The sequence below is a fragment of the Streptomyces sp. CAU 1734 genome (genome assembly GCF_039888735.1).
GTDB lineage: Bacteria > Actinomycetota > Actinomycetes > Streptomycetales > Streptomycetaceae > Streptomyces.
Genome location: NZ_JBDQQP010000010.1, coordinates 1 through 228214, shown reverse-complemented (window position 1 = coordinate 228214; position 228214 = coordinate 1). Strand labels below are relative to the sequence as shown.

Here is a 228214-nt window from a genome sequence, read left to right as displayed (position 1 = left end):
CGGGGCCGGGGCCGATCTGCCGGCGGCGATTGCCCAGGGGCAAGTCCGGCTGCGGTCCATCACGGAGACGGATATGCAACTGGCCCGGACTCAGTCGGCCCGTCAGTCCATGAGCCGCGGCGGGGTGCGGTTCTACCGGCGCCGGATGACCGGCACCGGGGGCTGCGCCCTGTGCACCATCGCCTCTACTCAGCGCTACCGGGTCGCGGATCTAATGCCGATCCACCCCGGATGCCACTGCCGCCCCGAACCGCTGCCGGGAAACCGTGACCCCGGCCAGGTCATCGATGAGCAGCTGCTGAAAGACGCGCACGACGCGATCGCGCGGGACCTCGGGGAATCCGACCGGGGCGGCCGGGCCCCGGACTACCGGGACGTCATCATCACCCGCGAACACGGCGAACTCGGCCCCCTACTGGCCGTCCGCCGGCAGAACTTCACCGGCCCCGGGGACATCCCGCAGACCGCGTGACCACCGCGCCGCACGGCGCACCCCCACCCACACCCTCACCCGACACGGGAGACACCTACATGTCCGTGACCACCCTGCCCCGCCACCCCCTCACCGGCCTCACCGCCGTGGGGTGGCGCCGGCCCCGCCCCGGCGAGGACCCGCTCACCCGCTACCCCATCTGGCCCGTCCTCGGCGCAGCCGACGACGACGGCGACAACGACCAGGACGACGACGGCGGAGACGACGACGAGGACGACGGCGGGAACGACGACGGCCAGGGCGACGAGGACACCACCGACTACAAGGCCGAGGCCGAGAAGTACAAGGCGATGGCCCGCAAACACGAACGCCGCGCGAAGGCCAACGCCGGCTCCGCAGCCGAACTCGCGAAGCTCAAGCGGGAGGGGATGAGCGAGACGGAGAAGAGCGTGGCCGAGGCAGTGGCCGCCGCCCGCGCGGAGGAGAAGACCCGCGCCGGCGTCCGTGTCGCCCGCTCGACATTCCTCGCCGCGGCGGCCGGGAAGATCGCCGACGCGGCGGGCATCGCCGACGACCTGCGCCTGAACACGTACGTGGACGACGACGGCGAGGTGGACGAGGACGCCATCACCGAACTGGTGGGCCGCCTTGTCAAGGCCGCGGCGAAGAGTGGCACCGACACCGGCGACGGGGACGACGGCCAGGACGGCGCCGACACCGGCGTCAGGCGCCGGCGGCGCCAGGGCGGCGGATTCAACCAGGGCGCCGGCCGCCGCCGCGAGACCGGCGGCACTCTCGCCGAGGGCGCCGAAATGTACAAGAAACTCCTCGGCGGCCAGAACTGATCCAGGAAGGGATCTCATGGAACTCAGTATCAAGACGGACACATTCGGAACCGATGACCAGTCGTGGCTCGGGTCCGCGCACGGCACCGATTCCACGGAAACGGTCGTGCTCGACACGTCGCTGTTCACCCCGGCAACGCATTACCCGTCCGGGTTTTTCAAGTCGGGCATTGCCCTGGGGCAGATCACCACCGGGGGAAAGTTCGGCCCCTACGACAACGCGGCGGCGGACGGCAGGGAAAAGCTCGTCGGGTTCCTGTTCTCGGCTGTGGCCGCTCCCGCCGTGAACACGCTCGACCCGTCCGGCGCCATGCTGACGCATGGCAAGGTTCGGGAATCCCGTCTCCCCGTCGCCGTGGACGCCGCGGGTAAGGCCGACGTCGCCGGGGCCATCCGGTTCGTCTGAAAGGCAAAGCACCATGGGAAATGACTGGACCCTTTCCACGCAATTCATCAAGCCGACATTGCTCACCGGGCTGATCCGCGAGGCACTGAGGGATCTGCAGACGAATAAGTTCACCCTGTCCCGGTGGCTCCCGAATGTGCCGGTGAACGACATCACCTTCGAGTTCAAGAAGGGTGGCGGCGGGCTGGCGGAATCCGCCTCGTACCGTTCCTGGGACGCCGAATCGAAGATCGGCCGCCGGGAAGGTCTCGCGAAGATCATGGGCGAACTCCCGCCCATGAGCGAGAAGATTCCGCTGAACGAGTACGACCGCCTCCGGATGCGGAAGATGAACGACGCCGACGCGCTGCCGTTCATCGCCCGGGACGCGAAGCGGCTGGCGGAGAACATCGCCGCCCGTCTCGAAGTCGGACGCGGGGGCGCGCTGGTGAACGCCGCGGTGGCCATCCCGGAACTGAAGACGACCGTCGACTTCGGCCGCACCGGAGCGCATTCGGTGGTCGCCGCGATCCTGTGGACGAACTACGCGACCGCGCGGCCGCTCGCCGACCTGGCGTCATGGAAGCGCACCTACACGAACACCAACGGCCAGGCGCCGGCGGCCATCCTCATGTCCGAGGTCGCGTTCGCCCACATGATGCAGTGCGAGCAGGTCATCCGTCAGGTGTACCCGTTCGCCACGGGCCCGAACTTGCCGATGGTCACCGCCGACCAGATCGACACCATCCTGAAGTCCATGCGTCTGCCTCCGATCGAGCTCTATGACGCGCAGGTCAAGGTCGACGGCGTCGCGACCCGGATCACGCCCGAGAACTCGATCGCCTTCCTGCCGCCGCCGGGTGCCAGCACCGCGGAGGCACCGACCGACCTCGGCGCCACACTGCTCGGGGTCACGGCCGAATCCCTGGAGGAGGACTACGACCTGCAGCCGGGCGATCAGCCCGGCATCGTCGCCGGCCAATGGAAGACGAAGGACCCCATCAGGATCTGGACGCACGCTGCCGCGGTCGGAATCCCGATCCTGCGCGAACCCAACCTCACCCTGAAGGCACAGGTGATCGCATGACCCGCCGCCGGCTGATCGCCCACGTCCACATCGGCGGCCGGGTGTACGGGCCGGATGACCCGGTCCCGGCCGAGGTCGCCCGCCAGATCGGCGCCCACGCCTGGACCACCGACCCGGACCCGGGTACGGAGCCGGGTACGGATGTACCCGAGCCCACGGACCCGGGTACGGCGGACTCCGCCCCCGGCAAGGCGGGCTCCGGGCCGGGTACGGGCCCGGGTACGCCCGGGTACACGGAGCCGGGTACGGACGTACCCGGCCTGACCGGCCCGGATACAGGGCCGGACCCCGCCCCGGGTACGGGCCCGGGTACGGCGGACCCCGGGTACTCCGGCCCGGGTACGGAGCCGGGTGCGGAGCCGGGTGCGGATGTACCCGGGCCCGTACCCGGGGACGCGGTGGCGGGTACGGACGCACCGGCGGCGCCGCCGCGCTCCGGTCCGGGCAGCGGCGCCGCGGCGTGGCGCCAGTACGCCGCGGCCCTGGGCGTGGATCTGGATCCGGCGACGGGCCGGGACGACGCGATAGCCGTCCTGGCCGCGCGCAACCTGATCGAGGAGTGACCGTGGCCGCGTTCGCCGCGTTCGCCACGATCGAGGAGTACGAGGCGCGCGCCGGCACTCTCACTGAGCCGCGCCGGGGTCAGGCCATTGCCTATCTGACGGACGCGTCCGCGCTGATGCGGGGCAAGATCCCGGCGGGTTTCAGCCCGGACCCGGACACGCTGCGCGCCATCTGTATCGCGGTGGTCCGCCGTGTCATGGCCAACCCCGGCGGGTACCGGCAGCGCACCATCGGCCGGTATTCCGAGACCCTCGGGGAGGACGGCGGGCTGTATCTGACCGCCGGGGAGATCGAGCAGCTGCAGCCGACCGAGGCCGACCCGGACTCCGATGCCGCCTACACGGTCGGCCTGGCCGACCAGGGCCTGCCCGGATGGGTGGCCGACCCGGCCGGCTCCGGCGGGTGGCGGCGGTGATCGATGACGGGCTCCTGCCGCATCTGGTGGAGGTGGAGAGCCCCGGCTCGCGCACCGACCCGTACGGCAACACGCTCCCGGACTGGACGGCATCGGCCCGGGCCCCGGTCCGGGGATGGATGCAGCAGGAGTCCGCGGCAGAGGACACCGACCAGCGGAACGCGCAGATCAGCACATGGCTGCTGATCTGCAACCCGTGGACCACGACCGGGGATCCGCTGACCGTCCACGGCCGGGACCGCGTGCACTGGGGCGCCCGCCGGTTCGAAGTGACCGGGCCGCCCGGGCCCGAGTACGAGCCGGGCGGACTGCACCACTACGAAATCCAGCTCCGGGAAGTACACGGATAGGCAGGAGACAGTCCATGGCCGGATTCCGGCTCACCCCCAACCGCCGCAACATCGCCTCGTTCCTGCGCGCTCCGGGGACGCGGCGCGTCATCGACACCACGACCCGGGACGTCGAAGCCGCCGCCGCCGTCGCCGCCGCCGAACCGGCCGCGGGGCAGATGCGGACCGATCTGACCGACGAGGCGCACCGTGTGCGCGGCGCGGTGATCGGCGACTACGCGACCGCGGATCCGGAGAAGTCCCGGCGGGCGCTCCTGCGGGGCCTGGACGCGCGCCGCACATGAGCGCGCCGCCCGTGGCCATGCCGGACGCGGTGGCCATCGGCTGCGGCTACCTGCGGGCCGCGCTCCTCGCCCGCGGCACCACCGCACCGGTCGGCACCCGGGTCCCCGACCCCCGTCCCATCCGGTTCGTACGGATCGAGCGTCTTCCCGGAGTTCAGCTGACGGTCGTGCACGACCGGCCCCGGCTGGACGTGCACTGCTGGGGCGCCGACGAGGCGGACGCCGCCGCGCTCGCGGCCGAGTGCCGCGCCATCCTCGGCGCCGCCCGCGGCACCTTCGGCGCCACCGTCCTGGCCCGTCCCCGCACCGGCGGCCCGGGGTGGCTCCCCGACCCCGTCAGCGGCCAGGCGCGCTACGCGTTCACCTGGGACATCACCCTGAGAGGAACCCCCCTTTGAGAATCACTTTCGCCTATCCGCGCACTCTCGCGGACGGCTCCACACACATGCCCGATGACACCGCGGACGTGCCCGACGACGAGGCGCGGCAGCTGCTGGTCGACGGGTTCGCCCGCGCGGCCGGCCCCGCTCCGGCCCGCACCGCGTCCAAGCCCACGGCCGCCGGCCGCTCCGAGAAAGGCGACTGATCATGGCAGGAAACACCGCCAACCCCCGTCTGTGGGAGGGGGCCGACCTGTATGTCGGGCCGGTCGGCACGACCGCCCCGACGGATGTGGACACCGCCCTGGCCGCCGCGTGGAAAGCCGTCGGCCTTCTGTCCGAGGACGGCGCGTCCGAGACCCGGGATCAGGACTCCACCGACCACTACGCGTGGGGCGGGATCCTGGTCAAGACCACCCGCAGCAAGCACAAGCGCCAGATCAAGATCACCTGCCTCGAAGACAACCTGATCGTTTTCGGGCTGGTCAACCCCGGGTCGACGGCCGCGACCACGACCGGCACCACCACCCGCACGGTCAAGGTCCCGACCGCCGACCCGCGCGCGTTCCTCCTGGAGCTCACCGACGGCGGGGTGAAAAAGCGCCGGCTGATCCCCAAGGGCGAGGTGGATGAGGTGGCCGAGGTGACCCTGTCGGACTCCGAACTCACCGCGTATGAGCTGACGATCACGATCTACCCGGCCGCGGACAAGACCCTGTACATCGACATCACCAACGACCCTCAGGCCGTCACCCCGTGACGCTCCGGCCGTGTCGGCACGCCCGCACGGCGTGTGCACGGCACGGCCCCGCACACCCCCTTTCCCTGCCCCGCATCTCTGAACGGAGCCCCTTTCCATGGCACAGCCGAAGAACGCCGCTCACAAGCGGCCCGACGACCAGCCTTTCGATTTCGACCTGGACGCGGTGAAGGCCGAGGTGGCTCTCACCCCCTGGGTCATCAAGCACGGCGGCCAGCGCTGGAGCTTGGCTCACGCGCAGGATCTCGATGTCATGCCGCTGATGAAGGCGGCCCGGGGCGGCGATGCCGAGGCCGTCATCGGGACCATCCGTGCCGCCCTGGGCGACCAGTGGCCCGCCTTCGAAAAGATGGGCCTGAAGGGTTACAAGGCACAGGCGCTCTTCGATGGGTATCAGAAGCACTGCGGGATAGTGCCGGGGGAATCGGACGCCTCGTCGGGCTCCTGAGCGAGCACGGCGAGGCCGTTGAGGCGGACCTGCGGCAGTACTACCAGGTACGCCTCAGTGATCTTTTCCGCCCGGGGGCGCTGACATGGCGTGAGCTCGGGGTCCTGATCCGGCAGCTGCCCGGTGAGGCCCGCACCCGTCTCGCCCTGGGCGACCACACCGGTCTGTGGGGCCTGGCCGAACATCTCCAGGCCATCCAGATCGATGAGCTCCGCGGCGCGAACTGGCAGCGGGCCAACTCCGGTCTGAAGAAACACGATCAGTCCAAGCCCCCGACCGCGTTCCCGCGGCCCGGGGTGGACAAGCCGCGCCGGACCATCACCGCCGCGGCGCTCCTTGATCACCGCGAGCGCACCCGCGCGCACGCGGCAGCGGCCTGACCGTGTGACGTCGCCGCCCAACCCCCACTGGAAGGGCGGGATCCGTCATGACCACATCCGCTGTTGAGGTAGGGGTCGGCTACGTCTCGATCGTGCCGTCCGCGCGCGGTTTCGCCCAGGCTCTTCAGGACCAGATCGGCCGGCCGACCGTCCAGGTGGGCGCGGAGCTCGGCGAGCAGGCCGGACAGGCCACCGGCCGCAACATGCTCGGCTCCCTCGGGTCCGTCCTGAAGGCCGGTATCGGCGCGGTCGCGGTCGGGGCCGGTGTGCTGTTCGTCGCCGGTTTCAATCAGGCGGTCGAGCAGGGGAAGTCCAATGCCCGCCTCGGGGCGGCGCTTTCGCTCTCCCCCAAGGAATCCGCACGGCTCGGGAAGATCGCGGGCAGCATTTTCGCGAAGGGCTACGGGGAGTCCATCGATCAGATAAACGACTCCCTGAAGAGCCTGACACAGAACAGCGTCGTCGCTTTGAGCGCGCCGAAGAAAGAGATAGCGGCGCTCTCCAAATCGGCGCTCAATCTTTCGGAAACCTTCCGGGCCGATGTGGGACTCTCGGCGAAAGCGGCCGGGCAGCTCATCAAGACCGGCATGGTCGCCAACGCGACCGAGGCTTTCGACCTGATCACGCGGGGTTTCCAGCGCGGGGCCGACAAGTCCGGTGACTTCCTTGACACGCTGAACGAGTACAGCACTCAGTTCCGTGATCTGGGGCTGAACGGAAAGCAGGCCGTCGGTCTGCTCTCACAGGGCCTGCAGGGCGGTGCGCGGGATGCGGATATCGTCGCCGACGCCCTGAAGGAATTCGCGATCCGCGCGAAAGACGGATCGGACACCACTGCCGAGGGATTCAAGACCATCGGTCTGAATGCCTCGGCGATGGCGCAGACGTTTTCCAAGGGCGGGCCGCAGGCCGCCGCCGCGCTGGACAGTGTGTTTGACCGGCTGCGCGCCATCCCGGACCCGGCGAAAAGGTCTCAGGCCGCCATTCTGCTGTTCGGCACGCAGGCCGAGGATTTGCAGCAGAGTTTGTTCAGCCTGGACCCGTCCAGCGCGGTGAACACCCTGGGAAAGGTGGAGGGTGCCGCCGACGCGATGGGAAAGACCCTGCACAACACCTCCACCAATCCGTTCACGGTGTTCCGGCGTCAGGGTTTGCAGAGCCTGACCAATTTCATCACGCGCGAAGTGCTCCCGACTGTCGGCCGGTTCGGTTCGTTCCTGCTGTCCGATGTGCTGCCGCCGGTCCTGACGGCCGGCCGCGGGGTCGCGGCCGTCCTGGTCCCGGCCGTCCGTCTCGCCGCCGCCGCGTTCCTGGGCGGGGTGCGGTGGCTGCGGGAGTACGGCGCCTGGCTCCTGCCGGTCGGTGTCGCCGTCGCCGGACTCACCATCACCCTCAACGCCTCCGCGATCGCGACCGCCGCGGTGACGGCCGTGTTCGCCCTCTACCGGGGTGTGCTCCTCGCGGCCGCGGCGGTCACCCGCGGCTACGCCATCGCCCAGGGCATCCTCAACGCGGTGATGACCGCCAACCCGATCGGGCTCATCATCACCGGCATCGCGGCCCTGGCGACGCTCCTCGTCGTCGCCTACAACAAGAGCGACACGTTCCGCGGCATCGTCCAGGCGACGTGGGCCGGGATCCAAGCCGGATGGTCCATGCTGTGGAACGGTTTCCTGAAGCCCGGGTTCGGGCTTCTGATGACCGGCCTGAGGGCGATCGGGGCGGCCGGTCTGTGGCTGTGGAACACGATCCTGTCCCCGGTGTTCTCCGCCATCGGCACCGCCGGGAAGATCCTGTTCACCATCCTCGCGGTGATCGTGATCGCCCCGCTGCTGATCATGTTCCGCGCTCTGGGCGCTCTGGCGTCGTGGCTGTGGACGGCGGTTCTCTCGCCGGTGTTCTCCGCGATCTGGACCGGCGCGAAAGCGGTCGGCGCGGCCGGTCTGTGGCTGTGGGACAACGGCCTGAAGCCCGCGTTCTCCGGCATCGCGACCGGTGCGGTGTGGATGTGGGACACCGTCCTGAAGCCGCTCCTCGGCGCGGCAGGGGCCGGTCTGAGGGCCCTGGGCGACGGCGGATTGTGGCTGTGGAACAACGCTCTCAAGCCCGCGTGGGACGGCATCGCGACGGGCGCGGTGTGGATGTGGGACACCGTCCTGAAGCCCATGTTCGGGCTCCTCGGCGCTGGTCTGAGGGCCCTGGGCGACGCCGGGTTGTGGCTGTGGCGCAACGCGATCAAGCCCGCGTGGGACGGCATCTCTGCCGGGGCGATGTGGCTGTGGGACAACGCCCTGAAACCCCTTTTCGACAAGGGCAAAGAGGGTGTCGCCCTTTTCGGTGCGGCGTTCGGCATCGCGAAGAAGGCGATCGAGAAAGCCTGGAATCAGGTTTCCGACGTCGCGAAGAAGCCGGTCAATTTCATCATCGAAATGGTCTACACCAAGGGCATCAAGGCGGTGTGGGACAAGGTCGCCGGATTCGTCGGCCTCGGCAAGCTGCCCGCCGCGCCGAAACTCCTCGCGGCCGGCGGCACCGTTGGGAACGGGTGGGGCCCGGCCGTACCCATGAAGGTGAACCGTCCCACGGCGATCGTCGGCGAGGGCCGCTCGCAGTACCCGGAATACGTCATCCCGACGGACCCCCGGTACCGCGGCCGGGCGCTCGCGCTGCACGCCGCGGCGGGTACCCAGCTCATGGCGCGCGGCGGGATCATCGGCGACGCGGCCGACTGGATCGGCGACAAGGCCCGGGCCATCGGCGGCGCCGTCATGTCCGGCGCCGACTTCCTCACCGACCCGGGCGCCATGTGGGAGAAGGCGACCGCGTTCATCCGGGACACGGTCAAGGACATTGGCGCGGACCCGTGGGCGCAGGCCCTGTCCCGGGTGCCGGGGAAGATGCTCGGCGGCCTGAAGGACAAGATTCTCTCTGCCGCCGGGGGCCTGTTCGGCGGCGGCGGCGGTGGCGGTGGCGGGTCGTGGGCGCGTCCGGTCGCCGGGGCCCTCGGGACCCGGTACGGGGTCCGCGGGAACATGTGGTCGTCCGGCTACCACACGGGCACCGACTTCCCCGCGCCGACGGGAACCGCGGTCCGCGCGGCGGCGGCCGGCATCGTTCAGTCGGTGCTGTCCGGCGGCCCGTACGGGCAGCACATCCGGATCCAGCACGCCGACGGACTGTCCTCCCTCTACGCGCACCTCTCCTCCATGGGGGTGCGGGCGGGGCAGCGGGTCGCACGGGGTGCGCGGATCGGCGCGGTCGGCGCGACCGGCAACACCACCGGACCGCATCTGCACTTCGAGGCCCGCCGCGGCGGCCGGACCGTCAACCCCGAGCCGCTCCTCGGCTACGCGGACGGCGGCCGCCCCCGGGCGGGTGAAATCGCATGGGTCGGAGAGCGCGGCCCCGAACTGGTCAAGTTCGGGGCGGGCGGGGCGACCGTGTGGGATCACCGCACGTCCATGCGCATGGCGCCGGGCCTCGGCGCGGGCGGTGTGCGGGGGTTCGCGGGCGGCAGCGCCGGCGCGAGGCGGGAGATTCCCGGTGACCTGGCGGCGTTCACCCGGAGCCTGACCGGGGCGGCGGCCGGGATCCGGAAAGCCGCCGCGGACCTCGCGAAAGACCTCAAGGCGGCGGGCGGGGCGGGCAAGGGATTGGCCGCCGCGGCGTTGCGGGTCTCCGGGTCGCTTCAGTCGCTCGCCGCCCGGCGGGACGCGGTGGCGGCGAGGATAGCCACCGCCCGCCAGGACGCCGCCGATCAGCGAAAGGTCGCCGCTGATTTCCTCAGCCTGGGCAACATCGGCGAACAGCAGACGGTGGGCGGGCTGATCCTGTCCCTGAAGGACCGGCAGCGCACCGTGGCCGGTTTCGAGGGGCAGATCGGGAAGCTGTCGAAGAAGGGTCTGTCACAGGATCTGATCGGCCAGCTGCGGGCCATGGGCCCGGACAGCACCCTGGCCGGGCTGGTGGCCGGAGCCACCGGAAGCCAGATCAAACAGCTCAACGCACTCGCGAAGAGCGGCACCAAACTGGCCGTGTCGTACGGCAACACGATGGCGGACGCCCTGTTCGACGCCGGTGCGGACGCCGGCGGCCGCGGGTTCCTGACCGGTCTGAAATCACAGGAGAAGGAACTCCGGGCCGAAATGGGCCGGCTCGGCGGCCATCTGGTCGCGGGCATCCGGGCGGAGCTGGGCGGCAAGAGCCCGGCGGGGCGGCAGGCCCCGCTGGCGCTGGACGCGGTGCGCGCCCAGATGCAGGCCGCCGCGGCCCGGGCCGCGGTTCCCTCACCGCGCTCGATGGCGGCACAGACGGCCGCGTCGGCCGGCCGGTCGCCGGTCGCCCCCGCAGCACCCGCCGCCCTGTCCGGTCCGGCCGGGGTGGCGGAGGGGATGAGCGTGCGGGTGTTCGTCGGGTCCGAGGAGCTGTCCCACATCGCCCGGGCCGAGGTGTACGCGGCGACGGGTGAGCTGGTTTCGATCATGGACGCGGGAGGGGGCATCTGATGCCGATACCGGGGAATCTTCTCTCTCCCGTCACGGAAGCGTGCGATCCGACCATTTCGGGCTGGACGCCGCTCCTGAACTGCACCCTGTCCAAGGGGACGCTCGGGCGGAACGGGGACGGCACCGTACGTCTCACCTCGGTTGCGGCCGGGGAGACCCGGGCCCGCACCGTGTCCTCGTACCCGGTCACTCCGGGGAGCGTCTATCAGGCGTTCGCGGACGCGTCGGGCAGTGTGGTGGCGGAGCGGATCGGGATCCGGTGGCTGACCGCCGTCACCGGGACGGAGCTGGGCATCACGTGGTCGCTCACCACCGCGGCGCCGTCGGCCGCGTGGCACCGGATCGGTGTCGCCGGCCCGGCCCCGGCGGGGGCCGCGCGCGCCCAGGTGATCCTGGCGTCCATGACCCCGGCCGCCGGCGGGGTCACGCAGGCGTTCGAGAACGTGTACCTGGGTCCGCCGCACCGCACCATCGGCAACTTGTTGCCGTTCGAGACGGAGTCGGTGGAGGTGGACGTCTCCGGCTGGACGGCGCAGGCCAACTGTGCCGTGAGCCGGACGGCTCCGGCGGTCACGTGGCCGGTGGATGCCTACCTCGCGGGCGGCCAGGTGCTCACCCTCACCGTGACCGCGGCCGGGAACGCGAACGCCCGCACCGCGTCCCGGTTCGCGGTCACGCCGGGCACGGAGTATCTGGCGTCCTGTCACCTCTCCCCGCCCACCGCCGGATCCGCGACATGGATCGAGCTCCGGTACATGGACGCGGGCGGGGCGCAGCTGTCCGCGACCCGCTCCACCCTGGCCGCGCCGGGGACCGGTTTCTACCAGCAGCGCGCCTCCGCGACGGCCCCCGCGGCCGCCGTCACGTGCGAGGTGGCGGTGGGCATCACCGGCGCCAGCGCCGGACAGGTCATGCGGGCCGAAACGGTGGCCGTGACCGTGGCGCCCCCCGTCCAGACCGGCAGCATCCTCCCCACCGCCGACGCGACGTTCGAGCAGAGTGTTGCCGGATGGACGGTGCCGACCGGCGTCGCGACGCTCGCCCGGTCCGCCCCGTGGGGAGCCGCCGCCCTGCACGGCGCGTACTCCCTCACCGTCACCTCGGCCACCGCAAGCGCAAGCGTGCTGCGCTCCGCGCGGTTCCCGATCACGGACACCGATGACAGCTATCGGGTGCGGACCGGGCAGCAGGTCACCGCCGGCGGATGGACACTCGCGGTTGGCGTGCGGTGGTACGACGCGGCCAACGCCAGTCTCGGCCTGTCGTCCTCCCCGGCCGCGGCCGCGCAGACGCCGGGGTGGTGGACGCCGTCGTGGGACACCGGTGTTCCGCCGGCCGGTGCCACGCAAGCGGCGGTGGAACTTACCCTCACGGCCACCACCACGGCGAGCGTGCTGCAACTGGACGCGGTCAGTCTGTGGCCCGCGCTGCCCCTGGTCCAGGTCGCCGTCCACCCGCAGACCGCGTCCGTGACCGTGACGCTGCGGGAACTGCCCGCGGGCCGGTGGCTGCGCCTGTCCCGGGTGACCGCCGCCGGGGCCCGGAGCCTGGTCCGCGGCCCGTCCGGCCTGTATGACGGCACCGTGCCGATCACCTCGGACACTCTGATCTGTGAGGACTACGAGGCGCCCCTGGGCGTGCCGGTGCACTACGAGGCGGAGATCGCGGACCCGGCCGGCGGCCCGTCCGAGACCCGGACCACGGACACGGTCACCATCCCGCACGACGACGTCAACGCGGGCTGGATCAAGGATCCCGCCAATCCGCAGCGCAACACGATGGTGACCATCGCGGCCCGGCCGGTGTGGACACGCCCCGTCGAACAGTCGGCGACCACGGTGAAGAACCGCCGCAACAAGATCATCCGGTCGGCGGTGCGCAACGGCCGTGAGGGAGAGCTCACGGTGTGGACCGAGTCCGATCAGGAGCGGGAGCGCCTGGACTGGCTCCTGGACACGGGGGCCACGCTGCTGTGGCAGACCGGCCCCGGTGTCGGCATCGGGAACCTGTACGTGTCCGTGGGCGCGACGACGGAGACGGGCGAGGCGCACGACGCGCAGGATCCGTTCCGTATCTGGGCGCTGCCCCTGACAGAGCAGGACATGCCCGTCACGGTGGGGGTCAACGGGTCCGCGGGCCGCACGTGGCAGGACGTCCTGGCCGAACACGCGACGTGGGCCGATGTGCTCGCCTCGTACGCGACGTGGGAGGACGTGCTCCTCAACCGCCGCCGGCCCTGAACCGCCGCCCGCCGCCCGGGCGGCGGGCCCCTGTTCCGGCCGGAGACGGCCACGCCACAGAAAGAAGGGGGTGACGGTCGTGTATCCGGTGTCGGCCAGGTTCCTCGCCCGCATCGCCGAATCCCACATCCCGGTGACCGAGGTGGTGCTGTTCACGACGGACGGCCGGGTGATCCCCCTGGACCACGGCGGCGGCCAGGTGGCCGTGGACCGCGGACAGGCGCTCCGCCGCACGTGCACCGTCACCGGATGCGATCCCGGGCTCATCCCGCTCACCCCCGCCGATGAGCTCTCCACCTACGGCGGCCGGCTGCGGATCTCCGCCGGAGTCGACTACGGCGACGGGACACGCGAGCTCGCGGCCCTCGGGGTGTTCCGCCTGGACGAAGTCTCCGGGGATCCGTCCCTCGGCCCGGCGACCCTCACCGGCAAGGCACTCGAATGCGTCATCCAGGACGACGCGTTCACCGCCCCGTACCGGGCCACCGGCACCGTCATCACCGCGATCACCGCCCTGATCCAGCGCAGCCTCCCCGGCGCGGACGTCATTGCCCAGATCTCCGACGCACCCATCGGCTCCCGCACCTGGGACACCGGCGCGGACCCGTGGGCGGCGGCGCAGGAGATCGCCGCGGTGGCCGGGGCCGAGTGCTACACCAACGGCGACGGGGCGTTCGTGATCGCGGTCCTCCCCGATCTGCTGGCGACCGACCCGGTGTGGGAGGTCGCCGCGGCCGAGGGCGGCGTCTACGTACGGGGCACCCGCAGCATGTCCGCCGCCGGAGTGAAGAACGCGGTGCTCGCCCGCGGGGAGAACGCCGCGGACGGGGTGGCGCCCGTGCAGTGGCTCGCGACCGACGACGACCCGGGCAGCCCCACCTACTGGGGCGGCCCGTACGGGCGGCGCCCCGATTTCTACTCCTCCTCCACCCTCACCACCGTGAGCGCGTGCCGCCAGGCCGCCGAACTCCGCCTGCGGGCGGCCCGGGCCCCGAACGCGCGCGGTGACTTCTCCGCCGTCCCGAACCCGGCGCTCGAACCCGGCGACGTACTGCGGGTGATCCACCCGGACGGCCTGCGCGAACTCCACCAGGTGCAGTCCTTCTCCGTGCCCCTCGGCCTGGACGGCGAGTTCCCCATCACCACCATCGGAGCGAAAGAGGACGCATGAACAACGGTCCCTCCCCGCACGCGGCGGCCCGTGACCTCGTCGCCGCGATGCGCCGGCAGACCGTCGCCGTGGGCCAGCAGACGCCCGGTGTCGCCGGCGCGACGTCCCGCCTGGCCACCGTCGCCGCCGTCACCGGCGACGGGAACATCACCACCACCGACGGCATCATCGCGCGCCGCCTGCGCGGCTACACCAACCCGGCGATCGGCGATCTGATCCGCATCGACGGGTCCCCGGCCGGAGGCTGGACCACCCCCGGACCCCTGGCACAACCCGCCACGGACGGCGCCTGGACCCCCTACACACCCTCATGGACCGCCGCCACCACCAACCCGGCGATCGGCAACGCCGCCCGCACCGGCCGCTACCGCCTCGAGGAGCGGACGTGCCACATCAGCATCCTGATCATCCCCGGCAACACGACCACCTTCGGCGCCGGCACGTATCTGTTCGGGGTGCCGTTCCCGGCCGCGGCCGACACCGTCGAATATCTCGGCACCGCCCGGCTCACCGCGGGCAGCACCTACATCGGGCAGACCGTCCTGCAGCCCGGCGCGACGGTCCTCAACGCCACCTTCCCCGCGACGGCGACCCCGGCGACCGCCGCCAACATGGCGCCCACAGCCCCGGCGACGTTCGCCTCCGGGCACAGCCTCCGCCTCTCCCTTACCTACCAGACCGCCTGAAAGGGGGACCGTGTGGCCACCACCGACGACTACGGGCAGGGCATCGCGATCTCCGAACTCACCGACGCCCCGGACGCGGAAACCCTCGCCCGGGCCATCGCGAACGGCATCGCGCCCCGGTCCGTGATGCGGTTCGCCTCCGCCCTCGCCCGCACCGCCACCCTCACCGCACCCGCCGCGGGCATGGTCACCTGGCTGACAGATGTGGCCCGCCTGGACGTGTACGACGGCACCACGTGGGTTCCCGTCCGCGGACAGTCCGGCCGCATCCTCGTCACGTCCGGCAGCGCGGCCACCACCACCGAAGTCACCACGGGGATGCAGATCACCCTCCCCACCCGCACCGGCGTCGCCTACGACCTGCACGCCACCGCCCTGGTCCGCTCCAACGTGGCCGGCGACCGCATCGAGCTCCGGATCCGCCGCGGCACCACCACCGGTTCTCCCCAGGTTGGCGGCGGCACGATCCACGCCTACCTCGCCGGGTCCGGCGACACCCTGCCCGCGCGCGGCCTGGACACCCCCGGCGCCGGAACCACCACGTGGACCGTTTTCATCGCCCGCGGCTCCGGCACCGGCGCCGTCGAAACCACCGCATCCGCCACCCTCCCCGCCGTGTTCACCGTACGAGAGGAATCCGCATGACCGTGAAAACCGTCTGGCCCCTTCCCCCGGAAGGCGTGATCTCCACAGAGGGCCTGGTCCTTGATGACCAGTGGGGGACCAACCGGATCACTCCCGGGGTGACCCTGCCGATAGACCTGTCGGACCAGACGTATCGGACCATCAGCAGCCTGGTGGTGCCCTGCGCGGCCGGGGACGTGTTCGACATCCGGGCCCGGGCCCGTGTCTCGAACCGCACCGGCGGGGACGGCCTGACCGGATACACCGTGGGCGTGGGCGAGCACGTGTGGGGATACGACCTGGACGACCCCGACCCCGCCCGCCCCGTCTTCATGATCACCAGCCTCAACGGCGACAACTGCGAACGGGTCCGGCACCACATGCCCCTCTATGTCGACGGCATGTGGAAGACGCCCGCGGACTGGCCCGCCGGCCACCGCCTGGCGGTCATCCTCCGCATGGACGCCCACTCCACCGCCGCCCGCAGCGGGGACAAAATGCTGGTGGACGCCGGATACGCGCACCTGAACGTCACCCGGTGGACCACCCCGACCCCGCCGACCCCGCTCCTCGCCGCGGCCCGCGCGGCGGATGCCCTCCTCGCCACCGGCACCACCGACGCGCTCAGCCAGGCCGCCACCATTCTCGAAGACGCCGCGCGCGCACTGCGCGCCCTCACCACCACATCCCCCTGACACCCCCACATCCCCGCACACCACCGCCCGCCCCGCGCCGCCTCCGGCCCGGGGCTTTCCGCTGCCCGGAGGAGCCATGAACCCCACTCCCACCATCGGCCGGACCGTGCTCTACCGGCTCAGCGCGACGGATGCCGACTACATCAGCTCACGCGCCCGCGACGCGGCGGGCGCCACGCCGGAGCTCGGCGACCTGGCCGAGGGCACCACCTGCGCCGCCGCCGTCACCTATGTCCATCCCGAGGGCGACCGGATCAACCTCCATGTCCTGCTGGACGGGCAGCTCACGCACTGGGTCACCTCCCGCCGCCAGGGCCAGGGCCCCGGAACGTGGTCGCCGCCGCCCTGCGTGCCCGATCTGGCGGACACCGCCCGCCTCGGCTACGAGGCGTACGGGGAGGAGCGCGGGTGGCTGACGTGGGACGGCCGGCCCATGCCCCCATGGGGCGGGCTCAGCCCGGAGACGCGGGCCGCCTGGCAGGCCGGCGCCGCGGCAATCCTCCGCCACGGACAGGGGGGCTGACCCATGGCCACGCCCATGACCGCAGACCGCTTCCTCGCCGTGCTCCGGGACGCGGGCCTGGACGTGCACCAGGTCGGTGACTGGCGCACGCACAACCGCAACTCCAAAGGCCCCTGGGGCCCGGTCCACGGCGTGATGATCCACCACACCGTGACCCGCGGGACCGCGAACACGGTCGCGCTCTGCCGGGATGGACACGCCACCCTGCCCGGCCCGCTCTGCCACGGAGTCATCGCGAAAGACGGCTCCGTCCATCTCGTCGGGTACGGGCGCACCAACCACGCGGGCGCCGGTGACGACGACGTCCTGCGCGCCGTCATCGCGGGCAAGGCACTGCCCGCCGACAACGAGGCCAACACCGACGGCAACCGGCACTTCTATGGCTTCGAGTGCGTCAACCTCGGCGACGGCCAGGACCCGTGGCCGGAGGCGCAGCTGGACGCCATCGCGGAAGCGGCGGCCGCGATCTGCCGCCACCACGGCTGGACGGCCCGCGCCGTCATCGGCCATCTGGAGTGGCAGCCCGGCAAGATCGACCCGCGCGGCTTCTCCATGGACTCCCTGCGCGCGCGGGTTACCGATCTCCTCGGCCGCACCCCCGGGCCGCAGCCGCGCCCGCCCCTGCCCGTACGGCCGGTGTACCAGCCGTACCCCGGCCGCGGCTTTTTCACCGCCGGGACCAGCTCCCCGGTGATCACCGCCATGGGCCGGCGCCTCGTTGCCGAGAGATGCGGCATGTACACGGTCGGCCCGGGGCCCCGATGGGGCGAGGCCGACCGCCGCTCCTACGCGAAGTGGCAGCGCAGCCTCGGCTACCGAGGCGCGGCCGCCGACGGCATCCCCGGCCCGGACAGCTGGGCCCGGCTCAAGGTCCCCAAGCCCTGAACACCACCACCACCGCCGGGCGTGCGCCCGGCGGCCGACCCCCGGAAAGGGGACACCATGATGACTACCGACGCGAGCCGCCGCACCGCGCGGACCGTGCTTCAGAGCACCGTGGGGCTCGCGGTCGCGCTCCCCGGAATCGTCCATGCCTCCGGGATCCCGGCCTCACTGCCCTGGGTCGCCGGCGCCCTGGCCGTCGCCGGCGGCACCGCCCGGGTCATGGCGCTCGACTCCGTCCAGGCGCTCCTCCCTCCCTGGCTGCGCACCGCACCGGCCGGACAGCAGCAGACCGGGAGGTGAGATGCAGCAACTCCTCTGGCTCGGCGGCGGCGCCGCCGCGCTCCTCGCCATCGCCCCCGTCCTGCGCTGGATCTACCAGGTCCTGGTGAGGGTGGACCACGTGAGCGATGACTGGGCCGGGCAGCCCGCCCGGCCCGGAGTCCCGGCCCGGCCCGGAGTGATGGAACGCCTCGAGACGATCGAGACCAGGACCGCATCCACCGATGCGGGCATGGTCAAACTGGGGCAGCGCGTGGACGCGATGGAACGCGGACTGCAGCGCGAGCTGCGCCCCAACTCGGGGTCATCGCTCCGGGATGCCGTGGACCGCATCGACCGCCAGACCGCACCACCACCGGCCGACGAGTAGGCCACAGACCACCGCCCCCGTCACCCCTTCATGCAGGGGGTGGCGGGGGCGGTTTCCTGTTTCCACACCAGGTGCCTCAGAGGGCCCGGGATCACCGTCCCTTGGCCGGGTTCTACTCTGAGGGCGGGTAGGCGATGGCCAGCCCCGGCACCGCCTGTGCGATGCGTGCGACGACAGCACGATGCCAGGAAGCCGGGAGGGACACCTCCGGATGGGCTGCGTGGTACTCCGCGTCCGTCCGGTACGTCAGAATCCCGGGCTCCGGTGTGTCCAGCAGAGCGGCGACCGCGGTGCCGACGGCCGCACTGGCGTGGGCCTCCAGGTTCTCCATCTCCAGGCGGACCCTGTCGGGCACGGGGTACTTGCCCTGCTCCCAGTGGCGGACGGCGCGGGGAGAGACCCCGAGGTGGGCGGCGAGCCAGTCGCCGGTGAGACCGAGCCAGTCCCGGACGACACGGAATTCGGCGTCCGTCATCCGCTCATCCTCGGGCATGGGGGGCGGGCCGGTGTACTCGGTCATGCTGATGCCTCCAGGCCGTGAGGCCCCGGCGAGTGCGCCGGGGCCCGGGGCGGCCGTCAGTTGTCCACGTCGTGCTTCTGGATGATCGCCTGGAGGTCGACCCTGCGGACCGCCTCACTGATGTCGAAATCGCCAATCTCGTCGGTGTAGTCGGGGTCGGTGTGGTGCAGGCCGATGAATTCGTTGCCGGCCATGGAGATGCCGTCGGGGAGGGTGCCGGTGATGGCGTCACGGTAGTCGGCGGCGATGCGGTCCAGGGCGCCACTGGTTTCCATACGATCCTGCCACTCACTGTCGCCGCCGGTGATGGCGTCCACGATGGTGGCCTCCACGGACACGTTCCCGCTGTCGCCGTAGTTGTTCCAAGTGCCGTAGCCAGTGGTGACGTTCATGACCGGTTCCTTCCGGTGGGTCTGGGGCTGCTCCCCTGACCTCATGACGACAACGCTAGCTTCCTAATTTAGGAAGTACAAGAGGGTTGGGGGGTCCACCCCCACCTCGCCGCCACGGCGGCCGGCGGTTCAGCCGTTCGGGTGATGGACCCGGCGGCCCGGGGCCGCTAGAGTCCCCCCTGTTCCCGCCGCTGCGGGAGTGGCCCTAGGCCGCCTGGCTGAACAGGGCAGCACGCGTACTGGTCCCCACCTGTGTGGGGGTGCCCCTTGGGGCCTTTGTCGCCTTGCGCTCTCCCCGCCTGTGCGGGGGTGTTCCGGTCTGTTCGTGCACGTTGTCCCCGCCCACGCGGGGGTGGCCCGAGTCCGCTCACCCGGACTGGTCATAACGCAGACTGGTCCCCACCTGTGTGGGGTTGACCCCTGGGGTCTTTGTCTCCCTGCGTTCTCCCCGCCTGTGCGGGGGTGGTCCGCGACCCAGGTGAGACCGTTCGCACGGAACGGCATTGTCCCCGCCCACGCGGGGGTTGTCCGCGGCTGACGTGCAACTTCGCAGGCGTTCGCGTCCTGGTTCCCGCCCATGCGGGAAAGCCCCCGCCGTCCCCTGACCGGGCCGGCGGGGGCATCTCTGCGACCCGCCCCGTTTGACAGGAGTTTGGCATGGCCATCGCACCCTCGGAAGCAGCACGCATTCACAGGCTCGCCCAGGACGCCGGGATTGATGACGACACCCTGGCCGACTGGACCGAGGAGGAAGGCGGCTACCGGTTCGCCATTACTTCTGGCACCGGCGCCATCAAATCGCTCCAGGCGCACCGCCTGACCGTCAGGATCAAGGAACACTCCGCCCGCAAGGAAGCTGCGGCCGTGGGCGTCCCGCCCGGCACGCCCATGGCCACCCCCGCCCAGATCGAGCACATCCTCAGAAACCTCGCCCGCCGGCAGAGGACCGGCGACGCCGGCGGATTCATGACCGGCCCCACCGACCGGGACGGCATCGCCCGCATGACCCGCAGGGAAGCCAGCAAGTACATCACGTCCCTGACCGAGGACTACTGACATGGCGCCGTCCCGGCCCGCACCGGGCAATCACTCGGCCGCTCCCCGCGCGGGCGGGGGTGTACCGTACCCGGCCATGAAGACCCGCGAGAGGTGCCCGGCCTGCGCCGGATGGAAGTCACCGCGCCACCCCTGCCGGAAATGCTCCGCCCGCCGGGGCCGCCCGCTCCCCGCACAACGGTGCAGGGACTGCGGCGCGGTGGCTCCGCCGGGCCAGGAAGGGACGCACCCGCGGTGCCCGCGCTGCCTGATCGCCCGGCGCCCGGGCGACCGCGCACTCAAAATGCGGCGGGCCGAGGACCGGTTCCCCGCCCCGGTGCGGCTGGATCTTCTGGAGCGGCTGGCCGGCGGCCAGCCCCTGGGCGAGGCACTGGCGGATCTGGGCATTCCGCAGCAGCGTGTCCACGGATGGGCGGCCTATGACCCCGCGTGGCAGGACCAGCTCGACACCGCCCTGACCGCCGGCCGGGATCCCGAGCTTGACCACGGCCGGACCGCCACGTATCGGATCCACAAGTGCCGGTGCCCGGAATGCCGAACGGCCAAAGCGGCGGAGGCGTGATGGATACGATGGCCATTCATCATCCCTGGAGGGAACCACCGCCGCCTACGCGTTCGGGAGCTCCGCGATGCCCTCCATCAGCAAGCCCAAGACTGTCGCCGGCCGGGTGCGCGCCATCGTCGCCGCCCTGGGCACCGGCGAAAGCCCGTACCACGTCACCATCACACCTACTGCGGACGGGTGCACCATCGGCGTGGACGGACGCCGCGGCATGACCCGCAAGGAAGAGGAGGAAGCCGAAACCTACCCTTCCTTGTACCAAAAGTTCGCGGAGCGGGACGACGCCGACGCCGACCGGTACATCCTGCATCTGCTGAGTGCCTTGCGCACGGAGTTTCGGGTGGAGGGGCAGGGACCGCGCGCGACCACCGCAGCCGATCTGTTCCACGGCTACGGAGCCACTGTCACACCCCGGGGATAGCACCCCGGGCCTCATGTCCCCATGACGGGCAGCGCCACGCACACCCCCTGGCAGGGTCCGAAAGAGGAAACATGCAACCCCCCAATCGGGCGCTCTCTCCAGGAACAATCGCCGCATGGACATTGCCTTAGCGGTCGCCCTGGTCGCCGTCGCCGGCACCCTTCTGGGTTCTCTGGTCTCCGGCCGCGCGCAGCAGCGGGCCGGCCTGGCCGCCGTCGCCGCCACCGCCACCCATGACACCCGCCGCGCGCAGCTCGACTCCGTGACCGAGCTCGCCGACGCCATCTCCGTACACCGCCGCGCCCTGTGGGAACGGCAGCACGCCCGGGCCCGAAGCGACTACGACCCGGAGGGGTACACGCGGCTCACCGCACAGTGCTACGCCACCCGCGCCGCGGTCACCCGCCCTCTCACCGCGCTCCGCGTCCTGATCCCGGATCCAGACGTCCGCGCGGCGGCCGACCACATGGTGACAGTCACCTATGCGATCCGGGACACGGAACACACCGCCGCCGCGGCGGACAAGGCACGCGCGGAAGCGGTCACCGCCCACGATGAATTCGTGACCGCGGCCGGCCGCTACCTCGCGCAGACGTGACTCCGGCAGCGAGCGAGTCACCAATTTCCACGTGTTGACCAGGCAATTAACGTTCGACTAACGCTCCGTGTTTGCCCGCAGGACCGTACTGCACCACGCTGAACGTCTCCCCGGCCGGGAACCACACCAACAACGCCGCACAGGAGACCCCATGCCCCCTTCTGTCACCATGCCGCCCCGCGATGACCTCACCGCCCGGATAGACGCGGCCGGCATCACCCCGGACGAACTGCCGGACGGCCTGTACACGGCGGTTCTGTCCATGGCCGACCGGGAGATGACCGGCGCCCGGATCAGCACGTTCCTGAGCGGGGTGGCCCGATACTGCTCCGGAGACAGTCCATGGGAGCCGTACAGCCGCGACGAGCGGGCGGCGGTCCGTGCTGTGCACGTGGTGCTGCTCGCGGGTCTGCCGGATCTGATCCGGACCGTCGTGGACGACGCCCAAGTCGTCGCCGACGCGGTGACAGTGCTTTCCGGAACTCCGGTCGGGCCGCCGGTGGCGTGACGGCCACCGCTGCCCCCTGGTGAGCGGCGGGTTTCCCGTTCGGGCCGACGCGGTGGGCGGGCGGGTCCCGCCTGCGTCGCAGTGCGCAGGCGGGGCCCCGGGAGGCCCCTCCCCGGGGGTGGGAGGGTGCCCGCCCGTTCACCATGGCACCCTTTTCAGCCAGCGGGTAGAGGTCTGACCGGAAAGCGTTCGGCTCAGCCGATTCAGGGGAGCCGTAGGGTGGCGAGACACCCACCGACGGAGGAGACACAGTTGACCGCCATCGTGCTGGCACAGACCACCACCGACTCCGAGGAAGCGGCGATGGCGCTCGCCCGGGGCGCGGTAGAGGGGCGCCTCGCCGCGTGCGCCCATGTCGACCCCCCGATCACGGCCGTCTACCGGTGGGAGGGCAACGTGGCCGCCGACCGGGAATGGAGGGTGTCCTACAAGACGCCCCGGACACGGCTCCCCGAGTTGGCACAGTGGGTAGCCGAGCACCACGGCTACGACACCCCGGAGTGGATCGTGCTCCCGATCGACGGCGGCTCCGAGGCGTATCTCAGCTGGGTGGAGACCGAAACGGCACAGTAGAGCTCCGGCCGGCGCCCCCGCACGGGAGGGCGCCGGCTACCCGGCAAGCTTCCGCAAGTGCTCCGACAAGTCCCGCTCCCCGTCCGGGAGCCGCGCCGCGATCTTCCGCAGGCGGTCCTGCCCCATGGTGTTGGGCCGCGTACTGGCCGCCTCGGCGAACTCTGTCGCCAGGCCCACCCCGCGGTCCTGGTCCCCGCTCTGGAGGAGCGCTGCTGCGACGTCGCCGAGGATCACCACCCCCGCCTCCGACCGGCGCCCCAGGCGGTCAGTCGCCTCGCTCGCAGCGTCCGCGAGATCCGGGTGCGCCAGGCGTCCGTACACGGACAGGGCCATGGCATCCATCCGGGCCGGGCTCATGAACGCCACCCACGCCTGTTCGCTGGACGGGTCGGCATAGTCGTAGGCGGTGCGGGCCCGGTCCAGTGCCCGGAGCGCGCCGGTCTCATCCCCTGACGCCGCCGTTTCCTCCGCCGTCCGGGCGTTCACCCATGCCGCCGCAGTGGCCGAACCGGGGCCGCGGACGTCCTGCGCGGCCTGCGTCAGCAGAGCGAGCGCCGCCGGGCCGGCGGCGCCGTAGCTTGCGTAGGCGAGTGCCAGTGCCCGCAGGGGCGGGTGTCCGGCATCGTCCGCACAGTCGGCTGCGGCGCGGTAGTACGCGCGCGCGGCCTGGTGGTCGCCCATGTCCCAGGCCAGCCATCCGGCGAGCGCCGCTGTCTCGCCGGCCGCGATGACCAGCTCACGCCGGTGAGGGCCCGCGTGCGCGATTGCCGCGGTGATCGCATCCAGGTGCGCCACCACCTGACCGCGCAGCTGCTGTGCGCTGAGGCGCAGCTCGCTGATGTGGAGCGCGGCCGTTCTGCCGGTCAGACCGTCAGCTGTCTCCGTGTCGATCCGTGTTCCCCGCCCCAGAGCGTGCGCTAAGCGCCCCCAGGGCTCGGCCGCCGCAGCAGCGCCCAGGGCTGCGACTCCCCCCTCTATAAGGGTCCGTCGTCTCACGTCGTCGTCCTCTCCTGCCGATCGCCGGGCCCGCGCGGCCGCCGCCTCGTTCTCCAGATGCTCCGGATGCAGGCCGCAGGCCACCGCGATGGCCGCGACGGTGCGGGGCGTCGGGATGTTCCTGCCGGTCTCGTACCGGCTGATCTCCCGGCGGGTCATCGTGGTCCGGCCCGAGGCGGCGTTCACCGCCTCGGCCTGTTGCCCCTGAGTCCGCCCCGCCTCGATCCGGAGACTTCTGAGCCGCTGCCCAAAGGCCGGTGGTGCCATGGTGCCCCCTGTCCGTGAACGACAGTCCCATCATGGCCCCGTTTTCCCCCTCTGTTTCCCCCTTGACAGTGATTTCCCCCGCCCATCTGCCCTGTGTCCGTGCCCCAGTTGCCGGTGTGATGGCTGATGACGGGAACACCGGTACGGGAGGGATGCCATGACGACGACCACGGCGTATGCGATCGAGGAGTGGCTCGCGGGCTCACGCAACAACCCATCCGAGCCGCTGAATGACTGGACGCAGAGGTCATACACCGTGCTGCCGATGGGCGTCCGTTTCGATGCTGTCCGGATCCCGAGCGATCTGGTCCACGCCGCCGTCGACACCGCCGACGACGGTGTCGACCACACCGTCGTCGCCGACGCACTGCGTCTCGCCGTGGCCGGCCCCGTGCTCGCCGACCACACCCGCTGGTATTACGCCCTGGTGCCTCCGCAGAGCACCGACAAATGGCCGTGCGGGCTCGCCCGCTGCCTCGGCCGCGGGGCGTGGATCGTCACCCCCCGAGCCACGATCACCGACCACATAGGCGTGCACTGGTGTGTCCCGATGGACCATCCGGGTGCGCTGTGTGATCCCGCGCGGGTCGTCGCCCTGATCGAGCGCGGCCGGGACCGGCTTAACGACGCCCGGCGGTGACGGATCAGCAGACCGGCCCCGGACGGGTGTCGCCGGAGTGCCGCCTTGGCGAATGCGGACACTGCGACGGCCCATGTCAGGTCCGGCTTCAGGGCCAGCACCCGGACGAGCGGCCCTTGCTCGATCTGCAATGCGCGCACAGCTGCCACCCCACAAGGCGCACCACTAAGGGTGATCACTCCATTACATTCGACGGGAAGGAGTGATGCCCATGTTCATCGCCCATCGCAGCCACACGGACCCGGACCACGGCTGGTCCATCGCGCACGCCGTGCACGGCTACCTCGCCCATATCGAGCGTGAAGGCGGGATGTACGCAGCCGTCCGTCTCACCAAAGAGCAGGCCCTCACATACACCCGCCGGCTCAACACCGAGTCGACGGGGCTCAAGGGATACGTCTCCGACCTGCAAAACACCGAGGAAGGAGGGGAGGAGGTGAACACACACCCATGACCTGTAGCAATTGCGGCGGCGGTATGCGCGTCGAGGGCGGCTGGTGGCACTGCCCGCACTGCGGCGCCATCGGCCCGCCCTACCAGCCGCTCACTGCACAACCGGCAACCCGCCCGATCAGTGACTCACTCCGGTCCAGCCCATGATCGATGCACCTGATCGTCCTCTCCGGCCGGCGGCTTCGAGCCCCGGCCGGAGAGATGCCCCACGCCGCCACCCTCACCCCGGAGCGCGGGGCCGCCACCCCTGAACCCCCGTATACGGGTGTCACCTATCCCGTGGTGATCCACACCCCGCACGCGGGATGGAGCCCCGGCCGTCACCGATCCCGCGCGGCCGGGGCTCACTCATACCGACCGCCGGCACTCCATCCGGGGGACGCCTGCTGGCATCCGCAGGGTGCTCGAAGGCTCCCCAACGCTCATCCAAGGAATCGCCAAGAAAGGGCAAAAGGGTGTTCCCCTAACACATCTACTCAATAGTAGGGTTTTCATGTTTGAGTGTCGCTCCATCGATCCGATCGCAGCACCCCCAGGTGCCCCGATTGGAAGGGGAACGGCAATCTGACGCTGCTCGCACGCGCCACACATATTGTCCTGACCTGCGGTGCAGGGAAGAGATTGCCGGTACCCCCTTTGCGGGGGTCATGACCATGGGTAACGTGAAGGAACGTTTCCGCTACACAACCGGCACATTCAAGGGCATACGACGCGCACCTCGCGGTGCCGCCATGCACCCCCCCGCACCGAAATGCCTAGGAGATGCCTACATACATGATCGAACTGATATTCGGCATTGGGCTGGGAATCGCGCTCGCAACCATTGGCGCCCTGGCGGTGTGCTACCGCACGCTCGGACGGTCCGTCGACAGGCTGCGTGCCGAGGTCGATGCCCTGCGGGTGGAGGTAGCCAAGGCCCGCATCGAGCAGGTGCTCAAGAGTTCGGACGCCGCGGCCACTCGGCTGAGAGGTGAGCGACGCTTAAAGCTGATCCCCTAGGGCAGGGGCTTCCCGATCACGTTGAGCGAAGAGACAGCCGCTGACCGCTCAGCGCCGTCTCGATGGTCTCCATGGCGTCGTCGTCCACCTCAGGCAACAGGTGCCCGTACAGGTCCGATGTCGTCTTGATCGATTCATGCCCGAGCCTGCGCTGGATGTACGTCAGCGGATGGCCGGCGGAGATGAGCGCCGCCGCGTGCGAGTGCCGCAGGTCGTGCGGAGTGGGCGCCTTGTGGTCCGGGAGGAGGCCGGCCTTCTTGGCCGCGCGGACGGCCCGGTGCCACCGGTCGTTGAAGGTGCTGGTGTGCAGGCGCTGCCCGGTCGCGCCGGTCCAGAACAGGCCGTCGTCGCCGATCCTGTCGATACCAAGTTCTTCCAGCGCGCGGAGCACTGTGAAGCTGATCCGGACCGATCGCCGCGACCGCCTGGACTTCGGCGTGCCGAGGTAGTAGCCGCCTTCACCGTCCTTCTTCCATGCCTGGCGGACACGCAGCTTGGGGCGCGCGGTGGCCCGGTCCTCTACCGCCTTCGGCGTGAGGGCGGTGATCTCCCCCCATCGGAATCCGGTGCCGTACTTGACGTCCACCAGCAGCCTGTCACTCTGCCGCGTGAGGCACTGTCTGATCCCCGCGACCTCCTGTGGAGTGAGGAAACAAATGTCCTCATCGGCACCATCGGCGCCGTCGTCGTCGGTCCGGCCGAGCCGCGTGAGCTCGCACGGGTTACGGGCCCGGAGCGGCGGCTCGGCCGTTACCGCCTCCTGGAGGATGCTGCTCAGCAGTCCATGGAGGTTGCGTATGGTCTTGGGGCTCATCTTCTTGAGGTTCGGCGAGTTCGCCAGCTGCGCGCCTCGGCGTACGCGCGTCTGCTCCAACTGCCGCACCCACGCCTTGACCGTGTCGCCGGAGAAGTGCTCCGCACTCCGTACGTCGCACTCTCCGAACGTCGGGAAGATCCACCGCTCAAGTTCTTTGAAGCACGCTTGGCGGTACGCCTCCTCGATGCCCGTCCGGGTCTCGATTCTGCGCGTCGCGTAGGCGCGGAAGCGGTAGGCCGCATCATCGTCCGCGCTCTGCGCGGACTGGGCCGCAATGTAGCCGCGGCCCTTCATCCATCCGGGGGGCCAGTCCTGCCCTGCGTCGTTGACAGCGTCTCGGAAGATCTCTGCCGCGTCCGGGTCGTCAAAGGTCTCCGACTGGCCCCGACCACTGCGGGACCCACCCTCTCTCCATTTCACCTGGTAGCTGGTGATCTCTCCTACGCGGTTCTTCCGCGGGTGAATGCTCGCCATGAGGGGCAGGCTACCCCCCGAGTGTTCCCACGGTGTTCCCACGCAGGAAGTCCACCAGGCCGGTTTGCAGCCATAAACCCAGGTCACTGTGGGGTTAGGCACTCGTGCCCGGAGCCGGACTCGAACCGGCACGGCCATGAAGGCCAGCGAGGTTTAAGCTCGCCGTGTCTGCATTCCACCATCCGGGCCAGGTGCGTGGCTCCGCGTAAGCACAGGAGCCTATCCGGGGAGATCCACCCCGTCGGCGGCCCATGGCCCGATGTTGTCTTATTTTATTGCCGCTTGAGGGTGCGTCAGCCCAGGTGGCGGGAGCTGCGCGGGCCACCGTCCCAACAGGTGGGCGGTGGCGTGCCGGTGCGGGATTGACGGAAAGTCGCCGCATGGCGACGCAGACGTAACGAACCAAAGCCACAAGGCAGACGAACCGCGGCCGTCCCCAGCCGAAGCCGGATGAACGATGGACGATTCGTGGGCGAAGTGTGAAGGCGGCGCGGACTGGCCGGAGCAGCCCCGAATGAGCCAGGGCGCCGGCGTTCACGCGGACCCTGAGTGACCGCTGCCGTCACGGACAGTGGCCCGCCCCCGGGCCGCCGGGGCGGGTCCCGGAGACCGCCCCCGAGAGGACCGTCATACCAAAGGAGGATGCCCCGCCCGCCCGGTCCGACCAAAGGGGGCCCCCGGAACGGGCACCCGGGCTGACGTCCGGCGGGCGGGGACGGAGGACGATGGAACACATCGCCGGAGCACCGTCCGATGTTCCAAAGCCCCGTAGTCCAGAAGTGCCGAAGAGGAGTACCCCCTCGTGACCACCACGCCCATCGCACACCGCGCCACCGCCGTGGCCGCCCGCGCCACGGATCTGTCCAAGGTGTACGGACAGGGCGAGACCCAGGTGGTCGCCCTCGACCGGGTCACCGTGGACTTCCGGCAGGCCGAGTTCACCGCGATCATGGGGCCCTCCGGCTCCGGCAAGTCGACCCTGATGCACTGCGTCGCCGGACTCGACACCTTCAGCTCGGGTTCCGTCCGCATCGGCGAGACCGAGCTCGGCACGCTCAAGGACAAGCATCTGACCCAGCTCCGCCGGGACAAGATCGGCTTCATCTTCCAGGCGTTCAATCTGCTCCCCACGCTCACCGCGCTGGAGAACATCACCCTGCCGATGGACATCGCCGGGCGGAAGCCCGACAAGCAGTGGCTCAACACGGTCATCGAGATGGTCGGTCTCTCCGGGCGGCTCAGCCACCGGCCCACCGAGCTCTCCGGCGGACAGCAGCAGCGGGTGGCCGTCGCCCGTGCCCTGGCCTCCCAGCCCGACATCATCTTCGGGGACGAGCCCACCGGAAACCTCGACTCCCGCTCCGGCGCCGAGGTGCTGGGCTTCCTCCGCAACTCCGTGCGCGAGCTCGGCCAGACCGTCGTCATGGTCACCCACGACCCGGTCGCCGCCTCCTACTCGGACCGGGTGATCTTCCTGGCCGACGGCCGGATCGTCGACGAGATGCCGCACCCCACCGCGGACGGCGTCCTCGACCGGATGAAGGCGTTCGACGCCAAGGGCCGCACCAGCTGACCCCGGCCGGACCCCCGGCTCTCCGGCCCCGCCCGCGCTCCGCGCCGGGCTCGGGCCTCCCGCCCCTGCCCGGCCGACCGCCCGGCCCCTGACTTCCGGCCCGCCCCGGCTTCTCACCCCAGGACTGACAGACATGTTCCGTACCGCCCTGCGCAATGTGCTCGCGCACAAAGCCAGGCTGCTGATGACCGTCCTCGCCGTCACACTCGGCGTCGCCTTCGTCTCCGGCACCCTGGTCTTCACCGACACCCTCGGCAATGCCTTCCGCAGCCAGACGGCCAAGGGTTACGACAAGGTCGCCGTCGCCATCGAGGCCCCCGGCGCCGACTCCCTCGGCAGCGCCAAGTCCAGCAAGGGCATCTCGACCGCCGTTGTGGAGAAGATCAACGGACTGGACGGGGTCGGCGAGGCCACCGGCCGGGTCACCGGATTCGCGGGGGTCGCCGACGAGAAGGGCAAGCTCATCGGCTCCGGCTGGGCGAACCGGGGTGAGAACTTCGAGCCCGGCAAGGACGGCAAGGACGCCTCCCACGACTTCGCCCAGGGCACCGGCCCGGTGAAGGACAACCAGATCGCCCTGGACCGGACCACCGCCGACAAGGGCGGCTACAAGACCGGCGACACCGTGCGCGTCTCCACCAACGGCCCCGTCCAGGAATTCGAGCTCACCGGCGTCTTCACCACCGAGGACGGCGCGGTGAACGCGGGCGGCAGCCTGGTCCTCTTCACCACCCCGGTCGCCCAGAAGCTCTATCTGGAGCCCGGCAAGTTCAGCACCGTCACCGTGACCGCCGCCGGCGGCGCCTCCGACGCCAAGCTGCTCGCCGAGATCAAGCCGCTGCTGCCCGAGGGCTCCGAGGCCGACACCGGCGCCGCGCTGGCCAAGGAGGAGGCCAAGGCGATCGAGAGCGGCATGACCCAGATGAACACCATGCTGCTGGTGTTCGCCGGAATCGCGCTCTTCGTCGGTGTCTTCCTGATCGCCAACACCTTCACCATGCTGGTCGCCCAGCGCACCAGGGAGCTCGCGCTGATGCGCGCCGTGGGCGCCTCCCGCCGTCAGGTGAAGCGCTCGGTGATCCTCGAAGCCGTCCTGGTCGGCACGATAGCCGCGGTCGTCGGCTTCCTCGGCGGTCTCGGACTCGCCGTGGGGCTGCGCGGCGCGATGGGCTCCTTCGGCGCGAAGATGCCCGACGGCCCGCTGATCGTCTCCCCCACCGCCGTGTTCGCCGCGTTCGGTGTCGGTGTGCTGATCACCGTGCTGGCCGCCTGGCTGCCCGCCCGCCGCGCCGCGAAGATCGCCCCGGTCGCCGCGATGAGCAGTGTGCACGCCACCGCGACCACCAAGTCCCTGGTGGTGCGGAACACCATCGGTGCCGTCATCACCCTGGCGGGCGCGGCGGGCATCCTCGCCGGAGCCGCCAAGGCGGGCGACGAGGGCCGGATGCTCGTGGGCGGCGGCGCGTTCTTCACCCTGATCGGCGTCATCGTGCTGATCCCGCTGCTCTCCCGCCCCGTGATCGCGCTCTTCCGGCCGCTGCTCCAGCGGGTCTTCGGGGTCGCCGGCAAGCTCGCCGGGCAGAACGCGGTCCGCAACCCGCGCCGCACCGGCGCCACCGCCTCCGCGCTGGCGATCGGCCTGACCCTGGTGACCGGCCTCACCGTGATCGGTGTGACGCTGGGCCAGGCCATCGACAAGGCCAGCACCAGCAATGTGCGCGCCGACTACATGGTGCAGATGGCCAGCATGGGCCCGCTGAGCCCCTCGACGGTCACCGCGCTGGAGAAGACCAAGGGCGCCGAGGCGGTCTCCGCACAGCAGACGCTGATGATGGAGATCGACGGCCAGGAGGAGCCGACCGCCGCGATCAGCGGCTCGGACATCAGCAAGGTCTTCACCCTGCGGATGGTCTCCGGCTCGCTGGACAGCCTCGCCGAGGGCAAGCTCGCGGTCGACGAGAAGACGGCCGAGGACAAGGGCTGGAAGACCGGCGACACCGTCCCGGTGACGATCGAGGGCGACCGCGAGGGTGCCGCACCGGTGAAGAAGTCCCTGACGGTCGGGGCGGTCTTCGAGGAGAACCAGGTCATGAAGGCGCCGTATGTGGTGTCGGCCGACCTGACGGCTCCCTACTTCGAGCAGCCGTACATCCAGGAAGTCTGGGTCAAGATGGCCGGCGGCGAGTCCGCGGCCAATGAGCAGGCCGTGGTGGACGCGCTGGGCGACAACCCGAGCATGTCCGTCATGGACAAGCAGGACATCCGCAACTTCTTCGGCGGCATCATCAACCAGATGCTGTACATCATGTACGGCCTGCTGGGCATGGCCCTGATCATCGCGATCCTCGGTGTCGTCAACACCCTGGCGATGTCCGTCTTCGAGCGCCAGCAGGAGATCGGCATGCTGCGGGCGATCGGTCTGGAACGGGGCAAGGTCAAGCGGATGATCCGGCTGGAGTCGGTGGTGATCTCGCTCTTCGGCGCGGTGATCGGCATCGTCCTCGGCACCTTCCTCGCCTGGGCGATCGGCGAGACCTTCAAGTCGAGCATCCCGGATTACGCCCTGGTCCTCCCGTGGGGCCGGATCGGAATCTTCCTGCTGCTCGCCGGCACGGTGGGTGTCCTGGCCGCGATGTGGCCGGCCCGCAGCGCCGCGCGGCTGAACATGCTCACGGCGATCAAGACCGAATAGCCGGGGGCCACCACGCCCGGACACGGCACCGGCCCCGCGACCAGCAGAATCGGTCGCGGGGCCGGTGCCGTGTGGCCGGTGACGGCGGTACGGAGACGGCCGGGCCGGTCAGTTCCAGGTGCGGGCGCGCAGCGGGAGCCCGGCGGCGCCGCTCTCCGGGGTCTTGACCGCGAGGATCTGATTGACCCCGATCCGGTTGCGCTCGAAGGAGACCGCCGACGCGGCCATGTAGAGCCGCCAGACCCGGGCGCGGCCCGGGGAGGTGAGACCCACCGCCCGGTCCCAGCCGTCCTCCAGATTGGCGACCCAGCGGCGCAGCGTACGGGCGTAGTGCTCGCGGATCGACTCCACGTCGCGCACCTCGAAGCCGGCCTGCTCCAGCATGGAGACGGTGGTCCCGAGCGGCGAGAGTTCCCCGTCCGGGAAGACATAGCGGTCGATGAACTCGTCGATCTCGTACGCCGTCTCATCGCGCTCGGGGCGGCGGGCGATCTGGTGGTTCAGCAGCCGTCCGCCGGGGGCGAGCAGACTGTGCAACTGGCCGGCGTACTGCAAGTAGCGGACGGAGCCGACGTGCTCGGCCATGCCGATGGAGGAGATGGCGTCGAACGGCCCGTCCCGGACATCGCGGTAGTCCTGGACGCGGATCTCGATCCGGTCGGTCAGCCCCGCCTCGGCGATGCGCTTGCGGGCGTAGGCGGCCTGCTCCCGGGAGATGGTGATGCCGGTGACCTGGACGCCGTACTCGCGGGCCGCGTGCATCGCCATGGAGCCCCAGCCGCAGCCGACGTCGAGCAGCCGCTCGCCCTCGGTCAGGCCCAGCTTGCGGCAGACGAGATCGAGCTTGGCGCGCTGGGCCTCCTCCAGACCGCAGCTCTCGTCCCAGTAGGCGCAGGAGTAGACCATGGAGGGCCCGAGCACCAGCTCGTAGAACGGGTTGCCCACGTCGTAGTGGTGGCTGATGGCCTGCCGGTCGCGGGTCTTGGTGTGCAGCGCGCCGGTGCGGCGCGGCACCTCCTCGGCGGGCGGCCTCGGCGCGGGAAGCGCTCCGGCCAGCCGGACGAAGGCCCTGGCGGCGGAGCGGACCCGGGGGTCGCGCACCGAGAGGGAGCGCTCGTCGTCGCGCTCCCAGAGCACACCCGAGAGCAGATCGAGGGCGGCGTAGAGATCGCCCTCCACCTCGATCTCCCCGGCGACCCAGGCCCGGGCCAGGCCGAGCTCGCCCGGCCGCCACATCAGCCGCCGCAGGGCCCTCCGGTCCCGCACGACCAGTACCGGTCCACTGGTGGGGCCGGCTTCCGAGCCGTCCCAGGCTCTCAGCCGGAGGGGAAAGGGGGTCCCGAGCAGCTCCTCAACGATGGTGGTCAACCGCGATGCGGCGTCGGCCATGGTGCGCACACCTCCGTGGCGGTATTCGCCTGCTGTTTCCTGTGTCCTGCGTCACACTTCCTGGCGTTCCGGCGTCATTGTTACGGCAACACCTAGAGCCGTGGTGGTGTTTCCCGCACGGAGCCCTTCCCGCACGCATCCGGACGCGAGCCCCCCGCACGGAGGCAGGGACGGCCGGTGCCGGGGGTGGCGCGCGGGGTGCGCGGAGGGGCGGGGCACGCGGAGTACGCGGAGTACGCGGAGTACGCGGAGTACGCGGAGGCGGCGGCGGGGTACGCGAGAGGCCCGGCACCCGGTCACACGGTCAACCCGGGTCCGGGCATGGCGAAGGGCCGCCCGCACCACGGATGGCGGGCGGCCCTTCGTCTCAAAGGTGCCGGATCAGACGGCCGGCGTCGGCCGGGTCAGGAGGCCCTGGCCTTCTCCGGGGCGGCGGGAGCGACGGCCGGAGCCGGGGCCGGCTTCGCGGCCTCGTAGAACTCCTCGCGCGGCGACTCGATCGCACCGAGCGAGACGACCTCGCGCTTGAGGAACATCGCGAGCGTCCAGTCGGCGAAGACCCGGATCTTGCGGTTGAAGGTCGGCATGGCCATGCCGTGGTAGCCACGGTGCATGTACCACGCCAGCCGGCCGCGAAGCTTGATCTTCCACTTGCCGACGACGATCATCGCGACGCCCTTGTGCAGGCCCAGACCGGCGACCGCACCCTTGTTGGCGTGGCTGTACTCCTTCTGCGGGAAGCCCCGCATACCGGAGATCACATTGTCGCCGAGGACCTTCGACTGCCGGAGCGCGTGCTGTGCGTTCGGCGGGCACCAGGCGTTCTCGACTCCGGCCTTGCGGGCCGCCATGTCCGGGACCTGGGCGTTGTCGCCCGCGGCCCAGATGTAGTCGGTGCCCTGCACCTGGAGCGTGGCGGCGGTGTCCACATGACCCCGGGGGCCGAGCGGCAGGCCGTAGCGGGCCAGCGCCGGGTTCGGCTTCACACCGGCGGTCCACACGATGGTGTCGGAGTCGACCTCCAGGCCGTTCTTCAGCACCACGTGGCCGTCGACGCAGGAGTCCATGGAGGTCTGGAGGTAGATCTCGACACCCCGGCCCTCCAGGTGCTCCTTGCCGTAGGCGCCCAGCTTCGGGCCGACCTCGGGAAGGATCTTGTCGGCCGCGTCGACCAGGATGAAGCGCATGTCCTCGCGCTTCACGTTGTTGTAGTACTTGGCCGCGTCGCGGGCCAGGTCCTCCACCTCGCCGATGGTCTCGGCGCCGGCGAAGCCGCCGCCGACGAAGACGAAGGTGAGCGCCTTGCGGCGGATCGCCTCATCGGTGGTGGAGTCGGCCTTGTCGAGCTGCTCCAGCACGTGGTTGCGGAGACCGATGGCCTCCTCGATGCCCTTCATGCCGATGCCCTGCTCGGCGAGGCCGGGGATCGGGAAGGTGCGGGAGATGGCTCCGAGCGCGACCACGAGGTAGTCGAAGGGCAGCTCATACGCGTCACCGACGAGCGGGGACACCGTGGCGACCTTGCGGTCCTGGTCGATGGAGGTGACTCGGCCGGTGAGGACCTCGGCCTTCGGCAGCACGCGTCGCAGCGGGACGACGACGTGCCGGGGCGAGATGCTGCCGGCCGCGGCTTCGGGGAGGAAGGGCTGATACGTCATGTACGAGCGCGGGTCCACGACCGTGACGGTCGCTTCGCCGTACCGCATCTTCTTCAGAATGCGGCGCGCCGCGTACAGGCCAACGTATCCACCGCCTACTACGAGGATCCTGGGACGCTCCGTGGTGCTCATGCCATCGAGTATCCACCCCGCCGACAGGGGGTGCTCGTGAGCCCCTTCACAAGGAGTGCACTCACCTCTGCTACACTGCGCCGCCGCGTGATCGAGGTCATGCCTTCCAGAGGGAACCACCGGGGGCACCGGGACGTTGGGAACCCCCTGTGATCAGGCCCTTCGACCCTCCGCGAGAGTGGACCACGCCCCGGCTTCACACGGAAGAAACATGCCGTGAACCGCCCGATAACCCCTTCGAGTGGCCCAACGGCCCCCCAGGGAGGGCCTTTCGGCCCCCTGGAGCGCCCATCAGGGCCTTTTTCCTTGTGAAGAACTTCACGAAGTTGGTTTCGGGCCGGGTTCCGGACCGGGTTCCCGGCCCGCCGGCGGGCCCGCCCGCGGCAATGGATCACGCTCCTCCGGGGCCGCGGACACCGCTCCGGGCAAGGTCGCGCGCGCCACTCGGCCGGGCACCCGGCGCCACTCCAGCGCGTGTACACATCTGCGCGTACACTTCCCCCCATGACCGAGAGCACTGTGACCGTACGGGAAGCCCGCGCACACCTGGCGGACCACATCAATCGCGCCGCCGAGGGATCGCCCACGGTGATCACCCGCAATGGCGAGCCCGTCGCGGCCGTGGTGCCCATCGCGGATTTCAACGCGCTGGAGGAGGCGGCCGACGTGCTGCTGGCCCGGGAGGCGGAAGCGGTCCTGGCCGGGGGCGGCCCCACCGTGACCATGGCGGAACTGCTGGCCGACCTGTTCACGGAAGATCGTGAGAGCGCGGTATGAAGTACGCGTTCCGGTTCACGGCTGCGGCGCAACGGCAGCTTCGCGGTATCGACCGGCCCGCCGCCATGCGGATCCTGGCCGCGCTGACGGCGCTCGGTGACGATCCGTACCGCGAGGATGCCGACATCAGGAAGCTCACCGGACCGTCAGGGCTCCACCGGCTTCGAGTCGGTGGTTACCGGGTCGCCTACCGGGTCGAGGACGGCGAGCTCGTCATTCCCGTCGTCAAGGTGGGCGACCGGCGCGACGGGTACCGCAGCCTCTGACGGCCGCGGCCTCCGCCGGCCCGCACAGGCGCCCGGGACGGGCGCCGGAGCCCGGAGAGACTCCGGGCTTCCGGCCTCCTCCATTACCCGGCGGCGGGCACCAGGCTCCAGGCGATTCCGTCGAGGATGTCGTGCTCGCTCACGACCACCTCACGGGCGCCGGTCCGCTCCATGATCGCGAGAAGTACCAGCGCGCCGGCGATGATCACATCGACCCGGCCCGGGTGCATCACCGGAATCGCGGCGCGCTCCTCGTGGCGGGCGGCCGTCAGCTCGCGGGTGATCTCGGCGACCCGCTCGCGGGAGACCCGGGAGTGGTGGATGGCCTCGGAGTCGTACGCGGGGAGGCCCAGCTCGATCCCGGCGATCGTGGTGACCGTGCCGGCCAGGCCCACCAGGGTCCGGGCGCCGGTGAGCGGGACGGTCTCCGCGGCCAGGTCGAGCGCCGCCTCGATGTCCGCGCGGACGGCCGCCAGCTCGGCGGCGGCGGGCGGGTCGCTGCGGATATGGCGTTCGGTCAGGCGTACGCAGCCGATGTCCACCGAGCGGGCCGCCTCGACCCGGTCCCGGCCGGTGACGAATTCGGTGGAGCCGCCGCCGATGTCCACGACCAGGCGTTCCTCATGGCCGGGGAGATCCCCGGTGGCGCCGGTGAAGGAGAACGCGGCCTCCTGGTCGCCGCTGATCACCTCGGGTTCAACACCGAGGATCGCGAGCACCCCGGCGGTGAAGTCGTCCCGGTTCTCCGCGTCGCGCGAGGCGGAGGTGGCCACGAAGCGGACCCGCTCCGCCCCGAGCTCCCCGATGACGGCGGCGTACTCCCGGCAGGCGGCGAAGGTGCGCTCCAGCGCCTCGGGGGCCAGCCGGCCGGTGCGGTCCACACCCTGGCCGAGGCGGACGATCGTCATCCGGCGGTCGAGCTCGGTCAGGACACCGGTGGCCGGGTCGGCGTCGGCGACGAGAAGCCGGATGGAGTTGGTACCGCAGTCGATCGCGGCGACGCGGGTCATGCGGACTCCCCTCCGGCGGCCGGAGCGGATCCGGCGGCGGCCGGCTCGCACGGGGAGACGCACGGGCCCTTCCGCCACCACTCGGGCAGCATCGCGATCGCCTCGTCACCGAGCGGATTGACCCCGGGCCCGGCCGCGAGCGAGTGCCCGACCAGGACATGGAGGCACTTCACCCGGTCCGGCATGCCGCCGGCGCTGGGGAACCCCTGGAGCACGTCGATGGCGTCCCGGCGCTCGATGTAGTCCTCGTGGGCCGCGCGATAGGCCGCGGCGAGCTCCGGATCGGCCGCCAGCCGCTCCGACATCTCCTTCATCACGCCGTTCGCCTCCAGCGTGCCGATCGCCGAGGCCGCCCGGGGGCAGGTCAGGTAGTACAGCGTCGGGAACGGGGTGCCGTCCGGGAGCCGGGGCGCCGTCTCGACGACATCCGGGAGGCCGCAGGGGCAGCGGTGCGCGATGGCGCGCAGACCGCGCGGCGGGCGGCCGAGCTGCTCCTGGAAGGCCGCGATGTCCGCGTCGGTCGGCTCGGTGGGTGCGGTGTGGGGAGGAGGGGTTTCCATGCCTGCCTTGGCTCTACGGTTCCGTGCTTCTGCGTTTGCTGGACGCCGGTGCCGGGCGCTGCCGCCCGGTCCCGGCTGGTGCGGGGGCGGCGGTCAGCCGCGGTCCGCCTTGTCGACGCCGTCCCAGACGCCCGAGTACCAGGGGCGTTCCGCCGAGCCGTCCTCGCTGCGGCGTTCCTCGGCGGCGTCGGGGTCGATCATCGTGTACCCGGTCTCGCCCGGCAGCACATAGTGCAGATGCTCCCGGGCCAGCCGCTGGATGTACATGTCGTCCTGGAGCCGGGCCTTCTCGTCCCGGAGCCGTTCGACCTGGCGCTCCGCCTCGGCCATCCGCTCCCGCTGTTCGGCCATCTCGCCGCCCTGGGAGACGTACTGCCGCATGGGGTACGCGAGGGCGACGATCAGCGAACAGACCACCAGGGCGAGAAAGGCCGCCCGGCCGGTGAGCCGGGAGCGCCGGGCCTGGCGCCTGGTCTGGGAACGGTAGACCCGGGCGGCGGTCTGCTCACCGATCAGCCGCAGCCTGGTCGCGGTGGAGAACCGGTCGCGGTTCCTCCCGGCCATGTCTCCCGCCTCCCCTGTTCAGCGCCGGTGCCCGGTCCCGGGGGTCTGAGGAGCCCGGTCCCGACGTGCGTACGTCCCCGGACACGGTACGGGACCGCGGCCGGGGACGTACGGACGACTGGCGGGACCCGGCCGCCCCGAGAGGCGGCCGGCCCGGTGGGTCGGCCCGGGGAGTGCCGGTGGATCAGCCCTTGAAGCGGGGGAACGCGCTCCGGCCGGCGTACACCGCGGCGTCGTCGAGGATCTCCTCGATGCGCAGCAGCTGGTTGTACTTGGCGACGCGCTCGGAGCGGGCCGGGGCGCCGGTCTTGATCTGGCCGCAGTTGGTGGCGACGGCGAGGTCGGCGATGGTGACGTCCTCGGTCTCACCGGAGCGGTGCGACATCATGCACTTGAAGCCGCTGCGCTGGGCCAGCTCGACGGCGTCCAGGGTCTCGGTCAGCGAACCGATCTGGTTGACCTTGACGAGCAGGGCGTTGGCGGAGCCCTCGTCGATGCCGCGGGCCAGCCGCTCCGGGTTGGTGACGAAGAGGTCGTCGCCGACGATCTGGACCTTGGTGCCCAGCTTGTCGGTGAGCACCTTCCAGCCGGCCCAGTCGTCCTCGAAGAGCGGGTCCTCGATGGAGACCAGCGGGTAGGCCGCGACCAGCTCCTCGTAGTACTCGGTCAGCTCGGCGGCGGAGAGGGACTTGCCCTCGAACTCGTAGACGCCGTCCTTGTAGAACTCGGAGGCGGCGACGTCGAGCGCGAGCGCGATGTCCTTGCCGGGGGCGTAACCGGCTTCCTTGATCGCTTCGAGGATCAGGTCCAGCGCGGCACGGTTGGAGTCGAGGTTCGGCGCGAAGCCGCCCTCGTCGCCGAGGCCGGTGGAGAGGCCCTTCTGCTTCAGCACCTTCTTGAGGGTGTGGTAGACCTCGGTGCCCCAGCGCAGGGCCTCGGAGAAGGACTCCGCGCCGATCGGGGCGATCATGAACTCCTGGATGTCCACATTGGAGTCGGCGTGCGAGCCGCCGTTCAGGATGTTCATCATCGGAACGGGCAGCAGGTGCGCGTTCGGGCCGCCGAGGTAGCGGAAGAGCGGCAGGTCGGACGCCTCGGAGGCGGCGTGCGCCACGGCGAGCGAGACGCCGAGGATGGCGTTGGCGCCGAGCGAGGACTTGTCCGGGGTGGCGTCCAGGTCGAACATCGCCTGGTCGATCAGGCGCTGCTCGGTGGCGTCGTAGCCGACCAGCTCGGGGCCGATCTGCTCGATGACGGCGAGAACGGCCTTCTCGACGCCCTTGCCCTGGTAGCGGTTGGGGTCGCCGTCACGAAGCTCAAGGGCCTCGAACGCTCCGGTGGAGGCACCGGACGGAACGGCGGCACGGCCGGTGCTTCCGTCGTCGAGGCCAACCTCGACCTCGACCGTGGGATTGCCTCGGGAGTCCAGGATTTCCCGGGCTACGACGACGTCGATGGACGGCACGAGCATCTCCTTCTGGGATGTGACGCATGGGGTGCAGGGTCTCTTGGCCTTGCGGCAAGAGCCTATCCGGCGGCCGGGGGTCTCCTCGCGGATGCCCGCCCCCTGGGACGAAAAAGCCGGTGCCATCCGCGCGGTCCGGGACAAACAACCCCGCACCTACCAGGGGGTAACGAAAAGAACCCCGGGCCCGGCGCGGACAGGGGGAGTGCGCCGGGCCGGGGTGGCCCCTGGGTCCGGCCCCCGCGCGCGGGGGCCGGGTGCCGGGGTCCGTCCGGGCCGCCCTGCGCCGTTCGGGGCGCGGCACGGCCGGACGGACGCCCGGGGTGGGTACGGACCCGGGGTGCGGTCCCGGGGCGCGGTCCCGGTGGGGGTACGGGACAGCGGATCCGGGTGCGGTCCCCGTCGGGTACGGGACGGGCGGGGCCGGTTGTACGGGTGTGGCCGGTGGGGGCGGCCGGTGCGCGGGGCCGGTGGGGGGACGGCCGGTGCGCGGACGCGGTGCGGCCCGCGGGCCCGGTTCGGCCGGCACCGGAGCCGTGGGGGCGCGGTGCGGGCCGGAGCCGGGCGGTGGTGCGGGCCGCCCCGGGAGGGTCAGCTCAGGTCGAGCTGCTGGCCCGGGTAGATGACGTCCGCGTTGTCCACGATGTCCTTGTTGAGCTCGAAGAGCTTCGCCCAGCCGCCGTCGACCTTCTCGGCCGCGGCGATGCTGCTGAGGGTGTCGCCGGACTTGACCTCGTACTCGCCGTCGCCCTTCTCGAAGCCCTTGGCCGCGGGACGCTCGGAGCGGGTGGTCGGGGCCTCGGCGCGCTGCTGCGGCTGGGCCTGGCGCTCCTGCTTCGGCTGGGCGGCCTGCGGCTGCTCCTGCTTCGGCTGGGCCGGCTGCTGCTTCGGCTGCTCCTGCTTGGGCTGCTCGGCGGCGCCGCCGCCGTACGGGGTGTTCGAGAGGCCCACGCCACAGGACGGCCAGGCGCCCTTGCCCTGGCCCGCGAGGACCTTCTCGGCGATCTCGATCTGCTGGGACTTGCTGGCCTGGTTGGCCTGCGCCGCGTACTTGGTGCCGCCGAAGGCGGCCCAGGTGGAGGACGAGAACTGGAGGCCGCCGTAGTAGCCGTTGCCGGTGTTGATGGACCAGTTGCCGCCGGACTCGCACTGCGCGACCTTGTCCCACTCGGCGGCGGTGGCGGCCGAGGCCGAGGTGGCGCCGATCAGCGGGGCGGCGACGGCAGCGCCGGTGACACCGGCGAAGGCGACGAGGCGGACGGCCCTGGACGGACGGCGGTGCTTGCCCTTGCTGGAAAACAGCATGGTGGATCTCCTCACCGACGCCTGCGAGGTGAGCTGTCGGGTTCGGGCCAATGAGTGCCCGGCCGTGCGTCCTTGCGCACGGCTCCACCCCAAGCCGGTGATCCGCCATTCGTCCTGAACGGCGGGGCCGGCACTTACCTTGGGTCCCCCGCTCCTGCCTTCGGCGCTCTCGCGTCGAGTACTCCCCCCGACCGACGGCAGGATTCGGCGTGACGGTCAGCGGTGCCCGCGATGGCGAGCGGTCAGACCGTAATCACAGGGCTCCCCGATGTTCAAAGAGGGAACATCGGGGAGAAAACGCCCATCCCGCCCCTGACCCGATCCATGTTTCCCCAGGTCGGGGGCGGAATCTCCGATTCCGGTGGGCGGGCCGTGCCACTTACCGCAAAGAGACCCTTGTCTCACTTCGGCAAATATGGACAAAATCCCGCGAACCACACCGGTTTCCGGCCCTGCCCCGGGCCCTACTTCGGGTCGAGGGCCAGGCTCTGACCAGGGTGGATGAGGTCGGGGTCGGCGCCGACCTCCTCGCGGTTGGCCTCATAGAGGCCGGTCCACCCCTCGTCGAGCTTCTGCTCCTGCGCGATGGCCCAGAGGCTGTCCCCCGGGCGGACGGTGTAGGTGCCCGGCTCGGCGTCGGCGCCGTCGACGCCCTTGACGACCTCCACCTTCTTCTCCCCGGCGGCGGTGTCCGCCACGGGGGACCGGCCGCCCGAGTCGCCGCGCGAGACATGGCCGGGCTCGGAGCCCCGGGCCGGGCCCGGGCCCGCCGTGCCGTCGCTCTTCGGCTCACCGGTCCCGGTGGGCGCCGCGGACTTCTCCGGGCCGGAGGCCGGCGACTCCGTCGCGGGCTCGCCCCGGTGCTTGCCCGCGCTGGTCCCGGCCCCCGGGCCGGCGCCCTTCGGCGTGCCGGCGGACGGCTCGGCCGCGGTGGATCTACCGGCGGGGGTTTCGGCGGACTTCGGCTCGGCGGCCGGCTTCGGCGCGGACTTCGGCTTGCCGGCCGCGGGGGCCTTGTCCGGCTTCGCCGCATCCGTGCCGGTGGAACCGGTGCCGTTTCCGGCCGGGGCGCCGTCGGTCAGACCCGCTATGCCGGCACAGGAGGCCCATGCCTTGACGCCCTGGGCGGCGAGCACCTTCTCCGCCACGATGATCTGCTGCGAGCGGCTGGCGAGGTCGGCGCGCGAGGCGTACTCCGTACCGCCGTGCGCCTCCCAGGCGGCCTGGGAGAGCTGAAGCCCTCCGTAGTAGCCGTTGCCGGTGTCGGCGCTCCAGCTGCCACCGCTCTCGCACTCGGCGATCCGGTCCCAGGTGGAGGACTCGACGGCGGAGGCGGAACCCGCGCCCAGCAAGGGGATCGCGATGGCCGATCCCGTCACGCCCGCAGCGACGACGAGAGCGGGGGCCTGACGCGGTCGCCGATGACGGCCATTCCCGGAGAGCATGTGATTGCCTTTCACCAGACTGCTTGAGTCCGGGTGAACGTAGCCGCACTCGAACGTGAGTCACAAGTCGGTGCAGCGGAGATCACACGCAGATCACAGATGTGACGGCGCATCAGTTTTCACCGGAGTGAACTCCACCGGAAGGGTGCGCAGTCCACGCATAATCAGGCCACCGCGCCAGCGCAAATCGGCCGGATCGGCGGCCAGTCGCAGGTCAGGCAAGTCGCGGAAGAGAGTGGCGAGGGCGGTCCCGCCCTCCAGCCGGGCGAGCGGCGCACCGAGGCAGTAGTGGATGCCGTGCCCGTATCCGAGGTGTTGATTGTCGCGGCGGGAAAGATTGAGAACATCCGGCTCGGGGAAGCGTTCCGGGTCGCGATCGGCGGCGGCGAGCACGACGAGAACCGGATCGCCGGCCGCGATCCGCTGCCCGCCGATGGTCAGTCCGGTGGTGGCGAACCGCCAGGTGGCCATCTCCACCGGACCGTCGTGGCGGAGCAGTTCCTCCACCGCGGTGTCCACCGCCGCACTGTCGCCGGCGTCCACCGCGCTCTGGAAAAGGGTGCGCTGAGCGGGGTTGCGGAGCAGGGAGTACGTCCCGTTTCCCACGAGATTGACGGTCGTCTCGAAACCGGCGAAAAGCAGGATGAAGGCCATGGCGGCGGCCTCGTTCTCGGTGAGGTGCTCACCGTGGTCGCTCGCCCGGATGAGACCGGAGATCAGATCGTCGCCGAGGTCGCCGCGCTTGCGGTGGATCAGCTCCAGCAGATAGCCGCGCATCTTCTTCACCGAGCGGGCGACCCCGCCGCGCGGACCGCCGCCGTGCCGGATCATCATCCCGGCCCAGTCGCGGAAGTCGTCCTGGTCCTCGGGCGGTACACCGAGCAGATCGCAGATGGCGTAGATGGGCAGCGGGAAGGCGAAGTCGTGGATCAGATCCGCCTCCCCCTTCGCGGCGAACCCCGCGATGAGGCGGTCGGTCAGTTCCTGTACGCGGGGGGCGAACTCGGCCACCCGGCGCGGGGTGAACGCCTTGGAGACCAGCCGCCGCAGCCGGGTGTGGTCGGGCGGGTCGATATTGAGCAGATGCGTCATCAGCTCGGCCTTGCGCTCGCCGGGGATGCCGGTCTTGCCCCTGGCATGGGCGGGTTCGGCGTGGTTGGCCGGGTTCTTGCTGAGCCGCTGGTCGGCGAGGGCCTGTCGGGCGTCGTCGTAACGGGTGATCAGCCATGCCTCCACGCCGCTGGGCAGCCGGGTGCGGTGGACCGGGGCGTGCTCGCGCAGCCGGGCGTACGCGGGGTACGGGTCGGTCGCGAACTCCCAGGTGAAGAGCTCGGGGGCGGGGGCGGGGTTATGTCCGGGGGCGGGGTTGTGTCCGGGGTCGGGGCCGTGGACCGGGTCGGGGTCGTGGACCGGGTCGGGGCCGGATCCTTGTCCGGGGCGGGATCCGGGCGCGGGCGCGGGATCGGGTCCTTGGCCGGGCGCGGGATCGGGCGCGGGATCGGGCGCGGGCCGGCTCATCGGGCACCCGGGGGCCGCCGGGCCCGTCGGGTTCGTCGGCCCGGGGGCCTCGGGGGTTCCGGGCACGGGGGCGGTGCTGTCACTCACCCCCTGACGTTATCCGGCCGAAGCCGCGGCCTAACGCGCGGCCGGGTGCCCCTCAGCCGTACGGATCGCGTCGCGATAGGCACGGGCGGCGGCGCGCAGAGCCGCCTCCGGGTCCGTGCCGGATTCCTCGGCGCGGACGGCGAGGGCGAGCAGTTCATACCCGAGACCGTCACCGGACGGCAGCGGGACGTCGAGACCGGCGGACCGGACCCGGGACGCCAGCTTCGCCGCCAGGGCGAGGCCGGGCTGGCCGAGCGGGACGCCGTCCGTCACCGAGTCGCGCTGCTTCTCGGTCGCCTTGGTGCGGAGCCAGTGCTCCTTGACCTCCTCCGGGGTCTCGGCGGTCTCGTCGCCGAAGACATGGGGGTGGCGGTGGATCAGCTTCTCCACGATCGTCGCGGCGACATCGTCGATGGAGAACGGCTCCTCGCCGTTCTCGTCGCCCTCCTGGGCGATCCGGGCGTGGAAGACGACCTGGAGCAGTACATCGCCCAGCTCCTCCCGGAGCTCCTCGCGGTCGCCGGCCTCGATCGCCTCGACGAGCTCGTACGCCTCCTCGATGCCGTACTTGGCGAGCCCCTCGTGGGTCCGGGTGGAGGACCAGGGGCACTCGGCCCTGATCCGGTCCATGACCTGCACCAGATCGAGCAGCCGGGCGCCGGGGAGGTCGTAGGAGCCCGGGAGCAGCTCCAGATCGGGCATCCGCTCCCGGCCCGAACCGGCCAGCCGGGCGAGGCCGTCGGTGAGCGCCGACTCGCCGGTGCCCGAGGTCACCACCACGGCGGTGGCCCCATCGGCGCAGGCGTCCACCAGTTCGCGGGCGGCCGGTGCGGCGATCTCCACGGTGACGCCCGCCTCGCGGAGGTAGGGCAGCTGGGGGTGGGCGGGGTCGGCGCAGAGCACCCGGCCGGCCGTGCGCAGGGTCTGCCAGGCGGGCCAGGACAGCAGTCCGGGGGCGACCCGGTGGCTCGCGGTGAGCAGGACGATGCGGCCGGTGGCGGGGGTGTCAGTGGTCACCCCCCGAACCTACCTCGGGTCACGCGCCGTCCGGCACGGCCTCCGGCTCCGGCTCGGGCTGCTTGGATACCTGGCTGATCCAGGGGGCCTTGTACTCGCCGAGCTCCAGCTTCTGATCGCTCCAGCTCCCGAAGCGGGGGTTCACGTCGATGTCGAGTGCCCTGGCGGCGGAGGTGAAGGCGGCGTTCAGCTTCTGCCGGCCCTGATCGGTGTTCCCGGCGCCGATGGACTCCGCGAGCTTGCCGATGAGGATGTCGCGGCCCACCGCGTCGTCCAGCTCGTCGGGGGACACCCCGCGCTGCTGGAGATACATGGCGGCGAGCTGCTCCTCGCCGCCCGACTGCTGGACGATGGCGGCCCGGCCGTCCTGGACCTCCTTGCGGCTGACCGTGACGCCGGCGTCGGCGGCGGCGCGCTCGACCACCCGGTCAACGATGAGGTCGTACAGCTTGGCCCGGCTGAGCTGCCCGCTGTCCTTGATGAGCTGGGCGGCCTGCGGGGACTTCTGCTGCGCGGCCCTGGTGTCCCTGACCTCCGCCTGGACGGTGGAGACCTCGATGCGCTCTCCGTCGACCACGGCGGCGGCACCCGGACGCGCGTCGTTGGCGCAGCCGGCGAGGAAGGGCGCGGCGGCGAGCAGTGCGGCGGTGACGGTGATCGCGGTGCGACGGCGGCGGTGCAAGGGAGCCTCCCGGCGGGTGATTGTGCGACGGTTCACAAAGCCCTGCGTGATGATGTTAGGCAGTACGGGCGGTCCCGGCCACTACTTCGCGGTCACTGATTCCGCCGGGGGCCCGGCATCCGGTGACGGGGTGGTGCCGGCACCGTACGAGGGCCCGCTCGCGGCATGCTCCAGAGCGGCGCCCGGGCGTCCGCCGGGCTCCTCCCCGGGGAGCGGACCGGTACCGGTGCCGGCTCTCCGGGCGGGCTCCGGGCGGAGCATGATCGTCCGGGAGAGGACGAAGGTGACCGGGATCGCGGCGGCGGCGGCGATCAGCGGGGCGTACCGGCTGCCGAAGTGCAGGACGTCGACCAGCAGATAGACACCGGCCGTCGTGATGACGAAATTCGCCGCGTTGGTGAGCGGGAAGAGCAGGAACTTCCGCCAGGTGGGCCGGGTGCGATAGGTGAAGTACGAGGTCATGAAGAAGGACCCGACCATGCTGAGCAGAAACGCGGCGACATGCGCGGCCACATAGGGCAGCCACATCAGCATGATCAGGTAGAGGCCGTAGTAGGTACCGGTGTTCACCGCTCCCACCAGGGCGAATCTCAGCAACTGGCCCCGGACTGTCATGGTCTGCTCCCCCGCGCTGTTCCCGCGCATACGACTGGTCTGCTCCCCGCTCCGGCCGGCGCCGGTGCGGGAGGACGGCCCGCGGACCGCCCGGCCGCCGGTGCGGCCCCGGTCACGGCGCCGCCGCGCCCGTCACGGCACCGTAGCGGCTCCGCCCACCGGTAGGACGATCGCGGGGCCCCTGCGGTCACGGCCCCGGCCGCACGCACCGTCCCGCTCACCGCCCCGACGTGCACCGCCCCGACGTGCACCGTCCCGCTCGCTGTCACGGGCCGCGGAACTGCTGCTGGCGGGTGAGCGCGCGGCGGAGCTCGACCGGCAGCTCGTGGTAGGGCCCGTACGCCCGCTCGGTGTCGTACAGCAGGCCCTGGAACTGCCGCTGGGCGGCGGCGTGGTCGCCGACCGCGAGCAGGAGATTCCCGATCCGGTGGCGGACGTCGAAGGCGCGGGCCCGGTCCGTGCCGCTCTCGTAGTGGGGAAGGACGGCGCGGTACTCGGCGAGCGCGTCGGCCGGGTCGCCGAGCTGTTCCAGACAGAGGGCGGTGTCATAGCGGAACTGAAGGGTCTGCGGGTCGGCCGGTCCGGCCTCGGCGGTCCGGTCGGCCGCGAGCCTGCGCAGCTCGGGCAGGGCCCGGCGGTACTGGCCGTCGTCCATCAGCGTGGTGGCGTACTGCTTGCGCAGGATCCGGACGACCGGGGAGTGCTCACCGTGCTCGGCGGCGGCGGACGGGAGGATTCCGCCGAGTATGTCCACGGCCTGGGTGATGCTGCCCTCGCCGAGCAGCCGCTTCACCTCCTCCACCGCGGTGGCGACATCGAGCCGCGGCGCGGGGGACGGCGGCGGGCCGGCGGTGAGCGGGACGGCCGTGGGCGGGCCGGCGGCCCGGTCGGGCCAGGGGGCGAAGGGTCGCAGAAACGGCCGGGTCGGATCGAGGGGGCCGCCCGGGGCGGTGTTCACGGCGCCGCGCGCGGGCAGCAGCGGCGCGAGCGCCTCGTACACCTCCCGGGCCCCGCCGGGCCGGTGCTGGGGGTCCTTGGCGAGCAGCCGCAGCACCAGCGCCTCCAGCGGTTCGGGAACCTCGGGGCGGAGCCGGCGGACCGGCAGCGGCGGTTCGTAGAGATGCCGGTGCAGGACGCCGAGGGCGGTGGAGCCCGCGAAGGGCACATTCCCGCTGAGGAGTTCATGGATCAGGATGCCGAGGGCGTACAGATCGGTGTACGGGCCCACCGCGCCGCCCATCGCCTGCTCGGGGGCCATGTAGGCGGGGCTGCCGATGGGTGAGCCGGTGTGGGTGAGGCGGGTGGTGTCGGTGTCGATGACGGAGGCGACCCCGAGGTCGAGGACGGTGACGGAACCATCGGGCCGGACCATCACATTGCGGGGCTTGAGGTCGCGGTGGACGATCGGGACGGCATGCACGGCGGCGAGCACGGCGCAGAGCTGGGCGGCGACGGAGACGGCCCACTGCCAGGGGTAGGGCTCGTGCTCGGCGAGATGGTCGGCGAGGTCGGCGCCCTCGACATGCTCCATGACGAGATAGAGATCGTCGCCGTCGCTGCCCGCGTCATGGACGGTGACCAGGCCGGGGTGGGTGACCTGGGCGGTCACCCGGCATTCGCGGACGAAGCGGCGGCGGATCTCCCCGGCGGCGGTGGCGGCCGCCATGTGGTCGGGCCGCAGCAGCTTGACGGCGACCCGGCGGTCGAGCCGGCCGTCGTATCCCGTCCAGACCTGGCCCATGCCGCCCTGGCCGAGGACGGTGGAGAGTTCGTATCTGTCCGCGATGACGCGTCCGTTCAACGCCCCTGCTCCTTGCGGAGGTAGTCGCTCAGCTCGTCCAGCTCGGCGCGGACCTGGTCGATCCTGGGCTTGTCGGGCGAGGGCGGCGGGGCGGGCTGCTGCCGGTGCGGCGGCGCGGGCGGGGGCGGCGGGACCGGCCCGGGGGTGGAGTGGCGCGGTGCCGGCACGGGGCCGGAGTGGCGCGGGACCGGCGGCGGGCCGCTGTGGTGCGGGACCGGCGGCGGCCCGAATCCGGGCGGCGGGGTGGCATGGCCGGGCTGTGCGTGGGGCTGTGCGGGCGGGTAGCCGTACCCCGGGGGCGGGGTCGCCCCGTGCGGCGGTCCGAAGACGGGCGCGGTCGTGGTGTACGGCGAGGGCGGCCCGGCCGGCGGCCGCCCGTGGACGCGGTCGGCGAGCTGCTGGTGGTGACGGATGTCGATGACCAGAAAGTGCACGGGTACGCCGATGACCATGGCCGCGAGCACCGAGAACAACACCGCGTCCAGGGCGTCCATCGGCGCGTCCGGATCCGAGCTCCAGACGCCGATCCCCACGAAGACGCCGACCGCGAGCGCGAAGGTGACGGCGGTGAGCACCCAGTCGCGGGTGCGGCGGGTGAGCAGCGCCGTCCGCACCATCGTGCCCCAGGCCAGGAACCCGCAGCTGAAGACGGCGAGCACCACGAAGACCACCCGCAGGGCGATGACCAGCCCGGCCGACGGCGGTGTCGGACCGGGTGGCGGCGGGGCATAGCCGGGGCCGTGCATTCCTGCTCCTGGTGGCCTGAGGACAAGGCAGCGCGGGAGACCGCGTTCGAGAGATGAGCGTATACACCGACAGCGACAAGGGCCTCAGGGTTGCACCGGCCTGTGGACAACTTCATGCACGAGGCCCGCCGCCCTGCCTCCCGGACTCCGGTGACGCGGCGGGGTCGGTCCCGGCGAAGGGCTGCGGAAGAGATTCCGTTTCGGGGCGGACGGTGCCGTCGGTCAGCCCGTCGTACAGGCCCTGCACCAGTTGCTCGCCCAGCCGGCCGGCCAGTCGCAGCGCCTCCTCGAAGGCGGCGAGAGCCTGGAAGCGCTCGCCGAAGCGGCGCTGGTCGGCGAGTGGGAGGCGGGGCAGCTGAACCCTGCGGACATCGAGCCGGGTGGCGGTGGAGGCGTAACTGCTGGCCTGCCGGGTGGTGGCGGTGCCGCGCAGGAATCCGGCGAGGAACCAGGGGTCGAGGGTGCCGGGGTCGGGGCGCAGGAGCTGGAGATTGCGGCCGAGGGCGGCACCGGCGGTCGCAGCGTCGACGACCCGGACGACGGAGCCGCCGCCGAGGACGGGAACGACCACATCCCCGGCGGCGATCCGGACCGGCTCGTCCTCGGCACCGTCGGGAAGGGTGCCGGTGGGAGGCGTACCGGCGAGTACGTCCTGCTCGGTGAGGACCGCACCCAGGATTCCGCTTTCGGTGCCCGTTCCGCTCGGGGCCGCGGTGGCGGACGCGGTGGCGCCGGAGCGGAGCCGGAGCGCGCCCGCGCGGGCCAGTTCGCCGATGGTGGTCACCGGCCAGGGGGCGGCCGGGGCGGGTACGGGGGCGGCGGGGGTGAGCCCGGTGGTGCGGCGGAGGGCGGCGGTGAGCCGGTCGCGCACCCGCAGGAGCTCGGCCGCGCCGACGCCCCCGGCGGGGGGCGGGACATGGCGGGCGGGGGCGAGGTCCACATCGTCGTCGAGGAGTTCGATGACCGGTACGGAGCGGCTGATTCCGGCCCCGGCGGGGTCGGGGAGACCGGCGGGCGCGGCCGTCTCGCCGGTGCCAACCGTGCCACCGGTACCGGCCGTCTCGCCGGTGCCGGCCGTGAAGGAGTGCCAGGCGGCGAGTACGGCCTTGTGCACGGCGAGCCAGTCGAGCTTGTCCCGGCCGCCGGCCGCCCCGGCGACCTCCGCGGTGTCCACGAAGAGCAGCTCGGGCGCGGGCGCGGCACCGGCCTCGGGCTTGCGCAGCACCCAGAGATGGAGCGGGATGCCGTACGGCGGCGCGGCTCCGGCGGGCAGGGCGATGACCGCGCGCAGGGCTCCGCGGCGGAGCAGTCCGGCGCGGATGCGGCGGCCGGAGCGGCGGGACGCGGCGGCGGGCGGCATCAGGACGACGGCGGTGCCGCCGGGACGCAGCCGGGCCAGCGCGTGCTGGACCCAGGCCAGCTCGGATTCGGTGCGGGCCGGGAAGCCGTACTCCCAGCGGGGGTCGTAGGCGAGTTCGTCGTGCCCCCAGTTGCGCTCGTTGAACGGCGGGTGGCAGAGGACGGCGTCGGCCGCGGTGCCCGGGAAGGCGTCGGCGCGCAGGGTGTCGCCGGCGCGGGCGCGGATGACCGCGTCCGAGAAGAGGGCGAGGCGGAGCGCGGTGAGCGCGGTGAGGTCGGGGTCGGCGTCCTGCGCGTACAGCGCGGCGGGCCGGTCGGCCGCGCGGAGCAGCATGCCGGCCCCGGCGGCCGGGTCGAGGACGGTGGTGCCGGGTCCGGCGCCGGCGAGTTCGGCCATGAGAACGGCGGGCCCGGCCGGGGTGGGGGTGTACTGGCGGAGGTTGGCGTCGAGAAAGCGGCCGAGCAGGAATTCGTAGGCCGGGCGCGGTCCGATGTCGGCGGCGAGCTCGGCGGCGGTGCGCAGTACGGCCATGTCGGCGGGTCCGGGGCGGTCCGGGCCGGTGAGCGCGGTACGGAGAAGGTCGGGGCGGTCGTCGCCGAACCGGGCGGCGAGCACGGGCTCCGCGGCGGTCGGCAGGAGTTCGGCCATCTGCCCGTCGGGGACGGCGGTCAGCTCCTGCCAGGTGACGGGGCGCTCGTGGAGGAGGAGCAGGGCGCAGCCGGTCCGGATCAGCGCGGTGGCGGTGGTCGCGGGATGGTCGGCTAGCTGCTGCCAGAGGCGTTCGCGGAGCGGGACCTCGGCGAGTTTCCCCTGGTCGCGCAGCCACTGTTCGACGTCCCGGAGGGCGAAGGACGGGCTGGTCTCGGTGCCGCCGACGGGTTTGGGGAAATCCGCGTGGCGCCTGCGCCAGTTGCTGACCGCGGCCCGTCCGACGCCGGCCAGCCGGGCGATTCCGGCGGCGGTCACCTCACTCGCGTTCTCCCGCACCCGACTGCCTCCGTCGTCCGTAGCCGCTGGTCAGTACCCCCTGCTTGTGTTCCAGAGCATAGCGGGAAGCGCAAGAGGAACCACTTCACAGTGTGATCAGACGTGAATCACGTGAATCCATGTTGACTCGGTTCACAGGCTCTGGTCTCATTGACCTGTCACCACGGGGGGCTCCCAGCCGGTCCCGATCACATGCGATGTCCGGGAGGACACTCATGTCTCACTCCATGCACCAGCCTCAGCAGGACGGCACTTCGCCGGAGTACGGGCAGCCGCAGCCATACGGACAGCCCCACGCACAGCCGCCGGGGCAGTCGTACGGACCGCCGCAGCACGGCCACCGGGCAGCGGGACCGATGCGCAACGGCCTGGGTGTCGCCGCGCTGGTGCTGGGCGTCCTCGGCCTGATCACCGGACCGATTCCGCTGATCTTCTGGCTGGGCGGCACCCTCGCCCTGCTGGCGCTGATCTTCGGCCTGGTGGGCCGGGGCCGGGCGAAGCGCGGCGAGGCGAGCAACAAGGGCGTGGCCACGGCCGGAGCGGTCCTCGGCCTGCTCGGCATGATCGGCGCCACGATCGGCGCGGCGATCACCATCATGGCGGTGGACGACGCGGTGGACGAGATCAACAAGGCCACCACCCCGGCTTCCGCCTCCAAGGAGCCCGGCTCGGGTTCGGACGCCGGCTCGGACAAGACCAAGGGGAAGAAGGGCAAGGGCAAGTCGAAGGGCGGTTCCGGCGGGGGCGGCGGCTCGTCGGAGCTGCTGGCCGCCGGTGACACCGCCGCGTACAAGGACGGCGTGAAGGTGACGATGTCCGCCGCCACCTCCTACAAGGTGGACGAGTACACCGTCGGTCACACCAAGGGGAACAAGGCGTACCAGGTGACGGTGACCCTGGAGAACACCGGTGACAAGAAGTTCGACGCCACTCTGACGACCGTCGACGCCCGGGCCGGTGAGGACGGCGTCACCGCCGAGCAGATATTCGACGGCGATGTCGGCCCCGGCTTCACCGGTACGGTGCTGCCCGGCAAGAAGGCCACCGTGGTCTACGCCTTCGACGCCCCGGCCGACGCCAAGACCCTCACGGTCGAGCTCAGCCCCGGGTTCATGCACGATGGTTCCCAGTGGGAGCTCACCCTCTGACGGAGGAGCCGCACAGGCTGCCCGGCCGCGCCCGGCCCCTCGCACCGCGCGGGGCCCCGCCCGGCCGGCCCGGCTCCCGCCCCCGCGCGGGCCGCCACTCCCCCACCCCAGGGTTCCAGCCCCCGGGCCCCACCGCCCAGCCCGGCATCTCGACCCGCAACACCCTCAGCACGCTCCACACCCTCAGCACACTGAACATCCTCGGCACGCCCAACACCCTCAGCACTCAATCCTCGACCGGAGACAGTCATGCCTTTCGCCACCCCCCGCCGCCGGCCCGCCGCGACAGCGGTGATCGCCCTGATGGTCGCCCTCTCCGCGACCGCCTGCGGCACCTCCTCGTCCACCGGGGCCGACAGCGCCAAGGACCCCAAGGGCTCCAGCGGCTCCAAGGGCGCGGAGGACGGCGCGAAGGCATTCGCCGCCAAGCCGGCGAAGGAGATCGTCGACGCGGCGACGCGCGCCACCACGGCGGCGCAGTCCCTCTCCGTGGACATGAAGATCAAGGCCGAGGAGGGCGCGATATCCGGGAAGATCGCCCTGAACCGCGCCAGTGAGTGCAAGGGCACGGTCACCGTCGGCAAGGAGGGGACCGCCGAACTCCTGAAGCCGAAGGGGCCCATCGGCTATATGCGCTTCGACGAGACGCTGCTCCGCACCCAGGGGGAGTTCTCCTCCGACGAGCAGCGCGACGCCGTGCTCAAGGTGCTGCGGGGCAAGTGGGTGAAGACCGACACCACCAAGGCCGATGAGAAGGACATGCTGCGGTTCTGCGATCTCGACGGCCTGCTCGGCGAGTGGGAGGGGGACACCGGCACAGCCCGCAAGGAGGGCGAGACCACGGTGGACGGCCGCAAGGCGATCAAGCTCACCGAGGTGGACGCGGGCGTGACCTACCGGATCTACGTCGCCGCCGAGGGCACCCCTCACATCCTGAAGATCGAGCAGGTGGGCGGCACGGAGCCCGGGACAATGACCTTCTCGGATTTCGACCTGCCGGTACAGGCGGAGAAGCCGGCCGCCAAGGACATCATCGACCTGGACAGCCCCACGGGATGACTCTCCCGCCCCCGCCGCGGCTCCGTGTCCCCGGAGCCGGCGGTACGGGCGGCGGGAGTGGCGCGGGCCCGGACCGTGGTTGTCCGGGCCCGCGGATCCCCTCTTCACGGCCGGCCGACGCCTGCCGCCACCGGCGGCGGCACAGCTGGGGCGCCGCAGCGGGGGGATCCCTCACCGCACACGCACACCACCGGACCGGCCGCCGGTCGGCCGGCGCCCGGTGCGGCGAGAGCCGGTGAGAGCAGGAGAAGGAGGACCGAAGGGTCCGGGGTCCGGGGTCCGGGGTCCGGGGTCCGGGGTCCGGGGTCCGGAGGGTCCTTGAAGCCCGGAGTTCCGGAGGCCCCGAGGCCCCGAGGCCCGGAGAATCCGGGGCCGTGGGTTTCGTCCCGACGGGGGGCGGGACGAAACCCATGGGCTCCGGGAAGGAGGGGTGTACGGGGCGCCGGGAGGGGAGCGCCCCGTACACCCCGTCCCGCACGATGCCGGTGCGGGCACAAGCCGGCCCTCCCCGTACACCGGCGTCTCAGGCCGTGTTGAGAGCCACCGTGGGGTGGAGACGGGAGGCGCGGATCGCCGGATAGAGGCCCGCGACCACCCCGATCAGCAGGGTGGCGGCCAGTCCGCCCGCCAGGGACCAGAGCGGGACCACCGTCGTCCACCCCTGGACCCGCGCGAAGACATGGGTCGCCGCCGCGCCCAGCAGCGCGCCCGCCACTCCCCCCAGCCCCGACAGCAGCAGGGACTCGGTCAGGAACTGAAGCCGGATCGCGTTGCGCGTCGCCCCCAGCGAGCGTCGCAGACCGATCTCCTGACGGCGCTCCAGGACGGAGATGACCATGGTGTTGGCGACACCCACACCGCCGACCAGCAGAGCCACCGCGCCCAGGCCGAGCATCAGGGTCGTCAGCCCCTCGTCGGTGGCGGCCCTCGCGGCCAGCGCGTCCGAGGGGCGGGAGACACGGACGGCCGACTCGTTGCCGGGGCTGATGGTGCGGGCCAGGACCGCCCGTACCTCCTCGACCGAGGCGTCCGCGGAGCGTTCGAAGACGGTGGTGGGGTGACCGTCGAAGCCGAAGTAGCGTTCGGCGGCGGGGAATCCGACCAGGGCCACCCGGTCCAGATTGGGAACCAGCTCGATCGGCCGGAGAATGCCGACCACGACCACCCGCGTCTCATTCATCATGATTGTCTCGCCGGGCCGGCTGATGCCGAGGCGTTCCGCCGCCACCGAGCCGAGGACCGTCGTCGGCAGGCGCTCGCCGGCCCGGTTCAGCCAGCTTCCCCTGCCGACCTCGCCGCCGAGTGTGGAGAGCAGATCGATCCCGGCCGCCTGGCCGATGACACCGGCGGTGCGCTCATCGGGGACCACATCGCTGCGGCGGATACGGGCGTCGATGTCGGCGGTGGCGGTGGCGTGCCGCACCGGGCCGATCCGCTCGACCATCGCGACCGCGCTCTCGGGCAGCTTGACCGGGGTCCCGCTCTCGTCCTCGGCCGCCTCGGCGGTGAGGAGATTGGTGCCGAGCCGGTCGAGCTTGGCCATCAGATCCGCCCGGCTCGACTCGGAGAGACCCACGACCGCGACCATGGTCGCGATACCGATGGCGATACCGAGCGCCGACAGGACCACCCGGGCGCGCCGGGCGCGCAGCCCGACCGCGCCGACGCGCAGGGTGTCCCGGAGCGAGAGCCGGGCGGGCTTCAGCGGATCCCTCATGAGCCGGCCCCTTTCCCGGAGAGGCCTGAGTCCGAGACGATCTCGCCGTCCCGGAAGCGGACCCGGCGCGGCAGCGAGTCCGCGATCCCGCTGTCATGGGTGATCACGCAGATGGTGGTGCCGGAGGCGTTCAGCTCGTGCAGCAGCTCCATGACGATCTCGCCGGACGCGGTGTCCAGCGCCCCGGTCGGTTCGTCCGCCAGGAGCAGTGTGGGCTCTCCCACCAGGGCGCGGGCGATGGCGACCCGCTGTTTCTCGCCGCCGGAGAGTTCCCGCGGGGTGTGTGAGTACCGGTGGTCCAGCCGTACCCGGGCGAGCGCTTCCCGCGCCCGTGCGCGCCGTTCCCGCGGCGGTACGCCCGCGTACAGCAGCCCGTCGGCGACATTGCCGACCGCGTCGCGCCCGGCGGCCAGATGGAAGTGCTGGAAGACGAAACCGATATGGCGGGCGCGCAGCGCGGAGAGCCGGGAGTCGGAGAGCTCGGACACGTCGTACCCGGCGACCCGGACCGTGCCCGAGGTGGGCTTGTCGAGAGTGCCCATCACATGGAGCATGGTGGATTTGCCGGATCCGGACGGGCCGACGACGGCGAGGAGTTCGCCCTCCTCGACGGTGAGGTTCACTCCGCGCAGGGCGTGGACGCCGCCGGGATAGGACTTGGCGGCATCGCGCAGCTCGACCACCGGAGCCACCCGGGGCTCCCGGAACGGCGCCCGCTTCTCGGGCACGGTTGCTCCCGGTGTCATGACTTCGCCACTCCGACCTTCATGCCCTCGCGCACATCCGGGCCCGAGACCTCGATCTGTCCGTCGGCGGTCATACCCGTCTCCACCCGCACCGTCGTCGATGTGCCCCCCTGCACGATCTGGAGGCCGTAACCGCCGTTCGTGCCGCGCAGGGCGAGGATCGCCTCGACGGGAACCGCGAGTACCCCCCGGCGCGCCTCGCTGACGAATCTCACGCTCGCCGTCGCCTTCGCGTCCTCCCCGGCCACGGCGCCCGCCCCGCCGTTGAGGACGACCTCCACGGTGATGCCCTCCTGGGCGGCACCCCCCTCGGCGCCGGTCTCCTCGGGGCGCACCGTCCCGGCGACCTTGCCGGCGACGGTCTTCCCGCTGGGCAGGGTGACCTCCACCGTGGTGCCGCTCGCGGTGAGGGCGCCGTCGTTCTGTTCCAGCTCGGCCCGGACGACGGGCCTGGTGGAGGCGGCCGTCAGCACCGTGTCCCCCGGGCCGACCTGGTCGGCGAGGGCCGTATCGGCGACGGCCACCTTGACCTGATCGGGCTGGAAGACGACATCGCCCCGGCCCACCCTGCCGGTGGTGTCGCGGTTCAGGGACTTCTGCCACCGCTTGACGGCGGCCTCGGTCTCCCTGTCGTACCAGGGATCGGCGAACAGCCCCGCCCCGAAGCCGAGCTCGCGCAGATTGCGCTCCAGCTGGAGCACATCGCTGCCCCGGTCACCCGTCTTCATCTCGCGGAACATCGGAACGGGCCCGTACAGGAGGGTGACGGGCTTGTCGTTCAGCTCGTAGAGCGCCTGCCCCCTCCGCACCGTCCGCCCCTCCGGCGCGGCCACCGTGACGGTGCCCTCGACCGCGGCCTTGACCGCACGGCGCTGCGCGAAGTCGATCTTCCCGTCGACCGTCTTGGAGAGCACCAGGTCGGTGCGGACGACGGCGGTGGTGGCGGGCGGCAGTTCGCCGCTCCCGTCGGAGGCACCCGCTCCGCCGCTGCCGTCGAGGAGCAGGGCCCCTCCGGTGACAGCGGCGGCGACGGCCAGCGCGGAGAGCGCCAGAAGAGGGGTACGGCGGTTCACTGCATGCCGTCCAGTCCGTCGAGCAGCTTCGGCGCGCACGCCTTCTCGGCCTTCTTGTACGCCGGCGACTGCGGGTCGAGGACCGGCGACGCCGGGCTCGGGTCGCCGCCGGGAATCGCGTTGCCGCCGCTCATGGTCGGGTTGATGAACCGGGAGACGCCGTTGTCCCGCATGCACTTGGCGTGCGCGAGCATCGACTCGTACGCCTTCTGCTGGTCGATCGTGGGCGTGGCCGCCGACACCGCCGTCAGCTCGTCGACACAGGCGCGGTTCTTGCCGCCCTTGATGCCCTCGTTGCGGCCCGGCCGGGAGCCGATCTCATTGATCTTCGACCAGTCGGGGTGCCCGCTGAGCTTGGGGTCGGGGAAGTCCGGGTAGCCGCCCTTGGCGCGCATGCACTGGACATAGGTCATCTGCGCGTCGTAGAAGGCGCTCTTGCCCGAGGAGCCGGCGCCCGGCTTCTTCTCGCTCTCCGCCGTGTTCTCGGTGTTCTGGGTGTTCTGGGTGTTCTCGGTGTTCGGCTCCGCCGCGGCCGGTGCGTCGGCGATCGCGTCGACCTTCTCCGTACCGCCTCCGTCTCCCGCGCCGCAGGCGGCGGAGAGGGCGAGTACGGGCACGGCGACGAGGCAGACCAGGCGCAGCCGGGTGCCGGTACGAGGGAGGGGACGGGTGCTGGGGAAGTTCATGAACGGCACATTCGCCACTGCGGATGATGGCCCGTCCATGGCCGTGTGATGGGACGGTAACAATGGCCCGACCTGCGCTTCCGCCCTCGTTCGGAGTAGCCGCGAACGGCCCCGGCGTGGTCATAATCGGCCCATGCCGCATGTGCTGCTCATCGAGGACGACGATTCCGTACGGGATGGAATGGAGCTCGTGCTGCGCCGGCACGGGTACGGCGTGGACACCGCCGCCACCGGTGAGCAGGCCCTCGCCCTGCTGGCCGGGGAGCGCGGCGCGCGGATCGAGCTGGCCGTACTGGATCTGATGCTGCCGGGCATGGACGGCTTCGAGGTGTGCCGCCGCATCCGGGCCCGCTCGGCGACGCTGCCGGTCATCATGCTGACCGCGCGGGGCGACGACTCGGACATCGTGACCGGCCTGGAGGCGGGCGCCGACGACTATGTGGTCAAACCGGTCACCGCACCCGTACTGGAGGCGCGGATCAGGGCCGCGCTGCGCCGGGCGGACCCGTCCGGGCCCGGCCCCGTACAGCCGAACGGCCCGCCCGATCTCGGGGGCCTGAGCATCGACCGGGCGGGGCTGACCGTCGCCAAACACGGTGTCCCGGTCCCGCTGCCGCCCACCGAGCTCCGGCTGCTGCTGGAGCTGTCGGCCTCCCCCGGCCGGGTCTTCACCCGGGAGCAGCTTCTCGAATCCATCTGGGACCACACCTTCCTGGGGGACTCCCGGCTGGTGGACGCGGCGGTCGCCCGGCTGCGGGCCAAACTGGAGGACGTGCCGGCGAAGCCCCGGTATGTGCAGACGGTGCGCGGCTTCGGCTACCGCTTCGGACCGCTGTGATCGGGACGGGCCGGCTCGGGCGCGCTGCCGCCCCGAAGCCCCCGTCGGGGCCGCCGGCCCCGAAGCGCCCTTCCCGCCGCCTCATCAGCGGACTGCGCATCCGGATGGTCGTCGCCTTCGTGGTCGTCGCCCTCATCAGCGCGACGACCGCCACCGCGCTCGCCTACCGCGACGCCCGTACCGCCATCCTCCAGCGCACCCAGAACGCCGCCGTGCACGATCTCCGGGAACAGGTGAACACCGTCGCCGCCGGCCTGGACATACCGCCCAACCAGCTCTCCCTCGCCCAGTTCGCCGCCAAGGTCTCGAAGGGCATCGGCACCGGCGACCGCATCGTGGTCGTCCACTACCAGAACCTCAGGGCGGTCTCCGATGTGTACGCCTACACGGAGAGCCGGATAACCCCCGAGCTGCGCACCGCCGTCCAGACCCGGACCGGGGCCCGCTTCCAGCGGGTGATGTGGCAGGGCGAGCCCTATCTTGTCGTCGGTATGCCCGTGACCTTCATCGAGCGTTTCAATCCCACCTCCGACCTGGAGGTGTACTCGATCAACGCGCTCCACGCCGAGCGCGACGACACCGCCGCCCTGCTGGACTCCGTACGCGACGGCGTCGTGCCGGTGGTGCTGCTCGCCGCCGCGCTGGCGCTGCTGGCCGCCGGCACGGTCCTGCGTCCGGTGCGGAAGCTGGGCCGGGCCACCCGGGAGCTGGCGGCCGGGGACCTCGGCAGCCGGGTCGCCGTCACCGGGCACGACGAACTCTCCGATCTGGCCCGGACCTTCAACGAGACCGCCGACGCGCTCCAGGCGTCCGACGCGGAACTGCGCGACCAGGAGGCGAAGGCGCGCCGCTTCGTCGCCGATGTCTCCCATGAACTGCGCACCCCCCTCGCCGCGATGACGATGATGGTGACCGTCCTGGAGGAGGACGCCGACCAGTTCCCGCCGGACGCGGCGCGGGCGGCCCGTACCGTCGGCGCGGAGACGGCCAGGCTGGCCGGGCTGGTCGAGGACCTGATGGAGATCTCCCGCTTCGACGCCAAGGCGGCACGGCTGAACGCCTCCGAGACCGACCTCGCCGACACCGTGCGGTCGTCGCTGGCGCTGCGGGGCTGGACGGACCGGGTGCGGACGCGTCTTGAGGAGGATCTGCGCGCGGTGGTCGACCGGCGCCGTGTCGATGTGATCGTCGCGAATCTGGTGGGCAACGCGCTGCGGCACGGGGCGCCGCCGGTCACCGTGACCCTCGGGACGGCGGTCGCGGCGGACGGTGCGTGGGTGACGGTGGAGGTCGCCGACCACGGTCCGGGGCTGCCGGCGGCGGCCCGGGAACGGGTCTTCGACCGGTTCTACAAGGCGGACGAGGCCCGTACCCGCGGCATGTCCGACGGCCGGGGCCAGGGCAGCGGCCTGGGCACGGCCATCGCACTGGAGAACGCGCGGCTGCACGGCGGCACGATCGAGGTGGCGGACGGACCGGGCGGGGGCGCGGTGTTCACCCTGCGGCTGCCCCTGCGCCGTACGGAAGAGGGCGGGACGGAAGGGGAGACGGAGTGAGGATCCGGCGGGGAGTGGCGGTCGCCGCACTGGGACTGGCCCTGACGGGCTGCGGGGTCCAGCCGACCGGGGTGATCGGCGCGGGCGAGCCGGCGACCGGGCTGACGCGGGGGGTGCGCATGTACTACGCCTCGGCCAGCGGGCTGCGCGCGGTGCCCCTGCTCAATGTGGAGGTCAAGAACCTCGAGACGGTGGTGAAACTGCTCCACGGGGAGCCGCCCGAACGGCCCGACGACGTCTATACGCTCGTCGACCTCCCCGGCTACAACGTGAGCGGCAAGGGCAACAAGGTCACCGTGCTGCTGGCCGACGCGTATCCGCAGTCGCAGCGCGACCAGGCCACGGGACAGCTGGTGTGCACACTGGCGAGCACCCAGTCGGTACTCGACCCGAAGGTGCGGGCCGAGAATGTCGAGGTCACCATCCGGTCGTACGAAGGAATCCGGCTGGATCCCGTCAAGTGCTCGGATTTCATGAACGACTGAGCCGGGCCCGGGCTCCCGGCGGCCCGGGCCCCGCGCCCGCTACTCCGCCGTCACCACTCCCGCGATCAGACTGGAGCGGGTCTGTCCGGGGTCCACCTGGTCGAGATACTGAGTGCATTCAGCATCCACGTAAAGTGTCACGGGGTGGATTTGGTTGTTGATCACCGACCGGGCCTGAAAGGCGTTCTGGCATCCCGGGACGGCGGTGAAGTCAATGATGTGCGGGGTGCCTTGATAATTGGCCTGCGGGAAGAAGCACACTTTCCCGGCGGGGCATGTTCCCGTCGGAAGTGGTCCCGCCTGGGCGACACCGCCGCCGAGACCCGAACCGAGAGCGAGCAGCGCCGCTCCTCCGAACAGCGCCAGTTTGCGACCATGTACACCAAGCGACGGCATCTGTCTCCTCCTGGTTGAATGGCTGAACGGCCCGACCTGGTCAGCCCCCGGTGAACCGGGGATCCGGTGGCGTGCACCCGTGTTTCGGGGACGGAAATCAAGATGACGGGAGAATCCCGCCTCTTGTGCGGAGCTGAAGCCTTCGGAGGGACCGCCGGTCCCTTGTCGCGGAAATTCACTCGCCGGCGTGCCCCGGGGCAGAGGGACGCACGGTTGTCACGCTCACACAGGTCCAGTACAGCCCTTATCTATACAGACGCGCGCCGGCGCGGGCAAGATCCCCGCGGTCTTCACGGCTGTTTCCCCCGGTGATAACCACGGTTTCCGCCGGGCCGCCGGGCACCGGGAAACCACCGGCGGGGGTGCGGGGAATCCACCCGGGTCCGCGGCCTCGGCTCCTCCCCTCCGGCCGACGGCGGAGCGGGACGGATCCCTACCCTGACCCCTGTGACACTTCACCGCGCCCCGAGCCCCGCCCGGCCCCCGATGCCGCGCATGTCCCGCTTCCGCCGTGCCGCGGTGCCGGCGGCGGTGGCCGTTCTTCTCTCCTCGGGGTGCGAGGCGCTCGGCGAGGACAACTCCCCGGCGGCGCCGGAACGGGCCGCGCGGGACGGACGGGCGGTCAGCCCGCTCAGGAATCCGGACGGCACGGAGACCGGGCTCGCCCCCGTGGACAAGGAGGCGGACAGAGCCGCTGCCCGCGAGCTCATCGAGCGGCTGACCACGAAGGGCCGTGGCCCGCGCACCGGTTACGACCGCGGCGAGTTCGGCTATGCGTGGATGGACACGGCCGATGGCGTACCACTGGCGCGGAACGGCTGCGACACGCGGAACGACCTCATCCGGCGTGATGGCCGGGACATCCGTCTGCGGTCCGGATCCGACTGTGTGGTCGTCGCGATGACCCTGCACGACCCGTACACCGGCAAGTCGATCGAGTGGCGGAAACAGCAGGCTTCCGAGGTCCAGATCGACCATGTGGTGCCGCTGTCGTACAGCTGGCGGATGGGATCCGCGCGCTGGCCGGAGAGCAGACGCGAGCGATTCGCGAACGACACGCTCAATCTGCTGCCGGTCGAGGGCCGCGCCAACTCCGCCAAAAGGGACTCCGGCCCGGCTTCCTGGCTGCCGCCCCGGAAGGACATCCGCTGTGCCTACGCGGTCCGCTTCGCCCAGGTGGCGCTCAAGTACCAGCTCCCGGTGACGGCTCCGGACCGGCGGACGATGCTGGATGTGTGCGGCGCCTGAGCATCGCGCGGCGGGGGATCGCCGCGCCCCGCGCCGCGGAGCCGCTTCCCGGCGGCGGATCGACCGCGCGGGAGCGCCGGCCGGCGTCACCCGCGCTCCGAAGCCCGGCGGCCCTTGAAATCCGGGGGCGCGGCGGCTTGCGGTCGCGGAACTTCTCTCCGCCGAATATCCGGAAGTCTCCGTGCCCCGTCGTTCACCGGGCGAGATCAGGGCCGAACAGCCCATGCGCGGGATCACCGGCAGCAGACAGGTCATCACCGGTCTGTCCGCCGCCGCCCATCGGCGGATCGCGCGATTCGAGGTGCGGAACCGGCTGTGGCCGGGGTCCGTCGCGCACGCCTTCAGGGCATGGGAAAGGGCGCTTCACTCATGGCCCGGCAGTGGTCCCGACCTTGGCAGCGGAACCACGGTGTGGCGGGATGGGCACGCCCGGACGCTTCTGGGCGATGTGGCCGGGACGATGCGGCGCAAGGAGCGCCGCGTTCTTCTCGCGAAGGTCGCGCGGCTGGACGACCGGTTTCTGGCGCGGACGCTTCCGGATCCCTTCGCGCTCTCCTTCCGTCCCTGGTGGAGACGCCGGATCGGTCCCGGGGGAGGCTGACAGCCGCGACGGCCGCGGCCGGCTTCGGCCACCGCCGCTTCGCCGCCCCCGATGCCCCCGATGCCACCCGTCGCAGCGTGCCCTCGGTATGCGCACTCTCGACATGCGCGCTCTCGCCGGCCGGAGCGATTGTCAGTGGTCGCTGTCACCATTCGTGAACAGCCGCCGTACGAGCGCGCGGCCGACGAAGGGGATCTCCATGGGCACCTGGGACACCGGACACTTCGACAGCGACGCAGCGGCCGACTTCGGGTGGCGGCTGGACCAGATCGCGGCGGAGGAGCGGGAGGAGTTTCTGCGCGGGTTTCTGACCGGGGAGGTCGGCGCCGGGGATTTCCTCGACGGCAGCACGGGGGCGCAGGCGGTGGCCGCCGCCGCGCTGATCGCGGCGCAGTGCCCCGGCGGCGAGCCGGTCACCACGGCGTACGGGCCGAAGACTCCGCAGCCGGAGTTCTCCCCCGCGCTGCGGACGACAGCGGTCCGGGCGCTGGACCGGGTGCTGGGGAAGGACTCCGAGCTGGCCGAGTTGTGGGACGAGACCGAGGACGCCGCGCAGTGGCGCGGCGGCGTCGAACACCTGCGGGAGGTGCTGAGTGCCGCCGCGCCCTGAGGCACGGCCGGGCGGGCCGGGGTTACGGGCCGGGGCCGGGTCGCGGATCCTGTCACGCGCCCGGTCGCGGTCGCGGTCGCGGGCCCGGTCGCGCATCAGGTCGCGGGCCCGCTCACAGCCTCGCTCGTGCTCCCGCTCACGACCCCAGGATCGTGGCCAGGAATTCGCCGGTCCAGGAGAGCAGTTCACGGCCCACCACCGGCTTGCCGCCGATCTTTCCGGAGGTCGGGCGGGGCACCAGGATCTGGTTGATGTTGGGTTTGATCACCGTGCGGGGGTGGAGCCGCTTGAGACGCAGCTCCTGCGACTCCCACAGTTCGACCGGGGCGAAGCGGATATTGCTGCCCTGGAGCACGATCTCGCCGACCCCGCAGGCCCGCGCCAGCATCCGCAGCCCTGCCACCAGCAGCAGATTCTCCACCGGCTCCGGCAGCTTGCCGTAGCGGTCGGTCAGTTCCTCGCGCACCGCCTTGATGTCGTCCTCGGTGTTCGCGGAGGCGATGGCGCGGTACGCCTGGAGGCGCAGCCGCTCGCCGGGCGCGTAGTCGTGCGGCACATGCGCGTCCACCGGAAGCTCGATCTTCACCTCCAGCGGCTGCTCCTCCACCGCGTCCTCGCCCGCCAGCGAGGCCCGGTAGTCGGCCACGGCCTCGCCGACCATCCGTACGTAGAGATCGAAGCCGACGCCCGCGATATGGCCGGACTGCTCGCCGCCGAGCAGATTGCCGGCGCCCCGGATCTCCAGGTCCTTCATCGCCACATACATGCCCGCGCCCATCTCGGTGTGCTGGGCGATGGTCGCCAGCCGCTCGTGGGCGGTCTCGGTGAGGGGCTTCTCCGGCGGGTAGAGGAAGTAGGCGTAGCCGCGGTCGCGGCCCCGGCCGACCCGGCCGCGCAGCTGGTGCAGCTGGGAGAGGCCGAAGTTGTCGCCGCGCTCCACGATCAGGGTGTTGGCGTTGGAGATGTCGATGCCCGACTCCACGATGGTGGTGGAGACGAGCACATCGAACTTCTTCTCCCAGAAGTCGACCACGACCTGTTCCAGCGCCGACTCCGACATCTGGCCGTGCGCCGTCGCGATCCGCGCCTCGGGCACGATCGTGCGCAGCCGGGCCGCCGCCCGGTCGATGGACTCGACCCGGTTGTGGATGTAGAAGACCTGGCCCTCGCGGAGCAGTTCGCGGCGGATGGCCGCGCCGATCTGCTTCTCCTCGTAGGGGCCGACGAAGGTGAGCACCGGGTGGCGCTCCTCCGGCGGGGTGGTGATGGTCGACATCTCGCGGATGCCGGTGACCGCCATCTCCAGGGTCCGGGGGATCGGGGTGGCGGACATCGTCAGGACGTCGACATTGGCGCGCAGCTTCTTCAGCTGCTCCTTGTGCTCGACGCCGAAGCGCTGCTCCTCGTCCACGATGACCAGGCCCAGATCCTTGAACTTGGTCTCGGACGAGAAGAGCCGGTGGGTGCCGATGACGATGTCGACCGAGCCGTCGCGCAGCCCCTCCAGGGTGGCCTTGGCCTCGGTGTCCGACTGGAAGCGGGAGAGCGCCCGCACCTTGACCGGGAATTGCGAGTACCGCTCGGAGAAGGTGCCGAAGTGCTGCTGCACCAGCAGGGTGGTGGGCACCAGCACCGCCGCCTGCTTGCCGTCCTGGACCGCCTTGAAGGCGGCCCGCACCGCGATCTCCGTCTTGCCGTAGCCGACGTCGCCGCAGATCAGCCGGTCCATCGGGACCGTCTTCTCCATGTCCTCCTTGACCTCGGCGATGGTGGAGAGCTGGTCGGGGGTCTCCGCGTACGGGAAGGCGTCCTCCAGCTCCCGCTGCCAGGGGGTGTCCGGGCCGAAGGCATGGCCGGGCGCGGCCATCCGGGCCGAGTAGAGACGGATCAGGTCCGCCGCGATCTCCTTGACCGCCTTCTTCGCCCGCGCCTTGGTCTTGGTCCAGTCCGCGCCGCCGAGCCGGTGCATGGTCGGGGCCTCGCCGCCGACGTATTTGGTGATCTGCTCCAGCTGGTCGGTGGGGATGTAGAGCCGGTCCCCGGGCTGGCCGCGCTTGGCCGGGGCGTACTCGACCACCAGATACTCACGGGTGGCGTTCTGCACCGTGCGCTGCACCATCTCGATGTAGCGGCCCACGCCGTGCTGTTCGTGCACGATGTAGTCGCCCGTCTCCAGGGTGAGCGGGTCGATCGTCTTGCGGCGCCGGGTCGGCATCCGCCGGCCGTCCTTGCCGGCCGCCTTCTGGCCGGAGAGGTCGGTCTCGGTGAGCACGGCGATCCGGAGGCCGGGGTCGATGAAGCCGTAGTCGATCGATCCGCAGGCCACCTGGACCACATGGGGCACGATGGCGTCCAGATCGGCGGCGAGCCTGGCCGGCACGCCCTCGCCGCCCAGCACCTCGACGGTGCGGGTGGCGGGACCGTACGCCTCGGTGACGAAGACGGTGCGCCAGCCGTCGGCGAGCCAGCCCTTGGTGTCGGCGAGCGCCCGCGCGGTGTCGCCCCGATAGGACTCGGGGGCGCGCATGCCGAGCTTCAGGGTGTCGGCGGACAGCTCCTCGTCGGCGGCGAAGGGGGAGACCGACCACCACATCATCTCCAGCTCGCGCGCCCGGTCCCGGACATCGGCGATGCCCCGGAGGGAGGCCGCGCCGACATCGATGGGGGCCTCGCCGCCGCCGGCCGTGGCCGCCCAGGACGCCTGGAGGAATTCCTGGCTGGTCGCGACGAGATCGGTGGCCCGGGTCCGCACCCGCTCGGGGTCGCAGACCACGGCCATCGAGCCCGCGGGCAGCACATCGAGCAGCAGCTCCATCTCGTCCACCAGGACCGGCGCGAGCGACTCCATGCCCTCGACCGCGATGCCCTCGGCGATCTTGCCGAGCAGTTCGCCGAGCTCCGGATGGGCCTCGGCGAGCACGGCGGCCCGCTCCCGCACCTCGGGGGTGAGCAGCAGTTCCCGGCAGGGCGGCGCCCACAGCCCGTGCTCCGCGACCTCCAGCGAACGCTGATCCGCGATCTTGAAGTAGCGGATCTCCTCGATGTCGTCGCCCCAGAACTCCACCCGCAGCGGATGTTCCTCGGTGGGCGGGAAGACATCCAGGATCCCGCCCCGGACGGCGAATTCGCCGCGCTTCTCCACCAGCTCGACCCGGGAGTAGGCGGCCGCGGCGAGCGCTTCCACCACGTCGTTCAGATCCACCTGCTCCCCGGTGCGCAGGGCCACCGGCTCCAGGTCGCCCAGGCCCTTGACCTGGGGCTGCAGTACGGACCTGATCGGCGCGACGACCACCGACACCGGGCCGGCGGCCGGATCGTCCGCCGAGGGGTGGGCCAGCCTGCGCAGCACGGCGATCCGCCGGCCCACGGTGTCGGAGCGGGGCGAGAGCCGTTCGTGCGGCAGCGTCTCCCACGAGGGGTACTCGACGATCCCCTCCTCCGGCAGCAGCGAGCGCAGCGCGGCGGCGAGATCCTCGGCCTCCCGCCCGGTCGCGGTGACCGCGAGCACGGTGCGGCCGGTGTCCCGGGCCAGCGCCGCCACGGCGAAGGGGCGGGCGGCGGGCGGCCCCACCAGGTCGACATGCATTCTGCCGCTGCCCCGGGCGGACCGCACCGCTTCGGCGAGCGCGGGGTCACGTACGACGGCATCGAGCAGACCGTGCAGGCTCATGAAAGGAATTCCGTCCCGAAGAGGCAGAGAAGGGCTGAGCTGGGCAACGCGAAGGGCCCGACACGTACCACGGGCCGGGGGTCTCCAGCGTACGACGCCGCCACGACACCCGCGCCCGGAGCACGGAACCGGCCGGTTCGGTGCGCGAATCCACTCCGCGGCCCGGCCGGCCGGGCCGCCGCCCGGCCCGCGCCACCGCCTCCGCGCCGCACGTCAGGCGGCGTCCGCCTCCCGCACCGGCCCGTCAACCCCGCTCCGCCCGAGCCACACCAGCCGGAGTGAGCACCCCTCCGCCCGCCGCCCGAACCGGGCCACCGCCTGCTCCACCGAGGACATCCGCCACCGCTCCGACCCGCCGGCCCTGATCACTTCCGCGGGTCCGTCCTCGTGGGCCATGCCCCAGCCCAGCACCCACGCGTTCTCCTCCCGGGTCCCGGCCCCGTACTCCTCGATCACGGCGAAGAGGCGGGGTGCGGCGTCGGGTGCGAGTCCGTGCGCCTCGTGGTCGAAGTGCGGCTCCGGAGCGGGGGTTTGCGGCGATACGGTCGTCATGGGAGTCCCCTGTCGTCGGCAGAGTTGGGCGCCTGTCCGTGAGAGCGGACAGGGCAAAGGGGGTACGGGTTCGCTGCGCGGCCACGAGAGAGTGGCGCACCTCACACGTTAGCGATCCAAGTAGTATGCAGTCCACCAAGCCGGAGGGTTGCAGCGCCTCGCTTCACTCGTATGGGTTTCAGAGCTCCACACGTTCGAATCAGGAGAGGACGGCATCGATGCCTCCGAGCAAGCTCCCGCCGACGATCCGGCAACGACGCCTGGGCAGTGAGCTCCGCCGCTTGCGCGAGCTCGCCGAGATCTCCGCCACCGAGGCAGGACGGTTGCACGGCACCACCCAGTCGCGGATCAGCAATATCGAGTCCGGCGGCTATCCGGTGAGCGCCGACCGGGTGCGTACGCTCGCGCGCCTCTACGGCTGCTCGGACCAGCCGCTCGTCGACGCCCTCACCGAGATGACCGGCGGGCGGACGCGCGGCTGGTGGGACGAGTACCGGGGAATCCTGCCGGAGCCCAATCTGGACCTCGCGGAACTGGAACACCACGCCCGGCGCATCCGTATCGCCACCGCGATTCACATGCCGGGACTGCTCCAGACCACGGAGCACGCCCGGGCGCTGTTCAGGGATGTCGTTCCGGCCATCGATCCGCCCACGATCGAGCACCAGGTGTCCTTCCGGATCAAGCGCCAGGCGGTGGTCTACGGAGAGCGGCCCACGCCGATGACGGCGATCGTCCACGAGGCGGCGCTGCGCATGGGATTCGGCGGCAGAAAGGTGGCACGCGTTCAGCTGGAACATCTGGTGGAGATGAGCGAGCAGGAACACATCACCCTGCTGGTCATCCCTTTCGGCGCGGGCAGCTATCCGAGTTCCGGATCGGGAATCGTCTACTTCGAGGCGGAGATCCCCAAGCTCGACACCGTGCAGCTCGACACGGACATTCACTCCGGCTTCATCGACGCCCGGCCCCAGCTGTTCAGGTACCGGGCCGTGTTCGACCGGCTCGAGGGAATCGCCCTCGCGGCGAAGGCGTCACGCGACCTGATCCAGCACGCGGCCCAAACCTTGTGATTGGTTACTGAGCATGTCCGATTACTCCTGGCAGAAGTCCTCCTACAGCGGAACGGCAGCCAACTGCATCCACATAGCCGCCGACGAGGACGGCTCGATCAAGCTCCACGAGAGCGATGATCCCGACACGGTCGTCACCACCACTCCCGAGAAACTCCGGGCCTTCATCCTCGGCGTCAAGGCCGGAGAATTCGATCACTTCACCGACGCGGACGAGGACGCCGGCACAGACCCGCGGCAGGGCTGATCCCGCGCCCGCTCACGGATGAAAAGCAGCGCAGAGTTCCGGCCCCGGCGGGCCCATGGGGGATCCGCCGGGGCCGACGCGTGCCCGGTGCGGAAAAATATCTCGTTCACCGTGTCAACCAAACCGGTCACGCGGGGCGTATAGGGCAACGAGAACCATCCCAGCACCAGGAGCAGCTTTGACCGACGAGGAGTTCGAGGAGTTCTATGCGCACTCCGTGAAACACCTGGTCGGGCAGGTGTATCTGATGACCGGGGATCTACACGAGGCACAGGACGTCGTCCAGGAGGCGTTCGTCCGGGGGTGGGCCCGCCGGGCAAGGCTGGAACGGGGGGCCGGGCCGCAGGCGTGGATACGGACGGTGGCGTGGCGGCTCGCGGTGAGCCGCCGGCGGCGGCGCGGGCGGGCCGCGGCGGCCTGGCGGCTGCGGGACGGCGGCGCGCCGGACTCGTCGCCGGCGCCCGACGCCGGGACCGTGACCATGGTCGACGCGCTCCGGCGGCTGCCCGAACGGCAGCGGCGGATGGCCGTCCTGCACTACGTCTGCGACCTCACCGTCGAGCAGGTGGCCGCCGAGACCGGTGTCTCGGCGGGCACGGTCAAGACCCATCTCTTCCGCGCCCGGGCCGCGCTGCGGCCCCACCTCGCCTCCGAGGAGGAGCACGGTGACTGATCTCCCCGACAACGGCCCCGGCCCCTCGCCGGGATCCGACGACCTGCTCGCCGCCGCGCTGAAGCGCGCGGCGGCCGGCGCCGGCGCCGGCATCGTGCCGCGGACGGCCGGGCAGGTGATGGAGCTCGGGGCGCGGCGCAGACGACGCACTCTGGCGGCGTTCGCGGCATGCGCGGTGTGCGTGCTCGCGGGGACCGGGGCGCTGGTGGTGGCCGGAACCGGTTCGCCGGGCCCGGCGCTCCCGGCGGGGCCGCACTCCCCCGTGCCGCCCGCGCCGGAGAGCCGGTCGGCCCCGCCCGGCGGACGGTCGCCGTCGGTCAGCCCATCGGAGCTCCCGGACCCGCCGGGATCGCCCTCGGCCGGCCCCCGGACCTCCGCCCCGCCACCGCTCGCCCCGTCCCTCACTCCACTCGGCTCCCCGGAGGGATCACGGTCGCCCGGCTCCCCGGAGGGATCGCCCTCGGCCGGTTCCCCGGGGAGATCACCGTCGACCGGTACTCCCTCGCCCACCTGAGCCGGCCGCCACCGCCACCGCTGCCGCCCACCGCTCCCGCCCAGACATCCGCGCGCCGCCCCGGCGCACGACGCGGCCGTGTCCGTGAATGAAGAGGCCCCTCCATGCCACGAGTTCTTCTCCCGCCGTCCGGCACCCGGGCGGGGGCGGTGCCGCCCGAGCCCGCCCTGCGGCCGGCACCCTCGCGGGCCCGGATGTGGGCACCGTTCGTCCTGGCCGGGACGCTCTTCGCCGCGTACGCCACGGTCTCCGTGCTCCGGTACCAGCAGTTGCGGACCCGGTCGTACGATCTCGGGATCTTCGAGCAGGCCATCCGGGGGTACGCGCGTCTCGGCGCCCCGATCGTCGACATCAAGGGGCCGGGCACCCATGTCCTCGGGGATCACTTCAGCCCGGTGACGATGCTGCTGGCCGCGCCCTACCGGCTCTTTCCCTCCCCCGTCACCCTGCTGGTGATCCAGGCGGCGCTGATCGCCCTGTCGGTGATCCCGGTCGCCCGGGTCGCGGGCCAGGCGATCGGGCTGGCGTACGGACTGTCGTGGGGCATTCAGCGGGCGGTGGACTTCGACTTCCACGAGATCGCCTTCGCCGTGCCGCTGATCGCCTTCTCACTGGAGGCGGTGCTGCGGCGGCGGTGGCGGCGGGCGCTGCTCTTCGCGATACCGCTGGTGCTGGTCAAGGAGGATCTGGGGGTGACGGTCGCCGCGATCGGGGTGGTGGTCGCGATCTGCGCCCGGCGGTCCTCGCGGCGGGCGGCCGTCGCCGGGATCTGGGTCGCCGTGCTGGGGCTGGCCGCGACCGTGATCACTCTGACGGTGCTGATTCCGGCCTTCAACACGGGCGGCGGATACGACTACTGGGACAAGGTCGAGGGCGGCGGCAACCCCCTCACCACCGGCATCGATGTGAAGCTCCGCACTCTGGCGTGGATCCTGGTCCCGACCACGGGTCTGCTGGCCCTGCGCTCTCCGCTCCTGATCGTCGCGCTGCCGACGCTCGGCTGGCGGTTCCTCTCGTCCGAGCCGCACTACTGGTCCACGGACTGGCACTACAGCGCGATCCTGATGCCGGTGATGGCGCTGGGGCTGGCGGACGCGGTGGACCGTTCGCGCAGCAGTCCGCGGGTGTGGCTGCGGCGGTACGCCGACAAGCTTCCGGCCTGCACCGCCGCGGCGGCGCTCGCGCTGACCACCACACTGCCGATCGGCTCGCTCACCGAGCCGGACTCGTACCGCAGGAGTCCGGCGGTGGCGGCGGCCGAGCAGCTGCTGGACCGAATACCCGACGGGGCCACGGTCTCCGCGAACGTCGGCCCGATCAGCAGGCTCGCCGGGCGCTGCCGGGTCCTGTGGGTGCACGCGACCGGGGATGTGGTCCCGGACTGGATAGCGCTGGATGTCAGGGACGGCTGGCTGCGGGATTCGGCCGCCTATGTGAAGCAGCTCCATCCCGGCGAGTCCTTCTATCCGTTCGGGGAGGGCGGCGGCTTCCTCCTCTTCAAGCGGCGGGGCTGACCGGGCGGGGCGCGGCCGGCGGCAAGGGGTGGGCCGACAACGCGGGGCGGGAGAGCTCGGCGGGCGGAATGACCGGCGGCCCCGGCGGTGTCCGTCACGGACACCGCCGGGGCCGCCCCCCGTACCCCCGTACCCCCGTACCCCCGTACCCCCGTTGGTCCGGGACCTACTCGGTGGCGATGGCGTTGAGGACGTTCATCCGGCCCGCCCGGAAGGCCGGGACGAGGGCGGCGAACAGACCCACGAAGGCGGATCCGATGAAGACGCCGGTGATCGTCGGCCACGGGATCTCCAGGACCTTCATGCCCTCCAGCGCCAGGAGCTCGTGGGCCGCGGCGCCCCAGCCCATGCCGAGACCGAGACCGAGCAGAGCGCCGAAGACGGCGATCACCACGGATTCCAGGCGGATCATGCGGCGCAGCTGGCGGCGGGAGAGACCGATCGCCCGCATCAGGCCGATCTCCCGGGTGCGCTCGACCACGGAGAGGGCGAGGGTGTTCACCACACCGAGGACGGCGACGATGATCGCGAGTGCCAGCAGACCGTAGACGATGTTGAGGAGCTGGCCGACCTGGTCCTGAAGGGCCTCCTTGTAGTCGGTCTGGTCGCGGACCTTGTACTGCGGGTAGGGCTCCAGCGCCGTCTTGAGGTTGTCGTACGCCGCCTTCTCCTGCCCCTCCTTCGCCGAGGCGAAGAGCATGATGTTCTGCGGCATCCGGTCGGCGGGGATGTACTTCTCGGCGGTGGCGGTGCCGATGTGCTTGGAGCCCGACTCCAGGGTGGAGTCGATGGTGATCGCGGCGACCTTCAGCTCGGCGCTGCGTCCGCCGTCGAAGGCGACCTTGAGGGTGTCGCCCACCTTGACCTTGTGCTTCTTCGCGTAGTCCTCACCGACGGACATGGCGCCCTCGGCGTAGGCGGCCGTGAGGTCGCCGTCCTGGACATCGCGGCGCAGATCGGTGCTGTACGTCGGGTCGGCCGCCGAGAGGGACTCGGTGGCGACCGTGCCGTCGGGGCTGGTGACCTTGGCGGTGACGGCCTTGTACTCGGTGATGTAGTCGACGCCGTCGGCCTTCTTCATCGCCTGGACGACCTGCGGCACGATCGGCTGGCCGGTGCCGGAGCTGATGATGTAATCCGCGCCGACCGACTTGTCCAGTTCCTCGGTGGCGGAGGCGACCATCGAGGAGCCGACCACCGAGAGGCAGGCGACCAGGGCGAGGCCGATCATCAGGGCGGCGGCGGTCGCTCCGGTGCGGCGCGGGTTGCGCAGGGCGTTGCGCTCGGCGAGGCGGCCGACCGGGCCGAACATCCGCAGCACGACGGCGCTGATGGCGCGCACCACGACGGCGACGAGGAGCGGTCCGACGATGATGAAGCCGATGAGGGTGAGAACGACACCGGCGGCGAGGAACATCGAGCCCTCGGACGCCTTCTCGGCCCCGGTGGTGGCGAGCAGCGCCGCGGCGCCGGCGCCGGTGACGACGGTGCCGATGGCGGCCCTGATCCAGCCGGACTTGCGGTCGGCGGGGGTCCCCGCGTCGCGCAGGGCGGCCATCGGGGAGACCTTGCCGGCCCGCCGGGCGGGTATGTAGGCGGCGAAGACGGTGACGATCACACCCAGGGCGAGGCCGACCGCCGGGGTGGTCCACCTGACGGTCAGATCGTCGGTGGAGAGATTCATGCCGACGGAGCCCATCAGCTCCATCAGTCCGACGGCGAGTCCGACACCGGCCGCGACACCGGCGATGGAGCCGACGATGCCGAGCAGCACCGCCTCGACCAGGACCGAGCGGTTGACCTGCTTGCGGCTGGAGCCGATGGCCCGCATCAGACCGATCTCGCGGGTGCGCTGGGCGACCAGCATGGAGAAGGTGTTGACGATCAGGAAAATGCCGACGAGGAAGGCGATTCCGGCGAAGCCGAGCATCGCGTACTTCATGATGTTGAGGAATTCACCGATGTCCTCGCGGCCCTCGTCGGTGCTTTCCTTCGCCGTCTGGATCTTGTGGTCGCCGCCGAGCGCCGCGGCGACGTTCTTCTTCAGCCGCTCGTCACTCACCCCGTCCTTCGCGGTGACCGAGATGTAGGTGTAGAGCCCCTCGCCGCCGAGCAGTTGCCGCTGTGCGGTGGCGGTGTCGAAATAGACAAGCGCCGCACCGGGGTTGGTGATCTTGAAGGAGACGATTCCGCCGATGGTGGCGGTGAAGTCGCCGGTGACGGCGATGACCCGGAGTTCGTCCCCGAGCTTCAGCTTGTGCTTCTTCGCGGTGTCCGCGTCGACCATCACCTCGGTGGGACCGCGCGGGGCGTTGCCGGAGGTGATCTCCATCGCGCGGAGGTCGTTCTTCGTCCAGTTGCCCGCGATGGTGGGCGCGCCGCCGGAGGCTCCGACGTCCTTGTTGTCGGAATTGACGACGGTGACGCTCATACTGCTGATCGCGCCCTCGGCGAACTCCACCCCCTCGGCCCCGGTGACCTTCGCCAGGTCGGATGCGGGCAGAGTGGCGGGCTTGCCGCTCGCCGGGTTCTCGTCGTCTCCCCCGTCCTCCTTCTCCGCCGGCTTGACGGTGACATCGGTGGCGGTGACGGCGAAGAGCTTGTCGAAGGTGGTGTTCATGGTGTCGGTGAAGACGAGCGTCCCCGACACGAAGGCCACGGAGAGCAGCACCGCCACCGCCGAGAGCGCCATGCGCCCCTTGTGCGCGAGGAAGCTGCGCCGGGCGGTCTTGAAAACGGTCACGAGGTACGCCCCCGGGCGTCGAAGTCCTTCATGCGGTCGAGTACGGCGTCGGCGGTGGGCCGGTACATCTCGTCGACGATCCGGCCGTCGGCGAGATAGAGCACCCGGTCCGCGTAGGAGGCGGCGACCGGGTCATGGGTGACCATCACGATGGTCTGCCCCAGGTCGTCCACGGAGCGGCGGAGGAAGCCCAGCACCTCGGCGCCCGCGCGGGAGTCCAGGTTTCCGGTGGGCTCGTCCCCGAAGATGATCTCGGGCTGGGCGGCGAGCGCCCGCGCGACGGCCACCCGCTGCTGCTGACCGCCGGAGAGCTGGGTCGGCCGGTGCTTCAGCCGCTCGCTCAGCCCGACGGTCTCGACCACCTGATTGAGCCAGCCGGCGTCGGGCTTGCGCCCGGCGATGTCCATGGGGAGAGTGATGTTCTCCAGGGCGTTGAGCGTCGGCAGCAGGTTGAACGCCTGGAAGATGAAGCCGATCCGGTCCCGGCGGAGCTGGGTGAGCTTCTTGTCCTTGAGGCCGGTTATCTCGGTCTCGTCGAGGTAGATCTGCCCGGAGGTCACCGTGTCGAGCCCGGCGAGGCAGTGCATCAGCGTCGACTTGCCGGAGCCCGACGGACCCATGATCGCGGTGAACTGCCCGCGGGCGATGTCGACATCGACATGGTCGAGCGCGACGACACGGGTCTCCCCGGACCCGTACGCCTTGACGACCTGACGTCCGCGCGCGGCGACGGCCGTACGCCCTCCGGTGTCCCCGTGGTGGGGGATGGTCGCAGCCGTTGTCACTGTGTCTCTCCTAGATCGCTGGTCTCGCCGGTGTCGCGCCGGTGTGTCCGGTGTGGCCCGAGGTACTGGCAGTGCTGGTGGTTCCTGGTGCCGCCGAAGGCCGGCCCGCCGGCCGTCCGGAGGCGGTCCGCGAGCCGCCCGCAGGGTGCCCGCGAGCCGTCGGAGGCCGTACGAAGCCGCCCGATGCGGTCGAGTGTGGCGGTCGGCGGGGCGGTGGCGCGCTGGGGACAGGACCCCATTCGATACGGGGGCTCTCCCCACCCCCCGTACCGTGCGCGGCCGTTGCCGGTGCCGTGGAATCAAGGTAAGGAATCCGCCGGCGCCGCTGCGTCGTCCCCCGGGACGAACCCGCCCCGGCCAAAGGTAGGGAGGAGCCCCTAGGGGATCCGACTCCGGAACGACCCCCTCCACTCGGGGTCCGCCCTCTGCCGCCGCTCAAGCCCCGGGTGGGAGGGTGTCCCCGGCCGAGTCGCGTCCCCCAGGGGAGAGGATCAGCGGTGGCGGATACACCGGAGCTGTCCACCGCGGACCATCGGACTCCGGTACGCCGGGCCGGGCCCGCCGGCCGCCGGCCGGTTGTCGCGGCCCTGATGACGGCGATGAGCCTGGCCGCGCTCGACGGCACCGTCGTGTCGACCGCCGTACCGCAGATCGTGGGCGATCTGGGCGGATTCTCCGCCTTCACCTGGATCTTCGCCGGCTATCTGCTGGCCGTCACGGTGACCCTCCCGGTGTACGGGAAGCTCTCCGACACCTTCGGCCGCCGGCCGGTCCTCATCACGGGCGTCGCGCTGTTCCTGCTCGGCTCGCTGCTCTGCGCCACGGCCTGGAACATGCCGTCGCTGATCGCCTTCCGGATCGTCCAGGGGCTGGGCGCCGGGGGAATCCAGGGCACGGTGCAGACGATCGCCGCCGATCTGTACCCGCTGAAGGAGCGTCCGCGCATCCAGTCCCGGCTCTCCACGGTCTGGGCGGTGTCGGCCCTCGCGGGCCCGGCGATCGGCGGGCTGCTGGCGACCTGGGCGGACTGGCGGTGGGTCTTCCTGATCAACCTGCCGGCCGGAGCGGTGGCCCTCCGGCTGATCGCGCGGCACCTCCACGAGCCGGTGCGGGGTACGGGCGGTCCGGCGCCGGCCGCTTCCGGAACAGCGGCCGCCGCGGAGCCGGCGGGAGCGAAGGGACCGACCGCCACCGCCGACGCGGCCGCCGACGCCGACGCCACGATCGCCGCCGTGCCGAAGGAGGGGACCCGCCCCCCGGTCGACTGGCCGGGCGCGCTCGCCGTCTTCGCGGCCGGCACCGCTCTGCTCACCGCGCTGGTCCAGGGCGGTATCGCCTGGCCCTGGCTCTCCGTCCCGTCGCTCTCCCTGCTCGGCGCCGCCGTGCTCCTCATCGCGCTCACCGTGTTCATCGAGCGGCGGGCCGCCGACCCGATCCTCCCCGGCTGGGTGTGGCGGCGGCGCCCCATCGCCGCGGTCAATCTCTCCTTCGCCGCGCTGGGGCTGCTGATCGTCGCCCCCTCGGTCTTCATCCCCATCCATGCCCAGTCGGTCCTGGGCCTGGGCCCGGTGGCCGCCGGATTCGTGCTCTCCGTCATGGTCGTCAGCTGGCCGGTCAGCGCCGCGCTCTCCAGCCATCTCTACAACCGCGTCGGCTTCCGGCAGACGGCGCTGCTCGGCATGGCGCTCGCGGCACTGGTCCTCGCCGCCTTCCCGCTGCTCCCCCACCCGGGGTCGGCCTGGCAGCCGGCCCTGCTCATGCTGCTGCTGGGCGCGGCGCTCGGGCTCTTCCAGCTCCCGCTGATCGTGGGCGTCCAGTCCACCGTCGGCTGGTCGGAGCGGGGCACGGCGACGGCGTCCATCCTCTTCTGCCGCCAGATCGGCCAGAGTCTGGGCGCCGCGCTCTTCGGCGCGGTGGCCAACGGCGTACTCGCCTCCCGGCTGGGCGGGGCCGGGGATCTGGACTCGGTGTCGGCGTCGCTGGAGAATCCGCACGCCCTCGGCGCCGAGGCGGCCGGCACCCTGCGCCGGGCGGTGGACGCGGCGGTCGACCAGGTCCACACCGTCGCCGCGGTCGCCGCCGCGGTGGCCCTGCTGGCGCTGCTGCTCGCCCCGCGCCGGTTCCCGGTCGTGGACGAGCCCGCGCCGGAGGAATCCCTTCCGCCCGCCGCCCCCTGACCGGTATCCGCCGTGTCGACAGTGCGTGCGACTAGGCTGACGCACAGTGCCCGGACGGAGTCACGGGCGGTCAACTCATCCGCGCCACGGGGGTATCGATGACTTGGGACGAGTGGGAGCGGTCGAAGGCGAACGCCGCCCGGATGAGCCTGAACCAGCTACCGGCCGAGGGCTCCGGAGCCGCGGGCGGGGCCGGTGATCTGGTCGTCCATGACGACACGCTGGGACGGCTGGGCGAACTGGCCCGGTCCCTGCGCGACCGCCTCGGCAAGGACGGCGACCACGCGCGGGTGGCCACCTTCGACGCCGCCGTCTCCCTCTCCAACGACGGGCTGGACATGGGCGGCGGACTCCTGGAGGTCCATGACGCCTGGAGTACGAAACTGGCCACACTGCGGGAAGCATGCGGCCATATCTCCAACCATCTGGACTTCTCCCGCTCCGTTCACCGCGAGGATGAGCGGAAGATCGAGCTGGGCCTGCGGTCGGCGGACGGAAAGCCCATGACCGCCTCGCGCATCCGCGATCAGTTCAACTGACCGAGGGCATCACGCCTCGCCGCGCGGGCGCGCGGCGAAGTGAACACGCCCGACCACCACGGGGACCGGACCGACAGCGATGATGACCTGCCAGGAATTACTCGACCTCAACCTCGCCGAGCTGGGCACCGCGGCCGACCAGTGGCGGGAGATGACCGGCAAGCTGACGACCCTGGCGGACGGCGGTGGGGCATCAGCGCGGCGGCGCTGGAACGCAAGGCCCTCGCGGCCGACTGGAAGGGCGTCAACGCCACCGTGAACCGGGCGTTCACCACGAGGACCGCCCGGCAGTTCGACGACATGGTGACCGAGGCCCGCAGCATTCAGCGCATCCTCCGGGACGCGCACACGGAGCTGCGGCGGCACCAGGGCGAGTTGCGCGCGGTCATCGACAAATGGGCGGCGAGGAATGTCCGTATCGACGGTACGGGCACCGCGACATCGGCCCTCGGCCCGTACGAGCGGGACCGCGAGCCCCAGCCGACACAGGCCGATGTCGACACGGCGGCGGCCGAGGCGGCCAGGATCCTCGCGGAGGCGAACGAGACCGACCGGATCGCCGCGCGGGCGCTGCGCGGCCACGCGGCGAGCGCGTACGACTTCGACGAGAAGGGCTGGACCGGCCTGAAGGACGCCGACCGTCAGCAGGGAATCGCCGACGCGGACGCGATGGTTCTGCTCGCCGCCAAGCGGGACGCGCTGACCGACGCGGAGCTGCGGCGCTTCCATGAGATCGCCGGGCGCCACAGCGACAACCCGGCCTTCGCCGAACGTTTCGCGACCGGCCTGGGCGCCCGGGGCACCCTGGAGTTCTGGCGCAGCCTGGCCGACCCCGGCGGCGGCCGGACCCCGGACGGCGACCGCGCGAAGCTCCTCGCGACGGTGCAGGACCGGCTCGGGACGACCCTCGCGGACGCGTCCCGGGTGGACACTCCCGCGATGCGGGAGTGGAAGCAGGAGATGATCGCCCTCGGAGACGACCGCGTCCGGCATCCCGGGGTGATGAGCGCGCCGTACGGCTTCCAGGTACTGTCGCCGCTGCTGACCCGGGGGAAGTGGGATTCGTCCTTCCTCAGCGCCTACGGCGAGCGCCTGCTCGAATTCGAGCGCGGCCCGAGCGGCAACGGCCGCATCGGCGGCCCGGAACAGCTCTGGAACAACATCAACCACCCCGCCCGGCTCAGCTACCCGCCGGACGGCGGGCGCTTCGGCGACGACCCGGTCGCGGGCCTGCTCGAAGCCCTCGGCCACAACCCCGAGGCCGCCCTGCGCTTCTTCGACGGCTCGTCCGGCAGCGGAAAGGGCGGACCGCCCGAACTCTCCAACTGGGACTACCTGGTGGACGACGGCCACCGAAACGGCCGCGACTGGCCCACGGACGGCGCGGGCGGAACGCCGGGCCACGAGAATCTGGGCCACGCGCTGGAGGCGGCCACCCTCGGCTACCCGTACGACGCGGCGGACCCGTCGATCCCGCCGATCCGCACGGCGGAGGAGATCGCGGCGCGTACCGACCGGCTGGATCTGATGCAGAGGGTCGTCGGCGAGTACGACAGCTCGGACCGAATCGACCAGCAGGGCGGTGTCCGCGAGAGCTTGGCGAGGATGGCCGCCGGGCACATCGACAGCCTCAACTACACCATGGCCGACTGGGGCGGCAGCGGAGATCTCGCCGACCGGGACGGAATGTTCGGGTCGAGCAGGCATCAGCTGACAAGCCTCGGAGCGGTGGAGAGCACCCTTTTCCTGCGGGCTCTCGCCTCCGACGAGGATTCCTACAACACCGTATCGGCGGCCCAGCAGGTCTACGGAACAAGCGTGATGGCCGCCCAGGGGGACAACCGGCAGAACGCGCTGGACGCCGGATTGCACAGCATGTCCATGCACGGACTCCTGGATGAAAGCCGGTCCGAGGCCATTGGCGCGGAGTTCGCGGAGGAGAAGGAAAAGCGGAACCAGGAGCTGGAGAAGCAGGCCGAATGGCGGAAATTCGCAATGAGCGCCACGGTCGGAGTCGTCGTCGGAACCGGCGCTGCCGTCATCATCCCGACCGGCGCCGCTGCCGCCATGATGGTGCCCGTGGCCATGGAGGCGACGGGCAGTGCGGTGAACACCCAATTCGCCACCAGCACCCTCGAATGGCTCAAGGAGAAGGAATTCGACAACAGTCGGGAAGCATACAAGGAGATTCAGATGCAAAGCCACCGGAGCAGTCATCACGCCATGGTGCCGCTGCTGAACTACGCGGCGGCAGGAGAGATGACCGCGTCCGAAGTACGAGACCTGACAAGAGAGGCACAGTCTCAATACCTGGCCGGCGGAGGCCGCACCGACAGTGACAATATTCTCGGACGGTAGCTCATGAAACGATTCACCGGCCTCATTCCCATATTCCTGCTCCTGGGAATCACTGCCTGCACATCCGGCGACGCGAGCGACTCCACTGCGAAGGCGCAGGCCACATGCAAAAAGCTGCTCGGCCCGGCGGGTGTCGACTGGCTCGACGGAAGAACGGGCGGCGACGGCGGGCTTCACATGGGAAGTGACAACGATCTGAAGAGTGCTCGATCACTGTTCTACGGGTCGGTAAAACAGTGGGACTTCACATCCACTGAGATTCCGAACTTCGGTTTACACGAAGTGTGCAGGGTGAGACTGGACGTCAAGGACCCTGCGAAACAGCTCGACATTCAGTTCAACCCTTCCATTTTCCCCTTCGATACCGATTTCACCGAGAACTCGGTCACCCGGGTCGCACCTCAGGTCACCTCGATCAGCCGGAACGTCAGGCTTGTTCATGGCGAGGACCGCAGCGGCAAAACGCGCTACCGCGTGTATGTGAAGTGCAAGATTCCCGGCTCACCCGCGCGCCAGGCGAACGACATTCCGATCGAAGGACAGCTGACGGACACCCTCACCGGCGAGACCAGCCCCCGCGTCCTCTTCACCCATCTCCTCCACTCCGCGAAAGTCGTCGCCGAGGAGTTCGGCTGCACCAACAAGCCCGCCATCCCCGACACCCCGCCCGCGTCCGTGACCGGGTGATCAAGGAGTACGGCTCCCCGAACGATCGCGGTCGCCGGTGTCAGCCGGAGGCGTCGTCGGCCGGGGTGCGGCCGGTCAGGGCCGAGAGGCTGTTGCGGATGTTGGCCATGTGGGAGTCCATCTCCTCGCGCGCCTCGGTGTGTTCCCGCAGGACGCGTTCGGTCTCGCGGGCGGTGCGCTCCTCCGCCAGACGGGCCTGGGTGAGGAGTTCCGCCGCGCGGGCCTCCGCGTCCTCCTGGCCGTGGCGGGCGTGCTCCTCGGCCTCCGCGAGGGCGCGGCGGGCGTCGGCGAGGGAGACCTCGGCGAAGGAGAACTGCTCGGTGTGGCGGGTGTCCATCTCGACCCGGCGGGTGTCCAGGGTGTGGGTCTCGGTGTTCCAGCGTTCGGACTGGTCCGACTCCAGCTCGCGCAGGAGCGCCTCCGCCCGCTCGCGCATGGTCTGCCAGTGGGTGCCGGCCTCGGCGCGGTGCCCGGCCGCCTCCTCGTGGGCCTCGACGAGGAGTTTCTCCGCCTCGGTGCCGGCGGCGGCCAGCACGGTCTGCGCGGCCTCGGCGGCGGCGACGCAGAGCGCGTCGGTCTCCTTGCGGGTGCGCTCGCGCAGCGCCAGGGCCTCGGCCTCGGCCGCCTCCGTGATCACCCGGGCGTCGTGTTCCGCCTCGGCGCGGATCTCCGCCGCCTCCTCCTCCGTCAGGACGAACATCTGCGCGGGCCGCCGGCCCATGACCTCGTAGGTCTGCGGGGGCAGCTCCGCGGCGAGCTCGTGCAGCCGGGCGGCCTCCGCCTCCATCTCCTTGGCGAGGACGGTCAGCCGGGCCGCGCGCTCCCATGCCTCGTCGCGCTCCCGGGAGAGGGCGGCGATCCGGGCATCGGTCCGGTCGATGCGGTAGCCACGGCGTACGACGTCGAAACCGTGCGACGACGACATCGATGCAGCACTCATCCTTCAAGCCCCTTCCGATTCACGACGGCGCACTACGCGATTGTGCTCATATCCTCCGCGATGCACGTCAAGCACCCACAACGCGACACTCCAGTCGCGCATACCGGTCAAGGATGCGCCAATAACCGCAAAAACCTGAAACGGGGTGTTCAGTCCATGATCATGGACTGAACACCCCGGGTGCCGGTACGCGGATGGACTACAGCAGGCCGTCCCACATCTGTTACAGCAGCACCGACCACCAGTTCTCCGGGGAGGAGAGCGCGGCCGGGTCGAGCGCGGCGAGCTGGGCCTGGAAGTCGACGGTCCAGCGGCCGGCCTGCTCCGGGGTGAGGCCGTAGCGGTACCGCCACATCCTGCCCAGCAGCGCCATGCAGCGGACGAACTCCGGCAGCCCGCTGTTGACGAACTGCGGCTGGACGGGCTGACCGCCCGGACCGGCCTCCACCGGAACCGCGACGATATGGGCCGTGCCGTACTGGACACAGAGCGCCCGGCCGAAGTCATTGCCGATCACCAGATACGAGCCCGCGTCCATCGCGGCCTGCACCTGGCGCTGCGCCGCCAGCTCCGCCAGGGTCGGCACGACCGGCTGAGCGGGCTGGGCCCAGAAGAACGGGTTGAAGTCGGCCGGCAGCCCCGCCCACACCAGGGTCGCCGCGACGACCTCGGGCACACCCTGCCGGGAGACCGCCCGCTGGTCGAAGCGGCAGATGCCGTGCGGCCCGAAGGCCGCGACCAGTTCCTGCGCCACCCCCTGCGGCGGGATCGGCGGCGCCTGCTGCACCTGCGGCAGCGGGGCCCGCACCGGGGCGGGCCGGGCCGGGCCGTCGGCGACCTGGTGGAGCTCGCCCTGGTGGGTGATGAGCCGGCGCATGCCGTCCTGGCGGCCGGCGTGGTCCCGGCCGTACGGCGCGATGCCGGCGATCCGCGCCTGCGGGAAGGTCTCGCTGATCATCCGGGCGCAGTAACCGCCGGGCAGCAGACACGATTCCAGCTCGGTGTGGATCTCCAGTACCTGCTGCGGCGGCACGTTGAGCGCGCGCAGCTCGTACAGGATCTGCCACTCCGGATGCGGGGTGCCGGGGGCCGAGCGGCGGATCAGCTGGGCCTCGGAGCCATCGGGGGCGCGGTAGCGGAACACCGCCTGGTAACCGGGTCCGACCATGGGCACGCCCGGAGGCTGTCCCGGATGGCCGTACGCGGCGGGCGGCCCGGCCTGTCCGGACGGGCCCGGCGGCGGTCCCGGCGGGCCCGGGGGCTGCGGGGTGCGCGGTCCGGCCGGTCCGCCCTGGCCGAGCCTGGCCGGGTCGGCGAGCACGGTCGCCTCGTGGTGCACCCCGCCGGGGCCGCCCGCGGAAGGCGGCCCGGGCGGCGCCGGGGTCGCGGGAACACCGGGAGCGCCCGGCGGTCCGGGCGGCGGGGGCACGCCGGGTCCCGGCCGGGCCGGAGTGGCGGGCACGGCCGGCGGGGGCGGGCCGGCCGGGGTCCGCCGCGCCTGCTCGGAGGCGAGCTGCGGGCTCAGCCGGGTCGGCGCATAACCGCCCGGCCCGGTCGCAGCGGGAGGAGTGGGAGGCCCCGGCGGGGCGGGCCGCTGCGCGGGCGCCTTCAGCGTCGGCGGCAGCCCACTGCCGCTCGTCATCAGCGCGGTCGGGGCATCGGCGTCCGTCTCGGGGACGGCGCCGTCCCCCGCGCTGTCCCCGCCGCGCGAGGAGGGCGAGGTGTACACCGTGTCGGGCAGCGGTACGGAGGCGTCGTCCGCGCCCGCCGCGCTCGTGTCCGTCCAGGACGCGGGGGTGCCGGGGGCGGGGGTGCCGAGCGCGGGAGTCCCCGGGGCGCCCGGTATGCCCGGGGCCGGGATTCCCACCGCGGGCGTGCCGGCCGACGGCGTACCGGCGCCGGCGGCCACTCCGGCGGACGGCGTGGCCGCCTCCTCCGTACGGGACGAGCCGCCGCCCGCCTGGGAGGCGTTGACCGGTGCCGGGCCCGCGACGGACCAGTCGCCGCCGGACGGCGAGGACGCGTCCCGGGGCAGCGGAGTCGGACCCGCGTCCGCACCGGCCGGCGCAACCGGAACCGGAGCCGGGGCGGGAACCGGAGCCGGAACCGGGTCGGGAACCGCAGCAGGAGCAGGAGCCGCAGCAGGAGCGGTCTCCTCGGCCTCACCGCCGCCCTGGCGGTCCGCCTCGTCCTGGAGCCACTCCGGCGGAGTCAGCAGAAACGACGTCTGGTTCAGATCGATGCGCCTCGGCGGCTCCGGTGCGGGCGCCGCGGCCGCGAGGGCGCCGTACTCCTCCTCGTACCGCCGGATCACCTCACCCACCGGCAGTCCGGGCCAGAGCGTCGCCTCCCCGCTGTCCCGGGCGATCACCAGCCGCAGCCGGCCGCCGTCCGAGCGCACCCCGCCCTCGCGGTCCTCGGCCCAGACGACAAAGCCGAGTTCGAACTCCCGTACCCGCACCTCACGCTGCTGGTAGGGGGGAACGTCCCCATTGACCCACTCTTCCGCGCGCTCCTGCGCCTGTGCGAAGGTCACCACCGGAACGTCACCCCCCGTCCGCTGTGTTCGCGTTGCCGGTCACCGGGACGGCACGCGCGAAGCCGCCGTCCACCATCAGATTCGCCACGGTCTCCAGCTCCGGCGGGGTGCCCGCGAGCCGCTGGAGGAAGGCGTCGAAGTCGTCGCCGCAGGGCAGCAGGAGCCGCTCCACCCGCTCCTGCACGGTCCAGCCGTCCCGGTCGCGCGCGTCGTCATAGGCGCAGAACCAGACCGAGCCCAGCGCCGTGCCCCGGACCTTGACCGCCAGAATGCCGCCCTGGACGAAGGCGACGCCCAGATAGTCCTTGGTCAGATGGTCGCGCAGACACTTGTTGACGTACACGAGGTCATTGACGGCCGCGGAGTCCCGCACGGTGAGGAACGGCTGGTCGACCAGGAGTCCCAGCTCGGCGTCGAGGGCCACCCCGACCGGCGCGCAGCCACCCGCCGCCTTCAGGAAGGAGCGGTACGCGCCGGGCAGCCGGTAACCCAGCTCCTCCTCCACCCCGATCAGCTGCTGCTCGCTGACCGGAAGCGCGGACTTGGGCAGACCGAAGTGCGCGGGCCTGGTCTCCTGGAGGGGACGGGTGCCGCGCTTGTCGTGGTCGACCGGGGTGCCGGCCAGTCCGGCGTGGTGCCGCAGCAGCGCCTTGACCTCGACCGGGACCAGCTCCAGCCGGCGGGTGCCGGGGACGTGGTGCCAGGTCCAGCCGTGCGGCGTGGCGACCGGGGAGACGGTGTCCCACAGCTCGTGGCGCGCCGCATGCAGCGCGGCGTTGGCCGAGACATAGTCGGTGAGGCGCAGTTCGTCGATGCCGAACCCGGCCGGGGGCTCGGCGATCTCCGCGGCGGCGCGGGCGTACGCGGAGAAGTCCGGCCGCCCCTCGGCGTCCACCCGTACCCCTCGGGGGTGACGGGCGGCGCGCACCGGATCCGGGAAGTGCACGAGCTGACCCGCGTAGCCCGCGTTCGGCGGCGCGATCCGGCCGGGCCCGCCCGGCGCCTGTACGGGACCGGGCGGCGTGGCGTGGCCGCCGCTCTCCCCGGCCCGGGGGCCGGGAGGCGCCCCCAGCCCTTGCCGACCTGTCGTCATGGCGATCCACCCCTGCTGGCTCTGGCTGTTCGGAACAGCGTAAGCGGTGGTGCCGCCGGGCCCCTCGTTCGGATCAGCCGGGGCACCGGGCCCGGCCGGATCCACCCGGGAGGCGGGAACGCCACCGCGCGCGGCTCCCTCTTCCGTACCGCCGATACACCGTCACCAGGTGTCACAATCGGATCTCCGAACGGCGACGGACGGACACGTTCGAGCGGCCCGGCTTCCGCACTCACAGGCCGGTTTGGCAGGCTGTTCCCTCAACTCGGGGGAGTGCAGGGAGAGGACAACAGCACCATGCACACAGCGCAACCAGGCACGCCAGGGACAACGGGTGATCCTCGTCTCAGCTGGAGCGTCGCCGAAGAGGTCAGGACACCGGCGCTGAGCCACCGGCGGGACGGCATTCTGCCCGCCGTCGCGGCGGCACTCTCCGTACGCGGCGAGACGCTCAAGTCCACGGCGGGGAAGGGCGACCGGCCGCCCGTTCTGCACCCGCTCGTCCAGGATTTCCTCGACACGCTCACCAGCGGCCAGCGCGAGCGCTTCACCGGCCGCTGCCCGGAGGCAATCCTGCTCTCCCGGCATCTGGCGACCGCCGAGGGCAACCGCTCCAAGCGGGCGCGGCGGCGTCCGCTCTCCCACAGCGAGGCGAAACGCACCTTGAAGCACGCGAAGGTGACCGCGCGCCGGATACGCGAGGACGGCGACCCGCTCCACGGCAGTTACGCACCGCCCTGCCGCTCCTGTACGGCGATGCTCGACCACTTCGGGGTGCGGGCAGTCGACCCGGCCGCGACCGATTCCAGGAATGGCTGACCGGTGCCGATGCCCGAGAACCCCGAAAGACTGAGCACCACCCGGTTCCCGGTGGCGGTCGACGCCGCGCTGCGCGAGGCGGGCTGGCGGCCCGGCCGCTGGGACATCAAGCTGGCGGAGGAGTGGGCCGACGCCCTGCGCGCGTACGCCTCCCCGGCCGGTCACCGGCACACCGTCTTCCCGGCCGCGGTGGAGGCATGGGCCGAGTTCGGCGGGCTCCGCGTCGCGGGGCCGGGACCCGGGCGGCAGACCGCGCCGCCGGTCGTCCGGGTGGATCCGCTGCCGGGGCTGCATCTGGCACGCACCCTGGCGGATCTGGGGCGGGCGCTGGACACCGAGCTGGCGCCGCTGGGCGTGGAGGGGGACGACCAGGCGGTCCTGGCGATCGACGCCGAGGGCCGGGTGTACAGCATCGACCACACGGGTGACTGGTATCTGGGCCCGGATTTCGACCGCGCGCTCACGGGTCTGGTGACGGGCCTCCAGCCGGTCCGGCTGACCCTGGCCTGACGTCTCGCGCGCGGCGGGGGCGAGTGCGGGCCGACGGTGCGCAACTCGGCCACTCCGCTGGGCGGGCGGGGCGCCGGCCTAACGCGGCGGAGCGGCGGCGGACCGGCCGGCCGGCTCCTCGGGGGCCGGCTCCGCGGGCACCGGGCGGTCCACCGGGAGGACGGCGGAGACCCGGAAGCCGCCCGCGTCGGTGGGCCCGGAGACGAACACGCCGCCCAGGGCCATCACCCGCTCCCTCATCCCCACCAGGCCGTTTCCGCCACTCGGCAGATCCGCGTCGGCGGCGGTGCCGTCCGTGTCCGGGGCGCCGTTCTCCACCTGCATGGCGACCTCGCCCTCGCGGTGGCCGAGGCGGACCGTCACCTTCGCGCCCGCCGCATGCTTGTGGACATTGGTCAGGGCCTCCTGCACGACCCGGAAGGCGGTCTGCTCGACCTCGGGGGCGTACTCGCGGGGCTCCCCGTGGACGGCGAGCTCCACCACCGTCCCGGCCTGGCGCGACTGGCCGACCAGATCCTCCACATCGGCGATGCAGGGCCCGTCCTCGGCCGCCGCCGCGGCCGCCGCCGCCGAGGCCGCAGCCGCGACCGAGGCCAGCGGCGCGGGCGCGGACGCCGGCCGGTCGCCGTCGGCCGACCGCAGGACGCCGAGCATCTCGCGGAGCTCGGTGAGCGCCTGCCGGCCCATGTCACCGACCAGGGCGGCGTTCTTGACCGCCTTCTGCGGGTCCTTCAGCGCGACCGCCTGGAGGGCCGCCGCGTGGACCACCATCAGACTGACCCGGTGGGCCACCACATCGTGCATCTCGCGGGCGATCCGGGTCCGCTCCTCCGTGCGCGCCCACTGGGCCCGCTGTTCGGCGCGGTCGGCGAGGAGGGAGAGCTCCTGCTCCAGGCTGTCGGCGCGCTCGCGCAGGCTCTCCATCAGCCGTCTGCGGGCGCCTATGTAGAGGCCGAAGAGCACCGGCGGCAGCGTCACCCCGACGGAGACCATGGCCGCCATGACCGGGACGTACCAGACGCCGGGATCGGCCAGGCCGGACGCCCGGACGTCCTGGCGGACCCGCACAAAGCTGACGATCATGGTCGCGGCCAGCGACATGCCACTGAGCGTGACGGTGATCCGGCGCGGCACCTCGGAGGCGGCCAGGGTGTAGAGGCCGACGATGCCCATGAGATAGCCCATCTCGGCCGGGGTCGTCGCCAGACCGACGAGGACCACGGCGATGGGCCAGCGCCGCCGCAGCACCAGCACGGACCCGACCAGCAGGCCGAAAAGCACGCCCAGCGGGACCGGCAGCCCGGTCTTCTCGGCGAATCTCGCGCCCTCCCAGGCGCACTCGAAGGCGGAGAGCAGCCCCAGCCCCGCGTCCAGTGCGACACTGCGCCGCCGTCCCCACCACAGCCAGGTACGGGCGGGCGCGCCCGTGCCCTCCTGGTGTGCCCCCGTTGTGGTCATGACTCCCAGACTACGGGCGCGGTCGAGTGATTTTCCCGGCGGCTCGGGGCGCCCCCGCGTGATTTCCGGCGGTACCGGGGAGTACCCGGGGCGGACGGGAAAAGGCCTCCCGGGGCGGTGCCGCACGGGCCCGCGCGGCTGCTCCGGGGCTCCTGGCCGTCTCCGGCACGTCTCCCATACGTCTCCCGTACGTCTGCGGTACGTCTCCGGTACGGGACGGGCCGCGCCGCACCGGGAGAGTGCGATCCGGCCACCGTCCGCGGTCGCCTTCCGGCCGCCGTCCGGGCCGGGCCCCCGGCCGCCCCGCGACCGCGCTCCCCCGGATCTCCTTGACCGCAGCACGGATCTCCACCGTCGCGTCGGAGGCTCCCGGTACGGCATAGTGGTGGCTGACTTCGGCGCCCCGGCCGCAAACCGGGCGCGGGGTTCGATCCATCCCAGGTCGTCTAATGGCAGGACAAATGGTTTTGGTCCATTGAATGAGGGTTCGATTCCTTCCCTGGGAGCCGAGAGGGCGGGTCCCGGCCGTGAGGCCGGGACCCGCCCTTATTTCGCTGGTGAAACCCACCGGTATCCTTCGGATGTCCACCACCCGAAGCCGAAGGGCATTCCCGTGAGCGCCAACCGCCCGGCAGCCGTCGTCGTCCTCGCAGCGGGTGAAGGCACCCGTATGAAGTCGCGGACACCCAAGGTCCTGCACGAGATCTGCGGGCGCTCGCTCGTCGGACATGTCGTCTCCGCAGCACGCGAGCTGGACCCGCACCACCTCGTGGTGGTCGTCGGCCACGCAGGCGATCAGGTGCGGGGACACCTCACCGAGGGTTACCCCGGTATCCGCACCGCCTTCCAGGCCGAGCAGAACGGCACCGGACACGCCGTCCGGATGGGCCTGGAGGAGCTCGGGCAGACCGTGGAGGGAACCGTCGTCGTGGTCTGCGGCGACACCCCGCTGCTCGCCGGCGACACCCTCGCCGCGCTCACCGCCGCGCACACCGCCGACGGCAACGCGGTCACCGTGCTCACCGCCGAGGTCCCCGACTCGACCGGCTACGGCCGGATCGTGCGCGACGCCGCCACCGGCGCCGTCACCGCGATCGTCGAGCACAAGGACGCCACCGACGCACAGCGCGCCATCCGGGAGATCAACTCCGGAGTCTTCGCCTTCGACGGACAGCTCCTCGCCGACGCGCTCGGCAAGGTGCGCACCGACAACAGCCAGGGCGAGGAGTACCTCACCGACGTCCTCGGCATACTGCGCGAGGCCGGTCACCGGGTCGGCGCGTCCGTCGCCGCCGATCACCGCGAGATTCTGGGCATCAACAACCGGGTCCAGCTCGCCGAGGCCCGGCGGCTGCTCAATGAGCGGCTGCTGGAGCGGGCCATGCTCGCCGGAGTCACGGTCATGGACCCGTCCTCCGTACTCGTCGATGTCAACGTCACTTTCGAGCCAGACGCGGTCATCCACCCCGGCACCCAACTGCTGGGCGCCACCCACCTCGCCGAAGGCGCCGAGGTCGGCCCCAACACCCGGCTCAAGGACACCACCGTCGGCCCGGACGCCCGGATCGACAACAGCGTCGCCGACACCGCCGAGGTCGGCGCGGGCGCCCGGGTGGGCCCGTACGCCTACCTCCGTCCCGGCACCAGACTGGGCACGAAGGCCAAGGCCGGGACATATGTCGAGATGAAGAACGCGACGGTCGGCGAGGGCAGCAAAGTCCCTCATCTGTCGTACGTGGGGGACGCCACCATCGGCGACTACACCAATATCGGTGCAGCCAGCGTCTTCGTGAACTACGACGGCGAGGCCAAGCACCACACCACGATCGGCTCCCACTGCCGGACCGGCTCGGACAACATGTTTGTGGCACCGGTCACGGTCGGGGACGGCGCCTACACGGCCGCCGGATCGGTCATCACCAAGGACGTACCCGCCGGATCGCTGGCCGTGGCCCGCGGCCAGCAGCGGAATATCGAGGGTTGGGTAGCCCGTAAGAGGCCCGGCAGCGCCGCCGCACAGGCCGCCGCGACAGCGGCGGAACAGGCCACCGACGAGAACTGACCGGAAACAGGTGCGCCGATCTCGGCGTACCGTGATACGTGCACACAAATTCGGCTGGCTCGCGACCCCACATCCGCGGCCAGAGAACACCCTCTGAGGAGACAGTCCTGTGACCGGGTTCAAGACGACCGGCGAGAAGAAACTGATGCTCTTCTCCGGCCGCGCACACCCCGAGCTGGCCGAGGAAGTCGCACATCAACTGGGTGTCGACCTGGTGCCGACGAAGGCATTCGACTTCGCCAACGGCGAGATCTACGTACGCTTCCAGGAGTCCGCCCGCGGTGCCGACTGCTTCCTGATGCAGAGCCACACGGCTCCCATCAACAAGTGGGTCATGGAACAGCTGATCATGATCGACGCTCTGAAGCGGGCCTCCGCCCGGAGCATCACCGTGATCGTGCCCTTCTACGGCTACGCCCGGCAGGACAAGAAGCACCGCGGTCGCGAGCCGATCTCGGCCCGTCTGATCGCCGACCTGATGAAGACTGCGGGCGCGGACCGCATCCTCACCGTCGACCTGCACACCGACCAGATCCAGGGCTTCTTCGACGGCCCGGTCGACCACCTCTTCGCGCTGCCGCTCCTCGCGGACTACGTCGCCGCGAAGGTCGACCGCGACAAGCTCACCGTCGTCTCCCCGGACGCCGGCCGCGTCCGGGTCGCCGACCGCTGGTGCGACCGGCTGGGCGCGCCGCTGGCCATCGTCCACAAGCGCCGGGACAAGGACGTCGCCAACCAGGTGACCGTCCACGAGGTCGTCGGCAATGTGAAGGGCCGCATCTGTGTCCTGGTCGACGACATGATCGACACGGGCGGCACGATCTGCGCCGCGGCGGACGCGCTCTTCGCGAACGGGGCGGAGGACGTGATCGTCACCGCCACGCACGGTGTGCTCTCCGGGCCGGCGGCGGACCGGCTGAAGAACTCCAAGGTCAGCGAATTCGTCTTCACGAACACGCTGCCGGACCCGAGCGACCTGGAGCTGGACAAGATCACGGTGCTGTCGATGGCGCCGACGATCGCGCGTGCGGTGCGGGAGGTCTTCGAGGACGGCTCGGTCACGAGCCTCTTCGAGGAGCAGGCCTGACCGTCCGGGCCTGACGGCTCCTGTTCGGCCTTCGAGGGCCGCGCCCCCGTTTTCGGGGCGCGGCCCTTCCGCTTTCCCCGGGGCCGCGCCCCGCGAGAGCCCGCACCCCGGTCGGCGAGCAGGGCGCGGGTGATCGATTGGGAACCCGCCCATCCCCTTGCGTACACTGTCGGGGTTGCTCGGCGAGGGAGGCCGCACCCACCAGGTGTGCGGCGGTCCGTTATCGACGCGCGCTCTTCGTAGCAGGCGTAGCAGGCCATTCGTGGCCGGGTGACCATCCGTTCCGTCTGTTCCAACACGAGGAGTGCACATGTCCGAGGTGAAGCTCGCCGCCGAGGTGCGTACCGAGTTCGGCAAGGGCGCCGCCCGCCGTACCCGCCGCGCCAACCAGGTCCCCGGTGTCCTTTACGGTCACGGCACCGAGTCGGTCCACATCTCCCTGCCGGGCCACGAGCTGCTGCTCGCGCTCCGCACCCCGAACGTCCTGATCGCCCTGGACATCGACGGCAAGACCCAGCTGGCGATCCCGAAGGCCGTCCAGCGCGACGCCCTCAAGGGCCACCTGGTCCACGTCGACCTGCTCCTCGTCAAGCGCGGCGAGAAGGTCAACGTCGAGGTCTTCGTGAACACCGAGGGCGAGCTGGCCCCCGGCAACTTCCTCCTGGAGAACGTGCTCAACACGCTCCTGGTCGAGGCCGAGGCGACCCACATCCCCGAGTCCGTCACGGTCTCCGTCGCGGGCCTCGAGGGCGGCGCGTCCGTGCTCGCCAAGGACATCGCGCTGCCGTCCGGCGTGACCCTGGTCACCGACGGCGACGCCGTTGTGCTCCAGGTCCTGGCCGCGCAGGCCGAGGAGCCCGCCGCCGAGGGCACCGAGAGCACCGAGGCCTGAGCCTCATCCTCGGAAAGCTTTTCCGCAGCCGCCGCCCGGACCCCACGGTCCGGGCGGCGTCCCGCTGTCCGGACGGAGAGACGCAGATGACGACCCCCGACAACGCCCCCTGGCTGATCGTGGGCCTGGGCAACCCCGGCCCCGGTTATGCCGCCAATCGCCACAATGTCGGGTTCATGGTCGCCGACCTGCTCGCGGAGCGCATGCGGGGCACCTTCAAGCGCGCCCCCAAGGCGCAGGCGCAGGTCGTCGAGGGGCGGATCGGCCCGCCCGGGCCGGCGAACCGGCGGGTGATGCTGGTGAAGCCCATGTCGTACATGAATCTCTCCGGCGGTCCGGTCACCGCGCTGCGCGACTTCTACAAGGTGCCGACCGCGAACATCGTCGCGATCCACGACGAGCTCGACATCGACCACGGCACGCTGCGGCTGAAGCTGGGCGGCGGGGACAACGGCCACAACGGTCTGAAGTCGATGACCAAGGCGATGGGCCCCGACTACCACCGGGTGCGTTTCGGCATCGGCCGGCCGCCCGGGCGGATGCAGGTCGCCGATTTCGTCCTCAAGGACTTCTCGCCGGCCGAGCGCAAGGAACTGGACTACTTCGTGGACCGCGCGGCGGACGCCGTGGAGGCCCTGGTGACCGAGGGCCTGGAGCGCGCGCAGAGTACGTACAACTCCTGACAAGTCACTCGGAGAGTTGACCGGGCGCGGTCAGATGCCCAAGGATCCCGCCCCATGAGTCACATGCTCCTCCACAGCCGCCGCGCGGCGATGGGCCTGGTCGCGCTGTTGCTGCTGGTGGCCGGTGTCTGGACGTCCTGGGGGACGGCGCAGCACGTCATGCTCGCCAAGGGCCGGGAGCACGGCACCATCGCGATAGCCGGATGCGGCGAGGAGAGCTGTACCGGCTCCTTCGACCCCGACGGGGCGGCGGCCGTGCGCACCGGTCTGACCATCGAGAAGTCGGTCGCGGTGCAGAAGGGCGCGACGCTCCCGGTGGTGGTGAAGCCGGGCACCGACGAGGTGGTGCGCCGCGGGGTCGGCGGGATCTTCCACGCCTGGCTGCCGCTGGGCGGCGCCCTCGTCCTGGCCTCGCTGGTCATCGGCGGCGGTGTGGGGCTGACACGGGTCGCCTGGGTGAGCGCGGCGGTGGGCGGGGTCCTGCTGGCGGGCGCCTTCTTCACGATCTGAGCGGTACGGACACACCACCGCCCGGTACGCGGGAGAACGCGTACCGGGCGGTGGTGTCCAGGAGGCGGTCAGCCCGTGTTGCGCAGACCGGCCGCGACTCCGTTGACGGTCAGCAGCAGGGCCCGCGCGAGCAGCGGGTCCGGCTCCTCGCCCCGCTCGGCCGCGCCGCGCTGGCGGGCCAGGAGGGAGACCTGGAGGTAGGAGATCGGGTCGAGATAGGCGTCCCGGATGGCGAAGGTCTGCTGGAGAACCGGGTTGGAGTCCAGCAGCCGCTCACCGCCGGTCACCTTCAGCACCTCGCTGACGGTCAGCGCGTGCTCGGCCTCGATCGTCGCGAAGACATGCTTCAGCTCGTCGGGGACGAGCGTGTCCACATAGTGCCGGGCGATCCGCAGATCCGTCTTCGCCAGCGTCATCTCGACATTGGCGAGGAAGTTCCGGAAGAAGTGCCAGTGCTCGTGCATCTCGGAGAGCACGGTGTCCAGACCGGCCTCCCGCAGCGCCTTGAGCCCGGAGCCGACACCGAACCAGCCGGGGACGATCTGCCGGGACTGGGTCCAGCCGAAGACCCACGGGATGGCCCGGAGGCCGTCCAGTCCGGCGCCGCTGTCGGGGCGGCGGGCCGGGCGGGAGCCCAGATGCAGATCGGCGAGCTGGTCCACCGGGGTGGAGGCGAAGAAGTACGCCGGCAGATCCGGGTCGTCGACCAGGCGCCGGTAGGCGGCGTGGGCGGCGTCCGAGACGGTGTCCATGGCGGCGTCCCAGCGGGAGAGCGCCTCCTCGGACTGCCGGGGCGAGGTGTGCAGCGCGGACGCCTGGAGGGTGGCCGCGACGGTCAGTTCCAGATTCTCCCGGGCGAGGGAGGGGATCAGGTACTTGTCGGAGATCACCTCGCCCTGCTCGGTGACCTTGATCTCGCCCTCCAGGGTGCCCCAGGGCTGCGCGAGGATCGCGGCGTGCGAGGGGCCGCCGCCCCGGCCGACAGTGCCGCCGCGGCCGTGGAAGAGCCGCAGCCGTACGCCGTGCCGGTGGGCGACGTCGCGGAGCCGCCGCTGGGCGCGGTGGATCTCCCACTGGGAGGTGGTGATGCCGCCGAACTTGGAGGAGTCCGAGTATCCGAGCATGACCTCCTGCACATCGCCGCGGAGCGAGACGAGGCGCCGGTAGGAGGGGTCGTTCAGCATGCCGTCGAGGATGACGTCGGCGGCCTTGAGCTCGTCCGTGGTCTCCAGCAGCGGCACGATGCCGATCTTCGCCCAGCCGCCGTGCAGATCGAGCAGTCCGGCCTCGCGGGCCAGTACGGCCGCCGCGAAGACATCGTCCGCGCCCTGGCACATCGAGATGATGTACGACTCGATGACCTCGGGCCCGAACCGCTCGAAGGCTTCCTTCACGGTCTGGAAGACGCCCAGGGTCTTCTGCCCGGCCGCGTCCAGCGGGGCCGGGGTCGGCGCCAGCGGGCGGCGCGAGCGCAGCTCCTTGGCGAGCAGCTTCTGCCGGTAGTCGCGCGGCATGTCGGCGTACCGCCAGGACTCCTCGCCGAGCCGGTCGAAGAGCTGCCCGAGGGCGTGGTGGTGGGCGTCCGCGTGTTCCCGGACGTCCATGGTGGCGAGCTGGAGTCCGAACGCGGAGAGCGTCCGGATCGTCCGGTCCATCCGGCCGTCGGCGAAGAGCTCGCCGCGGTGCTGCCGGAGCGAGCTCTGGATCAGGGCCAGGTCGGAGATGAGCTCGCCGGTGCCGAGGTAGTCGCGGCCGGGCTCGTGCGGGGTGCCCTTGGCGAGGCGCTCGCGGGTGTTGACGAGCTTCTGCTGGATGCAGGTGGCCTTGAGCCGGTAGGGCTCCTCGGCATTGAGCCGCTTGTAGCGGGGGCTGATCTCCGGGAGCCGCTCCAGGTCGGTCTGGAGGGAGGCCAGGAGTTCCTCGGTGGCTCCGGTGTAGCGGATGGAGTTGGAGAGGAGCCCGCGCAGCGAGTCGATGAGTTCGAGGGCGTCGGTGATGCCGTGCTCGTGCTGGAGGATCAGGACTTCGCGGGTGACGGCGGGTGTGACATTGGGGTTGCCGTCACGGTCGCCGCCGATCCAGGTGCCGAAGGTGAGCGGGCGGGTGCCGGCCGGGAGCTCGACACCGATCCGCTCCAGCTCGGCGGCGAGGTCCTCCAGGACGTCACCGACCGCTCCGGCGTGCAGCTCGTCCAGGTAGTAGATGGCGTTACGGGCCTCGTCGGCCGGTTCCGGGCGGACCACGCGCAGCTCGTCGGTCTGCCAGATCAGGTCGATGTTCTCGGCCAGGCGCAGATCGGCGCGGCGGCGGTCGGCGGGGCCGGCCGGGAATTCCAGGAGCGCGGCGATCCGGCGGAGCTTGTTGAGGACCGAGCGGCGGGCGGCCTCGGTCGGATGAGCGGTGAAAACCGGCCGTACATTGAGGTTGCGGACGGTCTCGCGCAGATGGTCGGGGTCGGCGTCCTTGAGCCGGTCCACGGTGCGGGCGAGCAGCCCGCCCTCGGCGGCCCGGCGCTCGCGCACCTCGTGGCCGCGGTGGACCTGCTCGGTGACGTTCGCGAGATGGAAATAGGTGGAGAACGCGCGCACCAGCTTGGCCGCGGTCTCGAGATCGGTGTCACCGAGCAGCTCTGCGGCTGCCTCGCCGTCGCTGCGGGTCAGGGCCCTCACCCGCTCGACGAGGTCGAGGAGTTCGGGGCCCTCCTGGCGGACGATGGTCTCGCCCAGCAGATCGCCCAGTCGGCGGATGTCGGCACGGAGTTCGGCGCTGGCCGTTGGGGTCTGGTCGGCACTGCTCACAGGTGCGGCTCCTTGCAGTGTTTGAGCACGTCTGGAGGGGTACTGGAGGCTGCGGACCGCGCTGTCCGACGAGACCCAGGATAGGTGGCCCCCGGCCCGGCGGTCTCCCCAGGCTCTCTTGCCGCGCCGCCGCACACTGCCATACTTACGACGCCGTAGGTTACGGATGCGTAGCACGGCGACTTCCGTCTTTCCCTCACCCCACAGGGGACCCCATGACGACAAGCTCCGATCTGCTCGACGACGCCGCTGCCGCCCAGCGGCCCGTCGCGGATCTTCCCCCCGGCACGCGCGGCGGGGACAGCAAGCGGTCGATCGAGCAGATCGCCCTGCTCCTCTTCATCACGGTGCCCTTCCTCGCCCTGGTCGCGGCGGTGCCGCTGGCCTGGGGCTGGGGGGTGAGCTGGCTCGACATCGGCCTGCTGGTGGTGATGTATTACATCGGCTGTCACGGCATCACGATCGGCTTCCACCGCTACTTCACCCATGGTTCCTTCAAGGCCAAGCGCCCGCTCCGGATCGCTCTGGCGATCATGGGTTCGCTGGCCGTGGAGGGTCCGCTGGTGCGCTGGGTGGCCGACCACCGAAAGCACCACAAATTCTCCGACGCGGAGGGTGACCCGCACTCGCCCTGGCGGTTCGGCGAGACCGTTCCGGCGCTGATGAAGGGCCTGTGGTGGGCTCACATTGGCTGGATGTTCGACGAGGAACGCACTCCTCAGCACAAGTACGCCCCCGATCTGATCAAGGACCCGGCGCTCCGGCGGATCTCCCGGGACTTCATCTTCTGGACGATCCTCTCCCTGTCCATCCCGCCGCTGGTCGGCGGCCTGGTGACAATGTCCTGGTGGGGCGCGTTCACCGCCTTCTTCTGGGGCTCGCTGGTCCGGGTCTGCCTGCTGCACCACGTCACCTGGTCGATCAATTCGATCTGCCACGCGGTCGGCAAGCGCCCCTTCAAGTCCCGGGACCGCTCGGGCAATGTCTGGTGGCTGGCGGTGCTCTCCTGCGGTGAGTCCTGGCACAACCTCCACCACTCCGACCCGACGAGCGCCCGCCACGGGGTGCTCCGGGGCCAGCTGGATTCCAGCGCCCGGCTGATCCGCTGGTTCGAGAAGCTGGGGTGGGCGTACGACGTGCGCTGGCCCAGCGCCGAGCGTATCGACGCCCGGCGCAAGAGCGAGGCGCCCGACACGGCATGATGGAGGACGTGGCGACCGACGGCAGCAGTGGTACGGAGAAGAACCGGTCAGGACGGCGGGTTCGCCGGGTCCGGATGACCGGGGCCGAGCGGCGTGAGCAGCTGCTGGACATCGGTCGGACCCTCTTCGCCGACAAGGGGTTCGAGGGCACCTCGGTCGAGGAGATCGCCGCGAAGGCGGGTGTCTCCAAGCCGGTGGTGTACGAGCACTTCGGCGGCAAGGAGGGGCTGTACGCGGTGGTGGTCGACCGCGAGATGCGCCAGCTCCTGGACATGGTGACGGGCGCCCTGACCGCCGGACACCCCAGGGAGCTGCTGGAGCAGGCGGCGTTCGCGCTGCTGGATTACATCGAGCAGTACACGGACGGCTTCCGGATTCTGGTCCGGGACTCGCCGGTGGCCCAGTCGACGGGTACGTTCGCCTCGCTGATCAGCGATATCGCCACACAGGTCGAGGACATCCTCGGCACCGAGTTCAAGAACCGCGGCTTCGATCAGAAGCTGGCACCGCTGTACGCGCAGGCGCTGGTGGGAATGGTGGCGCTGACGGGCCAGTGGTGGCTGGACGCCCGCCGCCCGAAGAAGGCGGAGGTCGCGGCGCATCTGGTGAATCTGGCGTGGCACGGCCTGAACGGCCTGGAGTCCAAGCCCCGGCTGATCGGCCACCGCAAGAACTGACCAAACGCGGGGCGGGCCCTTTTCGCGGGGCTCCGCCCCGCGCCTCGGTCGCCGGCGGGGCGACATCAGCCTCGCCGGCGTTGGAGGGGCGGGGTCCGGGGCGGAGCCCCGGAAAGCCTCCCGCAGGGGCGCCCGCCGCTACGGCTTCACCGCCACCGCGAAGATCCGGCGGAACGGATACACCGTGCCGTCCGGCCCCGCCGGATACGCCGCCCGCAGCAGCTCCCGGAACTCCCCGAGAAACGCCTCCCGCGCCGCCCCGTCGTCCGCCAGCGCCGTCAGCACCGGGCGGAGTGTGGTGCCCTTCAGCCACTCCAGGACCGGGTCCTCGCCGGGCAGCAGCTGGTAGTAGGTGGTCTCCCAGACATCCGCCGCGCAGCCGAGGCCCACCAGCCGGGCGAGGTAGTCGGCCGGGTCGAGGGTGTGGGTGCGCCCCTGGTCGCCGCCGAGGCGGTCGCGCCAGCGCGGGGACTCGCACAACTCGGTGAGCAGGGCGTGGCTGGGGGCGCCGAAATTGCCGGGGGTCTGGAAGGCGAAGACGCCGCCGGGGGCGAGCGCGCCGATCCAGCGGGCGAAGGAGTCGGCGTGGCCGGGCACCCAGTGGAAGAGCGCGTTGGAGACGATCACGTCGTAGGTCTCGTCCGGGGCCCACTCCGCGGCGTCGGCGGCGCGGAAGCGGATCCGGCCGCCGCCCGGGGTGGGGCCCGCGTGTTCGCGTTCGGCGGTGGCGAGCATCTGCGGGGAGTTGTCGAAGCCGGTGATCCCGGCCGCGGGCCAGCGTTCGGCGAGGATCGCGGTGACATTGCCCGCACCGCAGCCGAGGTCGGCGATCCGGAGGCCCTCCGCGGGAGCCGGCGGGGCCGGGATCCGGGCGAGGAGATCCCGGAAGGGGCGGGTGCGGTGATCGGCGTACTGGAGGTACTGGCCGGGGTCCCAGGTCGGTCCGGAGGTCATGTGCGGTCCCTTGCGCGAAACGGATGAACGGTGGACACAGCGGTACGGTCCGGGCCGGCACGGCGGGCCGGCCCCGGCGGACTCATCGTGAGCTCATCGTGAACCACCAAATATCTTGACGTCAAGAGACTTCATGTCGACAGACCCTTTACACTGATCGCTATGGAGGACGAGGTCGATCGACTGGTCGCAGCATGGCGCCGGGAGCGCCCCGACCTCGACGTGGAACCACTTGAGGTGCTGAGCCGGGTGTCCCGGCTGGCCCGTCATCTGGACCGCGCGCGGCGGCTCGCATTCGCGGAGCACCAGCTCGAACCATGGGAGTTCGATGTGCTCACCTCGCTGCGGCGCGCGGGGGACCCGTATCAGCTCTCCCCCGGCCAGCTGCTCACCCAGACCCTGGTCACCTCGGGCACCATGACCAACCGCATCGACCGGCTCACCAAGAAGGGCCTGGTCGAACGGCTCCCCGATCCCAGCGACCGGCGCGGGGTGCTGGTCCGGCTGACCTCCGAGGGCCGGGACCGCGCGGATCAGGCGCTGGCCGGGCTGCTCGACCAGGAGCGGGCGATCCTCTCCGAGCTCTCGCGCGCCCAGCGCGCGGAGCTGGCGGCGCTGCTACGCCAGCTGACCGCCCCGTTCGACAACATCCCCGGTTAGATCGACCGGGCCGACCCCGGCCCGGCGGGCGAGGGCGACCGCGGCGAGTGTGGAGTGCACACCGAGCTTGCCCAGCACATTCTGCATATGGGTGCGCACGGTGTGCGGGGAGAGGAAGAGCCGCTCCGCCACCGCCTTCCGCCCGAGCCCCGCCACCATGCAGCGGAGCACCTCGCGCTCGCGCGGGGTGAGCGACTCGACCAGCCGTTCGCTCTCGGTGCGGTGCTTGCGCGCGGCGGTCAGCTCCCGCAGGACGCCGGTGAGCAGCGCGGGCGGCAGATGGGTCTCGTCCCGCAGCACCCCCCGGATGACGGCGAGCAGCCGTTGCAGGGAACAGTCCTTGGCGACCCAGCCGCAGGCCCCGGCCTGAAGGGCCAGCGCGGCCCGGCGCGGGTCGTCCTTCTCCGCGAGGACGACGGTGCGCACCGCGGGCTGCCCGGTGCGGACCCCGGCGACCAGCGAGATGCCGTCCACGAACCCGGCGAAACCCTCCTCGCCGTCGTCGGAGACGGCCCGCGCGACGGGCGCACGGGCGGGCTGCCCCGCGCCCGCACCGAGGTCGGCGTCGACGAGCATGACGTCGAACGGCCGGCTGTCGGCCACCCCGCGCTCCAGACATCTGAGCGCGGCGGGGCCACTGCCCGCCGCCGCGACATCCACGTCGGGCTCGGCCGCGAGAGCGGCGGCGAGTGACTCGGCGAAAATTCGGTGGTCGTCCACCACCAGGACCCGGATACGGACCACAGACACCCCCAGACTCGGAGGACGGATTCGGTACGGGTACGGCGCCCGGCACGGTGCAGTCCGCCGCACGGCCGCCGCCGCACTGTGACTGAGACCCCGCCCCCGGGCGTCGTACCCGACTGTCTCGCCCCCTGATCAACACCGGCCCCCACCGGTGCTGAGCATCAGAGTACGGGCGAGGGACGGGAGGGGAAGCCTATTTGCAGAACTGATTGCCCGCGGTGTGCAAGGTGAGCCGGATGTTTCGTATTGATACCCGAGCAGACCGAGATCGACGGAAAACAAAGACTGTTGCACAGGTGTCCGGTCGCGCGCGTCCGGTGCGATCGCGAACAGTGCTCAACCGGAATCAGGATCCGTTCCCGTCACATTCCCGCCATACCCTCGCTATACCCCTGTCATATTCCTGTCGCACTCCCGCCGGACTCCGGACGGACAGCTTCCCCACAGGTTCCGCACAGGTTTCGGCACCGGGTTCCGGCGGGCCCGAAGGCCGGATACCGAATGGTTTTCCGGCAACGGGCGCCGGGCCGCCCGGCGCCCCGGGGCCCGGCCGGGCCGCTGACCGCCGGGTCAGCACGGCCGGTGAAAGCGCAGAATCGAATCGGCACGGACGGCCCGGGGGAAAACGGGCCGCGCCGGCGGGCCGAACCGGGCACCCGTGCCGCCATTCTGCGACCCGCCCGGCCCCATTCCCGGGCCCATTCCGGTAACGGCCGGCCCGGCCTTCCGGCCGGCCCGGCGCGCCGCCGCCCCCGTATCCGCACCGCGCCTTCCGCGTACCGGAACCGGCCGCCTTCTCCTCGACCGGTCACCCGGCCGTCCGGCCTTCTCCACCACCGGTCACCGGGCCGTCCGGCCTTCCTTTCCGCCGCCGCGGCCCGGTGCGCCACTCCCCCGTCAGGCCACCCGCCGCGCACCGCCCGCGACCGCCGCGGTGAAGACACCCGGCTCGCCGTACCCGGCGCCGGTGAAGGCGCGGACGACCCGGTCGAGCACGGCATCGGCCCCGGACTCCTCGGCCAGCAGGATCACGGAGCCGCCGAAACCGCCGCCGGTCATCCGGGCGCCCAGCGCGCCGGCCGTAAGGGCCGTTTCGGCCACCAGGTCCAGTTCGGGGCAGGAGACCCGGAAATCGTCCCGCAGGGAGGCGTGGCCCTCGGTGAGCAGCGGGCCGACCGCCCGTACCTCACCGGCCGCCAGCGCCGCCGCGACCCGCTCCACCCGGTGGTTCTCCGTCACCACGTGCCGGACCAGGGCACGGAGCCCGGAATCCGGCAGCCGCTCCAGCGCGCCGGGCAGTTCCGCGTACGCGATGTCCCGCAGCGCCGGTACGCCGAGGGCCCGCGCCGCCGCCTCGCAGCCCGCACGGCGTTTGCCGTACTCACCGCCGCTGTGGGCGTGTTTGACGCGGGTGTCCACCACCACGAGGCGGAGCCCGTGCGCCGCCGGGTCGAAGGGGATGAGACGCCGGGAGAGATCCCGGGTGTCGAGATGGAGCACATGGCCCTCGACGCAGCAGGCGGAGGCCATCTGATCCATGATCCCGGTCGGCGCGCCCACGTACTCGTTCTCCGCGCGGCGGCAGAGCAGCGCCATCCGCTCCCGCTCCGCGCCGAGTCCGTACAGATCGGTCAGGGCCAGCGCGGTGACGACCGACAGCGCGGCGGAGGAGGAGAGCCCGGCCCCGGCCGGGACGGTCGACTGGTACTCGATGTCCGCCCCGCCCACCGGATACCCGGCCTCCCGCAGCGCCCAGACGGCCCCGGCCGGGTAGTCGCTCCAGCCGCCCGGACCGTATCCGGGGGCGAGTTCGGCGACCGGGAGCTCCACCGGGCCGCCGTGGGCGTCGGCGGAGCGCAGCCGCAGGATTCCGTCGTCCCGGCGGGCCGCCGTCGCCACGACGGTGCGCGGCAGCGCGAAGGGCATCACGAAGCCGTCGTTGTAATCGGTGTGCTCACCGATGAGATTGACCCGCCCGGGGGCCTCCCAGACGCCCGCGCCGCTCATGCCCCGTTCCCTTCCGCCGCTCCCCGCGCCGCGCCGGCCCGCTCGTGCGCCCGGCCGGGGAGTCCGGGAGGTACGGGGATTCCGGGAGGTACGGCGGGGCCTCCGCGCCGGGCGAACTCCCAGGCATCGGCGACGATCCCGGCGAGGGAGGGACGGCTCGGGGTCCAGCCGAGCTGTTCGCGGGCCGCGTCGGCGGAGGCGACGAGCACGGCCGGGTCCCCCGCGCGGCGGGGAACGGTCACCGCGGGGACCGCCCGGCCGGTGACCTCGCGCACGGTCTCGATGACCTCGCGGACCGAGAAGCCGCCGCCGTTGCCGAGGTTGCAGATCAGATGGCGGCCGGGGCGGGCCGCGGCCAGGGCCAGCAGATGGGCCTCGGCGAGGTCGGCGACATGGATGTAGTCACGGACACAGGTCCCGTCGGGGGTGGGGTAGTCGTCCCCGTACACCGAGATCGACTCGCGCCGTCCGAGGGCGACATCGAGCAGCAGCGGGACGAGATGCGACTCGGGGTCGTGGCGTTCGCCGCAGTCGCCGTACGCGCCGGCCACATTGAAGTAGCGGAGCGAGACCGCGGCGAGGCCGTGAGCGGCCGTCTCACCGGCGATCATGTGGTCCACGGCGAGTTTGGTCGCCCCGTACGGGCTGGTCGGCGCGGTCGGGTCGGACTCGGTGACCGGGGTGCGGACCGGTTCGCCGTAGGTCGCCGCCGAGGAGGAGAAGACCAGGGTGCGGACGCCGGCGGAACGCATCGCGGCGAGCAGTGCCATGGTGCCGCCGACATTGTTCTCCCAGTACTTCTCCGGCCGGGCGACGGACTCGCCGACCTGGGAGAATGCCGCGAAGTGCAACACCGCGTCAAAGGAGGGGGCAAGCCATTTCGCGGCGTCGCGGATGTCGCCCTCGATGAAGCGGGCCCCCGCCGGGACCGCCTCCCGGAAACCGGTGGAGAGATTGTCCAGGACGGTCACTCGGTGTCCGGCCTCCAGCAGATGCCGGCCGACCACGCTGCCGATGTAGCCGGCCCCGCCCGTCACCAGGTAATGACTCATGCGCTCGCTGCCTCTCGCAGTCGCCGGGCCGCTTCCTCGGGCCGGACATCATTGATGAAGACACTCATCCCGGACTCGCTGCCGGCGAGGTATTTGAGTTTGCCGAGGGTCCGGCGGATGGTGAAAAGTTCCAGGTGGAGGGCGAAATCCTGCCGTCCGGCGGCGCTGAACGGGGCCTGGTGCCAGGCCGAGACGTACGGCGTCGGCGGCTGCCCCTCCCCGAAGATCCGGTCGAAGCGGCGCAGCAGATCGAGATACACCCCGGGAAGCTCGGCGCGCGCCGCTCCGTCCAGGGCCCGCAGGTCGGGCACCCTGCGCCGGGGATAGAGATGCACCTCGTAGGGCCAGTGGGCGGCGTACGGCACAAAGGCGACCCAGTGGCCGGTGGCGAGCACGATCCGCTCGCCGTCGGAGATCTCCCGGGCGACCACCGCGTCGAAGAGATTGCCGCCACCGGTGCGGGCGCGGTGGTCGGCGGCGGAGCTCAGCATCCGCTCGGTGCGCGGGGTGACGAAGGGGAACGCGTAGATCTGGCCGTGCGGATGTCCGAGGGTCACCCCGATCTCGGCACCCCGGTTCTCGAAGCAGAAGACCTGTTCGACTTCGGGGAGTTCGGCGAGCTCGGCGGTGCGGTCGGTCCACGCCTCCAGTACGAGCGCGGCCCGGTCCTCGCCGAGGTCGGCGAAGGACGCGTGGTGGTCGGCGGTGAAGCAGACGACCTCGCAGCGGCCCGCGTCGCCGGCGAGGGAGGGGAAGCGGTTCTCGAAGACGACGACGTCGTAGTCGTCGTCGGGGATCTCGCTCAGCCGCCCTTCCTTCGAGGGACAGAGCGGGCATTCTCCGGCCGGGGGCCGGTAGGGGCGGCCCTGCCGGTGTCCGGCGATGGCGACGGAGTCGCCGAGGAGCGGATCGCGGCGGATCTCGGGGGTGGTGGCGACGGGTTCGAGCGGGCGGTGGTCGACGGCGTCGCGGACGGTGTCGTCCCGGGAGTCGTAGTAAAGGAGTTCACGACCGTCGGCGAGCCGGGTCGATGTCTTTTTCACTGAGCGACTCCCTCACCTTTCCAACACAACCAAACACAACAAATCACAAGCCAACAGGTGCGTCAATGAGGGTGCGAGGGGGTGATCACCCTTGATGACCCCTATATATACGGTGATTTCATGTTTCCGAAGGGAAAGACGGCAGGGGCGCACGGGTGCCCCACCCGCGAGGCGGCGGCCATCGGCACGAAGCAACCCGGGGCGGGATGGGGGCAGCGGCGACTGGCGGCGGGTGGCACGAGGCGGCCGGAGCGGTCGCTCACCCCGGAAGACCGCCGTACGGCTGGCCGCGCCCCGCTACTGGAGGGGCCGGAGGGACCGGGCCGGGCCGGGGGAAGTGGCGATACGGGAGGTCAGCGCACCGATGACCCGGGCTGGAGGGGCAGCGACACCGTCACCGCGCGGTCCAGCAGACCGGTGCGCGCGGCGAGGGCCGCGGCCTCCAGCCTGGAGCCGACGCCCAGCTTCATCAGCACGCGCTGCACATGGGTGCGGGCGGTGCTCGGCGCGATGCCCATGCCCGCCGCGATCAGCCGGGTGTCCTCCCCCTCGGCGACCCGCACCAGCACCTCGATCTCGCGCGGGGTGAGCAGCTGAAGCAGCCGCTGGCCCTCGTCGTCCGGCTGGGCCACGGGGTTGAGGAGTTCCGAGAAGGCGCCCTGGAGGAGCTGGGGAGCGACCACCGCCTCACCGGCGCGGGCCTTCATCATGGCGCGCTCGACGCCTTCGATCCGCTCGTCGTGGCGCACATAGCCGGAGGCACCGGCGGCGAAGGCCGCCGCGATCCCCCGGGGGCTGGGCACCGGTCCGAGGACCACCACGGCGATCTGCGGGCGTTCGCGCTTGATCTTCACAATGGGGTCGAATATGCCCGGCTCGGCGGGGGTCGCCGTGCCCAGCAGACAGACCTCGGGGGCTCTGCTGACCACCAGATCGGCCGCGCCCGCGGCCGGCGCCGCCGCCGCGAGCACCCGGTGCCCGCGCAGCTTCAGCGCCGAGGCGAGCGCCTCGGCAAGCAGTCGGTGCTCATCGACCACCATGAGCCGCACGCCCATTTGAGCAACCCCCATCCCCCGCTGCCATGACCCCCGGCCCTGCCCCCGGCAAGCTACACGCTTGTTCGAGTCTTCGCGCCCTGAACTCTGCAGAACTCCCGCAGACTGCCGAATTCTTCTCGGAACAGAGCGACTTATGACCATGTCATGACCAACACATGACCATGGCCCGGCATATCCGTACTTGGATATGCCGGGCCGGGCGCGAGGGCAGTTCAGCGGGGCTTCGCGGCCCCCGGACCGTCGGCCAACCCGCCTGCGCACCCGCTTGGGCAGGCGGTTTTCAGTCGGCGGGTTTCAGTCCGCGGTGCTGAATGCGACCGCCAGAAATTCCTTTCCGTGTCGATATCCGCTCAGGGAGGGCGTCGCGATGTAGAGCCGCCCCGCCCTGTACCGGAACTCGGCGCTGTCCGGCGAGAAACCGGTCTCCTTCGCCCGTACCGCCCGGTCCTGCGGGTTCTCCATCAGCACCGTCTGCTTGAAGGTGGCGCCGTCGATGCTCACGATCTGACCGCCCTTGTCGTAGGGGGGCCGCTTGTAGGCGATGACATTGCCGCCGTCCATGCGCAGCGGGAACATCGTGTACCGGTCACCGGCGTCCGCCCGGTCGCTGGTCGGCTTTCCGGTGGTGAGGTCGTACGACACGACCTCGTTGGTGTCGCTGAATTCCGCCTTGCCCTCGTGCTTGTCCGTCGGCAGATAGATCCGGCCGTTGCCGACCGCGAGCTTGTTGCAGCTCTCCACCCGGGTGGTGCGGCACTGGGCGGAGAACTTGTCCGCCGCCGCCGGGATCCGGGCCAGCAGTGCGCCCTTGCCGTCGAGCGAGAAGAGGTCGGAGAAACCGGAGACACCGGCGGTGTCGCCGACATCGGCCGCCACCACCAGCGGATCGGTGGAGACGACGCTGGCGTAGCCGACGGTCGGCGGCATCTTGTACGAGAAGAGCGGGGTGCCGTTCGACGGGTCGATGCGCTGGATGGTGACGCTGGGCTTGTCGTAATCCCCGCACTTGCGGACCGCGACCAGTGCCGCGCCGCCGCCGTACCCCTGGTCGAAGCACTGGTCGGCGTCGACGGTGGGCTTCCAGCGGACGGTCCCGGTGTTGAGGTCGAAGGCGGCCCCGCCGCTGAGCCCGCCCGCCGCGACGGTGGTGCCGCTCTGGGTGACCTCGCTGAAGTTGACCTTGTTGTCCCCGGTGATCGCACCCGTGACGGACCTGCTCCAGAGCAGCTTTCCGGTGTTGAGGTCGACCGCGCCGACCTCCGTGCAGGGAACGACCGCCCGCGACTTCGTGCGGGCGGTGGCCTCGAAGGCGACAGCGGTCTTGTTGTCGGCCGAGACATGCCGCGAGGATGCGCAGATCTGGCCGGGCAGCTTCAGGGTCCAGAGCGGGGTGCCCCTGACCGGGTCATGGGCGGTGACCGAACGGATCCCGGGCTTGATGTACGCCTTCTCCGTCAGCCAGGAGCCCTCGACATTGAGAAGGCCGTCATGCGCGGGCGCGGGCTTCTCGAAGGCGATGGCGGAACCGGTGTCGGCGGGCGCCTTCTCCTTGCCGGGCCCGTCCGGGGCGGCGGCGCCTCTGTCCTTCTCCCCGCCGGAGCCGCCGGCGCTGTTCCCGGCCCGGTCCTTTCCGGGGTCCGCCGCGTCCCGGGTGGAGGCGTACCAGACACCGCTGCCGATGATCAGGACGACGGCGACGGCGGCCGAGACGACGATCCGGGCCCGGATGCCCAGTCCCCGCCGGCCCGGCGGGGGCGGCGGCGGGGGCGGAGCGGGCTGGGCGGGGTAGCCGTATCCGTACCCGGGCGCGGTGCCGGGACCGTATCCCGGTCCCGGTGCCTGGGGGTGGCCGTAACCGGGCTGCGGGTGGGGCGGGGGCACGGGGGCGCCGAACCCTCCGGCGAACCCGGGGGGCGGTTCCTGCGGTGCCCCGAATCCCGGCGGAGGCTGGTTGGACGGCGGGGGCGGGGGCTGTGTCATGGCGTGCGCACCTCAGGACTCGGCGAGGGTTCGGGGGTCGGGCGGGGGATCCGGCGGGTCACCTGGCGAACGCCATCATGGTGGGCGTCTTCAGCTCCTCCGCGTCATTGGGGGCGCTGATCCGGGACCCGGCGATGAAGAGCCGGCCGCTGTCGTAGGCCAGCCGGGAGGAGTGGAAGCGGTTCTCCGTACGGGCGGTCGCGTCCTGCATCCTGAGCAGCGGGACGGGACGGCCGCCCTCGGGTCCCACGGTGGCGAGCAGTCCCCCCTTGCTGAAGGTGGGTTCGCGGTAGAGCAGCACCCGGCCGCCCTCCATCCGCAGCGGCAGCATGGTGCTGTCGCCGCCGGACGGCTCCCGCCACAGCGGCTTGCCGTCGTCGAGTCCGAAGGCGACGATCTCGTTCGGTCCGCCGGGGGTCTCCGGCTGGGTGGCCATGTAGAAGTTCTTCCGGTCGGCGGCCACGCCCACGCAGCCCTCCAGATTCTCCCCGAGGATGACGAAGGCGCCGCCGCAGCGCGGGGCGAATCTGTCCTTGCCGCCCTGGATCTGGGAGCGCTCCGTGCCGTCCTCGTTGAGGGCGAGGACCGCCCACTTCTTCTCCTTGGCCTGCTTGATGGAGACCACGACCGGGGTGACCGAGAAGACCTTGTCGACCTGCCAGCCGACCGGGAGGCCATGACTCCACTTCGGTTTGCCGGTCACCGGGTGGATGTCCTGGATCTGCTGGCGGGGCTTCTCGAAGTCGCTGCTCGGGCAGCTGGCCGCCGCGAGGAGCCGGCCGCCGCCGGCGAAGGCGTACGGCTTGCAGCCCTTGACCGGTCCCTTGAAGAGCTGTTTGCCGTCGGCCAGCGAGAAGCCGAGGGAATTGCCGAGCCCGGCCGCGCCGACCGTGTCGCCGGAGATGGTGAGGGTGAAGTCGGTGAGCGAGCCGAAACCGCCGCCGGTACGGAGCTTCTGCTCCCAGCCGACCTTGCCGGTGGCGATGTCGATCATCCGGAGATCGCGGCACTCGGCCTTCTCGCCGGTGCCGTCCTTGATCCCGACGACGATCTTTCCGTCCGCCGACCGGTCGTGCGCCGCCGAGCAGACCTCGGTGGCGATGGGCAGGCTCCACTTCTTGCCGCCGTCGGTGACCGAGTAGCCGACGACCTCCTTGTACATGGCCCGGACGACGGTGTCGCCGTGGACCCACGGCCCGAAGGCGTCCGCACCGCTCCTGGGCAGATCGGTCTCGTTCATGGTGAGGAAGGCGACCTTCGCCTCGCCCGCCTTGCGGCCGGCGTTGAGGTCGCCGTTCTTCGCGTCCCCGGTGCCGGCGCTCTTCCGGTCGCTCCCGGCCGGCGAGGGGGCGGCCGGGGATGGCCCGGCCCCGGTGGTCCTCTTCCCGCCGCCGCCCTCGGTGCCGTCACCGCTCAGCGCGAACCAGGCACCGCCGCCGAGCACCAGCAGCCCGGCGACGGACGCGGCGATCACCATCCCCGGCTTCCCCTTGAAGCCTCCGCCCGCAGGGGCCTGCGGCGGCCCCTGATACCCGTTGGCGTACGGCCCCGGCGGGTGCTGGCCGTAGAGCCCCGGCCCCTGGGGCTGCCCGTACGGCCCGGGGTTCTGCTGATACGCACCCGGCGGCGGCTGCGGGGGGCCGTATCCGGGAGCGGCCGGCGGGACGGTGTACGCGTCCGTGTACGGAGCCGCGTACGGGTCCGGGTACGGGGCCGCCGGCAGGGGCCCCGGGGGTATCGGCGGAGTCCGCGGGGCCTGCGGGGCTCCGTACGGAGAGGGGTCCCCCTGCTGCTGCCAGGGGTCGGCCGGCCCGGCGGGATACCCGCCGGAGGCACCCCACGGCTCGGCCCGCGGGTCGGGACGGGCACCGGGCGGCGGGTCCTCGGGCGGCCCGAATCCTCCCGGCGGCTGCTGGCTGGGCGGCTGGGACATCGGCGCGTCCCCCTTCTCACGGCCCACGGCCCGAACCGGCCTCCCCCGCTTTTCCGGTGTACGCGTCTGGCTCCGCGCCACATCCCGGAAAGGAGCGTTTTCGGACATGGGGCCCGCGTATTCACGACACTTGAGCGGGACTTCCTTTGTATCACCCGGGTCGGACAGGGGGATTCCCGGTCCACGCCCGCCCCGGGCTCAGCCCACCGGGACCGCCGCGGGGGCTGCCGCCGGGGCGCGGAGCGCGGTGCGGAGTGTGCGCATGTGGTGGGCGATGCCGGCACTCTCCGGCGGTGCGGGCGCGGGTGCGGGCGCCGGGCCTGCGGCGCAGGCCGGGCAGGGCGCGCCGGGTTGCGCGAGGGGCAGCGGCTCGCGGCAGTCGGGGCATTCGGGAGGCGGCGCGGCGGGTGCGTGGGGATCGCGGGCGGGGCGCGGGGCGGGGAGTTTGCGTACGAGCCGGTTGGCGAGGAGCGCCTTGGCGGAGTGAACGACCCGGGGCAGCCCGGCGGTCAGCAGCGAGCGGATCTGGAGATCGGAGAGCCCCTGCTCCAGCCAGGGCGCGGTGAGCGGGGCGAGCTCGGCGACCTCGACGGCCCCCAGGATGAGTCTCGGCTCGCTCACCCCGAGCCGCGCGAGGAGCGCGGCCCCGCGCCCTGTCGGCTCGGCGGAGGTTTCGGGAGCGGTTTCGGGGGCGGGCGGTTCTTTCCCCCGGTTCTCTTTCCCCCGGGGGAACGCTCCCGCCCTCCCCGCACCCGGCCGGCCGCTTCCCGGCGGCACGGGAACCGGCTCCGGGAGCCGGCCCGGGGTGTCACACACACTCGTCTCGGTGCGGACCCGGCCGCTGCCGTGGTCCCGGATCGTCTCGCGCACGTAGTAGCCCAGCTCGATGAGCTCGTCGAGCGCCCGGGCGATCCCGCGCCGCCCGATCCCGGGATGCCGGTCCGCCAGCGTCCGCACGTCCTCGCGCGCCCCATCGGGCAGCGAGAGCAGATAGGCGAGGAGCCCACGGGCGGTGAAACTGAGCCTGCGGTCCTGGAGCACATCATTGCCCAGCACCGTGAACGCGCGCGTGCGCGCGCTAAGGTGAACACGCATCGAAGAGGCACTTTCTTCGCTGTCGGACCCCGGGGTGTTGGCGCACCGCCGGGGTCACACATATGAGTGTGACTGTCGGAGCGTGAGCGTATCTCCACTCACCGTCACACTGTCAACTGCCGGGCCGGCCCCCCGCTTCCGCGCGCCGCGCACCCCGACCCGCCTTGCTTGGCGCACAGTTCCCCCGGCCACTCATCCGGAGTGTCGAACCCGGCCCGAACTCCCTCGACCACAACGGGATGGCCACGGCATCCGTGGTGCCGGCGCCTCCCGGGATCCCCGAATCAGTCCACACGCCCCGCGGGACCGTCGCGGGTCCCGCACCGCGCGCCCACCGCCGCGATGACCGCGTCGGCCACGCCGGCGGCGGACCGGCCGGTGCCCGTGTCGATGCGGGGCAGGCCGAGGCGGTCGACGGCGGACAGGGTGAGGTCCTGGAAACGCGTGGTCCGCGCCAGGAACTTCGCCATCAGCAGGCGTTCCCCGTCCGTCGCCCCCGCGTGATGACCGGCCGTGTGGACACGGGCGCGGATGACGGTGTCGTCGGCGGTGAGCCACACGGCGGCGGTGCGCGGCACGGACAGGCCCGCGACCCGGGCGGGGAGAAGGGCCGAGCCCTCCAGGACCAGGCCGGGGCCCGGGCCGGCCGCGCTGTCCGTGATCAGTTCCCGGACGCGCGGCCACAGCCGTTCGTAGTGGTCCAGTACGGACGCGATCAGTTCGTCCACCGTGAGCGAGCGGTAGTGCTCGGCGACATGCCCGGGCACCTCCCGCTCGGGTGTGCGCCACGGGCGGCCCGGGTGGCGGGCCAGGCCGTCGGTCGACCGGTGGGTGAATCCGAGCCGTTCGGCCACCACTCGGGCGACCGTCGACTTCCCGGTGTTGGACGTCCCGCCGATCAGCACCACCCGGACATCGCGCATGCGGCTACGCGTCCTCCGCCAGCTCCAGCCAGCGCAGCTCCAGCTCCTCGCGCTCCCCCGCCAGCGCCCGCAGCTCCGCGTCGAGCGTCGCGACCTTCTCGAAGTCGGTGGAGTGCTCGGCGATCCGGTCGTGGAGTTCGGTCTCCTTCGCGGAGATCTTGTCGAGCCGGCGCTCGATGCGCTGGAGCTCCTTCTGGGCGGCGCGGGTGTCCGCCGCCGACTTCGCCTTCGCCGTGACGGCCGGGGCGGGGAGCGCCGCGGCGGTCGCGGCGTTCGCGGCGTCGATCATCGACTGGCGGCGTTCCAGATACTCGTCGATGCCGCGCGGCAGCATCCGCAGCGCCATGTCGCCCAGCAGGGCGAAGGTGCGGTCGGTGGTCCGCTCCAGGAAGAAGCGGTCGTGGGAGATGACGATCATCGAGCCGGGCCAGCCGTCGAGCAGGTCCTCCAGCTGGGTCAGGGTCTCGATGTCCAGGTCGTTGGTGGGCTCGTCCAGGAAGAGGACATTCGGCTCGTCCATCAGCAGCCGCAGGAGCTGGAGACGGCGGCGCTCACCGCCGGAGAGATCGGAGACCGGGGTCCACTGCTTCTCCTTGGCGAAGCCGAACTGCTCACAGAGCTGACCCGCGGTCATCTCGCGGCCCTTGCCCAGGTCGACCCGGTCGCGGATCTGCTGGACGGCCTCCAGAACCCGCAGGGAGCCGGGGAGTTCGGTGACGTCCTGGGAGAGATAGGCCAGGCGGACCGTCTTGCCGACCGCGATCCGGCCGGCCGCGGGCTGGGTCTCGCCGTCGCTGCGGGCGGCGTCGGTCAGGGCCCGGAGCAGGGAGGTCTTGCCCGCGCCGTTGACCCCGACCAGGCCGACCCGGTCGCCGGGACCGAGCTGCCAGGTCAGATGCTTCAGCAGCTCCTTCGACCCGGCCGTGACGGAGACGTTCTCCAGGTCGAAGACGGTTTTGCCGAGGCGGGCGTTGGCGAACTTCATCAGCTCGCTGGTGTCGCGCGGCGGCGGCACATCGGCGATCAGCTCATTGGCCGCCTCGATGCGGTAGCGGGGCTTGGAGGTACGGGCCGGGGCGCCGCGGCGCAGCCAGGCCAGCTCCTTGCGCATCAGATTCTGGCGCTTGCTCTCCTCCGTGGCGGCGATCCGCTCGCGCTCGGCCCGCGCGAAGACGTAGTCGCTGTAGCCGCCCTCGTACTCGAAGACCGAACCGCGCTGGACGTCCCACATGCGGGTGCAGACCTGGTCCAGGAACCAGCGGTCGTGGGTGACGCAGACCAGGGCGGAGCGGCGCGTCTGGAGGTGGCGGGCGAGCCAGGAGATGCCCTCGACGTCGAGATGGTTGGTCGGCTCGTCGAGGATGATCAGATCCTGCTCGGCGATGAGGAGCTTGGCGAGCGCGACCCGGCGGCGCTCGCCGCCGGAGAGCGGCGCGATCACGGTGTCCAGGCCCTGCGGGAAGCCGGGCAGGTCCAGGCCGCCGAAGAGGCCGGTCAGGACGTCGCGGATCTTGGCATTGCCCGCCCACTCGTGGTCGGCGAGGTCACCGATCACCTCGTGGCGGACGGTGGCCGCCGGGTCCAGGGAGTCGTGCTGGGTGAGCGTCCCGTACCGCAGTCCGCCGCTCTGGGTGACCCGGCCGGTGTCCGGGTCCTCCAGTTTCGCGAGGAGACGGATCAGGGTGGTCTTGCCGTCACCATTGCGGCCGACGACGCCGATACGGTCCCCTTCGGAGACGCCGAGGGAAACGGTGTCCAGCAGGGCACGGGTCCCGTACACCTTGCTGACGGCCTCGACATTGACCAGATTGACGGCCATTTCTCTCCTGTACGGGGGGACGGGTAGGTCTCCCAGACTAGTCGCCGTCCGCCATGGTCAGGAGCGGCGGCCGACGGGGGCTCCCGGGGCCGCTCCGGCCGGCCCGCTCGACCAGCAGCAGGCCGGCGAGGACCATCGCCACGGCGGCGGGCGCGGTGACGGGAACGGCCACCAGCAGCGCCGAGCGCCCCTCCAGCAGACCGCCGAGGCCGACCATGGAGAGCCCGAGAACACCGAGCAGGGCGAGGGTGATCCCGAGCGCCGCGACCGGTCCCGAGCCGGGAGCGCCGCCGCCGGAGGGCCGGAGCGCGGCCGGGCGCTCGAAGCGGCGGAAGAGGGCGACCAGCACGGCGGTGAGGAGTACGGCGGCGGCGATCCGCGGCGGCGCCTGCGCCCACCACGCGGCGGAGGCCGGCTCCGGCAGGCGCACCCCGGCGGCGAGCAGCGCCCCGTACACCCCGAGCAGGGCGGTCAGATGCCACAGGAAGGCGGTCATCGCGATCCCGTTCGCGGCGACCACCGCACGCCAGACCCCCGCCCGGCGGGTGAGGCGGTCACCGGCGCCCCGCAGCAGCTCGACCGCGCCAACCAGCCACAGGCCGTGGCAGAGCAGCGCGAGGGTGGGCGGGGCCATGTTGGAGACCTTCTCGCCGGGCATGCCGACCATCGAGAGCGGATACGGGCCCCACGCGACCAGCGCCGCCGCCCCCGCCAGACCGGCGGCGGCCAGGGCGGCCGGGAAGCGGATCCGGCCGTCCGCGCGGAGGAAACCGAGCTGGTGGACGGCGAGCCAGACGAAGGCGAAGTTGAGGAATGCCGCATGCGGCACCCCGAGGGCGAACCGGGCCAGGTCGACCGCGCCCGCCGCCGCGACGAGTGCGCCGAAGGCGAGCCATCCGTACCGCTCGTGGAGCCGCAGCAGCGGCGGGGTGAGGGCGATCACCGCGAGATAGACACCGATGAACCAGAGCGGCTGGGTGACCAGCCGCAGCGCGATCCCGGTCACTCCGCCGTCGGCCCCGGCGAGCTGGACGAGGAGCGCGAGGACGGCCCAGACCGCGATGAAGGCCAGCGTGGGCCGGAGCAGCCGCTGGAGCCTGGCGCGCAGGAAGAGGGCGTACGGGGAGCCCTCGGGGCACCGGCGGCTCAGCGAACGGTAGGCGAGGGCATGCGAGAAGCCGCCGACGAAGAAGAACACCGGCATGATCTGGAACAGCCAGGTGAGCGGCTGGAGCCAGGGGACGACGGCGAGCAGGTTGCCCACGGACGCGGAGCCGCCGGTGGTGTCGACCACGGCCATCAGCCAGTGGCCGAGGACCACCGTCCCGAGCGAGGCGACCCGGAGCAGATCGATGTAGCGGTCCCGGCCGGCCGGGGTGGCCGCCGCCATCTCGCGCGCGCTTGTTCCCATGCGGCCACGGTCGCCCGGACCGCACCCCGGGCAACAGCGCTCGGCTACTCAGACGGGAGTGAGTATCAGCCCCGGGCGACCACGGTCGCGCCCTCCGCCGGGGAGGAGGCGACCCGGGCCGTGCGGCAGGTGCCCGACGCCGACAGGGCCTTCGCCACACTCTCCGCACCCGCCGCGTCCCGTACCAGGAAGGCGGTCGTCGGCCCGGAGCCCGAGACCAGACCGGCGAGCGCCCCCGCCGACCGTCCCGTCTCCAGCGTCCGCGCCAGCTCCGGGCGGAGCGAGAGAGCGGCCGGCTGGAGGTCGTTCGACAGGGCGGCGGCCAGCGCGTCCGCGTCACCGGTGCGCAGGGCCTCCAGCAGGGCGGGGGAGGCGGCCGGGACCGGGGCGGCCGGGGTGAGCCGGTCGAACTCCGCGTAGACCGCCGGGGTCGAGAGCCCGCCGTCCGCGACCGCGAAGACCCAGTGGAAGACCCCGCCCACCGGCAGCACGGTCAGCCGCTCGCCCCGGCCGGTGCCCAGTGCCGCGCCGCCGACCAGGCTGAACGGCACATCGCTGCCGAGCTCGGCGCAGATGTCGAGCAGCTCGGCCCGGCTCGATCCCAGGCCCCAGAGCGCGTCGCAGGCCAGCAGCGCGGCGGCGCCGTCCGCACTGCCGCCCGCCATCCCGCCGGCGACCGGAATGTCCTTGGCGATATGGAGGTGCACATCGGGGGAGATGCCGTGGCGGGCGGCGAGCAGCTGTGCCGCGCGCGCCGCGAGATTCGTGGTGTCCAGGGGGACCCCGGCCGCGTCCGGGCCCTCGCAGCTGACGGTGAGGGAGCCGGCCGGGGTGGCCGTCACCTCGTCGAAGAGCGACACGGCGAGAAAGACATTGGCCAGGTCGTGGAAGCCGTCGGCGCGCGCGGCACCCACCGCGAGCTGCACATTGACCTTCGCCGGGACGCGGACGGTGACACCGCCGGCGGCCGGGCCCTGCCGCGTACCGGTGCTCACGCCTTGGCCTCCGCGATCCGTGCGAACTCCTCCACCGTCAGCGCCTCGCCGCGCGCCTGCGGCGAGATCCCCGCCGCCACCAGCGCCGCCTCGGCCGCCGCGGGCGAGCCCGCCCAGCCCGCGAGCGCGGCCCGCAGGGTCTTGCGGCGCTGCGCGAAGGCCGCGTCGACCACCGCGAAGACCTCCCGCTTGGTGGCGGTCGTCACCGGCGGGTCGCGGCGCACCAGCGACACCAGGCCCGAGTCCACATTCGGCGCGGGCCAGAAGACATTCCGGCCGATCGAACCGGCGCGCCTGACCTCCGCGTACCAGTTCGCCTTCACCGACGGGACTCCGTACACCTTGTTCCCCGGCCCGGCGGCGAGCCGGTCGGCGACCTCGGCCTGCACCATCACCAGCGTGCGCTCGATGGTCGGGAAGCGGTCGAGCATATGGAGCAGCACCGGTACGGCGACGTTGTACGGGAGGTTCGCGACCAGCGCGGTCGGCTGCACCCCCGGCAGCTCGTCCACCAGCATCGCGTCCGAGTGGACGAGGGTGAAGCGCGGGGCCAGCTCGGGCATCCGGGCCAGGATGGTGGCGGGCAGGGCCGCGGCGAGGGTGTCGTCGATCTCGACGGCGACGACTCCGGCCGCCGCCTCCAGCAGCGCCAGGGTCAGCGAGCCCAGCCCGGGGCCGACCTCCACGACCACGTCGTCGGCGCGGACACCGGCCGTGCGCACGATGCGGCGGACGGTGTTGGCGTCGATGACGAAGTTCTGGCCGCGCTGTTTGGTGGGGCGCACGCCAAGCGCCGCCGCCAGTTCACGGATGTCTGCGGGGCCGAGGAGTGCGTCGGAGGGCTCAGTGGTGCTCACCGATACAGCGTACGGGTGCCGCGGGGCCGCGCCCGCCCGCGCCGGAGGGTCAGGAGTCGGCGCAGCTGACCGGTGAGGGGGTGTGCGGCCCGCCGCCGGCGGTGAGGCGGGCCGATGTCTCACCGGCGACGAAGGCGGAGGTGCCGCCCACCAGGAAGGCGACGACGAGGGCGCGCGGGAGCAGCCGCCCGAGGACGGCGCGGTCCGGCCGGCCGGGTGCGGGCCGGCGGTGCCCGCCGGCCGGGTCGGGCGGTACGGGTACGGGGCGCATGGTGATCGTGGGGTGGTCCTCGGGCGGGTAAGGCTCCCGCCGCAGCAGGTCGTCCAGCGAGGTCGTGACGGAGGCCCCGGCGCGGTGCCGGCCCCGGCTCCCGGGGGAGTCGTTCCGGTCCGGGGCGCGGTGGCGCCCCGGCGGGCCGGGTTCACCGGCAGGGGCCGGGGCGGGGACACGGGCCGGAGCCGGGACACGGGTGCCACCGCCCCGGTGTCTGCCCCGCTCGCCCCGCAGGCCCGCCGGGGTGGTCACACCTGCCGCATCGGTCACACTGTTCACGACGCTCCGTAAGGTCCGGGTCCGGTCCGCCCGATGGCGCTGCGGCCCGGCACGCTATCGGAGTATCGGTGACTCTCCCAAGCGATTCGACTACTCAGCGTCGCACCGGTATCCTCCGGCGCCCTCCGGGCGGTTCAGCAGCCGAACGCCTCGGCCGTGTTCGCGGCGATCGCCGCCGCCAGGGTGTCCTCGTCCACGCCGCGCACCGCCGCCATGGCCCGGAGGGTGACCGGGATGAGATACGGGGCATTGGGGCGCCCCCGGTACGGAGCGGGGGTGAGAAACGGCGCGTCCGTCTCCACCAGGACCAGCTCGGCCGGGGCCACCGCGAGCGCGTCCCGCAGCGGCTGGGCGTTCTTGAAGGTCATATTGCCCGCGAAGGACATGTAGTAGCCGGCCGACGCGCAGATCCGGGCCATCTCGGCGTCACCGGAGAAGCAGTGGAAGACCGTGCGCTCCGGCGCGCCCTCCTCCGCGAGGACGCGCAGCACATCGGCGTGCGCGTCCCGGTCGTGGATGACGAGCGCCTTGCCGCGGCGCTTGGCGATCTCGATATGGGCGCGGAAGGAGCGTTCCTGGGCGGCGACGCCGTCCGGACCGGTGCGGAAGTAGTCCAGACCGGTCTCGCCGACCGCCCTCACCTGGGGCAGCGCCGCGAGCTCGTCGATCTCCGCGAGGGCGTCGTCGAGCGCGCCGTCGCCCCCGGCCGGCCGCTCCCCCTGCCGGGACCAGCCGTCGGGATCGCCGAGGACGATGCGCGGCGCCTCATTGGGGTGCAGCGCGACGGCCGCGTGGACGGCCTCGTGTTCGCCGGCGGTCTGCGCCGCCCAGCGGGAGCCCTTGATGTCACACCCCACCTGAACGACCGCCGTCACCCCGACGGCCGCCGCCCGCGCCAGGGCCTCCTCGACCGTGCCCTCCTGCATGTCCAGATGTGTGTGGGAATCGGTGACGGGGACACGCAGTGGTTCGGGCAGGGGCGGCGGGGCGGACTTCGAGGTCATGGCCGCGATCCTACGAGGGCGGGGGGCGTCCGGCCCCCGGGGCCGTGTGCCGGGGGCTCCACGCCGGCGCGGGCGGGGGCGCGCGGGACCCGGATGTCGCCGGAGAGCGGCGAATCGCGCGGACGGTGGGGGTACGGGGCCCGGCGGTGCGAACGGCGCACGCCCTGCCCCGCAGGAGCAAGGCGGGCGCCGCTCGCCCGGGGCGGGCGCGGCGAAGGGTCCGCGCCCCGGGGCGGAGCACCGGTTCAGCCGACCCGCTGAACCGGCGTCCGCGGGCATCACGCGGGAGACCGGCCGCGCGGCGGGAGCCGCGGGGGCCGATGCCGGTACGGACACTCGGGTACGGGCACCACCGGGCCGGGGTCCCACCCGCCGGCACCGGTGGCCTCACCGGGCGTCACCGGTGCGGACGCCGCCCGCCCGGTGGAGCACGGCACGCAGAGCGCCGGCACCGCCCCGGTCGGTACGCCGATCCGGCACGGACACCGCCCGTCCCGGCCCACACCGGCACGGAGAGCGACCGCGCCGCCATGAGCGGTGGCCGATCCGGCCCCACCCCGGCCGGAAGGCAGGCCCCCACCCTGATGGGACCGGCACGGACAGCGACCGGGCGGATCGCCCCGGCGCACCGGCCGCGTCACCGGTCCGGACGCCATCCGGCCCGCGGAACACGGCTCGGACCGGCCCGCGGGGGCCACCCAGCCCCGTAACCGCCTGTCCGACCGCACCACCCCTGCGGCCGGGCCCGGTGCACGAGTCCCGGCGGCTCAGCCCCGCCCGTACCGCCCGTACCGCCCGTACCGCCCGGCCCGTACCGCCGCGCGGAACCCGCGCGGACCGGCGGGTCCGGCGGCGGGTGCGCGCGGGGCGCGGCCCATGGGCGGCCGACGGCGCCCGGGGCGGCTCAGCGGCGGTGGAAGGGGTGGAGCAGGTCGGAGAGGTGCCAGTGGTGCTTCCCGGGCGCCGGGGCGGCGGCGGGCGGGTCACCGGCGGATTCCGTCTCACCCGCGGGCGGGGGCTTCTTCCGCCGGGCCGGCGGAACCGGGTCCTGGCCGGAGCCGCGCGCCATCAGATCCAGTACGGACGAGACCTGTCCCGCCCGCATGATCCGTACGACATGCCCGCCGCAGTTCATGCAGGTCGGGCTGGACAACGGCGAAGGCACCCGCTCTCCGTCCGCCCGGTAGACGACATACTGCCGGCCGGTCGGGTCCATGTGGTGCTCGATGTCGTACGCCTGCTCCCAGCCATGGCCGCAGCGCATACAAGCGAAGGCGTACGCCTCGTGAACCCTGGCGGTGCCCGCTATCTCACTCATGCCAGCTCCTCTCCACTGCCCCAGTGGACGCCCATTCCGGCGGGAGCGCATCAGCGCCTGTCGAACAATGGTGTGGTCTTGGGCAAGACCATGCCCAAGACCCTCAGGACAGGGGTCGCGCTTTGCTTTCCACGGTAGACCTTTACTGTCCGCAGGGGCCTGTCAGGCCGGGCCGGGTGCGGCTCCGGCCTCGTTCTTTGCCGCGACCACCGCATCGAACACCTCGCGCTTGGGCACACCCGCCGCCACCGCGACCGCGGCGATGGCCTCCTTGCGCCGCTCCCCCGCCTCCTCGCGCAGCCGCACCAGGCGCACCAGATCGGCCGGGGCGAGATCGCCGGGGCCGGGCGCGGGCGCGCCCTCGACCACGACGGTGATCTCGCCGCGCACCCCTTCGGCCGCCCAGGCCGCCAGCTCGCCCAGCCCGCCGCGCCTGACCTCCTCGTAGGTCTTGGTCAGCTCACGGCAGACGGCGGCCCGCCGGTCCGCGCCGAAGACCTCGGCCATCGCGGCGAGGGTGTCGTCGAGCCGGTGCGGGGCCTCGAAGTAGACGAGGGTGCGGCGCTCGTTCTCGTTCTCACGGAGCCGGGAGAGGCGTTCGCCGGCCTTGCGCGGCAGGAAACCCTCGAAGCAGAAACGGTCCACCGGGAGCCCGGAGAGCGCCAGCGCGGTCAGCACGGCGGACGGGCCCGGCACGGCGGTCACCCTGATGTCCCGCTCCACCGCAGCGGCGACCAGGCGGTATCCGGGGTCGGAGACGGACGGCATCCCGGCATCGGTGACCAGGAGCACCCGGGCGCCGCCGGTGAGCGCCTCCACCAGCTCCGGGGTGCGGGCGGACTCATTGCCCTCGAAGTAGGAGACGACCCGTCCGGTGGTGTGCACCCCGAGGGCCTGGGTGAGCCGGCGCAGCCGCCGGGTGTCCTCCGCGGCGACGACATCGGCGTTCGCCAGCTCGGCGGCGAGCCTCGGCGGGGCGTCGGCGACATCGCCGATCGGGGTGCCGGCCAGAATCAGCAGACCGGCGGGGGCGGGGGTATCACGGGGCGGCTCAGTGGTCACACCCGCCATTCTTCCAGGGCGGGGCGCCGGCCGGACACGTGCCGCGGGCGAGCCGCCCGCCGGGCTCCCCGCGCAGTTCAGCGGGGTCGCCGCGGCCGGCGGGAGGCTACGGCTGGGGCGGGCGGGGACACCGACCCGCGCTGCCGTGCCGGACGGGACGCGCCCCGTACCCGGTCCCGTTCCCTACGATGGCGCGGTGACCAGTACCGCGCCACAGCCCCTCCACGACAGGGACGCCGAAGAACAGCCCTCCGGCTGGCAGCAGCGGCTGCGCAGATTCGGCTACGCGCCTCCCTCCGTGATCGGGCTGCGGGAACGCCTGGCGCCGCCCTTCACCCGCCCCTCCGCCCGGCTGTGGCCGGTGCTCGGCATCGCCCCCGACACGGCGGAGCGGCTGCTGCGGCTCTCCGCGTGGGGCGGTCCGCTGCTGGTCGCGCTGGTGGCCGGGGTGCTCAGGTTCTGGAATCTGGGCCGGCCGGACGCGGTGATATTCGATGAGACGTACTACGCGAAGGACGCGTGGGCGCTCATCAACCAGGGGTACGAGGGCCACTGGCCCGACGACGTCAACGACAAGATCCTCAAGGATCCCTCCTCGGTCCCGATCCCGGTGGACCCCGGCTATGTGGTGCATCCCCCGGTCGGCAAGTGGATCATCGGCCTGGGCGAGAAGATGTTCGACTTCACGCCCTTCGGCTGGCGGTTCATGGTGGCGGTGCTCGGCACCCTGTCGGTGCTGATGATCTGCCGGATCGGCCGCCGGCTGTTCCGTTCCACCTTCCTGGGCTGTCTGGCGGGCCTGCTGCTCGCCGTCGACGGGCTGCACTTCGTGATGAGCCGCACCGCACTGCTCGACCTGGTGCTGATGTTCTTCGTGGTGGCCGCCTTCGGCTGTCTGCTGATCGACCGCGACCGGGCCAGGCTCCGGCTGGCCGACGCGCTGCCGGCAGACGGCGACGACCCCGGAGTGGTGCGGCCCGATGCCGGGGTCGCGGAGTCCCTGCGGCTGGGGTGGCGGCCGTGGCGGATCGCGGCCGGGGTGATGCTGGGCCTGGCGGCGGGCACCAAGTGGAACGGCCTCTATGTGATGGCGGCGTTCTGTCTGATGGCCGTGGTGTGGGACGTGGGATCCCGGCGCACGGCGGGGGCCCACCGGCCCTGGGCCGCGATGCTGCGGCGGGACGCGGTCCCGGCGTTCGTCTCCACCGTGCCGGTCGCGCTGGCGACCTACATGGTCTCGTGGACGGGGTGGTTCCGCAGCGAGAAGGGCTACTCCCGGAACTGGGCGGACGATCGCCCCGCGCAGGGCTTCGACTGGCTCCCGGGCAGTCAGTGGCTGACGGAGCTGCTCCCGGACGCGCTCCGCTCCTTCTGGCACTACGAGACCGAGGTCTTCAACTTCCATGTCGGCCTGACCTCGCACCACACCTACCAGTCGAACCCGTGGAGCTGGATCGTCATGGGCCGCCCGGTCTCGTACTACTACGAGGATCCGGTCGCGGGCCGGGACGGCTGCCCGGCGGACGCGACGGAGAAGTGCGCGAGCGAGGTACTGGCCCTGGGCACCCCGCTGCTCTGGTGGGCCGGGTGCTTCGCGATCTGTTACGTCCTGTGGCGCTGGTTCTTCCGCCGGGACTGGCGGGCGGGCGCGATCGCCTGCGGTATCGCGGCGGGATGGCTGCCCTGGTTCTTCTACCAGGAGCGCACGATCTTCGTCTTCTACGCGGTGGTCTTCGTGCCGTTCATCTGCCTGGCACTGGCGATGATGATCGGCGCGATCCTGGGGCCGCCGGGATCGGACGAGCGCCGGCGGGCGATCGGTGCCATCGGGGCGGGGGTCCTGGTCCTGCTGATCATCTGGAACTTCATCTATTTCCATCCGCTGTACACGGGGACATCAATTCCGCTGAGCGAGTGGCGCGATCGAATGTGGCTGGATACCTGGGTATAGCACCCTGACATTTCCGGGCCTTCAGCACATTCAACCTGGCTGATCCGCGATCTTGACAATCTGTCTTGACGGGAGCATCTCAACCTCATACTCTCCGGGGTCCCGCTCCGTCGAGGAGCGGGCCATGGCACATCACTGAGCCACTCCTCGGGGGACGCAATGAACTGGTACCTGAAAGTACTTCAGAACTACGTGGGATTCAGCGGGCGGGCGCGCCGGCAGGAATACTGGATGTTCACCCTCTTCAACACCATATTCTCGCTGGTGCTGGTGGGCATCGACTTCGCTCTCTGGAGCACGCCGATCCTGGCCTCGCTCTACATGGTCGCGCTCTTCCTGCCCAGCCTCGCCGTGACCGTGCGCCGGCTGCACGACACCGACAGGACCGGCTGGTGGTTCCTGATCTCCCTGGTCCCGTTCGTCGGCGGCATCATCCTGCTGGTCTTCGTCTGCCTCGGCGGCGATGACCGGCCGAACCGTTACGGCTCGGACCCGAAGCAGCTCACCCACTGAGCCCCTGAACGGCGATACCGCACGACCGCGCGCCCGGTGCCGGGAGGACCGCTCCCTCCCCCGCACCGGGCGCGCCGCCGTGTTCGCCGGGGATCACCGCGTGACGGGGTGCCGGCCCGTCCGTCCATGTCAGTCCGTCAGGCCGGAGAGCGCGATCGCCTTCCCGACCCTGATGCGCACCGTCAGCTCACCCGGGACCCCGTTGCGCGCCCCGAACTCCTCCGCCCGCTCCTCGCCCATGTAGCGGGCGGCGATCCGGGTCGCCCAGTGACGCGCCTGTTCCGGGTCCTCGCTGACCTCGGCCCGCCCCTGGAGCAGCACGAAACCGAACGGCGGCGCCTCGTCGTCGACACAGACGGAGACCCGGTCGTCCCTGATCAGATTGCGCCCCTTGACCGTTGTCGCGCCGGTGTTGAACACCAGCTCGTCACCGTCGAGAAGAAACCACACCGGGGCGATGTGCGGACTTCCATCGGCTCGTACGGTGGAGAGCTTCGCCGTACGGGTGCCCTCGGAGACGAATGTGTGCCATTCGCCCTTCGTCATCGTTTTCGCCATTGCGCCATATTCCGCCAGCCGGAGGGTGAGTACCGGTCAGGCACGCCGAGCCAATGGCATATGCGCCACGTCACGGTCCCATCACACGGGAACGACTCGCCGCCGGAGGCCGTCCCGTACAGTGCACGGAAACTTCTCGCTTGAACATGTTTCAAACGAGGGAACGGCCGGGGAGAGGATCGGAAGGCCCATGCGCAGCGGAGCGAAAGTCGCCATCGTCGGCGGGGTCTTTCTGGTGGTCGCGGGCGGGGTCGCCTACGGCGGACACCAGTTCATCGGCGGGTCGGCCGGCGCACCCGAGAAGAAGACCGGGCCGCTGAGCGCGGCCGAAGTCGACCAGGCGACCGAGGACTTCCTCACCGCCTGGGCGGCCGACAAGGGCGGCAGGGCGGCACGGCTGACCAACAACCCGGTGGAGTCCGAGCCACTGCTCGCCGCCTTCCGCACCGAGACCCGGACCACCGGGACGGTGATCACCCCGGGGACACCGGCGGGCACCACCGTGCCCTTCACGGTGAAGACGACCGTCAAGCACCCGGGCGGCAGCACGCCCTGGACGTACTCCTCCAAACTGACCGTGGTGCGCGGGAAGACCACCGGACGGCCGCTGGTCGAGTGGAAGCCGGCCGTGGTGCACCCCGAGCTGACGGACACGACCACCCTCGGGGTGGACGAGTCGCATGCGCCGGGAATGAAGCTGACCGACCACCGGGGCCGGAGCCTGACCGGGGCGAAGTACCCCTCGCTCGCACCGATACTGGGCAGCCTCCGGGAGAAGTACGCCGGCCTCGCGGGCGGGACACCGGGCACCGCCATCGTGCTCGAATCCACTCAGGAGGGCGTGGCCTCCAAGACCCTCCTCACCCTGAACGAGGGCACCCCCGGCACCCTGCGGACCACGCTGGACGCCGATGTCCAGGCAGCGGCCGAAGAGGCCGTGCGCGAGCGGGGGCAGGCATCGGCGGTGGCGATCAAGCCGAGCACCGGCGAGATCCGCGCCGTCGCCAACAGCCCGGCGGGCGGCTTCAACACGGCGATGTCCGGCGCCCAGGCGCCGGGCTCCACGATGAAGATCGTGACCGCGGCGATGATGCTGGACCAGGGCCTCGTCCAGGGACCGGGCTCCAAGGTCGAGTGCCCCGCCGAGGTGAGCTGGCTGGGGGCGAAGTTCGAGAACCTGGAACGCTTCTCGCTCACCGGCCCCACCTTCAAGGAAAGCTTCCTGCGCTCCTGCAACACCACTTTCATCAAGCCGGTGAAGCCGCTGGGCGACAAGTCGGGCACGGTACTGGGCGCGACGGCGGAGAAGTACTTCGGCATCGGGCTCTCCTGGACCACGGGCGTCCCCAGCCACGACGGCAAGGTGCCGCAGTCGGCGGGCACCGAGACCGCCGCGTCGTACATCGGCCAGGGCAAGATCACCATGAACGCGCTCACGGTGGCGTCGCTCTCCGCCACCGTGAAGAACGGCGCCTTCAAGCAGCCGTTCATCGTTCCGCGCTCGATCGACAAGCGCCCACTGGCGAGCGCGGACGCGCTGCCGCCCGGGATCGCCTCGGCGCTGCGGGAGATGATGAACGCGACGGCGGTCAGCGGCTCCGGCCAGGCGTCGATGGCGTCGGTGAGCGGGGACAAGGGCGCGAAGACCGGTTCGGCGGAGGTCGACGGCCAGGGCAAGTCCAACAGCTGGTTCACGGGTTACGCGGACGATCTGGCCGCGGCGGCGGTGGTGCAGTCGGGCGGACGGGGCGGGGAGTCGGCGGGGCCGGTGGTGGCCCGCGTCCTGAACGCCCGCTGACCCTTCCTCCCCGGGCCTCCGCCCCGGGCCCGGGCACGTCTGCCTCCGGCGGGGCGGAGTGTTGTGCGCCCTCGCCCCGGGGTGCGGGCCCTCCCCGGGGCTCCGCCCCGGACCCGGCGCCTCAAACGCCGGCGAGGCTGAATTTTGCTCGCCCTCGTTCGCGGGCGCGAGTTGGCGTGGGGGCGGTGTCGCATCGTCGCCTGTGTTGTTCGGGTCGCCCGTGGTGCGGGTCCCTTTCCCGGGGCTCCGCCCCGAGCCCGGCGCCTCAAACGCCGGCGGGGCTTGATTTTGCTCGCCCTTGTTCGCTGTTGCGGGTCGGTGCGTGGGCGGTGTCGCGTCCTCGCCCGTGTTGTTCGGGGTCCCGGGGTGTGGGGCTCTTCTTGTGCGCCTCGCGCCCTGTGTTGTTCGGGTTATCCGGGGTGCGGGCCTACAGACGCCTTCGGCGCCTTGCAGTGCCTCGGGGTCTTGTTCCGTTCACTCCCCTCCGGTGCGCGGGTACGGGGCGGGACACCTTCGCATTGGTTCGGCCCGGGGGTCCTCCGGGCTCGACTCCTCAGAGCCGGCGGAAACCGGCCCGCTTGTATCGCGTACCCGGGTCTTACCGCCGGCTCTTCCGGGGACGACCCTGCACACCCCCTCCACGGGCGTCGCCCGATAAGCGGCCCCCCACCGCCCCCGGGCTTGTTCTGGTGCGGGAGCGCCCGCCCAGAAGCACCCGCCCACTCTGACGCCCATCACCCACTCACCCCTGGGTGACGTTCCGGAGCGGGGTTCCCGGCCTTGTGAAACCGTCTCGGGACGCACGGGCACCCTCACAACGGTCATCACGCACTGGGCTTACTCGCGGAAGGGGGGACGCGCAGGAGCGGTACTGGGGCGTCAAGCGTGATTTGTGGCGCAAAGGAGAAAGACCAAAACAAGGGCGGTACATGCGCCGTAAATCATGCAGCCCCAGTGCCGAACCGGAGCGGCACCCAACCCGCACCAACAAGCACCCGGCCCGAGCAAACGGGCAACCCGCACACCCAAGCCCCGCCGGCGATTGAGGCGCCGGGCCCAGGGCGGAGCCCCGGAAACGCACCCCCACAAGATCAGCCCCCCGCACCCGACTCCGCCGCCGCGATCAACGCGGGAAAGTGGCGGTTCACGGCCAGCAGCCCGCCGTCCACCCGCAGCGTCGCCCCCGTGATCCACCCCGCGTCCGCCGACGCCAGAAATGCCACCGCCCCGGCGATGTCCTCCGGTTCGCCCACCCGGCCGAGGGGATACGCGCCGCGGCCGAGGGCTTCCAGGACCGGGTCCTTGCCCGCCCACGCGGAGGTGCGGATCGTACCGGGGTTGATCTGGTTGACGCGGACGCCGCGGGCCGCCGCGTCACCCGCCAGGGTGCGGGTGAAGGAGGCCAGGCCCGCCTTGGCCGCGCTGTACGCGTGGTTGCCGAAGTCGGCCTCCGCGTTGACCGAGCCGATGTTGACGACCGCGCCCCGGCCCGACCGGGCCAGCAGCGGCATCGCGGCGCGGGCGCAGCGGAAGGCGCCGGTCAGGACGACGTCCAGGTCGCGGTTCCAGAGCTCGTCGGACTGGTCTTCCAGAAGGGGCGCGTCCTCGCTGCACGCGAAGGCGTTGTTGACGAGGACGTCCAGCGTGCCGAAGCGCTCGGCCGCGTACGCCACCGCCGCTTCCACCTGTGCCCGGTCGGTCACATCGCAGCGGATGGACTCCGCGCCCTCGATGTCCTCGGCCGTCCGGCGGCCGGCCTCCTCGTCCAGGTCGGCGATCAGCACGCGCGCGCCCTCCGCGGCGAGCCGCCGGGTCACCGCCTCGCCGATGCCCCGGGCGCCGCCGGTGACCAGTGCGCCATACCCCTCGAAACGTCTCAACCCATATGTCATAGCGCAGAACGTACCGCTCTGACCAGCGCTTGAGCACGGGGGTCGGCGGTAACTCCCTTGCGTAGTCCATTGGTCACATAGCCGAACGCGATCCCCGATTCGGGGTCGGCGAGGCCGAGTGAGCCGCCCCGGCCGGGGTGGCCGAAGGAGCCGGGGCCCAGCATGGGCGCGGCGGGGCCGTGGAGCATGAAGCCGAGGCTGTAGCGGGTGGGCACGATCAGTACCCGGTCGGGTCCGGCCGATTCCTCGGTGCGGGCCTGGGCGAGGGTCGCGGGGGCGAAGAGGCGGGGGCCGCCGTCGACGGGGCCCATGGTCGCGGCGTAGAAGCGGGCGAGCGCGCGGGCGGTGGAGATGCCGCCGGAGGCGGGGAGTTCGGCGGCGCGGTAGGCGGGGTCGTTCTCGTCGGGGAGCGGGTCGATGGCGCCGAAGGCCCGGCGGGTGAGGGAGCCGGGGGTGCGGTAGGCGTCGGCGACGGAGCGTTTGGCGCGGAGCCGCAGGCCGCCGCCCTGGGCGGTGGGGGGTTCGGCGACCGGGCCGATGCGGCCGACCCGGTGGGCCTCCTCGGGCGGGAGGCCGATCCAGAAGTCCAGGCCGAGCGGGCGGGCGATCTCCTCGGCGACCCAGCGGCCGATGGTGCGCCCGGTGACCCGGCGGACCAGTTCGGCGGTGAGCCAGCTGTAGGTCTGGGCGTGGTAGCCGTGATCGGTGCCGGGTTCCCACTCGGGGCGCTGCGCGGCGACCGCGGCGGGCCCGCTGACCGAGTCGATCGCCTCGGCGGGGGTGAGCGGCCGGTCGAGCGCGGGGAGTCCGGCGCGGTGGGCGAGCAATTGCCGTACGAGGACGCGGTCTTTGCCGCCGGCCTTGAATTCGGGCCAGTAGGTGCCGACGGGGGCGTCCAGGTCGATCTGGCCGCGCTGGTGGAGGAGGAGGACGACGGCCGCGGCGACGCCTTTGGTGACCGAGCGGACGATCTGCGCGGTGTCGACGGCCCAGGGTTCGGTGCCGTCCGTATCCCGGGTGCCCGCCCACAGGTCGACCACTTTCCGCCCGTGCCGGTAGACGGCGACCGCGGCGCCCTGCTCGCCGCGCTGCTCGAAGTTGCGTACGAACGCTTCCGCGACCGGTTCGAAACCCGCTGCCAGCGTGCCCTGGACGTCCACTGTGCGCACTCTCCCGCTCTGTCGGTCCCCTCCATGGTGCAACGACGGCTCCGGAACGTTCCTTCCGGGGCGTCCCGTTCGACAATCGGATGGAACGGGTGGTGTGTGACGTGTTATCACTGGCGGGCCGGACAGATGGCGGTCAGCGAGGGGGAAGAGCGTGCGCGGGGAGCTCATACGGCTGCGGGCGATGACGGAGTCGGACGGGGCGGCGCTCTGGCGCTGGAACCACGATCCCGAGGTCATGCGGTGGATGGACGACGGCTATCCGCAGACCGAGGCGCGGGTGCGCGCCTCTCTGGCGGAGCGTCCGCGCAATGCCCATGGCGACGTTCTGTTCGGGATCGAGACGGCCGGGCCGGAGGGGACGCTCATCGGGCTGGTCCGGCTGCACGGCGCCACGCCGGAGACGGGCTGCGCGGAGCTGGACATCTATCTGGGCGAGAAGGAGTACTGGGGGCGGGGTTACGCCACCGACGCGATGCGCACCGCCTGCCGTTACGGCTTCGACGACATGCGGCTGCACAAGATCTCGCTGACCGTGGCGACCGAGAACCACGCCGCCCGCCGGGTCTACGAGAAGGTCGGCTTCGTGGAGGAGGGCCGGCTGCGCCAGGTCTTCCGGCGCGACGGGCAGTGGTACGACATGTTCACGATGGGCCTGCTGGCGGACGAGCTGCGCCGCTGAGCGCGGTGTCCCGGCCCCCGCGCGGGGGCCGGGGCACCGGCCGGGACGCTAGAGGTTGTCGCCCCAGCCGCCCTGGATCATCGTCTGGAACGCCCAGACCCCGTCCCGGCGGAGCAGGATGTCGGCGTACCGCAGGCGCCGGGTCTCGCCGCCGGCCGTCATCACCGAGTCGGTGAAGACCACGGCCATGGCGGCGGAGAGGAAGACCGGGGTCCGCTCGGACTCGAAGGTGATGTCCTGGTCGCCCTCCCCCATCACCTGGGTCATGGTCTCGACGAACCGCTCCCGGTCCCACTGTGCCGACCGGCCGTTCCCGGCGGAGTCGTCACTGACCAGATTGAGCGGGAAGACCGCCATGTCGGCCATCCGCTCGATCCGGCGCGCCCCGCCGGCCTCGTCGTAGGCGGCGAACCAGGCGTCCAGGCTCTTCCGGTCCTCGGCGGTGGGGGTGTATCCGGTGTCGGGCAGAACCACGGGCATTCGCGCTCCTCGCATCAGGCCGTTGCATCCATAGAGCCATTCCATGTAGTCAAGCTTGACTACATGGAGGAGAGTATGCCAATCCCTGCCACTAGTCAAACTTAATTAGCGCGATTCGCGGACCGCGGCGGCCGGATCGAAGCCGAACGGCAGCTCCAGCCGGTGCGCGCGCATCAGCTCCGTGTCCGCCAGCACCCCGGCGGTGGGGCCGTCCGCCGCGATCACCCCCTCGCTCAGGATCACCGAGCGGGGGCAGAGCTCCAGCGCGTACGGCAGATCGTGCGTCACCATCAGCACGGTGACATCCAGCGACCGCAGGATGTCGGCGAGTTCGCGCCGGGACGCCGGATCGAGATTGGACGAGGGCTCGTCCAGCACCAGGATCTCCGGCTCCATGACGAGCACGGTCGCCACCGCCACCCGGCGGCGCTGCCCGAAGGAGAGATGGTGCGGGGGCCGGTCCGCGTATCCGGCCATGCCCACCCGCGCCAGCGCCCGCTCGACCCGGCCGTCCAGCTCCGCGCCGCGCACCCCCGCGGCGGCCGGGCCGAAGGCGACGTCCTCGCGGACGGTCGGCATGAAGAGCTGGTCGTCCGGGTCCTGGAAGACGATCCCGACCCGGCGGCGGATCTCCGCCAGATGCTCCCGGACCACCGGCAGACCCGCGACGGCGACGGTGCCGAGGCCGCCGCCGAGGATGCCGTTGAGATGGAGGACGAGCGTGGTCTTGCCCGCGCCGTTGGGGCCGAGCAGCGCCACCCGTTCACCCCGGCCGACCCTCAGATCGACCCCGAAGAGGGCCTGGTGCCCGTCCGGGTAGGCGTACGCCAGCCCGCGCACCACCAGCGAGTCGGCGCCGGCCGCCGGGGCGGCCGTCACAGTGTCCGCCCCAGCAGGGCGACGGCGAGCGCCGCGGCCGGGAGGGCGGCGGCCCGCGCCCACTGCGCCCGGGTCGCGGCGGTGGCGCCGATGGCCGGCATCGTGCCGGTGTAGCCCCTGCTGACCATGGCCAGATGCACCCGCTCACCCCGTTCGTAACTGCGAATGAAGAGCGCTCCGGCGGACTTCGCCAGCACCCCCCACTGCCGTACTCCCCGGGCCTCGAACCCCCGCGATCTGCGGGCGATCGACATCCGGCGCATCTCATCGGCGATCACATCGCCATAGCGGACCATGAAGGAGGCGATCTGCACCAGCAGCGGCGGAAGGCGCAGCCGCTCAAGGCCCAGCAGCAGGGCGCGAATCTCGGTGGTGGCGGCGAGGAGTACGGAGGCGGCGACGCCGAGCGTGCCCTTGGCGAGGATGTTCCAGGCGCCCCAGAGGCCCGGGACGCTCAGCTGGACGCCGAGAACGGCGGTCCGCTCCCCCGGCACCACGAAGGGCATCAGCAGCGCGAAGGCCACGAACGGGATCTCGACCAGCAGCCGGCACAGCAGAAACCCGGGCGGGATCCCGGCCGCCGCGGCGACGGCGGCCAGGAGCAGCGCGTACAGCCCGAAGGCCCACACCGCCTCGCGCGGGGTGGAGACCACGGCGAGGACGAAGCAGAGGACGGCGACGATCTTGCAGTGCGCGGGCAGCGCGTGCACGGGGGAGTTTCCCGGCCGGTGGAGCCGGTGACTGTGCCCGGCGCCCATGTCAGGCGTTGTCCGCCGGTACGGGCGCGTCCCCGCCGGACCGGCCGCGGCGGCGCCGGAGCACCGCGAGCCGGAAGATCCCGGTGCCGATGACGACCGTCGCGCCCACGCCGATGACCCCGGCGAGACCGCCCGAGATCCGGGTGTCGGTGATGGACTCGACGCCGTAGTCGGCGAGCGGTGAGCCGGCCGCGGCATGCTCCTCCGCCTTCTTGTCGAACCCCTTGTCGGCGGCGACGCGCTCCAGGCCGTCGGGGCTGGCGGAGGCGTAGAAGGAGACCCCTCCGGCGAGTACGAGCGCGGCGGCCAGGCCGGCGAGCCAGATCCGGCGCGGGGAGCGCGGCGCGGGCCCGGCGCGGTGGGGGGTGACGGCGACGAACTCCCCGCCGACCTTCAGCCGGAGGGGCTCGACGCGGTCGCGCGCCCCGTACACCAGGTCGGGACGGACGGCGAGCACCGCGCCGACGGTGACCATGGTGATCAGCGCCTCGCCGATGCCGATCAGCACATGGACGCCGACCATCGCGGCGAGCACGGTGCCGATCGGCACATCGGTGGTCCCGCCGATCGCGTAGAGCAGGGTGAAGGCGGCGGCCGAGGCCGGTACGGAGACGAGCGCGGCGGCGAAGGCGGCGCCGGTGACCGAGCTCCGGCGGCGCGGCAGTACGGCCAGCAGGGCGCGGAAGAGTCCGTAGGCGACGGCGGCGGTCACCACGCCCATGATCACGACATTGACGCCGAGGGCGGTGAGCCCGCCGTCGGCGAAGAGCAGGCCCTGCATCAGCAGGACCACGGAGACACAGAGCACCCCGGTGTACGGCCCGACCAGGATGGCGGCGAGCGCGCCGCCCAGCAGATGGCCGCTGGTCCCGGCGGCGACCGGGAAATTGAGCATCTGGACGGCGAAGACGAAGGCGGCGACCAGTCCGGCCAGCGGGGCGGTCCGCTCGGCCCCCAAAAGCTGGGCCGCCTGGCCGGGGGCCCCGGCCAGCTCGCGGCGGGCGCCGCGCAGGCTCACGGCGACCGCCCCCGCGGCGGCCACCCCCGCCGCCACCGAGACCGGTGTGTCGATGAATCCGTCGGGCACATGCATGGCGGGCTCCGCATCGGACAGATGAGACATCGGACAGATGACCGCCGGTGGGCGGCGCGCCGCCGGGCTGGTGGATCGGATGGAGCCGCCGGCCTCGCTAACCGACGATATTGAGCCTGTTGCACACCGGTTGCAAGAGCGCCGGCAGGGCAGAAAGCGGCGGGCCCGGAGGTGGGAATCGAGCAGCCTGGGCAAAATATGGGAGATTAGATAATAAAGAGGACAAAAAGGATTTGGTGAGGAGCGTTCGATGTCCGTCGCGGCGGTCGAGGAACACGCATGGGGCCGGATAGTCTCCGACGCTCCCCAGTACCGGCCGGTACGCGTGGCCCTGCGCTATGAACCGGCCGAGGATCCTCGCGCCGTGCGGTTCTCCTTCCCCGGCGGACTCCCCGGCGGGGTGGACCGGAGCTTCCCCCGGGAGCTGCTGGAGTCGGGGCTGCGCGCCCCCGTGCGCAGCGGTGATGTGGAGGTCTGGCCGTGCGGGCGGGTCCAGGCGGTGGTGGAGTTCCACACGGCGGACGGGGTGGCGGTGGTGCAGTTCGACACGAAGGCGCTGAGCCGCTTTCTGCGGCACACCTATGCCGTGGCCCCGGTGGCCACGACGGAGTAGCGGCGGGAGCGATCCGGCTCCCCCGGGGCGGGCGGGCACGGCCCCCGCGGACGGGCCGGAAGGACGAGCGCCGGCCGGCACGGACCCCGGGACCGGGCGGGCTGAGGAGATCAGCCCCCGGGACCGGACGGACCGGACGGCGCCCCCGCGCCGGTGACAACGGAACCACCCCGGGCCCCGCCCGGTGCGCACCCCCGCGCCCGGCGCGGAGAACGCCGCCGGCCGGGGACACCTCCCCCGAAGGGCGGTGTCCCCGGCCGGCGGACGGGATTCGAACGGGACGGCTGGCGGCGGGAGGATCCCCGCCGCCAGCCGCACGGTCAGGTGCGGACCAGCTCGCGGTCCTCGTCGGGGTCACCCGGGGCCGCGGACTCCGTGGCGGCCAGGTGCTTCTGGAGCTGCTCGCCCTCCACGTCCACATTCGGCAGCGCGCGGTCCAGCCAGCGCGGCAGCCACCACGCCTTGTGGCCGAGCAGCGCCAGCACCGCCGGGACGATCGCCATCCGGACGACGAAGGCGTCGAAGATGACCGCGATGGCGAGACCGAAGCCGATCATCGTGACCATCTGCTCGCCGGAGCCGATGAAGCCGGCGAAGACACCGACCATGATCAGCGCGGCGGCGGTGACCACCCGGGCGCCGTGGCGGAAGCCGGTGACGACGGCCTCGCCGGGACGCTCGCCGTGGACATACGCCTCGCGCATCCGGGTGACGAGGAAGACCTCGTAGTCCATGGCCAGACCGAAGACCACACCGACCATGAAGATCGGCATCATCGACATGATCGGGCCGGGCTGTTCGACATTGAACAGCTCGCCGAGCCAGCCCCACTGGAAGACCGCGACGACCGCGCCCAGTGCCGCGAGGACGGAGAGCAGGAAGCCGAGGGCCGCCTTGAGCGGGACCAGGATCGAGCGGAAGACCAGCACCAGCAGGAGGAAGGCGAGGCCGACGACGAGTGCCAGATACGGCACCAGGGCGTCGTTCATCCGCTGCGAGAAGTCGATGTTCATCGCGGTGGCGCCGGTGACCAGCACCTTGGCGCCGGTGTCGGTCTCGATCGCGCCGCGGGCCTCACGGATGTCGTGGACCAGGTCCTCGGTCTTGACCGAGGACGGACGGTCCTTGGGGACCACGGTGATCGTCGCGGCGTCGCCGGCCTTGTTCAGCGGCGCGGGGATCACGGCGGCGACGCCGTCGAACTTCTCCGCCCGCTTGGCGACCTCGTCGACCGCGCTCTGCGCGTTCTCGCTCTTCTTGACGTCGACGACCAGTGTCAGCGGACCGTTGAAGCCGGGGCCGAAGCCGTCGGAGAGCAGGTCGTACGCCTTGCGCGGGCTGGACTCGGGCGCCGAGGAGCCCTCGTCCGGCAGACCGAGCTGAAGGGAGCCGACGGGCACGGCGGCGATGCCGAGACCGACCACGCCCACGAGGAGCACGGCGATCGGGCGGCGCACCACGAGACGGGCCCAGCGGGTGCCCATGTTGGGCTTGTCGCTGCCGTGCGCGGTGGCGGTGCCGGCCTTGCGGGCCTTGCGGAGCTTCCGTCCCAGCGCCCGGTCCTTGGCGAAGGCGAGCAGCGCCGGGATGAGCGTGATGGCGATGACGACCGCGATCACGACGGCACCGGCGGCGGCGAAGCCCATCTTGGTGAGCATCGGGATGTTGACGACGGCGAGTCCGACGAGGGCGATGACCACGGTCAGACCGGCGAAGACGACGGCGGATCCGGCGGTGCCGGTGGCCCGGCCCACCGCTTCCTCGTGCGACTTGCCGTCCGCGAGCTCGGCCCGGAAGCGGGAGACGATGAAGAGCGCGTAGTCGATGCCGACCGCGAGGCCGATCATCGTGGCCAGCGTGCCGGTGGTGGTGCCGAGGTCGAAGACGTTCGCCAGCGCGGTGATGGAGGAGATGCCGATACCCACGCCGATGATGGCGGTGAGCAGCGGAAGTCCGGCGGCGACCAGCGAGCCGAAGGTGATGGCGAGCACGACCGCCGCGATGGCGATACCGACCATCTCGGCGGAGGACGGGTCGACCTCGGCCATCGCCGCGTCGCCGCCGATCTCGACCTGGAGGCCGGCGTCCCGCGCCTGCTCACCGGTGTCGGTCAGCGCCTCACGGGTCTTGTCGGTCAGCTCCATCGAGCTGACCTTGTAGGAGACCGAGATGTAGACAATCGTCTTGTCCTCGGAGACCGCGCCGCCGGTGTAGGGGTCGGCCACGTCGGAGACCTGGTCGGAGCCCGACTTGAGGTCGGCGACGGTCTTGTTGACCTCCGCCTTGTGCTTGGCGTCGGTCATCTTCTGGCCGTCGGGGGCCTTGAAGACGATCCGGGCGGAGGCACCGTCGGCGATGGCTCCCGGGAAGCGCTCTTCGAGAAGGTCGAACGCCTTCTGGGCCTCCGTGCCGGGTATGGAGAAACCGGGCTCCTTGGGGGTGGCCGCGGACGACGCGCCGACCCCGGCGAGCACCAGCAGCGCCACCCAGGTCAGGACGACGAGCCAGCGGCGCCGGAAGGACATCCGGCCGAGTTTGTAGAGGAACGTGGCCACGAGGGCGTACTCCCGTAAGTGAGGCGAACAACAGGACATGGGGAGTCGGCCCGACGTACGAGAGCGGCGCGCGTCAGGTTCGGATCGTGCGTTGAGCGGTGTCGTGCGTGAGCGATTCCCGCGGGTGCGGACCGGGGGTGGGGGACCCGGCTCCGGCGGAGGATCGGACTCCGTGCGGGGCGAACTCCGGGGGTGGGGAGCCCGGGTTCCGGTTCTCGTGCCGGATGCGACTCCGGACGTGATTCCGGATACGACTCCGGGCTCGGCTCCGGACATGCTTCCGGTTCAGGCGGTGAACCGGGGTCCGGTCTCCGGGCGGCGGAGATCGGGTGGGATCCGGGTGCCGCACCGGGGGCGCGCCACCGGCACCGGCCGGGAACCGGCACGACATCGGCCGCCGGGAAGCGGCGTCACGGACGGTGTGGCGGACATCAGGCCACCAGCGCCGGCAGGACGACGGAGTCCACATAGCGGGTGAGGTATTCCAGGTCCGGGGACCGGTCCTCGATGACCTCGCGGGCGAGGAACGCGCCGAGCAGCATATGGGTGACCAGACCGAGGGCGGGGTTGTCCGCCTTGATCTCGCCGCGCCGGACGGCCCGTCCGAGGACCGCCTGCATCTCGGCGTCCTCGGGCTGGAGGAGCTGCTCCCGCAGCGCCCGGTGCAGGTCGGGGTTGGTGTGGATGGCGTGGAGAAGGCCGCGCATCAGCGCGCTGTCCTGCTCCAGCCGGCAGTTGTCGCCCCGGGTGAGCATGGCGTGGAAATCCCCGCGCAGACTGCCGGTGTCGACCTCGTCGACCCCGGCGGGCTGGACATGCCGGAGAGCCGTGGCCACCAGCTGGGGCTTGCCGTGCCACTGGCGGTAGAGCGTGGCCTTGCTGGACCGGGTGCGGGCGGCGATGGCGTCCATCGTCAGGGCGTCGTAGCCCACCTCCCGCAGCAGATCGAGCACGGCCTCGTAGAGCTCGGTCTCACGCTCGGGGGTCAGCCGGCTGCGTGTCATGGCGGACCTCCTTTCCGGCGAGCCGAACGAAACGGTTTCGTACACTTCAAATTTACCCCAGCGCGCGGGAGCGGCGGTGGAGTACCGCTTGTGTCCTCGGTCACGCGTCCGATACGCGGCCCCGCAGGAGCGCGGCGGGGAGTCCGGCCGCCGGGCGGAGGAAGCGCGATTCACCCGGTCCCTGAAGTTGCCGCACCCCTGTGGCGCGGAAAACATGGGGAGGTGAGCGACGACGCGTATCTCCGCTTCCCGCATCTCCACGGCGATCTGCTCTGCTTCGCCGCCGAGGACGATCTCTGGGTCGCCCCGCTGGTCCCCGCGGGCGAGCGGCCCGGACGGGCCTGGCGGATCACCGTCGACCGGACCCGGATCGGGCACCCCCGCTTCTCCCCCGACGGCGCCACCATCGCGTACACGAACTGGCGCAGCCTGGACCCGGAGATCCATCTGGTCCCGGCCGGGGGCGGACCGGCCCGGCGGATCGGCTACTGGGGCTCGTCCGACACCCGGGTCTGCGGCTGGACCCCGGACGGCCAGATCCTCGCCGTCTCCTCGCACGGCCAGCCCTTCTCGTACTTCTCCTGGGCCTACAGCGTGCCGCCGGACGGCGCCCCCGGCGGGCGGCTGCCCTGGGGGCCGGTCGCCGACATCGCCGTCGCCGATCTGGCGGGCGAGCGCCGAACCCTGCTGCTGACCGGGAAGCCGCCGCACGAGCCGGCCGCCTGGAAGCGCTACCGGGGCGGCGCGACCGGGCGGCTCTGGCTGCACGGCGAGCGGCTGCTGCCGGAGCTGAACGGGCATCTGGAGTCCCCGATGTTCGCCGCGGGCAGGATCGCCTTCCTCTCCGACCACGAGGGCGTCGGGAATCTCTACTCCTGCCGTCCGGACGGCGGCGATCTGCGGCGTCATACCGATCATGACGCGTTTTACGCCCGTTCCGCCTCCACGGACGGCCGGCGAATCGTCTACCAGTGCGCGGGCGAGCTGTGGATCGTGGACGATCCGGCCCTCCCCGGCGCCGAGCCGCGCAGGCTGGAGGTGCGCCTCGGCGGCGCCCGCACGGGGCGGCGCGTCCATCAAGTCCCGGCCGCCAGCCATGTGGAGGCGGTCTCGGTGGACACCACCGGCCGGGCGAGCGCGGTGCTGGTACGGGGGAGTCTGTACTGGCTCACCCACCGCGACGGCCCGGCGCGCACCATCGCGGACACCCCGGGGGTGCGCGTCCGGCTGCCGGTGATGCTCGGGACCGACGGCCGCGTCGCCTACGTCACCGACGCGGACGGCGAGGACGCGGTGGAGATCGCGTATCTGCCCCGGGCGAGCGGGGACCGCGAGCCGCGCCGGAGCGCGGCGGGACGGCTGGGGCGGGTGCTGGAGCTGGTCTCGGACCCGGCCGGGGAGCGCCTGGCGGTCGCCTCCCACGACGGGCGGCTGCTGCTGCTCGACACGGCGCCCGGCGAGGGGGGCGGCGACACGGCGGGCGGCGGCCTGGAGCTGATCCGCTCGATCAACGGCCCGGTGCGCGATCTGGCCTTCTCCCCCGACGGCTCCTGGCTGACCTGGTCGCATCCGGGGGTGGGCCGCTCGCTCCGGCAGATCAAGCTGGCCCGGATCCAGGACCGGACGATCACCGATGTCACCAACGGCCGCTTCGAGGACGAGAATCCGGTCTTCACCAGTGACGGCCGCTATCTCGCCTTCCTCTCCTGGCGCGGCTTCGACCCGGTGTACGACGTGCACACCGGCGACCTCTCCTTCCCGCTCGGCTGCCGCCCCTATCTCGTACCGCTCTCGTCGGCGATCCCCTCGCCCTTCGCCCTCTCCCCGGACGGGCGCCCGGCGGCGGGCGGGCTCGATCCGCTGGACGAGGCGGAGGAGGGGGAGGGCGGGCCCGGGCCGGTGATGGTGGAGATCGAGGGGCTGGAGAGCCGGGTGACGCCGTTCCCGGTGCCCGCGTCCAAGTACTCGGCGCTGACGCCGGTGAGCGGCGGCGGGCTGGTCTGGCTCCGCTGGCCGATCTCGGGCGCGCTCGGCGAGACCTTCGCCAATCCGGCGGACACCTCGGGCCGCCCCACCCTGGAGCACTTCGACATCTCCAAGGCGCGCCGCACCGAACTCATGGCCGATCTGGACTGGTTCGCGGTGAGCGGCGACGGCAGCCGGCTGGTGGTGGTGGACGAGGACGAGCTGAGCGCGGTCCCGGCGGCCGAGCCCGGCGACGGGGACTCCACGGTCCTGCTGGATCTGCGGCGGATCCTGCACGAGGTGGACCCGGCGGCCGAGTGGCGGCAGGCGTACGCGGAGGCGGGGCGGCTGATCCGGGACTACTTCTGGGACCCGGGGCTGAGCGGGATCGACTGGGACGGGATCCTCGGCCAGTACCGGCCGCTGGTGGAACGGGTGGCGTCACCGGACGAGTTCGCGGATCTGCTCCGGGAGGTGCTGGGCGAGCTGGGCACCTCCCACGCCTATGTGGCCCCGGCCCGGCGGAATGAGGGACCCCCGCACTATCAGCGGCCGATGGGGCTGCTGGGCGCCGATCTGGTCTGCCGCGACGGGAATTGGATGGTCCGGCGGATCCTGCCGGGCGAGTCGTCGGACTCCAAGGCGCGTTCGCCGCTGGCCGGGGCGGGGATCCGGGAGGGCGCCGCCATCACCCATGTGGACGGCCGCCCGGTGGATCCGGTGACGGGCCCGTATCCGATGCTGTCGGCGGCGGGCGGGACGACGGTCGAGCTGACCTTCCGGCCGGCGGACGGGAACGGCGGCCCGGCCCGGCGGGTGGCGGTGGTGCCGCTGGTGGACGAGCGCCCGCTGCGCTACCAGGACTGGGTGGCGAAACGGCGCGCCGTGGTGCGGCAGTTGAGCGGCGGCAGATGCGGCTATCTCCACATCCCGGACACCGGCGGTTCGGGATGGGCGCAGTTCAACCGGGATCTGCGGCTGGAGGTCTCCCGCCCGGCCCTGATCGTGGACGTGCGCGGGAACGCCGGCGGCCACATCAGCGAGCTGGTGGTGGAGAAGCTGACCCGCAGGATCCTGGGCTGGGATCTGACCCGGGACGCCCAGCCGGTGTCGTACGCCTCGAACGCGCCGCGCGGCCCGGTGGTGGCACTGGCGGACGAGGCGACCTCATCGGACGGCGACATGATCACGGCGGCGTTCAAACAGCTCGGTCTGGGGCCGGTGGTGGGCTGCCGGACCTGGGGCGGGGTGGTGGGGATGACCGGCCGCCACCAGCTCGGCGACGGCACGGTGATCACCGTGCCGATGAACGCGGCCTGGTTCGAGGGGTATGGCTGGTCCATCGAGAACCACGGGGTGGAGCCGGACCTGGAGGCCCTGCGCACCCCGCTGGACTGGGCGGAGGGCCGGCATGCGGGCCTGGACGACGCGGTGCGGCTGGCCCTGGAGATGCTCGCGGCCCACCCGGCGGCCGACCCGCCGGGTTACGACCATGTCCCGGACCGGCGGCGGCCGGAGCTTCCGCCGAGGTGATCCCGCCGAATGCGGGCGCGGCCGGGTGGGGACGCGGGGCAGAATCGGCGCATGACCACGCCCGCCGAGCCTCCCGGACCAACCCTGTGCCCGGTCGATGACGACGGCACCCGCCGTGTCGTCGAACAACTGGCGCAGCTCTACCGGCACGACATGTCGGAGTTCCTCGGCCATCTGCCGCGCGAGGACGGGACATTCGCCTTCAGTGTCCTGCCGTCGTTCTTCACCGAGCCGGACCGCCGGGCGCTGCTGATCGCCAGTGGTCCGGTGCCGGCCGGCTTCGCGCTGACCCGGACGCTGGAGGACGGGGCCGGATGTGTGTCGGCCTTCTTCGTGGTCCGCGCGCTGCGCGGACGCGGTGTGGGGCGCCGGGCCGCCCTGGAGCTGCTGCGGACCCGCCCCGGGCCGTGGGCCATCGCCTTCCAGACCGCGAACACCGGGGCGGCGCGCTTCTGGCGGCGGATCGCCGAGGAGGCGGCCGGCCCGGGATGGACGGAGGAGCTCCGTCCCGTACCGCCGCCGGCGCCCGCCGGACTGCCCCCGGACAACTGGATCCTGCTGGACACCGGGGGCCGGGCGGACGTCCCGGGGGCGTAGCCGGAACGAGCACCGGACCCGGCGGGAGGCCGGGTCCGGTGCTGGTGCGGGTGGTGCGGGCCGGGGGTCAGCCGGCCGGGTCGGGGGACGGCGGGCGGCGGGCCGGGGTGTCCGGCCGCTCGTACACTCCGCGCCGCCGCTCGTACGCGTCGTCCCGCAGCCGTTCGCGGGCGCCCGGGTCCGGGGCGCGGGCGGGGCGGCGCTCCCCCGCGCCGTCACGGTCCCGGCGGGCCCTCGCCCGCTCCTCGGCGGCGCGCTCCTCCAGCCGCCGCGCCTTGTCCTGGAACTGCTCCCTGAGGCCCATGGGAATCCACTCCTGGAAGGGGAAAGAGGAAGGTCGGGGCCCGGATGCCGAGCCCCGACCAGCGTCACACGCCCGGACACCGCGCGCATATCGATCAGTTACGCCGGGTGATCGCCGCGCGCTGGTCCGGTCCGGGAGCCACGCCGGGTGATCGCGGCCCCGCCGGCCCTGGCGGCCGGACCGGGCCACCGGTCCGGGCGGCGGCCGGATCAGGCCCGCCGCGCCTCGTCGGCGGCGCCGCCCGCGCCCACCAGCCCCGTGGAGACGGCGCCCGTCCGCTCCGGGAGGCGCCGCAGCTCCCGCTGGACCAGCGGCCCGAGGAGCGCGGGCAGATATCCCCGTACCGACTGCATCCCGCGCAGCCACCCCTGTGCGTACACATGGTGCGAGCGGCGCTCGATCCCGTCGGCCAGCCGCTCCACCGCCGGACCGAGCGGATAGGTGCGGTTGGCGGGCCACGGCAGCCGGCGCCGCAGCTCCCGCATCACCTCGTCGCGGTCGGCGCCGCGCACCATGTCCGTGTCGGTCCAGGAGAGATAGGCGACCCCCACCCGCACCCCCCGGTGGCCGACCTCCGCGCGCAGGCTGTGCGCGAACGCCTCGGCACCCGACTTGGAGGCGCAGTACGCGCTCATCATCGGCGCGGCGGTCATCGCGGCGAGCGACGCGATCTGGAGGAAGTACCCCCGGCTCTCCATCAGCACCGGCAGAAAGGCCCGGCCGGTGATGGCGCTGCCGATGAGATTGACCTCGATCACCCGCCGCCAGGCGGCCGGGTCGGAGTCGAGAAACGGGCCCCCGGCGGCCACCCCCGCGTTGGCGACGACGATGTCGGTCTTCCCGAAGCGTTCCTTCACCTCGGCGGCGACCCGGGTCATCACCGCGTGATCGGTGACATCGGCATGCCACCAGTCACTCTCGGTGTGCAGCCGCGCGGAGACCCGCTTCAGCTCCTCGGGCTCCAGCCCGACGAGGGCGACCCTGGCCCCGCGCGCGGAGAGCTTGCGGGCGAGCAGCTCACCCACTCCGCGGGCCGCGCCGGTGACGACCGCGACCTGTCCGTCCAGCGGGACCCTGCTCATCCGACGACCTCCCGTACCGGCAGGCGGACGACCTCGTACTCGGCCAGATCGACTTCGCGGGTGTGCCGCCGGAATTCGCCCGTGGTCCCGGGCCAGAGGGTGGTGTTGCGTCCGCCGGCGTCCAGATACCAGCTCTTGCAGCCAGTGTTCCACACGGTCCGTTTCATCCGTTCCTGGACGAGCCGGTTCCAGGCGGTCACGGCGGCCGGGCGGGGGACGAGCGCGGTGCGTCCGCCGAGAATCGTCAACTGCCGCAGATAGTCGGCCAGATAGTTCAGCTGGGATTCGATCATCAGAACCATGGAGGAGTTCCCGAGCCCGGTGTTGGGGCCGATGATCGTCATCCAGTTGGGGAACCCGGCGGCGGTCGCGCCGCGCAGCGAGCGCATGCCGTCCTGCCACGCATCCGCGAGGGTGACACCGTCCGCGCCGACCACCCGGTCCGCGATCGGCAGATCCGTCACCCGGAACCCGGTGCCGAAGACGATCACATCGGCCTCCGCCTCCGTGCCGTCGGCGGCGATCAGGGTGGAACCGCGCACCTCGGCGAGGCCGGAGGCCACCACATCCACATTGGGCCGGGCGACGGCCGGGTAGTACTCGCTCGACAGCAGGATCCGTTTGCAGCCGATGCGGTACGAGGGCGTCAGCTTCGCCCGCAGCGCCGGATCGGCGATGCTCCGGTTGAGGTTGGCCAGCGCCAGGGCCTGGACGGGCCCGAGCCGGGCGGGTTGTTTGGTGAAGGCGGAGACCTGGAGCTCGCGGATGCCCCAGAGCACCCCGCGCCGAACCGAGCCGGTGAAGGGCAGCCGGCGGTGGAGCCAGCGCTCGGCGCCGGTGATCTCCCGGTCCATCCGGGGCATCACCCAGGGCGGGGTGCGCTGGAAGAGGGTGAGCCGGCGGGCGTCCGGCTGTATCGCGGGCACGATCTGGACGGCGGAGGCGCCGGTGCCGACCATCGCGACCCGCTTGCCGCGCAGATCGCAGCCGTGGTCCCAGCGGGCGGAGTGGAAGACCTTGCCGGGGAAGCCGTCGAGACCGGGGATCTCCGGAATCCTCGGATCGGAGAGCGGGCCGGCGGCGGAGACGACCACATCGGCGGTGAAGGTGCCCCGGCTGGTCTCGACGGTCCAGCGGAGCTCGCCGCTGTCCCAGGTCATCAGCAGCACCTCGTGGCCGAGCCGCAGATGCGGGCGGAGCCCGAAGACATCGGTGACCCGCTCCAGATAGGCGCGGATGTGCTCCTGCCCGGAGAAGGTGCGCGGCCAGTCGGGGTTGGGGGCGAAGGAGAAGGAGTACAGATGGGACGGCACGTCGCAGGCGCACCCGGGATAGCTGTTGTCCCGCCAGGTGCCGCCCACGGAGTCGGCGCGCTCCAGTACGACGAAGTCGGTGATGCCCTCGCGGCGGAGCCGGACGGCGGCGCCGATGCCGCCGAACCCGGATCCGATGACCGCCACGCGCACATGTGGTTGATCCCCGTGCTGCTGGTGCTCCTGCTTCCGCCGGCTCATGCCGCCTCCCACTGAACGCCACAACCGCGCCAGCGATCACTGGCACAGTGGGGAGATTAGAGCAGCGCGCGCACCGGGCGGTAGGGGCCGGACGGTCAAGTTACCCGCGGTACAACATAGGCTTCGCACGTGGCAGAGGGACACGAGTACCGCATGGAGGAACTGGCCCGAAAGGCCGGCATCACAGTGCGCACGCTGCGCTTCTACCGGGAGCGCGGACTGCTCCCGCCGCCGCGCCGGCAGGGGCGGATAGCCTGGTACGACGATCATCACCTGGCCCGGCTGCGCACCATCTCCGCCCTGCTGGAGCGCGGGCACACCCTGACCGGCATCGCCGATCTGGCGAAGGCGTTCGAGAGCGGCCGGGATGTCGGCGAGGTGCTCGGCCTCGGCGAACCGACCGAGGAGACACCCGTTCGGCTCACCCCGCAGGAGCTGGCCGACCGCTTCGCGGGCGAGGCCACCCCGGAGAATCTGGCGACGGCGCTGGACCTCGGCTATCTGGCGACGGACGGCGACGAGATCGTGCATGTCAGCCGCCGGCTGCTGGAGGTGTCGGCCGCGCTGGTGCGGCTGGGGATACCCCTGTCGTCGGTGCTGGACGCGGGACGGCGCATCCGGGGCCACGCCGACGCGCTGGCCGATCTCTTCGTGGAGATCCTGCGCACCCACGCCCCGGAGGGGGCCGCGGACCGGCTCCGCCCGCTGGCGAGGAGCGTGGTGGAGGCGGAGCTGTCGATGGCGCTGGACCGCCGCCTGCGCGCCGAGCCCGACGGCGGCCCCGGGCCGGCCTGACGGTTCGGGGAGGGCGGGTCCGGGGCCGCGTACGGCCCGGGAGACCGGTCCCGGGCGGTCCGGAGGACGGGCCAGGCACACAAGGCGCGGGCGCGGCCCGGGAGGCGGGGCCCGAAACGTACGGCGGCGGGCGGCCCGGAGACATCCGCGGCCCGCGAGAACATCCCGGCACACCCGGCCCGCGAGAACGCCCCGGCACACCCGGCCGGGAGGCCGGCCGCCGGGGACGCCCCGGGACGCTTCCCTACCGCTGCTCGTAGACCGCGGTCACCGGTGCGTGATCGCTCCACCGCTCCGCATGCGTCTCCGCGCGCTCGACATACGCCTTGACCGCCCGCCCGGCGAGGCCGGCCGTCGCGACCTGGTAGTCGATCCGCCACCCGGTGTCATTGTCGAAGGCCCGGCCCCGGTAGGACCACCAGCTGTACGGCCCCTCCTGGTCGGGGTGGAGCTCGCGCACGACGTCCTTGTACTCGGTGAAGACCTCCGTGAGCCACTCCCGCTCCTCGGGGAGGAAGCCGGAGCTCTTCCGGTTGCCGCGCCAGTTCCTCAGGTCCGCCTCGCGGTGGGCGATGTTCCAGTCGCCGCAGATCACGGCCTCCCGCCCGGCGGCGGCCGAGCGGGCCTTCAGCTCGCGCAGATAGGGCAGGAACTCGGCCAGGAAGCGCATCTTCTCGTCCTGCCGCTCGGTCCCCACCTCGCCGGAGGGCAGATAGAGGCTGGCGACGGTCACACCGGGCAGATCGGCCTCGATGTACCGCCCGCTGCCGTCGAACTCCGCCGACCCGAAGCCGGTCCGGACCTCGTCGGGCTCGCGCCGGGTGTAGAGCGAGACACCCGCGCGCCCCTTGGCACCGGCGGGCGCGTGGGCCGTGTGCCAGCCCTCGGGCCGCCGCACCGCCTCGGGAAGCTGCTCCGGCTCGGCCCGTACCTCCTGGAGGCAGACCACATCGGCGTCGGTCCCGGCCAGCCACTCCACGAAGCCCTTCCTGGCGGCGGCGCGGAGACCATTCACATTCACGGATGTCACGGTGAGCATTCCGGCACGATACCCAGGACCGGCACGAAGGCCCGCATTTCGCAGAGACGTACGATCGCCCATATGGATGTACGTACCACCGCGTTCGACCACCCGGACGCCGTCAAGCTCAGTGACCAGGTGCAGCTCGAATACGTCGAGCGGTACGGAGACGGCGAGGGCGACGGGACCCCGCTGACCGCCTCGATGTTCGACCCGCCGAGTGGCCGATATCTCATCGCGTACGACGGCGAGGGCCACCCCGTCGCCACCGGCGGCTGGCGCTCCCTGGAGAAGAACGCCGAGGGGTACGCCGACGGCGACGCCGAGCTGAAGCGGATGTACGTGGTGCCGCAGGCGCGCGGGCTGGGCCTGGCCCGCCGGATACTCGCGGCCCTGGAGGAGGACGCCCGCGCGGCCGGACGGATCCGGATGGTGCTGGAGACCGGCGATCAGCAGCCGGAGGCCATCGCGCTCTATCTCTCCTGCGGCTACACACCCGCGGAGACCAAATTCGGCCATTACCGGGAGTACGAGAACAGCCGCTGCTTCACCAAGCCGCTGCACTGAGCGGATCCGGCGCGCGACGAGCGGCCCGGGGGCGGGACCAGTCCCGTACCAGCGCGGCACCTGCGGGTGCGGGTACACCTTCTCGTACCCGCACCCGCGGCACCCCTGCGACACCCGCCCCACCCGCCAGGGCCGGAGGGCCGCCGCACGACGGCTGAACCCGGCCGTCCGCCGTCCGCCGCCGAACCTCGCGCATCCGCCGGCCGTGCCCCCGGGCAGCCGCCGAAAGGAGCACAGAGCGTGGCCACCGAACCCTTCGTCCTGTCCACGGCCGGGCCGGACACCACCCAGGACCCCTACCCGGAGTACGCCGCGGCGCGGAAGGCCGGCCCACTGGCGCCGGCGGTGCTGATGGGCATGCCCGGATGGGTGGCCGCCGGTCACACCACCGCCCGCGAGCTCTTCTCCGACCCCCGGCTCAGCAGCGACCCGGCCGCGGCGGCACCCCGGCTCCGGGAACTCGCGCCCTGGGCGTTCGCCACCCAGTCCGCCGGTTTCGCCCGCAGCATGCTCCGCACCGACCCGCCCGACCACACCCGGCTGCGCCGCCTGGTGAGCACGGCGTTCACCGCGCGCCGCACCGAGGCGTTACGGCCCAGAATCCAGCAGATCTCCGACGGGCTCCTCGCTCCCCTGCCGGCCCGGGGCCACGCCGATCTGATCGACGACTACGCGGCCGAGCTGCCGCTGCTGGTGATCATGGAGCTGCTGGGGGTGCCGAGCGAGGAGCGCCACTACTTCCGGTCCCAATCCCTCGTGGCCATCTCCGCGCCCGAGGATCCGGCCGTCATGTTCGAGGCCCTCGGGTCGGTCCGTGACCATCTCGACGGACTGATCGCCCGCAAACGGGCCGAGAACACCCGTACCGGCGGCCCGGACGCCGCCCCGGACCTGCTCTCCGAACTCATCGCCGCCCGCGACCGGGACGACGACCGGCTCAGCGACACCGAACTGCGCGCGATGGCCTTTCTGCTGCTGCTCGCCGGCCACGAGACCACCACCAACCTCATCGGCAACGGCATGCTGGCCCTGCTGCGCGACCCGGAGAAGCTGGAGCGGCTGCGCGCCGACCCCTCGCTGACGCCGGTGGCGGTGGAAGAGTTCCTCCGGCTGGACTCCCCCGTGGTGATCGCCGGGCTCCGGTTCGCCACGGAGGAGATCCGGCTGGGGGACGCGGTGGTCGCCCCGGGCGACGCGGTCTTCATCGCCGGCGGCGCGGCCGGCCGCGATCCGGAGATCCACCAGGACCCCGATGTCCTGGACTTCGGCCGCACCCGCGCCCGCCATCTGGGCTTCGGCCACGGCGTCCACTTCTGCCTCGGCGCCCCGCTGGCCCGGCTGGAGGCCGACATCGCCTTCCGCGGGCTGCTCTCCGCCCTCCCGGACATCGCCCTCGCGGTCCCCGAGAACGAACTGCGCCGCCGCCGCAACCCGAACGTGCGCGGCCTGCGCCACCTCCCGGTGACCTTCACGCCCCGGCCGGCCTGAGGGCGGGAGGTTCGGGGGCGGGCGCGGCCGGGGTGCTCCGGGTGCGCCTCGGCGCTCGCGGCCCCGGGCCGGCCCGGCCCCTGGCGGAGTCACCGGCGGGGAGCGGGCCCGGGCGCCCTCACGGCCGGAGCCGGGACCGGGCCGGCCCGGGGTGTCCCCCGGTGCCGTACCGAGGCGGTGGGTACGCGGACCCGGCCGGCCGCCCGGCACCCGCACCCGCACCCGCACCCGGCCGACGGCCGACGGATTGTCGGTGGTGACGGGCATGATCGGGGTATGACGCACGGATCCCGCGAGGCGCTGCACGACTTCGCCCACCAGCATCTGACCGCCGCCGACGCGGAGCGCTGGCTCGGGCTGCTGCGCCCCGCATTCCGTCTGGAGCCGGCCGGGGACGACGCTCCCGGTCCGCCGGCCGGCCGGCTCGGCGGGCTGCCGGAGCTGCCGGCCGATGTGGAGTGGCCGGTGTGGGAGGGGCACGGCCCGCTCTCCTTCGTGGCCTCGCTCGACTGCGCGGCCGTGCCCCCGGGCGCGCTGGACATACCGCTGCCGGCCGGCGGCACGCTGCTCTTCTTCTACTTCGACGGCCGGCTGGACGACGGCGAGGCCCTCGTCCTCGCCGAGCTCCCGGAGAGCCGGCCCGGCTCGCGGGTGCTCCACATACCGGCCGGCGCGGCGGCCTCGGCACGCGAGGCGCCCGCCGGGCTCCCGCCGTATCCGGTGGTCCTGCTGGCCGGACGGGTGGAGCTGACGGCGGCCGACCCGTGGCACCCCGGGATCCAGCGCGCCTTCGCGCCCGCCGCCCGGCCGGCCGACCGGTACGACCATCCGGTGTGCTCCGAGAAGTTCCTCGACGCGCTGTGGGATTTCGACGGGGAGACGGCGGGGCACCAGATCGGCGGCCACGCCCACCCGGTGCGGAACCCCGTGGAGCTGGAGATCGCGGAGGCGGTCCTGGAGGCGGCCGGCCGCGCGGCCGGGGTGGCTCCCCGGGGCGCTCACACCGACGGGCGGAGAGTCGCCGAGGAGGCGGAGGGCTGGGTGCTGCTGGCGCAGTTCGACAGCGAGGACGGCGCGGACATGATGTGGGGTGACTGCGGCGCCCTGTACTGGCTGATACGCCCGCGGGACCTGGCGGAGCTGCGCTTCGACCGGGCCGTCTTCACCTGGCAGTGCGGCTGACGGGGGCCCCGCCGCCGGGCTCCGTCCACGGGACCGCGGCCTCGCGCCACATCGCCGTGCCCGTGCGGAGGGTCCGGCGCATCCTGTCGTGGTCGTCCCCGCCGAACGCCTCGGTGCCCTCGTCGAAGAGAAGGAGGTAGGTGTCGTCCACGGCCTCGCCGGCCGGCAGCTCCGCCGTCCGCCCGAGGCCGCGGACCAGGTCGTCGATGAAGTTCCAGCCGTCGACGAGGTCGCCGTCGCCGGGCTCGTCGCCCCGGCCGTCGAGCCACTCCGTGATCTCCTCCAGATCAAGGGGGTGGTCGTCCTCCTCCGACAAGACCTCCAGCGGGGCGCCCAGCGCGGATTCCAGCCATCGCCCGGCACTTCCGGTGTCGGGGAAGACCGGAATGGTCCGACCGTCCGCCGCCGCGCACACCCGGTCGCCGGGCCCGCGGGGTTCCGCACAGCCGGCCCAGAGAACGATGCCGGAGCGTTCGCCATCCTCGATCTCATACGGATACCAGGTGCACATGTCCGCCCTCTCCCCTCTCCCCTCTCCCCGGAACCACCGCCGGGCCGGGCCCGGTCCATCCGCCCACCCGAAAACCGGCACTCCCGGAAAAGACGAAATCCCGCCCGATCTGAACGATCGGACGGGATTTCGTGAACCATTCGGGAGCGAACTCACGAACAGTCATTGCGGTGGACCTGTGGGGATTTGAACCCCAGACCCCCTCGATGCGAACGAGGTGCGCTACCAGACTGCGCCACAGGCCCTTGCAACGAGTGAAACTCTAGCATCCCGATCGGGGTGCTTGGAAATCCGTTCCTTCGCTGGTCACGAGGGCACCCGGCGGGGGTCGCGGAGTGCTCGCCGGGGCCGGGGACGGAGCCCCGGGCCGGTCACTCGTTGGCGGCGCGGGGGCGGTCGTCGTCGGCGTACTGGTCGAACAGCGGGGTGCGGCCGTGGCCTCGGGCGCGGCGGTTCGGGGCGGGTTCCGGCTCCGCGGCGGCGGGCGGCGGGGTGGGGCCGGAGGGGGAGGAGCGGGCCGCGCTCCAGGTCTCCGGGTCGTTCATGTCGACGCCGCTCGTGGCACGCGGGGCGACGGGCGCGGTGACATAGGTGGGGAGCGGCACCGGTACCGGGTCCCAGCTGTCGCCCGAGGACGGGCCCCGGTCGCGCTGCTGGTCGACCCATTCGGCGTGGTCCGTCTGCTCGACCAGGGCGCGGCGGCCGGCCTCCTGGGGGGAGACCTTGGCCGGTTCCGGCTCGGGGCGGGGCGCGGGCTCCTCGTCCGGGTCCGCCGGGGCGGCGGAGGGCTGGCGGCGGGTGCGGTTCTCGCGCAGCCGCTGGGCGGCGGCCTCGGCGCTGCGGCGGTCCATGACCACCTCGAAGCGGCGGCGTTCCTGGGTGCGCAGATGCACGATGTACACACTCAGGAGGACGGCGGGGAGCGCGGGCGCCCACAGGAAGCCCAGACCGCCGACGGCCGCCACGACCGCTCCGACGGTGAACGCCAGGAAGAGGATCGTGGTGGTGCGCCTCCGGCGGGCCAGCACCTTGCTCCGGCGGGCGCGTTCGGCAGCCGCCCGGCTGGGGCGTGGCCTCCGGCGCTGCCCGGCCGGTGCCGGTTCGGCCGCCGGTGTGCTCCGGTCGCGCCGGCCTTCGGCCGGCGGGGCCTGGCGCACATCGGTTCTGGGCGCGGCGAAGGCCCGGACGTCCACGGAACTCAAACGGTCCGTGACGGCATCCGGGTCGACGTCGGAACCGGACCCCTCCGCGGCGCGTTCCCGCTGCTCCTTGGCGTACCGGCGCTCCATCGCCCCGCGTCCGGACAGCAGCCGGATGGCGGTGGAGAAGCGTTCCGTCGGACGAGCCTCGTTCAACTCGTCCTGCCTGCGGAGCCACATCGGCACCAGGTAGGCGGCCCAGGCCCCGACGATGACTGCGTAGATGAGGCCGCTGCTGCTCACGGTGACACCGTAGAGGGATTCGCACAACGCCATCCGCCAATTGGGCCGGTGTGTCGCGCGATCCAGCTGATATCACGGACTTTTTTGCGACTGATCGGATCAGATGACAGTCGGAATGGATTTGATTCGAACATTTATTTGATTTCTCGGGGGGTTCGGGGCTGTGACCGGTGCCAGCGGAGGAGCAGCCCCCCGGGCACTTCGTCGGCGGTCAGGGCGAAGACGAGATGGTCCCGCCACGCGCCGTCGATATGGAGATAGCGGGGGCGCATCCCCTCCTCGCGGAAACCGAGCTTCTCCACGACCCGGCGGCTGGGGGTGTTCTCCGGGCGGATGCAGACCTCCATCCGGTGCAGTCCGACCGTGCGGAAGCAGTGGTCGACCGCGAGCGCGACGGCGGTCGGCATCACTCCCCGGCCGGCGACCTCCCGGTCCAGCCAGTAGCCGACATGGCCGGAGCACATCGAGCCCCAGGTGATGCCCGCCACCGTCAGCTGGCCCACCAGACGGCCCCGGTACTCGATCACGAAGGGCAGCATCCGGCCGGCGTTGGCCTCGGCCCGCAGATGGCGGACCATCTGCCGGTAGGTGGGCCGGTGGGCGGCCGGAGCGCCGGGGACCGGGGGCGGGATGGTGGCCTCCCAGGGGCGCAGCCATTCGCGGTTGCGCCGGTTGACCTCCCGCCAGACACGCTGGTCACGCAGCTTTATCGGGCGCAGGACGATGTCGCCGTCCGTCAGAACCACCGGCCAGGGCGCGTTCAGCTCGGGCTCCCCGGGGACGGTGAACCGGCGGGCCCGGACAGTGAACCGGCGTCCGGCCCGGACAGTGAACCGGCGGGCCCGGACGGCGAGCCTGCGGCGGGACCGGGATGGTCGCCGCCGCGGATCTGGTCGACCGCGTGGAGCAGCAGCCGGTCCAGCACGGCGAGACCGTCCCGCACCCCGCCGGTGGAGCCGGGCAGATTGACGATCAGGGTGCGGCCGGCGAGACCCGCCAGGCCCCGGGAGAGCGCGGCGGTCGGCACCTTGGCCAGGCCCTGCGCGCGGATCGCCTCGGGGATGCCGGGGATCTCCCGGTCGAGCACCGCACGGGTCGCCTCGGGGGTGCGGTCGGTCGGCGAGAGACCGGTGCCGCCGGTGGTGAGGATGACGTCGTACGCCGCCGCCACCCCCGCCCGCAGCTCCCGCTCGACCGGATCACCGTCCGGGACGACCCGGGGCCCGTCGACCGAGAAGCCGAGTGCGCTCAGACCGGCCGCCAGCAGCGGGCCGCCGCGGTCCTCGTACACCCCGGCCGCCGCCCGGTTGGAGGCGGTGACCACCAGCGCGCGCAGGGGTGCGGGGGCGGGTGCCGGGGAGGTCATGACCGGCTCCAGTCGCCGGACTTGCCGCCCGTCTTCTCCTCCACCCGCACGTCGGTGATCACCGCCGCCTTGTCGACCGCCTTCACCATGTCCACGACCGTCAGCGCGGCGACCGAGACCGCCGTCAGCGCCTCCATCTCCACACCGGTGCGGTCCGCGGTCCGCACCGTGGCGGTGATCTCCACCGCGTCGTCGGCGACCGACAGCTCCACCTTCACCCCGGTCACCGCCAGCGGATGACAGAGCGGGATCAGCTCGGGGGTGCGCTTGGCGCCCATGATTCCCGCGATGCGGGCGGTCGCGAGCGCGTCCCCCTTGGGCACGCCCTCGCCTCTCAGCAGCGCCACCACCCGCGGTGAGACCAGGACCCGGCCCCCGGCGCGGGCGGTGCGCGCGGTGACGTCCTTCCCCGAGACGTCGACCATCCGGGCCGCCCCCGTCCCGTCGATGTGCGTCAGTCCGCCGTCATTGCTCATATCGCTGTCGCCGCTCCCGGTTGTGTGGGCAGACACGGTACTCCCAGCCTTCCCGGTCAGCCGAGGAGGACCACATCGACCTCGTCGCCCGGCTCCAGCGAGGTCTCCCCCTCCGGTACGACGATCAGGGAGTCGGCGTGGGCGAGGGCCGCGACGAGATGGGAGCCGGCGCCGCCCACGGGGGTGACGGTGCCCGCCGCCCGGTCGTGGGTCCCGCGCAGGAACTGGCGGCGGCCGGCGGGCGAGCGGAGCGCCCCGTCGGACTTCAGCACCGCCCGGACGGTGGGGCGTCGGACGTCCTCCACCCCCATCAGGGTGCGGATCGCCGGGCGGACGAAGAGCTCGAAGGAGACATAGGAGGAGACCGGATTGCCGGGCAGGGCGAGCAGCGGGGTGTGGTCGGGGCCGATGGTGCCGAAGCCCTGCGGCTTGCCCGGCTGCATGGCGAGGGTGCGGAAGTCGACGCCGCCGCCCAGTACCTCCTCGTCGCCGACCGGGGTGAGCGCCTCCTTGACGACGTCGTACGCGCCGACACTGACCCCGCCGGTGGTGACCAGCAGATCGGCGCGGATCAGCTGGTCCTCGATGGTGCCGCGCAGGGTGTCGGCGTCGTCGGTGACCGCGCCGACCCGGTAGGCGAGGGCGCCCGCGTCCCGGGCGGCGGCGGCCAGGGCATAGCTGTTGGAGTCGTAGATCTGTCCCTCGGCGAGGGATTCGCCGGGCTGCACCAGCTCACTGCCGGTGGAGAGGACGACCACCCGGGGGCGGGGGCGGACCCGGACGGTGGCGCGGCCGATCGCGGCGAGCAGCCCGATCTGCGGCGGCCCGAGGACGGTGCCGCGGGCCAGCGCCAGATCGCCGGCGCGCACATCGCTGCCGCGCGCGCGGATGAACGCGCCCGCCTCGGCCGCGCGGTGCACCCGGACCTCGCCGCTCGCGCCCTCGGGGGACTGCCCGGCCGGGCGCATGCCGGTGGCCGCTCCCCCGCCGGAGCCGCCGTCGGTCCACTCGACCGGGACGACCGCCTCGGCACCGGGCGGCAGCGGCGCCCCGGTCATGATCCGCGCGGTCTCGCCGGGACCGACGGCCGGCAGGGCGCCGCCGCCCGCCGCCACATCGCCGACCACCGTGAGCACGGCCGGGAACTCCTCGCTCGCCCCCTGGATGTCGGCGACCCGGACCGCGTACCCGTCCATGGAGCTGTTGTCGAAGGGCGGCAGGGCGACGGGGACGGTGATGTCCTCCACGAGGACACAGCCCTGGGCGTCCATGAGGTGCAGCTCGATCGGTTCGAGCGGGCGGACGGCCGCGAGGATGTCCGCCAGGTGGTCGTCCACCGACCAGATCGCGCTGCTCTCACTCACGGTGTCACATCTCCTCGGTCACATAGTGGCGCAGCCAGCTCCGGAACTCGGGTCCCAGGTCCTCACGTTCGCACGCGAGTCTGACAATGGCCCGCAGGTAGTCGCCGCGGTCGCCGGTGTCGTACCGGCGGCCCTTGAAGACGACGCCGTGCACCGGGCCGCCGACCGTCTCGTCCGCGGCCAGTTTCTCCAGTGCGTCGGTGAGCTGGATCTCATTGCCGCGGCCCGGCCGGGTCTCGCGGAGTATCGCGAAGACGGCGGGGTCCAGCACATAGCGGCCGATGATGGCGAGATTGCTGGGCGCGTCGGCGGCTTCGGGCTTCTCGACCAGTTCGGTCACCCGGACCACATCGGACTCGCCGGTGGCCGCCACGCCCGCGCAGCCGTAGAGGTGGATCTGCTCGGGCTCGACCTCCATGAGGGCGATGACGCTGCCGCCGCGCTCCTCCTGGACCTGGACCATGCGGGAGAGCAGGGGGTCGCGGGGGTCGATCAGGTCGTCGCCGAGGAGGACGGCGAAGGGCTGGTCGCCGACGTGCGGGGCGGCGCACAGCACGGCGTGCCCGAGGCCGCGCGGGTCGCCCTGGCGCACATAGTGCATGGTGGCCAGGTCGCTGGACTCCTGAACCTTCTTGAGGCGCTCCTCGTCGCCCTTGCGGACGAGCGCCTCCTCCAGTTCGTAGTTCCGGTCGAAGTGGTCTTCGAGGGGGCGCTTGTTGCGGCCGGTGACCATCAGCACATCGGAGAGGCCGGCGGCCACCGCCTCCTCGACGACGTACTGAATCGCCGGCTTGTCGACCACCGGGAGCATCTCTTTGGGAGTGGCTTTCGTGGCGGGCAGAAAGCGCGTGCCGAGGCCTGCGGCCGGAATGACCGCCTTGGTGATCCTGGTGTTCGACCGAGTCATGTTCAGCACAATATCCGGCCAACAGCGCCTGACTATAGGCAGAAGGCGAGGTTCGAAATAACTTCTGCCTGTTGGTCATCAAACGAAAGGGTTTGTGAGCGGGTTATGGCAGACGATCTGTCCGGTAAAGAGGCCAAGAGGGCGATTCGCGAGCGGCTGCTCGATGCCCGTCGCGCACTCTCCGGAGAGGAGGTGCGCGAAGCGGCCGGGGCGTTCGCGCGACAGGCGCTGGGTCTGCCCGAGCTGTCGGAGGCGGCGACCGTCGCCGCCTATGTCTCGGTGGGGCGCGAACCGGGCACGCGCGCGCTGCTCGACGCGCTGCGCGAGCGGGGCGTACGCGTCCTGCTGCCGGTCCTGCTGCCCGACAACGACCTGGACTGGGGCGTGTACGAGGGCGCGGAGCGGCTGGCGCGCGCCGGGCGCGGGCTGCTGGAGCCGGCCGGGCCCCGGCTGGGGACGGACGGCGTGCTGGAGGCCGATGCCGTACTCCTTCCGGGGCTGGCGGTGGACGGCCGCGGGATGCGGCTGGGGCGCGGGGGCGGCTCGTACGACCGTGTACTGGAACGGATCGGGCGGGACGCACCGGGGGAAAGGGGCGAGCGGGGCGGGGCGGGTGAGCGGCCGGCCCTGGTGGTGCTGCTCTACACGCACGAGGTGGTCGAGCGGGTTCCCGCGGAACCGCACGACCACCCCGTGCATGCCGTCATCACTCCCGAAGGGGTCCGGCGCTTCAGCCCGCCGGCTTCAGTGTGAGGGTGTCGACCGTGTTGGTCTCCACCGCCTTCTCGGTGAAGGACCAGTCGAGCAGTTCGCCGTTGGCCCACTTGTCCGTCTGATCGGTGTAGTGAGCGCTGTAGGCGTGTCCGGACGCCCCGGTGAGGTTGATCCAGTTGGACTTGTCCCACTCGCCGACGTTGACCACCATCCGCATCGAGGGCACCCAGACGACGTCATATCCGGCGGCGGCGTTCCAGCCGGTGGCGTTGACCGCGGCCTCGCCGCCGCCGAGGTTCCACGGGCCGCGGTTCAGCAGGTAGCGCAGCGGGCCGGGGCCCTCCTTGCCGAGGGTCTGGTTGGTGAGGTTCAGCTGGTGCAGCCGGCCCCAGCTCCAGCTGGAGATGTCCTTGCCGAGCTCGGCCGTGAGCTCCCAGCGGGCGTCCTTCATGGCCCGCTCGAACAGCTCGTCACGGGTGTCGGTGGCCTGGTCGTTGCGGTTCCTCGGGGAGCGCCACCAGGCGTTGTCCTCATCCTCGACGATCTTGCGGACCACCTCGAACCAGCGGTCGCCGCCGTCCGGCTGCGCCGACTGGGCGTCGCGCTGGCCGCACTCGATGACGGGCTCGACCAGTTCGTCCACCGGGCCGGTGCTGTTCACCGGGCGCACGCTCAGGCACTGGCCCTCGACCCGCAGCTCCTTGGGCAGTTTGTTGCCGAAGGCGAGCTTCAGGATGTTGCGCCAGACGGCGTTGAAGTACGCGGCGGCGGCCGAGTCCGGCTCCTGGGTGTAGGTCCAGCTCTCCAGCAGCTTCTGCGCCTCGCGGACGTCCGGGTCGTCGATGTCGATCTTCAGCAGCAGCGGCGTCAGAAGGGTCCCGATCGCGCTCGCGTTGTCCATCTGCATCGTCCGCATGTCCTCGGTGGAGATCTTCCCCCCGCCCTTGATCTTGTCCGCGATCAGGGTGTTGATCCGCTCGCTCCGGGCGCCGTAGCCGTAGTCCTCGGTGATCAGGTACGGGTACTTGTCGGCGTCGATCACGGCCTGGTTGGCGGTGACGATGTAGCCGCGCGCGGGGTTCTTCTCGTACGGCATCTCGTTGAAGGGGATGGGGTCCCCCCACTTGTAGGCGGGGTCCCAGCCGGGTGCGGGGATGTCGCCGTTGCCCTTGGCGCGGCGCGGGATGCTGCCGGGCGCCTGGTAACCGATGTTCTCGGCGTCCGCGTAGATCATGTTCTGCGATGGGACCTCGAAGTCCCTGGCCGCCTCGCGGAAGGACGTGAAGTCATTGGCGCGGTTGAGCTTGAAGACGGCGTCCATGGTTCTGCCGGGCTTCAGCGCGGTCCACTGGAGCGCGACGCCGTAGCCGGCGGCCCGGTCCGGGGCGGAGTTGGAGACCGGGGCGTGCCGGCCGACCTTCTCCAGCTCGGTACTGCGGTCGGAGACCAGCGGTCCGTGCTCGGTCTCCCGGACGGTGATCGTCTTGGGCTTGCCGCCCGCAACCTTGATGACCTCCTTGCGGGTCTTCAGCTTCCGCTGCTCGTCGCGGACCTGGTAGCTGTCGCCGCTGAGCTTCTCCAGGTAGAGGTCGGTCACATCGGCGCCGAGGTTGGTGAAGCCCCAGGCGATGTCCTGGTTGTGGCCGATGATCACACCGGGGGTGCCGGCGAAGGTGAAGCCCGCCGTGTCGTACTGGCAGTCCTTCGACACCTTCCGGCAGTGCAGGCCCATCTGGTACCAGAGCGAGGGCAGCTGGGGCGCGAGGTGCGGGTCATTGGCGAGCAGCGGCTTGCCGGTGGTCGTGTACTTGCCGGAGACGACCCAGGAGTTGGATCCGATGCCGTTGCCGTTCGGGCCGAGCAGGGCGGGGATGGTGTCCAGGGTCTCGGAGAGGGAGGAGAGCTGGGTGTTCAGGCCCTCCATGGCGGCCTCGGCGTCGGCCGCGTCCGCGGGGGTGCCGCCGGGGTCGGTGCCGTCGATCCCGGGGACTCCGGCCGCGCCGCCGGTGGTGCCGTCGCCGCCGCTGTCGCTGTTACCGCTGCTGTTGCCGTCGCCGCCGGTGTTGCCGTTGTTGTCGCCCGCGTCGCCGGAGGGTTCGGCGTCCGGGTCGAAGCTCCCGGTGACGGGATCGATCCCGCCCTTGTCCATGACGGGCCGGACGCCGCCCGGGTACTCCGGGTAGAGGTCCTCGATCTGCTCCGGGCTCAGCCTGCTCGTCAGCAGGGAGCGGTCGATCTCGTCCTCCATGTTGCCGCGCAGATCCCACGCCATCGCCTTGAGCCAGGCCACCGAGTCGACCGGTGTCCACGGCTCGGGCTCGTAGTCGTTGACGAAGGAGAGCGCCGCGTACTCGACGGAGAGCTCCTCGCCGTCCTTGCCGGCCAGGTAGGCGTTGACGCCGTCCGCGTACGCCTGGAGGTTCTTCTTGGTCTCCGCCGTCAGGACGTCGTCGTACTCGCGCTGGGCGACCCCGCGCCAGTCGAGGGTGCGCAGGAAGGCGTCGGTGTCGACCTGTTCCGCGCCGAACATCTCCGAGAGCCGTCCCGCCGTCATGTGCCGGCGTACGTCCATCTCCCAGAAGCGGTCCTGCGCCTGGACGAAGCCCTGGGCCCGGAAGAGGTCCTCGTCGGTGTCGGCGTAGATCTGCGGAATGCCGTAGTCGTCGCGCTTGACCTCGACCTCTCCGCGCAGACCGTCGATCTCTATCGTGCCGGTCGTCTGCGGGAAGGAGGCGCGCACGGTGCTCACGCCCCAGTAGCCGCCGTATCCGATGCCGCCCAGCAGAGCCAGCACCAGGACGAGCACGAACAAGCGGGCGCGTCGCCCCTTCTTCTTCTTGCGGGAAGAGGCGGTTGTGTTGGAGGGCATCGCTGTCCTTCGAGGCGCAGGCTGGTCCAGGAGTGCTGTAGCAACCATAGGCGCAGCGCCGGGTAACCCCTGACGCGGTATCCGATAGCGGACCGGAGGGGGAGCCTCCGCTGTCGCGCGGGCCGTGGCCGGCGGCGCCCCCTGCGGTGCGCGAGCACGGACCACGGAAAAGGGATGTGCCGGACATACCGGCGGATCGGCGGGGAGGCACGAGCGTCGCTTGGCCGGATCCCGGCTGTTTCGGGGAAGAGTTGGGGAGCGCGTCCGGCGGCCCGCCCCGCGGGCTCTCACCAGACCATCAGCGTCAAGGAAACGTTAAAGATTAGGTAAGGTAACGAAGTGTCGCCGCCCGGATCCGCGATCCGGCACGTAGAGGCGCGAGGGGAAGGATCGGCCACTGACTGTCCACCGGCTCAATGAAGTCCTGCTCATCTGCTCACTCGTGCTGCTCATCGCCGTCGTCGCGGTGCGCCTCTCATCGCGCAGCGGGCTGCCCAGTCTGCTGCTCTATCTGGGGATCGGCATCGCCATAGGGCAGGACGGCATCTTCAACGTCGAGTTCGACAATGCCGAGCTGACGCAGGTCATCGGCTATGCCGCACTGGTCGTGATCCTCGCCGAGGGCGGCCTGGGCACCAAATGGCAGGAGGTGAGACCCGCCCTGCCGGCGGCCGTCGCGCTCTCCACCGCAGGGGTCGCGCTCAGCGTCGGCGTCACCGCCGCCGCGGCCCACTATCTCGTCGGCCTGGAGTGGCGGCAGGCACTCATCATCGGCGCGGTGGTCTCCTCGACCGACGCCGCCGCCGTCTTCTCCGTCCTGCGCAGAGTGCCGCTGCCGTCCCGGGTGACCGGCGTACTGGAGGCCGAATCGGGATTCAACGACGCCCCCGTCGTCATCCTGGTCGTCGCCTTCTGCACCGCCGGCCCGGTCGACGACTGGTACGTACTCGTCGGCACCATCGCCCTGGAGCTCACCATCGGCGCGGCCATCGGGCTCGCGGCGGGCTGGCTCGGCGCCTTCGGGCTGCGGCATGTGGCACTGCCCGCGTCCGGGCTCTACCCGATCGCCGTGATGGCGATCGCGGTGGTGGCGTACGCGGCCGGCGCCATCGCCCACGGCAGCGGCTTCCTCGCCGTCTACCTCGCGGCGATGGTCCTCGGGAATTCCAAGCTTCCGCACGCGCCCGCCACCCGCGGCTTCGCCGAGGGGCTCGGCTGGCTCGCCCAGATCGGGATGTTCGTCCTGCTCGGACTGCTGGTGACCCCGCACGAGCTGGTGGACGACTTCTGGCCGGCGGTGATCGTGGGCCTGGTGCTGACGATGGTGGCCCGGCCGCTCTCGGTCTTCCTCAGCCTGCTGCCGTTCCGCATCCCGCGCCGGGAGCAGATCCTGCTCTCCTGGGCCGGGCTGCGCGGTGCCGTACCGATCATTCTGGCCACCATCCCGATGGTGGCGGATGTCGAGGGCAGCACCCGGATCTTCAACATCGTCTTCGTCCTGGTCGTCGTCTACACCCTGGTGCAGGGCCCCACCCTGCCCTGGCTGGCGAAGGCGCTGCGGCTGGGCCCCGGCGCCCCCTCCGACCTGGGTGTCGAGTCGGCACCGCTGGAGCAGCTGCGCGGGCATCTGCTGTCGGTGTCGATTCCGGAGGAGTCGAAGATGCACGGGGTGGAGGTCGCGGAACTCCGCCTTCCGCCCGGGGCGGCGGTCACGCTGGTGGTACGGGACGAGCGGAGCTTCGTGCCGTCGCCGTCCACGGTGCTGCGGCGCGGGGACGAGCTGCTGGTGGTGGCGACCGACCCGGTGCGGGACGCGGCGGAGAAACGGCTGCGCGCGGTGGGGCAGGGCGGCAAGCTGGCCGGATGGCTCGGGACGGGGTAGCACTCCGCGTACGGACGAGGTGAGTGCCCGCCGGGGGATCCCTCCGGCGGGCGGGGGCGGAGGCGCGGTCTCGAAGGGCTGGGGCCCCTCCGCCGGGCGGGAGCGGAGGCGCGGTCCGGAAGGGCCGGGCAGCGGCTCGACAGGGGCTCGACCGGCGCCCGGTGCCCTCCCCGTACTGCCTGTACCATGAACCAGTACCTTGATCGACCACCTCTGCCTGACGCAGGGCTGGCGCGACCGTATGGCGGCCGAGACGTCCTCGCAGTGGGGCCCGGTATCTACCGCAGTTCTGCGCGAGTGGACAGCTCTCGGCCACTCCCGTACCACCTCGGGAGATGCCACCAGGCGGCAGAAAGGCAGTGACCGTGGCAGCCACGGTCACCGAAGGCACACGCCCCGGCTACGGACAGCTGCTCCGTACCCCCGGCGTCTGGACCTTCCTCATTCCGGGCTTCGCCGCACGGCAGCCCTTCGCGATGCTGACGATCAGCATCGTCCTGCTCGTCCAGCACACCACCGGCTCCTACGGCACCGCGGGCGCGGTCGCCGCGGTCACCGGTGTCTCGATGGCGGTCTTCGCGCCGCAGAGCGGCAAGCTCGCGGACCGTCTCGGCCAGCGCGCCGTACTGCTGCCGGGCGTACTGGTGCACACGGCCTCCGTGTCCGCGCTGACCGCGCTCGCCCTGGCGGACGCCCCTCTCTGGGCGCTCTTCGCCGCCGCGGTGCCGACGGGTGCCTCGGTGCCCCAGGTCGGCCCCATGGTGCGGGCCCGCTGGGCGGCGAAGCTCGACGGATCGCCGCTGATGCCGACCGCCGCGGCGTTCGAGTCGGTGACGGACGAGTTCACCTTCGTCGTCGGACCGGTGCTCGCGACCGCGCTCTGCACCGGCGTCCACCCGGCCGCCGGACTGATCGCGGAGGCGGCGCTCACTCTGGCCGGCGGACTGCTCTTCGCCGCGCAGAAGCGCACCCAGCCCGCGGTGCGCCGCTCGGGCGGCGGCGCGGCGGTGAAACAGATATCGGCGCTCTCCATCCCCGGGGTGCGGGTCCTGATCGTCGCGTTCCTCGGGATCGGCTCGGTCTTCGGCGGCATGCAGGTCTCGCTGACCGCGTTCAGCGAGGAGATCGGCAACCCGGGCGCCAACGGACTGCTGTACGGGATCTTCGCGGCCGGCAACATGCTGGCGGGTATCGCCTGCGGTGCCATCGCCTGGAAGAGCGGCCCCAAGCAGCGGGTGATCATCGGATACGCCGGCCTGACGCTGGCCGCCTCCGCGCTGTGGGCGGCGGACTCCGTCGTCCTGCTCGCGGTACTCGGGCTCCTGGTCGGTCTCTGCATCGCCCCGGCCCTGATCGGCGGCTACACCCTGGTCGAGTCACTGGTGCCGGCCTCCGCCCGCACCGAGGCGTTCACCTGGCTGACGGGTGCGGTGGCCTTCGGCCAGGCGACCGCGGTCACCGTCGCCGGACAGCTGGCCGACGCCCGGGGCGCGAGCGCCGGATTCGTGGTGCCGCTGGCCGGAACCGTACTGGCGCTGGCCACTCTGCTGGCCCTGCGAAACCGGCTCGCACCGGCCGTACCGGGCCGGATCACGGCCCGGGGAACGAGTGGGATGGGTCACCGCTCGCGGGTGACGGTGGACTGATGCAGCGGAATACGTCACTATGGACCGTCGTTAGCACTCATTGAGTGAGAGTGCCAGGAGGAAGACAAAGTGCCGACCTACCAGTATCAGTGCACCGAATGCGGCGAGGGCCTTGAGGCGGTGCAGAAGTTCACCGATGACGCCCTGACCGTATGCCCCAATTGCGACGGACGCCTGAAGAAGGTGTTCTCGGCGGTCGGCATTGTCTTCAAGGGCTCCGGCTTCTACCGCAATGACAGCAGGGGTTCCTCGTCGAGCAGCACGCCGGCGAGCACCTCCTCGTCGTCGAAGTCGTCCGACTCGAAGACCTCGGATTCGTCGGCGTCTTCTTCGTCGCCGTCCGCTTCGTCGTCGTCCGCGTCGACATCGTCGGCCTCGGCTTCCTCGTCGGGATCGGGCAGCTCGGCCGCCTGAGCCCGCTCTTCCGGGCTCCTGCTCTCCGCCCGGATTTCCCGCTCGGTTCTTTTCGTCCAGGGCCCCGCCACGCAGCACGGCGGGGCCTTCGGCGTATCCCGCTCCATGGACACTCGGTGCGCCCCCATGGCGCGTCCGGCGGGCACTCGGCAGGTGTTCGGCGAGCCCTGGCCGGGCGTCCGGCGCGCACTTCCGGGCCGGTCCCGGGCCTCGATAGTGTTCCGGTCATGGCGAATGCGAACGCAGAGATCGGCGTGATCGGCGGCTCCGGCTTCTACTCCTTTCTTGAGGACGTGACCGAGGTCCCGGTCGAAACCCCTTACGGCAGCCCCAGCGACTCCCTTTTCCTCGGTGAGGTGGCGGGCCGGAAGGTCGCGTTCCTCCCCCGGCACGGACGCGGTCACCACATCCCGCCGCACCGCATCAACTACCGGGCCAATCTGTGGGCACTGCGCTCGGTGGGAGTGCGCCAGGTGCTCGGCCCGTGCGCGGTGGGCGGACTGCGTCCGGAGTACGGCCCCGGCACTCTCCTCGTGCCCGATCAGCTGGTGGACCGCACCAAGGCGCGGGAGCAGACGTACTTCGACGGGGTGGAGCGGGCGGACGGGGCGGTGCCCCGGGTGGTGCACACGACCTTCGCCGACCCCTACTGTCCGGCCGGGCGTTCCGTGGCGCTGAAGGCCGCCCGGGGGCGGGACTGGGAAGCCGTGGACGGCGGAACGATGGTGGTCATAGAAGGCCCCCGGTTCTCCACCCGGGCGGAGTCGCGCTGGCACTCCGGCGCGGGCTGGTCGGTGGTCGGGATGACCGGGCACCCGGAGGCGGTCCTCGCCCGCGAACTCGCCCTCTGTTACACCTCGCTGTCCCTGGTCACCGATCTGGACGCGGGCGCGGAGACGGGCGACGGGGTCTCGCACACCGAGGTGATGCGGGTCTTCGGGGAGAACGTGGGCCGGCTGCGCGAGGTTCTCTTCGACGCGGTGGCGGCGCTCCCGGCGACGGCGGAACGCGACTGCCTGTGCGTACGGGCCCATGACGGCTGGAATCTGGGCATCGAACTGCCCTGATCCGTCGCCCTGTTTTTGTCCCATCCCGTCCCGTCCCCGTCCCCGTCCCTGACCCAGTCGGTCGCGGCGGGGCGGGGCGGGGGGCGGGGCGGGCTGGGGGAGGGGGGAACGACCCCTTCCGGGTGAGGGAGTTGTCCACAACCCCGGCGCTGTCCACAGGCTCCGGCGGGATCGGGACGGAAGAGGGATGGTGAGAAGCGAGCGGCCGACCGGGGCCGCGATCGCTTCTCCACGCCAGGCGGTGTTCCCCATGTCCTCCCCTCTCTCCTCCTCTCCCCCTTCCTCCGCGTCTCCTTTGCCCTCCGTGCCCTCCGGGGCCTGCTCCGGGGGGCACCGGCCAGGGGCGGATCCGGCCCCGCACCAGGGGCTCGCGGGCTCCGCGGTGCCCGAGCCGCTGGGGGTCCCGCCCTTCGCGCCGGTACGCGTACGGCGCGGCGCCCACCGGCTGCGGCGGGCGGTGCGGCGAAGGCACCGGGCACTGGCCGCCGGGCTGGCGCTGACCGCGGCGACGGCCCTGGCGGCCTCGGGCGCCCGGGAGCCGGGCGGGCGGAGCACCGGGGACGACCCCCGGCGCTCGGGCGGCCCGGATGTCCCCGAGCGGGCCGGCCCGGCGAGGGGCGGGCAGCGTCCGCCCGCCGAACTGATCGCCGCCGGGGTGCATGTCGCGGACGCGCGCACGGTCCGGCTGCTCCGGCCCGATGACCGGGTGGATGTGATCGCCACCCCGGGATTCCGGGCGGGGGAACCCGACCCGCCCGACGCGCGGGTGGTGGCGAGGAGCCTGCGGGTGGCCGAGGTCCGGAGGGTGAGCGAGACCTCCGGGGCGCTGGTGGTGCTCTCCGTGCCGCGCGCCGTCGCCGGCGCGCTGGCCGCCGCCGGGGCCACATCGGCCATGGCGGTGACCCTGTGCTGAGCGGCGCGTCCATTCGGCGGCCGGCCCGCTCACCGGCGGCGGTTCGCCCGCGGAGTCGTACTGACGTACCTTCCCGTCACCTCTTCGCGGGTACGGAGTGGACAGCGCGGCCACGCATTGCCGTAGGTTGCGGGGGGTTTTGTTCCGTCCCCCGTATTCATGAGGAAAGGCTCCGTGGTGACCGAGAAGAAGGTCAGCTTGCTGGAGGGCTTCAAAGCCTTCCTGCTGCGCGGCAATGTGATCGACCTGGCTGTGGCCGTCGTCATCGGCGCTGCATTCACCCAGATCGTCAACTCTGTGGTGAAGGGCGTCATCAACCCCCTGGTCGGCGCGTTCGGCACCAAGGACCTGGATGCCTACAGCTCCTGCATCAAGGGCACCTGCAAGGTGGTGAACGGCGAGGTCGACGGCATCAAGATCCTCTGGGGATCGGTCCTCGGGGCCACCCTCAGCTTCATCATCACCGCGGCGGTCGTCTACTTCCTGATGGTGCTGCCCATGGCCAAGTACCTGGCCCGCAAGGCGGCCAGGGACGCGGCGAAGGAAGGCACGAAGGAGGTCGTCGAGCTCTCCGAGCTGGAGGTGCTGAAGGAGATCCGCGACACCCTCGTGGCGCAGTCGCGCGGTGGGTCCGGGGCGTCCGGCACACCCGGTGGGGGCTCTCCCTCGGGTCCCGGCGCGCTGTAGCGGCGCACGCGGGGACTCCTCGGGGCGGGGCCGCCCGGGCTCAGATGTGGTGCGGCGGCTTCTCCTCGAGGAAGCGCGCGAGATCCGCGGCTCCGTCGCCGCCCGCGGCGGGCCGCTCACCCCAGCCCCGGTCCGTGTCGTCCGCGGACTGCCGGTCCAGCGGATCGTCGAAGTCGATCCTCGGCTTCGGGGGGTCCTGGCGAGGTCGCCTCGCGTCTCGCGGGCCGGGGGCGGGGGCGGTACTCATCTCTCCAGGGTACGGCGGCACCGGGCGGCACGGGCCCGCCGGAGCGGGGGACCCGGGCGATACGCCCGGATCCGTTCCCTCCGGCCCCGGCACGTGGCCCGGTCACCCTGACGGGTGCGCATCCCGTCGCCCACCGGCGTGGTCTCTGCTCTGCTGGGCGTATGAGAGCGGACCGCGCCGGCGGGGACGACGCGAGCGGGAACAGCGGCGACGGCTCGTCCCCGGAGGCGCTCGGCTATACGCCGCTGCGGCGGATGGTGCCCCGGAAGACGGACGAGGCGCACCGGGCGGCCACACCGCTGGAGCTCTTCTTCGATCTGTGCTTCGTGGTCGCCGTGGCCCAGGCGGGGGCACAGCTGGTCCACTCCCTGGCCGGGGGACACCCCGTCTCCGGCGTCTTCGGCTACGCCCTGGTGTTCTTCGGGGTGTGGTGGGCCTGGATGAATTTCACCTGGTTCGCCTCGGCGTACGACTGCGACGACGTGCCCTACCGGATCGCGACCCTGGTACAGATCGCCGGAGTCCTGGTCTACGCGGCGGGAGTGCCCCGCGCGTTCAGCGCGAACGACTGGACGATCGCGGTCATCGGCTATCTGATCATGCGGCTCGCCCTGATGACCCAGTGGCTGCGCGCGGCGGCGGCGGAACAGGGCGCGGCCCGGCGGACCGCGCTGACCTATGCCGTCGGGATCGCCCTCTGCCAGCTCGCGTGGGTGGTGCTGCTGCTCGCCCCGAAGGATGCCCGGCACTGGCTGTTCCTGGCGGGCATCGCGGCGGAACTACTGGTGCCGCTGCTCGCGGAACGACGCCGGCGGACCCCCTGGCACGCCCATCACATCGTGGAGCGGTACGGGCTGTTCACCCTGATCGTGCTGGGCGAGACGATGGCGGCGAGCACCGTCGCCGTGCAGTCGGCCCTGGACGAACACGATGCCGTGGGCGAGTTGCTGCCCATCGCGGGCGGCGGACTCCTGATCATCTTCTCGGCGTGGTGGATCTACTTCGCCGTACCGGCACACGAACGCCTGATCTCCAATCGGCAGGCGGTCCCCTGGGGATACGGCCATGTGCTGATCTTCGGCTCGGCGGCGGCGATCGGTGCCGGGATGGAGGTGGCGGTCGAGCATGCGGTCGGCAAGGCGCACCTTTCGGAGGCGGCGGCGAGCGCGGCCGTCACCGTGCCGTCGGCGGTCTTTCTGCTGACCGTCTGGCTGCTGCACGCCCGGCACTTCGGTCACGGCAGGGCTCAGCAGCTTCTGCTGCCGGTGGCGGCCCTGGGGGTGCTCTGCTCGACCTTCGCGGGCGAGTGGGCGGTACTGATCGCCGGGCTGGTCTCGGCCGCCGCCGTCGCGGCCGGGGTGGCGCTCACCCACCATGCCGCACCGCCCGCCCTCGCCCCCGGCACCTGAGCCGATGGCACACGATGGCGCCCTCCGCCGCGCGATCACCACCGTGAGCCGGCCCCCGCGCCCCACGGGCCGGTGGCGGGACGGAGAGATGGGGAGGAGGCGGGATGGGGAGGGGGGCGGGGGCGGGGGCCAGGCGGGGCGGGGCGGCCGGGGTAAGTGAACCGACGGGGAGGGGCGGGGGGAGGGGAGGGGGCGGGGGCCGTGATCGGGTAGCCAGAGGGGATGGACGGCATGAGCGAGGACGCGACCGGCGCCAACGGAACAGACAGGCCGGGTGGCACAGGCGGCACACACAACCGGGACAGCCCGGACGGCCCGGACAGCAAGCACGGCCCGGACGTCGGACACGGCCCGAACCGCGTGCACGGAACCGGCGGGCACGGAACCGGCGGGCTGACGGATGTCGCCGGGCTACGGGTCGGGCATGCGCGAGTGGACGGGCCGGGCGCGCTGAGCGGCACCACGGTCGTCCTCGCGCCCGAGGGCGGGGCGGTCGCGGCGGTCGACGTCCGGGGCGGCGGGCCCGGGACCCGGGAGACCGACGCGCTCGACCCGCGCAATCTGGTCCAGCGGATCGAGGCCGTCGTACTGACCGGTGGAAGCGCCTACGGGCTGGAGGCGGCGGCCGGGGTGATGGCCTGGCTGGAGGAGCGGGGGCGGGGGGTCCGGGTCGGCGGCCCCGGGCAGGTGGTGCCGGTGGTCCCCGCCGCCTGTGTCTTCGATCTGGGGCGCGGCGGCGACTGGAGGGCGCGGCCGGACGCGTCGACGGGCCGGGCCGCCGTCGAGGACGCGGCACGGACGGACTCCGGTGCGCCGGTGCGGACCGGCGGGGTCGGCGCGGGCACGGGCGCCGTGGTGGGCGGGCTGAAGGGGGGAATCGGCACCGCCAGTACGGTTCTTCCGGAGTCGGGGGCCACGGTCGGCGCGCTGGTGGTGGCCAATGCGGCGGGTTCGGCGGTGGATCCGCTGACGGGTGTGCTGTACGGGCGGTATCTCACGGGCCCGGTGGAGTACCCGGCGCCGGGCGCGCATGCGGCGGCGCTGCGCCGGGTCGCGGAGGCCGTGGCGGCGGGCGGGCCGCCGCCGCTGAACACCACGCTCGCCGTGGTGGCGACCGACGCCGTTCTCACTCGCGCACAGGCGCAGAAGCTCGCGGGTACGGCGCACGACGGCATCGCGCGCGCCATCCGGCCGGTCCATCTCCTCAATGACGGGGACACGGTCTTCGCACTCGCCACGGGTACGGTGCCGCTCGCGCCCGGGAATCCGTTCGCGCTCAACGAAGTGCTGGCAGCGGGCGCGGACATGGTGACCGAGGCGATTGTGCGGGCGGTTCTGGGGGCCGTCGGGGTGACCGGACCAGGTGGGGTTTTCCCCGCTTACCGGGAGCTGTACGACATCAAATGAATTGAGCGGTATACCGAGTGATGTGGGGCGGGGAACTTCACAAAGAGTTTCTTCGTTTTTCGCAACGACTGGACGCCCCGTCAGGCCGAGGAGCTACTTTTAGCAATCAGCGTGTTACTTGCGGCGACGGCCTGGAGACCGACCTTGAACGATCCCTATGAGACAACCGAGGCGCATCTTGAGCGACTCCTGGGTCGTGCGCTCAACTCCTTCGATCTGCCCGACGCCACGGTCGACCGACTCGGCTCGGCGCTGGCGCATGCGAGTTCTCTGCACTCCTCGCACCACAGCGGTTCGCTGCACCGGGCGACGTACCGGCATGCGTATCTGCTGAGCGACGGGAGTTCGCTGGTCCTGTGGGAGCTGGTGCACAGCTCCGGCCGGGGCGGCACCGAACAGCACGAGCTGTACACCGACGAGGCGGAGGTGCGGCTCGCGGCATCCCGGCTGCCCGCCGGGTTCCCCGGGTTCGCCGAGGCGGGCGAGCAGGGCGGCTCGGCGTTCCTTCCGGGTGCCCACCGCAGTCTCGGTCCCCTCGCCGGTTCCGGCGCCGGTGGCTCCGGCGCCGGGACCGACGAGGGGGCCGCGCGCTTCATCGCGGGCTCGGATCTCGACGCCGATTTCGAACTGCTCGCCAGTCTGCTGGCGGCGCCCCCGGCCGCACTCCCCCGGATGTATGTCCCGGACAATTCCGCCGACCACGCCCGCCGGGTGCTGCGCCGCGCGGAGAACACGGACCGGCCGGGCGAGGAGATCGCCGTCACGCTGCGGAGCGCGTTCGCGCACCACATCACCCAGGTGCTCGCACGTCAGTGCCGGGTGGCGGGCAAGGACGCCGGTTTCACGCTGTACGAGCATGCCTTTCTGCTGCTCGACGGCGCCGAGGTCTCCCTCTGGGAGGTGGAGCACACCGCCACTCCGGACGGCCGTCACATGTGCGAGGTCTACACCGCCGAACAGGCCGCCCGCGAGGCGATGGAGCTGCGCGCCCGGGTCCGCTGACAGCCGGCGGCAGGCGGCCGGCGGCCGTTCCGCACCCCGGCGCGGAGAGAGTCCGGGAGCAGAGAAGGTCCGGACACGGAAGAGGCCCCGGACGGGTGTTGATCCCGTTCGGGGCCTCCGCCGCCGCGCGACGCGTTCATCGCCGCACGGCCGCTCTCACGGGGTCAGCGCGGGCTCCCGCTCCGGCTGGGGGGTGCCGGGTTCGTCGTCCGCCGGTGCGCCCTCCAGATGCTGCTTGGGGCGGGCGGGCAGGGCGAACATCACCAGGAAGATCACCGCGAGGATCGCGACGACCCACCACAGGGAGTTCTGGAAGGCGTCCACGAACGCCTTTCCGACCGCTTCCGGCACACCGCCCGTGGCTCCCGCGGCGCCTTCGCCGTGCGAACCGAGTGCCGGGCCCTCGCCCGAGCCGCCGAGTGAACCGTCGATCGTACGGAAGAAGACCACCGAGACGAGGCCGAGACCGAGCGCGGTGCCCATCTGCTGCACCGTGCTGATCAGCCCGGACGCCGAACCCGCGTGTTCGCGGGGGACCTCGGAGAGAACCGCGTCCGTCAGCGGCGCCACGATCAGGCCCATGCCGAGCCCCATCAGTACCAGCGGCAGCAGCATCTGCCAGGTGGTTATCCCGGTGCCGTACCGTCCGGCCTCCCAGATGTAGAGCAGCACCCCCGAGGCCATCGTCAGCGCACCGGCCTGGAGCACCTTGCGGCCGAACAGCGGGACCAGTTTCTGTACGGAGATCCCGGCGGCGACGGACACCGCGATGGAGAACGGAACACCGGTCAGTCCCGCCCGCAGCGGACTCCAGCCGAGGCCGACCTGCATGTACAGGGTCCAGACCAGGAAGAAGACGCCCATCAACAGACCGAAGGTGAGCTGTACGGCGATACCGGCGGCGAAGCTCTTGATCCGGAAGAGGGTGAGCTCGACCAGCGGGGAGCCGTCCTTGCGGGTCTTGTACCGCTCGTAGGCCACGAAGACGGCGAAGACCACCAGACTGCCGGCCATGCAGAGATGACCCCAGAGCGGCCAGCCCAGCTCACGGCCGCGTGTCAGCGGGTAGATCAGCATCAGCAGCGCGGAGGTGACCAGTACGACGCCGGCCAGGTCGAGCCGGAGGGCCTGCGGGGCCCTGGACTCGATGATGAACTTCCGGCCCAGCAGCAGTCCGGCGATGCCCACGGGCAGATTGATGAGGAAGATCGGCCGCCATTCGAGGCCGAAGAGATTCCACTGGGTGAGCAGGGCGCCGAGCAGCGGCCCGGAGACGGCGCCGAGTCCGACGATGGCGCCGAAGAGGCCGAAGACCTTGCCGCGTTCGTGTGCGGGGAAGGTGGTGTGGATGATCGCCAGCACCTGAGGCACCATCAGGGCGGCCATGGCGCCCTGGAGGAGCCGGGAGGCGACCAGCATCTCCGCGTTCACGGCGAAGCCGCAGAGCGCGGAGGCGAGGGTGAAGCCGGTGATGCCGAGGAGGAAGAGGCGCTTGCGGCCGTAGATGTCGCCGAGCCGGCCGCCGGTGATCAGTCCGGCGGCGAAGGCGAGTGCGTAGCCCGCGGTGATCCACTGGATGGCGCCGAAGGAGGCGCCGAGATCGCGTTCCATGCTGGGGATGGCGATATTGACGATGGTGACATCGACCAGGTCCATGAAGGCGGCGGTCATCACCACGGCGAGGGCGATCCAGCGGCGGCGGTCCGCGCCCGCGCCGTCCGCGCCGTCCTTCCGGTTCTGCGCTGCGGCCCCGGAATCGGACCCGGCCCCGGACCGAACCGCGGACTCGGCCCCGGACTCGAACTGGACCCCGGGCTCTGCTCCGGCTCCGGCTTCGGCTATGGCTCCGGCGGCGCGGGGGCCTTTTCCTGACGGGTTGGATACGGCGGGCTGTGAACTCATGGACTCAGCGTAGAGATTCATTAGGCCAGAAGATGTCCTCATTGACCGGCATCCTGGGCCCATGACGGACACTCCGGCACGACTGTTGAATCTGCTCTCCCTGCTCCAGACTCCGCGCGAATGGCCGGGCAGCGAGCTGGCCCAGCGCCTGGAGGTGAGCCCTCGCACCATCCGCCGTGACATCGAGCGGCTGCGGGACCTGGGATATCCGGTCGAGGCGTCGAAGGGTGCCGTCGGCGGATACCGGCTGGTCGCGGGCGCCGCGATGCCGCCGCTGCTGCTGGACGACGAGGAGGCCGTGGCGATAGCCGTGGGGCTGCGCGCGGGCGCGGGCCATGCGATCGAGGGCATCGAGGAGGCGTCCGTACGGGCGCTGGCCAAGCTCGAACAGGTGCTGCCGTCCCGGCTGCGGCACCGGGTGACCGCTCTCCAGGCCGCGACGGTGCCGCTGACCCGGGGCGACGGCGCCACCATCGATCCCCGCACCCTGACGGCGATAGCGAGCGCGGCCAGTGGCCAGGAGCGGCTGCGGTTCGGTTATCGGGCGCGGGACGGGGCGGAGACGAAGCGGCTGGTGGAGCCGTACCGGCTGGTGTCGACGGGGAGCCGCTGGTATCTGGTGGCGTACGACATGGCCCGGGAGGACTGGCGCACCTTCCGGGTCGACCGGGTCTCCGATCCGTTCGCCACCGGTGCGCGGTTCGTGCCGAGGGAGCTGCCGGACGGTGATGCGGCGCGGCTGCTGGGCCATACGCGCTCGCCGCGGGAGGAGTACGAGGTGGACATCGCCTTCGAGGCTCCGGCGGATTTCGTGGCGGTGCGGCTGCCCGCCGCGCTGGGGAAGCCGGTGCCGACCGGTGAGGGGAGCTGTCGGCTGCGGGGCCGGTCGTCGGACACGATGGAGTGGCTGGCGCTGCGGCTGGCGCTGGTGAGGTGCGAGTTCACCGTCGCGGCGCCGGAGCGGCTGGTCGTTCATCTGGACGAGCTGGGGGCGCGGCTGACCCGTTCGGCCCGCGGGGACCGGCCGGAGGGCTCGCCGGCGGGGACGGCACCGTAGCGAGAACCGGGAACAGAGACGGGAAGAGAGACGAGCAGAGAGACGGGAACGGAGCCGTGAGGGCGGACACCCGGCGGCCCGGGCAGGAACAGTCCGGGCAGGCCCCGGACAGGAACGGGCCGGACAGGAACGGCCCCGAACGGGAACAGGCCGGGCAGGAACAGGCCCCGGACAGGGAAGGACCCCGAAGCCGGGGGGAGGGCTTCGGGGTCCGGTTCTCGGGGAGGGGGGCGCCGGGCGGCGGCATCACGCGGCCGCGTCGAATCCCGTGTCCCTGGCCATCTTCTTCAGTTCCACCAGTGCGTGCTTCTCGATCTGGCGGATGCGTTCCCTGGTCAGGCCGTGTTCCTTGCCGACCTCGGTCAGGGTGCGCTCCCGCCCGTCCATGATCCCGTACCGCATCCTGATGATCGACGCGGTGCGCTGATCGAGCTTGCCGATCAGATCCTCCAGGCCCTCGCTGCGCAGCAGCGTCAGCACCGACTGCTCGGGGGACACGGCCGAGGTGTCCTCCAGCAGATCGCCGAACTGGGTCTCACCGGCGTCGTCCACCGGCATGTTCAAGCTGACCGGGTCGCGCGCCCAGTCCAGGACGTCGATGACCCGCTCGGGGGTGGAGCCGAGCTCCGACGCGATCTCGGCCGGCTCGGGCTCGCGGCCCTTCTCGCGGTTGAACTCGCGCTGGACCCTGCGGATCCGGCCCAGCTCCTCCACCAGGTGGACGGGGAGCCGGATGGTGCGGGACTGGTCGGCGATGGAGCGGGTGATCGCCTGGCGGATCCACCAGGTGGCGTAGGTGGAGAACTTGAAGCCCTTCGCGTAGTCGAATTTCTCGACCGCGCGGACCAGGCCGGCGTTCCCCTCCTGGATCAGGTCGAGCAGGGGCAGCCCGCTGCGCGGGTAGCGCCGGGCGACCGCCACGACCAGCCGCAGATTGGACCGGATGAATATGTCCTTGGCGCGCTCGCCCTCGGCCACCAGCGCGTCGAGCTCCTCGCGCGTGGCTCCGCCGGCTCCGCTCTCCACTTCGCCGCTGATGATCTGCCGGGCGAACACGCCCGCTTCGATCGTCTGCGACAGTTCGACTTCCTTGGCCGCGTCGAGCAGCGGCGTACGTGCGATCTCGTCGAGGTACATGCCGACCAGGTCGCGGTCGGCGATCTCCCCGCCCACTGCGCGAACGCTGCGTGCCCGGTCGGTGGTCCCCTTGGTCTCGGACTGGCGACGGGCGACGGCACGGGTTGCCATGCGAGCTCCCTTGCTGAGTAGGTCGCGACACCTTTTCGGGTGCCCTGCATCCGATGGAAACAACGACTGGAATCCGGACAGAATTCCCATGAGGCGCTTCGATTTTTGCGATCTTGCAGTACCCTGTGCCGCCATCATGAGTGAGCACATACCGCAGGAACGAACAGATGTGCAGGTCAAGCCGGGCACGGAGGCTGATCTGGTGGCGCTGACAGCGCTGTACAACCACTACATCCGTGAGACACCCATCACCTTCGACACCACTGTTTTCACTCCCCGGGAGCGTCTCCCGTGGTTGCGTTCCCACCCTGAAGACGGCCCGCACCGCCTTCTGGTTGCTCGGGACACCGGGGCCCCCGGAACCGGCGCCGGCTCCGATTCCGGCAGTCTGCCGAATCCCGCTGAAGTACGGCCGAACCGGCCCGGCACGGACAGCCGGCCCGGCACGGACAACGGGCCGGACCACGGGCCGGGCATCCGGCCGGACCGGGGCGCGCCGGAGCCCGGCGGCGGTGCGCCGGGCGAGCGCCCGTGGGGAAGTGTGCTCGGTTACGCGACGAGTAGTCCTCTCCGTCCCAAAGCCGCGTACGACACCTCGGTCGAGGTGAGCGTCTACTGCGCCCCCGAGGCGGCGGGCCGGGGCATCGGCTCTCTCCTATACCGGGCGCTCTTCGCCGCGCTGGAGGGTGAGGACGTGCACCGCGCCTACGCCGGGATCGCCGGGCCGAACGAGGCGTCGGCCCGGCTCCACGCCTGGTTCGGTTTCCGCCCGGTCGGCACCTACCGCGAGGTGGGGCGGAAGTTCGGCCGGTACTGGGATGTCACCTGGTACGAGAAGGAGCTCGGGCGCCGGATGTAGGACCTCCGCCCGTTACGGTGCCGCCCGGCCGCTGCCTAGAGTCCGGGGCCATGGAGACCAACCCCGTACAACCCCCCGCGGCCCCCGGAGCAGGGGCGGCCGGCGACCGCACCGGAACCCTCGACGAGGCGCTCGATCGGCTGCATGTGCGCGGACCCGAGTTCGTCGGCTGGCTGAGCAATCACGGGCCGATGGCCGTGGAGGCGCTGGTGCGGCACGGCCGGGCTGACACCGTGCACCGCTGGCTCGACCGCTACAGCGAGCGGCTGGAGGAGATGCCGGAGGTCCACACCCCGATCACCCCGGAGAACTGGTTCGCGGCCCTGGGCGACCCGCGCAGGATCGCCGACTGGGCGGTTCACTTCGAGCGGGAGACGGCGGAGCGCCCCTGGCGCGCGGTGCTGGCCGAGTGGTGGCCCCGGCTGCTCCCCGGCATCGCGGGCGGGGCCACCCATCCGGTGATCCGGGTGGGCCACGCCGTGCGGACCCTGCTGACCGGCGAGGAGACCGCGCCGAGGGTCAGGGAGCTGGCCCATGCGCTCGGCTACTGGGCGGCCCGGCACCAGCCGCTGCCGCCCGTGCGCGCCCTCGCTCCGGTCCGGAGCGCGGCCGGGGCGCTGGCGGCCGTACCGGCGGTGCCCGATCAGTCCGCCGGGATCGGGCACCGGCTCGGTCAGCTCATCGCCTTCCCGGCCTGGCCGGGCGGCGCCGGTACGCGGGACATCGGGCCGGACGAGGCGCATGCGCTGCTGCGCGAGCTGGTCACCGCGTCCGTGCACCGTTACGCGACGCACGGTCACGGCGAGCCGGTGATGCTGGTGCATGCGGCGACGGCGCCCAACGCGGTGCTGCGCACCCTGCCCGCGCTCCCCCGCGAGCTGTGGGCGGCGAGTCTGTCGGCGGCGTGGGCGGCGAGTGCGGCCGTCACCGCCGCGTACACCCCGGCCGAGGGGCGGCCGTACGCCCCGGAGGCGGCCGTTCCCACCCCGGAGGAGGTCTTCGAGCGGGCCGCGGCGCACGGTGACGATCACACGATCAAGTTCACGGACACCGCGCTCGATGTCGGCGACGCGCGGGCCCTGGCCGCCGCCGTGCGGTCGATCGAGCTGAACGCCCCCTTCCTCCAGGGTTGAGGGCGCGGGGCTATCCGAACTGGACCGAGCGTTTCGCCAGCCCCATCCAGAAGCCGTCGATGACGCTCCGCCCGCTTTCAAGGTCGCCCTGGGATGCTCCCAGTGTGACGAAGAGAGGGGCGAAGTGTTCGGTACGGGGATGGGCCAGCCGGCCCGCGGGGGACTTGTTCTCGAAGTCGAGCAGCGCGTCCACATCGGCCGCCGCCAGCGCCCGCTGCCCCCAGTCGTCGAACTCCACCGACCACCCGGGGATCCCGTCGTGGCGGAGCGCCGCGAGATTGTGGGTGAAGAAGCCGCTGCCGGCGATCAGCACCCCTTCGTCGCGCAGCGGGGCCAGCTTGCGCCCGATCTCCATCAGCCGCACCGGGTCGAGGGTGGGCAGCGAGATCTGGAGTACGGGGATGTCCGCGCCGGGATACATCTCCACCAGGGGCACGTACGCGCCGTGGTCGAGACCCCGGTCCGGGATGTCCTGGACGGGTGTTCCGGCGCCGCGCAGCAGTTTCCGTACGGAGTCGGCGAGCCCGGGTGCGCCGGGGGCCTCGTACCGGACGGCGTAGTACCGCTCGGGGAACCCCCAGAAGTCGTACACGAGCGGCACCGTGCGGGTGGCGGCGAGGGCCAGCGGGGCCTCCTCCCAGTGGGCGGAGACCATGAGGATCGCTCCGGGGCGCGGCAGCGCGGCCGACCAAGCGGCGAGCTGTCCCGGCCAGAGCGGGTCGTCGGCCAGGGGCGGGGCGCCGTGCGAGAGATAGAGGGCGGGCATCCGTTCCGGAGCGGGTGCGGGTACGGCACCGGGAGCCGGAATCGAGGCCGGAACCGGAACCGGATGCGCGGTGTGGGCGGCCGTCATGGCGGACACTCCAATCATGAACTTGAACTTTCAAGCTTCACTGCAGAATAAGCCCATATAGTTCAACTTTCAAGAACAAGTCGTAGAGTGGTGGCATGAAGACGGCACCCCCCGGCGAGGGCGGCGAGGACAAGGGCGCCCCGCGCTGGCTCACCGATGACGAACAGCACGTCTGGCGCTCGTATCTGCACGCCACCATGCTTCTGGACGACCATCTCGACCGCCAGTTGCAGCGCGACGCGGGGATGCCGCACATCTACTACGGGCTGCTGGTCCAGCTCTCCCAGGCGCCCCGCCGCCGCAAGCGGATGACCGAGCTGGCGATCGACGCCAAGATCACCCGTTCCCGGCTCTCCCATGCCGTGGCCCGGCTGGAGAAGCGCGGCTGGATCCGCCGGGAGGACTGCCCCTCCGACAAGCGCGGGCAGAACGCGGTGCTGACGGACGCCGGCTTCGAGGTACTGCGGGAAGCGGCGCCCGGGCACGTGGAGACCGTCCGCCGGGCACTCTTCGACCGGCTCACCCCGGATCAGGTGAAACAGCTCGGGGAGATCATGGGCGTCATGGCCGAGGGCCTTCAGCCGCAGGACTCCGGCGCCGATCTGCCCTGGCTGCGGTGACACCCGGCCGTGCGGGGCACGAGCGGCGCCCCGTACAGCCGGCACCGGAAGCACCGGAAGCCCCGGAGGCCCCCGCCCGCACGGCACGACGGCCGGCACGAGAAGCCCCGCACGGCACGAGAGGCCCTTCCCGGACGGATCCGGGAAGGGCCTCTCGGCGTGTCGGTGCGCGGGTGCCACACCGCCCGGGGGTCACACCGCCCGGGGGTCACACCGCCCGGGGGTCAGTGCGCGACGACGGGGATCCTGACCTCGTCCTCCGCGTCCTCTCCCGCGCCCGTGCCCCCGCTCATGTCCGGGCGTCCGGTGTTGATGAAGGTGAAGGCGATGGCCGCGGCGATCACCAGAATGCCGACGGCCCACCAGATCGCCGAGGTGAAACCGTGCACCATGCCCTCCAGCGCCAGCACCTTCGCGTCACCGGCGGTCGCCGCGCGGGCGGCGACATACGAGGTCGTGGCCGAGGCCGCGATGGTGTTCAGCAGCGCCGTGCCGATCGCGCCGCCCACCTGCTGCGAGGTGTTGACCATCGCGGAGGCGACACCGGAGTCGGCCGGGTTCACACCGTGCGTGGCGAGGGACATCGCGGGCATGAACGCCGTACCCATGCCGAGGCCCAGCAGCAGCTGCGCGGGCATGATCAGACCGGCGTACGAGGTGTTCAGATCCAGCTGCGTCAGCATCAGCATGCCCACGGCCGCGAGCAGGAAGCCCGGGGTCATCAGCAGCCGCGGCGGAACGCGGGTCATCAGCCGGGTGCCGATCTGGGTCGAGCCCACGATCATGCCGACGATCATCGGCATGAAGGCGAAACCGGTCATGACCGGCGAGTACTCCCGCACGACCTGAAGGTAGAAGGTCAGGAAGAGGAAGAGGCCGAACATCCCGATCACGGCGAGGCCGAGCGAGAGATAGACACCGGCGCGGTTGCGCTCGGTGAGCACGCGCAGCGGCAGCAGCGGGGCCTTGACCTTGGACTCCGTGACGACGAAGGCCGCCAGCAGCACGGCGGAGGCGATGAACATGCCCACCGTCAGACCGTCGCTCCAGCCCGCGTGCTCGGCGCGGGTGAAGCCGTACACCAGCGCCACCAGTCCGAGGGTGGAGAGGATCACGCCGGGAACGTCGAGCGAGGAGCGGTTGCGGGCGCTCTCCGGCTCCCGGATGACCAGGTACGCACCGACGGCGGCGACGATCGCGAAGGGGATGTTGACGTAGAAGGTCCAGCGCCAGTTGAGGTACTCGGTGAGGAATCCGCCCAGGATCAGGCCGACGGCGCCACCGCCTCCGGCGATCGCACCGTAGATGCCGAACGCCTTGGCGCGCTCCTTGGCATCGGTGAACATCACCGCGAGCAGGGAGAGCGCGGCCGGCGCGAGCAGGGCGCCGAAGACACCCTGAAGGGCGCGGGAACCGAGCATCATCGCCTCACCGGTGGCCGCGCCGCCGAGGGCGGAGGCGACGGCGAAGCCGGCGAGTCCGACGATGAAGGTGCGCTTGCGGCCCCAGAGGTCGGCGATCCGGCCGCCGAAGAGGAGCAGTCCACCGAAGGCCAGGGCATAGGCGGTGATGACCCACTGCCGGTTTCCGTCGGATATGCCGAGGTCCTGCTGGGCGGTGGGGAGCGCGATGTTCACGATCGTCGCGTCGAGCACCACCATCAGCTGGGCCAGGGCGATGAAGACCAGGGCTTTCCAGCGCTTGGGATCGGCGAGAGCCCGCTGGGGATCGGCGAGGGCTGTATCGGGTGTTTTCGGCATGGGTGTGGCCACCTAGGAGTACGAATTAATCAAAACGGACAGAAGTCTGGGGTGTGGCGCCGGTTCGGCGCCGTCGTCGGCGCGGCGGCGGGCAGGGCGCCGGCGGGAGACGCGTCGTCGCGGCCGGGGCGGTCACGGTCGTCCCGTGCCGGGTCCGGGACCCGGCCGGGGGCTCGTCGTCACGGATGCCGGCCGGGCCCGCTCACGGTTCGGTGCCGCTGCTGTTCCAGTGGTTCATGGGCTGCGGAGATCCTCCAGGGTCGCCGCCCGTCCGGGCAGCCGGGAACGGGCGGGAGCCTCCAGGCCGTCCGCGAACAGCTGGATGTGGCGGTGGACGAACTGGCCGATGTCCAGGCATCCGGTGCCCGGCAGCGGCCGGGAGAGCTGGGAGAGGGCGACCATCAGATCGCCGACGGCCACATCGGTGCGCATCCGGCCCGCCGACTGGGCCCGCTCGATCAGGCCGTTGACGGCGGCTTCGAGCCGGTCCCGCTCGGCCCACAGATCGGGGTGATCGTGGTCGAACGAGTCGGAGAGCATGGTGCACAGGGCGCCGATGCCCTCATCGGCCGCCGCGTGGAGAAAGCGCCGCACGGCGTCGAAGGGGTCGGCCTCGCCGGCCGCCTCCCCGGCCCGTTCGGCGGTGCGGGAGATGACGGAGAGCACCACCGCGCGGGTCAGTACGGCCCGGTCGGCGAAGTGGCGGTAGAGCGTGGCGTTCCCGACGCCGGCGCGGCGCGCGATCTCGTCGAGCGGGACGCCGGCCCCGTACTCCACGATCATCTCGCGTGCGGCGGCCACGATCCGCTCCCGGTTCCGCAGGGCGTCGGCGCGCGGGCGCGGCGGATGCGGTACGGCGCGGTCGCCGGGCCCGCACGGCGCCGGGCCGTGCTCCCCGCCGGTCCGGCCGCAGGGATCGCCGTCCCCCTCGCCGCGTTTCCGGTCCGCCCGGGGGGCCGAGGGATCCATCGCCCGCGCCGAGGGCGCGGACACCTGAACGGACGCCTGCGCGGACGCCCGGCGCGCGCCGGGCGCCGGCGGCGCCATGCCGGCGTGGCATGCGCCGGTCCCGTTCTCCGGACTCACGGCTCCACTCCCTCTCCTTCGCCACCCCCACCGGGGCCCGCCCCCAAACGGGGACTGGATCCCCGTTTCGCGGAGACAAAAGTCCAAACGGGGATTCGGTCCCCGCTTATTTCCCGATCCTTCTGTGACCCGCGTCACCCGCCCCCGGACTCGGATCCCTCTACCGGAAAACCGCCGGAGAACCCGGCCCCCGCCGCCCGAACCGCCGCCGGATCCCACGAACGGCCCACCCCGCGCGCGTCCCGCCGCCACCCGGCACAGGCTGGAGCGAACAGAGCGCAGCCAGGGCCCGGCCTGCTGCCGCGGACCCGAGGGCGGCTGCATGCGGTACATACGCCGGCGGATACGCCGCACCGGCCGGATACCCCGGACCCTTCCCGGCGGACGGCGCGGACCCGCCCGGCTCGGCGCCGCCGCGGCCCTCACGGCACTCGCCCTCGCCGCCCTGACCACGGCCGGCGCCGGCCTCCCCGCACCGTCCCGGGCCTCGGCGGGACCGGTCGCCGCGAACGGCGAACGGGGGATCGGGCCGTGCCGCTTCCCGCCCGCCCTCGGCATCCAGATGTCCGAGGGAATGCCGACCCCGCCCGGCTACTCCCCCTCCACCGGCACGATCCGCGCCCTCAATCTGATGATCGACTTCCCCGACGCGGAGGGCGAGGGAACGGCCCGGGAGCGGCTCGCGGAGTTCTTCCCGCAGACCTCGGACTGGTTCCGGACCAGCTCGTACGGGCGGCTGCGCTATGAGCCGCACGCCCCCGTCACCGACTGGCTGCGGATGCCGCTGCCGTTCGCGGAGTACGGAATCGACCGCGGCTCACCGTACGAGCCCGGCTACCGCAAGCTCGTCCAGGACCTGGTCGCGGTCGCCGACCCCCGGGTGGACTTCAGCGGCTACGACCTGGTCAATGTGCTCGTCACCCCGAACGCCGGGCCCTCGGCGCTGGACACCGTGCTCTCCGTGACCTTCTCCGGGAACGCGGACGCGCCCATGGCGGACGGGGTGCCGCTGGCGAACGCGTCCTTCGTCTACAGCCGCCAGGACGACGGCTCCGGTTCATACGCCGAGACCGGCTTCCGGGTCCTGCCGCACGAGAACGGCCATGTCTTCGGGCTGCCCGACCTCTACACCGCCGAGGGCGGCGGCGCGGTCGGCCACTGGGACATCATGTCCGAGGACTGGGGCGCCAACAACGACCTCCTCGGCTGGCACAAGTGGAAGCTGGGCTGGCTGGACAGCACCCAGATCGCCTGCGCGGCCGGCCGCGGCACCACCGAGCACACACTGACCCCGCTCGCGCGGGCGGGCGGCTCGAAGATGGTGATCGTGCCGCTGACGGCGGATTCCGGATACGCGGTCGAGGTGCGCACCCGAGGGGGCAACGACGACGCGATCTGCCGGCCCGGCGTGCTCATCTACCGGGTGCACGGCGATGTCGACACCGGCCACGGCCCGGTGACCGTCGCGGACAGCGAACGCGACAGCGGCGGCTGCACCCGGCGGCCCAATGTCCACGCGGAGCTGTCGGACGCCCCCTACCAGCCCGGCCAGTCCTTCACCGACCGCGCAAACGGCATCGAGATCACGGTGACGGGTGAGGAGCGCGGCGTCCACAAGGTGCGGGTGAAGCGCCGCTGACCGCCCTCACCGGGTGCCGAAGACGTCCCGGCGCAGCTCGCGCTTGAGGATCTTCCCCGCCGGACCGCGCGGCACCGGGCCGAGAACCAGCCGGGCGGGAACCTTGAAGGCGGCGAGCCGCCCGCCCGCGTACTCCCGCAGCGCCGCCTCGGTCGCGGTCGCACCGGGCCGGAGCTGGACGACGGCGGCGACCTCCTCGCCGAGCACGGGGTGGGGAACGCCGAGCACGGCGGCGTCCGCGACGTCCGGATGCCCGTGCAGGACGGCCTCGACCTCCACACAGTGGACGTTCTCGCCGCCGCGGATCACCATGTCCTTGAGCCGGTCGACAATCGTGATCAGCCCGTCGTCCGAGACGGTCGCCAGATCGCCGGTGCGGAACCAGCCGTCCCGGAACGCCTCCGCGGTCGCGCGTTCGTCGCGCCAGTAGCCGCGCATCAGGGACTGTCCGCGCAGCCACAGCTCACCGGTGCCGCCGGGCGGCACGGCGGCGCCGTCCGGACCGGCGATCCGCGTCTCGACGGCCGGCGCGGGCCTGCCCACACTCCCGGGAGCGGCACGGCACTCGGCTCCGAAGCAGGCGAGGACGCCGCCGCCGGTCTCGGTGAGGCCATAGCCGTTGCGGGGCTCGACCCGCCCGTGCCGGGCGGTGAGCCCGGCCACGATTCCGGGCGGCGCGGGGGCCCCGCCGGTGGCGAGGTTGACGAGGGTGGGGAGTGGGTCACCGGCGCGTTCGGCGGCTTCGAGCAGCTGGAGCGCGGTGGTGGGCACCCCCGCGTAATGGGTGACCCGGTGCTCGGCGATGAGGGCGAGGGCGCGCTCGGGGTCCCACGCGCGCATCAGGACCGCGGTGCCGCCGAGCCCCATCACCGTGGACAGCGCGGTGAACGCCGCCACATGAAAGAAGGGGAAGGTCATCAGCATGACGGGGGCCGGCCCCCGCCCCGGCAGGTCCCCGCGGGCCAGCGCCGCGGCGGCGGCGTGGAAGCGCGGATGCAGGGCGGCCCCGGCCAGCGCGAGCTGGGTGGCGACGGCGCCCCTGGGCCGCCCCGTGGTGCCGGAGGTGTAGATGACGGTGGCGTCGTCCTCGGCCCGGATGTCGACGGCGGGCGGCGCGCCGCGCGGGTCGGGCGGCGCGAAGTCCGCGTACCGCTCGATGTGCGGAGCCGCGGTGTCCGCGCCGCTCTCCTCGTGGAAGACGATGACCCGCGCCCCGGTCCGGCGGGCCCAGCCGTCGACCCGCGGCAGCCGTTCCCCGTCCACCAGGAGCAGGACCGGGGTGCAGTCGTCGAGCGCGTACGCCAGCTCCTGCCCGGTCCACCAGGCGTTGAGCGGCACGGTGACGAGCCCGGCGAGCTGGGCGCCCCAGAAGGCGATCTGCCACTCGGGGTGGTTCCGCATGGCGATGGCGGCGCGGTCGCCGGGGCGGAGCCCGTACTCCCCGGCGAAGCGGCGGGCGAGCGCGGACGCGGCGGCGATGAACTCGCGGTAGGTGTAGGAGGCGGACTCCCCCACGAGGAAGAGCCGGTCGCCGTGGGCCCAGGTGGTCTCGGCGATCTCCCGGAGCGTGCGGGGGCCGTCGGCGTAGATCAGCCCGCCGTCCTCGCCGCGCACGACGGCGAAGGGGGCGCCGGGGGCGGTGAGCAGCTCCTCGGGGCTGCGGCCCGCCCGCCCGCCGCGTCCTCCCGGGGTGCGCGCCGCCCGCCCGCCGTACTCCTCCGGGGTCCGTTCGGCCCTCCCGCCGCCGCGGCCGGTCGTCTCCTCGCGCTGCGGCACTGCGGCCCCTCTTTCCCTGTCTCCCGGCGAACCCGCCGGCTCCCGCCGACCGCGGATGGTTCCGTCGCCGACCGCGGATGGTTCCGTCCGACTCCCGCCGGACTCCCGCCCGGCTCCGCCCGGCTCCGGATGGCGACGCTATGCGCGCCCCTGGGGACCGTCAAGGCTGGTCCGGCACCCCCGCCCGCTTCCGGCCGGAACCCGCCGGGGCACTCCACGGACCCATGCCGGATCCGGAGTTGACCGGCCCGTACCACCGACGCCGGCGGCGCCCCTTTCCGGCCGTCCGCGGGGCCGCCCGCACCCGGGACAGCGGGGACGGCGGGGGCGCCGGTGCGTCCGCTCATGGCATACACGCCGTTCACGCGGGGTACTGTGCGGCAAGCGGGGCGTGTCCCGGCACTCGTCGCGGATACCGCCGCAGACCACGCATGCGTCTCAGGAAGGAACGTGCATGACCACCAATCTGCGTGCCACGGGCGGCCTGCCGCCCGCCTTTACGGCGCCCGAAACCTCCTCCTTCCTGGACTTCCTGTCGGCACAGGCCCCCGACCTGCTCCCGTCCAACCGGAATCTCCCCTCGGTGGAGGGGAAATTCGAGGCCCCTCACGGCACCACGATCGTCGCGGCGACCTACGCGGACGGCGTGCTGATGGCGGGCGACCGCCGCGTCACGATGGGCAATGTGATCGCCCACCGGGAGTACGAGAAGGTCTTCCCGGCCGACGAGCACTCGGCGATCGCCATCGCCGGCACCGCCGGACTCGCCGTCGAGCTGGTCCGCCTCTTCCAGCTCGAACTGGAGCACTACGAGAAAATCGAGGGAACCGCCCTCTCCCTGGACGGCAAGGCGAACCGGCTCACCACCATGGTGCGCGGCAACCTCGCCATGGCCATGCAGGGCCTCGCGGTGGTACCGCTCTTCGCCGGCTACGACGTGGACAAGGGCCTCGGCCGGATCTTCTCGTACGACGTGACCGGCGGCCGGACCGAGGAACTCGGCTTCGCCTCCACCGGATCGGGCTCCATCTACGCGCGCGGCTCCCTGAAGAAGCTCTACCGGGAGAACATGACCGAGCGCGAGATCGTCACCACCGCCGTCCAGGCCCTCTACGACGCGGCGGACGACGACTCGGCCACCGGCGGCCCGGACATGACCCGCCGGCTCTTCCCCCTGGTCGCCCTGGTCACCGAGGACGGCTACCGCAGGCTCGAACAGGACGAGGTCTCCGCGATCGCCCAGTCCGTCGTGGACGGCCGCCACACCTCCCCGAACGGCCCTCAGGCACCGATCCTCTAGCCACCCCGCCCTTCCCCGCCCGCGCCCGGTCCCCGAGCCGGCGATGCGTCCGCACGGATCCGCTACGCTGGTTCCCGGGCTGCCCCGAGGGGCAGCCCGGACCACGCCGGGACGGGATAGGATCCGATCAGGGTTCCGATCCGGTTTCCGGACGGCTCGCCTTCGTAGCTCAGGGGATAGAGCACCGCTCTCCTAAAGCGGGTGTCGCAGGTTCGAATCCTGCCGGGGGCACAGAGAAACAACCGGCGAGAGGCTCCTTCCGTCCATCGGACGCAAGGGGCCTCTCGCGTATATGGTCCGACACGCAGGACGGATCGGACCCACGTCTCAAGGGCATCGACGACGCACACCGCCCCAGGCCGGCTGTGTCCTCGACGAACCGGGCCGGCCCGTTTTCAGGCGGCGTGTGGAGTGAAGGTGACGCGGGAGTCACCCTCGTCGATGGCCAGGTTCAGGGTGCCGTCCAGGGCCTTGGCCAGGCGTCGCAGCAGCGGGAGAGTGGGCACGGTGTCGCCGCCCTCCATCCGGGACACCTGAGGCTGCGTCATCCCGGCCCGCTCGGCCAGCTCGGCCTGAGAGAGCCCGAGCTCGACCCGACGGTCGTAGACCGCCTGCCCGAGATCGCCGGCCAGCCGCGCGTCGACGTACTCCTGGTCGTACTCAACCGCCTCACCCGCAAGCTGCCGGGTCCGGCGCGTTCTCCACGTGCTGTGATTCATCAACTCTCCTTGCGGCGATCGTAGGTGTGCTCAGCAGGGCCGTGCTCGGCCTCGCAGACCTTCTGGGCCTGATGCGCGCGCTCGACTTCCACCGCCTCACGCATTCTCGTCTTGCGGAACACCGTCAACAGAACGATCCGCTGCCCGGGGGCGAGCCAATAGGGGATGCGCACGGCCTCGCCGTCCGGCTCGAACCGCAGCTCACGGAGCTTGCCGCCCAGGTGACGCGAGTACGGCTCGCCAAGCGTGGTCGGCTCGTCCAAGAGACGGTCCGTCTTGTCCTCCACTCGCCGGTAGAGGCGGAAGGGAAGTAACTCCAGCCAATCCTGCACCTCGGATTCGATCTCGATCTCCCACTCCGTCATACCATCAACGACATATACCTTCAATTGCATAACGCAAGCCGCCGGCCATGGCACGCACCCGTGACCAATGGGAAGAAGCAGCCCACTCCCGTGGTCAGCCCAGAACGGATTCAGCACACATGAGGCCGGGAAACCCTGGGAACGGGCAAGAGCCTCCGAGACACGTTTCGCCGGGCCAAACGCGGCCATGGCAGCGTTTCCGCAGGTCATGGCCTTGATCAGCGAAATCTCCCAAAGCGGGTGTCGCAGGTTCGAATCCTGCCGGGGGCACAGCAGAACAGCAGTTCAGAGACCCTTCTGCCCATCGGGCAGAAGGGTCTCGTGCGTGCAGCACGACGCCAGGGCAGGCCGGACCCACGTCAAGGCATCCACGACGCGCGCCGGCTCGGGTCAACGATTCCCTCGACGGACCGGGCGGGCTCATTTTCAGGCTCCGTGCGGAGTGAAGGTGACACGGGAGTCACCCTCGTCGATGGCCGGGTTCAGGGTGCCGTCCAGGGCCTTGGCCAGGCGTCGCAGCAGCGGGAGAGTGGGCACGGTGTCGCCGCCCTCCATCCGGGACACCTGAGGCTGCGTCATCCCGGCTCGCTCGGCCGGTTCGGCCTGAGACAGCCCGAGCTCGATCCGACAGCACACCTCAGGACGGGTGGCCCAGCCTCACGGATGCGCGAGAACCACTGAGGCGAGCCCCCCGGGGCAAGACCTCCTGAACGCCGGCGAGCTCCGCAGCCACGGCTTCCATCACGCCGAACGGTTGCCGGAGCTCACCATCCCCCGCCTCGTGCGCCGCGTCACCGCCGGCATCCGGGCCCGCGCGGATGGCCTGACCGTCCACCTGGAACACGGCGAGCCGCCGCGAGCGTGGTCCTGACGAGAGCCCCGCCGCACGGCGGGATCCGATGCCGATGCCTCCGCTCGGCGGGGCGGCCCCCCCCTCGCCAGTGTGACCACGGCTTTCTCGTACTGCCGCTGCCCTTTCCGGCGGACGGCGGACGGCGCCCGCAGCGCATACCGGGTCAACTCATCCGCCTGCCAAGGGCGTTGGCCCGGCACCGAGCGCGGCGTGACTGACGTAATCTGGCGGGCCGGAGCGCTCCACGCGGGAGGACTGATGGAACCGATCAAGACCCGGGGCGACGAATTGATCATCACCTACGAGCATGTCTCCGAGGCGATGACCGTGGTGAAGGTCGTCGGCGAGGTCGATGTCCACTCCGCTCCGGCCCTGCGGAATGTGCTCACGGACCTCATCGCGCTCCAGCACATCGTGCTGGTCGTCGACATGGGCGAGGCGGATCTCACCGACAGCACGGGGCTGGGCGTCCTGATCGGCGGATTGAAGCGGACCCTGGCGGCGGGCGGGGCGCTCGCCATCGCCGCGCCGCACCGGAGATTTCTGCGGCTGCTGCACGCCAAGGGGCTCGCCAAGGTCTTCCCGGTCGCCGCGTCCGTCGCCATCGCGGTGGAACGCCTGCCGCTGCTCGTGGCCGCCCGCCGCCGGTCCCGCGACAGTGGTGCGGAAGACGGCGCCGGGGACGGCGGTACGGCGAGCGGAGCCGGGGCGCCCGCCGCCCATCAGAGCGTCTGACACCGGGCGGCCGGCGGGCGGGGGAAACCGGTCAGCGGAGTTCTTCCGGGCAGGGGGTGCCGCGGGAGAAGTCGTACGGGGCCGAGAGCCGGTACACACCGGCCCGGGGCGCGAGGAGTTCGGTCCACTCGTCGCCCTCGGCGTCCATCTCCGCCTTGCGGACACAGCCGTGCGGATTGTCGAAGCTCTTCGGCTCACCCTCCGCGCGGTTCTTCGAGTCCTCGGTCTCCTCCGGACTGCGCACCTTGTCGCCGTTCTCGTCGACCAGGCTCAGCCAGGGCGAGTGCGGGACGCGGACCAGCACCCGGCCGGCCTGCTTCACCTGGATCTCCATGGTGTCCTGGCCGGTCTGCCGCACGGTCGCGGCCGGGTCGGCGAGCGGGGTGGGGTTCCGGACGGCGAAGAGCTGCCAGTTCGCGTCCTTCCAGATCCGATCCAGATAGGGGAGGCCGCCCTGGATGAGCTCGGCCTCCTGGCGGCCCCCGCTGGAATCCGGGGCGCCCTTGGGAAGGATGACGTAGTGGACCGCCCACCGGTCCAGCCAGTCGCGGTAGTCCGCGGAGTTGAGCGGGGTCTCCTTGTCGTAGAAGATCGCGTTCCGCTTCATGTCCGCCTGGCGGTTCCAGCCGCGGGCCAGATTGACGTACGGAGCGAGCGCCGACGACTCCCGGTGGCTGCTGGCGGGGACCACCTCCACCCGGCCCCGGTCGGCCTTGACCGCCTGGAGCTTGCTGACCAGGGGCGCCAGCTCGAAGGTCCAGGAGGCGGTGGGCGCGGTACGGATGATGTCGTCGGCGGCCTTGAAGCCGATCCAGGCGTTCAGGCCCACGAAGGCGACCGCGAGGGCGTACCACTTCCGGGAGCGCGGCACGGTGTAGGGGAGGGCGACCAGCAGCACCACACCCGCGAAGAGCATCGGCATCCGCGAGATGTTCGAGCCGATCTGGGAGTCGATCGCCCAGGTCAGCAGGGTGCCGATCGTATAGACGGCGGCGGCGACCCGGACGGTGCGCCACTCCTTCGGCACAAGGAGGAAGACCGCGATCCCGAAGACCACGGGGAGGGAGGTGGAGCCGACGGACATCGGCTGCGTACCCGAGAAGGGGAAGAGCAGGGCCGAGAGCGCCACCACCGCGACCGGGGGCAGGCCGATCGCGTACGCGCCCGGCCGGCGCCGGTTGAGGAAGAGCGCGGCGGCGACGACGCCGAGGAAGAGCCCGGCGACCGGGCTGGCCGCCGTGGCGAGCGCGGCCAGCGGGGAGGCCACCGCCCCCTTCGCCCACCTCTTGTGCCGCAGGCGGTGCGGCCAGCAGAAGACCGCGGCGACCGCGGCGACCGCGAACATCATGCCGAGGCCGAAGGTCACCCGGCCCGAGAGGGCGTTGCAGAGATAGGCGAAGACGCCTGCGAGAGAGCACGCCAGCGGATTGCGCACCGCCCTGACCCGTACCAGGATCAGCGCGGTCAGGGCGGCCGAGACGGTGCCGGCGACCATCATCGTCGGGCGCACGCCGATCAGGGACATCAGATACGGCGAGACGACGCTGTACGAGACCGGGTGCATGCCGCCGAACCAGGCGAGGTTGTACGCCGAGTCCGGATGGCGGCCGACGAACTCCGCCCAGGCGTCCTGCGCGGCGAGGTCCCCGCCGCTGTTGGCGAAGAAGAAGAACCAGAGCAGGTGTACGACCGCCGCGGCCACGGTCGTGACCAGGACGGGGCGGCGGCTGAGCCGGTCCCAGACATCGGCGAGGACACCGGCGCGGTCGCGGTCCCCGGGGTCCTTCCCGGCCGGTCCGCCGGGGCCGTACGCGGCGGCCGAATCGTACGCTCCGGTCCGCCCGGAGCTCTGACCGGAGAACGGCCGCCGTATTCGCGGCCCCGTGCCGGTGGCGCTGTGGCCGTCCGTCCGGATCGGCTCAGCCGTAGTCACTGCGGCTCTCTCCCCGCTCTTCTTCGGATGCTTCTTCTCTGCGCCGGTGCCGGTACCGGCTGCCGGGCGCGGCCGAGTGCCGGTGGTGCGGGCCGGCGGCCGGCGTGGCCGGTGGTCAGCCGGAGTACGCGGGCGGGCGGGCCGTGTTCGTCCTGCCCGCCTCGTTCGAGGACGCTGTTCGGCACCCAGGAGTTGCCCGGACGCTAACACGAGGGCGTCCCGGTCTCCCGGGACGCCCTCCCGTCCATCCCGTCACGGAATCGAACGGTCAAATCGAACGAAGTCGGCCGCGGCGTCTCCCCGTCGCGTGCCGGCCGCGACGCGCCGACCGATGCCCGTCAGCCGATGCCCGTCAGCCGATGCGCGTCAGTTTGTCGCCGAAGCCGGGCTCCAGCAGATCGCTCTGGAGCATCACCGGGGCGGTCTGCTTCCCCGGCCCGTTGCCGACCGTGATCTCGCCGACGGTCTCGCCCGCCTTCGCCGAGACCGGCAGCCCGTCGCCGTCCTCGGTCAGGTGGATCTTCACCTGGTGTCCGGCCCAGCCGATCGCCTTCAGGTCCTTGGTCGCCACGACCGGCGTCCGCACCCCGAAGCCGTTCACGACATGGCCGACGACCTCGCCCTTCTTGACGACGACGGCGGAACCCACGCCGTCCTGCGCCGCCCGGATCACCTCGATGCTGTGGTCAATGGCCTTGTCCACCTTGACCGAGAGGGAGTCACCGCTCTGGATGCCCATGGTCACACCCAGAACCCGGTGGATCTCACCGTCGACGAGGGCATTGGCCGACCAGAGCAGATTGCCGCCCGCCGGAGTGGACGAACCGGTCTTGATGCCACCGACGCCGTCCTCCATCAGGAGCTTCCCGGCGGTGTTGTAGGACAGGCCGGGGAAACCGGGCCACCGGGCCTCGGTCAGATTGGCGATCGACGCGAACGCCTCGTCCCGCATCGCCGCCTCGGCCAGCTTCAGCTGGTCCTGCGGGGTCGAGACGGTGGTCTTCGCCAGACCGCTCGGGTCCGTGTACACGGTGTCCTTCATACCGAGCCCGGCGGCGGTTTCGTTCATCTTCGCCACGAAAGCCTTCTCCGAGCCCGCGTCCCAGCGGGCGAGCTGCCGCGCCACATTGTTCGCGGACTTGACCATCACCATTTCCACCATCTGGCGCTGGGTGAACTCCTGGCCCTTGGTGACCTGCACCCGGGACTCGTCCTTGTTCTTGGCCTCGTCCTCCGTCTGCTGCTCGACCGCGATCTTCTCGCCCTGCTCCTTGGCACCGAGGGGGTGCTCCTTGAGGATCACGTACGCGGTCATGGCCTTCGCCATGCTCGCGATCGGCGCGGGCTTCTGCGCGCCGTAGGTGCCGACCAGACCGACGCCGTCGACCGACGCCGCACCCTGGCCCTCACCCGCGAAGGGCAGGGCGAGCTTGGCTCCCGGGAAGGTGTGGACGGGGTCGCCGGAGAGCTTCAGCTCGGACGCCGGAAGCGGGCGCAACACCTGTGCGACCGCAAAGACGATCAGCAGAAGCAGTACCAGCGGGGTCCAGATCTTGACCCGCCGGACGGCCGCGCGGACCGGGGTGTCCGGGGTGTTCGTCAGCTGGGCGAGCAAATCCAGCGGCGGCGGCGGGGGCACCGGCTGGACGCTGGTGCGCTCGACGTCCTCGACAGGCTCGGCGGGCGGCGCGGGCTTCGTCTCCTCGGGGGACTTCACCGCACCCGGCGCGGCGCCGGCCGCCGTGTCGTTCCTGCTCCAGGACGGTGTGCGTACGTCGGCGTCGTTCCGGAGCGGCACGAAGGTACTGACCCGCTCCGCGCGCTCCCTCTCACCCGGCCGGGGGGCCGGGGGGAGGACGAGGGCGGTGGTGGGGCTGTCCTCGGCGGGAGCGGCGGCCCCGGAGGCCCCCGCCTTGCCCGGCTTGTCCTGCTTATTCTGCTTGTCCGCTTCCGCGCCCTTGGCGGGCTTGTCCGCCCCGTCTTCCCCGCTCGACCCGTCCGCCTTGTCGGCCTTGTCGGTCGCGGTGGTCTCGGCGGCCTTCTCGGCGCGCTCGCCGGCCGGGGCCGGTACGGAGCTCCGGAGCGGGGTGAAGACGGCCGCGGGCTGATCGATCTCGGGCTTTGCCACTGCATCGCCCGGGGCGGGTGAGGCACCCGGGGAAGCTGAGGCGCCGGAGCCGGCCGACTCGGTGCCGGAGTCGCCGTCCGCGTCGCCGTCCGAGTCATCATCCGCGTCGGAGTCGTCATCCGCGTCGGAGCCGTCATCCGAATCCGAGCCGGGGCTGGTCTCGGTCTCGGTCTCGGTCTCGGTCTCGGTCTCGGTCTCGGTCTCGGTCACATCGTCCGGTTCGCCGGAACCGGTCCCGTCCGCCGCGTCGTCCGCGTCCGGGGCCTCCGGGGTGTCGCCCGGCCCGGCGACTATCCCGCCGCCGGAGCTCCCGGCCGTGTCGTCGTCCGCGTCCTCGGGGTCGCCCGCCCCGTCCGCGTCGGAGTCGTCACCCGAGTCCGAGTCCGAATCGGGGTCCGCGTCCGGAGCCGTCTCCGCGTCCGCCGGTTCCCGTACCGCCGGGATCTCGGGCAGCAGTGCCGTCCGCTCCGCGGCCGTCTCGTCCCCGGCCGGGCGGATCTCCGGAAGCAGCGCCGTCTCCTCCGCCGCGGCGATCGGCTCACCCTCGGCGGTCGGCTCGCCGTCCGGGTCCCCGTCCGGCTCGTCGTCCGCCGAGGCGACCCATGCCGCCACCGCCGACCGCAGCCGCTTGTCGTTCTCCACCGAGCCCGTCTCCGTACCCGGATCGCGCTCGTGGTCCCGATCCCGCTCGCCGGGAAGCGCGAAGACCGCCGTCGGCTGATCCACCTCCGCCGGTCCGGTCCGGCTCAGCATGGCGATTCGCGGGTCGCCATCGCCCCGAGTCGTCTCCCCCGACGACTTCCGCTGCTCCGACCTGTCGGGGGACTCGCCCGCCACCGTGCCTCCTCGATGCGCCATGCGCGCGCTGCCATGCGTGCGCCTACGGGGTGCCTGCCGCGACAGCCCGTGTTGTCCGAACCATCTCTCAGTGTCCTGTGTGAGAACACGCCCCCCGTGCCTAGACGAGAAAGACATACCTAACGGTTCCCATACAAAGCACCCAGGCGCTCTCGACAGACCAATGTGAGAGGGGTCACCCTGTCATTCATCCACGCGGGGAGGCATGGATGGGCAGGAGCCGCAGAACAATTCCGGAAGAGCTTCTGCTGCTCGCTCTGGACCCGGCCACGGGTACCACAGCGCAGCCGCAGTCGCTCGACCTCGGCCTGGCCGGAGCACAGCTAGTAGAGCTGGCTCTGGCAAGACGGATAGCCCCAGACGGGGATCGTATCGCCGTGGTGATGCCACGGCCGACCGGAGATCCGACACTGGACTCCGCGCTGGAACTGCTGCGCAGACGCGGCAGTCCGGTTCGCGCGGTCCACTGGATCGGCGGGCCCCGGCTGGGGCTGCGCCAGATCTATCTCGCACACCTGGAACGGTGCGGCATGGTGCACGCCGTAGCGGGCCAGATGTGCGGCGTACTGCCGACGACTCGCTACCAGGCGACGGAAACGGCTATCAGCAGGGACATCAGAGCCCGTCTCGACAGCGCGATCCGCACCGGCGTACCGCCGGATCCGCGGACCGCGGCGCTCGCCGCACTGGCCCACGCGGTCGGACTCGGCAAGCATCTGTACCCGGGCAATGAGGGGCGTTCCTCGCGATCCCGGCTGCGGGATCTCATCAGGCACGACCCCATGGGCGGACTCGTGGCGCATGCCGTGATGGACGTTCAGAACGGCGCGGCCGCGCAGCCGCGCCGCAACCCGGCAACGACCGGGAGCCGTCCGGCGGCCGTGTCGATGCAACCGCGCCGCGGAAGCATGGCCCGCGTCGCAGCGCACTGAGCGGTACAGGCACCGAGCGGTACGCACACCGAGCAGTACGCATATCGAGTGGTACGCGCGCATCGAGGCCGGCGACCGGCCGGGACAGTGCGGCGAGGACGCGCGGGGCGGCCCCAGAGCCGCCCCGCGCGTTCGGTTCACACGTACGATCCACACCACCGCGGGTGTCAACCATGGTGCCCGTGTGGCGATTTCACCGCACACGCACGCCGATAGGTGGCAGTCTGCTGAGCAGTAGATACTCTCAGCTACGCAGTCGGAGGTGCAGTTTCCGTGGCGTCCAGCATCAACCCCACCGTCAGGCGACGCCGATTGGGTCTGGAGCTGCGCCGGCTCCGGGAATTGAAGGGCATGACGGCGGAGGAGGTGGCGGAGCGCCTCCTGGTCTCGCAGTCGAAGATCAGCAGGCTGGAGAACGGCCGCCGTTCCATCAGCCAGCGCGATGTCCGCGATCTGTGCAGTGTGTACGAGGTGGACGACCACCGGATCGTCGACTCGCTGATGCAGATGGCGAAGGACTCCCGCCAGCAGGGCTGGTGGCACGCCTTCGGCGACATCCCGTACAGCGTCTACATCGGTCTGGAGACCGACGCGGCGAGCCTGCGGGTCTACGAGCCCCAGGTGGTGCCGGGGCTGCTCCAGACGAGAACGTACGCCGAGGCGCTCATCACCGGCGCGCTGCCGGAGAGCGGCACACTCGATGTCGACAAACGGGTCAGTGTGCGGATGCGCCGTCAGGAGCGGGTGCGCGCCGCCGATCAGCCGCTGCGGCTGTGGGCGGTGATCGACGAGGCGGCGCTGCACCGGATCGTCGGCGGCAAGGCGCAGATGCGCGAACAGCTGGAGCATCTGATCGAGCTCTCCCAGCTGCCGCATGTCACCGTGCAGGTGCTGCCGTTCGACATGGGCGCGCATCCGGGGATCAACGGTCAGTACGCGATTCTGGAATTCCCCGACGCGACCGATTCGAGTGTTGTGTACATCGAGGGCGTCACCAGTGACCTCTATCTGGAGAAGGCCAACGATGTGCACAAATACAGTGTCATGTACGAGCATTTGCGAGCACAGGCGCTGAACGCCGATCAGACGCGGTCGTTCATCGAGAATATCGCCAAGCGGTACACGGGATCCTGAATTACCGGGTACGGACGGGCCGGTACGCCGGCACCGGCCGGGCAAGTCGCCACCGAACCGGCATTTCCCGATGGCGTGATCCGCACGCTCCCGATCTTGGAATACGCGGGAGGGCGGGGCCGGCCGGGATGGATCATGGGGCGAATGAGCGGTATCGGGGAAGCGGTGGTGAGGGGGACGGAAGATACACCTCTGCCATCGCTCCCCGTAAGACCTTTCCCAAGTTTCCATCCGACCGAGTGAATGGAATCCGCACCGCCCGGCTGTGACGAGTAGCGTCGATCACGCCAACAAAAACGTTGGTTCACATCACATCACTCGCCGAAGCGGAGCGAAAATGGCAATCATGCAGGGAGCCACGGAGACCTGGACGAAGTCTTCGTATTCCGGAGGGAACGGCGCTTGCGTCGAGGTGAAGTCGCCGGTCCTCCAGGCGATTTCCGTCCGGGACTCCAAGGTTCCCGCGGGCCCGACGGTCACCTTTGTCCCCGGCTCGTGGAACGCCTTTGTGACCGAAGTGGGTCAGGGCGCGTTCGGCATCGGCTGAGCATCTGATCCAACGGTTCAACCGCACACGGCGGGGAGCGCACCCCGCACGCGCCGAGCCCGTACCCCGGGCAGTCGCAAGCGCTCCCGCCGATACGCGGTACCGGCACAGCACCACTGACAGAGCCCTCTCGACTGGTCCGCCGTCCCGGCCGAGGGGGCTCCGCCGTGCGGCGCGACAGCCGCTCGCGCCGCACGGACGGTACAGCGCGGGCCGTAACGGCGGGATCAGCGCGGCGGGCCGTCCGGGTCCTCGGCGAGGGTGATGTGCGCGGGGAATCCGGGACCCGGCGAGGCGAGAACGGGTGGCAGCACCACGGTGCGCAGCGCGGGAAACCGCTCCAGCCATCCCCAGCCCTCCGGAAGCGGCTTGCTCCAGGTGAACCAGAGATGGGTGAGCCGGTCCGGTGCGATGTTCCGCACGAGCTCGTCGGGGGTGAAGTCGCCGACGATCTGGAGCCGGGCGCGACCGCCCATCTCCCGCAGGGCGCGCAGTTCGGCGACGGTGCGGACGGTGAAGTACAGCCCCGTCTGATCCAGATGGGACAGGATCTCGTCCGCGTACTCGCGGGTGTCGAACTTCCGCCACGACCAGGCGAGCTGCCTGCGCACCCGGAGCGAGCCGTGATCGCGGAAGCGGGCCAGGAGGGGCAGCGCGGCGTCCGTGCCGATGCGGGCGGCGGTGGTGACCACATGGACCGCCTGATCGTCGGGGAGCCCCTCGGGGCCCGGGAGCAGGCCGAGAACGAGTGGGCCGCCGAGGTCGGCGAGATGGCGTGCCCACTCCGGGGTCTCGGGCGGCACGAAGAACGCCGTGAAACGCAGAATGCGCGCGCGGATCCCGGGGTCGACCTCGGTGGCCTGCTCCAGACAGCTCGCCGCCAGCAGCAGCCTGCGAAGGGTGGCCGAGGGGGTGAGGGAGCGGCCGGTCTCCGGGTCGAAGCCTTCGATCAGGCCCTCCAGGATCCGGCTCCGCTCCGCCGGGCGGCCCATCGCCACCGCCATCCGGATGACGTCCTCCCACTGGTCGCGGTGGGCGTTGTTCAGCAGCAGCGGGAAATCGCCCTCCTCGACCAGTGCCTTGGCGCCCAGATGGTCCTGGAAGGTGCGGTGGACGAAGTCGATCCGGCCGGGGGCCGGTTCGCGCAGCAGACCGGAACGTTCCAGCAGGTGCGTGAGGACCCGCTCCGGTGTGGCCCGGACATGTGCCATATACGCCAGCGACCGGCTGAGCTGGGTGAGCGCGTCGGAACGCTCCATCTCCGCCCGGTCGTTGCGGATCAGCCAGTGGGCCAGTTTCTGGAGCAGCAGGATCTGGGTCTCGGAGGAGAGCCGCAGCCCTTCCCCGTCCCCTCCCCCGCCCCCTCTCCCGGTGGCGATCCCGCGCTCGGTGTCGCGGCGTTCGAGGAGCATCCGCAGCGCCGCCTCGTACAGATCGCGGCGGCCGTGCGGCAGAAAGCCTCGGCGCTCGCGGTGCAGCGCGCAGAGCAGCCCGCACATCAGCGGGTTGACGGCGAGGCGGGAGAGATCGGTACTGGAGCGGACGGCGTCGAGCAGCGCTCCGGCGAGCTCGGGGGAGGCTCCGGCCGCGGTGTGCCAGCGGCGTACGAACTCGGTCACATCCGGGCGCGACATGGGCGAGAGGGTCAGCTCGGTGAAGCCGGCGGTGGCCGGCCAGTCCCCGTTCACGGCGGACGGGCGGGCGGTCACCAGCCAGAGATTGCCGGGGAAGTCGCCCATCAGCTCGCGCAGCCAGCGGCGCACCTCCTCGCGTTCGGTGCGCGGGATCTCGTCGATGCCGTCCACCAGCATGAGAGCCCGGCCCGCCCGCAGCACCCGGTCGGCCCAGCCGGCCGGCTGGGCGGCGGCGACCGAGCTGCGGACGGCGTGGAGGAATTGGTCGGGGGTGGGCGGGGCGCCGTCGCGCATGACGCGGCGGAGCGGGAGGACGAAGGGGATCCGGCCGACGAGGGCGGTGAGATGGTCGCCGAACTCCTCGTAGCGGGCACGGGCCGTGGTCACCGCCAGCCACTGGACCAGGGTGGTCTTGCCGGAGCCCGCGCCGCCGCGCAGCAGCACCCGGGTCCGGCCGGAGAGCACGCGTTCGGCGGGGAGGGCGACGGGGGTGCCGTCGCCCTCGGTGCCGTCGTCGCCGGTGGCCTCCAGGGAGACATACGCGGAGTCGAGCCGCCATTCGCGGGCCTGGTCGAGATCGAGTCCGTGGATGGTGAGTTCGCCGTGCTTGCGGGCGATGTGGTCGGTGTAGCGCCGCTCGAACCGGGTGTCCTCGGCGAGCTGGGAGGGGATCCGTTCGGCGAGGAGGTCGCCGATCTCGATCAGCCGGTCCAGCGAACGGGTCTGCTCGACCAGGGTGTGCGGGACGAAGGACGAGCGCTGGGTGAAGAAGTTCAGGATGTGCAGCGACGCCGCCAGCAGCAGCGGCTCGTGGAACGCCTCGGCGGCGGCCGACAGCCGCTCCGGGCGGGCGAGAGTACGGGCGAAGGCCGCCGGGCCGAGGCGTACGGCCTGCACATCGTCCATCTCCAGATCGCCCAGGCTGTGCAGGGCGCGGGTGAGCGCGTCGGTGAGCTCGGCCCTGGTCTCCTCGGCGGGGGCCTCGTGGGGGCCGCAGGACGCCGCGGCGCGGGCCACGAGTTCGCCGGCGAGCTTGCGCAGGTCCCGTTCCGTCAGGGTCTGCTTCTCGCCCCGGAAGGCGACCAGGCCGGCTATTCGCACCGGCCGGGACACCAGCGCGGCGCCGGGGTTGCCGGGGGTGAAGAGCTTCCGGACCAGCGGGGCCAGGGCGCCGGCGGCGAGCCGCGCGGCGAAGGCGGTGGTGACGTCCATGGCGTGATGCTAGAGCGCCGGGTGGGGGGCCGGCGGGGTGCGGGGCAGCGGTGCGGGGCGGGCGGGTGCGGGGCTGGGCGGGGCGGTCAGCCCCGCGGGTAGCGGGCGAGCCAGCCGGGGGCGGCGGCGACGGGGCTGTGCAGGGCCGGGCCCTGGGTCATCTCCATGGCGAAGTCGTCCGCCAGCTCCAGCAGGGTCGGACGGCCCTCGACCTCCGACACCCAGGCGGGCGGGAGCGCCGTCTCGCCGTGGAGCGCACCCAGCAGTGCGCCCGTGACGGTGCCGGTGGTCTCCGACGGGCCGTCGTGATTGACCGCGAGGCGCAGCCCGTGCCGGATGTCCTCGCCGACCAGGGCGCAGTAGACCGCTATTCCCAGTGCGCCCTCCGCGTGTCCGCCGGCGCCGAGGCCGGTGATCCGCTCGGCGCTGGGCGCCCCTTCGCGGACCGCGTCCAGCGCCTGCTCGACGGCGTCCGTCACCGGCTGGTGGCCGGGGCGGGCGCCGATGAGGTCGAGGGCGCGGCGGGCGGCGGCGTCGAGTGCCTCGCCGCGGGCGAGGCCGTGCACGATCACGGCGAAGGCACCCGCCGACAGATACGCCGCGGGGTGACCGTGGGTCTGGGCCGCGCACTCCAGGGCGAGCTGGCAGACCAGCTGGGGCTCCCAGCCGACGAGCAGCCCGAAGGGCGCGGAGCGGGCGAGCGCGCCGGGGTCGCGGGCGGTGGGGTTCTTGGGGGTCTCCAGGGTGCCCATGTGCTCGTCGCCGAGGCCGAGCAGGCTGGGCTTCGGGGGGTCGCGGCGGGTGTAGAGCCACTCCTCGCGGGCGAGCCAGCCGTTGTCCTTGCGGCGCTCGTCGGGGCCCCAGTCGCGCTGGGTGGCCGCCCAGCGCAGATAGGCCCGGTGGACGTCGGTCGGCGGATGCCAGGCGCCGGTGTCGCGGCGGACCTGCGCGCGGATCAGTCCGTCGACGGTGAAGAGGGTCAGCTGGGTGGCGGCGGTGACGGCACCGCGCCGTCCGTGGGCGGGGACGGGATCGGTGAGGCCGTCCGGTCCGTGGGCCGCGCGTATCTCCTCCAGGGAGAGGGCCGCGACGCCCGCGCCGAGGGCGTCACCTATGGCGCCGCCGAGCAGAGCACCGCGTACCCGGGCCCGGAAGTCCTGCTGCTCGGCCCGTCCCCAGACGGCCGTGGCTGCTGCGCTCACCGCGCGCCCCTCCCTGGACGTGGTACCCGGTCATCCGAACCCCTGCCGGGGCAGCACTGTAATCGAATGGTCAAAACCCGTCCCGTGCCGCGCTTGCGGAAGGCCGGTCTCCGCCCCTGTCCGGGGCGGGTCCGCAGGCCCGTCCGCCCGGTGTCCGGCGCTCTCCCCGGCCCGGTTCGCGTCCGGGTGTGCGGCCGGGTGGGCGGGCTGTCAGCCGACCACGACGATGGTGCTTCCGCTGACGGTGAAGTCCCAGAGGCTCTTGCTGTCCTCGGTCTTCATCCGGACCGCTCCGGTCTCCTTGCCGATGATGGGCTTCGGCGAGGAGCCGTCGGTGGCGGCGGAGAAGGCGATGGTGACGCCGCCGGAATTGGCGAAGTAGATGATGCGCTCGACCGGGACGCCGTCGCTTCCGGTGCCGGAGGGCTTCCGGAAGGTCACCTTGTGGCTGCCCGGTGCGGGGTCCTTGGTGCCGGGCCAGACGGCGAAGGTGGCGGTGGCCTTTCCGGCGTCGTTCACCAGCCAGGCACGGTCCTGGCCCAGCGAGTAGACGACCCGCTTGCCCTGCCCGGAGTCGGCGGGGATCGCCGGGGGCTTGGCCGGGCCGCCCTTTCCGTCCTTGCCCTTGCCGGCGGAGCCGGAGGGGCTGGGGCTCACGGTCTTCTTGGAGGCCGTGTTCTCGGGGATGGACTCACCGGCCTGGACGGCGAGCGCGAGAACGGCGACCAGCGCCGAGGAGGTGAGACCTGTCACCACCGCCCCGGGGGATATCTGACGGGCCATCGGACTATCGTCTCCTGAGCGGCTTCCGGGACCCCCCTGCGGGAGCATCACGACGGCATGAAGCTTATCGGCTGATTCACCGGCCCCGGCCGGGACGGCGGAGTGGTGTCCGCCGCCGCGCACGGAGAGCCCCGGGCCCGCCCTCCCCGGCGGCCCGCCTCCCCCGCGCCGCGCCGGCCCGCGCCATGGGGGATCCCGTGCCCGCACCGATGGGCGACCCGGGGCCGGGGGGAGGCCGGGAGGCCGGGCCTATCCTCCGGCCCCCTCGGCATCAACCCGTCACGCGCCGCGCCCCGCCCCTCCCTCGCCCTCGCCCGGTGTGGCGGCACGCAGAGCGGTCAGGAGCTCCGCGGCCTCGGGGGAGTCCGCCAGGGCGGGGGAGGTCAGGAGCTCGGCAGCCAGGGCGTGGCCGGAGGGGGCGGGGAGGGCCATCAGCCGGCGGGCGTCGGCGAGGGCGCGGTCGGGGGCGGCCAGGGCCAGGTGGACCCGGCCCCGGAGGAGGTGTGCCCAGCCGTGCGCGGGGTCGCGGGCTATCGCCAGGTTCAGATCGGCCAGGGCCTCGTGCGGGCGGCCGAGGTCCTGGTGGGCCGCGCCCCGCTCGGCCGCGATCCAGGCGGTGCCCGGGTGGAGCTCCTCGGCCCTGGTCAGATCGGCCAGGGCCTCCCGGGGGCGGCCGAGGGCGCGCAGGGCACTGCCCCGGCCGGCGAAGGCGAGGCCGTCGCCGGAGGCGAGAGCGGCGGCCCGGGTGTAGTCGGTGATCGCCTCCGGATACCGGCCGGCGCGGCGGTGCGCCTCACCGCGCAGAACCAGGTGCTCCGCCTCGTCGGGCTCGGCCGCCACCGCCGCCTCCAGGTCCGCGAACTCCCCCTCCGTGTCACCGGTCGCCCCGCGCACCGCGGCCCGCACGGTCAGGGCGTAGGCCGAGTCGGGGTTGAGCCGCAGGCCGGTCTCCACCGAGGCCAGTGCCGCCTCGTACCGGCCCATCCGCTCCAGGGCCCGCCCCCGGCCCACATGCGCCGGCGCGTGGTCCGGGTCGTGGGCGATGGCCGCGTCGAAGTCGGCGAGCGCCGCTTCGTACCGCCCGGCGAGGTGGTGTGCGCCGCCCCGCTGGACCAGGGCCCACGCTCTTCGCTCGGCGAATTCCACCACCCGGTCGAGATCGGCGAACTCCGCCTCCCGGTCTCCCCGGTCGCGGTGTATCTCGGCCCGTCGCAGCAGCGCCCAGACGTAGTCGGGCCGCATCTCCAGGGCCATCGCCAGATCGGTGAGCGCCTCGTCCACCCGGCCGAGCGCCTTCTTCGCCATGGCACGGCTGCCCATCGCCCAGGTGTAGGACTGGTCGAGGACTATCGCCCGGTCGTAGCAGGCGACCGCCTCCTCATAGCGGCCCAGCGAGCGCAGGATCTCGCCGTTCTCCCCGATGATCCAGGGGTGGGCGGGGGAGATGTCCCGGGCCCAGGCGACATCGGCGAGCGCGCCGTCGCTGTCCCCGAGGGCGTTCTTGATCTGGGCGCGGCGCACCAGCGCCCACATGTGGTCGGGCTTGAGCTCCAGGGCCCGGTCCAGATCGGCCAGGGCCTCCCGGCTGCGGCCCGCCGAGTGTCTGGTCCACCCCCGGCCGGCCAGTACCGCGCTGTCCTCGGGGGCGAGGGCGAGTGCCCGGTCGAAGCAGATCAGGGCCTCGTCGTAGGAGCGCATCAGCCGATGGGTCTCCGCCATCCCGAAGTGGGCGCGCCCGCAGCCCGCGTCGATCTCGATGGCCTGCCGGAAATCCCGGAGCGCTTCCCGGTACTCATTGAGATAGCGGTGGGCGAGCGCCCGGACCGTCAGGGCGACGGCGCGGTCCTCACGGGTCAGCTCGGAGCGGCTGAGAACGAGGCCGAGGAGCTCGACGCCGCCGCGCCGCTCGTCCTCCAGGGCCCGCAGGCTCTCCTGTCCGAGGGAGCGCAGCGCCTGGCTGTCGGCGTCGGTGCCCGCGTCTATCAATGTCTCCGCCCACTGGCGGGCGCGGGCCGCCCCGGCGTCGCAGGCGTCCACTCCGTCGCGCAGGGCGGCCGGGATTCCGGTGCGGGGCCGGGCGCAGAGCCGGTGGTAGATCTCCCCCAGGCGCAGCTCCCGCCAGCTGTCCAGGGCCCAGCGCTCGGCGGCGTCGAGCCCTTCGCCCGCGGCGGCGCACCACTCGGCGAACGCGTCGGCCAGCCGGGTGTGCCCGGTGGTCCACCGGCCGGGGGAGCTGATGCGGCGCAGCCGGAGCATCGGCTCGCGGACCACGCCGTGGTACTGGACCCGGCCGCCCCGGTGGTGGACGAAGGGCAGTTCGCGGACCCAGCCGAAGAGCTCGCCCGCCTCGGGGCTCTCGGCGGCGGCCCGGAAGATGTCCTCATTGAGCCGCCGGGGCAGTGCGCCGTCGAGGGCGGCAGCGCGGCGCACCGGGTCGGTCTCCCAGCGCAGGAAGCGCTCGACTGCGGTGGCGCTGGGGTCGTCGAGCTCGCCCGCCCGGCCGCTGTTCTCGGCGAGGAGGGAGACGAGCACCGGGAGCCGTCCGGAGAGCCGCAGCACATCCCGGACGACGTCCTCGTCGACCACCCGCTTCCCGGCGAGGAGCTGGCGGGCCTCGGTCTCGGTGAAGGTGGCGAGGGGGATCTCGGTGATGTGGTGGGTCCAGTTGGCCCAGACATGGGGATCGACGGGCCGCTGCCCCGAGGTGGTGACGATGGTCTGTCCCGGCACCACGCCGTACCGCCCGGTGACCGTCAGATCGCGCAGCCACGGGTCGAGGAAGGGCGCGGACCGCTCATAGGTGTCGAAGAAGAACGCGATCCACGGCGCCTGGCCGGCGATGCGCTCCAGCTCGGCCAGGAAGACGGGGGTGAGCGAGCCGACCGGGTCCAGGACGAGCTGGACGTCCTCCTGCTTGCCGAAGTGGCGGCTGAGCGCGGCCCGTACGCCGTCGGCCCCGGAGGCGACCCGGCCGGGGTCGATCGCCCCGGCGATGGCGCCGATGCCGGGGACGAGGGAGATGCCGATGAGCCCGGCCTGCGCGGCGACCATGGAGCCGGCGGACGGAGTGTGCGCCGTGGCGGGGTCGGGCGCGGAGGAGGCGGTGGCGGCCTCGGCCTCGTATCTGCGCTGCCGGTAGGTGGCCAGCATCCGCTCCAGCGCCTTCAGCTGGAAGCCCTGCCCGGCGAACTGCCCGCAGATCTCCTCCATCGCCTCGGGCACGCTGCGCACCGATTCGTCGAGCGTGGCGGTGAGCGCGTGGTGTTCACGGGCCGACTGGATGAACCGGCGCAGCAGGGACGACTTCCCGACCCCGGAATTCCCGTGCACATGAAAGAGGAAGCGGTGCTCGATGTCCTCGGGTGAGGTGCGGAGATTCGCCTGGAACAGGGCTAGTTCGGCACGCCGCCCGACGAATCCGGCGAGCTGGCGTTCTCTCAGTAAATCCTGCATTGACCGTGCCATGTGCATCAGTCTGCCCCGGCCCGCGCACATCCGTCAGGGCCTGTGGACAACCCGCGCACCCGTCGCCCCGCGCAGCCGTCCGGTCCGGCGGCGGACAGACCGAAGCCGCAGGTCGGGACGGGATCCCGGGCGCCGGCGGCCGGTCGGGAGCCAGTCATACCGGCGGCGGCACCGTACTCGGACGGCCCCGCATCCGGACCGCCCATCGAACCGGCCGCGCCGCCCCCGGCCCGGGCCGCGCCGCCCATCGAACCGGCCGGGCCGAAGGACATGACCCGGATCCCGGAACCCCCCGCCCCGAGCGGACACTGAGTAAGTGTGGATCCCTCACTGAATGAACGGGTGTGCTCAAGTGATCGCAGCGCCTTCGACGAGATCTTCGACGCGCACTCCCGCGCGGTGTACGCGCATGCCGTAAGGACACTGGGCGACTGGGCTGCGGCCGAGGACGTGATGTCGCTGACCTTCCTGGAGGCGTGGCGGCTGCGGCACAAACTCCGTGACGAGGTGGTCAGCGTCCGGGCCTGGCTGCTCGGCATCGCCGTCAACGTCATGCGCAACAGGGCCAGAACAGCCCGGCGCCACCGGGCGGCGATGTCCCGGCTCCAGCCCCATGACGCCCTTCCCGACTTCTCCGACGAGGTGGTGGACCGGCTGGCCGACGCCGAGAGACTGTCGGCGGCCGTCCGGGCGCTGGCCACTCTGCGGCGCCGCGAGCGGGAGGTGTTCACCCTCGTCGTCTGGTCGGGGCTGAGCTACGGAGAGGTCTCGGCGACGCTCGGCATCCCTGTGGGCACCGTACGGTCCCGGCTCTCCCGCGCCCGGACCAAGCTGCGCAGAACCGTCGCGAGTGAACTCGGACGGGAAACCCCGGAACCCGGGCCCGCCGGCGGACACATACAGAGCGATGGAGAAGGCGCCCGGGACCGGCGAGGCAACCGCCCCGCCGCGACGGCAGCGCCCGCGCGCCGCACACCCGCACCCGCACCCGCACCCGAGACACCGGGCGGCCCAACACCCGCACGCCAACTGCCGGCCCGCCAACTGTCCGTACGCGGGTCCAGCGAGAGGAAGCCACAGTCATGAGCTCCGCATTCCGAGAGCAGCCCGGCCGCCGGAACACCACCAGCAGCAGTGCGAGCGGCACCGAGGCCGAGGAACGGGCCGCCCTCTCGGCCGAGTTCGCGCCTCCCCCGTACCCCGAGCCCGAGCCCCTCCGCACCCGCCGGCGCAAGGAGCACCTGCTCCGGGAGATCGACCGCGCCGCAGCCGCGGGAGAGCGCCGCCCGGCCCGGCGCAGCCGCTTCGCCATGGTCTTGGTCGCCGCCGTGGCCGCGGGCTCCGTGGGTGTCGGGGCGAACGTCCTGCTGGAGTCGGAGCCCGGCGGACAAGCCCCGGCGGCGGCGACGCGGGAGTCGGTGGATCTGCTGGAACGAGCCGCGCTGGCCGCCTATGAACGGCCCCGCACGGAGGTGCTGGACAGGCAGTACGCGTATGTGAAGACGGTGGGCCGCAGCGCCACGCTCACCGAGAAGCCCGACGGCGGGATGCGTCTCGGCAGTCAGGACGAGTCCATGGAGCAGTGGACGGCCGTGGACGGCTCCGGGCAGACGCTGCGGCGCCGGGACGGCGCCCCGGACGAGCTGATCGGCGCGCCGGGGGCCAAGGCGTCACTGAACTCCCCGACCTACAACCTGCTGGCGGAGCTGCCGACGGATCCGGACGCGCTGCTGAAGCGGATCCAGGCGGACGCCGAGTTGAACCACGGCGCGGGTTCGGACTCCACCACCGGGCCCGACCAGCAGGCTTTCGTGGCCATCGGCGATCTGCTGCGGCACTCCGTCGCACCGCCCGAGGTGAGCGCCGCCCTCCACCGGGCCGCCGCGCGCATCCCCGGGGTGACGCTGGTCCCGGACGCGGTGGACGCGGTGGGCCGCAAGGGAGTCGCCGTGGCACGGGTCCACCACAACGAGCGTTACGAGTGGATCTTCGACCGGAGCAGTCTGCGGCTGCTCGGCGAGCGGACCGTGGCCCTGAAGGACAGCGCCTGGGGCAAGGCGGGAGCCACCGTCAGCACGATCGCCCTCATCGACAGCGGAATCGTGGCGAAGCGCGGCGAACTCCCGAAGCGGTAGCAAAGCCACAGGAAAGCCGTGATAGTCGCAGCAGCCCCAGAGGTAGTCAGTAGTCACAGCGACCACAGGACCTGTCATGGGCATTATCACGACACGATTGGCCGAAACCCGCCTGCCATGCGCACGACGACCACTGTTTGATCAACTTCGGCGCAAAACCGCCGTAGTCACAAACAGGAGGAAACATGCGAATCGCACGCACCGCTGTGGTGTTCGCCTCGATCGTCGGCGCATTTCTGATGACCTCGACACCGGCGAGCGCGGCCACCGCGTCCACCGTGCCCGCCCCCAGGTCCGGATACGCCAGCACTGTTGATGAAACCCGCCTTGAGCAGGCACGAAAGAGCTCCAGACCGGTGATCGCCATATACAAGGGCAAGAAGATCAACCTTGCTCGCGGCTGGGCCGGCGCGCAGGTCTGCACCGAGACGAACAGCGGAGCCGTCCACTGCTTCGACTCCGCCGCGCAGGCCGACCGGGCACTCGCCACGATCGACCCGGCCGCAGCGGCACTGGCCAAAAAGCACAAGGCGAACCTGCGCCCCGAGGTCCGGAACAGCCGCGCGGCGGCTGCGGCCAGCTGTGCGTACGGCTGGGTCTGCCTCTACGAGCACTCCAACTACACCGGCCGGAAGCTTCAGTGGAGCCAGAGCGGCACCAAGAACCTCAGTGACTGGAACTTCCGCGACCAGGCCAGCGCCGGCTGCGTGAACAAGCAGATCGGCGGCGCGCTGGTGTACGACGCCCGCACGGGCCTGCCGGACCCGCTGATGGCCCTCGGCAACGGCTACTGCTACAACTTCGTCACCGCGAGCTACCCGACCGGCGGAAACTGGAACGACAAGGCCGACTACATGGAGATGTAGCCGCCGGCTCCCGCACGGCACACCACCGCCGCCCGGCCCCGGATCGCATCCGGAGCCGGGCGGCGGCGGTCTTCCCCGGCGGCCCGGGTCCGTACGAAAGCCCGGTCCGTACGAGAGCCCCGCACCGCACAAGAGCCCGCCCCCGCCCTCCTACTCGCTCACCAGCGGCAGCAGCTCCGGCAACTGCCCGTCCGACTCCCGCGCCGTGCGCTGCCGCTCCTCCGGAACCTCCCCGTAGAGCGTGGTCCGCGCCCGCGCCGGACGGCCCGCCAGCTCGGCGATGTCGATCAGCTCCTTGATCGAGCGGTACGAGCCGTACCGCGACCCCGCCATCCGGGAGATGGTCTCCTCCATCAGGGTGCCGCCCAGGTCATTCGCGCCGGACCGCAGCATCTCCGCCGCGCCCTCCGCCCCCAGCTTCACCCAACTGGTCTGAATGTTGGTGATGTGCGGATGCAGCAGCAGCCGGGCCATCGCCGTGACCGCGCGATTGTCCCGGACGGTGGGCCCGGGACGGGCGATCCCCGCGAGATACACGGGGGCGTTGGTGTGAATGAAGGGCAGCGTGACGAATTCGGTGAAGCCGCCCGTCTCCTGCTGGATGCGCGCCAGCGTACGGAAGTGGCCCAGCCAGTGACGGGGCTGGTCAACATGCCCGTACATCATCGTCGACGACGAGCGCAGGCCGAGCTGGTGCGCGGTGCTGATGACCTCGATCCAGGTCGCGGCCGGCAGCTTGCCCTTGGTGAGGATCCAGCGGACCTCGTCGTCCAGGATCTCGGCGGCGGTGCCGGGGATCGAGTCGAGCCCCGCCGCCCTGGCCTCCGTCAGCCACTCCCGGATGGACATGCCCGTGCGCGAGGCGCCGTTGACCACCTCCATCGGGGAGAAGGCGTGCACATGCATCCCCGGCACCCGCTTCTTCACGGCGCGCGCGATGTCGAAATACGCCGTGCCGGGCAGGTCGGGGTGGATACCGCCCTGCATACAGACCTCCACCGCGCCCACGTCCCACGCCTGCGCGGCCCGGTCGGCGACCTGGTCCAGGGAGAGGGTGTAGGCGTCGGCGTCGGTACGGCGCTGGGCGAAGGCGCAGAAGCGGCAGCCGGTGTAACAGACATTGGTGAAGTTGATGTTCCGTGTGACGACATAGGTGACCTCGTCGCCGACGACATCGCGCCGCAGCTCGTCCGCGATCCGGGTCAGCGCGTCGAGCGCGGGCCCGTCCGCGTGGAGCAGGGCGAGGGCCTCGTCGTCGGTGAGCCGGGTCGGGTCGTCGGCGGCCTGCTTCAGCGCCTGCCGTACGTCGGTGTCAATCCGCTGCGGCACCATCCCGGGCGCGGCGGCCTCCCGGAGCTCCTCCCAGTCCCCGTACACCGCGTCGAAGTCGTCGCGCCGGTCGCCGGTGCGCCCCTCGGTGTCGATGGTGTGGTGCAGATCGGTCCGCCCGGAGGCGGTGAAAGCCTCGTCCGGCTCCTGCCAGGGCAGCCCGACCACGATGGCGTCCGGCCGGGCCAGCCCGGTCGCCGGATCGGCGAGCGCCCGGACATGGGGCAGCACCCGGGGGTCCAGCCAGGGTTCGCCGCGCTCCACGAATTCGGGGTAGACGCAGAGCCGCTCCGCCAGCTCGAATCCGGCGGCGGCGGAGTGCTCCGCCAGTTCGTCGATCTGCGGCCAGGGGCGCTCGGGGTTCACATGGTCGGGGGTGAGCGGGGAGACGCCGCCCCAGTCGTCGATGCCGGCCCCGATGAGCCGCGCGTACTCCCGGTCCACCAGATTCGGCGGCGCCTGGAGGCAGGCGGACGGTCCCATGATGTGCCGGGCCACGGCGACGGTCGCGACGAGTTCGTCCAGCTCCGCGTCGGGCATTCCGCGCATCGCGGTGTCCGGCTTGGCACGGAAGTTCTGGAGGATCAGCTCCTGGACGCCGTGGTACGCCCGGGAGATCTTCCGCAGCGCGAAGAGCGATTCGGCGCGCTCCTCATGGGTCTCCCCGATGCCGATCAGCAGACCGCTGGTGAAGGGCACGGAGCTGCGCCCCGCGTCCTCCAGCACCCGCAGCCGTACGGCCGGCTCCTTGTCGGGCGATCCGTGGTGCGGCCCGCCGGGCTCGCTCCACAGCCGGGTGGCGGTGGTCTCCAGCATCATCCCCATCGACGGCGCGACGGGCTTGAGACGCTGGAAGTCGGTCCAGCTCATCACTCCGGGATTGAGGTGCGGCAGCAGCCCGGTCTCCTCCAGGATCCGGATCGACATGGCGCGCACATACGCGATCGTGTCGTCGTACCCCTCCGCCTCCAGCCACTCCCGCGCCTCGGGCCAGCGGTCCTCCGGCTTGTCCCCCAGCGTGATGAGCGCTTCCTTGCACCCCATCGCCGCCCCGCGCCGGGCGATGTCGAGAACCTCGTCGGGGGACATGAACATCCCGTGCCCCGCGCGGCGGAGCTTCCCGGGCACGGTGGCGAAGGTGCAATAGTGGCATTTGTCCCGGCACAGCCGGGTGAGCGGAATGAAGACGCTCTTCGAGTACGTGATGATCCCGGCCCGCCCCGCGGCCTCCAGCCCGGCGTCCCGGACGCGCGCGGCCGACGTGCACAGGTCGTCCAGATCACTGCCGCGCGCCCGGAGCAGGACTGCGGCCTCGGTGACGTCGAGGGCAACCCCGTCCCTGGCTCGTTTGAGGGCGCGGCGCATGGCGTTCGCGGTGGGGCGGGCGGGCTCGTGATCCGTCATGAAAACGAGCATACGAGCGCGGGACCTGCGGCGCGGGGCCGGGGACGAGCGCTCGGGCGGTTGGCCACGCGGCCTTAACGAACGGGAGTGCTCGCGGGTGCGGGTGGGGCTGCCCGGTTCACGACAGACCCGTGCGAACAGGCCATTCTCACGCGCACGAAGCCCGCACGAAGCCCGCACGCCGGGGGCGCCCGAGGGCGTACGGGGACGGGTGTCCGGGACGGTGCACGAGTACGGGGCGGGGTCGCACCGCCCGGGTCAGGCCCCCATCGCGCGGTCCAGCTCCGCCGCCCGCGCGCGGATGCCGTGCGCCCACGCGTCGTTCTCGGCTGCGGCCCGGGTGTACGGGTCCGGTGAGTCATGGGGTACGCCGCAGGGGTCCTGCGCCCAGCGCACCTCCACGCCCGCGCGGCGGGCGAGCGCCACCAGAGTCGCGACGAAACCCTCCGTGTGGGCACGGATGATCGTGTGGTGACGCCTCCAGTGCCAGGAGACGACCTCGTCGGCGAAGACGGCGAACACGTCCGGGTCGACGCGGCACTCATCGGCCACCATCGGGCCGAATCCGGAGGGCAGGCCGAGCTCCTCCTCGAAGTACGCCAGCTGATGCAGGAAGACACGGGCCGCTCCGTTGGACGGGTCCCACAGCGTCTCGTCACCGAGGATGAACTCCTGGCCCATGCACGCTCCCTCTGATGACCGTGGCGCCCGTGCGCCCGACCGCGTCCGCCCCCGTTCAGCCGTGCCCGATCAGGTCCGGCCGTGCCCGATCGGGTCCGGCGCTGCGGGGCCGCAGGGAAGGGAGGGTAGCCCGCCCGGACCACCCGGCGGTACGGGCCTTTCCCCGCGCGCCGTCTGCCCGTGAGCCGTGTCGGGTACAGCTACTCCTGGAGGCCGGAAGGATTTCCGGCAGGGCAGCGCATGGACTGCGGGAGCGGGCACATGACCGAACCAATTCAGCTGAGCATCATCTCCATTGAGGATGTTTCCCCTTGGACCGCCCTTTGTGTGGTCCGATGCTTGGCGGGACCCGTTTACACGGGAATGACTCTCCGGGTGACATCCCTGCCGGAGGATATGGACTTCGAGGTGGTCGAGATCGAGTGGTACGGGCGGAAAATTGACACCCTCGACGCGATACACTCGGCGAAAGTGCTGCTCAGCGGCTCGGGTACCAGGCTTCTCCAGTCAGGTGACTCGCTGGCCGGATGAGGCTCGGACAGCTGTGGAGAAGCTTCCCCCCAGGCTCTTTCCGGTCACCGGAATACTCGGACGACTGGCCATCTGTGTACCAGTAGAGTTCGGTTCGATAATTCTCTTGCACACAGGTGGCTTCACAGTGAAATTTCTCCGCCTTTCGGCAGTCGTCGCGACCACGGTCATCGCACCGGCGGCTCTTCTCTCCCCCTTCGCCACGACGGCGACCGGGGCCGAGAGCTCACGGCCGGCCGCCGTGTCCGCTCCCGACGTCTCCATCCCCCTGTCCGAGGAGGCGGACCGGATCACTATCCTCCGGATCCTGGAGTACCCGAACAACGGCCGGGGCGTGCGTGACGCGGCCCAGCGGGCGCTCGACGGCACCGCGCAGGACATGCGGCACTTCCTGGAGGTGGAGCAGCACAGGGTGCGGCTCGACGACTACCGCGTCGAGGCGTCCCGGCTCACCGAATCCGGCGGACCTGATGTGAGGGAAGCCGCCCTGGCAGCGCTCAAGGCGAACAGCGCTGAGGCCGTGCGCCAGTTCATCGAGGTCGGCCAGTACAGGGCCCGGCACAGCGACTACGCCGTCGCCGTGTCCCAGGCCATCAGCATCGGCGGCCCGGCGGTGCGGGAGGCCGGGAAGGCCGCGCTCCGGAAGGACACCCTCCAGGCCCTCCGCGAGTTCATGGACAACGGTCAGCACGCGGCCCGCTACCAGGACGACCGTGTCCGGGTCACCCAGATCGTCAGCGTCGGCGGACCGAAGGTCGTGGCCGACGGACGAGCCGCGCTCAGGACACAGGACGCATACGAGGTGCGCCGGTTCATCGAGGTCGGCCAGTACAAGTCCCGGTTCCTGGACGACCGCGCCCGCGTCGTCCAGATCAGCGCCAAGGGCGGCCCGGCCGTCAGGGCGGCGGCGAAGACCGCGCTGAAGACCAACACGGTGAAGTCGGTCCAGCACTTCCTGGACGTGGCCCAGCACGACGCCCGCGCCAAGGACAAGGCGAAGGAAAAGGCCAAGCCGAAGCCGAAGACCAAGCCTTCCAAGACCAAGGCGAAGGCGGCCAAGAAGGCGTAACCGCGTGTGAGCCACGGCCGGAGGGGCCCGGAACGCCGATCACCCGATCGCGCGGACCGGGCCCCTCCGCCACGCACCGGCGCGGGCCCCACCCGGAACGCGGGAGGCTAGGACGTCAGCGACACGTCGGCCCAGACCGTCTTGCCGATGGCGTGGTGCTCGATGCCCCAGGCGGCGGCGAGCGCCTCGATCAGGAGCAGCCCACGGCCGGACTCGTCCTCGCCCGACGAGCGGCGGCGGCGGGGCGCACTCCCGGTCCGGGCATCCGAGACCTCGATCCGGAGGATGTTCGCGGACGCCGCCAGAATCAGCCGGAGTTCGAATCCCCAGCCCGGAACCCGGGCATGGGTAACCGCGTTCGCGGCGAGTTCGGCGACGATGTGGGCCACCGCGTCGTACACCTCGCCGCCGCTCGGGACGGCGGGCCAGCCGGCGAGTGCGCGCAATGCCAACTTCCGCGCCAGTTGGGCGCACTCCTCTGTCGCCCTGAAGTGATGGGTGAATTCAACCGTGGGGGTGGGGGTTTGGGTTTTCACATCATCGAAACTCAGGGCTACCCGAAATTGATCACCGAGCATGACGAAGTCCGCATCTTCACCGAGCGCTATGGGATTATGCGATCGCGGGCCCTTCGGTCCGACCAATCCCTTTCGCTGATCAAGAAGTTGCTGGGAGAGCTATGAGCGGCCTTCACTGGTTCAAAAGCAGTTACAGCGGCGGGTCGGGCGGCAACTGCATCGAAGTCGCCCTCTCCTGGCGCAAGTCCAGCCACAGCGGTGGCTCCGGCGGCGCCTGCGTCGAGGTCGCCACCTGCCCCCACACCGTTCACATCCGCGACTCCAAGAACCCCACCGGCCCTCAGCTCGCCCTCACCTCCCCCGCCTGGGGCGCCTTCGTCGCCCACGCCCGTACCCAGTGACCCACTGACCCGCCGGCTCCCCGCTCAAGGGTCCCGCGCCGACGCCTCTCCACCAGGCGTCGGCGCAGAAGTGCACGCCTTCACGATGAGTACGCGTACGGGTGTCACCCGCCCGCCAACCGTGGCGCAATGGGTGTCATGCACCCCACCGCGCCCCCGCGCCGTACACCCGATCAGCGCTGGCGGCTCATCGCGCGCATCGTCACCTGGTCACTGTTTCCGGTTCAGCTGCTCTTTCTGCCGCTCTTCGTGAACTGCCTCTTCAACGCGGATCCCTGCACGGCTCGGGATCTCGAACTGACCGACCGGGTCTGGATCTTCTCCGGCATCGAGCTGCTGCTCGGTCTCATCGCGTCCCACGCGCCCCTGCGATTCGAGCTGAGCCGGCGCCTCCGGCCTCCGCTGGTCCTCGCGCAGCTCGGTGCCGCGATCGTCTCCGTCTGGGCGTTCATCGACCTCGGGACCCAGCCGATCCACTGACTCCGGCGCCGGGCGCCCGGCTGCCGGGCAGCTCCACCTATTCGGTGTCCTTGGGATGCCGGGTGGAGGCGTGCACCAGATGGACGGTACGGCGGGCCTCATCCACCAAATAGCGGACCCGGCCGCCCGCTGTCACCTCGTACTCCCACTGGGGATACGGCCGACCGCCCAGGTGCCCGGTCGACAGACGCCCGCGCAGTCTGTGCTGCCGGTCCGGGTCGGCATGGAAAGGGGGTCCCGGCGCAGCGCCTCGAAGCAGCGCCGGGTGTTGCCGGGGGCTCCGCACCCAGCTCACCCCATTCTTTGGCCGCTTCATTCGTGGCAAACCGTAAGCGCCACTCCTCCGCCACCGGAGGCGGTGCGACGTCGTCTCCGCGCTTGGGGCTCACGGGGCCGTCACCTCGCCATGATCCTCGTCCGGGAGCGCGCGGGTCAGGCGGGCGGTCAGTTCGGTGTCGGCGAGGATCCTCGCCGTCGCCCGCCATTCGGCGATCACCCGGTGAAGCCCTGCGTGAATGTCGAGATGGACAGCGTCGTGCGTGGCGTCGACCAGTTCTCCGACGAACTCACTCGTCTCGTCGGCCGACAGATGACGTACCCAGGGGAAGACCAGCGAAAGTGCGGGTCTTATGGCCCGCGCTCCCGCCTCGGACCCGATCAGCGCGGCGAAGAGCCTGGCGGTGATGTCGGCGGTTTCCTCCCGGTCCCGGTCGTGCCGGGCCGTCGTGAGGTACATGTCCTCACCGTCCCGCCGGGTGATGTGCAGACGGTGGGCTCGATCCAGTCTCTCGGCGACGCTCTTCGAGTTCTTGGACAGCTCGGAGAACGTGACCGTGGGCACCGTAGTCATAACGTCACCGTACTTCGGAATACATTCCGAAGTCAAAGCTCACACATACCGCGCGTACTCGTCCAGCACCCGCAGCACCTCCCCCTCCTCCCCCGACGGAAGCGCCACCACCAGCTCCTCGATGCCCAGTTCGGCGTAGTGGGCCAGCTTCTCGGCGGTCGGCTCGACGGCGAAGGGGACGATCCGGGGGCCGGGGGAGGCGTCCCGGCCGGCCTCCGCCCAGGCGGCGCGGAGGACCGGGAGGGTTTCGGTCAGGCCCTGGCCGCCGATGGGGAGCCAGCCGTCCGCGTACTCGGCGATATGGGCGAAGAGCTTGGGTCCCGCCGAGCCGCCGACCAGGATCCGGGGGCCGCTCAGCGGCTTGGGGTGGGCGTGGGAGGCGCTGACGGAGGCGTACTCGCCCTCGTACGCGGTCGGCTCCGGCGACCAGAGCGCGCGCATCACGGCCACGCGGTCCCGGACCAAGTCCCGGCGGGTGGTCCATTCGACGCCGTGGTCGGCGGCCTCCTCCTTGTTCCAGCCGTAGCCGACGCCGAGGGTGAACCGGCCGCCGGAGAGGTGGTCCAGGGTGGCGACCTGCTTGGCGAGGACGATCGGGTCGTGCTGCGCGACCAGGGTGATTCCGGTGCCGAGGGCGAGGGTGGTGGTGACGGCCGCCGCCTGGGCGAGGGCGACGAAGGGGTCCAGGGTGCGGCCGTACTCGGGCGGCAGCGGGCCGCCCAGCGGGAACGGGGAGGTGCGCGACACCGGTATATGGGTGTGCTCGGGGATCCAGAGGCCGGCGAATCCGCGTTCCTCCAGCTCACGCGCGAGCCGTAAGGGGGTGATCGTCCGGTCGGTGAGGAAGATGACGGCCGCTGTGCGCATCGGGGGCCCTTCGCCGTGGTCGGTGACGGTCTCCCTCTCGCCATACCCACCCGGCGCGGGCGGACTCCATCACCGGCGCACGGTCCAGCGGGACGACACCGGGAATCCCGTACGGAGCGTCCGCGTACGGGTGGAGGCGCGGCGTCCGCCGGGCGCGTCGGGGGCTTCCCGGGCGGTCTACTCCGGGATGACCAGCGACGGGGTCTCGCGCGTCAGTACCTCGCCCCGGAAGAAGGCCGGGCTGCGGCGCTGCATCACCAGCATGATGACCACGCCCACGAGCAGCAGGCCCACCCCGATCACGAAGACGGAGCCGACGCCGAAGACCTCGGAGCCGCTGCCGTACGCCGGGTCCCACATGTCGTAGAGGGTCTTGGCGAAGACGGCCGCCAGCAGCAGGCCGCCGAGGACCGGGAAGACGCCCTTGAAGACGAGGTCGCGGCCGGAGCGCAGCAGGTCGCGGCGGAACCACCAGGCGCAGGCGAAGGCGGTCAGGGAGTAGTAGAAGCAGATCATCAGACCGAGCGCGTAGATCGTGTCGATCAGGACGTTCTCGCTGACCAGGGTCATCACGGTGTAGAAGGCGCCGGTGGCGATGCCGGCGACGACGGTGGCGCGGCCGGGGGTCTTGAAGCGCTCATTGACGCGGGCGTACGACGGCGGCAGGGCCTCATAGGAGGACATGGCCAGCACGGTGCGGGCGACCGGGATGAAGGTCGTCTGGAGGCTGGCGGCGGCCGAGGCGAGGACCGCGACGAAGAGAAGAATGCCGAGGCCGGGCCCCATGATCGGGCCCGCGAGGGCGGCGAAGACATTGCCGGAGGTCTCGGGGTTGGCGAGGCCGAGGCCCTTGTCGCCGGAGCCGACGGCCATCTGCGCGGCGACGCCGGTGGCGAGGTAGGAGCCGACCAGGACGACCATCGCGATGAGGGCGGCGCGGCCGGGGGTGCGGTCGCCGCCGGTGGTCTCCTCATTGGCGGCGAGGCTGGCGTCCCAGCCCCAGTACATGAAGATCGAGAGGGAGAGTCCGGCGGTGAAGGCGGCGAAGGACTGGACGGCGAAGGGGTTCAGCCACTCGGCGGAGAAGGAGAGGGAGGTGGAGAAGTCGCCGGCCTTGGCGAACGCCATGACGACGAAGACGCCGAGGACGAGCAGCTGGAGCCCGACGAGGGCGTACTGGACACTCTTGGTCGCCGTCATGCCCCGATAGCTGATGGCGGTGGCGATGGCGACCAGGACGAGCACGGTGAGGATGTGGACGGCCTTGTTGCCGTCCAGGGCCGCGATGGAGTCGCTGCCGGTGATCTCCCCGGCGAGCAGCCAGAAGAAGGAGGTCGCCACGCCCGCGAGGTTGGAGAGCACGATGATGGTGGCGATCACCAGGCCCCAGCCGCACATCCAGCCCACGCGCGGGCCGAACGCCTTCACCGTCCAGGTGAAGGAGGTGCCGCAGTCGGGCATGGTCCGGTTCAGCTCGCGGTAGGCGAAGGCCACCAGCAGCATCGGCAGGAAGCCGGCGAGGAAGACGGCCGGCATCTGGAGGCCGACCTCGCCCGCGGTGGAGCCGAGGGTGGAGGTGAGGCAGTAGACCGGGGCGACGGTGGATATGCCGATGACCGAGCTGCCCAGCAGACCGACGGAGTTTCCGCCGAGTCCCTTGCCGCGTACGCCCCCGGTCCCGCCGGGGACGCCCCCCGTCGTGTCTCCGGCCAGGGGCCGCGCATCCACCTGAGTCATGAAGAGGACGGTAATTGCTGCGGTTTCCACATCTGGAGGAATTCACTCCGGATGGCGAACCTTGGATTTCATGACAATGAACCCATTGGGGCCTACCGATGAAAGACAGACACCGGACACCCTCGGGAATCGGAAGGGAAATCGGCAGTACCGGCGGGTACGATAATCGCAGCACTGTCCGTTTTATGGCTTTTGAAATTTTCCGGCGCGGGCCGGGCGGCCACACCTTCCGGACGCGGGGCGGCGCCCGGCGCGGCCGGACCGTGTTCGGCGGCGGTGTCCCGCGCCGCCCGTCCGGCCGGGCCACCGCACTCCGGGGCGCGCCTGACGACACACCACCGGGCAGGGGCGCGGGCGGCCCTGGCGGCCGGGCACGGCGACCGTGCGGCCGGGGTTCAGGGCGTGACGGGCCCGTACACGAAGCCGGTCAGCGGTGCGAGGACCTTCCAGCCGAGCGTTTCGTAGAGCGCCCGGCCCTGGAGGGTCGCGCCCAGGACACCGGTGGACGCGCCGTGCTCGATGGCCGCGTTGGTGAGTGCGCCCACCACGGCCGTACCGAGACCGAGCCGCTGGTGCGCCGCCTCGGTGACGATCTGATCGAAGACACAGCCGCCATCCGTCATACCGATCCGGCCGCCGGCGGCGAGCTCACCGACCGCCGTCCGCACGCGCACACCGATGACACCGCCGGCGGACTCGGCGGTGGCCGTGTAGCCCTCGGGCGGGCGCACGGCGGACGGGCGCAGGTCGACGGCCATCAGAAAGCCGGGATCGACCGGCTCCCACCCGGGCGGGAACCACGGCTCCATGACATCAGGCGCAAGGAAGCCCTTGATGCAGGTGGCCGGTTCGGTGACCGTGCCGACGAGCTCACGGGCGGTGCCGGCATCGGCGCCGAGCAGCACATGCCGGACCGGCTGAGCCGGCAGCCCGACCCGGACGGTCAGCCCCCACGGCATCTCCACCGGCTTCGGCACCCGCCGCGAGACGGCCCATCCGTCGACCCATGAGCGCGCGAGCTCCAGCATCCGGACACCCCTCCGAGTAATGACCTCGATCCGCCTCCGGATATTACAAGGGCGGGGTGACGGCCCTGGGCTCGGTCAGGGGGCCTCGACGGCGGAGATCCGGTACTTGCTCACCTCCGCTTCGAGGATCCGGGCCGCCGGGCCGGGCTCGGGGCCGGCGCCGCGGAAGCGTTCGAGATCCTCGTCGGATTCCCAGCGCTCGTACACATTGATCCGGTCCGGCCGGACCGGATCGGCCGACAGCGCGAAATCGAGACAGCCGGGGGCCGCCCGGGCCGCCTCGACGACCTGCTCGCATCCGGCCAGATAGGCGCCGCGGTCGGCGGCCTCCACACAGAGCTTCCCGGCAATGATGATCACAGCACTCCTCACACATCCTCTGTCCCGCGGAAAACGGAAACGGGCGCGAGCCCTCAGCACACATCCAGCCCCAGCGCCGTAGCGATCACCGCCGCCTGCTCCGGATCGATCTTCGCCCCGCCGAGCCGCACGGTCAGCGGATCGAGCGACGACAGATCACTGCCCCGCAGATCCGCCCCGGTCAGCGTGGTGCTGTGCAGCATCGCCCCGGACAGATCCACCCCCCGCACCACCGCCCCCTCCAGCCGGGCCGCCGTGAGATCGGCCTCCCGCATCCGCACCCCGTCGAGGACCGCCCCCCGCAGATCGGCCCCCGGCAGCCCGGCGAACGACCAGTCCCCTCCGGTGACCTGAATCAGGCTGAACTCGCACTGCTGGAAGAGACTCCCGACCACCTTGCACTGCTCGAACCGCGCGTCGAAGAACCCGCACCGCCTGAACGTGCAGTTGGTGAACGCGGCACCGGTGTGCCGCGAGGCATTGAACCGCACCCCGGAGAAGGTGCACTCGTCGAAGACGGCGCCGTCATTCACCGCCTCCGTCCAGTCCATGTCATAGAAGGTGTACCGCTCGAACCGCTCCCCCGCGAACTCCCGCCCGTACCAGTCCTCCCCCCGGACCACCCGCGCCTCGTCGGGCACCGGCGGCTCGGGGGAGACGGGATCGACATGCGCGCGCTCGCGCCTGATGGCCATGGATCCGATTGAACACCGGGGCACTGACAATGCCCTTCGCGACTCGGTTCGGTACGCGCGGGGAGAGCCTCCCGGGCACTCTCCGGACCAGGGCGTTCACCCTCAAGGCGGCCGAGAGGAAGGGCTCCTGGCGGACCGAGTGGCCGGTGACCATCCCAACCGGCGAGGAGGGACGGGAGATCGACCCGCCGCGGATCCGCGGCCGGCCAAGGCCGTGAACGGCCGGGTGCACAGCGGCGCGGACGTGCCGGTGAGCGCCGGCCGACCCCCGGCGCCCCGGGGCCGATCCCGCCGGAGTGGGCGGGCGGGCCCCGGCCGTATCGTGGTCATCGCGCGTGCGGGGTGGTCCCGTCCGGGCCCGGCGGTGCGGCGACCACCGTCCACTGGGCGAATCCGGGGGCCCCGCGGGCGCGGATGCATTCGAGAAACCCGGGCTGACCGGCGAACGGTGGAGTGGAGTCGAGCAGTGACGCGACCTCGTGTGGGTGTGGCCGTACTGACCATGGGCAACCGGCCCGAGGAGCTGCGGGCGCTGCTCGACTCCGTGGCCCGGCAGGACGAGCCGGCCGCGCGCATCGTCGTCGTCGGGAACGGGGCGCCGCTGCCGGAGCTGCCCGACGGGGTGACCGGGGTGGAGGTGCCCGAGAATCTGGGGGTCTCCGGGGGGCGGAATGTCGCCATGGAGAAGCTGCGGGAGTTCGGGGACGTCGACATCCTCCTCGACCTGGACGACGACGGGCTGCTGATCGACTCCGATGTCATCCGGCGGGTCGCCGATCTCCACCAGGCCGATCCGAAGCTCGGGATCGTCTCCTTCCGGATCGCCGACGAGAACGGCGAGACGGCCCGGCGGCACGTACCCCGGCTGCGGGCGTCGGACCCGATGCGGCGGGGGCTGGTGACGACCTTCCTCGGGGGGGCGCACTCGCTGTCGATGCCGATGCTGGAGCGGACGGGCGGCTGGCCGGACGAGTTCTTCTTCACCCATGAGGAGACGGACCTGGCCTGGCGGGCCCTCGACGCGGGCTGGGACGTGCTCTACGAGCCGAAGCTGCTGCTCCAGCACCCCAAGACCAGCCCGGCCCGGCATGCCGTCTACTACCGGATGACCGCCCGCAACCGCGTCTGGCTCGCCAAGCGGCACCTTCCCGCACCGCTGGTGCCCCTCTATCTGGCGAGCTGGACGGGGATGACGCTGCTGCGCACCCGGTCCGCCATGGGGCTCAGGGCATGGGCCGGCGGGTTCGCCGAGGGGGTGCGGCGGCCGTGCGGTGAGCGGCGGCCGATGAAGTGGTCGACCGTGTGGCGGATGACCAGGCTGGGACGCCCGCCGGTCATCTGACCGGGGGCCTCAGGCGTCGCTGCCCCGGATCGGGTGCTTGTTCTTGTCGGAGGCGTTCACCTTGCCGTGGGTGGCGCACCGGGTGTCGGTGCTGCCGGGGGCGCAGTTGCTGCCCGGGGTCTCGGAGACCACCCGGCCCAGGAGTTCCAGGTCTCCGGACGGGCGGGCGTGGGTGGTGACGGAGTAGGCGACGGTCACCGACTCGCCGGGCGCCAGCGCGCCGGACCAGCTCAGGACCGGGCGGGCCCAGGTGGCCTCGCCGCTGGTGGCGGTGGGGACGGCGGTCAGGCCGGCGTCGTCCAGGATGCCGGTCAGATCATCCGTGAAGGACGCCGGGTCGGCCTCGGTGAAGGCGGTGGAGCCGGTGTTCTCGGCGGTGACGGTGTACTCGACGGTGGTTCCGGCGTCCACCGCGGGCAGGCCCCGCTGGGTCCGGGTGAGGGTCAGGCCCGGCTGATCGCCGGTGACCCGCGCGGTGTTGTTCCCGGGCTCCGGGTCGCGCTCCCGGCCGATGACGGTCACCTCGTGGGCGGCGCTCTCCGGCAGTGCCGCCGCCGTGCCGATGACATGGACGGTGTGGCTGTCACCCGCGGCGAGCGGGCCGCCGCCGCAGGTGAACGAGGTCTCCGAGAGGGAGCACTCGGCGGTGTGCGACACCACCTGGCCGAGACCGCCCGCCGGTGCGGGACCGCTGAGCGTCCAGCCGGATGAGCGGCCGGGGCCGTGGTTGGTCACGACGAGGGAGTACGCGACCGTCCCGTCCGGATTCGCCGCCGCCGGGCCGCCGGTGGTCACCGCCAAGTCGGCCCCGCCCTCATGGCCGGACGGACCGGCGGGGCAGGGTCTGGCGGTACGGATCCGGCTGTCCGCGCCGGCCGGGAAGCGGATGGAGTCGGCCTCGCAGCCGGGCGGCGCCGGGGCGGTGCGCCCGCCGGGTTCCGGGAGCGGACCCGAGGGGGCCGCGCGGCCCGCCCCCGCCAGCGGGGCCAGGGCCAGGGCGGTCAGGACCGTCACCGTGCCCGTGCGCGCCAGAAAACGTCTCACGTGCTTCTCCGCCTCTCGTGCCGGGGCACGCGGCGGCCCCCGGCCCGCCGGGGCGCGTCACAGGGATCCGGCACATACCCAGATGTGCCGCCGGGACCGGTGCGCCCGCGCCGGACCGCGCAGGGGCCGCGCGAGGCGTCCGTCACACGGCGACTCGTATGACGGCAGCGGAACACAGCGCCGACCCGGGCGCCACGGGAAACGTCATATTTCACCGGCAAATGCACCCGTATGGGCAGGGAGATGTGAACCGGGCGCCTCTCCCGCCACTCGTTCGGGGCAGCCGGGGAGGGACGGTCGGGGAGGGCGCCGGGCCGCACCCCGGAGGGGGATCAGGGTGAGCCCCGCCCCGGGCCGCCGCAGTGCCGACCCGACAGCCCGGCCAGCCCGACAGTCCGGCCAGCCCGGCAGTCCGGCAGTCCGGCAGCCCGTCATGCCGTCATGCCGTCATGCCGTCATGCCGTCAGCCATGCGGACGGCATCCACCCGCGCACACCAGGTGAAACAAAAGCCGCAGAAGCAACCTCTCCCCCTCCCGTCACGTCTAGCCGGTCAGCTATGCAGGGTGCGTATACATCGCATGTATACACCGCATGTATAGTTGCCCGGGCGTTCCCGATCAGGACGCCGCCCGTCTTCCATGTATCAACCACCCATCCAGGGGGAGCTTCGGCATGCCCGAAATCAGGAGAAAAACCCGGCTCGGCGCCGCTGTGGCGGGGGCCTCCGCGCTGACGCTCACCCTCGGCGCCTGCACCCTGGAGACCACCGCGCCGGCCGATGCCCGGTCCGACGCCCGGGAGAACGGCAAGTCGCTCGCGGCCGACCAGAACCCCCGGCGGACCACCGGCGCGCAGTCCGCCGTCGTCGGCACCGAGCCGGTCGACTGCGAGAAGGCCAAGTGCATAGCCATGACCTTCGACGGCGGCCCCGGCAAGGACACCCCGAAGCTGCTGGACACCCTGAAGAAGGAGAAGGTGCCGGTCACCTTCTTCCTGCTGGGGAAGAAGCACATCGTGAAGTACCCCCAGGTGGTGAAACGTCTCTCCGACGAGGGGCACGAGGTCGCCAACCACACCTGGACCCACAAGCGGCTCGACACCCTCACCCGGGACGAGATACGCCGCGAACTGCTCCTCACCCAGAACGCCCTGGAGAAGCTCACCGGGAAGAAGCCCGGCCTGATGCGCCCGCCGCAGGGGCGGATCAATGACGATGTCACCGCGGTCAGCAAGGAGCTCGGGCTCGCCCAGATCCTGTGGAGCGCCACCGCCAAGGACTTCTCCACCAATGACTCGGCCCTGATCCGGAAGCGGATCCTGAAGCAGTCCTCGCGGGACGGCATCATCCTGCTCCACGACATCTACGACGGCACCGTGCCCGCCGTGCCCGGGATCATCACCGAGCTGAAGAAGCGCGGCTACACCTTCGTCACCGTCTCCCAGCTCCTCGCACCCGCGAAGGCCAACCCCGGGGAGATCTACCGCCCGTGACCGCGGTGGCGAGGGGCCCGGGGGCGCGAGAACGCGTACCCGCCCCGTACGCCCCGTGCGCCGCGCGCGCCCCGTACGCCTCCGATCCCCCGAATGACACGGACGCCTGAATGCCCCGACTCCGCGAGATTGCCGGGAAACCGCCCTCGGCCACCCCCCGCGGAGAGACGAATGCCCTGGTCGGCCCCGTACCACCGGGGAGGGGGCAAAGCACCCGAACCGCGGCCGGCGGCTCAACCTCCGCGTAACAAGAGGGTGATGCGGAGCGCCCCGTTGCTGACGCGGCCACCATGCACAGGGCAGACTGGCGGGTGCGAATCGGCAGTTCGGGGCAGGGGGCAGCAATGGGCCGTGACAACGGGCCGCGCGTACCGGAGCAGCGCAGTCCGGTGCCCAGTGATGTTGTTGACGTACGTTTCAGTGTGCTCGGTCCGGTACGGGCCTGGCGCGGTGGGGAGGCCCTGTCCTCCGGGTCCCCGCAACAGCGCGCCCTGCTCGCCGCGCTGCTGCTGCGCGAGGGCCGCACCGCGACCGCGGCCGAGCTCATCGACGCCATCTGGGGCGATGAACCGCCCTCCCAGGCACTGGCCGCCATCCGCACCTATGCCTCCAGACTGCGCAAGGTCCTCTCCTCCCAGGCACTCGTCAGCGAGTCCGGCGGATATGCCATACGCATACGGCGGGAGTGCGTCGACCTCTTCGTCGCCCAGGAGCTCGCCGGCCGGGCCGAGAAGATCCGGGCCGCCGGCGACCGCCACCAGGCCCGCGCCCTCATCAGCAAATCCCTCGGGCTCTGGGACGGCGAGGCGCTCGCCAATGTCCCCGGCCCGTACGCCGAGAACCAGCGCGCCCGGCTCGACGAATGGCGGCTCCAGCTCCTGGAGAACCGGCTCGATCTCGATCTGGAGGTCGGCGCCCACGCCGAGGCCGTCTCCGAGCTCACCGCTCTCACCGCCGCCCACCCGCTGCGCGAGCGCTTCCGCGAGCTGCTGATGCTCGCCCTCTACCGCAGCGGACGGCAGGCCGAGGCGCTCGCCGTCTACGCCGACACCCGCCGGCTGCTCGCCGAGGAGCTGGGGGTGGACCCCTGTGTCGAGCTCTCGCAGTTGCAGCAGCGCATCCTGCGCGCCGACGCCGAGCTCGCGCACACCGGCGAGGAGGACGACCGCACACCGCTGATCGCCCAGCCCGCCCAGCTCCCCGCCACCGTGCCCGACTTCACCGGCCGCGCCTCCTTCGTCCGCGAGCTCGGCGGACTGCTCGCCACCGCCGAGGGCTCCGTGATGGCGGTCTCCGCCCTCGCGGGCATCGGCGGCGTCGGCAAGACCACCCTCGCCGTCCATGTCGCCCACGAGGCCCGCCCGCGCTTCCCCGACGGACAGCTCTACATCGACCTCCAGGGCGCCGGGAGCCGGGCCGCCGAACCGGTCGCCGTGCTCGGCGCGTTCCTGCGCGCCCTCGGCACCGCCGACAGCGCGATCCCCGACTCGCTGGACGAGCGCGCCGCGCTCTACCGCTCCATCCTCGCCGGACGGCGGATCCTCGTCCTCCTCGACAACGCCCGTGACGCCGCGCAGATCCGGCCACTGCTGCCCGGTACGGCGGGCTGCGCCGCCCTGGTCACCAGCCGGGTCAGAATGGTCGATCTCGCCGGGGCCCATCTCGTGGACCTCGATGTGATGTCCCCGGACGAGGCACTTCAGCTCTTCACCCGGATCGTCGGCGTCGAACGCGTCACCTCCGAGCGGGAGGCCGCGCTCGATGTCGTCGCCGCCTGCGGCTTTCTGCCGCTCGCCATCCGGATCGCCGCCTCCCGGCTGGCCGCGCGCCGCACCTGGACCGTCTCCGTACTGGCCGCCAAACTCGCCGACGAGCGGCGCCGGCTGGACGAGCTCCAGGCCGGGGATCTGGCCGTCAAGGCCACCTTCGAGCTGGGCTACGGGCAGCTCGAACCCGACCAGGCCCACGCTTTCCGGCTGCTCGGCCTCGCCGACGGTCCGGACGTCTCGCTCACCGCCGCCTCGGCCATGCTCGGCACCGACCCGGACGCCACAGAGGATCTGCTGGAGGCGCTGGTCGACACCTCACTGCTGGAATCAGCCGCTCCGGGGAGGTACCGCTATCACGATCTGGTGCGCCTCTACGCGCGTTCCTGCGCCGAGCGCGACGAGCGGCCCGAGGACAATGAGGCGGCCCTCTCCCGGCTGCTCGACTTCTATCTGGCGACCGTGGTCCGCGTGTACGCACTCGAACGCCCCGGGGACAGCCTTCCGCACCATCTGGAACCCACCGAGCAGCCCGGACTCTCCTTCCCGGACGGCCGGGAGGCGCTCGACTGGCTCTACAACGAGGCCCATTGCGTGCTGGCCTGCGCACAGCAGTCGGCCGCGAGCGGGCGGCTGCGACGCGCGGTGGACCTGCTGTGGGCCGCGAAGGATCTGGCCGAATCCGGTGCCAACTCCAAGCAGTACGAATCGGTCGCGCTCGCCACCCGGGACGCCGCACGGCAGGCGGGCGACGCCCGGGCCCACGCCCGGGCCCATACGACCCTGGCCCTCGTGTTCCTGGTGGCGGGCAGGTACGACGAGGCCGACGAGAACTCCGCCCGGGCCCTCGCCCTGGCCACCGCCGCCGACGACGACGCACCGGTCTTCTGGGCCAACAACCACCGCGGCATCATCGCCCTCAACCAGGGCAGGCATGCCGAGGCCAAAGGCTTCCTGGAGCAGGCGATAGCGGACTCCCGCACGGACCGGAACGAACCCGGCGAGGCGAGCGCGCTCTGCAATCTCTCCCGGCTCTATCTCTTCATGGGCCAGACGGAGCGCTCGATCGAACTGGCCCGGCAGGGGCTGGAGATCCTGGACCGGATCGGGCTGACCCTGCGGCTGGCGAACGCCCGCTACACGCTGGGGGTCGCGCTGACGCAGGCCGGGCGGTACGCCGAGGCGCTGGAGCAACTGCTCGACGCGGTGGACGGTTTCGAGACGAACCGGCAGCGGCTGTGGGAGGGGACGACCCTCTTCCGTATCGCCCAGACACATCTCTCGGCCCGCCGGCCGGCGCGTGCGGCCCAGCATGCCGAACAGGCGCTGGCCATCGGCTGCATCGGGGGCGACCGGACCCGGGCGAATGTCCTCATCACCCTGGGCCGGGCGCTCGCCGCGCTCGGCCAGGCGGACCGGGCACGCGCCTGCTGGAGCGAGGCGCTCACCCTCCACGAGCAGATGGGCTCCGCGGACGCGGAGGAGGCCCGGACCCTCCTCAACCCGCTCAGCGCCGCGTAGCCCTCCGGGCGGGAACGGGGACGGGAACGCGCCCGGGTCGCTCGCACCCCGCCGGGCGGTGTGGGCGGCACCGCCCGGGATGCCGCGAACCGCCCCGGCCCGGACGATCCCGTCCCCGCCCGCACTGCCCCGGCGCCCGTGCGGAAGCCGCCCGGAGGACCGGCGCGCCCGTTGGCCGTACGGGACGATCCCCGCCGCGCCCCGGCCGGCCCCCGCCCGGCACGCGGCACGCGGACAGCCGGCCGCCCTCGGCACCTCTGGCCCGTACGGGAGGATCCCCGCCCCGGCACGCGTCCACCCCCACGCCCGTACGCGCCCGCCCCCGCCCGCCGGGCCCGGGCCTGGACACCGGGCCCGTACGGCACCCGCCCGTGCCGTACGGGAGGATCCCCGCCCCGCCCCGGACCGGAGTGGGCCGACCCCGCACCCGTACCGACCCTGCCCGGTGCGGGCGTTCGGGGTGCCGGGGAGCAATCGGCGTGCGAGCATCGGCGGGTGGTGAACCGCCGGGCGGCGGGGTACGTGTCCCGGGGTGGCGGCAGTCGGGCCACCCGCGGCGCACCCGGGCCGCCCCGGGAAAGCCGCGCGGGACCCGGGTGACGGATGCCACGGCACCCGCCCGGGCGCCCCCGCCGCGTCCTGTGACAGCTTTCTTCCAGGACGTTCATCGAATGTTTATGACGCTACGACATGCTCAGGGCAGTCGATCCGTCGCGTCGGGGGGCAGGCGGATCACTTGGGAATCTCACCCATCCGGGGGGCGGGTGGAGATTCCCCGGCCTTCCGTCCGGCGACCCTCGGGGGAGTCTCCGGGCGGAAGGCCGCTTCCGGTTCACCCGCCGCCGACACGGCGCGCGAACCGGTACGGCCGGTGCCCGCCGGAACGGCACGAGGAGAACGGCAAGGAGAACAGCGCCACCGGAGAACCCGGCACGAAAGAACACCGAAACACAGCAAAGCCAGCACACACATGGGGGACACCATGAGCAGCACCGAGAACACAACAGCCGGTCTGCCCGGCGACATCATCACCAAGGACACCTACTCCCCGGCGGCGCCCGTCATCCTGCGGGACGGCGTGCCCGCGAAGCCGCAGCAGCCGGTCGGCGGAGCCGGGACACCGGAGGGGAACGGCGGCTCGGGGGCACCCGTCGTCCGGGACTCCGGATCCGGGGATCCCGCGGCCGAGAAGGCCAGGAAAGCGGACACGGCCGGCACCGACGGGGCGACCGGCACCGCGAACGGTGAGTCACCCGTCGTCACGACCGACACCTACTCGCCCGCACCGCCGATCCTGGGAGACCCTCCCACGGCCTTCGGGGACGACTACTCCCCGGCGCCGCCGAAGCCCTGACCGCGGGGAGGGGAACACCTTGCCGGAGGGCCGTGCCGCACAGAGACCTGTGCGGCACGGCCCTCCGGCACTTTCGCGCCCGCCCGGAATCCGGGCGGCGCGCCGGAGCGAAGACCCGATCAACACAGCGGGAGAGCGGGGCCGAAGACCTGAGCGGGTCTTCACTCGATGGTGTACGGCCGCGAGGGCGCGAAGAGGGTCCGCCGCGGCCGCCGTATGCCCGGGGCAAAAACCAGCGACAGCTCTCCCACCATGGATGCTCTGCCGTGATTGCCTTCTGATGAACACTCAGATATCTCGAATGGCGGTAAACCTCTCGGATCCCAACGCCGCAATCACTTGAATCAAAACGCCCCGCGATCATTCGATGACGGTGTGTACTTGGCCAGTCGTTACACCTCAACGGCCCTGACCACCGCCCTCCCCGAGGTATTCGATGATCGAAATACCGGATCTGGCCGTCGTAGCCGCCGGGACCGTGTCGGCGTTCTACGCGGGGAACGCGCTGCTGCGCGCTCGCCGGCAGGAGAAGCGCCGCCGTGCGGAGATCGCCTCTCTGCACGCACGGCTCGACAGTGCCCGGCTGGAGGCCGACCGCACGGCACAGGCGTACGCCGCCGAGGTCGCGCATCTGGCCCGGGAGCGCGTGCCGGCCGCCGCCATCCGGGCCGCGCACCCCCATGTCCAAGTACCGGGACCGCTCGACCCCGTCCTCGCGGGCGGAGCCTTCGGCGCGGGCCTGGACCAAGCGCTCCACGGTGTCGCCACCGCGATGTTCCAGGAGCGGAAACGTGTCGACGCCGCGGCCCGGGCCGGGATGCGCGGGGCGACCCGGGAGATCCAGGCCGGGCTCTACCGCCTCCAGGACGTGCTGCGCGGTCTCCAGCTGCGCTATGACGACCCGGAGTTGTCCCAGACCCTCTACTCACTGGACCACGAGAACGAGCAGTCGCTGCGGCGTGCCCAGGTGACGGCCGTGGTGTGCGGGGCCTGGGTGGGCCTCGCCCGCGAGGAGTCGCATCTCGCGGACGCGGTGACCGGCGGGCTCTCACGGCTCATCGGCTATCAGCGGGTCCGCATCAGCAACCATCTGGAGCCCGGCACCGCGCTGGTCTCCCATGCCGTCGAGCCGGTCGCGATCATCGTCGCCGAGCTGCTCGACAACGCGCTGCGGCACTCCTCACCGGATACGCCCGTCACGGTGAATCTGGTCCGCGTCCACCACGGCGTCACCGTAACGGTGGATGACGCCGGGGTGGGAATGGCCGAGGATGAACGCGACTACGCCCATCGCATGGTGGCGGGACGCGAACCGATCCTGCTGTCCGAGCTGGGCGACCCGCCCCGGATGGGGCTCGCCGCGATCGGACAGCTGACCAGGCAGTTCGATCTCGGGGTCGACCTGTCGTCGCCCTCCCCCTACGGGGGCGTGCGAGCGGTGCTGCTGGTCGAGAACCACCTGCTGAGCCATATCGACCCCGCCCGGCGCCCCCAGGCGCCGAGCGCGCCGCACTCCACCCGGGGGGCGGCCGTCGCCGCCCCCTTCACACCCGGCGGGCCGGTCCGGGCACCGTCCGGGACCGCCGGGCCGCCCTCCGGTCCGGACTCCGGCTTCCGGCCCGAACCGTCCCCCGGAGTCCCTGCGCGGCCCGTCGTCCCGGGAGCCCGTCCCCCGCAGCCGCCCCCCGCGCCCCCCGCACCGCGGCGCGAGGAGACCGGACCGTACGAACCGCACGGCACCGAGCCGTACGGGCAGGACCCGCCGTACGACCTGTACGGGCCGGGCGCGCCCGAGGTGTTCGCTCCCCCCGCCCCCCAACTCGACCCCCCGCTCCCGCCGCACTTCCTCCTCCCCGGCTACCGGCTCCCCGCCCGTCCGCCCGCTTCCGCTCCCCCGGCCCCGCAGCACGGCACAGCCGGCCGTACGAGTCCCGCGGCCTCCTCCCCCGCCCGTACCGAATCCGACCCCATCACCCACGACCCGGCCCCCTCCCCCGACGACGAGGTGCTGCCCCGGCGGCGCCGCC

The 228214-nt window shown here is 71.8% G+C and carries 201 protein-coding genes, 4 tRNA genes, 4 pseudogenes and 1 riboswitch (1 of these 210 cut by a window edge); of the genes and pseudogenes, 107 read left to right on the top strand and 102 right to left on the bottom strand.

Translation table 11 applies throughout. From position 1 onward, the window contains the following. From AAFN69_RS20940 to AAFN69_RS20885, 12 genes are all read left to right on the top strand, one after another. Positions 1-472, top strand: partial view of a hypothetical protein gene (locus tag AAFN69_RS20940; RefSeq protein WP_347730133.1) — the 3' portion only. Its footprint begins 335 nt before the window's first position; the window shows 472 of its 807 coding nt (coding positions 336-807); its start codon lies off the left edge, out of view; it ends in the stop codon at positions 470-472. Between the two features lie 59 nt (positions 473-531). Further along, a complete protein-coding gene (locus AAFN69_RS20935) occupies positions 532-1278 on the top strand; it encodes a hypothetical protein (RefSeq protein WP_347730132.1) in 747 nt (248 codons plus the stop codon). A 16-nt stretch (positions 1279-1294) separates the two neighbouring features. Next, positions 1295-1684: a head decoration protein gene (locus tag AAFN69_RS20930; RefSeq protein ID WP_347730131.1), complete on the top strand. Its 390-nt coding sequence runs from the start codon at positions 1295-1297 to the stop codon at positions 1682-1684. A gap of 13 nt (positions 1685-1697) precedes the next feature. Then, on the top strand, positions 1698-2750 hold the full coding sequence (locus tag AAFN69_RS20925; RefSeq protein WP_347730130.1) for a major capsid protein: 1053 nt from the start codon (positions 1698-1700) through the stop codon (positions 2748-2750). After that, the gene (locus tag AAFN69_RS20920) at positions 2747-3313 is read left to right on the top strand and encodes a hypothetical protein (RefSeq protein ID WP_347730129.1); all 567 of its coding nucleotides are present in this window, start codon (positions 2747-2749) and stop codon (positions 3311-3313) included. Before AAFN69_RS20925 ends, AAFN69_RS20920 begins: the two co-directional genes overlap by 4 nt. A gap of 2 nt (positions 3314-3315) precedes the next feature. After that, positions 3316-3729, top strand: coding sequence for a hypothetical protein (locus AAFN69_RS20915; protein WP_347730128.1), 414 nt, complete (start codon positions 3316-3318; stop codon positions 3727-3729). Beyond that, a complete protein-coding gene (locus AAFN69_RS20910; protein ID WP_347730127.1) occupies positions 3726-4079 on the top strand; it encodes a hypothetical protein in 354 nt (117 codons plus the stop codon). The genes AAFN69_RS20915 and AAFN69_RS20910 overlap by 4 nt, the downstream gene beginning before the upstream one ends. Before the next feature lie 14 nt (positions 4080-4093). Beyond that, positions 4094-4363, top strand: coding sequence for a hypothetical protein (locus AAFN69_RS20905; RefSeq protein WP_347730126.1), 270 nt, complete (start codon positions 4094-4096; stop codon positions 4361-4363). Beyond that, positions 4360-4761, top strand: coding sequence for a hypothetical protein (locus AAFN69_RS20900; RefSeq protein ID WP_347730125.1), 402 nt, complete (start codon positions 4360-4362; stop codon positions 4759-4761). Before AAFN69_RS20905 ends, AAFN69_RS20900 begins: the two co-directional genes overlap by 4 nt. Continuing rightward, a complete protein-coding gene (locus AAFN69_RS20895) occupies positions 4758-4949 on the top strand; it encodes a hypothetical protein (protein WP_347730124.1) in 192 nt (63 codons plus the stop codon). The genes AAFN69_RS20900 and AAFN69_RS20895 overlap by 4 nt, the downstream gene beginning before the upstream one ends. A gap of 2 nt (positions 4950-4951) precedes the next feature. Beyond that, entirely contained in the window at positions 4952-5503 is a 552-nt protein-coding gene (locus AAFN69_RS20890) for a hypothetical protein (protein ID WP_347730123.1), read from the top strand. A gap of 97 nt (positions 5504-5600) precedes the next feature. Further along, the gene (locus AAFN69_RS20885) at positions 5601-5951 is read left to right on the top strand and encodes a hypothetical protein (protein WP_347730122.1); all 351 of its coding nucleotides are present in this window, start codon (positions 5601-5603) and stop codon (positions 5949-5951) included. Here AAFN69_RS20885 and AAFN69_RS20880 read toward each other — a convergent pair. Further along, positions 5897-6295, bottom strand: coding sequence for a hypothetical protein (locus AAFN69_RS20880; protein WP_347730121.1), 399 nt, complete (start codon positions 6293-6295; stop codon positions 5897-5899). The genes AAFN69_RS20885 and AAFN69_RS20880 overlap by 55 nt on opposite strands. An 83-nt stretch (positions 6296-6378) precedes the next feature. Here AAFN69_RS20880 and AAFN69_RS20875 point away from each other — a divergent pair, with 83 nt between their 5' ends. The 10 genes from AAFN69_RS20875 (at position 6379) to AAFN69_RS20830 (ending at position 18309) form a co-directional block, all read left to right on the top strand. After that, on the top strand, positions 6379-10836 hold the full coding sequence (locus AAFN69_RS20875) for a peptidoglycan DD-metalloendopeptidase family protein (RefSeq protein ID WP_347730120.1): 4458 nt from the start codon (positions 6379-6381) through the stop codon (positions 10834-10836). Further along, a complete protein-coding gene (locus AAFN69_RS20870; RefSeq protein ID WP_347730119.1) occupies positions 10836-13076 on the top strand; it encodes a hypothetical protein in 2241 nt (746 codons plus the stop codon). The genes AAFN69_RS20875 and AAFN69_RS20870 overlap by 1 nt, the downstream gene beginning before the upstream one ends. 70 nt (positions 13077-13146) lie before the next feature. Then, positions 13147-14247 carry a DUF5047 domain-containing protein gene (locus AAFN69_RS20865; RefSeq protein WP_347730118.1) on the top strand — a complete coding sequence of 367 codons (1101 nt, stop codon included), beginning with the start codon at positions 13147-13149 and terminating at the stop codon, positions 14245-14247. Next, positions 14244-14933: a hypothetical protein gene (locus tag AAFN69_RS20860; RefSeq protein WP_347730117.1), complete on the top strand. Its 690-nt coding sequence runs from the start codon at positions 14244-14246 to the stop codon at positions 14931-14933. The genes AAFN69_RS20865 and AAFN69_RS20860 overlap by 4 nt, the downstream gene beginning before the upstream one ends. A 12-nt stretch (positions 14934-14945) precedes the next feature. Further along, positions 14946-15578 carry a hypothetical protein gene (locus AAFN69_RS20855; RefSeq protein WP_347730115.1) on the top strand — a complete coding sequence of 211 codons (633 nt, stop codon included), beginning with the start codon at positions 14946-14948 and terminating at the stop codon, positions 15576-15578. Next, complete coding sequence (locus tag AAFN69_RS20850) at positions 15575-16252, top strand: hypothetical protein (protein WP_347730114.1); 678 nt, start codon at positions 15575-15577, stop codon at positions 16250-16252. The genes AAFN69_RS20855 and AAFN69_RS20850 overlap by 4 nt, the downstream gene beginning before the upstream one ends. Before the next feature lie 76 nt (positions 16253-16328). Further along, entirely contained in the window at positions 16329-16775 is a 447-nt protein-coding gene (locus tag AAFN69_RS20845; protein WP_347730113.1) for a hypothetical protein, read from the top strand. A 3-nt stretch (positions 16776-16778) separates the two neighbouring features. Beyond that, on the top strand, positions 16779-17660 hold the full coding sequence (locus AAFN69_RS20840; RefSeq protein WP_347730112.1) for a peptidoglycan-binding protein: 882 nt from the start codon (positions 16779-16781) through the stop codon (positions 17658-17660). A gap of 57 nt (positions 17661-17717) precedes the next feature. Next, complete coding sequence (locus tag AAFN69_RS20835; RefSeq protein ID WP_347730111.1) at positions 17718-17960, top strand: hypothetical protein; 243 nt, start codon at positions 17718-17720, stop codon at positions 17958-17960. Between the two features lies 1 nt (position 17961). After that, positions 17962-18309, top strand: coding sequence for a hypothetical protein (locus AAFN69_RS20830; RefSeq protein WP_347730110.1), 348 nt, complete (start codon positions 17962-17964; stop codon positions 18307-18309). A gap of 112 nt (positions 18310-18421) precedes the next feature. Here AAFN69_RS20830 and AAFN69_RS20825 read toward each other — a convergent pair whose 3' ends face one another. Next, complete coding sequence (locus AAFN69_RS20825) at positions 18422-18829, bottom strand: helix-turn-helix transcriptional regulator (protein ID WP_347730109.1); 408 nt, start codon at positions 18827-18829, stop codon at positions 18422-18424. A 56-nt stretch (positions 18830-18885) separates the two neighbouring features. Beyond that, entirely contained in the window at positions 18886-19221 is a 336-nt protein-coding gene (locus AAFN69_RS20820) for a hypothetical protein (protein ID WP_347730108.1), read from the bottom strand. Positions 19222-19878: 657 nt separating this feature from the next. Between AAFN69_RS20820 and AAFN69_RS20815 the strand changes: the two genes are divergently transcribed. From AAFN69_RS20815 to cutA, 6 genes are all read left to right on the top strand, one after another. After that, entirely contained in the window at positions 19879-20277 is a 399-nt protein-coding gene (locus AAFN69_RS20815; RefSeq protein WP_347730106.1) for a hypothetical protein, read from the top strand. 316 nt (positions 20278-20593) lie between these two features. Beyond that, the gene (locus AAFN69_RS20810; RefSeq protein ID WP_347730105.1) at positions 20594-20839 is read left to right on the top strand and encodes a hypothetical protein; all 246 of its coding nucleotides are present in this window, start codon (positions 20594-20596) and stop codon (positions 20837-20839) included. A gap of 67 nt (positions 20840-20906) precedes the next feature. Then, positions 20907-21260, top strand: coding sequence for a hypothetical protein (locus AAFN69_RS20805; RefSeq protein WP_347730104.1), 354 nt, complete (start codon positions 20907-20909; stop codon positions 21258-21260). Positions 21261-21375: 115 nt separating this feature from the next. Then, positions 21376-21858, top strand: a complete 483-nt coding sequence (locus tag AAFN69_RS20800) for a hypothetical protein (protein WP_347730103.1) — start codon at positions 21376-21378, stop codon at positions 21856-21858. Positions 21859-22009: 151 nt separating this feature from the next. Beyond that, a complete protein-coding gene (locus AAFN69_RS20795) occupies positions 22010-22366 on the top strand; it encodes a hypothetical protein (protein ID WP_347730102.1) in 357 nt (118 codons plus the stop codon). Between the two features lie 252 nt (positions 22367-22618). After that, complete coding sequence (gene cutA / locus AAFN69_RS20790) at positions 22619-22939, top strand: divalent-cation tolerance protein CutA (RefSeq protein ID WP_347730101.1); 321 nt, start codon at positions 22619-22621, stop codon at positions 22937-22939. Positions 22940-22975: 36 nt separating this feature from the next. Here cutA and AAFN69_RS20785 read toward each other — a convergent pair whose 3' ends face one another. After that, the gene (locus tag AAFN69_RS20785) at positions 22976-24202 is read right to left on the bottom strand and encodes a helix-turn-helix transcriptional regulator (protein ID WP_347730100.1); all 1227 of its coding nucleotides are present in this window, start codon (positions 24200-24202) and stop codon (positions 22976-22978) included. Positions 24203-24359: 157 nt separating this feature from the next. Between AAFN69_RS20785 and AAFN69_RS20780 the strand changes: the two genes are divergently transcribed. The 3 genes from AAFN69_RS20780 to AAFN69_RS20770 all read left to right on the top strand — a co-directional run bounded on the left by AAFN69_RS20780 (position 24360) and on the right by AAFN69_RS20770 (position 26294). Further along, positions 24360-24842: a hypothetical protein gene (locus AAFN69_RS20780; RefSeq protein WP_347730099.1), complete on the top strand. Its 483-nt coding sequence runs from the start codon at positions 24360-24362 to the stop codon at positions 24840-24842. Positions 24843-25053: 211 nt separating this feature from the next. Further along, positions 25054-25296, top strand: coding sequence for a hypothetical protein (locus AAFN69_RS20775; RefSeq protein ID WP_347730098.1), 243 nt, complete (start codon positions 25054-25056; stop codon positions 25294-25296). A gap of 773 nt (positions 25297-26069) precedes the next feature. Further along, positions 26070-26294, top strand: a complete 225-nt coding sequence (locus AAFN69_RS20770; RefSeq protein ID WP_347730097.1) for a hypothetical protein — start codon at positions 26070-26072, stop codon at positions 26292-26294. A 16-nt stretch (positions 26295-26310) separates the two neighbouring features. On the opposite strand, the gene AAFN69_RS20765 is transcribed toward AAFN69_RS20770, so the two are convergent. Together AAFN69_RS20765 and AAFN69_RS20760 are read right to left on the bottom strand one after the other, a co-directional pair. Further along, the gene (locus tag AAFN69_RS20765) at positions 26311-27585 is read right to left on the bottom strand and encodes a site-specific integrase (protein ID WP_347730096.1); all 1275 of its coding nucleotides are present in this window, start codon (positions 27583-27585) and stop codon (positions 26311-26313) included. A gap of 105 nt (positions 27586-27690) precedes the next feature. Next, positions 27691-27773: transfer RNA gene (locus AAFN69_RS20760), tRNA-Leu, on the bottom strand. Between the two features lie 614 nt (positions 27774-28387). Between AAFN69_RS20760 and AAFN69_RS20755 the strand changes: the two genes are divergently transcribed. Both AAFN69_RS20755 and AAFN69_RS20750 read left to right on the top strand, forming a co-directional pair. Next, entirely contained in the window at positions 28388-29158 is a 771-nt protein-coding gene (locus tag AAFN69_RS20755) for an ABC transporter ATP-binding protein (RefSeq protein WP_347730095.1), read from the top strand. Between the two features lie 133 nt (positions 29159-29291). Further along, positions 29292-31850, top strand: coding sequence for an ABC transporter permease (locus tag AAFN69_RS20750; RefSeq protein ID WP_347730094.1), 2559 nt, complete (start codon positions 29292-29294; stop codon positions 31848-31850). 108 nt (positions 31851-31958) lie between these two features. Here the strand turns inward: AAFN69_RS20750 and AAFN69_RS20745 are convergent, their stop codons facing one another. Further along, entirely contained in the window at positions 31959-33239 is a 1281-nt protein-coding gene (locus tag AAFN69_RS20745; protein ID WP_347730092.1) for a cyclopropane-fatty-acyl-phospholipid synthase family protein, read from the bottom strand. Positions 33240-33643: 404 nt separating this feature from the next. Next, the gene (locus AAFN69_RS20740; RefSeq protein WP_347730091.1) at positions 33644-35029 is read right to left on the bottom strand and encodes an NAD(P)/FAD-dependent oxidoreductase; all 1386 of its coding nucleotides are present in this window, start codon (positions 35027-35029) and stop codon (positions 33644-33646) included. A gap of 504 nt (positions 35030-35533) precedes the next feature. On the opposite strand from AAFN69_RS20740, the gene AAFN69_RS20735 reads away from it, so the two are divergent. Continuing rightward, the gene (locus AAFN69_RS20735; protein ID WP_347730090.1) at positions 35534-35806 is read left to right on the top strand and encodes a type II toxin-antitoxin system Phd/YefM family antitoxin; all 273 of its coding nucleotides are present in this window, start codon (positions 35534-35536) and stop codon (positions 35804-35806) included. Then, entirely contained in the window at positions 35803-36072 is a 270-nt protein-coding gene (locus AAFN69_RS20730; RefSeq protein ID WP_347730088.1) for a type II toxin-antitoxin system RelE/ParE family toxin, read from the top strand. The genes AAFN69_RS20735 and AAFN69_RS20730 overlap by 4 nt, the downstream gene beginning before the upstream one ends. A gap of 83 nt (positions 36073-36155) precedes the next feature. Here the strand turns inward: AAFN69_RS20730 and AAFN69_RS20725 are convergent, their stop codons facing one another. The 13 genes and pseudogenes from AAFN69_RS20725 to AAFN69_RS20665 form a co-directional block, all read right to left on the bottom strand. Continuing rightward, a complete protein-coding gene (locus AAFN69_RS20725; protein ID WP_347730086.1) occupies positions 36156-37082 on the bottom strand; it encodes a Ppx/GppA phosphatase family protein in 927 nt (308 codons plus the stop codon). Continuing rightward, complete coding sequence (locus AAFN69_RS20720) at positions 37079-37642, bottom strand: DUF501 domain-containing protein (protein WP_347730085.1); 564 nt, start codon at positions 37640-37642, stop codon at positions 37079-37081. The genes AAFN69_RS20725 and AAFN69_RS20720 overlap by 4 nt, the downstream gene beginning before the upstream one ends. Before the next feature lie 93 nt (positions 37643-37735). Further along, positions 37736-38206, bottom strand: a complete 471-nt coding sequence (locus AAFN69_RS20715; RefSeq protein ID WP_347730084.1) for a septum formation initiator family protein — start codon at positions 38204-38206, stop codon at positions 37736-37738. Between the two features lie 184 nt (positions 38207-38390). Next, on the bottom strand, positions 38391-39677 hold the full coding sequence (gene eno, locus AAFN69_RS20710; RefSeq protein ID WP_347730083.1) for a phosphopyruvate hydratase: 1287 nt from the start codon (positions 39675-39677) through the stop codon (positions 38391-38393). A gap of 585 nt (positions 39678-40262) precedes the next feature. Beyond that, positions 40263-40976 (bottom strand): transglycosylase family protein, encoded by a 714-nt coding sequence (locus AAFN69_RS20705; protein ID WP_347730082.1) that lies wholly within the window; start codon positions 40974-40976, stop codon positions 40263-40265. 3 nt (positions 40977-40979) lie between these two features. Further along, positions 40980-41152: riboswitch (cyclic di-AMP (ydaO/yuaA leader) on the bottom strand. 288 nt (positions 41153-41440) lie between these two features. Then, positions 41441-42355 (bottom strand): transglycosylase family protein, encoded by a 915-nt coding sequence (locus AAFN69_RS20700; protein ID WP_347730081.1) that lies wholly within the window; start codon positions 42353-42355, stop codon positions 41441-41443. A gap of 159 nt (positions 42356-42514) precedes the next feature. Further along, positions 42515-44026 (bottom strand): cytochrome P450, encoded by a 1512-nt coding sequence (locus AAFN69_RS20695; protein ID WP_347730080.1) that lies wholly within the window; start codon positions 44024-44026, stop codon positions 42515-42517. Positions 44027-44056: 30 nt separating this feature from the next. Then, the gene (locus AAFN69_RS20690; RefSeq protein WP_347730079.1) at positions 44057-45043 is read right to left on the bottom strand and encodes a nucleoside triphosphate pyrophosphohydrolase; all 987 of its coding nucleotides are present in this window, start codon (positions 45041-45043) and stop codon (positions 44057-44059) included. Positions 45044-45062: 19 nt separating this feature from the next. Next, entirely contained in the window at positions 45063-45725 is a 663-nt protein-coding gene (locus AAFN69_RS20685) for a SurA N-terminal domain-containing protein (RefSeq protein WP_347730078.1), read from the bottom strand. Between the two features lie 243 nt (positions 45726-45968). Next, positions 45969-46340 (bottom strand): annotated as a pseudogene (locus tag AAFN69_RS20680) (GtrA family protein); the annotation flags it as partial. Between the two features lie 265 nt (positions 46341-46605). Beyond that, positions 46606-48141: a serine/threonine-protein kinase gene (locus AAFN69_RS20675; protein ID WP_347730077.1), complete on the bottom strand. Its 1536-nt coding sequence runs from the start codon at positions 48139-48141 to the stop codon at positions 46606-46608. Continuing rightward, a complete protein-coding gene (locus tag AAFN69_RS20670) occupies positions 48138-48887 on the bottom strand; it encodes a hypothetical protein (protein WP_347730076.1) in 750 nt (249 codons plus the stop codon). Before AAFN69_RS20670 ends, AAFN69_RS20675 begins: the two co-directional genes overlap by 4 nt. A 112-nt stretch (positions 48888-48999) precedes the next feature. Further along, positions 49000-51234, bottom strand: a complete 2235-nt coding sequence (locus AAFN69_RS20665) for an N-6 DNA methylase (RefSeq protein WP_347730075.1) — start codon at positions 51232-51234, stop codon at positions 49000-49002. 215 nt (positions 51235-51449) lie between these two features. Here AAFN69_RS20665 and AAFN69_RS20660 point away from each other — a divergent pair, with 215 nt between their 5' ends. Together AAFN69_RS20660 and AAFN69_RS20655 are read left to right on the top strand one after the other, a co-directional pair. Then, positions 51450-52382 (top strand): DUF4190 domain-containing protein, encoded by a 933-nt coding sequence (locus AAFN69_RS20660; protein ID WP_347730074.1) that lies wholly within the window; start codon positions 51450-51452, stop codon positions 52380-52382. 249 nt (positions 52383-52631) lie between these two features. Continuing rightward, positions 52632-53441, top strand: a complete 810-nt coding sequence (locus AAFN69_RS20655; protein WP_347730073.1) for a hypothetical protein — start codon at positions 52632-52634, stop codon at positions 53439-53441. 523 nt (positions 53442-53964) lie between these two features. Here the strand turns inward: AAFN69_RS20655 and AAFN69_RS20650 are convergent. The 4 genes from AAFN69_RS20650 to AAFN69_RS20635 are packed head-to-tail and all read right to left on the bottom strand — an operon-like array spanning position 53965 to position 57663. Further along, positions 53965-55158, bottom strand: a complete 1194-nt coding sequence (locus tag AAFN69_RS20650) for an ABC transporter permease (protein WP_347730072.1) — start codon at positions 55156-55158, stop codon at positions 53965-53967. After that, positions 55155-55904: an ABC transporter ATP-binding protein gene (locus AAFN69_RS20645; RefSeq protein ID WP_347730071.1), complete on the bottom strand. Its 750-nt coding sequence runs from the start codon at positions 55902-55904 to the stop codon at positions 55155-55157. The genes AAFN69_RS20650 and AAFN69_RS20645 overlap by 4 nt, the downstream gene beginning before the upstream one ends. After that, positions 55901-56977 carry a peptidoglycan-binding domain-containing protein gene (locus tag AAFN69_RS20640; RefSeq protein WP_347730070.1) on the bottom strand — a complete coding sequence of 359 codons (1077 nt, stop codon included), beginning with the start codon at positions 56975-56977 and terminating at the stop codon, positions 55901-55903. Before AAFN69_RS20640 ends, AAFN69_RS20645 begins: the two co-directional genes overlap by 4 nt. After that, positions 56974-57663 (bottom strand): hypothetical protein, encoded by a 690-nt coding sequence (locus tag AAFN69_RS20635; RefSeq protein WP_347730069.1) that lies wholly within the window; start codon positions 57661-57663, stop codon positions 56974-56976. The genes AAFN69_RS20640 and AAFN69_RS20635 overlap by 4 nt, the downstream gene beginning before the upstream one ends. Before the next feature lie 133 nt (positions 57664-57796). On the opposite strand from AAFN69_RS20635, the gene AAFN69_RS20630 reads away from it, so the two are divergent. The 3 genes from AAFN69_RS20630 (at position 57797) to AAFN69_RS20620 (ending at position 60542) form a co-directional block, all read left to right on the top strand. Beyond that, positions 57797-58501: a response regulator transcription factor gene (locus tag AAFN69_RS20630; protein WP_347730068.1), complete on the top strand. Its 705-nt coding sequence runs from the start codon at positions 57797-57799 to the stop codon at positions 58499-58501. A gap of 104 nt (positions 58502-58605) precedes the next feature. Then, the gene (locus tag AAFN69_RS20625) at positions 58606-60057 is read left to right on the top strand and encodes a HAMP domain-containing sensor histidine kinase (RefSeq protein ID WP_347730067.1); all 1452 of its coding nucleotides are present in this window, start codon (positions 58606-58608) and stop codon (positions 60055-60057) included. A gap of 14 nt (positions 60058-60071) precedes the next feature. Next, the gene (locus tag AAFN69_RS20620; protein ID WP_347730066.1) at positions 60072-60542 is read left to right on the top strand and encodes a hypothetical protein; all 471 of its coding nucleotides are present in this window, start codon (positions 60072-60074) and stop codon (positions 60540-60542) included. A 39-nt stretch (positions 60543-60581) separates the two neighbouring features. On the opposite strand, the gene AAFN69_RS20615 is transcribed toward AAFN69_RS20620, so the two are convergent. Continuing rightward, positions 60582-60938, bottom strand: coding sequence for a peptidase inhibitor family I36 protein (locus AAFN69_RS20615; RefSeq protein ID WP_347730064.1), 357 nt, complete (start codon positions 60936-60938; stop codon positions 60582-60584). A gap of 486 nt (positions 60939-61424) precedes the next feature. Here AAFN69_RS20615 and AAFN69_RS20610 point away from each other — a divergent pair, with 486 nt between their 5' ends. The 3 genes from AAFN69_RS20610 to AAFN69_RS20600 all read left to right on the top strand — a co-directional run bounded on the left by AAFN69_RS20610 (position 61425) and on the right by AAFN69_RS20600 (position 63397). Further along, entirely contained in the window at positions 61425-62186 is a 762-nt protein-coding gene (locus AAFN69_RS20610; protein ID WP_347730262.1) for an HNH endonuclease family protein, read from the top strand. 181 nt (positions 62187-62367) lie between these two features. Further along, on the top strand, positions 62368-62787 hold the full coding sequence (locus tag AAFN69_RS20605) for a hypothetical protein (RefSeq protein ID WP_347730063.1): 420 nt from the start codon (positions 62368-62370) through the stop codon (positions 62785-62787). A gap of 199 nt (positions 62788-62986) precedes the next feature. Further along, complete coding sequence (locus AAFN69_RS20600; RefSeq protein ID WP_347730062.1) at positions 62987-63397, top strand: DUF4259 domain-containing protein; 411 nt, start codon at positions 62987-62989, stop codon at positions 63395-63397. A gap of 136 nt (positions 63398-63533) precedes the next feature. On the opposite strand, the gene mfd is transcribed toward AAFN69_RS20600, so the two are convergent. Further along, positions 63534-67067, bottom strand: a complete 3534-nt coding sequence (mfd, locus tag AAFN69_RS20595) for a transcription-repair coupling factor (RefSeq protein ID WP_347730061.1) — start codon at positions 67065-67067, stop codon at positions 63534-63536. Between the two features lie 213 nt (positions 67068-67280). Continuing rightward, on the bottom strand, positions 67281-67619 hold the full coding sequence (locus tag AAFN69_RS20590) for a hypothetical protein (RefSeq protein ID WP_347730060.1): 339 nt from the start codon (positions 67617-67619) through the stop codon (positions 67281-67283). A gap of 218 nt (positions 67620-67837) precedes the next feature. On the opposite strand from AAFN69_RS20590, the gene AAFN69_RS20585 reads away from it, so the two are divergent. From AAFN69_RS20585 to AAFN69_RS20565, 5 genes are all read left to right on the top strand, one after another. Further along, positions 67838-68692, top strand: coding sequence for a helix-turn-helix transcriptional regulator (locus tag AAFN69_RS20585; protein ID WP_347730059.1), 855 nt, complete (start codon positions 67838-67840; stop codon positions 68690-68692). A 13-nt stretch (positions 68693-68705) separates the two neighbouring features. Next, positions 68706-68939, top strand: a complete 234-nt coding sequence (locus AAFN69_RS20580) for a DUF397 domain-containing protein (protein ID WP_347730058.1) — start codon at positions 68706-68708, stop codon at positions 68937-68939. Between the two features lie 178 nt (positions 68940-69117). Next, a complete protein-coding gene (locus tag AAFN69_RS20575; RefSeq protein WP_347730057.1) occupies positions 69118-69612 on the top strand; it encodes a SigE family RNA polymerase sigma factor in 495 nt (164 codons plus the stop codon). Next, a complete protein-coding gene (locus AAFN69_RS20570; protein WP_347730056.1) occupies positions 69605-70126 on the top strand; it encodes a hypothetical protein in 522 nt (173 codons plus the stop codon). The genes AAFN69_RS20575 and AAFN69_RS20570 overlap by 8 nt, the downstream gene beginning before the upstream one ends. Positions 70127-70320: 194 nt before the next feature. Further along, positions 70321-71640 (top strand): DUF2079 domain-containing protein, encoded by a 1320-nt coding sequence (locus AAFN69_RS20565; protein WP_347730261.1) that lies wholly within the window; start codon positions 70321-70323, stop codon positions 71638-71640. A 166-nt stretch (positions 71641-71806) separates the two neighbouring features. On the opposite strand, the gene AAFN69_RS20560 is transcribed toward AAFN69_RS20565, so the two are convergent. Together AAFN69_RS20560 and AAFN69_RS20555 are read right to left on the bottom strand one after the other, a co-directional pair. Beyond that, positions 71807-74383, bottom strand: coding sequence for an FtsX-like permease family protein (locus AAFN69_RS20560; protein WP_347730055.1), 2577 nt, complete (start codon positions 74381-74383; stop codon positions 71807-71809). Then, positions 74380-75168, bottom strand: a complete 789-nt coding sequence (locus AAFN69_RS20555; protein ID WP_347730054.1) for an ABC transporter ATP-binding protein — start codon at positions 75166-75168, stop codon at positions 74380-74382. Before AAFN69_RS20555 ends, AAFN69_RS20560 begins: the two co-directional genes overlap by 4 nt. A 590-nt stretch (positions 75169-75758) precedes the next feature. On the opposite strand from AAFN69_RS20555, the gene AAFN69_RS20550 reads away from it, so the two are divergent. The 4 genes from AAFN69_RS20550 to AAFN69_RS20535 all read left to right on the top strand — a co-directional run bounded on the left by AAFN69_RS20550 (position 75759) and on the right by AAFN69_RS20535 (position 80929). Next, a complete protein-coding gene (locus tag AAFN69_RS20550; RefSeq protein ID WP_347730260.1) occupies positions 75759-77345 on the top strand; it encodes an MFS transporter in 1587 nt (528 codons plus the stop codon). 98 nt (positions 77346-77443) lie between these two features. Then, positions 77444-77884 (top strand): hypothetical protein, encoded by a 441-nt coding sequence (locus AAFN69_RS20545; RefSeq protein ID WP_347730053.1) that lies wholly within the window; start codon positions 77444-77446, stop codon positions 77882-77884. A 141-nt stretch (positions 77885-78025) separates the two neighbouring features. Next, complete coding sequence (locus AAFN69_RS20540; RefSeq protein WP_347730052.1) at positions 78026-80242, top strand: DUF6571 family protein; 2217 nt, start codon at positions 78026-78028, stop codon at positions 80240-80242. Between the two features lie 3 nt (positions 80243-80245). Then, entirely contained in the window at positions 80246-80929 is a 684-nt protein-coding gene (locus AAFN69_RS20535) for a hypothetical protein (RefSeq protein WP_347730050.1), read from the top strand. A gap of 40 nt (positions 80930-80969) precedes the next feature. Here the strand turns inward: AAFN69_RS20535 and AAFN69_RS20530 are convergent, their stop codons facing one another. The 3 genes from AAFN69_RS20530 to AAFN69_RS20520 all read right to left on the bottom strand — a co-directional run bounded on the left by AAFN69_RS20530 (position 80970) and on the right by AAFN69_RS20520 (position 85501). Then, positions 80970-81869: a cellulose-binding protein gene (locus tag AAFN69_RS20530; protein ID WP_347730049.1), complete on the bottom strand. Its 900-nt coding sequence runs from the start codon at positions 81867-81869 to the stop codon at positions 80970-80972. Positions 81870-82092: 223 nt separating this feature from the next. Next, complete coding sequence (locus AAFN69_RS20525) at positions 82093-84408, bottom strand: SUKH-4 family immunity protein (protein WP_347730048.1); 2316 nt, start codon at positions 84406-84408, stop codon at positions 82093-82095. A gap of 7 nt (positions 84409-84415) precedes the next feature. After that, entirely contained in the window at positions 84416-85501 is a 1086-nt protein-coding gene (locus tag AAFN69_RS20520) for an SMI1/KNR4 family protein (RefSeq protein ID WP_347730047.1), read from the bottom strand. Between the two features lie 297 nt (positions 85502-85798). Here AAFN69_RS20520 and AAFN69_RS20515 point away from each other — a divergent pair, with 297 nt between their 5' ends. Further along, positions 85799-86320, top strand: a complete 522-nt coding sequence (locus AAFN69_RS20515) for a YwqJ-related putative deaminase (RefSeq protein ID WP_347730046.1) — start codon at positions 85799-85801, stop codon at positions 86318-86320. Between the two features lie 9 nt (positions 86321-86329). Beyond that, entirely contained in the window at positions 86330-86830 is a 501-nt protein-coding gene (locus tag AAFN69_RS20510) for an SUKH-3 domain-containing protein (RefSeq protein ID WP_347730259.1), read from the top strand. A gap of 78 nt (positions 86831-86908) precedes the next feature. On the opposite strand, the gene AAFN69_RS20505 is transcribed toward AAFN69_RS20510, so the two are convergent. After that, complete coding sequence (locus tag AAFN69_RS20505) at positions 86909-88288, bottom strand: histidine kinase (protein WP_347730045.1); 1380 nt, start codon at positions 88286-88288, stop codon at positions 86909-86911. 435 nt (positions 88289-88723) lie between these two features. On the opposite strand from AAFN69_RS20505, the gene AAFN69_RS20500 reads away from it, so the two are divergent. From AAFN69_RS20500 to AAFN69_RS20475, 6 genes are all read left to right on the top strand, one after another. After that, positions 88724-88794 (top strand) — tRNA-Gln (locus tag AAFN69_RS20500). Between the two features lie 107 nt (positions 88795-88901). Beyond that, complete coding sequence (glmU, locus tag AAFN69_RS20495; RefSeq protein ID WP_347730044.1) at positions 88902-90350, top strand: bifunctional UDP-N-acetylglucosamine diphosphorylase/glucosamine-1-phosphate N-acetyltransferase GlmU; 1449 nt, start codon at positions 88902-88904, stop codon at positions 90348-90350. A gap of 109 nt (positions 90351-90459) precedes the next feature. Next, positions 90460-91437, top strand: coding sequence for a ribose-phosphate diphosphokinase (locus AAFN69_RS20490; protein WP_347730043.1), 978 nt, complete (start codon positions 90460-90462; stop codon positions 91435-91437). 310 nt (positions 91438-91747) lie between these two features. Next, positions 91748-92329: a 50S ribosomal protein L25/general stress protein Ctc gene (locus AAFN69_RS20485; RefSeq protein ID WP_347730042.1), complete on the top strand. Its 582-nt coding sequence runs from the start codon at positions 91748-91750 to the stop codon at positions 92327-92329. An 86-nt stretch (positions 92330-92415) separates the two neighbouring features. After that, positions 92416-93012, top strand: a complete 597-nt coding sequence (gene pth, locus AAFN69_RS20480; RefSeq protein WP_347730041.1) for an aminoacyl-tRNA hydrolase — start codon at positions 92416-92418, stop codon at positions 93010-93012. A 54-nt stretch (positions 93013-93066) separates the two neighbouring features. Beyond that, the gene (locus tag AAFN69_RS20475) at positions 93067-93522 is read left to right on the top strand and encodes a hypothetical protein (protein WP_347730040.1); all 456 of its coding nucleotides are present in this window, start codon (positions 93067-93069) and stop codon (positions 93520-93522) included. Between the two features lie 68 nt (positions 93523-93590). On the opposite strand, the gene ppc is transcribed toward AAFN69_RS20475, so the two are convergent. Then, entirely contained in the window at positions 93591-96320 is a 2730-nt protein-coding gene (gene ppc / locus AAFN69_RS20470) for a phosphoenolpyruvate carboxylase (RefSeq protein WP_347730039.1), read from the bottom strand. A gap of 215 nt (positions 96321-96535) precedes the next feature. Between ppc and AAFN69_RS20465 the strand changes: the two genes are divergently transcribed. Both AAFN69_RS20465 and AAFN69_RS20460 read left to right on the top strand, forming a co-directional pair. Beyond that, positions 96536-97522, top strand: coding sequence for a fatty acid desaturase (locus AAFN69_RS20465; RefSeq protein ID WP_347730038.1), 987 nt, complete (start codon positions 96536-96538; stop codon positions 97520-97522). Further along, the gene (locus AAFN69_RS20460; protein WP_347730258.1) at positions 97522-98199 is read left to right on the top strand and encodes a TetR/AcrR family transcriptional regulator; all 678 of its coding nucleotides are present in this window, start codon (positions 97522-97524) and stop codon (positions 98197-98199) included. Before AAFN69_RS20465 ends, AAFN69_RS20460 begins: the two co-directional genes overlap by 1 nt. A 138-nt stretch (positions 98200-98337) precedes the next feature. Here AAFN69_RS20460 and AAFN69_RS20455 read toward each other — a convergent pair whose 3' ends face one another. Then, complete coding sequence (locus AAFN69_RS20455) at positions 98338-99153, bottom strand: trans-aconitate 2-methyltransferase (RefSeq protein WP_347730037.1); 816 nt, start codon at positions 99151-99153, stop codon at positions 98338-98340. Positions 99154-99315: 162 nt separating this feature from the next. On the opposite strand from AAFN69_RS20455, the gene AAFN69_RS20450 reads away from it, so the two are divergent. Continuing rightward, the gene (locus tag AAFN69_RS20450; protein WP_347730036.1) at positions 99316-99813 is read left to right on the top strand and encodes a MarR family transcriptional regulator; all 498 of its coding nucleotides are present in this window, start codon (positions 99316-99318) and stop codon (positions 99811-99813) included. Here AAFN69_RS20450 and AAFN69_RS20445 read toward each other — a convergent pair. The 17 genes and pseudogenes from AAFN69_RS20445 to rsmI form a co-directional block, all read right to left on the bottom strand. After that, entirely contained in the window at positions 99772-100557 is a 786-nt protein-coding gene (locus AAFN69_RS20445) for a response regulator transcription factor (RefSeq protein ID WP_347730257.1), read from the bottom strand. The genes AAFN69_RS20450 and AAFN69_RS20445 overlap by 42 nt on opposite strands. A gap of 900 nt (positions 100558-101457) precedes the next feature. Then, on the bottom strand, positions 101458-102567 hold the full coding sequence (galK, locus tag AAFN69_RS20440) for a galactokinase (RefSeq protein ID WP_347730035.1): 1110 nt from the start codon (positions 102565-102567) through the stop codon (positions 101458-101460). 107 nt (positions 102568-102674) lie between these two features. Next, positions 102675-103619 (bottom strand): annotated as a pseudogene (gene galE, locus AAFN69_RS20435) (UDP-glucose 4-epimerase GalE); the annotation flags it as partial. Further along, the gene (gene galT / locus AAFN69_RS20430; protein ID WP_347730034.1) at positions 103616-104662 is read right to left on the bottom strand and encodes a galactose-1-phosphate uridylyltransferase; all 1047 of its coding nucleotides are present in this window, start codon (positions 104660-104662) and stop codon (positions 103616-103618) included. The gene galT and the pseudogene galE, both read right to left, overlap by 4 nt. A gap of 353 nt (positions 104663-105015) precedes the next feature. After that, positions 105016-105717 (bottom strand): response regulator transcription factor, encoded by a 702-nt coding sequence (locus AAFN69_RS20425; protein ID WP_347730033.1) that lies wholly within the window; start codon positions 105715-105717, stop codon positions 105016-105018. 297 nt (positions 105718-106014) lie between these two features. Then, positions 106015-107700, bottom strand: coding sequence for a PQQ-binding-like beta-propeller repeat protein (locus tag AAFN69_RS20420; RefSeq protein WP_347730032.1), 1686 nt, complete (start codon positions 107698-107700; stop codon positions 106015-106017). A gap of 58 nt (positions 107701-107758) precedes the next feature. Beyond that, entirely contained in the window at positions 107759-109633 is a 1875-nt protein-coding gene (locus AAFN69_RS20415) for a PQQ-binding-like beta-propeller repeat protein (RefSeq protein WP_347730031.1), read from the bottom strand. A gap of 198 nt (positions 109634-109831) precedes the next feature. After that, a complete protein-coding gene (locus AAFN69_RS20410; protein WP_347730030.1) occupies positions 109832-110728 on the bottom strand; it encodes a helix-turn-helix domain-containing protein in 897 nt (298 codons plus the stop codon). Positions 110729-111012: 284 nt separating this feature from the next. Continuing rightward, entirely contained in the window at positions 111013-111651 is a 639-nt protein-coding gene (locus tag AAFN69_RS20405) for a hypothetical protein (protein WP_347730029.1), read from the bottom strand. Positions 111652-111655: 4 nt separating this feature from the next. Continuing rightward, positions 111656-113470, bottom strand: coding sequence for an ABC-F family ATP-binding cassette domain-containing protein (locus tag AAFN69_RS20400; protein ID WP_347730028.1), 1815 nt, complete (start codon positions 113468-113470; stop codon positions 111656-111658). A gap of 37 nt (positions 113471-113507) precedes the next feature. Beyond that, entirely contained in the window at positions 113508-114881 is a 1374-nt protein-coding gene (locus AAFN69_RS20395) for an acyltransferase (protein WP_347730027.1), read from the bottom strand. Positions 114882-114946: 65 nt separating this feature from the next. Further along, a complete protein-coding gene (locus AAFN69_RS20390; RefSeq protein WP_347730025.1) occupies positions 114947-115876 on the bottom strand; it encodes a 4-(cytidine 5'-diphospho)-2-C-methyl-D-erythritol kinase in 930 nt (309 codons plus the stop codon). Next, entirely contained in the window at positions 115873-116733 is an 861-nt protein-coding gene (gene rsmA, locus AAFN69_RS20385) for a 16S rRNA (adenine(1518)-N(6)/adenine(1519)-N(6))-dimethyltransferase RsmA (protein ID WP_347730024.1), read from the bottom strand. The genes AAFN69_RS20390 and rsmA overlap by 4 nt, the downstream gene beginning before the upstream one ends. A 49-nt stretch (positions 116734-116782) precedes the next feature. Next, positions 116783-117286 (bottom strand): hypothetical protein, encoded by a 504-nt coding sequence (locus tag AAFN69_RS20380; protein ID WP_347730268.1) that lies wholly within the window; start codon positions 117284-117286, stop codon positions 116783-116785. Positions 117287-117420: 134 nt separating this feature from the next. Then, positions 117421-118290, bottom strand: a complete 870-nt coding sequence (locus tag AAFN69_RS20375) for a TatD family hydrolase (RefSeq protein ID WP_347730023.1) — start codon at positions 118288-118290, stop codon at positions 117421-117423. 904 nt (positions 118291-119194) lie between these two features. Next, positions 119195-119608, bottom strand: coding sequence for a hypothetical protein (locus AAFN69_RS20370; RefSeq protein ID WP_347730022.1), 414 nt, complete (start codon positions 119606-119608; stop codon positions 119195-119197). 162 nt (positions 119609-119770) lie between these two features. After that, entirely contained in the window at positions 119771-120670 is a 900-nt protein-coding gene (gene rsmI / locus AAFN69_RS20365; protein ID WP_347730021.1) for a 16S rRNA (cytidine(1402)-2'-O)-methyltransferase, read from the bottom strand. 196 nt (positions 120671-120866) lie between these two features. On the opposite strand from rsmI, the gene AAFN69_RS20360 reads away from it, so the two are divergent. Further along, entirely contained in the window at positions 120867-122621 is a 1755-nt protein-coding gene (locus AAFN69_RS20360) for a phospholipid carrier-dependent glycosyltransferase (protein ID WP_347730020.1), read from the top strand. Positions 122622-122780: 159 nt separating this feature from the next. Next, positions 122781-123134 (top strand): DUF805 domain-containing protein, encoded by a 354-nt coding sequence (locus AAFN69_RS20355; RefSeq protein WP_347730019.1) that lies wholly within the window; start codon positions 122781-122783, stop codon positions 123132-123134. Positions 123135-123263: 129 nt separating this feature from the next. Here AAFN69_RS20355 and AAFN69_RS20350 read toward each other — a convergent pair whose 3' ends face one another. Continuing rightward, complete coding sequence (locus tag AAFN69_RS20350) at positions 123264-123692, bottom strand: PPOX class F420-dependent oxidoreductase (RefSeq protein WP_347730018.1); 429 nt, start codon at positions 123690-123692, stop codon at positions 123264-123266. 190 nt (positions 123693-123882) lie between these two features. On the opposite strand from AAFN69_RS20350, the gene AAFN69_RS20345 reads away from it, so the two are divergent. Next, positions 123883-125490 carry a penicillin-binding transpeptidase domain-containing protein gene (locus AAFN69_RS20345; protein WP_347730017.1) on the top strand — a complete coding sequence of 536 codons (1608 nt, stop codon included), beginning with the start codon at positions 123883-123885 and terminating at the stop codon, positions 125488-125490. A gap of 1091 nt (positions 125491-126581) precedes the next feature. Here AAFN69_RS20345 and AAFN69_RS20340 read toward each other — a convergent pair. Both AAFN69_RS20340 and AAFN69_RS20335 read right to left on the bottom strand, forming a co-directional pair. After that, positions 126582-127382, bottom strand: a complete 801-nt coding sequence (locus AAFN69_RS20340; RefSeq protein WP_347730016.1) for an SDR family NAD(P)-dependent oxidoreductase — start codon at positions 127380-127382, stop codon at positions 126582-126584. Continuing rightward, on the bottom strand, positions 127379-128542 hold the full coding sequence (locus AAFN69_RS20335; protein ID WP_347730256.1) for a serine hydrolase domain-containing protein: 1164 nt from the start codon (positions 128540-128542) through the stop codon (positions 127379-127381). Before AAFN69_RS20335 ends, AAFN69_RS20340 begins: the two co-directional genes overlap by 4 nt. A 160-nt stretch (positions 128543-128702) precedes the next feature. Between AAFN69_RS20335 and AAFN69_RS20330 the strand changes: the two genes are divergently transcribed. After that, positions 128703-129230, top strand: coding sequence for a GNAT family protein (locus AAFN69_RS20330; protein ID WP_347730015.1), 528 nt, complete (start codon positions 128703-128705; stop codon positions 129228-129230). Positions 129231-129278: 48 nt separating this feature from the next. On the opposite strand, the gene AAFN69_RS20325 is transcribed toward AAFN69_RS20330, so the two are convergent. The 4 genes from AAFN69_RS20325 to AAFN69_RS20310 form a co-directional block, all read right to left on the bottom strand. Next, on the bottom strand, positions 129279-129710 hold the full coding sequence (locus AAFN69_RS20325; protein WP_347730014.1) for a nuclear transport factor 2 family protein: 432 nt from the start codon (positions 129708-129710) through the stop codon (positions 129279-129281). Between the two features lie 105 nt (positions 129711-129815). Beyond that, positions 129816-130589: an ABC transporter ATP-binding protein gene (locus tag AAFN69_RS20320; protein WP_347730013.1), complete on the bottom strand. Its 774-nt coding sequence runs from the start codon at positions 130587-130589 to the stop codon at positions 129816-129818. After that, the gene (cbiQ, locus tag AAFN69_RS20315; RefSeq protein ID WP_347730012.1) at positions 130586-131347 is read right to left on the bottom strand and encodes a cobalt ECF transporter T component CbiQ; all 762 of its coding nucleotides are present in this window, start codon (positions 131345-131347) and stop codon (positions 130586-130588) included. Before cbiQ ends, AAFN69_RS20320 begins: the two co-directional genes overlap by 4 nt. 1 nt (position 131348) lies before the next feature. Further along, entirely contained in the window at positions 131349-132440 is a 1092-nt protein-coding gene (locus AAFN69_RS20310; RefSeq protein ID WP_347730011.1) for an energy-coupling factor ABC transporter permease, read from the bottom strand. 250 nt (positions 132441-132690) lie between these two features. On the opposite strand from AAFN69_RS20310, the gene AAFN69_RS20305 reads away from it, so the two are divergent. After that, the gene (locus AAFN69_RS20305; RefSeq protein WP_347730010.1) at positions 132691-133053 is read left to right on the top strand and encodes an SsgA family sporulation/cell division regulator; all 363 of its coding nucleotides are present in this window, start codon (positions 132691-132693) and stop codon (positions 133051-133053) included. A gap of 320 nt (positions 133054-133373) precedes the next feature. On the opposite strand, the gene AAFN69_RS20300 is transcribed toward AAFN69_RS20305, so the two are convergent. Next, positions 133374-135608, bottom strand: coding sequence for an MMPL family transporter (locus AAFN69_RS20300; RefSeq protein WP_347730009.1), 2235 nt, complete (start codon positions 135606-135608; stop codon positions 133374-133376). A 431-nt stretch (positions 135609-136039) separates the two neighbouring features. Beyond that, positions 136040-136612: a TetR/AcrR family transcriptional regulator gene (locus AAFN69_RS20295; protein ID WP_347730008.1), complete on the bottom strand. Its 573-nt coding sequence runs from the start codon at positions 136610-136612 to the stop codon at positions 136040-136042. A gap of 222 nt (positions 136613-136834) precedes the next feature. Between AAFN69_RS20295 and AAFN69_RS20290 the strand changes: the two genes are divergently transcribed. Continuing rightward, complete coding sequence (locus AAFN69_RS20290) at positions 136835-140110, top strand: S41 family peptidase (RefSeq protein WP_347730007.1); 3276 nt, start codon at positions 136835-136837, stop codon at positions 140108-140110. A gap of 51 nt (positions 140111-140161) precedes the next feature. Further along, positions 140162-140707: a GNAT family N-acetyltransferase gene (locus AAFN69_RS20285; RefSeq protein ID WP_347730005.1), complete on the top strand. Its 546-nt coding sequence runs from the start codon at positions 140162-140164 to the stop codon at positions 140705-140707. Between the two features lie 67 nt (positions 140708-140774). Here the strand turns inward: AAFN69_RS20285 and AAFN69_RS20280 are convergent, their stop codons facing one another. The 3 genes from AAFN69_RS20280 to AAFN69_RS20270 all read right to left on the bottom strand — a co-directional run bounded on the left by AAFN69_RS20280 (position 140775) and on the right by AAFN69_RS20270 (position 143607). Continuing rightward, the gene (locus AAFN69_RS20280) at positions 140775-141011 is read right to left on the bottom strand and encodes a hypothetical protein (RefSeq protein WP_347730004.1); all 237 of its coding nucleotides are present in this window, start codon (positions 141009-141011) and stop codon (positions 140775-140777) included. 209 nt (positions 141012-141220) lie between these two features. Next, on the bottom strand, positions 141221-142093 hold the full coding sequence (locus AAFN69_RS20275; protein ID WP_347730003.1) for an SDR family oxidoreductase: 873 nt from the start codon (positions 142091-142093) through the stop codon (positions 141221-141223). Beyond that, on the bottom strand, positions 142090-143607 hold the full coding sequence (locus AAFN69_RS20270; protein WP_347730002.1) for an NAD(P)/FAD-dependent oxidoreductase: 1518 nt from the start codon (positions 143605-143607) through the stop codon (positions 142090-142092). Before AAFN69_RS20270 ends, AAFN69_RS20275 begins: the two co-directional genes overlap by 4 nt. A 153-nt stretch (positions 143608-143760) precedes the next feature. On the opposite strand from AAFN69_RS20270, the gene AAFN69_RS20265 reads away from it, so the two are divergent. Further along, positions 143761-144402 (top strand): MerR family transcriptional regulator, encoded by a 642-nt coding sequence (locus AAFN69_RS20265; protein ID WP_347730255.1) that lies wholly within the window; start codon positions 143761-143763, stop codon positions 144400-144402. Positions 144403-144646: 244 nt separating this feature from the next. Here the strand turns inward: AAFN69_RS20265 and AAFN69_RS20260 are convergent, their stop codons facing one another. Continuing rightward, a complete protein-coding gene (locus AAFN69_RS20260) occupies positions 144647-145441 on the bottom strand; it encodes an exodeoxyribonuclease III (protein WP_347730001.1) in 795 nt (264 codons plus the stop codon). Between the two features lie 63 nt (positions 145442-145504). Here AAFN69_RS20260 and AAFN69_RS20255 point away from each other — a divergent pair, with 63 nt between their 5' ends. The 3 genes from AAFN69_RS20255 (at position 145505) to AAFN69_RS20245 (ending at position 148660) form a co-directional block, all read left to right on the top strand. Further along, positions 145505-145990, top strand: a complete 486-nt coding sequence (locus tag AAFN69_RS20255) for a GNAT family N-acetyltransferase (RefSeq protein ID WP_347730000.1) — start codon at positions 145505-145507, stop codon at positions 145988-145990. Positions 145991-146230: 240 nt separating this feature from the next. Next, the gene (locus tag AAFN69_RS20250) at positions 146231-147478 is read left to right on the top strand and encodes a cytochrome P450 (protein WP_347729999.1); all 1248 of its coding nucleotides are present in this window, start codon (positions 146231-146233) and stop codon (positions 147476-147478) included. A gap of 276 nt (positions 147479-147754) precedes the next feature. Further along, on the top strand, positions 147755-148660 hold the full coding sequence (locus AAFN69_RS20245; protein ID WP_347729998.1) for a YwqG family protein: 906 nt from the start codon (positions 147755-147757) through the stop codon (positions 148658-148660). On the opposite strand, the gene AAFN69_RS20240 is transcribed toward AAFN69_RS20245, so the two are convergent. The 8 genes from AAFN69_RS20240 to galU all read right to left on the bottom strand — a co-directional run bounded on the left by AAFN69_RS20240 (position 148641) and on the right by galU (position 154726). Next, complete coding sequence (locus tag AAFN69_RS20240) at positions 148641-149171, bottom strand: hypothetical protein (RefSeq protein ID WP_347729997.1); 531 nt, start codon at positions 149169-149171, stop codon at positions 148641-148643. The genes AAFN69_RS20245 and AAFN69_RS20240 overlap by 20 nt on opposite strands. 171 nt (positions 149172-149342) lie before the next feature. Next, a tRNA-Ala gene (locus AAFN69_RS20235) sits at positions 149343-149416 on the bottom strand. A gap of 126 nt (positions 149417-149542) precedes the next feature. Further along, positions 149543-150613, bottom strand: a complete 1071-nt coding sequence (glpR, locus tag AAFN69_RS20230; protein WP_347729996.1) for a gephyrin-like molybdotransferase receptor GlpR — start codon at positions 150611-150613, stop codon at positions 149543-149545. 134 nt (positions 150614-150747) lie between these two features. Then, positions 150748-151359 carry a GNAT family protein gene (locus tag AAFN69_RS20225; RefSeq protein ID WP_347729995.1) on the bottom strand — a complete coding sequence of 204 codons (612 nt, stop codon included), beginning with the start codon at positions 151357-151359 and terminating at the stop codon, positions 150748-150750. A 14-nt stretch (positions 151360-151373) separates the two neighbouring features. Next, positions 151374-151979, bottom strand: a complete 606-nt coding sequence (locus AAFN69_RS20220; RefSeq protein ID WP_347729994.1) for a MogA/MoaB family molybdenum cofactor biosynthesis protein — start codon at positions 151977-151979, stop codon at positions 151374-151376. After that, the gene (gene moaC, locus AAFN69_RS20215) at positions 151976-152455 is read right to left on the bottom strand and encodes a cyclic pyranopterin monophosphate synthase MoaC (protein ID WP_347730254.1); all 480 of its coding nucleotides are present in this window, start codon (positions 152453-152455) and stop codon (positions 151976-151978) included. The genes AAFN69_RS20220 and moaC overlap by 4 nt, the downstream gene beginning before the upstream one ends. Before the next feature lie 56 nt (positions 152456-152511). Continuing rightward, the gene (gene glp / locus AAFN69_RS20210) at positions 152512-153819 is read right to left on the bottom strand and encodes a gephyrin-like molybdotransferase Glp (protein WP_347729993.1); all 1308 of its coding nucleotides are present in this window, start codon (positions 153817-153819) and stop codon (positions 152512-152514) included. Positions 153820-153823: 4 nt separating this feature from the next. Then, positions 153824-154726: a UTP--glucose-1-phosphate uridylyltransferase GalU gene (gene galU, locus AAFN69_RS20205; protein ID WP_347729992.1), complete on the bottom strand. Its 903-nt coding sequence runs from the start codon at positions 154724-154726 to the stop codon at positions 153824-153826. 105 nt (positions 154727-154831) lie between these two features. Here galU and AAFN69_RS20200 point away from each other — a divergent pair, with 105 nt between their 5' ends. Next, positions 154832-155479, top strand: coding sequence for a 5-formyltetrahydrofolate cyclo-ligase (locus AAFN69_RS20200; protein WP_347729990.1), 648 nt, complete (start codon positions 154832-154834; stop codon positions 155477-155479). Here AAFN69_RS20200 and AAFN69_RS20195 read toward each other — a convergent pair. Then, the gene (locus AAFN69_RS20195; RefSeq protein ID WP_347729989.1) at positions 155457-158309 is read right to left on the bottom strand and encodes a penicillin acylase family protein; all 2853 of its coding nucleotides are present in this window, start codon (positions 158307-158309) and stop codon (positions 155457-155459) included. The two genes, AAFN69_RS20200 and AAFN69_RS20195, sit on opposite strands and share 23 nt — an antisense overlap. Positions 158310-158706: 397 nt before the next feature. Between AAFN69_RS20195 and AAFN69_RS20190 the strand changes: the two genes are divergently transcribed. From AAFN69_RS20190 to AAFN69_RS20165, 6 genes are all read left to right on the top strand, one after another. Then, complete coding sequence (locus tag AAFN69_RS20190; protein WP_347730253.1) at positions 158707-160191, top strand: potassium/proton antiporter; 1485 nt, start codon at positions 158707-158709, stop codon at positions 160189-160191. 365 nt (positions 160192-160556) lie between these two features. Next, a complete protein-coding gene (locus AAFN69_RS20185) occupies positions 160557-161837 on the top strand; it encodes an MFS transporter (RefSeq protein WP_347729988.1) in 1281 nt (426 codons plus the stop codon). A gap of 69 nt (positions 161838-161906) precedes the next feature. Next, the gene (locus AAFN69_RS20180; protein WP_347729987.1) at positions 161907-162251 is read left to right on the top strand and encodes an FmdB family zinc ribbon protein; all 345 of its coding nucleotides are present in this window, start codon (positions 161907-161909) and stop codon (positions 162249-162251) included. Positions 162252-162478: 227 nt separating this feature from the next. Further along, on the top strand, positions 162479-163318 hold the full coding sequence (locus AAFN69_RS20175; RefSeq protein ID WP_347729986.1) for an S-methyl-5'-thioadenosine phosphorylase: 840 nt from the start codon (positions 162479-162481) through the stop codon (positions 163316-163318). A gap of 382 nt (positions 163319-163700) precedes the next feature. Next, positions 163701-164231: a hypothetical protein gene (locus tag AAFN69_RS20170; RefSeq protein WP_347729985.1), complete on the top strand. Its 531-nt coding sequence runs from the start codon at positions 163701-163703 to the stop codon at positions 164229-164231. Between the two features lie 177 nt (positions 164232-164408). Beyond that, the gene (locus tag AAFN69_RS20165; protein WP_347730252.1) at positions 164409-164918 is read left to right on the top strand and encodes an MscL family protein; all 510 of its coding nucleotides are present in this window, start codon (positions 164409-164411) and stop codon (positions 164916-164918) included. Positions 164919-164958: 40 nt separating this feature from the next. Here the strand turns inward: AAFN69_RS20165 and AAFN69_RS20160 are convergent, their stop codons facing one another. Then, positions 164959-165165 (bottom strand): hypothetical protein, encoded by a 207-nt coding sequence (locus AAFN69_RS20160; RefSeq protein ID WP_347729984.1) that lies wholly within the window; start codon positions 165163-165165, stop codon positions 164959-164961. A 254-nt stretch (positions 165166-165419) separates the two neighbouring features. Here AAFN69_RS20160 and AAFN69_RS20155 point away from each other — a divergent pair, with 254 nt between their 5' ends. The 3 genes from AAFN69_RS20155 (at position 165420) to AAFN69_RS20145 (ending at position 168983) form a co-directional block, all read left to right on the top strand. After that, positions 165420-166574, top strand: a complete 1155-nt coding sequence (locus AAFN69_RS20155) for a low temperature requirement protein A (protein WP_347730251.1) — start codon at positions 165420-165422, stop codon at positions 166572-166574. Positions 166575-166805: 231 nt separating this feature from the next. Next, complete coding sequence (locus AAFN69_RS20150; protein WP_347729982.1) at positions 166806-167981, top strand: P1 family peptidase; 1176 nt, start codon at positions 166806-166808, stop codon at positions 167979-167981. A 144-nt stretch (positions 167982-168125) separates the two neighbouring features. Beyond that, positions 168126-168983 (top strand): DUF6227 family protein, encoded by an 858-nt coding sequence (locus tag AAFN69_RS20145; protein WP_347729981.1) that lies wholly within the window; start codon positions 168126-168128, stop codon positions 168981-168983. A gap of 156 nt (positions 168984-169139) precedes the next feature. Here the strand turns inward: AAFN69_RS20145 and AAFN69_RS20140 are convergent, their stop codons facing one another. Beyond that, complete coding sequence (locus AAFN69_RS20140; RefSeq protein WP_347730250.1) at positions 169140-170654, bottom strand: MFS transporter; 1515 nt, start codon at positions 170652-170654, stop codon at positions 169140-169142. A gap of 292 nt (positions 170655-170946) precedes the next feature. On the opposite strand from AAFN69_RS20140, the gene AAFN69_RS20135 reads away from it, so the two are divergent. Continuing rightward, positions 170947-171942 carry a YafY family protein gene (locus AAFN69_RS20135; protein ID WP_347729980.1) on the top strand — a complete coding sequence of 332 codons (996 nt, stop codon included), beginning with the start codon at positions 170947-170949 and terminating at the stop codon, positions 171940-171942. Between the two features lie 246 nt (positions 171943-172188). Here the strand turns inward: AAFN69_RS20135 and AAFN69_RS20130 are convergent, their stop codons facing one another. Continuing rightward, positions 172189-173190 (bottom strand): sigma-70 family RNA polymerase sigma factor, encoded by a 1002-nt coding sequence (locus AAFN69_RS20130; protein ID WP_347729979.1) that lies wholly within the window; start codon positions 173188-173190, stop codon positions 172189-172191. Between the two features lie 136 nt (positions 173191-173326). On the opposite strand from AAFN69_RS20130, the gene AAFN69_RS20125 reads away from it, so the two are divergent. Then, a complete protein-coding gene (locus tag AAFN69_RS20125) occupies positions 173327-174049 on the top strand; it encodes a GNAT family N-acetyltransferase (RefSeq protein WP_347729978.1) in 723 nt (240 codons plus the stop codon). A gap of 50 nt (positions 174050-174099) precedes the next feature. Next, entirely contained in the window at positions 174100-175182 is a 1083-nt protein-coding gene (locus tag AAFN69_RS20120; protein ID WP_347729977.1) for a questin oxidase family protein, read from the top strand. 10 nt (positions 175183-175192) lie between these two features. Here AAFN69_RS20120 and AAFN69_RS20115 read toward each other — a convergent pair whose 3' ends face one another. Further along, the gene (locus tag AAFN69_RS20115) at positions 175193-175948 is read right to left on the bottom strand and encodes a class III extradiol ring-cleavage dioxygenase (RefSeq protein WP_347730249.1); all 756 of its coding nucleotides are present in this window, start codon (positions 175946-175948) and stop codon (positions 175193-175195) included. Positions 175949-176130: 182 nt separating this feature from the next. Here AAFN69_RS20115 and AAFN69_RS20110 point away from each other — a divergent pair, with 182 nt between their 5' ends. After that, the gene (locus tag AAFN69_RS20110; RefSeq protein ID WP_347729976.1) at positions 176131-176655 is read left to right on the top strand and encodes a MarR family transcriptional regulator; all 525 of its coding nucleotides are present in this window, start codon (positions 176131-176133) and stop codon (positions 176653-176655) included. A gap of 224 nt (positions 176656-176879) precedes the next feature. Here the strand turns inward: AAFN69_RS20110 and AAFN69_RS20105 are convergent, their stop codons facing one another. Both AAFN69_RS20105 and AAFN69_RS20100 read right to left on the bottom strand, forming a co-directional pair. Continuing rightward, complete coding sequence (locus AAFN69_RS20105) at positions 176880-178415, bottom strand: MFS transporter (protein ID WP_347729975.1); 1536 nt, start codon at positions 178413-178415, stop codon at positions 176880-176882. Between the two features lie 234 nt (positions 178416-178649). After that, on the bottom strand, positions 178650-179237 hold the full coding sequence (locus tag AAFN69_RS20100; protein WP_347730248.1) for a helix-turn-helix domain-containing protein: 588 nt from the start codon (positions 179235-179237) through the stop codon (positions 178650-178652). Between the two features lie 586 nt (positions 179238-179823). On the opposite strand from AAFN69_RS20100, the gene AAFN69_RS20095 reads away from it, so the two are divergent. Then, on the top strand, positions 179824-181140 hold the full coding sequence (locus AAFN69_RS20095) for a M6 family metalloprotease domain-containing protein (protein ID WP_347729974.1): 1317 nt from the start codon (positions 179824-179826) through the stop codon (positions 181138-181140). Between the two features lie 6 nt (positions 181141-181146). On the opposite strand, the gene AAFN69_RS20090 is transcribed toward AAFN69_RS20095, so the two are convergent. Further along, entirely contained in the window at positions 181147-182787 is a 1641-nt protein-coding gene (locus AAFN69_RS20090; protein ID WP_347730247.1) for a class I adenylate-forming enzyme family protein, read from the bottom strand. A 583-nt stretch (positions 182788-183370) separates the two neighbouring features. Here AAFN69_RS20090 and prcB point away from each other — a divergent pair. Together prcB and AAFN69_RS20080 are read left to right on the top strand one after the other, a co-directional pair. Beyond that, a complete protein-coding gene (gene prcB, locus AAFN69_RS20085; protein WP_347729973.1) occupies positions 183371-184216 on the top strand; it encodes a proteasome subunit beta in 846 nt (281 codons plus the stop codon). A gap of 158 nt (positions 184217-184374) precedes the next feature. Continuing rightward, a tRNA-Arg gene (locus AAFN69_RS20080) sits at positions 184375-184447 on the top strand. 164 nt (positions 184448-184611) lie between these two features. On the opposite strand, the gene AAFN69_RS20075 is transcribed toward AAFN69_RS20080, so the two are convergent. The 3 genes and pseudogenes from AAFN69_RS20075 to AAFN69_RS20065 all read right to left on the bottom strand — a co-directional run. Next, positions 184612-184935, bottom strand: coding sequence for a helix-turn-helix transcriptional regulator (locus tag AAFN69_RS20075; protein ID WP_347729972.1), 324 nt, complete (start codon positions 184933-184935; stop codon positions 184612-184614). Then, positions 184935-185300: a type II toxin-antitoxin system RelE/ParE family toxin gene (locus tag AAFN69_RS20070; RefSeq protein WP_347729971.1), complete on the bottom strand. Its 366-nt coding sequence runs from the start codon at positions 185298-185300 to the stop codon at positions 184935-184937. The genes AAFN69_RS20075 and AAFN69_RS20070 overlap by 1 nt, the downstream gene beginning before the upstream one ends. Before the next feature lie 426 nt (positions 185301-185726). Beyond that, positions 185727-185927: pseudogene (locus AAFN69_RS20065) on the bottom strand (helix-turn-helix transcriptional regulator); the annotation flags it as partial. Positions 185928-186363: 436 nt separating this feature from the next. Here AAFN69_RS20065 and AAFN69_RS20060 point away from each other — a divergent pair. Then, on the top strand, positions 186364-186888 hold the full coding sequence (locus tag AAFN69_RS20060) for an anti-sigma factor antagonist (protein ID WP_347729970.1): 525 nt from the start codon (positions 186364-186366) through the stop codon (positions 186886-186888). Between the two features lie 31 nt (positions 186889-186919). Here AAFN69_RS20060 and AAFN69_RS20055 read toward each other — a convergent pair whose 3' ends face one another. Continuing rightward, positions 186920-188821 carry an MFS transporter gene (locus AAFN69_RS20055; protein ID WP_347729969.1) on the bottom strand — a complete coding sequence of 634 codons (1902 nt, stop codon included), beginning with the start codon at positions 188819-188821 and terminating at the stop codon, positions 186920-186922. 352 nt (positions 188822-189173) lie between these two features. Continuing rightward, positions 189174-191807: a serine hydrolase gene (locus AAFN69_RS20050; protein ID WP_347729968.1), complete on the bottom strand. Its 2634-nt coding sequence runs from the start codon at positions 191805-191807 to the stop codon at positions 189174-189176. Positions 191808-192016: 209 nt separating this feature from the next. On the opposite strand from AAFN69_RS20050, the gene AAFN69_RS20045 reads away from it, so the two are divergent. The 3 genes from AAFN69_RS20045 (at position 192017) to AAFN69_RS20035 (ending at position 194420) form a co-directional block, all read left to right on the top strand. Continuing rightward, positions 192017-192739, top strand: a complete 723-nt coding sequence (locus tag AAFN69_RS20045; protein ID WP_347729967.1) for a GPP34 family phosphoprotein — start codon at positions 192017-192019, stop codon at positions 192737-192739. Positions 192740-193012: 273 nt separating this feature from the next. Next, a complete protein-coding gene (locus AAFN69_RS20040) occupies positions 193013-193873 on the top strand; it encodes a helix-turn-helix transcriptional regulator (protein ID WP_347729966.1) in 861 nt (286 codons plus the stop codon). A gap of 337 nt (positions 193874-194210) precedes the next feature. Continuing rightward, positions 194211-194420 carry a DUF397 domain-containing protein gene (locus AAFN69_RS20035; RefSeq protein WP_347729965.1) on the top strand — a complete coding sequence of 70 codons (210 nt, stop codon included), beginning with the start codon at positions 194211-194213 and terminating at the stop codon, positions 194418-194420. Between the two features lie 227 nt (positions 194421-194647). Here AAFN69_RS20035 and AAFN69_RS20030 read toward each other — a convergent pair whose 3' ends face one another. From AAFN69_RS20030 to AAFN69_RS20015, 4 genes are all read right to left on the bottom strand, one after another. Beyond that, on the bottom strand, positions 194648-197266 hold the full coding sequence (locus AAFN69_RS20030; RefSeq protein WP_347729964.1) for an NACHT domain-containing protein: 2619 nt from the start codon (positions 197264-197266) through the stop codon (positions 194648-194650). A gap of 86 nt (positions 197267-197352) precedes the next feature. Then, a complete protein-coding gene (locus tag AAFN69_RS20025; RefSeq protein WP_347729963.1) occupies positions 197353-198468 on the bottom strand; it encodes an ADP-ribosylglycohydrolase family protein in 1116 nt (371 codons plus the stop codon). 210 nt (positions 198469-198678) lie between these two features. After that, positions 198679-199251 carry a L,D-transpeptidase gene (locus AAFN69_RS20020; protein WP_347729962.1) on the bottom strand — a complete coding sequence of 191 codons (573 nt, stop codon included), beginning with the start codon at positions 199249-199251 and terminating at the stop codon, positions 198679-198681. Between the two features lie 279 nt (positions 199252-199530). Beyond that, positions 199531-202716, bottom strand: a complete 3186-nt coding sequence (locus AAFN69_RS20015) for a tetratricopeptide repeat protein (RefSeq protein WP_347729961.1) — start codon at positions 202714-202716, stop codon at positions 199531-199533. A 318-nt stretch (positions 202717-203034) separates the two neighbouring features. On the opposite strand from AAFN69_RS20015, the pseudogene AAFN69_RS20010 reads away from it, so the two are divergent. Next, positions 203035-203574, top strand: a pseudogene (locus AAFN69_RS20010) (RNA polymerase sigma factor); the annotation flags it as partial. 224 nt (positions 203575-203798) lie between these two features. Next, a complete protein-coding gene (locus AAFN69_RS20005; protein ID WP_347729960.1) occupies positions 203799-204851 on the top strand; it encodes a CU044_5270 family protein in 1053 nt (350 codons plus the stop codon). 46 nt (positions 204852-204897) lie between these two features. Here AAFN69_RS20005 and AAFN69_RS20000 read toward each other — a convergent pair whose 3' ends face one another. After that, complete coding sequence (locus AAFN69_RS20000; RefSeq protein ID WP_347729959.1) at positions 204898-205218, bottom strand: hypothetical protein; 321 nt, start codon at positions 205216-205218, stop codon at positions 204898-204900. Between AAFN69_RS20000 and AAFN69_RS19995 the strand changes: the two genes are divergently transcribed. Then, entirely contained in the window at positions 205208-205717 is a 510-nt protein-coding gene (locus AAFN69_RS19995) for a peptidase inhibitor family I36 protein (protein ID WP_347729958.1), read from the top strand. The two genes, AAFN69_RS20000 and AAFN69_RS19995, sit on opposite strands and share 11 nt — an antisense overlap. A 150-nt stretch (positions 205718-205867) precedes the next feature. Here AAFN69_RS19995 and AAFN69_RS19990 read toward each other — a convergent pair whose 3' ends face one another. Continuing rightward, positions 205868-208450, bottom strand: coding sequence for a bifunctional FO biosynthesis protein CofGH (locus AAFN69_RS19990; RefSeq protein ID WP_347729957.1), 2583 nt, complete (start codon positions 208448-208450; stop codon positions 205868-205870). A gap of 258 nt (positions 208451-208708) precedes the next feature. Beyond that, complete coding sequence (locus tag AAFN69_RS19985) at positions 208709-209131, bottom strand: DUF6086 family protein (RefSeq protein WP_347729955.1); 423 nt, start codon at positions 209129-209131, stop codon at positions 208709-208711. 261 nt (positions 209132-209392) lie between these two features. On the opposite strand from AAFN69_RS19985, the gene AAFN69_RS19980 reads away from it, so the two are divergent. Beyond that, positions 209393-209662: a hypothetical protein gene (locus tag AAFN69_RS19980; RefSeq protein ID WP_347729954.1), complete on the top strand. Its 270-nt coding sequence runs from the start codon at positions 209393-209395 to the stop codon at positions 209660-209662. A 127-nt stretch (positions 209663-209789) separates the two neighbouring features. Continuing rightward, complete coding sequence (locus AAFN69_RS19975; protein WP_347729953.1) at positions 209790-210731, top strand: ALF repeat-containing protein; 942 nt, start codon at positions 209790-209792, stop codon at positions 210729-210731. Positions 210732-210838: 107 nt separating this feature from the next. Here AAFN69_RS19975 and AAFN69_RS19970 read toward each other — a convergent pair whose 3' ends face one another. After that, positions 210839-211177, bottom strand: coding sequence for an ATP-binding protein (locus AAFN69_RS19970; RefSeq protein WP_347729952.1), 339 nt, complete (start codon positions 211175-211177; stop codon positions 210839-210841). A gap of 233 nt (positions 211178-211410) precedes the next feature. Here AAFN69_RS19970 and AAFN69_RS19965 point away from each other — a divergent pair, with 233 nt between their 5' ends. Beyond that, positions 211411-211650: a DUF397 domain-containing protein gene (locus AAFN69_RS19965; RefSeq protein WP_347729951.1), complete on the top strand. Its 240-nt coding sequence runs from the start codon at positions 211411-211413 to the stop codon at positions 211648-211650. A 129-nt stretch (positions 211651-211779) separates the two neighbouring features. Beyond that, positions 211780-212130: a hypothetical protein gene (locus tag AAFN69_RS19960; RefSeq protein ID WP_347729950.1), complete on the top strand. Its 351-nt coding sequence runs from the start codon at positions 211780-211782 to the stop codon at positions 212128-212130. 385 nt (positions 212131-212515) lie between these two features. On the opposite strand, the gene AAFN69_RS19955 is transcribed toward AAFN69_RS19960, so the two are convergent. The 6 genes from AAFN69_RS19955 to AAFN69_RS19930 all read right to left on the bottom strand — a co-directional run bounded on the left by AAFN69_RS19955 (position 212516) and on the right by AAFN69_RS19930 (position 217667). Next, a complete protein-coding gene (locus AAFN69_RS19955) occupies positions 212516-212980 on the bottom strand; it encodes a prevent-host-death family protein (protein WP_347729949.1) in 465 nt (154 codons plus the stop codon). A gap of 39 nt (positions 212981-213019) precedes the next feature. Further along, entirely contained in the window at positions 213020-213847 is an 828-nt protein-coding gene (locus AAFN69_RS19950; protein WP_347729948.1) for an LLM class F420-dependent oxidoreductase, read from the bottom strand. A 177-nt stretch (positions 213848-214024) separates the two neighbouring features. After that, complete coding sequence (locus AAFN69_RS19945) at positions 214025-215584, bottom strand: APC family permease (protein WP_347729947.1); 1560 nt, start codon at positions 215582-215584, stop codon at positions 214025-214027. A 395-nt stretch (positions 215585-215979) separates the two neighbouring features. Next, positions 215980-216612: a GNAT family N-acetyltransferase gene (locus AAFN69_RS19940; protein WP_347729946.1), complete on the bottom strand. Its 633-nt coding sequence runs from the start codon at positions 216610-216612 to the stop codon at positions 215980-215982. A gap of 75 nt (positions 216613-216687) precedes the next feature. Further along, positions 216688-216972, bottom strand: a complete 285-nt coding sequence (locus AAFN69_RS19935; protein WP_347729945.1) for an antibiotic biosynthesis monooxygenase — start codon at positions 216970-216972, stop codon at positions 216688-216690. Between the two features lie 53 nt (positions 216973-217025). Continuing rightward, positions 217026-217667: a pentapeptide repeat-containing protein gene (locus AAFN69_RS19930; protein ID WP_347729944.1), complete on the bottom strand. Its 642-nt coding sequence runs from the start codon at positions 217665-217667 to the stop codon at positions 217026-217028. 466 nt (positions 217668-218133) lie between these two features. Between AAFN69_RS19930 and AAFN69_RS19925 the strand changes: the two genes are divergently transcribed. After that, on the top strand, positions 218134-219009 hold the full coding sequence (locus AAFN69_RS19925; RefSeq protein WP_347729943.1) for a glycosyltransferase: 876 nt from the start codon (positions 218134-218136) through the stop codon (positions 219007-219009). 9 nt (positions 219010-219018) lie between these two features. Here AAFN69_RS19925 and AAFN69_RS19920 read toward each other — a convergent pair whose 3' ends face one another. Beyond that, positions 219019-220053, bottom strand: coding sequence for a hypothetical protein (locus AAFN69_RS19920; RefSeq protein ID WP_347729942.1), 1035 nt, complete (start codon positions 220051-220053; stop codon positions 219019-219021). A 674-nt stretch (positions 220054-220727) separates the two neighbouring features. Between AAFN69_RS19920 and AAFN69_RS19915 the strand changes: the two genes are divergently transcribed. The 4 genes from AAFN69_RS19915 to AAFN69_RS19900 all read left to right on the top strand — a co-directional run. Next, positions 220728-221546, top strand: coding sequence for a polysaccharide deacetylase family protein (locus AAFN69_RS19915; protein ID WP_347729941.1), 819 nt, complete (start codon positions 220728-220730; stop codon positions 221544-221546). A gap of 344 nt (positions 221547-221890) precedes the next feature. Then, complete coding sequence (locus tag AAFN69_RS19910) at positions 221891-224833, top strand: BTAD domain-containing putative transcriptional regulator (RefSeq protein ID WP_347729940.1); 2943 nt, start codon at positions 221891-221893, stop codon at positions 224831-224833. Positions 224834-225815: 982 nt separating this feature from the next. Next, the gene (locus tag AAFN69_RS19905; RefSeq protein ID WP_347729939.1) at positions 225816-226187 is read left to right on the top strand and encodes a hypothetical protein; all 372 of its coding nucleotides are present in this window, start codon (positions 225816-225818) and stop codon (positions 226185-226187) included. A 436-nt stretch (positions 226188-226623) separates the two neighbouring features. Beyond that, on the top strand, positions 226624-228214 hold a 1591-nt coding region (locus AAFN69_RS19900; protein WP_347729938.1), incomplete at its 3' end, for an ATP-binding protein.

Excerpts from the sequence above, each read along its gene's own strand:
- AAFN69_RS20725 (WP_347730086.1), bottom strand. The coding sequence starts at position 37,082 with ATGACCCGCGTCGCCGCGATCGACTGCGGTACCAACTCCATCCGGCTT.
- AAFN69_RS20745 (WP_347730092.1), bottom strand. The coding sequence starts at position 33,239 with ATGGCCGACGCCGCATCGCGGTTGACCACCATCGTTGAGGAGCTGCTC.
- AAFN69_RS20875 (WP_347730120.1), top strand. The coding sequence starts at position 6,379 with ATGACCACATCCGCTGTTGAGGTAGGGGTCGGCTACGTCTCGATCGTG.
- cbiQ (WP_347730012.1), bottom strand. The coding sequence starts at position 131,347 with ATGGGCGCCGGGCACAGTCACCGGCTCCACCGGCCGGGAAACTCCCCC.
- AAFN69_RS20000 (WP_347729959.1), bottom strand. The coding sequence starts at position 205,218 with ATGGCGATCACCGGTCTGGAGCTCTTTCGTGCCTGCTCAAGGCGGGTT.
- AAFN69_RS20860 (WP_347730117.1), top strand. The coding sequence starts at position 14,244 with ATGAACAACGGTCCCTCCCCGCACGCGGCGGCCCGTGACCTCGTCGCC.
- AAFN69_RS20625 (WP_347730067.1), top strand. The coding sequence starts at position 58,606 with ATGGTCGTCGCCTTCGTGGTCGTCGCCCTCATCAGCGCGACGACCGCC.
- AAFN69_RS20155 (WP_347730251.1), top strand. The coding sequence starts at position 165,420 with ATGGTGCCCCGGAAGACGGACGAGGCGCACCGGGCGGCCACACCGCTG.
- AAFN69_RS20285 (WP_347730005.1), top strand. The coding sequence starts at position 140,162 with ATGACCACGCCCGCCGAGCCTCCCGGACCAACCCTGTGCCCGGTCGAT.
- AAFN69_RS20240 (WP_347729997.1), bottom strand. The coding sequence starts at position 149,171 with ATGTGCACCTGGTATCCGTATGAGATCGAGGATGGCGAACGCTCCGGC.
- AAFN69_RS20890 (WP_347730123.1), top strand. The coding sequence starts at position 4,952 with ATGGCAGGAAACACCGCCAACCCCCGTCTGTGGGAGGGGGCCGACCTG.
- AAFN69_RS19965 (WP_347729951.1), top strand. The coding sequence starts at position 211,411 with ATGAGCGGCCTTCACTGGTTCAAAAGCAGTTACAGCGGCGGGTCGGGC.
- pth (WP_347730041.1), top strand. The coding sequence starts at position 92,416 with ATGACGACCCCCGACAACGCCCCCTGGCTGATCGTGGGCCTGGGCAAC.
- AAFN69_RS20375 (WP_347730023.1), bottom strand. The coding sequence starts at position 118,290 with ATGACCTCGAAGTCCGCCCCGCCGCCCCTGCCCGAACCACTGCGTGTC.
- AAFN69_RS20015 (WP_347729961.1), bottom strand. The coding sequence starts at position 202,716 with ATGGCACGGTCAATGCAGGATTTACTGAGAGAACGCCAGCTCGCCGGA.
- AAFN69_RS20415 (WP_347730031.1), bottom strand. The coding sequence starts at position 109,633 with ATGTCCCAGCCGCCCAGCCAGCAGCCGCCGGGAGGATTCGGGCCGCCC.
- AAFN69_RS20530 (WP_347730049.1), bottom strand. The coding sequence starts at position 81,869 with ATGAGTGCTGCATCGATGTCGTCGTCGCACGGTTTCGACGTCGTACGC.
- AAFN69_RS20110 (WP_347729976.1), top strand. The coding sequence starts at position 176,131 with ATGAAGACGGCACCCCCCGGCGAGGGCGGCGAGGACAAGGGCGCCCCG.
- AAFN69_RS20105 (WP_347729975.1), bottom strand. The coding sequence starts at position 178,415 with ATGCCGAAAACACCCGATACAGCCCTCGCCGATCCCCAGCGGGCTCTC.
- AAFN69_RS20005 (WP_347729960.1), top strand. The coding sequence starts at position 203,799 with ATGAGCTCCGCATTCCGAGAGCAGCCCGGCCGCCGGAACACCACCAGC.
- AAFN69_RS20035 (WP_347729965.1), top strand. The coding sequence starts at position 194,211 with ATGGCAATCATGCAGGGAGCCACGGAGACCTGGACGAAGTCTTCGTAT.
- AAFN69_RS20350 (WP_347730018.1), bottom strand. The coding sequence starts at position 123,692 with ATGGCGAAAACGATGACGAAGGGCGAATGGCACACATTCGTCTCCGAG.
- AAFN69_RS20255 (WP_347730000.1), top strand. The coding sequence starts at position 145,505 with ATGGATGTACGTACCACCGCGTTCGACCACCCGGACGCCGTCAAGCTC.
- galK (WP_347730035.1), bottom strand. The coding sequence starts at position 102,567 with ATGAGCGGCGCGGGCGTCTGGGAGGCCCCCGGGCGGGTCAATCTCATC.
- AAFN69_RS20475 (WP_347730040.1), top strand. The coding sequence starts at position 93,067 with ATGAGTCACATGCTCCTCCACAGCCGCCGCGCGGCGATGGGCCTGGTC.
- AAFN69_RS20840 (WP_347730112.1), top strand. The coding sequence starts at position 16,779 with ATGGCCACGCCCATGACCGCAGACCGCTTCCTCGCCGTGCTCCGGGAC.
- AAFN69_RS20075 (WP_347729972.1), bottom strand. The coding sequence starts at position 184,935 with ATGAATCACAGCACGTGGAGAACGCGCCGGACCCGGCAGCTTGCGGGT.
- AAFN69_RS20465 (WP_347730038.1), top strand. The coding sequence starts at position 96,536 with ATGACGACAAGCTCCGATCTGCTCGACGACGCCGCTGCCGCCCAGCGG.
- AAFN69_RS20140 (WP_347730250.1), bottom strand. The coding sequence starts at position 170,654 with ATGACCGCCGCCTTCATGGACCTGGTCGATGTCACCATCGTCAATATC.
- AAFN69_RS19980 (WP_347729954.1), top strand. The coding sequence starts at position 209,393 with ATGACCGAACCAATTCAGCTGAGCATCATCTCCATTGAGGATGTTTCC.
- mfd (WP_347730061.1), bottom strand. The coding sequence starts at position 67,067 with ATGAGCCTGCACGGTCTGCTCGATGCCGTCGTACGTGACCCCGCGCTC.
- AAFN69_RS20590 (WP_347730060.1), bottom strand. The coding sequence starts at position 67,619 with ATGACGACCGTATCGCCGCAAACCCCCGCTCCGGAGCCGCACTTCGAC.
- AAFN69_RS20400 (WP_347730028.1), bottom strand. The coding sequence starts at position 113,470 with ATGGCCGTCAATCTGGTCAATGTCGAGGCCGTCAGCAAGGTGTACGGG.
- AAFN69_RS20885 (WP_347730122.1), top strand. The coding sequence starts at position 5,601 with ATGGCACAGCCGAAGAACGCCGCTCACAAGCGGCCCGACGACCAGCCT.
- galU (WP_347729992.1), bottom strand. The coding sequence starts at position 154,726 with ATGACTCGGTCGAACACCAGGATCACCAAGGCGGTCATTCCGGCCGCA.
- AAFN69_RS20270 (WP_347730002.1), bottom strand. The coding sequence starts at position 143,607 with ATGAGCCGGCGGAAGCAGGAGCACCAGCAGCACGGGGATCAACCACAT.
- AAFN69_RS20730 (WP_347730088.1), top strand. The coding sequence starts at position 35,803 with ATGAAGTACGCGTTCCGGTTCACGGCTGCGGCGCAACGGCAGCTTCGC.
- AAFN69_RS20515 (WP_347730046.1), top strand. The coding sequence starts at position 85,799 with ATGCACACAGCGCAACCAGGCACGCCAGGGACAACGGGTGATCCTCGT.
- AAFN69_RS20845 (WP_347730113.1), top strand. The coding sequence starts at position 16,329 with ATGAACCCCACTCCCACCATCGGCCGGACCGTGCTCTACCGGCTCAGC.
- AAFN69_RS20780 (WP_347730099.1), top strand. The coding sequence starts at position 24,360 with ATGACGACGACCACGGCGTATGCGATCGAGGAGTGGCTCGCGGGCTCA.
- AAFN69_RS20260 (WP_347730001.1), bottom strand. The coding sequence starts at position 145,441 with ATGCTCACCGTGACATCCGTGAATGTGAATGGTCTCCGCGCCGCCGCC.
- AAFN69_RS20850 (WP_347730114.1), top strand. The coding sequence starts at position 15,575 with ATGACCGTGAAAACCGTCTGGCCCCTTCCCCCGGAAGGCGTGATCTCC.
- AAFN69_RS20395 (WP_347730027.1), bottom strand. The coding sequence starts at position 114,881 with ATGGGAACAAGCGCGCGCGAGATGGCGGCGGCCACCCCGGCCGGCCGG.
- AAFN69_RS19940 (WP_347729946.1), bottom strand. The coding sequence starts at position 216,612 with ATGCTGGAGCTCGCGCGCTCATGGGTCGACGGATGGGCCGTCTCGCGG.
- AAFN69_RS20585 (WP_347730059.1), top strand. The coding sequence starts at position 67,838 with ATGCCTCCGAGCAAGCTCCCGCCGACGATCCGGCAACGACGCCTGGGC.
- AAFN69_RS19915 (WP_347729941.1), top strand. The coding sequence starts at position 220,728 with ATGCCCGAAATCAGGAGAAAAACCCGGCTCGGCGCCGCTGTGGCGGGG.
- AAFN69_RS20135 (WP_347729980.1), top strand. The coding sequence starts at position 170,947 with ATGACGGACACTCCGGCACGACTGTTGAATCTGCTCTCCCTGCTCCAG.
- AAFN69_RS20125 (WP_347729978.1), top strand. The coding sequence starts at position 173,327 with ATGAGTGAGCACATACCGCAGGAACGAACAGATGTGCAGGTCAAGCCG.
- AAFN69_RS20355 (WP_347730019.1), top strand. The coding sequence starts at position 122,781 with ATGAACTGGTACCTGAAAGTACTTCAGAACTACGTGGGATTCAGCGGG.
- AAFN69_RS19945 (WP_347729947.1), bottom strand. The coding sequence starts at position 215,584 with ATGACTCAGGTGGATGCGCGGCCCCTGGCCGGAGACACGACGGGGGGC.
- AAFN69_RS20245 (WP_347729998.1), top strand. The coding sequence starts at position 147,755 with ATGACGCACGGATCCCGCGAGGCGCTGCACGACTTCGCCCACCAGCAT.
- AAFN69_RS20800 (WP_347730103.1), top strand. The coding sequence starts at position 21,376 with ATGGACATTGCCTTAGCGGTCGCCCTGGTCGCCGTCGCCGGCACCCTT.
- AAFN69_RS20410 (WP_347730030.1), bottom strand. The coding sequence starts at position 110,728 with ATGCGTGTTCACCTTAGCGCGCGCACGCGCGCGTTCACGGTGCTGGGC.
- AAFN69_RS20295 (WP_347730008.1), bottom strand. The coding sequence starts at position 136,612 with ATGACACGCAGCCGGCTGACCCCCGAGCGTGAGACCGAGCTCTACGAG.
- AAFN69_RS20370 (WP_347730022.1), bottom strand. The coding sequence starts at position 119,608 with ATGAGTGAGATAGCGGGCACCGCCAGGGTTCACGAGGCGTACGCCTTC.
- AAFN69_RS20770 (WP_347730097.1), top strand. The coding sequence starts at position 26,070 with ATGATCGAACTGATATTCGGCATTGGGCTGGGAATCGCGCTCGCAACC.
- AAFN69_RS20505 (WP_347730045.1), bottom strand. The coding sequence starts at position 88,288 with ATGACCACAACGGGGGCACACCAGGAGGGCACGGGCGCGCCCGCCCGT.
- AAFN69_RS20345 (WP_347730017.1), top strand. The coding sequence starts at position 123,883 with ATGCGCAGCGGAGCGAAAGTCGCCATCGTCGGCGGGGTCTTTCTGGTG.
- AAFN69_RS20045 (WP_347729967.1), top strand. The coding sequence starts at position 192,017 with ATGGGCAGGAGCCGCAGAACAATTCCGGAAGAGCTTCTGCTGCTCGCT.
- AAFN69_RS20280 (WP_347730004.1), bottom strand. The coding sequence starts at position 141,011 with ATGGGCCTCAGGGAGCAGTTCCAGGACAAGGCGCGGCGGCTGGAGGAG.
- AAFN69_RS19930 (WP_347729944.1), bottom strand. The coding sequence starts at position 217,667 with ATGGCCATCAGGCGCGAGCGCGCGCATGTCGATCCCGTCTCCCCCGAG.
- AAFN69_RS20070 (WP_347729971.1), bottom strand. The coding sequence starts at position 185,300 with ATGACGGAGTGGGAGATCGAGATCGAATCCGAGGTGCAGGATTGGCTG.
- AAFN69_RS20660 (WP_347730074.1), top strand. The coding sequence starts at position 51,450 with ATGTCTCACTCCATGCACCAGCCTCAGCAGGACGGCACTTCGCCGGAG.
- AAFN69_RS19985 (WP_347729955.1), bottom strand. The coding sequence starts at position 209,131 with ATGGGCCAGGAGTTCATCCTCGGTGACGAGACGCTGTGGGACCCGTCC.
- AAFN69_RS20830 (WP_347730110.1), top strand. The coding sequence starts at position 17,962 with ATGCAGCAACTCCTCTGGCTCGGCGGCGGCGCCGCCGCGCTCCTCGCC.
- AAFN69_RS20920 (WP_347730129.1), top strand. The coding sequence starts at position 2,747 with ATGACCCGCCGCCGGCTGATCGCCCACGTCCACATCGGCGGCCGGGTG.
- AAFN69_RS20565 (WP_347730261.1), top strand. The coding sequence starts at position 70,321 with ATGTGGGCACCGTTCGTCCTGGCCGGGACGCTCTTCGCCGCGTACGCC.
- AAFN69_RS20175 (WP_347729986.1), top strand. The coding sequence starts at position 162,479 with ATGGCGAATGCGAACGCAGAGATCGGCGTGATCGGCGGCTCCGGCTTC.
- AAFN69_RS20815 (WP_347730106.1), top strand. The coding sequence starts at position 19,879 with ATGGCCATCGCACCCTCGGAAGCAGCACGCATTCACAGGCTCGCCCAG.
- AAFN69_RS20545 (WP_347730053.1), top strand. The coding sequence starts at position 77,444 with ATGACTTGGGACGAGTGGGAGCGGTCGAAGGCGAACGCCGCCCGGATG.
- AAFN69_RS20405 (WP_347730029.1), bottom strand. The coding sequence starts at position 111,651 with ATGCGCGATGTCCGGGTGGTGCTGATCGGCGGGACGTCCAACACCGGG.
- AAFN69_RS20150 (WP_347729982.1), top strand. The coding sequence starts at position 166,806 with ATGAGCGAGGACGCGACCGGCGCCAACGGAACAGACAGGCCGGGTGGC.
- AAFN69_RS20580 (WP_347730058.1), top strand. The coding sequence starts at position 68,706 with ATGTCCGATTACTCCTGGCAGAAGTCCTCCTACAGCGGAACGGCAGCC.
- moaC (WP_347730254.1), bottom strand. The coding sequence starts at position 152,455 with ATGAGCAATGACGGCGGACTGACGCACATCGACGGGACGGGGGCGGCC.
- AAFN69_RS20600 (WP_347730062.1), top strand. The coding sequence starts at position 62,987 with ATGGGCACCTGGGACACCGGACACTTCGACAGCGACGCAGCGGCCGAC.
- AAFN69_RS20615 (WP_347730064.1), bottom strand. The coding sequence starts at position 60,938 with ATGCCGTCGCTTGGTGTACATGGTCGCAAACTGGCGCTGTTCGGAGGA.
- AAFN69_RS20900 (WP_347730125.1), top strand. The coding sequence starts at position 4,360 with ATGAGCGCGCCGCCCGTGGCCATGCCGGACGCGGTGGCCATCGGCTGC.
- AAFN69_RS20425 (WP_347730033.1), bottom strand. The coding sequence starts at position 105,717 with ATGGGCGTGCGGCTCATGGTGGTCGATGAGCACCGACTGCTTGCCGAG.
- AAFN69_RS20050 (WP_347729968.1), bottom strand. The coding sequence starts at position 191,807 with ATGGCGCATCGAGGAGGCACGGTGGCGGGCGAGTCCCCCGACAGGTCG.
- AAFN69_RS20455 (WP_347730037.1), bottom strand. The coding sequence starts at position 99,153 with ATGACCTCCGGACCGACCTGGGACCCCGGCCAGTACCTCCAGTACGCC.
- AAFN69_RS20275 (WP_347730003.1), bottom strand. The coding sequence starts at position 142,093 with ATGAGCAGGGTCCCGCTGGACGGACAGGTCGCGGTCGTCACCGGCGCG.
- AAFN69_RS20735 (WP_347730090.1), top strand. The coding sequence starts at position 35,534 with ATGACCGAGAGCACTGTGACCGTACGGGAAGCCCGCGCACACCTGGCG.
- AAFN69_RS20870 (WP_347730119.1), top strand. The coding sequence starts at position 10,836 with ATGCCGATACCGGGGAATCTTCTCTCTCCCGTCACGGAAGCGTGCGAT.
- AAFN69_RS20820 (WP_347730108.1), bottom strand. The coding sequence starts at position 19,221 with ATGAACGTCACCACTGGCTACGGCACTTGGAACAACTACGGCGACAGC.
- AAFN69_RS20905 (WP_347730126.1), top strand. The coding sequence starts at position 4,094 with ATGGCCGGATTCCGGCTCACCCCCAACCGCCGCAACATCGCCTCGTTC.
- AAFN69_RS20935 (WP_347730132.1), top strand. The coding sequence starts at position 532 with ATGTCCGTGACCACCCTGCCCCGCCACCCCCTCACCGGCCTCACCGCC.
- AAFN69_RS19990 (WP_347729957.1), bottom strand. The coding sequence starts at position 208,450 with ATGACGGATCACGAGCCCGCCCGCCCCACCGCGAACGCCATGCGCCGC.
- AAFN69_RS20825 (WP_347730109.1), bottom strand. The coding sequence starts at position 18,829 with ATGACCGAGTACACCGGCCCGCCCCCCATGCCCGAGGATGAGCGGATG.
- eno (WP_347730083.1), bottom strand. The coding sequence starts at position 39,677 with ATGCTCGTGCCGTCCATCGACGTCGTCGTAGCCCGGGAAATCCTGGAC.
- AAFN69_RS20705 (WP_347730082.1), bottom strand. The coding sequence starts at position 40,976 with ATGCTGTTTTCCAGCAAGGGCAAGCACCGCCGTCCGTCCAGGGCCGTC.
- AAFN69_RS20020 (WP_347729962.1), bottom strand. The coding sequence starts at position 199,251 with ATGGCCCGTCAGATATCCCCCGGGGCGGTGGTGACAGGTCTCACCTCC.
- AAFN69_RS20450 (WP_347730036.1), top strand. The coding sequence starts at position 99,316 with ATGGAGGACGAGGTCGATCGACTGGTCGCAGCATGGCGCCGGGAGCGC.
- AAFN69_RS20645 (WP_347730071.1), bottom strand. The coding sequence starts at position 55,904 with ATGACACCGGGAGCAACCGTGCCCGAGAAGCGGGCGCCGTTCCGGGAG.
- AAFN69_RS20550 (WP_347730260.1), top strand. The coding sequence starts at position 75,759 with ATGACGGCGATGAGCCTGGCCGCGCTCGACGGCACCGTCGTGTCGACC.
- AAFN69_RS20200 (WP_347729990.1), top strand. The coding sequence starts at position 154,832 with ATGGCAGACGATCTGTCCGGTAAAGAGGCCAAGAGGGCGATTCGCGAG.
- AAFN69_RS20030 (WP_347729964.1), bottom strand. The coding sequence starts at position 197,266 with ATGGACGTCACCACCGCCTTCGCCGCGCGGCTCGCCGCCGGCGCCCTG.
- AAFN69_RS20765 (WP_347730096.1), bottom strand. The coding sequence starts at position 27,585 with ATGGCGAGCATTCACCCGCGGAAGAACCGCGTAGGAGAGATCACCAGC.
- AAFN69_RS20305 (WP_347730010.1), top strand. The coding sequence starts at position 132,691 with ATGTCCGTCGCGGCGGTCGAGGAACACGCATGGGGCCGGATAGTCTCC.
- AAFN69_RS20930 (WP_347730131.1), top strand. The coding sequence starts at position 1,295 with ATGGAACTCAGTATCAAGACGGACACATTCGGAACCGATGACCAGTCG.
- AAFN69_RS20310 (WP_347730011.1), bottom strand. The coding sequence starts at position 132,440 with ATGCATGTGCCCGACGGATTCATCGACACACCGGTCTCGGTGGCGGCG.
- AAFN69_RS20520 (WP_347730047.1), bottom strand. The coding sequence starts at position 85,501 with ATGACGACAGGTCGGCAAGGGCTGGGGGCGCCTCCCGGCCCCCGGGCC.
- AAFN69_RS20795 (WP_347730102.1), top strand. The coding sequence starts at position 22,010 with ATGCCCCCTTCTGTCACCATGCCGCCCCGCGATGACCTCACCGCCCGG.
- AAFN69_RS20325 (WP_347730014.1), bottom strand. The coding sequence starts at position 129,710 with ATGCCCGTGGTTCTGCCCGACACCGGATACACCCCCACCGCCGAGGAC.
- AAFN69_RS20650 (WP_347730072.1), bottom strand. The coding sequence starts at position 55,158 with ATGAGGGATCCGCTGAAGCCCGCCCGGCTCTCGCTCCGGGACACCCTG.
- AAFN69_RS20460 (WP_347730258.1), top strand. The coding sequence starts at position 97,522 with ATGGAGGACGTGGCGACCGACGGCAGCAGTGGTACGGAGAAGAACCGG.
- AAFN69_RS20775 (WP_347730098.1), top strand. The coding sequence starts at position 25,054 with ATGTTCATCGCCCATCGCAGCCACACGGACCCGGACCACGGCTGGTCC.
- AAFN69_RS20925 (WP_347730130.1), top strand. The coding sequence starts at position 1,698 with ATGGGAAATGACTGGACCCTTTCCACGCAATTCATCAAGCCGACATTG.
- AAFN69_RS20655 (WP_347730073.1), top strand. The coding sequence starts at position 52,632 with ATGCCTTTCGCCACCCCCCGCCGCCGGCCCGCCGCGACAGCGGTGATC.
- AAFN69_RS20630 (WP_347730068.1), top strand. The coding sequence starts at position 57,797 with ATGCCGCATGTGCTGCTCATCGAGGACGACGATTCCGTACGGGATGGA.
- AAFN69_RS19955 (WP_347729949.1), bottom strand. The coding sequence starts at position 212,980 with ATGACTACGGTGCCCACGGTCACGTTCTCCGAGCTGTCCAAGAACTCG.
- AAFN69_RS20720 (WP_347730085.1), bottom strand. The coding sequence starts at position 37,642 with ATGGAAACCCCTCCTCCCCACACCGCACCCACCGAGCCGACCGACGCG.
- AAFN69_RS20610 (WP_347730262.1), top strand. The coding sequence starts at position 61,425 with ATGCCGCGCATGTCCCGCTTCCGCCGTGCCGCGGTGCCGGCGGCGGTG.
- AAFN69_RS19910 (WP_347729940.1), top strand. The coding sequence starts at position 221,891 with ATGGGCCGTGACAACGGGCCGCGCGTACCGGAGCAGCGCAGTCCGGTG.
- AAFN69_RS19960 (WP_347729950.1), top strand. The coding sequence starts at position 211,780 with ATGGGTGTCATGCACCCCACCGCGCCCCCGCGCCGTACACCCGATCAG.
- AAFN69_RS20635 (WP_347730069.1), bottom strand. The coding sequence starts at position 57,663 with ATGAACTTCCCCAGCACCCGTCCCCTCCCTCGTACCGGCACCCGGCTG.
- AAFN69_RS20340 (WP_347730016.1), bottom strand. The coding sequence starts at position 127,382 with ATGACATATGGGTTGAGACGTTTCGAGGGGTATGGCGCACTGGTCACC.
- AAFN69_RS20420 (WP_347730032.1), bottom strand. The coding sequence starts at position 107,700 with ATGACACAGCCCCCGCCCCCGCCGTCCAACCAGCCTCCGCCGGGATTC.
- AAFN69_RS20835 (WP_347730111.1), top strand. The coding sequence starts at position 17,718 with ATGATGACTACCGACGCGAGCCGCCGCACCGCGCGGACCGTGCTTCAG.
- AAFN69_RS20805 (WP_347730104.1), top strand. The coding sequence starts at position 20,907 with ATGCCCTCCATCAGCAAGCCCAAGACTGTCGCCGGCCGGGTGCGCGCC.
- AAFN69_RS20115 (WP_347730249.1), bottom strand. The coding sequence starts at position 175,948 with ATGCCCGCCCTCTATCTCTCGCACGGCGCCCCGCCCCTGGCCGACGAC.
- AAFN69_RS20220 (WP_347729994.1), bottom strand. The coding sequence starts at position 151,979 with ATGACCTCCCCGGCACCCGCCCCCGCACCCCTGCGCGCGCTGGTGGTC.
- prcB (WP_347729973.1), top strand. The coding sequence starts at position 183,371 with ATGACCACCAATCTGCGTGCCACGGGCGGCCTGCCGCCCGCCTTTACG.
- AAFN69_RS20535 (WP_347730050.1), top strand. The coding sequence starts at position 80,246 with ATGAAACGATTCACCGGCCTCATTCCCATATTCCTGCTCCTGGGAATC.
- AAFN69_RS19950 (WP_347729948.1), bottom strand. The coding sequence starts at position 213,847 with ATGCGCACAGCGGCCGTCATCTTCCTCACCGACCGGACGATCACCCCC.
- AAFN69_RS20130 (WP_347729979.1), bottom strand. The coding sequence starts at position 173,190 with ATGGCAACCCGTGCCGTCGCCCGTCGCCAGTCCGAGACCAAGGGGACC.
- AAFN69_RS19905 (WP_347729939.1), top strand. The coding sequence starts at position 225,816 with ATGAGCAGCACCGAGAACACAACAGCCGGTCTGCCCGGCGACATCATC.
- AAFN69_RS20785 (WP_347730100.1), bottom strand. The coding sequence starts at position 24,202 with ATGGCACCACCGGCCTTTGGGCAGCGGCTCAGAAGTCTCCGGATCGAG.
- AAFN69_RS20510 (WP_347730259.1), top strand. The coding sequence starts at position 86,330 with ATGCCCGAGAACCCCGAAAGACTGAGCACCACCCGGTTCCCGGTGGCG.
- AAFN69_RS20715 (WP_347730084.1), bottom strand. The coding sequence starts at position 38,206 with ATGGCCGGGAGGAACCGCGACCGGTTCTCCACCGCGACCAGGCTGCGG.
- AAFN69_RS20265 (WP_347730255.1), top strand. The coding sequence starts at position 143,761 with ATGGAGGAACTGGCCCGAAAGGCCGGCATCACAGTGCGCACGCTGCGC.
- AAFN69_RS20095 (WP_347729974.1), top strand. The coding sequence starts at position 179,824 with ATGCGGTACATACGCCGGCGGATACGCCGCACCGGCCGGATACCCCGG.
- AAFN69_RS20750 (WP_347730094.1), top strand. The coding sequence starts at position 29,292 with ATGTTCCGTACCGCCCTGCGCAATGTGCTCGCGCACAAAGCCAGGCTG.
- AAFN69_RS20670 (WP_347730076.1), bottom strand. The coding sequence starts at position 48,887 with ATGCACGGCCCCGGCTATGCCCCGCCGCCACCCGGTCCGACACCGCCG.
- AAFN69_RS20485 (WP_347730042.1), top strand. The coding sequence starts at position 91,748 with ATGTCCGAGGTGAAGCTCGCCGCCGAGGTGCGTACCGAGTTCGGCAAG.
- AAFN69_RS20740 (WP_347730091.1), bottom strand. The coding sequence starts at position 35,029 with ATGAGCACCACGGAGCGTCCCAGGATCCTCGTAGTAGGCGGTGGATAC.
- AAFN69_RS20120 (WP_347729977.1), top strand. The coding sequence starts at position 174,100 with ATGGAGACCAACCCCGTACAACCCCCCGCGGCCCCCGGAGCAGGGGCG.
- AAFN69_RS20160 (WP_347729984.1), bottom strand. The coding sequence starts at position 165,165 with ATGAGTACCGCCCCCGCCCCCGGCCCGCGAGACGCGAGGCGACCTCGC.
- AAFN69_RS20195 (WP_347729989.1), bottom strand. The coding sequence starts at position 158,309 with ATGCCCTCCAACACAACCGCCTCTTCCCGCAAGAAGAAGAAGGGGCGA.